At 73.5% G+C, this 196,916-nt stretch carries 163 protein-coding genes, 2 tRNA genes, 5 pseudogenes and 1 riboswitch; of the genes and pseudogenes, 82 read left to right on the top strand and 88 right to left on the bottom strand.

All coding sequences use genetic code 11. The features are described 5' to 3' along the window. Positions 1-46: 46 nt before the first annotated feature. Complete coding sequence (locus CUT44_RS20820; protein WP_100200528.1) at positions 47-1,267, bottom strand: RNA-guided endonuclease InsQ/TnpB family protein; 1,221 nt, start codon at positions 1,265-1,267, stop codon at positions 47-49. Next, entirely contained in the window at positions 1,264-1,692 is a 429-nt protein-coding gene (tnpA, locus tag CUT44_RS20825; RefSeq protein WP_102248709.1) for an IS200/IS605 family transposase, read from the bottom strand. The genes CUT44_RS20820 and tnpA overlap by 4 nt, the downstream gene beginning before the upstream one ends. Positions 1,693-2,070: 378 nt before the next feature. On the opposite strand from tnpA, the gene CUT44_RS20830 reads away from it, so the two are divergent. From CUT44_RS20830 to CUT44_RS20845, 3 genes are all read left to right on the top strand, one after another. Next, positions 2,071-2,943: a helix-turn-helix domain-containing protein gene (locus tag CUT44_RS20830; RefSeq protein WP_100203452.1), complete on the top strand. Its 873-nt coding sequence runs from the start codon at positions 2,071-2,073 to the stop codon at positions 2,941-2,943. Between the two features lie 170 nt (positions 2,944-3,113). Further along, complete coding sequence (locus tag CUT44_RS20835) at positions 3,114-5,219, top strand: sensor histidine kinase (RefSeq protein ID WP_146252272.1); 2,106 nt, start codon at positions 3,114-3,116, stop codon at positions 5,217-5,219. A 749-nt stretch (positions 5,220-5,968) separates the two neighbouring features. Next, positions 5,969-6,640, top strand: a complete 672-nt coding sequence (locus CUT44_RS20845) for a response regulator (protein ID WP_100203586.1) — start codon at positions 5,969-5,971, stop codon at positions 6,638-6,640. A gap of 87 nt (positions 6,641-6,727) precedes the next feature. Here the strand turns inward: CUT44_RS20845 and CUT44_RS20850 are convergent, their stop codons facing one another. The 3 genes from CUT44_RS20850 to CUT44_RS20860 all read right to left on the bottom strand — a co-directional run bounded on the left by CUT44_RS20850 (position 6,728) and on the right by CUT44_RS20860 (position 10,279). Further along, complete coding sequence (locus CUT44_RS20850) at positions 6,728-7,459, bottom strand: Atu4866 domain-containing protein (RefSeq protein ID WP_100203455.1); 732 nt, start codon at positions 7,457-7,459, stop codon at positions 6,728-6,730. A gap of 92 nt (positions 7,460-7,551) precedes the next feature. Then, positions 7,552-8,946 carry an amidohydrolase family protein gene (locus CUT44_RS20855; protein ID WP_100203456.1) on the bottom strand — a complete coding sequence of 465 codons (1,395 nt, stop codon included), beginning with the start codon at positions 8,944-8,946 and terminating at the stop codon, positions 7,552-7,554. A 283-nt stretch (positions 8,947-9,229) separates the two neighbouring features. Further along, the gene (locus tag CUT44_RS20860) at positions 9,230-10,279 is read right to left on the bottom strand and encodes an acetylserotonin O-methyltransferase (protein WP_233221535.1); all 1,050 of its coding nucleotides are present in this window, start codon (positions 10,277-10,279) and stop codon (positions 9,230-9,232) included. A gap of 302 nt (positions 10,280-10,581) precedes the next feature. Here CUT44_RS20860 and CUT44_RS20865 point away from each other — a divergent pair, with 302 nt between their 5' ends. Then, on the top strand, positions 10,582-12,135 hold the full coding sequence (locus CUT44_RS20865) for a PQQ-dependent sugar dehydrogenase (protein ID WP_233221536.1): 1,554 nt from the start codon (positions 10,582-10,584) through the stop codon (positions 12,133-12,135). 174 nt (positions 12,136-12,309) lie between these two features. On the opposite strand, the gene CUT44_RS20870 is transcribed toward CUT44_RS20865, so the two are convergent. Further along, positions 12,310-13,305, bottom strand: a complete 996-nt coding sequence (locus tag CUT44_RS20870; RefSeq protein WP_332888280.1) for a helix-turn-helix transcriptional regulator — start codon at positions 13,303-13,305, stop codon at positions 12,310-12,312. A 127-nt stretch (positions 13,306-13,432) separates the two neighbouring features. Here CUT44_RS20870 and CUT44_RS20875 point away from each other — a divergent pair, with 127 nt between their 5' ends. Then, positions 13,433-14,233, top strand: coding sequence for an SDR family oxidoreductase (locus CUT44_RS20875; protein ID WP_100203457.1), 801 nt, complete (start codon positions 13,433-13,435; stop codon positions 14,231-14,233). Between the two features lie 48 nt (positions 14,234-14,281). On the opposite strand, the gene CUT44_RS20880 is transcribed toward CUT44_RS20875, so the two are convergent. Beyond that, entirely contained in the window at positions 14,282-14,734 is a 453-nt protein-coding gene (locus tag CUT44_RS20880; RefSeq protein ID WP_233221537.1) for an MmcQ/YjbR family DNA-binding protein, read from the bottom strand. A gap of 68 nt (positions 14,735-14,802) precedes the next feature. On the opposite strand from CUT44_RS20880, the gene CUT44_RS20885 reads away from it, so the two are divergent. Further along, entirely contained in the window at positions 14,803-16,026 is a 1,224-nt protein-coding gene (locus CUT44_RS20885; protein WP_100203458.1) for a saccharopine dehydrogenase family protein, read from the top strand. 113 nt (positions 16,027-16,139) lie between these two features. Here CUT44_RS20885 and mmpA read toward each other — a convergent pair whose 3' ends face one another. Then, the gene (gene mmpA, locus CUT44_RS20890; protein WP_100203459.1) at positions 16,140-16,319 is read right to left on the bottom strand and encodes a morphogenic membrane protein MmpA; all 180 of its coding nucleotides are present in this window, start codon (positions 16,317-16,319) and stop codon (positions 16,140-16,142) included. A gap of 330 nt (positions 16,320-16,649) precedes the next feature. On the opposite strand from mmpA, the gene CUT44_RS20895 reads away from it, so the two are divergent. Both CUT44_RS20895 and CUT44_RS20900 read left to right on the top strand, forming a co-directional pair. Next, entirely contained in the window at positions 16,650-17,231 is a 582-nt protein-coding gene (locus CUT44_RS20895) for a helix-turn-helix domain-containing protein (protein ID WP_100203460.1), read from the top strand. Between the two features lie 24 nt (positions 17,232-17,255). Next, entirely contained in the window at positions 17,256-18,689 is a 1,434-nt protein-coding gene (locus CUT44_RS20900) for a CoA transferase (protein ID WP_100203461.1), read from the top strand. 95 nt (positions 18,690-18,784) lie between these two features. Here the strand turns inward: CUT44_RS20900 and CUT44_RS20905 are convergent, their stop codons facing one another. Both CUT44_RS20905 and CUT44_RS20910 read right to left on the bottom strand, forming a co-directional pair. Next, positions 18,785-19,495: a DUF1707 SHOCT-like domain-containing protein gene (locus CUT44_RS20905; protein WP_100203462.1), complete on the bottom strand. Its 711-nt coding sequence runs from the start codon at positions 19,493-19,495 to the stop codon at positions 18,785-18,787. A gap of 92 nt (positions 19,496-19,587) precedes the next feature. Next, entirely contained in the window at positions 19,588-21,048 is a 1,461-nt protein-coding gene (locus CUT44_RS20910) for a glycine hydroxymethyltransferase (protein WP_100203463.1), read from the bottom strand. Positions 21,049-21,079: 31 nt separating this feature from the next. Then, positions 21,080-21,173: riboswitch (ZMP/ZTP riboswitch) on the bottom strand. A gap of 82 nt (positions 21,174-21,255) precedes the next feature. Here CUT44_RS20910 and CUT44_RS20915 point away from each other — a divergent pair. After that, positions 21,256-21,477, top strand: coding sequence for a dodecin (locus tag CUT44_RS20915; protein WP_100203464.1), 222 nt, complete (start codon positions 21,256-21,258; stop codon positions 21,475-21,477). A 118-nt stretch (positions 21,478-21,595) separates the two neighbouring features. Further along, the gene (locus CUT44_RS20920; RefSeq protein WP_100203591.1) at positions 21,596-21,916 is read left to right on the top strand and encodes a GNAT family N-acetyltransferase; all 321 of its coding nucleotides are present in this window, start codon (positions 21,596-21,598) and stop codon (positions 21,914-21,916) included. Between the two features lie 99 nt (positions 21,917-22,015). Here CUT44_RS20920 and CUT44_RS20925 read toward each other — a convergent pair whose 3' ends face one another. Then, positions 22,016-23,365: a glycoside hydrolase family 16 protein gene (locus tag CUT44_RS20925; RefSeq protein WP_100203592.1), complete on the bottom strand. Its 1,350-nt coding sequence runs from the start codon at positions 23,363-23,365 to the stop codon at positions 22,016-22,018. Positions 23,366-23,782: 417 nt separating this feature from the next. Here CUT44_RS20925 and CUT44_RS20930 point away from each other — a divergent pair, with 417 nt between their 5' ends. From CUT44_RS20930 to CUT44_RS20960, 7 genes are all read left to right on the top strand, one after another. Continuing rightward, positions 23,783-24,799 carry a LacI family DNA-binding transcriptional regulator gene (locus tag CUT44_RS20930; protein ID WP_100203465.1) on the top strand — a complete coding sequence of 339 codons (1,017 nt, stop codon included), beginning with the start codon at positions 23,783-23,785 and terminating at the stop codon, positions 24,797-24,799. 179 nt (positions 24,800-24,978) lie between these two features. Then, a complete protein-coding gene (locus CUT44_RS20935; protein WP_100203466.1) occupies positions 24,979-26,655 on the top strand; it encodes an ABC transporter substrate-binding protein in 1,677 nt (558 codons plus the stop codon). 142 nt (positions 26,656-26,797) lie between these two features. Next, positions 26,798-27,979 (top strand): ABC transporter ATP-binding protein, encoded by a 1,182-nt coding sequence (locus CUT44_RS20940; RefSeq protein WP_100203467.1) that lies wholly within the window; start codon positions 26,798-26,800, stop codon positions 27,977-27,979. Further along, positions 27,976-28,956, top strand: coding sequence for an ABC transporter permease (locus CUT44_RS20945; protein WP_100203468.1), 981 nt, complete (start codon positions 27,976-27,978; stop codon positions 28,954-28,956). Before CUT44_RS20940 ends, CUT44_RS20945 begins: the two co-directional genes overlap by 4 nt. A gap of 4 nt (positions 28,957-28,960) precedes the next feature. Further along, positions 28,961-29,980 carry an ABC transporter permease gene (locus CUT44_RS20950; RefSeq protein WP_100203469.1) on the top strand — a complete coding sequence of 340 codons (1,020 nt, stop codon included), beginning with the start codon at positions 28,961-28,963 and terminating at the stop codon, positions 29,978-29,980. After that, positions 29,977-31,023, top strand: coding sequence for an ABC transporter ATP-binding protein (locus CUT44_RS20955; RefSeq protein WP_100203470.1), 1,047 nt, complete (start codon positions 29,977-29,979; stop codon positions 31,021-31,023). Before CUT44_RS20950 ends, CUT44_RS20955 begins: the two co-directional genes overlap by 4 nt. Then, positions 31,020-32,465, top strand: coding sequence for a GH1 family beta-glucosidase (locus tag CUT44_RS20960; RefSeq protein WP_100203471.1), 1,446 nt, complete (start codon positions 31,020-31,022; stop codon positions 32,463-32,465). The genes CUT44_RS20955 and CUT44_RS20960 overlap by 4 nt, the downstream gene beginning before the upstream one ends. Before the next feature lie 178 nt (positions 32,466-32,643). Here the strand turns inward: CUT44_RS20960 and CUT44_RS20965 are convergent, their stop codons facing one another. After that, positions 32,644-33,534, bottom strand: coding sequence for a lysophospholipid acyltransferase family protein (locus tag CUT44_RS20965; protein ID WP_233221538.1), 891 nt, complete (start codon positions 33,532-33,534; stop codon positions 32,644-32,646). A 126-nt stretch (positions 33,535-33,660) separates the two neighbouring features. Beyond that, complete coding sequence (locus CUT44_RS20970; protein WP_100203473.1) at positions 33,661-34,569, bottom strand: GNAT family N-acetyltransferase; 909 nt, start codon at positions 34,567-34,569, stop codon at positions 33,661-33,663. 239 nt (positions 34,570-34,808) lie between these two features. Between CUT44_RS20970 and CUT44_RS20975 the strand changes: the two genes are divergently transcribed. Then, a complete protein-coding gene (locus CUT44_RS20975; protein ID WP_233221540.1) occupies positions 34,809-35,810 on the top strand; it encodes a DUF3048 domain-containing protein in 1,002 nt (333 codons plus the stop codon). An 847-nt stretch (positions 35,811-36,657) separates the two neighbouring features. Here CUT44_RS20975 and CUT44_RS20980 read toward each other — a convergent pair. Beyond that, positions 36,658-37,422, bottom strand: coding sequence for a PaaX family transcriptional regulator C-terminal domain-containing protein (locus CUT44_RS20980; protein WP_100203474.1), 765 nt, complete (start codon positions 37,420-37,422; stop codon positions 36,658-36,660). 107 nt (positions 37,423-37,529) lie between these two features. On the opposite strand from CUT44_RS20980, the gene CUT44_RS20985 reads away from it, so the two are divergent. Further along, positions 37,530-39,167 (top strand): acyl-CoA dehydrogenase family protein, encoded by a 1,638-nt coding sequence (locus tag CUT44_RS20985; protein WP_100203594.1) that lies wholly within the window; start codon positions 37,530-37,532, stop codon positions 39,165-39,167. A 407-nt stretch (positions 39,168-39,574) separates the two neighbouring features. Here the strand turns inward: CUT44_RS20985 and CUT44_RS20990 are convergent, their stop codons facing one another. The 8 genes from CUT44_RS20990 to CUT44_RS21025 form a co-directional block, all read right to left on the bottom strand. Beyond that, complete coding sequence (locus tag CUT44_RS20990) at positions 39,575-40,492, bottom strand: endo alpha-1,4 polygalactosaminidase (protein ID WP_233221541.1); 918 nt, start codon at positions 40,490-40,492, stop codon at positions 39,575-39,577. Then, on the bottom strand, positions 40,489-41,199 hold the full coding sequence (locus CUT44_RS20995; protein WP_100203596.1) for a spherulation-specific family 4 protein: 711 nt from the start codon (positions 41,197-41,199) through the stop codon (positions 40,489-40,491). The genes CUT44_RS20990 and CUT44_RS20995 overlap by 4 nt, the downstream gene beginning before the upstream one ends. Next, complete coding sequence (locus CUT44_RS21000; protein ID WP_100203475.1) at positions 41,196-42,125, bottom strand: NAD-dependent epimerase/dehydratase family protein; 930 nt, start codon at positions 42,123-42,125, stop codon at positions 41,196-41,198. The genes CUT44_RS20995 and CUT44_RS21000 overlap by 4 nt, the downstream gene beginning before the upstream one ends. 9 nt (positions 42,126-42,134) lie before the next feature. Further along, positions 42,135-42,848 (bottom strand): nucleotidyltransferase family protein, encoded by a 714-nt coding sequence (locus tag CUT44_RS21005; protein WP_100203476.1) that lies wholly within the window; start codon positions 42,846-42,848, stop codon positions 42,135-42,137. A gap of 72 nt (positions 42,849-42,920) precedes the next feature. After that, positions 42,921-43,922, bottom strand: a complete 1,002-nt coding sequence (locus CUT44_RS21010; RefSeq protein WP_100203477.1) for an SDR family NAD(P)-dependent oxidoreductase — start codon at positions 43,920-43,922, stop codon at positions 42,921-42,923. An 85-nt stretch (positions 43,923-44,007) separates the two neighbouring features. After that, positions 44,008-45,522 carry a hypothetical protein gene (locus CUT44_RS21015; protein ID WP_100203478.1) on the bottom strand — a complete coding sequence of 505 codons (1,515 nt, stop codon included), beginning with the start codon at positions 45,520-45,522 and terminating at the stop codon, positions 44,008-44,010. Further along, on the bottom strand, positions 45,519-47,033 hold the full coding sequence (gene pelF, locus CUT44_RS21020; RefSeq protein WP_100203479.1) for a GT4 family glycosyltransferase PelF: 1,515 nt from the start codon (positions 47,031-47,033) through the stop codon (positions 45,519-45,521). The genes CUT44_RS21015 and pelF overlap by 4 nt, the downstream gene beginning before the upstream one ends. Before the next feature lie 54 nt (positions 47,034-47,087). Beyond that, positions 47,088-49,361: a hypothetical protein gene (locus tag CUT44_RS21025; protein WP_100203480.1), complete on the bottom strand. Its 2,274-nt coding sequence runs from the start codon at positions 49,359-49,361 to the stop codon at positions 47,088-47,090. Positions 49,362-50,113: 752 nt separating this feature from the next. Between CUT44_RS21025 and CUT44_RS21030 the strand changes: the two genes are divergently transcribed. From CUT44_RS21030 to CUT44_RS21040, 3 genes are read left to right on the top strand one after another with little or no spacing between them, the layout of a single operon-like run. Beyond that, complete coding sequence (locus tag CUT44_RS21030; RefSeq protein WP_199185784.1) at positions 50,114-50,620, top strand: XRE family transcriptional regulator; 507 nt, start codon at positions 50,114-50,116, stop codon at positions 50,618-50,620. Next, entirely contained in the window at positions 50,617-51,180 is a 564-nt protein-coding gene (locus CUT44_RS21035) for a hypothetical protein (RefSeq protein WP_100203481.1), read from the top strand. Before CUT44_RS21030 ends, CUT44_RS21035 begins: the two co-directional genes overlap by 4 nt. Continuing rightward, entirely contained in the window at positions 51,177-52,373 is a 1,197-nt protein-coding gene (locus CUT44_RS21040) for an MAB_1171c family putative transporter (RefSeq protein ID WP_199185785.1), read from the top strand. Before CUT44_RS21035 ends, CUT44_RS21040 begins: the two co-directional genes overlap by 4 nt. 56 nt (positions 52,374-52,429) lie before the next feature. Here the strand turns inward: CUT44_RS21040 and CUT44_RS21045 are convergent, their stop codons facing one another. From CUT44_RS21045 to CUT44_RS21065, 5 genes are read right to left on the bottom strand one after another with little or no spacing between them, the layout of a single operon-like run. After that, on the bottom strand, positions 52,430-53,836 hold the full coding sequence (locus CUT44_RS21045) for an ABC transporter substrate-binding protein (protein ID WP_158239641.1): 1,407 nt from the start codon (positions 53,834-53,836) through the stop codon (positions 52,430-52,432). Further along, the gene (locus CUT44_RS21050) at positions 53,833-54,828 is read right to left on the bottom strand and encodes a hypothetical protein (protein ID WP_100203483.1); all 996 of its coding nucleotides are present in this window, start codon (positions 54,826-54,828) and stop codon (positions 53,833-53,835) included. Before CUT44_RS21050 ends, CUT44_RS21045 begins: the two co-directional genes overlap by 4 nt. After that, complete coding sequence (locus tag CUT44_RS21055; protein ID WP_100203484.1) at positions 54,828-56,486, bottom strand: VWA domain-containing protein; 1,659 nt, start codon at positions 56,484-56,486, stop codon at positions 54,828-54,830. The genes CUT44_RS21050 and CUT44_RS21055 overlap by 1 nt, the downstream gene beginning before the upstream one ends. Further along, the gene (locus tag CUT44_RS21060; protein WP_146252273.1) at positions 56,483-58,984 is read right to left on the bottom strand and encodes a serine/threonine-protein kinase; all 2,502 of its coding nucleotides are present in this window, start codon (positions 58,982-58,984) and stop codon (positions 56,483-56,485) included. Before CUT44_RS21060 ends, CUT44_RS21055 begins: the two co-directional genes overlap by 4 nt. After that, the gene (locus CUT44_RS21065; RefSeq protein WP_158239642.1) at positions 58,981-60,864 is read right to left on the bottom strand and encodes a S1 family peptidase; all 1,884 of its coding nucleotides are present in this window, start codon (positions 60,862-60,864) and stop codon (positions 58,981-58,983) included. The genes CUT44_RS21060 and CUT44_RS21065 overlap by 4 nt, the downstream gene beginning before the upstream one ends. A 79-nt stretch (positions 60,865-60,943) precedes the next feature. Here CUT44_RS21065 and CUT44_RS21070 point away from each other — a divergent pair, with 79 nt between their 5' ends. Both CUT44_RS21070 and CUT44_RS21075 read left to right on the top strand, forming a co-directional pair. Continuing rightward, a complete protein-coding gene (locus CUT44_RS21070; RefSeq protein ID WP_100203487.1) occupies positions 60,944-61,270 on the top strand; it encodes a trypco2 family protein in 327 nt (108 codons plus the stop codon). Next, positions 61,270-61,767, top strand: a complete 498-nt coding sequence (locus tag CUT44_RS21075) for an NUDIX hydrolase (RefSeq protein WP_100203488.1) — start codon at positions 61,270-61,272, stop codon at positions 61,765-61,767. Before CUT44_RS21070 ends, CUT44_RS21075 begins: the two co-directional genes overlap by 1 nt. Positions 61,768-61,783: 16 nt before the next feature. Here CUT44_RS21075 and CUT44_RS21080 read toward each other — a convergent pair whose 3' ends face one another. The 5 genes from CUT44_RS21080 to brxD form a co-directional block, all read right to left on the bottom strand. Beyond that, positions 61,784-62,659 carry an LLM class flavin-dependent oxidoreductase gene (locus tag CUT44_RS21080; protein WP_100203489.1) on the bottom strand — a complete coding sequence of 292 codons (876 nt, stop codon included), beginning with the start codon at positions 62,657-62,659 and terminating at the stop codon, positions 61,784-61,786. Positions 62,660-62,833: 174 nt separating this feature from the next. Beyond that, the gene (locus CUT44_RS21085) at positions 62,834-63,121 is read right to left on the bottom strand and encodes a WhiB family transcriptional regulator (RefSeq protein ID WP_100203490.1); all 288 of its coding nucleotides are present in this window, start codon (positions 63,119-63,121) and stop codon (positions 62,834-62,836) included. 232 nt (positions 63,122-63,353) lie between these two features. After that, complete coding sequence (locus tag CUT44_RS21090) at positions 63,354-63,968, bottom strand: polysaccharide deacetylase family protein (protein ID WP_100203491.1); 615 nt, start codon at positions 63,966-63,968, stop codon at positions 63,354-63,356. A 68-nt stretch (positions 63,969-64,036) separates the two neighbouring features. Next, complete coding sequence (locus tag CUT44_RS21095) at positions 64,037-66,235, bottom strand: DEAD/DEAH box helicase (RefSeq protein ID WP_100203492.1); 2,199 nt, start codon at positions 66,233-66,235, stop codon at positions 64,037-64,039. After that, the gene (gene brxD / locus CUT44_RS21100) at positions 66,235-67,566 is read right to left on the bottom strand and encodes a BREX system ATP-binding protein BrxD (protein ID WP_100203493.1); all 1,332 of its coding nucleotides are present in this window, start codon (positions 67,564-67,566) and stop codon (positions 66,235-66,237) included. The genes CUT44_RS21095 and brxD overlap by 1 nt, the downstream gene beginning before the upstream one ends. Positions 67,567-67,737: 171 nt before the next feature. On the opposite strand from brxD, the gene CUT44_RS21105 reads away from it, so the two are divergent. Beyond that, entirely contained in the window at positions 67,738-69,555 is a 1,818-nt protein-coding gene (locus CUT44_RS21105; protein ID WP_100203494.1) for a DUF262 domain-containing protein, read from the top strand. Then, a complete protein-coding gene (locus tag CUT44_RS21110) occupies positions 69,552-70,619 on the top strand; it encodes a CBS domain-containing protein (protein WP_100203495.1) in 1,068 nt (355 codons plus the stop codon). Before CUT44_RS21105 ends, CUT44_RS21110 begins: the two co-directional genes overlap by 4 nt. A gap of 280 nt (positions 70,620-70,899) precedes the next feature. Here CUT44_RS21110 and pglZ read toward each other — a convergent pair whose 3' ends face one another. The 4 genes from pglZ to CUT44_RS21130 form a co-directional block, all read right to left on the bottom strand. Beyond that, positions 70,900-73,833 (bottom strand): BREX-2 system phosphatase PglZ, encoded by a 2,934-nt coding sequence (gene pglZ / locus CUT44_RS21115; RefSeq protein ID WP_100203496.1) that lies wholly within the window; start codon positions 73,831-73,833, stop codon positions 70,900-70,902. After that, positions 73,830-77,717 (bottom strand): BREX-2 system ATPase PglY, encoded by a 3,888-nt coding sequence (gene pglY, locus CUT44_RS21120; RefSeq protein ID WP_100203497.1) that lies wholly within the window; start codon positions 77,715-77,717, stop codon positions 73,830-73,832. The genes pglZ and pglY overlap by 4 nt, the downstream gene beginning before the upstream one ends. Before the next feature lie 85 nt (positions 77,718-77,802). Next, complete coding sequence (locus CUT44_RS21125) at positions 77,803-78,021, bottom strand: hypothetical protein (protein WP_100203498.1); 219 nt, start codon at positions 78,019-78,021, stop codon at positions 77,803-77,805. Then, a complete protein-coding gene (locus tag CUT44_RS21130) occupies positions 78,018-78,233 on the bottom strand; it encodes a hypothetical protein (RefSeq protein WP_100203499.1) in 216 nt (71 codons plus the stop codon). The genes CUT44_RS21125 and CUT44_RS21130 overlap by 4 nt, the downstream gene beginning before the upstream one ends. A gap of 274 nt (positions 78,234-78,507) precedes the next feature. Between CUT44_RS21130 and CUT44_RS21135 the strand changes: the two genes are divergently transcribed. Further along, positions 78,508-78,858, top strand: coding sequence for a DUF6247 family protein (locus CUT44_RS21135; protein ID WP_100203500.1), 351 nt, complete (start codon positions 78,508-78,510; stop codon positions 78,856-78,858). A gap of 355 nt (positions 78,859-79,213) precedes the next feature. Here the strand turns inward: CUT44_RS21135 and pglX are convergent, their stop codons facing one another. The 7 genes from pglX to CUT44_RS21175 form a co-directional block, all read right to left on the bottom strand. After that, on the bottom strand, positions 79,214-82,840 hold the full coding sequence (gene pglX / locus CUT44_RS21145; protein WP_100203501.1) for a BREX-2 system adenine-specific DNA-methyltransferase PglX: 3,627 nt from the start codon (positions 82,838-82,840) through the stop codon (positions 79,214-79,216). Beyond that, a complete protein-coding gene (pglW, locus tag CUT44_RS21150) occupies positions 82,837-87,525 on the bottom strand; it encodes a BREX system serine/threonine kinase PglW (protein WP_100203502.1) in 4,689 nt (1,562 codons plus the stop codon). Before pglW ends, pglX begins: the two co-directional genes overlap by 4 nt. A gap of 273 nt (positions 87,526-87,798) precedes the next feature. Then, positions 87,799-88,002: a hypothetical protein gene (locus CUT44_RS21155; protein WP_100203503.1), complete on the bottom strand. Its 204-nt coding sequence runs from the start codon at positions 88,000-88,002 to the stop codon at positions 87,799-87,801. Between the two features lie 345 nt (positions 88,003-88,347). Continuing rightward, positions 88,348-88,533, bottom strand: coding sequence for a DUF397 domain-containing protein (locus tag CUT44_RS21160; RefSeq protein ID WP_100203504.1), 186 nt, complete (start codon positions 88,531-88,533; stop codon positions 88,348-88,350). Next, positions 88,520-89,413, bottom strand: coding sequence for a Scr1 family TA system antitoxin-like transcriptional regulator (locus CUT44_RS21165; RefSeq protein WP_100203505.1), 894 nt, complete (start codon positions 89,411-89,413; stop codon positions 88,520-88,522). Before CUT44_RS21165 ends, CUT44_RS21160 begins: the two co-directional genes overlap by 14 nt. A 298-nt stretch (positions 89,414-89,711) precedes the next feature. Further along, positions 89,712-91,157 (bottom strand): hypothetical protein, encoded by a 1,446-nt coding sequence (locus CUT44_RS21170; protein WP_233221542.1) that lies wholly within the window; start codon positions 91,155-91,157, stop codon positions 89,712-89,714. Further along, positions 91,147-92,034, bottom strand: coding sequence for an aminoglycoside phosphotransferase family protein (locus CUT44_RS21175; RefSeq protein ID WP_100203599.1), 888 nt, complete (start codon positions 92,032-92,034; stop codon positions 91,147-91,149). Before CUT44_RS21175 ends, CUT44_RS21170 begins: the two co-directional genes overlap by 11 nt. Positions 92,035-92,409: 375 nt before the next feature. On the opposite strand from CUT44_RS21175, the pseudogene CUT44_RS21185 reads away from it, so the two are divergent. The 3 genes and pseudogenes from CUT44_RS21185 to CUT44_RS34145 all read left to right on the top strand — a co-directional run. Beyond that, positions 92,410-93,030, top strand: a pseudogene (locus CUT44_RS21185) (DUF6879 family protein); the annotation flags it as partial. A gap of 192 nt (positions 93,031-93,222) precedes the next feature. Then, positions 93,223-94,344: a tellurite resistance TerB family protein gene (locus CUT44_RS21190; protein WP_100203507.1), complete on the top strand. Its 1,122-nt coding sequence runs from the start codon at positions 93,223-93,225 to the stop codon at positions 94,342-94,344. Positions 94,345-94,751: 407 nt separating this feature from the next. Further along, on the top strand, positions 94,752-94,880 hold the full coding sequence (locus tag CUT44_RS34145) for a DUF6408 family protein (protein ID WP_233221543.1): 129 nt from the start codon (positions 94,752-94,754) through the stop codon (positions 94,878-94,880). Between the two features lie 96 nt (positions 94,881-94,976). Here the strand turns inward: CUT44_RS34145 and CUT44_RS21195 are convergent, their stop codons facing one another. The 3 genes and pseudogenes from CUT44_RS21195 to CUT44_RS21205 all read right to left on the bottom strand — a co-directional run. After that, a complete protein-coding gene (locus CUT44_RS21195; RefSeq protein WP_332888281.1) occupies positions 94,977-97,004 on the bottom strand; it encodes a DUF2075 domain-containing protein in 2,028 nt (675 codons plus the stop codon). Positions 97,005-97,310: 306 nt separating this feature from the next. Further along, entirely contained in the window at positions 97,311-99,194 is a 1,884-nt protein-coding gene (locus CUT44_RS21200; RefSeq protein WP_100203508.1) for a DUF2075 domain-containing protein, read from the bottom strand. A gap of 260 nt (positions 99,195-99,454) precedes the next feature. Then, a pseudogene (locus CUT44_RS21205) lies at positions 99,455-99,700 on the bottom strand (TetR/AcrR family transcriptional regulator); the annotation flags it as partial. Here CUT44_RS21205 and CUT44_RS21210 point away from each other — a divergent pair. Further along, positions 99,689-99,823 (top strand): annotated as a pseudogene (locus tag CUT44_RS21210) (zinc-binding dehydrogenase); the annotation flags it as partial. The pseudogenes CUT44_RS21205 and CUT44_RS21210 overlap by 12 nt on opposite strands. A 17-nt stretch (positions 99,824-99,840) precedes the next feature. Here the strand turns inward: CUT44_RS21210 and CUT44_RS21215 are convergent. Further along, positions 99,841-100,281 (bottom strand): MarR family winged helix-turn-helix transcriptional regulator, encoded by a 441-nt coding sequence (locus tag CUT44_RS21215; RefSeq protein WP_100203601.1) that lies wholly within the window; start codon positions 100,279-100,281, stop codon positions 99,841-99,843. Between the two features lie 95 nt (positions 100,282-100,376). Between CUT44_RS21215 and CUT44_RS21220 the strand changes: the two genes are divergently transcribed. Beyond that, a complete protein-coding gene (locus CUT44_RS21220; RefSeq protein ID WP_100203509.1) occupies positions 100,377-100,790 on the top strand; it encodes a nuclear transport factor 2 family protein in 414 nt (137 codons plus the stop codon). Positions 100,791-100,823: 33 nt separating this feature from the next. On the opposite strand, the gene CUT44_RS21225 is transcribed toward CUT44_RS21220, so the two are convergent. Then, positions 100,824-101,696: an SMI1/KNR4 family protein gene (locus CUT44_RS21225; RefSeq protein ID WP_100203510.1), complete on the bottom strand. Its 873-nt coding sequence runs from the start codon at positions 101,694-101,696 to the stop codon at positions 100,824-100,826. 114 nt (positions 101,697-101,810) lie between these two features. After that, positions 101,811-102,557: an SDR family NAD(P)-dependent oxidoreductase gene (locus CUT44_RS21230; protein WP_100203511.1), complete on the bottom strand. Its 747-nt coding sequence runs from the start codon at positions 102,555-102,557 to the stop codon at positions 101,811-101,813. A gap of 94 nt (positions 102,558-102,651) precedes the next feature. Here CUT44_RS21230 and CUT44_RS21235 point away from each other — a divergent pair, with 94 nt between their 5' ends. Beyond that, on the top strand, positions 102,652-103,260 hold the full coding sequence (locus CUT44_RS21235; RefSeq protein WP_100203512.1) for a TetR/AcrR family transcriptional regulator: 609 nt from the start codon (positions 102,652-102,654) through the stop codon (positions 103,258-103,260). 180 nt (positions 103,261-103,440) lie between these two features. Further along, complete coding sequence (locus tag CUT44_RS34150; RefSeq protein WP_100203513.1) at positions 103,441-104,028, top strand: DUF6461 domain-containing protein; 588 nt, start codon at positions 103,441-103,443, stop codon at positions 104,026-104,028. A gap of 67 nt (positions 104,029-104,095) precedes the next feature. Here the strand turns inward: CUT44_RS34150 and CUT44_RS21245 are convergent, their stop codons facing one another. Then, the gene (locus CUT44_RS21245) at positions 104,096-105,028 is read right to left on the bottom strand and encodes an AraC family transcriptional regulator (RefSeq protein ID WP_100203514.1); all 933 of its coding nucleotides are present in this window, start codon (positions 105,026-105,028) and stop codon (positions 104,096-104,098) included. A gap of 95 nt (positions 105,029-105,123) precedes the next feature. Here CUT44_RS21245 and CUT44_RS21250 point away from each other — a divergent pair, with 95 nt between their 5' ends. The 3 genes from CUT44_RS21250 (at position 105,124) to CUT44_RS21260 (ending at position 109,882) form a co-directional block, all read left to right on the top strand. After that, positions 105,124-106,188 carry an acyl-CoA dehydrogenase family protein gene (locus tag CUT44_RS21250; protein WP_100203515.1) on the top strand — a complete coding sequence of 355 codons (1,065 nt, stop codon included), beginning with the start codon at positions 105,124-105,126 and terminating at the stop codon, positions 106,186-106,188. Between the two features lie 271 nt (positions 106,189-106,459). Beyond that, a complete protein-coding gene (locus CUT44_RS21255) occupies positions 106,460-108,085 on the top strand; it encodes an outer membrane protein assembly factor BamB family protein (protein WP_100203516.1) in 1,626 nt (541 codons plus the stop codon). A gap of 171 nt (positions 108,086-108,256) precedes the next feature. Further along, positions 108,257-109,882: an SMI1/KNR4 family protein gene (locus tag CUT44_RS21260; protein WP_100203517.1), complete on the top strand. Its 1,626-nt coding sequence runs from the start codon at positions 108,257-108,259 to the stop codon at positions 109,880-109,882. A gap of 58 nt (positions 109,883-109,940) precedes the next feature. Here the strand turns inward: CUT44_RS21260 and CUT44_RS21265 are convergent, their stop codons facing one another. Next, entirely contained in the window at positions 109,941-110,813 is an 873-nt protein-coding gene (locus tag CUT44_RS21265; RefSeq protein ID WP_100203518.1) for an aldo/keto reductase family oxidoreductase, read from the bottom strand. Positions 110,814-111,007: 194 nt separating this feature from the next. Between CUT44_RS21265 and CUT44_RS21270 the strand changes: the two genes are divergently transcribed. From CUT44_RS21270 to CUT44_RS21315, 11 genes are all read left to right on the top strand, one after another. Further along, complete coding sequence (locus CUT44_RS21270; RefSeq protein ID WP_100203602.1) at positions 111,008-111,871, top strand: LysR family transcriptional regulator; 864 nt, start codon at positions 111,008-111,010, stop codon at positions 111,869-111,871. A gap of 236 nt (positions 111,872-112,107) precedes the next feature. Then, positions 112,108-112,260: a hypothetical protein gene (locus CUT44_RS33185; RefSeq protein ID WP_158239643.1), complete on the top strand. Its 153-nt coding sequence runs from the start codon at positions 112,108-112,110 to the stop codon at positions 112,258-112,260. Next, on the top strand, positions 112,245-112,949 hold the full coding sequence (pqqC, locus tag CUT44_RS21275) for a pyrroloquinoline-quinone synthase PqqC (RefSeq protein ID WP_100203519.1): 705 nt from the start codon (positions 112,245-112,247) through the stop codon (positions 112,947-112,949). The genes CUT44_RS33185 and pqqC overlap by 16 nt, the downstream gene beginning before the upstream one ends. Positions 112,950-112,957: 8 nt before the next feature. Beyond that, entirely contained in the window at positions 112,958-114,388 is a 1,431-nt protein-coding gene (gene pqqE, locus CUT44_RS21280) for a pyrroloquinoline quinone biosynthesis protein PqqE (protein WP_100203520.1), read from the top strand. A 1-nt stretch (position 114,389) separates the two neighbouring features. Continuing rightward, positions 114,390-115,256, top strand: coding sequence for a pyrroloquinoline quinone biosynthesis protein PqqB (gene pqqB / locus CUT44_RS21285; RefSeq protein WP_100203603.1), 867 nt, complete (start codon positions 114,390-114,392; stop codon positions 115,254-115,256). A 136-nt stretch (positions 115,257-115,392) separates the two neighbouring features. Next, positions 115,393-115,692 (top strand): hypothetical protein, encoded by a 300-nt coding sequence (locus CUT44_RS21290; RefSeq protein WP_100203521.1) that lies wholly within the window; start codon positions 115,393-115,395, stop codon positions 115,690-115,692. Next, positions 115,689-116,093: a PIN domain-containing protein gene (locus tag CUT44_RS21295; protein ID WP_233221544.1), complete on the top strand. Its 405-nt coding sequence runs from the start codon at positions 115,689-115,691 to the stop codon at positions 116,091-116,093. Before CUT44_RS21290 ends, CUT44_RS21295 begins: the two co-directional genes overlap by 4 nt. 429 nt (positions 116,094-116,522) lie before the next feature. Beyond that, positions 116,523-118,112, top strand: a complete 1,590-nt coding sequence (locus tag CUT44_RS21300; protein ID WP_233221545.1) for an outer membrane protein assembly factor BamB family protein — start codon at positions 116,523-116,525, stop codon at positions 118,110-118,112. Continuing rightward, positions 118,066-118,572: a glucuronyl esterase domain-containing protein gene (locus tag CUT44_RS34155; protein WP_408646771.1), complete on the top strand. Its 507-nt coding sequence runs from the start codon at positions 118,066-118,068 to the stop codon at positions 118,570-118,572. Before CUT44_RS21300 ends, CUT44_RS34155 begins: the two co-directional genes overlap by 47 nt. Beyond that, on the top strand, positions 118,554-119,123 hold the full coding sequence (locus CUT44_RS21310) for a TetR/AcrR family transcriptional regulator (RefSeq protein WP_100203523.1): 570 nt from the start codon (positions 118,554-118,556) through the stop codon (positions 119,121-119,123). Before CUT44_RS34155 ends, CUT44_RS21310 begins: the two co-directional genes overlap by 19 nt. Before the next feature lie 87 nt (positions 119,124-119,210). Next, entirely contained in the window at positions 119,211-120,401 is a 1,191-nt protein-coding gene (locus CUT44_RS21315) for a GDSL-type esterase/lipase family protein (protein WP_100203524.1), read from the top strand. A 143-nt stretch (positions 120,402-120,544) separates the two neighbouring features. Here the strand turns inward: CUT44_RS21315 and CUT44_RS21320 are convergent, their stop codons facing one another. Continuing rightward, complete coding sequence (locus CUT44_RS21320; protein ID WP_100203525.1) at positions 120,545-120,880, bottom strand: beta/gamma crystallin domain-containing protein; 336 nt, start codon at positions 120,878-120,880, stop codon at positions 120,545-120,547. A gap of 147 nt (positions 120,881-121,027) precedes the next feature. On the opposite strand from CUT44_RS21320, the gene CUT44_RS21325 reads away from it, so the two are divergent. Next, positions 121,028-122,296 carry a hypothetical protein gene (locus CUT44_RS21325; protein WP_100203526.1) on the top strand — a complete coding sequence of 423 codons (1,269 nt, stop codon included), beginning with the start codon at positions 121,028-121,030 and terminating at the stop codon, positions 122,294-122,296. Between the two features lie 41 nt (positions 122,297-122,337). Here CUT44_RS21325 and CUT44_RS21330 read toward each other — a convergent pair whose 3' ends face one another. Beyond that, positions 122,338-122,721, bottom strand: coding sequence for a hypothetical protein (locus tag CUT44_RS21330; protein ID WP_100203527.1), 384 nt, complete (start codon positions 122,719-122,721; stop codon positions 122,338-122,340). Between the two features lie 593 nt (positions 122,722-123,314). On the opposite strand from CUT44_RS21330, the gene CUT44_RS21335 reads away from it, so the two are divergent. The 9 genes from CUT44_RS21335 (at position 123,315) to CUT44_RS21375 (ending at position 132,364) form a co-directional block, all read left to right on the top strand. Continuing rightward, positions 123,315-123,497 (top strand): MalT transcriptional regulator family protein, encoded by a 183-nt coding sequence (locus tag CUT44_RS21335; protein WP_146252277.1) that lies wholly within the window; start codon positions 123,315-123,317, stop codon positions 123,495-123,497. A 185-nt stretch (positions 123,498-123,682) separates the two neighbouring features. After that, positions 123,683-125,461: an RNA ligase family protein gene (locus CUT44_RS21340; RefSeq protein ID WP_100203529.1), complete on the top strand. Its 1,779-nt coding sequence runs from the start codon at positions 123,683-123,685 to the stop codon at positions 125,459-125,461. Further along, a complete protein-coding gene (locus CUT44_RS21345) occupies positions 125,461-127,986 on the top strand; it encodes a poly(A) polymerase (protein WP_100203530.1) in 2,526 nt (841 codons plus the stop codon). Before CUT44_RS21340 ends, CUT44_RS21345 begins: the two co-directional genes overlap by 1 nt. Positions 127,987-128,348: 362 nt before the next feature. After that, the gene (locus tag CUT44_RS21350) at positions 128,349-128,531 is read left to right on the top strand and encodes a hypothetical protein (protein ID WP_100203531.1); all 183 of its coding nucleotides are present in this window, start codon (positions 128,349-128,351) and stop codon (positions 128,529-128,531) included. 91 nt (positions 128,532-128,622) lie between these two features. After that, on the top strand, positions 128,623-130,074 hold the full coding sequence (locus tag CUT44_RS21355) for a hypothetical protein (RefSeq protein ID WP_100203532.1): 1,452 nt from the start codon (positions 128,623-128,625) through the stop codon (positions 130,072-130,074). 66 nt (positions 130,075-130,140) lie between these two features. Continuing rightward, positions 130,141-130,212, top strand: a tRNA-Glu gene (locus tag CUT44_RS21360). 15 nt (positions 130,213-130,227) lie between these two features. Beyond that, positions 130,228-130,299, top strand: a tRNA-Pro gene (locus CUT44_RS21365). A gap of 215 nt (positions 130,300-130,514) precedes the next feature. Further along, entirely contained in the window at positions 130,515-131,195 is a 681-nt protein-coding gene (gene pnuC / locus CUT44_RS21370) for a nicotinamide riboside transporter PnuC (protein ID WP_100203533.1), read from the top strand. 53 nt (positions 131,196-131,248) lie between these two features. Continuing rightward, positions 131,249-132,364 (top strand): AAA family ATPase, encoded by a 1,116-nt coding sequence (locus tag CUT44_RS21375; RefSeq protein WP_233221547.1) that lies wholly within the window; start codon positions 131,249-131,251, stop codon positions 132,362-132,364. A gap of 94 nt (positions 132,365-132,458) precedes the next feature. On the opposite strand, the gene CUT44_RS21380 is transcribed toward CUT44_RS21375, so the two are convergent. The 3 genes from CUT44_RS21380 to CUT44_RS21390 all read right to left on the bottom strand — a co-directional run bounded on the left by CUT44_RS21380 (position 132,459) and on the right by CUT44_RS21390 (position 135,155). After that, a complete protein-coding gene (locus tag CUT44_RS21380; protein WP_100203535.1) occupies positions 132,459-132,857 on the bottom strand; it encodes a MerR family transcriptional regulator in 399 nt (132 codons plus the stop codon). A 28-nt stretch (positions 132,858-132,885) separates the two neighbouring features. Continuing rightward, positions 132,886-133,953: an MDR family NADP-dependent oxidoreductase gene (locus CUT44_RS21385; protein WP_100203536.1), complete on the bottom strand. Its 1,068-nt coding sequence runs from the start codon at positions 133,951-133,953 to the stop codon at positions 132,886-132,888. Positions 133,954-134,138: 185 nt separating this feature from the next. Continuing rightward, positions 134,139-135,155: a hypothetical protein gene (locus CUT44_RS21390; RefSeq protein ID WP_100203537.1), complete on the bottom strand. Its 1,017-nt coding sequence runs from the start codon at positions 135,153-135,155 to the stop codon at positions 134,139-134,141. A gap of 433 nt (positions 135,156-135,588) precedes the next feature. On the opposite strand from CUT44_RS21390, the gene CUT44_RS21395 reads away from it, so the two are divergent. Then, positions 135,589-137,682 (top strand): N-6 DNA methylase, encoded by a 2,094-nt coding sequence (locus CUT44_RS21395; protein ID WP_100203538.1) that lies wholly within the window; start codon positions 135,589-135,591, stop codon positions 137,680-137,682. A gap of 45 nt (positions 137,683-137,727) precedes the next feature. On the opposite strand, the gene CUT44_RS21400 is transcribed toward CUT44_RS21395, so the two are convergent. The 6 genes from CUT44_RS21400 to CUT44_RS21425 all read right to left on the bottom strand — a co-directional run bounded on the left by CUT44_RS21400 (position 137,728) and on the right by CUT44_RS21425 (position 143,477). Further along, positions 137,728-138,279, bottom strand: coding sequence for a YcxB family protein (locus CUT44_RS21400; protein ID WP_100203539.1), 552 nt, complete (start codon positions 138,277-138,279; stop codon positions 137,728-137,730). Positions 138,280-138,400: 121 nt separating this feature from the next. Continuing rightward, positions 138,401-138,946, bottom strand: coding sequence for a YcxB family protein (locus tag CUT44_RS21405; RefSeq protein ID WP_100203540.1), 546 nt, complete (start codon positions 138,944-138,946; stop codon positions 138,401-138,403). Between the two features lie 97 nt (positions 138,947-139,043). Then, a complete protein-coding gene (locus CUT44_RS21410) occupies positions 139,044-139,349 on the bottom strand; it encodes a hypothetical protein (protein WP_100203541.1) in 306 nt (101 codons plus the stop codon). 141 nt (positions 139,350-139,490) lie between these two features. Next, positions 139,491-140,480 carry an L-glyceraldehyde 3-phosphate reductase gene (gene mgrA / locus CUT44_RS21415; protein ID WP_100203542.1) on the bottom strand — a complete coding sequence of 330 codons (990 nt, stop codon included), beginning with the start codon at positions 140,478-140,480 and terminating at the stop codon, positions 139,491-139,493. Between the two features lie 256 nt (positions 140,481-140,736). Further along, the gene (locus CUT44_RS21420; protein WP_100203543.1) at positions 140,737-141,948 is read right to left on the bottom strand and encodes a right-handed parallel beta-helix repeat-containing protein; all 1,212 of its coding nucleotides are present in this window, start codon (positions 141,946-141,948) and stop codon (positions 140,737-140,739) included. Positions 141,949-142,361: 413 nt separating this feature from the next. Further along, complete coding sequence (locus CUT44_RS21425) at positions 142,362-143,477, bottom strand: MBL fold metallo-hydrolase (RefSeq protein ID WP_100203544.1); 1,116 nt, start codon at positions 143,475-143,477, stop codon at positions 142,362-142,364. Between the two features lie 775 nt (positions 143,478-144,252). On the opposite strand from CUT44_RS21425, the pseudogene CUT44_RS35065 reads away from it, so the two are divergent. Beyond that, positions 144,253-144,402, top strand: a pseudogene (locus tag CUT44_RS35065) (ISAs1 family transposase); the annotation flags it as partial. Positions 144,403-144,576: 174 nt separating this feature from the next. Here the strand turns inward: CUT44_RS35065 and CUT44_RS21440 are convergent. Then, a complete protein-coding gene (locus CUT44_RS21440; protein ID WP_100203545.1) occupies positions 144,577-145,332 on the bottom strand; it encodes an SDR family NAD(P)-dependent oxidoreductase in 756 nt (251 codons plus the stop codon). Between the two features lie 413 nt (positions 145,333-145,745). On the opposite strand from CUT44_RS21440, the gene CUT44_RS21445 reads away from it, so the two are divergent. Continuing rightward, positions 145,746-146,534, top strand: a complete 789-nt coding sequence (locus tag CUT44_RS21445) for a helix-turn-helix domain-containing protein (RefSeq protein ID WP_199185787.1) — start codon at positions 145,746-145,748, stop codon at positions 146,532-146,534. A gap of 145 nt (positions 146,535-146,679) precedes the next feature. On the opposite strand, the gene aroD is transcribed toward CUT44_RS21445, so the two are convergent. Continuing rightward, a complete protein-coding gene (gene aroD / locus CUT44_RS21450) occupies positions 146,680-147,471 on the bottom strand; it encodes a type I 3-dehydroquinate dehydratase (RefSeq protein ID WP_100203547.1) in 792 nt (263 codons plus the stop codon). A 191-nt stretch (positions 147,472-147,662) separates the two neighbouring features. Here aroD and CUT44_RS21455 point away from each other — a divergent pair, with 191 nt between their 5' ends. Continuing rightward, entirely contained in the window at positions 147,663-148,508 is an 846-nt protein-coding gene (locus CUT44_RS21455; protein ID WP_100203548.1) for a helix-turn-helix domain-containing protein, read from the top strand. Continuing rightward, on the top strand, positions 148,505-148,726 hold the full coding sequence (locus CUT44_RS21460; RefSeq protein WP_100203549.1) for a DUF397 domain-containing protein: 222 nt from the start codon (positions 148,505-148,507) through the stop codon (positions 148,724-148,726). The genes CUT44_RS21455 and CUT44_RS21460 overlap by 4 nt, the downstream gene beginning before the upstream one ends. A gap of 60 nt (positions 148,727-148,786) precedes the next feature. Here the strand turns inward: CUT44_RS21460 and htpG are convergent, their stop codons facing one another. From htpG to CUT44_RS21475, 3 genes are all read right to left on the bottom strand, one after another. Further along, positions 148,787-150,748, bottom strand: a complete 1,962-nt coding sequence (htpG, locus tag CUT44_RS21465) for a molecular chaperone HtpG (RefSeq protein ID WP_100203550.1) — start codon at positions 150,746-150,748, stop codon at positions 148,787-148,789. A 517-nt stretch (positions 150,749-151,265) separates the two neighbouring features. Beyond that, positions 151,266-153,119 (bottom strand): serine/threonine-protein kinase, encoded by a 1,854-nt coding sequence (locus CUT44_RS21470; protein WP_100203551.1) that lies wholly within the window; start codon positions 153,117-153,119, stop codon positions 151,266-151,268. Between the two features lie 323 nt (positions 153,120-153,442). Beyond that, positions 153,443-154,126, bottom strand: coding sequence for a TetR/AcrR family transcriptional regulator (locus tag CUT44_RS21475; RefSeq protein ID WP_233221548.1), 684 nt, complete (start codon positions 154,124-154,126; stop codon positions 153,443-153,445). Between the two features lie 123 nt (positions 154,127-154,249). Here CUT44_RS21475 and CUT44_RS21480 point away from each other — a divergent pair, with 123 nt between their 5' ends. Further along, on the top strand, positions 154,250-154,990 hold the full coding sequence (locus CUT44_RS21480; RefSeq protein ID WP_100203552.1) for an NAD(P)-dependent oxidoreductase: 741 nt from the start codon (positions 154,250-154,252) through the stop codon (positions 154,988-154,990). A 168-nt stretch (positions 154,991-155,158) separates the two neighbouring features. Here the strand turns inward: CUT44_RS21480 and CUT44_RS21485 are convergent, their stop codons facing one another. Beyond that, positions 155,159-155,998, bottom strand: a complete 840-nt coding sequence (locus CUT44_RS21485; RefSeq protein WP_100203553.1) for a helix-turn-helix transcriptional regulator — start codon at positions 155,996-155,998, stop codon at positions 155,159-155,161. A gap of 103 nt (positions 155,999-156,101) precedes the next feature. On the opposite strand from CUT44_RS21485, the gene CUT44_RS21490 reads away from it, so the two are divergent. After that, on the top strand, positions 156,102-156,827 hold the full coding sequence (locus CUT44_RS21490) for an SDR family NAD(P)-dependent oxidoreductase (RefSeq protein WP_100203554.1): 726 nt from the start codon (positions 156,102-156,104) through the stop codon (positions 156,825-156,827). 99 nt (positions 156,828-156,926) lie between these two features. Here the strand turns inward: CUT44_RS21490 and CUT44_RS21495 are convergent, their stop codons facing one another. Both CUT44_RS21495 and CUT44_RS21500 read right to left on the bottom strand, forming a co-directional pair. After that, positions 156,927-157,121, bottom strand: coding sequence for a hypothetical protein (locus CUT44_RS21495; RefSeq protein ID WP_100203555.1), 195 nt, complete (start codon positions 157,119-157,121; stop codon positions 156,927-156,929). Next, positions 157,118-157,321, bottom strand: a complete 204-nt coding sequence (locus tag CUT44_RS21500) for a hypothetical protein (RefSeq protein ID WP_233221549.1) — start codon at positions 157,319-157,321, stop codon at positions 157,118-157,120. The genes CUT44_RS21495 and CUT44_RS21500 overlap by 4 nt, the downstream gene beginning before the upstream one ends. A gap of 124 nt (positions 157,322-157,445) precedes the next feature. Here CUT44_RS21500 and CUT44_RS21505 point away from each other — a divergent pair, with 124 nt between their 5' ends. Together CUT44_RS21505 and CUT44_RS21510 are read left to right on the top strand one after the other, a co-directional pair. Then, entirely contained in the window at positions 157,446-158,273 is an 828-nt protein-coding gene (locus CUT44_RS21505; RefSeq protein ID WP_100203557.1) for a helix-turn-helix domain-containing protein, read from the top strand. Next, entirely contained in the window at positions 158,270-158,470 is a 201-nt protein-coding gene (locus CUT44_RS21510) for a DUF397 domain-containing protein (protein ID WP_100203558.1), read from the top strand. The genes CUT44_RS21505 and CUT44_RS21510 overlap by 4 nt, the downstream gene beginning before the upstream one ends. A 127-nt stretch (positions 158,471-158,597) precedes the next feature. Here the strand turns inward: CUT44_RS21510 and CUT44_RS21515 are convergent, their stop codons facing one another. Beyond that, positions 158,598-159,032, bottom strand: coding sequence for a hypothetical protein (locus CUT44_RS21515; RefSeq protein ID WP_100203559.1), 435 nt, complete (start codon positions 159,030-159,032; stop codon positions 158,598-158,600). Further along, positions 159,008-159,601: pseudogene (locus CUT44_RS21520) on the bottom strand (hypothetical protein); the annotation flags it as partial. The gene CUT44_RS21515 and the pseudogene CUT44_RS21520, both read right to left, overlap by 25 nt. A 171-nt stretch (positions 159,602-159,772) precedes the next feature. On the opposite strand from CUT44_RS21520, the gene CUT44_RS21525 reads away from it, so the two are divergent. The 3 genes from CUT44_RS21525 to CUT44_RS21535 all read left to right on the top strand — a co-directional run bounded on the left by CUT44_RS21525 (position 159,773) and on the right by CUT44_RS21535 (position 162,557). Further along, positions 159,773-160,207: a VOC family protein gene (locus tag CUT44_RS21525; RefSeq protein WP_100203560.1), complete on the top strand. Its 435-nt coding sequence runs from the start codon at positions 159,773-159,775 to the stop codon at positions 160,205-160,207. A gap of 207 nt (positions 160,208-160,414) precedes the next feature. After that, on the top strand, positions 160,415-161,620 hold the full coding sequence (locus CUT44_RS21530; protein ID WP_100203561.1) for an amidohydrolase family protein: 1,206 nt from the start codon (positions 160,415-160,417) through the stop codon (positions 161,618-161,620). Between the two features lie 127 nt (positions 161,621-161,747). Beyond that, positions 161,748-162,557 (top strand): DUF6461 domain-containing protein, encoded by an 810-nt coding sequence (locus CUT44_RS21535; protein ID WP_100203562.1) that lies wholly within the window; start codon positions 161,748-161,750, stop codon positions 162,555-162,557. A 163-nt stretch (positions 162,558-162,720) separates the two neighbouring features. On the opposite strand, the gene CUT44_RS21540 is transcribed toward CUT44_RS21535, so the two are convergent. The 4 genes from CUT44_RS21540 to CUT44_RS21555 form a co-directional block, all read right to left on the bottom strand. After that, a complete protein-coding gene (locus CUT44_RS21540) occupies positions 162,721-164,706 on the bottom strand; it encodes an SMI1/KNR4 family protein (protein WP_100203563.1) in 1,986 nt (661 codons plus the stop codon). 74 nt (positions 164,707-164,780) lie between these two features. Beyond that, on the bottom strand, positions 164,781-166,199 hold the full coding sequence (locus tag CUT44_RS21545; protein ID WP_233221550.1) for a Gfo/Idh/MocA family protein: 1,419 nt from the start codon (positions 166,197-166,199) through the stop codon (positions 164,781-164,783). A 118-nt stretch (positions 166,200-166,317) separates the two neighbouring features. Beyond that, positions 166,318-167,244: a carbohydrate ABC transporter permease gene (locus CUT44_RS21550; RefSeq protein WP_100203564.1), complete on the bottom strand. Its 927-nt coding sequence runs from the start codon at positions 167,242-167,244 to the stop codon at positions 166,318-166,320. Beyond that, entirely contained in the window at positions 167,234-168,256 is a 1,023-nt protein-coding gene (locus tag CUT44_RS21555; RefSeq protein WP_100203565.1) for a carbohydrate ABC transporter permease, read from the bottom strand. Before CUT44_RS21555 ends, CUT44_RS21550 begins: the two co-directional genes overlap by 11 nt. A 334-nt stretch (positions 168,257-168,590) precedes the next feature. On the opposite strand from CUT44_RS21555, the gene CUT44_RS21560 reads away from it, so the two are divergent. Both CUT44_RS21560 and CUT44_RS21565 read left to right on the top strand, forming a co-directional pair. Further along, on the top strand, positions 168,591-169,928 hold the full coding sequence (locus CUT44_RS21560; protein ID WP_100203566.1) for an ABC transporter substrate-binding protein: 1,338 nt from the start codon (positions 168,591-168,593) through the stop codon (positions 169,926-169,928). Then, entirely contained in the window at positions 169,925-172,081 is a 2,157-nt protein-coding gene (locus tag CUT44_RS21565) for a hypothetical protein (protein WP_199185788.1), read from the top strand. Before CUT44_RS21560 ends, CUT44_RS21565 begins: the two co-directional genes overlap by 4 nt. Positions 172,082-172,563: 482 nt before the next feature. Here the strand turns inward: CUT44_RS21565 and CUT44_RS21570 are convergent, their stop codons facing one another. From CUT44_RS21570 to CUT44_RS21580, 3 genes are all read right to left on the bottom strand, one after another. Continuing rightward, positions 172,564-173,628, bottom strand: a complete 1,065-nt coding sequence (locus tag CUT44_RS21570) for a Kelch repeat-containing protein (RefSeq protein WP_100203568.1) — start codon at positions 173,626-173,628, stop codon at positions 172,564-172,566. Positions 173,629-173,704: 76 nt separating this feature from the next. Then, positions 173,705-174,634: an NADP-dependent oxidoreductase gene (locus tag CUT44_RS21575; protein WP_100203569.1), complete on the bottom strand. Its 930-nt coding sequence runs from the start codon at positions 174,632-174,634 to the stop codon at positions 173,705-173,707. Positions 174,635-174,851: 217 nt separating this feature from the next. Beyond that, positions 174,852-176,294 (bottom strand): glycoside hydrolase family 5 protein, encoded by a 1,443-nt coding sequence (locus tag CUT44_RS21580; protein ID WP_199185789.1) that lies wholly within the window; start codon positions 176,292-176,294, stop codon positions 174,852-174,854. Between the two features lie 261 nt (positions 176,295-176,555). Between CUT44_RS21580 and CUT44_RS21585 the strand changes: the two genes are divergently transcribed. Further along, positions 176,556-177,545 carry a pirin family protein gene (locus CUT44_RS21585; protein ID WP_100203571.1) on the top strand — a complete coding sequence of 330 codons (990 nt, stop codon included), beginning with the start codon at positions 176,556-176,558 and terminating at the stop codon, positions 177,543-177,545. Further along, positions 177,542-177,868, top strand: coding sequence for a GNAT family N-acetyltransferase (locus CUT44_RS21590; RefSeq protein WP_100203572.1), 327 nt, complete (start codon positions 177,542-177,544; stop codon positions 177,866-177,868). Before CUT44_RS21585 ends, CUT44_RS21590 begins: the two co-directional genes overlap by 4 nt. A gap of 81 nt (positions 177,869-177,949) precedes the next feature. Here the strand turns inward: CUT44_RS21590 and CUT44_RS21595 are convergent, their stop codons facing one another. From CUT44_RS21595 to CUT44_RS21615, 5 genes are all read right to left on the bottom strand, one after another. Next, positions 177,950-178,216, bottom strand: a complete 267-nt coding sequence (locus CUT44_RS21595; protein WP_100203573.1) for a metal-sensitive transcriptional regulator — start codon at positions 178,214-178,216, stop codon at positions 177,950-177,952. 97 nt (positions 178,217-178,313) lie between these two features. After that, the gene (trxA, locus tag CUT44_RS21600) at positions 178,314-178,688 is read right to left on the bottom strand and encodes a thioredoxin (RefSeq protein ID WP_100203574.1); all 375 of its coding nucleotides are present in this window, start codon (positions 178,686-178,688) and stop codon (positions 178,314-178,316) included. Positions 178,689-178,843: 155 nt separating this feature from the next. Continuing rightward, positions 178,844-179,713, bottom strand: a complete 870-nt coding sequence (locus CUT44_RS21605) for a sulfite exporter TauE/SafE family protein (protein ID WP_100203575.1) — start codon at positions 179,711-179,713, stop codon at positions 178,844-178,846. A gap of 5 nt (positions 179,714-179,718) precedes the next feature. Continuing rightward, complete coding sequence (locus CUT44_RS21610; RefSeq protein ID WP_100203576.1) at positions 179,719-180,300, bottom strand: rhodanese-like domain-containing protein; 582 nt, start codon at positions 180,298-180,300, stop codon at positions 179,719-179,721. A 76-nt stretch (positions 180,301-180,376) separates the two neighbouring features. Continuing rightward, positions 180,377-182,071 carry a rhodanese-like domain-containing protein gene (locus tag CUT44_RS21615; protein WP_100203577.1) on the bottom strand — a complete coding sequence of 565 codons (1,695 nt, stop codon included), beginning with the start codon at positions 182,069-182,071 and terminating at the stop codon, positions 180,377-180,379. A gap of 187 nt (positions 182,072-182,258) precedes the next feature. Between CUT44_RS21615 and CUT44_RS21620 the strand changes: the two genes are divergently transcribed. The 7 genes from CUT44_RS21620 (at position 182,259) to CUT44_RS21650 (ending at position 190,810) form a co-directional block, all read left to right on the top strand. Then, entirely contained in the window at positions 182,259-182,735 is a 477-nt protein-coding gene (locus tag CUT44_RS21620; RefSeq protein ID WP_233221551.1) for a DUF6153 family protein, read from the top strand. 115 nt (positions 182,736-182,850) lie between these two features. Further along, the gene (locus CUT44_RS21625; RefSeq protein ID WP_100203578.1) at positions 182,851-183,525 is read left to right on the top strand and encodes a DUF305 domain-containing protein; all 675 of its coding nucleotides are present in this window, start codon (positions 182,851-182,853) and stop codon (positions 183,523-183,525) included. Between the two features lie 224 nt (positions 183,526-183,749). After that, the gene (locus tag CUT44_RS21630; protein WP_100203579.1) at positions 183,750-184,676 is read left to right on the top strand and encodes a F510_1955 family glycosylhydrolase; all 927 of its coding nucleotides are present in this window, start codon (positions 183,750-183,752) and stop codon (positions 184,674-184,676) included. Positions 184,677-184,836: 160 nt separating this feature from the next. Next, positions 184,837-186,132, top strand: a complete 1,296-nt coding sequence (locus tag CUT44_RS21635; protein WP_233221552.1) for an MFS transporter — start codon at positions 184,837-184,839, stop codon at positions 186,130-186,132. Positions 186,133-186,523: 391 nt separating this feature from the next. Beyond that, positions 186,524-188,767, top strand: coding sequence for an MMPL family transporter (locus CUT44_RS21640; protein ID WP_100203580.1), 2,244 nt, complete (start codon positions 186,524-186,526; stop codon positions 188,765-188,767). A gap of 7 nt (positions 188,768-188,774) precedes the next feature. Further along, positions 188,775-190,121, top strand: a complete 1,347-nt coding sequence (locus CUT44_RS21645) for a sensor histidine kinase (protein ID WP_100203581.1) — start codon at positions 188,775-188,777, stop codon at positions 190,119-190,121. Beyond that, positions 190,118-190,810 carry a response regulator transcription factor gene (locus tag CUT44_RS21650; protein WP_100203609.1) on the top strand — a complete coding sequence of 231 codons (693 nt, stop codon included), beginning with the start codon at positions 190,118-190,120 and terminating at the stop codon, positions 190,808-190,810. Before CUT44_RS21645 ends, CUT44_RS21650 begins: the two co-directional genes overlap by 4 nt. A 32-nt stretch (positions 190,811-190,842) precedes the next feature. On the opposite strand, the gene CUT44_RS21655 is transcribed toward CUT44_RS21650, so the two are convergent. The 4 genes from CUT44_RS21655 to CUT44_RS33190 all read right to left on the bottom strand — a co-directional run bounded on the left by CUT44_RS21655 (position 190,843) and on the right by CUT44_RS33190 (position 195,612). Beyond that, positions 190,843-192,066, bottom strand: a complete 1,224-nt coding sequence (locus CUT44_RS21655; protein WP_100203582.1) for an FAD-dependent monooxygenase — start codon at positions 192,064-192,066, stop codon at positions 190,843-190,845. Further along, the gene (locus CUT44_RS21660; RefSeq protein ID WP_100203583.1) at positions 192,063-193,484 is read right to left on the bottom strand and encodes an MFS transporter; all 1,422 of its coding nucleotides are present in this window, start codon (positions 193,482-193,484) and stop codon (positions 192,063-192,065) included. Before CUT44_RS21660 ends, CUT44_RS21655 begins: the two co-directional genes overlap by 4 nt. Before the next feature lie 1,046 nt (positions 193,485-194,530). Further along, positions 194,531-195,049 (bottom strand): hypothetical protein, encoded by a 519-nt coding sequence (locus CUT44_RS21665; RefSeq protein ID WP_100203584.1) that lies wholly within the window; start codon positions 195,047-195,049, stop codon positions 194,531-194,533. A gap of 407 nt (positions 195,050-195,456) precedes the next feature. Then, positions 195,457-195,612, bottom strand: coding sequence for a hypothetical protein (locus tag CUT44_RS33190; RefSeq protein ID WP_158239644.1), 156 nt, complete (start codon positions 195,610-195,612; stop codon positions 195,457-195,459). 357 nt (positions 195,613-195,969) lie between these two features. On the opposite strand from CUT44_RS33190, the gene CUT44_RS21670 reads away from it, so the two are divergent. After that, positions 195,970-196,857: a CPBP family intramembrane glutamic endopeptidase gene (locus tag CUT44_RS21670; protein WP_100203585.1), complete on the top strand. Its 888-nt coding sequence runs from the start codon at positions 195,970-195,972 to the stop codon at positions 196,855-196,857. Positions 196,858-196,916: the final 59 nt, after the last annotated feature.

Consider the following 196,916-nt stretch of genomic DNA (forward strand, 5'->3'; position numbering starts at 1 on the left):
CGTGACTCCACCCACGCGTAAACGCGCGGGCTTCCTGCGTCGGTGGCTAAGCCGCCGCGCAGAGGGCCAGCCCGGCCCTGTCGGAGATGTTCGAGGCGCCGACGTGGTCCGCGTTCGCGGTGAACCCACACGCCGTGCACTGGAACTTCGCTTGGGTGAGGCGGCTCTTGCCGTTCACGTGTCCGCAGCCGCCAAGGCTGGGCGGGCACGTGCGGGAGGTGTTGCGGGGGTCCACCGGGATCACGAGGCGACCGGCACTCTCAGCCTTGTTCGCCAGGATCGCGAAGAACTGTCCCCAACCCGCGTCGAGGATGCTTCGATTCAGCCCGGCCTTGGCGGCGGCACCGTTCGGGAGGAACGCGCCGTCGGTGCTGGGGCCGGGCTTGGGTGCCGGGCTCTTGGTCATCCCGGCGGTGTTCAGCCGCTCGTGTGCGATCACGTCGTTGTCGGCGACGAGCGCGCGGGCGGTCTTGTGGTGGAAGTCCAGGCGCTGCCGCCGCACCTTGGCGTGCAGCTTGGCGACCTTACGGGCGGCGGCCCGGTGGGCCTTGGTGCGCTGCCGGGTGCGCTTGGGGAACGTCGCCAGGTGCTGCTGTGCGGCGGCCAGCTCCTCAGCCACGGTGCCAAGGAAGCGCGGGTTCGGCGTGTGCTCACCCTCGGACGTGGTGAGGAAGTGCGTAACGCCCATGTCGACGCCGATGATCGCCCCGGTGGGCGGCAGCTCCTCGGCAGGCACGTTGTCGCAGGCGAGGACGACGTACCAGCGGTTCCCTTCGCGCTTGACGGTGATCGTCTTGACGCGGCCCTGTACGGGCCGGTGCTGGTGCACGCGGACGTGCCCGACACCTTGGAGACGGACGCGGGTCTGCCGGTCGTGCGGGGTGGAGTTCCAGCGACAGCCGTCGCCGTCCTTGGGGAAGGTGACGGTGTCGAAGTGACCGACGCCCTTGAACCGCGGGTAGCCCGGACTCTGGCCGGCCTTGACGCGCTTGAAGAACGCCTGGAACGCCTTGTCCAGGCGCCGCAGGGTGGCCTGCTGGGAGGAGAACGACCAGCGGCCCTGACGCTCCGGGTCGAACGCCCGGATCTCCTTGAGCTGGGCGGACTGGTCGCCGTGGCGCACGGACGTCTTCGACACGTGCCGGTAGGCGTCCCTGCGCTCCTGCAACGCGCCGTTGTACAGGGAGCAGTGGTCGGCCAGCATCTCGCCGAGCGCAACTGCCTGGCGGTTCGTGGGCCGCAGGAGGAACTTGTACGCCCGGATCACGAGCCGTCCCCCTTCTGCTTCTTCCACGGGCGTTCCCACTGGGTGTCGATGTACCGGCGAACAGTGTCTGCCGAGACAGCGCCGACCGACGCCGCGAAGTACGACGACGACCACAGCGTGGGCAGCTGTGTCTTGAGGTGCGGGAACTCCGCGCGCAGGACGCGCGAGGTGAAGCCCTTGAACTGGTTCGCGACGTATGACGCCGAGGACTTCGGGTCGTGCTTGACGAACAGGTGCACGTGGTCGGGCATGACTTCGAGTGCCACGATCTCCCACCCCCGTTCATCGGCCTTCTGGCGGATCAGTTCATCCAGGCGTGCCGCGACCCGTCCGCCGAGGACCGGGCGGCGGTACTTCGGACACCACACGATGTGGAGCCCGAGGTCGTACACGCCGCCGGAGAACCGGCGAACCTTCCTGGTCACGGTCACGCGTCGATTATATATGCGGCGCGTGTCTAACAGGGAGGTCGCGCCGTGGCCGAGGTGAACAGTGCAGATACGTGCACACAGTCGAGGTCAGAGCGGGCCAAAGAAGCAATTCCCCCACCGGCTAAAGCCGGTGGTCCCCTTGCTAGGAGGATTGATGGGGAGAACCTCTTCTCTCGTTCGCGTCTTCCCTCTTCGGGGATTTCCTGCTGACGTGTTCGAGCCTGCCCGGTGGCCGCGGCGCGATGAAGGCCGCGCTTTCCCTGGGAGTCCCACTCCCAGGAAGACGGGACGGCCGGGCGGGTAGCCGTACGGCGCGGAGGAGAGGTCGGATCGGAGGGTTCCGGCCCGGTTGCCGGAGGAACCCGTAGTCCTATGAGCAACGGGACACCTTTGAGCGATTTCCTCAGGGCCCGCCGGGCGGCCCTGCAACCGCACGATGTCGGTCTGCCCGAACACTGGCGGCGCAGGGTGCCGGGACTGCGCAGGGAGGAGGTCGCGATGCTGGCCGGGGTCAGCGCCGACTACTACACCAGACTGGAGCAGGGGCGCGAGAACAGCCCGTCCCCGCAGGTCCTCGACGCCGTGGCGCGGGCGCTGCGACTGGACGCGGAGGCCACCGACCATCTCAACCGCCTCTGCCGCACCGCCGCGCACCGTCCGCGTGGCCGGGGCGGGACGGACGTCAGCCCGCAGTTGCTGCAACTGATGGACGGCTGGGAGCACACTCCCGCCTTCGTCATCGGCCCGGCCCTCGACATCCTGGCGGGCAACTCGCTCGCCGTGGCCCTCCACAGCGGGTTCGACCGGTTCGACAACCTCGCCCGCATGGTGTTCGCCGATCCGGCGGGGCGCGAGTTCTACCAGGAGTGGGAGCGGGCCGCGCACTCCTGTGTCGCCGAGCTCCGGGCCGCCTACGGCCACGACCCCGAATCGGCCCGCATCGCCGAGGTCGTGGCGGAACTGTCCGCCCGGAGCGAGGAGTTCGCCCGGCTCTGGCGGCTGCACGAGGTCAGGAGCAAGTCCCAGGAGGGCAAGCACCTCAGGCACCCCCGGGTCGGGGACCTGCACATCGATTTCACGGCTTTCACGGTCAACGGGACCCCGCACCAGCAACTGGTGGTCTACCAGGCCGAACCGGCCAGTCCGACGGCGGCCGCCTTCGAGGCGCTGCGGGCCATGGCCGCCCGGCCGGAGCCGGTCCGGGAGGCCGCGCCCGCGGCGGAACCCGCCATCAGCGGACCGTAGCGGTGCGGGTGAGCAGGTGAGTACGTGAGCGCGTGCCCACCTGCCCACCTGCGCCCGGTGGCGGCCGGTCCCGCCGTGCCCGCGGGTCGTGCGGCCCTCGTGCCCGTGCCCCGTGACGGGCGAGGCTCCGCCGGGCGCGGGCCCCGTCGCCCGGGCCTACACTCGTGCCGGTGAGAGGGACTCGAGGCCTGCGCCTGCTTCTGCCCGGCCTGTTCGCGGTGGCGCAGCCGGCCCTGTGGTTCGCCGACATCCGGACGTTGGAGGAGCCTCCGGGCGTCACAGCGTGGATCACCGCTTTCGCCGCCACGGCGCTCACCGTGTGCGCGCTCGCCCGGCGGAACCGGGCGCCGCTCGCCGCCCTCGGCGTGATCCTCGCGGCTTCCGTGCTCGCGCGGCTTCTGGTACCGCCCGACACGCTGAGCCTGGTGACGGGGCTGGCGGTCCTGGTGGGGCTCTTCTCCGTCGCCGCGCTGCGCGACTGGCGCACCGGTCTGGGCGCGACCGCCGTCGCCGCCGTCGTCCAGCTCCTGCCGACGGCCGTACAGCACAGCTCCGGCTCCGGCTCCGGCGGTGCTCCCGTCTCCGACTGGCTCATCACCACCGGCAGCTACCTGCTGGCGTCCGCGCTCGGCGCCGGCCGCCGGCACTGGCTGCGGGAGCGGCGGGGGACGAAGGAGCGGCTGGACCGTGCCGAGCGGGAGCGGGCACAGGCCGTCGGCAGTGAACGGGACCGGCTGGCGAACGAGTTGCACGACATCAGCGCGCACCACCTCACCTCCGTCGTGGTGTCCGTCGAGGCCGCCCGCCGGCTCGGTGGCAGCAGGCCCGAACTGGCCGCGGAGGCACTCGAGTTCGCGAGCCGCACCGCACGGGAGACACAGTCCGCGCTGCGGCGTCTGGTGACGGTCATGCAGGTGGACGACGTACCGGCCCCGCGGTCGATGACCGCCTCGATCGAGTCCCTGATCGCGGGCTTCGGCAGGCTGGGCCGCCCCGTCTCCGTCTCCCTGCCCGACGACCTCTCCGGTCCCGTGGCGGAGGCGGCCCACGGCATCATCCGGGAGGCCCTGACCAACGCCCTGCGCTACGCGCCGGGTGCCCCGGTCGGTGTCCGGGCGGAACGGGCCGGGGACGGTGCCCTGCACCTGACCGTCGACAACGGCAGGCCGCCCGGCGGCACCGGCGGCGACCGGCTGGGTATCGGCTCCGGCCGCGGTGTGGCGGGGATGCGGCGGCGCGCCGACGCCCTCGGCGGGGAGCTGTCCGCCGGGCCCCGCCCCGACGGGGGCTGGCGCGTACGGGCCGTGCTCCCCGGCTCCCCGTCCGCACGGCCGGGCGCGGGGCGGCGGCGCGACTTCACCCGCGAGCAGCGGATCGCGGACGCGGCGGTCCTCGGCTCGGTCACCGTGGCGTCGTGGGGCTTCGCCCTGACGCAGACGGGGGCGGCCGGCCACGGGGTCCCGGCCCACCTGCTCCTGGCCCTGGTGCTGGCCGTGCACGCGCTGCCGCTGCTGTGGCGCCGGCGCGCTCCCTGGCTCACCCTCGCGGCGGTCGGGGCCACCGCCCTGCCGTGGCCGGTGCTGCTCCACGGCGGTGTGCTGCCGCCGTCCGCCGCGGACTGCCTGCTGGGCGGCGGGCTCGCCGAACTGGCCGCCGTCTACGGGGTCGCGGCCTACGGGCGCGTCCTGAGGCCGAGGTCGGCGTCCGCGGCCGCGGACGCGGACGCGGCCGCGGACCGGTACGGCCGCCCCCCGGCGGCGCGGCCGGCGTATCCGCCCGGTCTCCGGCTGACGTACCTGTCGGTCCCCGCCGCGGTCCTCTTGTTCGGTCTCCCGATGACGGCCGCCTTCGCCGCGGACGGGTCGCTGCTCGGGGATCCGGCCGGTGACCTCGTCAACGTGGTGTTCGTCCTCTACCTGGTGGTGGTGTTCCTCGGCCTGGGGTTCACGGCCGTGTGGCTGGCGGGCTGGTCGGTGCACATGCGCCGCAGGCGGGAGCTGCGCCGTGCGGACGCGGCGCTCACTGCCCTGCTGGCGAACACCCGGGACCTGGTCCACGGCGAGCGGCAGCGGGTCGCGGGCGGCCTGCGGGAGACGGTGCTCCGGCAGACCGACCGGGTGATCTCCGCGGCGGAGGCGGGCAGTCTGGACGAGGTCGCCACCGCCACGCGGGCCACGCTGGCCGCCATGCGCCGGCTGCTCGGGAGCCTGGACGCCGGCAGGGCCCCGGCGGCGCCCCGGGAGGCCGTTGTGCAGGGCGCCGCCCCCCGCGCGTAGCGACGGCCGGCGAGCCGGGGCCGGACATGTGTCCGGCCCCGGCTCGCCGGCCGGTCACTGTTCGTCGTCAGCGACGCGTCCCCCAGGGAGCATGTCCTCGCCGAGCAGTGCGTTCATCGGGCAAGGACCGTTCAGCGAACCCACACTTCCCAGTACGGAGCGTTCCAACGGCACTGGAACTCCCTGTACAGGCCCTCGTCGAGGAACGCCTTCCCTTCCATCTGGCACGTGTGGTGACTCCTCCACCCGCTGTCCAGGCGGAAACCGTCGGGGTCGGTGGGGGCGGCGGACGCCGAGCCAGCGGTCAGCGGAATGGTGACAGCTGCCATACCGACTACGGCAGCGGCGGCGATACGAGAACGCCAGGGCTTCATACATGTCTCCTTGTGGGCCGAGCTCGCCCCCGGCCGGCCAACGGCCGGGGGGCGACTTGCAGCGGGTAAGACGGCTCCCCCACGGCGGGCGTTCCGGATGCGTGCACGGATCCCGGTGAACACGTGACCAACAACGACCCGACGTGGCCGGTGAGTTGACCGTAGGGCGGCAGCCAGAAGTGCGGCCTGCGCGTCCGCGGGTTCTCCGGTCGGCACGCGCGTGGTGGCGACCGGGTCCCCGTTCACACGGTGGCCGCGTCCGGCTGCCCGTGGGACGCGTGCCGAACCGGTGTGCCCGCGGACCCCATGGGAGGATGCGGCGCAGGCGGCGGGCCCCGCCGTGGGAGAGGACGCGGGCGAGGAGAGGAGAGCGCCATCAGCATCCGTGTGCTGGTCGCGGACGACCAGGCGATCGTCCGCGCGGGTTTCGTGGCGATCCTGACGGCCGAGGCCGACATGACCGTGGTCGGTGAGGCCGCGGACGGGGACGAGGCCGTGTCGCTGGCGGCCGAGCTCGTGCCCGACCTGGTGCTGATGGACATCCGGATGCCCGGCATGGACGGGCTGACGGCCACCCGGCTGGTCATGCGGCACAGCAGCCGCACCAGGGTGCTGGTGCTCACCACGTTCGATCTCGACGCCTACGTCTACGAGGCGCTGCGCGCCGGAGCCTCCGGCTATCTGCTGAAGGACTCCGAGCCGGAGGACCTGCTGCACGCGATACGGGTCGTCGCCGCCGGAGACGGCGTCCTCGCACCCGCGGTCACGGGGCGTCTGATAGCGGCCTTCGCGCAGGGGGCCCCGGTCCCGGCGGACACCGCCGAGGCCCTGGGCAGCCTCACCCGCCGCGAACACGAGGTGCTGACCCTGGTCGCCACGGGCCTGACCAACGCGGAGATCGGCGCGCGTCTGGAGCTGGCCGTGGGCACGGTGAAGATCCATGTGAGCGCGTTGCTCAACAAGCTCGGTCTGCGGGACCGCGTGCAGGCGACCATCTTCGCCTACGAGAGCGGACTGATCCGCCCGTCGGGGCTGTCGGCTCCCTGAGCGGCTCCCCCTGCCGCCGACACCGGCGGGCCGGCCGCGCGGCCGTGTGCCGTGCGGCCGGCCGGGGAGTTCGCGGTGTGCGGACGGTCAGCGGCGGGTGAAGCGGTATCCCGCGTGGTGCAGGACGCCGTCCCGGAACTCGCCGAAGGCCCAGAAGCCGAGGTCGTCGAGGTAGTCGATGCGGTCGCCGTCGATCCAGTAGCGGCCCTGGTAGGCGCTGGGCCGGTCCCCCCGTGCCTCGTCGTAGCGCCCGTCGGGCAGCAGTTCCTGGCGGATGAAGTCGTTCTCGTCGACCCACATGCCCAGGTAGGGGTGGTCCGGTGTGGGGGCGGGCGCTTCGCGGGTCGTCTCCGCGGCGGGGTCGGTGACGGCGTCGGCGTCGAGCGGGCGGCCGTTCCAGAGGCGGACCTGTCCGTCCCGGACCAGGATGTCCAGGTGGGAGCCGCGGGCCGGCACCGCCCCGGCGGGGGTGCCGGGCGCGTCGGCCAGCCGCAGGACGGCGATGTCGGCGTTCTCGCCGGGGGTCAGGGTGCCGCCCTTGCCCGGCGCGGCGAAGTCGGTGGCGGCGGGCAGCACGAGGGTGCCCGCGCAGTCGACGACGATCATGTCGTCGTCCTCCGCGGCGGTCAGCAGGCCGGGGCCGATGCCCACGACCAGGGATCCGCCGACGAGGACGTCGGCCTCCTGCCAGTCGCCCATCGACGGGTCGCCGCTGATGACGGCTCCGCCGGTCAGCAGCAGCGGGCGCCCCTTCGGGTCGCGCAGCTCGCGCAGCACGTCGTCGTCGCGGCGGGGGGTCGTCCGGGAGGTGGTGCTCATGTCGGTACCTTTTCGGTCGTCGGTTCGGTGTGTGGTGGTGTGCGGCGGTGTGTGGTGCGGGCCTGTGGGCCGGGCCGCCGGGGCGGCGGTCCTCAGGCGGCCGTGGTGCCGAGCACGTACTCGCGGGAGGCGTGCACCTCGTCGCGCAGGGCGGGCAGGTCGACGTCGAGGACCCGGCCGTTCCACTTGCGGGGTTCGCCGTTGACGAGGACGGCGCTGATGTTGCGGGCGTCCGAGCCCAGTACGACGGTGCCGACCGGATCGTTGAGCGGCATGTTGTTGAGGTCCTCGGCCCGGATGACCAGCAGGTCCGCCTTCTTGCCCGGGGTGAGCGAGCCGGTGACGCCGTCCAGGCCGTTGGTGCGGGCGCCCTGGAGGGTGGCGAAGTCCAGGACGTCGCGGGTGGTGATCCGGACCGGCTCCCGGCCGGTGCCGTGGACGGCGTTGGCCGCGCGCATCCGCTGGATGGCGTGCAGGGTCCGCATCTGCGTGAACATGTCGCTGACCAGCGCCACTTCGACGTCGATGCTCAGCCCCGGGCGCACCCCGGCGGCGAGGGCCTCGTCCACGGCGGGGATCGCGGTCTCCAGCCCGATCTGGGCGTCGGAGGTGGGGGCCAGGGCGATGGTCGTTCCGGTCTCCCCGATCGCCCGCCATGCCCCGGGGGTCAGGCCGGTGGCGTGGATGAGCGTGACGTCCGGCCCGAGGAGGCCGTCCCGCTCCCAGTCCAGGACGGCCCGCGAGGAGGAGGCGCCGAAGACGGCGTCGACGCTGACGCCGATGCCCAGGTCCCTGGCGGTGCGGGCCAGTTCGGGGCCGTAGGCCAGGGCCGGTCCGGCGATCTCGTCGGTGGCCAGGGCGGCCAGCCGCAGGGTCAGAAGCTGGTCGTCGCCGGCGAAGTACTTCTCCTTCAGGCGGAACAGGTCGCCGGGCCACTGCCGGTCCCAGTCGCCGAAGTGCGGGCCCATGGCGGCGTGGACGCCCCGGATGCGGGTGTCGGCCAGGGCCTGGACGGCGGCGTCGGAGTGCTCGGGGGTGCGGGAGTTGTGGGAGAAGTCGAGCATGCAGGTGATGCCGCTGTCGATGGCCGTCAGGGCGGCGAGTTTCGTCCCGGTGTACATGTCCTCGGGCCGGTAGACCGGGGCGTAGCCGGCCAGGGTGGCCATGACGTATCCGGCGAGGTCGTCGACGTCCGGCATGATCCGGCGCAACTGCGTCTCCCACGCGTGCCGGTGGGTGTCGACGAAGCCGGGCGCGAGGATCGTGCCGGCGGCGTCGACGACCACCGCGCCGTCCCGGTCCAGGCCGGGCCCGACCGCGCGGATCGTCTCGCCCTCGACGAGCAGGTCCGCGTCGGCCAGGACGCCGAGGCGGGGGTCCATGGTGACGACGGTCGCGCCGGTGAACAGGATGCGCCGCCTCGGGTCGGCCGATCGTTGCCGGAGCTGTTCGAGTACGGCGGCGTCGGTGGTGCCTTCGCTGCTCATGGGGGTTCCTCTTCGTGTCGCCTTCGTGTCGCCGGGCCCGCCCGGGGTGGCGGGCCGGTCTCCAGCCTCCGCCCGTGCGGCCGCGGCAACCAGGCCGCTGTCTTCCGGGGTGCGACGCTCCCAGGCTCCCGTCCCGGGCCGGGCGCGCACATGGAGGCGGCGGGCAGGACCGGTGGTCCTGCCCGCCGCCTCCACGGCCGGTGAACGCCGCACCGCCTTCGTCCGCCGCCCGCCGCCCGCCGTCCGCGGTCCCGTCGGCGGGCTGTCGGGCCCTGAGCGGGGCTCAGGCCGGTATGAGCTCCAGGACATGGACCCGGGAGCCGGACGACGCGGCCGAGACCGGTGTCAGCCCGGCCCGCTCGAAGAGGGCCCCGAACTCGTCGAGGCTGCGTTCCCGTCCGGTCGACAGCGCCATCATGTTGAGGTCCATCAGCGGCTCCAGACCGGGCGTGCCCACCTTGTCGACCAGGAGCTCCATCACCAGCACGCGTCCGCCGGGCCCAAGGGCCGCCCGGCAGTTGCGCAGGATGCGCACGCAGGCGTCGTCGTCCCAGTCGTGCAGGACGAACTTCAGCAGGTGCACGTCCCCGGGCGGCACCTCGTCGAAGAAGTCGCCGCCGACGAAGGTGAACCGGTCCGCGACGCCCATGCTCGCCGCGGAGGCCTCCGCCTCGGCGGCCACGTGCGGGAGGTCGAGGACCACCCCGGTCAGTCCGGGATGCCGCCGCATGAGCGTCTGGACGAGGTTCCCGCCGGCGCCGCCGACGTCCACGGCGACCCGGGCGCCCTTGAGGTCGATCACGTCCGCCAGCTTGTGGGCCAGGCCGCGGGTCATGGCCGTCATGGCGTTGGTGAAGACCTCGGCCTCCCCCGGGTGGGCGGCGAGCCAGTCGAAGATGGGCGCGCCGAGGGCGGCCTCCGTCCGGGGGGCGCCGGCGCGGACCGCGTCCGCCAGCCGTCCCCACGGCAGCCAGTGCGACTCGGCCCCGCCCCACAGCGCCAGGTCCCGCAGGGAACCGGGCGCGTCGGAGCGCAGGGTGCCGAGCAGGGGCGTACCGGTGAACCGCCTCCCGTCGGTGGAGGCGGCCAGCCCCAGGGAGGCGCACGCCCGCAGGAACCGGAAGGCCGAGTCGGGGTCCAGGGACTCCGCCTCGGCCACCTCCGCGGGAGTGGCGCCGTCGGGGTGCAGGTGGTCGGCGATACGCAACTCGGCCGCGGTGCGCACCACCTGGGTGACCCAGTAGCCGGTCATCATCTGGAGCATCCGCCCCGTGTCGTCCACCGGCCGTCCGGTGGAGCCCGCCGCGACGAAATCGTGCTCGAACAAAGTCATGCGTCGAGCTTCGCGCCGGGAAAGCGCCCCGGCGTCGTCCGCCGAGAGGAACACCGGCTAGGCCGCCGGACATAGTCCTGCCGGCAGGCGGCACACCGGACGGCCGGACCGGAGGACCGGAAGTCGCGGGAGAAGCCTGGTGTGCGGGCGGACGAGTAGGTACGGTCCGACGGGCGTACCGGGACGTGGAGTTCGGGCCGGTCCCGTCGGTTCCGGCCGGGCACGGCTCCCGGCGGACGGCGGGCCCGCGGCCCGTGCCACGCCCTCCGCGCCGAGGAGACACCCCCACCCCTGGAGCCGATGTGTTACGACGCCGCTGGACCGGTGCGCTGCTGCTGGCGCTCTCCATGGTCCTGATCGCCCCCCTGTCCGCGTCCGCCGACCCACCCGCAGCCCCGTCCGCCGCCGCGGCCCCGGCGCCGCCCGCCGCCGCCCCGGCGCCGTTGGAGGACGTCACCGCGTCCACCGTCCAGGTCGCCTCCGGCCTGCGGCGCCCCACCGCGCTCGTCGCGCCCGACGACGGGACGGGCCGGCTGTTCATCACCGAGAAGGCCGGCACCGTCCGCGTCTACCACCCGGACACCGGCCTCGCGGCGGACCCGCTCCTCGACGTCTCCGAGGTGGTGGACATGTCGGGCAACGAGCGCGGGCTGCTCGGCATCGCCCTCCCGCCCGACTTCGCCGACAGCCAGGAGCTGTACCTGGCGTACACGGCGCTGCCGGACGGCGCGGTGACCCTGGCCCGCTACCGGCTCGGCGACGGCGGCGGCCTGGAGAACCTGCTGTCCCAGGAGCACTCCGAGTACAGCAACCACAACGGCGGCCAGCTCGCCTTCGGCTCCGACGGCCACCTGTACTGGAGCATCGGCGACGGCGGCGGCTCCGGCGACCCCTTCCGCAGCGGGCAGCGGCTGGACACCCTGCTGGGCAAGATCATGCGGATCGACGTGAGCGGAAGCTGCGGCGAACTCCCCTACTGCGTGCCCGAGGACAACCCGTTCGTCGGTGTCGAGGGCGCCCGCGAGGAGATCTGGCTGTACGGGCTGCGCAACCCGTGGCGGTTCTCCTTCGACAGCGCGGACGGTTCGCTGTGGATCGGCGACGTCGGCCAGGGCCGCTGGGAGGAGATCAACCACCTCACGCCCGAGCAGGGCGGGGCGAACCTCGGCTGGTCCTGCTACGAGGGCCTGGAGGTGTTCGAGCAGGAGCACTGCCTGCCCGACACGGAGTACACCGAGCCGGTCTTCACCTACCCGCTGGGCCTCGACGGCAACTGCGCGGTCATCGGCGGACACGTCTACCGCGGCGAGGAGTTCGCCGACCTGGTGGGCGGCACGTACATCGCCACCGACTACTGCTCCTCCACCGTCTGGGCGCTGCGCGAGGACGGTGACGGCGGCTACCTCCAGGCCGAGATCGGGAAGACGGCCACCCAGGTGACGGCGATCGGCACCACGCCGGAGGGTGAGTTCTACGCCGTCAACGACCTGCCCGGCGGCCTGCACCGGGTGGTCTTCGAGGAGGCCGGTCAGACCGAGCCCACCTGCCGGGTCGACTACGAGGCGACCACCTGGGGCACCGGGCTGACCGCCGAGATCACCGTCACCAACACCGGCACCGAGCCGGTCACCGGCTGGACGCTGTCCTTCGCCCTGCCCGAGGGCCAGCGCATCGTCGGGGACTGGAACGCCACCTTCGCCCAGGCCGGCACCGTCGAGGTGGGCAACGCCGCGCACAACGGGACGATCCCGCCGGGCGGCAGCGTCAGCGTCGGCTTCGTGGCCTCCCACACCGGTGACACGTCCGCGCCGGAGGAGTTCTCCCTCAACGGGGACGCCTGCGCCGTCGGGGGCTGACCGTCCGCCGTGTGCCGTGTGCCGTGTGCCGTGTGCCGTGTGCCGTGTGCCGTGTGCCGTGTGCCGCGCGTCACGCGGCGTACGGCGTCCCGCACCGCCCCGGGCCGGGGACCGGCCCGGGGCGGTGCGGGCGGGAGCACCCGGGGCACCCGCCGCCGGCCGGGGTGCCGGAGGTCAAACGGAACGGTCCTCCGTGGCCCCGTCCGTGGCGCCCGCAGTGCTCGCGGCGTTCCTCGCGGCGGGCCCGTCCTCACCGGACGGGCGCGGGGCCCCGGTGGGCTCGGCGGCGGCCCCGGTGGCCGGTACGGCGTCGGCCCCGGTGGCGGCGAGGCTGCCCAGCAGGTCCAGTGCCTGTTCGGACGGGCTGCCCGGCTCGGCGTGGTAGACGACCAGTTGCTGGCCGGGCGCGCTGTTCACGGTCAGCGACTCGTAGTCCAGCGTCAGCTCCCCCACCAGCGGGTGCCGGAAGCGCTTGGTCTCGTGGGTCTTGCGGCGGATGTCGTGGCGCGCCCACAGCCTGCGGAACGTCTCGCTCCGCAGCGACAGCTCGCCCACCAGCTCGATCAGGTGGGGATCGGCCGCCTCGGTGCCCACCGACGCCCGCAGGGCGGCGACGGTGTTCTCCGCCACCCGCTCCCAGTCGGGGTAGAACTCCCGCGCATCCGGATCGAGGAACACCAGCCGCACCAGGTCGCCGCTGTGGGTGTGGCCGTCGAACAGGGCGCGGCCCAGGGTGTTGTGCGCGAGCACGTCCAGCCACGGGCCGAGGATCACCGCCGGGGTGCGGTGCCAGCCCGCCATCAGCCGCAGCAGTTGCGGGCCGACCCGCTCCCGCCGCCGCGCGGCGGGACGGCGGCGCCGGCCGGGCGACGGGCGCGCCAGCCGGTGCAGATGGGCCGTGGCGTCCTCCTCCAGGCACAGCACCCGGGCCAGCGCGTCCACCACCTGCGCCGAGGGACTGCGCTCCCGGCCCTGCTCCAGCCGTACGTAGTAGTCGATGCTGACCCCGGCCAGCATCGCGACCTCCTCGCGGCGCAGCCCCGCCACCCGGCGCCGGTGACCGGGCGGCAGGCCCACGTCCTCGGGGCGCACGAGCGCGCGGCGGGCCCGCAGGAACTGCCCGAGCGGGTTCTCGCTGTCCATCGCGTCCTTGGCGTCCTTGGCGTCCATGCGTTCGACCGTACGGCCGGGCGGGGGGGAAGGGGAGCCGGAAGGGTGGGCGGGACACTCCTACGATCCGCTCTCCCGGAGAACGCGCGGCCTGGTTGCCCGGCCGGGCCCGCCGCACGGTGGTGGCATGACGAACTCATCCGGCACATCCACCACCGCACCGGCCACCGCCCGTCCCCTGACCGGACGGACCGCGGTCGTCACCGGTGCCACCAGCGGGATCGGCGCGGCCACCGCCGTCCGGCTGGCCGCCGACGGGGCGAGCGTCGCCCTGCTGGGCCGCCGCGAGGAGCGGCTGAAGGAACTGGCCGACCGGCTCCGCCCCACCGCGACCGGGGAGATCCTGCCGGTGCCCGTGGACCTGACCGACTCCGCGGCGGTCGGCGGGGCCGCCCGTGCCGTCCGCGCCTCGCTCGGCCCCGCCGACCTCGTCGTGGCCAACGCCGGGGCGATGCTCGGCGCGCCCTTCGAGTCCGCCGACACCGGCGAGTGGGACCGCATGATCGACGTCAACCTGCGCGGACTGCTGCACACCGCGCGGGCCTTCACCGACGACCTGCTCACCGCCGCGGCCGGTGACCGCCCGGCGGACCTGGTGACCGTCGGCTCCGTGGCCGGGCACCAGCTCTATCCCGGCTGGTCGGCCTACTGCGCCACCAAGGCCGCCGTGGCCCATCTGGTCCGCAACCTGCGGGCCGAGTTCGGACCGCGCGGGGTCCGGGTGCGGAACGTGGAGCCGGGGGTGACCGTGACCGAGCTCGGGGACGACATGCGGGACGCGGGGATGCGGGAATCCCTGGCGGGCATGCGCACCGGGATCACTCCGCTGGCCGCCGAGGACATCGCCGACGCCGTCGCCTACTCCGTCGCGGCGCCGCGCCATGTGAACATCGCCGAGCTGGTCGTCGTGCCCGTCCAGCAGGGCTGAGCCCGCCCGCCGGACGCCCGCCTCCCCGTCCCGCCGCCCGGCCGCCGCTCAGGTGCCGGGCGGCGGCGGGCGTTCGGCGTCGAGCAGCGCGACGGTCCGTTTCGGCGCGACGGTGCGGTAGCTCTCCTCCACCCAGTCGCACAGCAGCTCCGCCGGCGGCGCGCCGGGCCCGCCCAGCGGTACCGTCACCCAGCCCGCCCGGCCGAGCCCGTAGCCGGTGGGCACCGCGCCCGGTACGGCCATCGCGTGCGCGTGGGCCTCGGGGCCGGTGAGTTTGACGGTGATCCCGGGCGGGGAGTCGCCCTCCTCGCGGTCGAGGAAGACGAAGATCTTCCGGTGCACCTTGACCACGCACTGCTCCCAGGGGAAGTCCTCCCAGGCCCCGGGCAGCGCCAGGGCGAACTCCCGCACCCGCTCCCGTACCGCCCGGGGGCCCGCGGGTGAGCCCGCGGAGGGCCCGGCCCGCTGCGCTGCCCGCTGTTTCGTCATACGGTCGGCCATGGGGTCCACCGTAGGGCCGGGCACCGACAGACCGCCGTCAGCACACCTCCACACACCTCGGGAGCAGCATGCCGACCGCACAGCCGACGCCCCGGAAGAACGACCGCGGTGACGACCGCGAGCACGACGTGGTGCTGTTCGGCGCCACCGGCTTCACCGGGCGGCTGACCGCCGAGTACCTGGCCGCGCACGCCCCCGGCGGCTGCCGCTGGGCGCTCGCGGGCCGCAACCGCGAGAAGCTGCTGCGGCTGCGCGGGCACCTGGCCGGGATCGATCCGGCCCACGCCGAACTGCCGCTGCTGCACGCCGATGTCGACGATCCCGCCGCGCTGCGCGCGGTCGCCGCCGGCACCCGGGTGGTGGCCACCGCCGTCGGCCCGTACCTCCGCCACGGAGAGCCGCTGGTGGCCGCCTGCGCCGAGGCCGGGACGGACTACGTGGACCTGGCGGGCGAGCCGGAGTTCGTCGACCTGATGTACCTGCGCCACCACGAACGGGCGCGGGAGACCGGGGCGCGGCTGGTGCACTCCTGCGGCTTCGACTCCGTGCCGCACGACCTGGGCGTGCTGTACACGGTGCGGCAGCTCCCCGAGGGGGTGCCGCTGCGGATCGACGGCTTCGTCCGCGCCCGCGGCAGTGTCTCCGGCGGTACGTTCGACTCCGTCCTGACCGCCTTCTCCCGCCTCCGGCAGACGGCCCGGACGGCGCGTGAGCGGCACCGGACCGAGCCGCGCCCGGCCGGGCGCCGGATCAGCACCCGGGCGGAGCGCCCGCACCGCAGCCGCGCGGCGGGGGCGTGGGCGGTCCCGCTGCCGACCATCGATCCGCGGGTGGTGGGCCGGTCGGCCGCCGCGCTGGAGCGCTACGGCCCGGACTTCCACTACCGCCACTACGCCGCCGTCCGCCGGCTGCCGGTGGTCGCCGGCACCGTGGCCGGTGCCGGGGCGCTCCTCGCACTCACCCAGCTCCCGCCCGCGCGCCGCGCGCTGTCCGCGCGGCTGGCCCCGGGCACCGGGCCGGACGCCGAGCGGCGGGCGGGGAACTGGTTCAAGGTCCGCTTCTTCGGGGAGGGCGGCGGGCGGCGGGTGGTCACCCAGGTGTCCGGCGGCGATCCGGGCTACGGGGAGACGGCGAAGATGCTGGCCGAGTCGGCGTTGTGCCTGGCCCTGGACGAACTGCCGGAGACCTCCGGACAGGTCACCACGGCGGTGGCGATGGGGGACGCGCTGACCGGGCGGCTGGAACGGGCCGGAATCGCCTTCCGGGTGCTGTCCCGGGAGGGAGAGCCCTGAGGGAACGGCGGTTCCGCGGGACGGCGGCCCCCGGCGGAGCGCCGTCCGCCGGGGGCCGCCGACGAGGCCCGGGTGCGCCCCGGGCCGCACCGGGCCGCCCCGGGCCGCTCCGGTCAACCGCCCAGTGCCCAGCTGCCTATGACGTAGACCATGCCGACCAGCCACGCCACGGCGAGCGTGCCCGCCAGCGCGAACGCCACGGTGAGACCGCGCTCGAGCCCGCCCCCGGCACCGAAAGGGGCGGCGGTGGTCATTTCCGGGTGTACGTGGGTGTTCTCCATGATCCGCTCCATGCCTTCCAGAGTGCCGTGAACAGCCGGGCCCAAACATCCGTACGGGTACTCAGCCGTGTTGTCGATCAACGTACTCACGGACACTGACAACCTGATCTTGGTGCGCCGGCCGCGGATCGCGGGTTCCGCCGGGGGTCGCCCTGGGCCTGCGGGGCCCCGGGGGGCAGGAGCTTCGGGAGCGGGGGCTCCGGCGGTACCGGGTCCCGGCTTCCAGGACGGTGGCACCCATGCCGGCGACGCCCCGCCGGAAACGGGGGTTCCCCGTTCCCGGCCCCTGTCGGCACACCGTCGGGGTTGCAATATTTCTTGCCGGTTCGGCAGGGTGTCCGTATGGCAGACGAACTCGACGACGTCCTGTCCGCCGTGGGGCCCCGGCTGCGGGCCCTGCGGCGGCAGCGCGGCATCACCCTCGCCGACCTCTCCGTGACCACCGGCATCTCGGAGAGCACGCTGTCCCGGCTGGAGAGCGGCCGGCGCAAACCCAACCTGGAGCTGCTGCTCCCGCTGGCCCGGGCGTACAGCGTGCCGCTCGACGAGCTGGTCGGCGCCCCGCACACCGGGGACCCGCGCATCCACTTCCGTCCGGTACGCCGCCACGGGCGGACGTTCGTCCCGCTCAGCCGACGGACCGGCAGCCCGCAGGCGTACAAGGTGATCATCCCGGCCCGGCCGGACGTGGCACCGGATCCGGAACCGAACAGCCACGAGGGCTACGAGTGGCTCTACGTCCTCAGCGGCAGACTCCGGCTGGTGCTGGGCGACCGGGAGCTGGTGCTCAGGGACGGCGAGGCCGCGGAGTTCGACACCCATGTCCCCCACTGGCTGGGCAGCGCCGGGGACACCCCGGTGGAGCTGCTCATCCTGTTCGGCAGCCAGGGCGAGCGCGCCCATCTGCGCGCCCGCACCGGGTAACCGCCGAAGCGGCACAATGCCCGCATGGAGCAACGGTCATGGGCCCCGCTGTGGGCCGCGCTCGGCGGCGATCCCGCCCTGCCGGAACGGGTCCGGCACATCCGCCGCGGCGGAGCGGCGGGCCTGCTGCCCGCCCGGCTGCCGGTGGCGGAGCTGGCCCGGTCCGCGGTCGCGGTGTGCGCCCTGGCGGCCGCCGAGTGGGCGGCGTGCCGCACCGGGGGCGCCGTACCGGCCGTGACGGTGGACGACGGCGCGGTGGCCACCGCGTTCACCAGCGAACGGCACCTGCGGATCGACGGCCGCCCGGCGTCCGTGTTCGCCCCGCTGTCCCGCTTCTGGCGCACCGGGGACGGCCGGCTGCGCACCCACGCCAACTACCCGCACCACCGCGCCCGGCTGCTGGCCGCGCTCGGCGTACCCGGCAGCGCGGCCGGGGCCGACGGGGACGGGGACGGTCCGGTCGAGGCCGTGGCCGCCGAACTCGCCCACCGCCGCGCCGAGGAAGTGGAGGAGCTGGTGTGCGGGGCGGGCGGGCTGGCCGTCGCCGTGCGCACCCCCGGGCAGTGGGCGGCGCATCCGCAGGGCGCGGCCGTGGCCGGGCTCCCCCTGGTGGGGCACGGGCGGCTGGACGGCGCCCCGCCACCGCCCGCGCCGCCCGGCGGCGACGGCGGGCCGCGCGTGCTGGACCTGACCCGGGTCATCGCCGGTCCGGTGGCCACCCGCACCCTGGCGCTGCTGGGCGCGGACGTGCTGCGGATCGACGCGCCGCACCTGCCCGAGAGCGCGGACGCGCACGCCGACACCGGGTTCGGCAAGCGGTCGGCGCCGCTGGACCTGGGTTCCCCGTTCGGCCGCCGGACCTTCGAGGAACTGCTGGCCGCCGCCGACGTGGTGGTCACCGGCTACCGGCCGGGCGCCCTGGACCGCTTCGGGCTGGCGGCCGGGGAGCTGGCCGCGCGGCGGCCGGGGCTGGTGGTCGCGGAGCTGAGTGCCTGGGGCGGGGCCGGGACCGGTCCGTGGGGCGGCCGACGGGGTTTCGACAGCCTGGTGCAGGCGGCGAGCGGCATCGCGGTGGCCGAGGCGGGGCCCGACGGCGTTCCGGGCGTCCTGCCCGCGCAGGCCCTGGACCACGGCACGGGCTATCTGCTGGCCGCCGCGGTACTGCGCTCGCTCACCGACCGGCGGCGGTACGGCGGGACCCACCGGGTGCGGCTGTCGCTGGCGCGTACCGCCCACTGGCTGCTGCACGAGCTGCCGGAACGGACGCCGGGATCAGAATCGGGGCCGGGGCCCGCGGACGCGCCGGGCGGCCACGACCCCGCGCCCTGGCTGGCCGGGACCGGCAGCCCCCTCGGGCGGCTGCGCCACGCCCTGCCGCCGGTGGAGTACGAGGGCGGGCCCCGTACCTGGGCCCGCCCGCCCGGGCTCCCGGGCGCGGACGAGCCGGTCTGGCGCTGAGCGGCGCGGCGGGTACGGCCGCCCCGCGGTCCAGCCGCGCGGCGCCCCGCCGTCCGGACGGCTCACCGCGCGTCCGGACGGCGGGGCGCACCGGATCAGTGCAGCCGCCCGTGACCGTGTCCGCGGCCGTGCCCGTCCTCCGGCCCCTCGCCGTCCCGCGGTTCCCCCCGCTGCCCGCGCAGTTCCTTCTCCTCCCGGCGCCGCCTCGGCTCCCGCTCGCCGGGCTTGCGCTCCGTGCCGACGCCGCCCCAGAACGCCAGGCCGGTGACCACCACGCGCGGCGCGCCCGGCTCCCCCGCGCCGACGGCGTTGTGGTCGAAACCGCCCATGACGCCGATGCCGCGCACCTCGACCTCGGCGTCCTCGGGAACGACGACGCTGATACCGCCCATGATCGCGAAGCAGCGGATCTCCACCTCGCGGTCCTCGAAGCGTGCCTCGCGCAGGTCGATCTCGCCGCCGCCCCAGAAGGCGAAACCGGTGAAGCGGCGGGGCGCCGTCCACGGGCCCCTGCGCACGAAGCCGCCCATGACCGCCACCCCGCTCCGGGAGGTGGGACGGCCGCCGAAGCGCTCGGTCCAGCGGCGGCGGCCGGGCCGCTCGGGCTCCGGCCGCCCGGCTCCCTGGGGCAGGTCCCGCACCAGCGGGGCCAGTTCCCCCTGGGTGCGGGCCCGGTAGGCGGAGTCCAGCCGCTCCTGGAACTCCGCCATGTCCAGCCGTCCCTCGGCCATCGCCTCCCGCAGCACCTCGGCCACGCGCTCCCGGTCGGCGTCGGAGGCCCTCATCTCGGGCAGATCCTCGGTCATGGCGGAAGGTTACGCGCCGGGCCCGCACCGGGTCGGACCGGAGCGGGCCCGGACCGGCCGGGCCGGGCGCCGGGCAGGGCGCCCGGCCCCGGTCAGCCCAGATCCACCTGCGGGTACAGCGGGTGGCCGGCCAGCAGGTCGGCGGCGCGTCCGGCGACGGACTCGGCGATCTTCGGCTCCAGGGTGTACTTCGCCTTCGAGGGGGCGCCGGCCGCGGTGGTGCCCGGCTCGGCGGCGGTCAGGACGGTGTGGATCAGATCGGCGGTCTCGTCCATCTCCGCGGTGCCCAGTCCGCGCGTGGTCAGCGCCGGGGTGCCGACACGGACGCCGGAGGTGTACCAGGCGCCGTTGGGGTCGCGTGGCACGGCGTTGCGGTTGGTGACGATCCCCGAGTCCAGCAGCGCCTCCTCGGCCTGGCGGCCGGTGAGGCCGTAGCCGGTGACGTCGATGAGCACCAGGTGGTTGTCGGTGCCGCCGGTGACGAGGGCCGCGCCGCGCCGGGTCAGCCCCTCGGCGAGGGCGGCGGCGTTGTCGACGATCCGCTGCGCGTAGGTGCGGAAGTCCGGCTGCCGGGCCTCGGCCAGGGCCACGGCCTTGGCGGCCATGACGTTGGGCAGCGGGCCGCCGAGCACCATGGGGCAGCCGCGGTCGACGTGCTCGGCGAGCGCCTCGTCGCACAGCACCATGCCGCCGCGCGGACCGCGCAGGGACTTGTGGGTGGTGGTGGTGACGATGTTGGCGTGCGGCACGGGGTCGAAGTCGCCGGTGAACACCTTGCCCGCGACCAGCCCGGCGAAGTGCGCCATGTCGACCATCAGGGTGGCGCCGACCTCGTCGGCGATCTCCCGCATGATCCGGAAGTTCACCTTGCGGGGGTAGGCGGAGTAGCCGGCCATCAGGATGAGCGGGCGGAACTCGCGGGCGGCGGCGCGCACCGCGTCGTAGTCGAGCAGGCCGGTGGCCGGGTCGGTGCCGTAGCTGCGCTGCTCGAACATCTTGCCGGAGATGTTGGGGCGGAAGCCGTGCGTGAGGTGGCCGCCGGCGTCCAGCGACATGCCCAGCATCCGCTGGTCGCCCAGCTCGCGCCGCAGGGCCGACCAGTCCGCCTCGGTCAGGTCGTTGACGTGCCTGGCCCCGGCGCGCGCCAGGGCCGGGGCCTCCACCTTCTGGGCGAGGACGGCCCAGAAGGCGACGAGGTTGGCGTCGATGCCCGAGTGGGGCTGGACGTAGGCGTGGTCGGCGCCGAACAGCTCGCGGGCGTGCTCGGCGGCGAGCGCCTCGACGGTGTCGACGTTGCGGCATCCGGCGTAGAAGCGGCGGCCGATCGTGCCCTCGGCGTACTTGTCGCTGAGCCAGTTGCCCATGGCCAGCAGGACGGCCGGGGAGGCGTAGTTCTCGCTGGCGATCAGCTTGAGCGAGGCGCGCTGGTCGGTGATCTCGGCGGCGATGGCGTCGGCGACGCGCGGCTCGACGCGCCGGATCACGTCCAGGGCGCCGGCGAAGGCGGTGGACTCGGTGGTGCGCGGCGGGGGTCCGGTGAACTCGGCGGCCATGAGGGCCCTCCTCGACGTCCTGTGCGGCAGTCCGGGCGGCCCAGGCGCACGGCTCTTCTCGCACGGGGCGAGGGCCGCTCCCCGATGGTCGATCCCATCCCTGCGCGCCAGTCACGGCCCGTTCGCGAGCCTAGCACTCGCGGACCGCCCGGCCATGGGGCACCGTGAAGGGGAACCGCTCTTCCCCCACGTTCACAGGAGGTCACCATGAGCGACCACGTCTACCGGGTGTCCGAGATCGTCGGCACTTCGCACGAGGGCGTCGACCAGGCGATCCGCAACGGAATCGAGCGTGCCTCGGAGACCCTGCGCCATCTGGACTGGTTCGAGGTGACCCAGGTCCGCGGCAACATCGCGGACGGCCGGATCGAGCACTACCAGGTCGGGCTGAAGGTCGGCTTCCGGCTGGAAGGGCCCGAGGCGGACTGACCCGCCGTCCCCCGGACCGGCGCACACCGGCGCGAGGAGGAGTAGGAACGCCGGTGCGTGGCACTCGACGGCCATACAAAATGCGCAAATCGGTCACCCCGGAGGGACTCAGATGGCCATGACAGCCACCAACACCCCGGTCACGATCGTCGACGCACCGTCCCGCGGGCGGTTCGAGGCGCGGATCGGCACGACGCTCACCGGCTTCGCGGACTACGTCCGCGACGGCGGGGTGGTCCACTGCCCGCGTGTGGTGGTTTCCCGGCCCTTCCTGGGACGGGGCATCGGCGACCGGCTCGCCCGGGCCCTGCTGGACGACGTGCGGAGCCGGGGGCTGCGGGCGCGGCCGGAGTGCCCGTTCGTCGAGCAGTGGATCGAGCTGCACCCCGAGTACCGGGAGCTCGTCGCCGCCGGTCCGGAGGACTCCGCGGCCGGGTGACGGCCGGACGGCCGGCGGGTACGGCCGGCGGGCCGCCGCCCGCCGGCCGTACCCGGTCACCGTGTGGTCACCGCCGGTCCGCGCCCTCGCGGGGCCGGGTCACGGGGTGGTCCACTTCTGGCTGGCCTTGCCGGTGCAGGTCCAGATGTGCGTCTTGGCACCGTTGGCGGAGCTGCCGTCCTTCACGTCCAGGCACTTGTCCGCCTTGGGGTTGACGATGTCCCGGGCGGGGGTGACGACCCACTGCTGGGCCGCGCTGCCGTTGCACTCCCACAGCTGCACCTTGGTGCCGTCCGCGGTGCCGGCGCCGGAGACGTCCAGGCACTTGCCGAGCGCGCGGATGGTGCCGTCGCCGGCGACGGTCCACCGCTGGGCGTCGTTGCCCTGGCAGTCGTGGATCTGCACCGGGGTGCCGTCGGCGCTGTCGCCCCAGGCCACGTCCAGGCACTTGCCCGCCAGGCCGGTGATCTGCCCGGTGCGCCCGCCGCCGTTGCCGCCGTCGCCGCCGCCGTCACCGCCCTTGGTGACGCGGACGTAGTCGACGACCATCTTCTGCGGGAAGGAGGTGCTCGCGTCGGGCAGGCCGGGCCAGTCGCCGCCCACCGCCAGGTTGAGGATCAGGAAGAACGGCTTGTCGAACACCCACTGGTCGCCGCCCAGGTCGGCCGGGGTGCGCCGCTGGTAGACCTGGCCGTCCACCGACCAGGTGATGGAGTTCGGGGACCAGTCGACGGCGAAGGTGTGGAAGTCGTCGGCGAACGCCCGGCCGCCCGGGAGGGTGTAGCCGGCGCCTATGCCCTCACCGGCCGAGTAGCCGGGGCCGTGGAGGGTGCCGTGCACGGTGCCCGGCTCGTAGCCGACGTTCTCCATGACGTCGATCTCGCCGCTCCTGGGCCAGCCGACGTTCGGGTCGCCGATGTCCGCGCCCAGCATCCAGAACGCGGGCCACATGCCCTGGCCCCGCGGGACCTTGATGCGGGCCTCGACGTGGCCGTAGGTGGTGGTGAACTTCCCGGCGGTGTTCATCCGCGCGGAGGTGTACTCGCACCGGCCGTACCAGCACTGGTAGTCACGCGGGTTCTCCTTGCGGGCGGTGATCACCAGATTGCCGTCGCCGTCGAGCGCGGCGTTGGCGTTGCCCGGGGTGTAGTACTGCCGCTCGTGGTTGTTGCCACTGTTGTCCCCGGTCTCCAGGCTCCACTTGGAGCCGTCGACGGCCGCGCCGGCGGGGCCCTCGAAGTGGTCCTCGAACAGCACCTGGGCGGCGGCCTCGGCAGCCTCGGCCGAGGTGTCGGAGGGCCCGGCGGAGGCGGTGCCGTTGACCGTGATGGCCACGGCCGCGGTCGCCAGGGCCGCCACGGAGGCCCAGATCCGGAGACGGCGGCGCCCCGTTCTCCGCGGTGGGGACGAGGGCTCGGAGGTGTGGGGGTCGTGGGGGGCAGGGTGCATGGTCACCACTTTCGTCCGTCGTGCGGTACCGGCGGTGGGGGGCCGGTACGGGTGCGGGCGGCCGGTGTCGGCCCACCCGCGGTGGGGGGCGCGCCGGACGGCGCGGGTGACAACCCCGCGCCGTCCGGGCTCAGTTCAACCGGTGAGTCAACTCTCGGGTAACCCGGATCGTCAAGGGCTTGGACAAGACCAATGGCTTCAAGTTATGAACATGAGAGCGCTCTTGAGAGCGCTCTCAGATCGTTGCAACCAATTTTTACGTGAAGTCTTGACGGCGGTCCTCACGGCCGTTTGACTCCCTGCCCATGTCCGGGACCGGTTCCGGGACCGGTCCCGTACGGGCCGCCGTTCCCGTTTCCGCCCCCTGTCCGCCACCCCGTCCGCCGCGAAGCCGCGCCGACCCGCCGAGGAGCGTCCATGCGTGTCACCATCGCCGACGTCGCCCGTGCGGCCGGGGTCAGCAAGTCGACCGTCTCCCGGGTGCTCAACGCCAAGGACGAGGTGGACGCCGGGACCGCCGAGCGGGTGCGCGCCGTCATCGCCCGGCTGGGCTATGTGCCCAGTTCACGCGCCGTCGAACTGGCCCGCGGCCGCGGCCGTACGGTCGGGGTGCTCGCGTCCTCCCTCAGCTGGCCCTGGACCGCCGAGGTCGTCCAGGGAGCACTGGACACCGTCGAGGCGGCCGGATACGGGCTGCTGCTGTTCACCCGCAACCACGGCCCGAGGTCGATGGCGCGGTTCGCCGGACAGATCTCGGCGGCGGCGTTCGACGGGCTGCTGGTGGTCGGACCGCAGGACGCGCTCGACCCCGTCGCCGCGGCGCTCCGCCCGGACCTGCCCGTCGTGCTGGTGGACGACCGCACCGACCGCCCGCGGTTCCCGTCGGTGACCGTCGCCAACACCCTCGGCGGCGAGCTGGCGGCGCGTCATCTGCTGGCCCTGGGGCGCCGGACACCCCTGGTGGTCACCGGCCCGCCGCACTTCGGCTCCGTGCGCGGACGGCTGGCCGGCTTCCTCGGCGCCCTCGAAGCGCACGGGGTGGAACACGACCCGCGCCGCACGGTGGAGGGCGACTTCACCGAGCGGTCCGGCGAGGAGGCGGTGGAGAAGCTGCTCGCCGACGGCATCACCCCGGACGCCGTCTTCGCCCACAACGACCTCTGCGCGGCGGGCGCCCTGCGGGCCCTGCGCACGGCCGGCCTGCGGGTGCCCGGGGACGTCGCCGTGGTCGGCTTCGACGACATCCCGCTCGCCGCGTACACCGATCCGCCGCTGACCACCGTCCGCCAGCCGCTGCGGGCGATGGGCGAGGCGGCCGCCGCCCTGCTGCTCGCCCGGGTGAACGGCGGTCCGCCGCCCGCCGGACCGGTGGTCCTGCCCGCCGAACTGGTGGTGCGCGGCTCCGCCCCCGTGCCCCTCACCCGGACCCCCTAGCCCCCGGCCCCCTGGGCACCACCCCCCACCGCACCGACCCCCATCCGATTCCGACCCGCATGCCCGTTTCGAAACTTTCCTGAGAGCGCTCTCACCTCTCTGAGAGCGCTCTCAGGAGCCCGGCGGCCGACCGCCCCCGACATCCGGCGGCCCCGGAAGAACCACAGAGGAGAAAGATCATGAGAGTACCGGCCCGGACCAGAGCCGCCGCCGCGGCGGCCCTGAGCGCCACCGTCCTGCTCGCCGGCTGCACCGCCGGCGCCCCCGCCTCGGGCGGCGCCCAGGGCAAGGGCGGGAAGGGCGTGCTCACCGTCGGCATGCCCAACGGCCCGCAGACCAACAACAGCAACCCGTTCCTGAACACCTCCGCGGGCGCCTCCCTGGGCTACCGCTACATGATCTACGAGCCGCTGGCCATGGTGAACATCGTCCGCCCCACCGAGGAGCCCAAGCCCTGGCTGGCCAGCGAGTGGACCTGGGCGGACAACTACAGGAAGCTCACGCTCACCGTCCAGGACGGGCCCACCTGGTCCGACGGGAAGAAACTCAGCGCCGAGGACGTGGAGTTCACCTTCAACCTGCTGAAGGACAACTCGGCGCTGAACACCAACGGCGTCCCGTACGAGGGCGTCACCCGCAAGGGGAGCACCGTCGAACTGACCTTCTCCGAGTCGCAGTTCGTCAACCAGAGCAAGATCCTGACCACCTTCGTCGTGCCCAAGCACGTCTGGTCGAAGGTGGAGAACCCGGAGACCTGGCCCAACAAGGAGCCCGTCGGCACCGGCCCCTACACCCTGAAGACCTTCACCCCGCAGACCGTCACCCTCACCGCCCGCGACTCCTACTGGAAGGACGCGCCGGAGGTGAAGGAGCTGCGCTACACCTCCTACAACGACAACAACGCGCAGACCACCGCCCTGGCCAACGGCGACTGCGAGTGGACCTTCGTGTTCACCCCGGACTACAAGAAGATCTACGTCTCCAAGGACCCCGAGCACAACAAGCTCTGGTTCCCCTCCGGACTGGGCGTCCACGGCCTGTGGTTCAACACCGAGAAGAAGCCCTTCGACGACCCGGCGCTGCGCCGCGCCGTCAACCACGTCGTCGACCGGGAGGCCATCCACGTCCGGGCGCAGGCCACCCTCTACCCGAAGATCGAGAGCGTCACGGGCCTGCCGCTCCCGGCCGGTGAGCCCTTCCTCGCCCCCGAGTTCAAGGGCGAGAAGCAGACCGTGGACGTCGAGGCGGCCAAGAAGGAGCTCGAGAAGGCCGGCTACACCCTGTCCGGCGGCGTCCTGAAGGACCCGGACGGCAAGCCGGTGACGATGACGCTCACCGACCCGGCGGGCTGGTCCGACTACCTCACCGGTCTGGCGATCATCAAGGACAACGTCAAGAAGATCGGCATCGAGGCCAAGATCAAGACCCAGACGGCGGACGCCTGGACCGCCGCGGTGAACAACGGCGACTTCGACGCCACCCTGCACTGGACCAACAGCGGCGCCACCCCGTACGACATGTACCAGAACATCATGGACGGCGAGCTGTACCAGCCGCTGGGCAAGCCCTCCCCGGCCGGCAACTTCGGCCGCTTCCGGAACGAGGAGGCGACGAAGGCCCTGCGCGAGTACGCCAACGCGAGCGACGACGCCGCCCGTACCGAGGCCATGAACGAGCTCCAGCGGATCATGGTCGAGCAGGTGCCGATGGTCACCACCGCCGCCGCCCCCATCGGCGCCGAGTACGTCACCCGCAACTGGACCGGCTGGCCCTCGGAGTCCGACCCGTACGCCCCGCCGCAGCCCACCCAGCCCAACGCGCTGGACATCGTGCTGAACCTGAAGTCCGCCTCCTGATCCGGGGGCCGGAGCAGACCCCCGCCCCGCCACCGTCCTTCCCGCCCGGCGGCGGGGCGGGCCGCCCCCCTTCCCCCGGATCCCCCGGACACCCCCTCGGCCCGGACCGAGGACCCCACAGACACAGCAGAGAAGACATCCAATGTCCTCAGAACACACCGAACACACCGCACCCGCCGCACCCGCCGTACCCGCCGCCGACGAGCGCGTGGTGCTGGAGGCCCGCGGGGTGAGCAAGCACTTCCCCGTACGGCGCGGCCCGCGCGCACTGCTGGGCGGACCCCGGCAGGCCGTCCACGCCGTGGACGACGTCTCGCTGGAGCTGCGCCGCGGCTCCGTCACCGCCCTGGTGGGCGAGTCCGGCTCCGGCAAGTCCACCGTCGCCCGGCTGCTCGCCCAGCTCCACCCCCTCACCGCCGGTGAGCTCCTGCTGGACGGGAAGCCCGTGAAGGCCGGCCGGGGACGGGCGTTCCGCGCGTACTGCCGGCACGTCCAGATGGTCTTCCAGGACCCCTTCGCCTCGCTCAACCCCGTGCACACCATCCGCTACCACCTCACCCGCGCGCTGCGCATCCACGACCGGGCCGGCAACGGCCCGCAGGAACTGGAGCGGGCGCTGACCGCGCTGCTGGAACGCGTCCAGCTCACCCCCGCAGGGCGCTACCTCGACGCCTTCCCGCACGAGCTGTCCGGCGGGCAGCGCCAGCGGGTGGCCATCGCCCGCGCCATGGCCGCCGACCCGCGGGTGCTGCTGGCCGACGAGCCGGTGTCGATGCTGGACGTCTCCATCCGGCTGGGGGTCCTCAACCTGCTGCGCGACCTGAAGGAGCGGCTGGACCTGGCGATCCTGTACATCACCCACGACATCGCCTCCGCCCGCTACTTCGCCGACACCACGCTGGTGATGTACGCGGGCCGGATGGTCGAGGGCGGGGACAGCGAGACCGTCACCCAGCGCCCCGCCCACCCGTACACCCGGCTGCTGCTGGCCTCCGCCCCGGACCCGGACCGGGTCACCGGCCCCGGCGCCGGCACGGACGACGAGGCCGACGGCGGAACGGACGGGGAACCGGGCACGGACGCCGACCCCTCGGCCGGTGAGCCGCCCAGCCTGATCTCGCCGCCCGAGGGCTGCCGCTTCCACCCGCGCTGCCCGCTGGCGATGGAGCGCTGCCGCACCGAGACGCCGCCGCGCTTCGACCTCGACGACGGCCAGTGGGCGGCCTGCTGGCTGTACGACGCCCCGGCCGCCGTCCCCGCCGCGAGCGCCGCGGGCACCGGCACCACGAAGGGCCCGGGGGCCGGAACGGAGACGGCACCGTGAAGTTCTTCCTGCAGCGCACCGCGTTCTACCTGGTGACCGCCTGGGCGGCCATCACCATCAACTTCTTCATCCCGCGGCTGATGCCGGGCGACCCGGTGCAGTCGCTGATCTCCCGCTACCAGGGCCAGCTCTCCAGCAAGGCCATCGCCTCCCTGGAGACCCTCTTCGGGATGGACCAGCACCGCTCCCTGTGGCAGCAGTACCTCGACTACTGGGGGAACCTGGCGCACGGCGACCTGGGCCTGTCGTTCACCTTCTTCCCCACCCCGGTGGGCGAGGTGATGGCCCAGAGCCTGCCGTGGACCGTGGCCCTGGTCGGCACCACCACCCTGCTCAGCTTCCTGCTCGGCACCGCCATCGGCATCTTCGCCGGCTGGCGGCGCGGCTCCTGGCTGGACGGGATGCTGCCGGTGACCACGTTCATCTCGGCCATCCCGTACTTCTGGCTGGGCCTGATCGCCATCGCCCTGTTCGCCGTGCAGTGGCCGGTCTTCCCCGCGGCCGGCGGCTACGACACCGGCCTCGTCCCCGGCCTGAGCTGGGAGTTCGTCTCCAGCGCGCTGTACCACTCGGTGCTGCCCGGGGTGACGATCGTGCTCAGCGCGGTGGCCGGCTGGATCCTGGGGATGCGGAACATGATGGTGACCGTCTCCTCCGAGGACTACGTGATGGTCGCCCAGGCCAAGGGCCTGCCGGAGCGCCGGGTGATGTTCTCCTACGCCGCCCGCAACGCGATCCTGCCGAACGTCTCCGGCTTCGCGCTCTCACTGGGCTTCATCGTCGGCGGCACCCTGCTGGTGGAGATGGTCTTCTCCTACCCCGGCATCGGCTACGTCCTCTTCCAGGGCGTGAACGCCAAGGACTACCCGCTGATGCAGGGCGTCTTCCTGATCATCACGCTCACCGTCCTGGCCGCCAACCTGCTGGCCGACCTGCTCTACATGCTCCTCGACCCGCGCACCCGGAAGGAGGCCTGACCCGATGGCCGTACAGGCGACCGACAGCGCTCTCGCCGGTTCCTCCGCGCCCCCCGCGGCCCGCCGCGACCGGCTGCGCTTCCTGCGCAACCGCAAGACCGCGACCGGGCTGGCGATCCTGGCCCTGTTCGTCCTGCTCGCCGTCGCCGGGGAGTGGCTGGCCCCCCACGACCCGTCGGCGATGAGCGACGACGTCCTCCAGCCGCCGTCCCTCACCCACCCGTTCGGCACCACCCAGACCGGGCAGGACATCTTCTCCCAGGTGCTGGTCGGCACCCGGGGGGTACTGGTGGTGGGCCTCGTCGCGGGCGTCTGCGCGACGGTGCTGTCCGTGCTGGTGGGGGTGAGCGCCGGCTTCCTCGGCGGAGTGGCCGACGAGCTGCTCTCCGCGTTCAGCAACATCTTCCTGGTCATCCCCGGGCTGCCGCTGATCATCATCATCGCCAGCTTCCTGCCGGACTCGAGCGACCTGCTGATCGCGCTGGTGATCAGTCTGACCGCCTGGGCCTGGGGGGCGCGGGTGCTGCGCGCCCAGACCCTGTCGCTGCGCGGCCGGGACTACATCCAGGCCGCCCGCGCCACGGGCGAGTCCACCTGGCGGATCATCGTCTTCGAGATCCTGCCGAACCTGACCGCCGTCATCGCCTCCGGCTTCGTCGGCACGGTGATCTTCGCGGTGCTGTCGGAGATCACCCTGGCCTTCATCGGCGTCGCGGACATCTCCCACTGGAACTGGGGGACCATCCTGTTCTGGGCGCAGAGCAACCAGGCGCTCGGCCAGGGCGCGTGGTGGTGGTTCGTGCCCGCCGGACTGTGCATCGCGCTGCTGGGCACGGCGCTGTCCCTGATCAACTTCGGCATCGACGAGTTCGTCAACCCCCGGCTGCGCACCTCCACCGCCCGGGTCCGCGGCGCGGCCCGGATGCGGGTCGGCTTCACCCCCGTCGTCCGGACACCGCGCCGGGACACCGGGGCCGCCGGAGACACCCGGGCCGCCAAGGAAACGGAGGGAACCCTCTCATGACCACCCCGAAGGCCGCCTCCCGGTCCGCCTCCCTGACCGTCCCGCCGCCCGTGCTGGAGATCAGCGGCCTGTGCGTCGACTACGGCCTCGGCGCGGACGCCGTACGGGCCGTCCACGACGTGGACCTGACCCTGCGCCGGGGCGAGGTGCTGGGGCTGGCGGGCGAGTCCGGCTCGGGCAAGTCCACCCTCGCCTACGCCGTCACCCGGCTGCTCTCCCCGCCCGGGGTGATCACCGGCGGGGACGTCCGCTACCACCCGCGCGGCGGGGAGCCGGTGGACGTGCTGGCCATGACGGCGCGGGAGCTGCGCGCCTTCCGCTGGCAGGAGGTCTCGATCGTCTTCCAGGGCGCGATGAACTCCCTCAACCCCGTCCACACCGTCCACACCCAGCTCACCGACGTGCTGAAGGCCCACCGGCCGGACATGCCCCGGGCCGGGCGGACCGAGCAGGCGCGCGAACTGCTGTCGCTGGTGGGGATCTCCCCCGACCGGCTGGGCGCCTATCCGCACCAGCTCTCGGGCGGCATGCGGCAGCGGGTGATGATCGCGATGGCCCTGGCGCTCCAGCCGGACGTCGTCATCATGGACGAGCCGACCACCGCCCTGGACGTGGTGATGCAGCGCCAGATCCTGCGGCAGCTCGTCCGGCTCCGCGAGGAGCTGGACTTCTCGGTCGTCTTCATCACCCACGACATCTCGCTGCTGATCGAGTTCTCCGACCGGATCGCCATCATGTACGGCGGCCGGGTCGTGGAGCAGGCCGGGGCCGCCGAGATCTACCGCGACCCCCGTCACCCGTACAGCGCCGGGCTGCTGCACTCCTTCCCCGCACTGCACGGCCCGCGCCGCGAGCTGACCGGCATCCCCGGCTCCCCGCCCGACCTGCGGGCGATGCCGTCCGGCTGCGCCTTCCACCCCCGCTGTCCGAAGGCCTTCGCCCCCTGCGACCGGAAGACGCCCCCACTGGCGCCTGCCGATTCCTCAAGCGGCCGCAGCGTAGCCTGCTGGCTGAACGACGACCACCGCCCGGGAGAAGCATGACCGCCACCGCACCCGATTCCCCCACCGGCCACTCCACCGCCGCGGGCCCCGGCACCGGGCCCGCCGCCGAGCCCGTCGCCGGGCTGCCCGCGGACTTCCGCTGGGGGGTGGCCACCTCCTCCTACCAGATCGAGGGCGCCACCGGCGAGGACGGCCGCTCCCCCTCCATCTGGGACACCTTCTGCCGGGTCCCCGGCGCCGTGGCCGGCGGTGAGAACGGCGACACCGCCTGCGACCACTACCACCGGATGCCGCAGGACGTGGAGCTGATCGCCTCGCTGGGCGTGGACACCTACCGCTTCTCCCTGGCCTGGCCGCGCATCCAGCCGGGCGGGAGCGGCAAGGGCAACCCGCGCGGCATCGCCTTCTACGACCGGCTGGTCGACGAGCTGCTGGAGCGCGGCATCACCCCGTGGATCACCCTCTACCACTGGGACCTGCCCCAGGAACTGGAGGACGCGGGCGGCTGGCCGGCCCGCGACACCGCGCACCGGTTCGCCGACTACGCCGAGATCGCCCACGACGCGCTCGGCGACCGGGTCCGGCACTGGACGACGCTGAACGAGCCGTGGTGCTCGGCGGTGCTCGGCTACGACACCGGGGAGCACGCGCCGGGCCGCCGCGACTTCGGCGACTCGATGCGGGCCGTGCACCACCTGCTGCTCGGGCACGGTCTGGCCGCGCAGCGGCTGCGGGCCGCCGGGAGCGCGCCCGAGGAGCTGGGCATCACCCTCAACCTGGGCACCGCGACCCCGGCGGGCGACAGCGAGGCCGACCGGGCCGCCGCCCGCCGCGCCGACGGGATGGGCACCCGGCTCTACCTGGACCCGCTGGTGCACGGGCGTTACCCGCAGGACGTGGTGGAGCACCTGGCCGAGCGCGGGGTGACCCTGCCGGTGGAGGACGGCGACCTGGAGACGATCTCCACGCCGCTGGACGTGCTGGGCGTCAACTACTACACCGGGCACGTCTTCTCCGGCACCACCGAGGACGGCGCCACCACCGGCGAGGACGGTCTGCCGGTGACCCGGGTCGTACCCCGGGGCAGGCCGCGCACCGCGATGGGCTGGGAGATCGTCCCGGAGTGCCTGACGGAGCTGCTGGTGCGGCTGCAGAAGGACTACGGCCTGCCCACGGTGATCACCGAGAACGGCGCCGCCTTCGACGACACGGTCGCCGGGGACGGCGCGGTGCACGACGCCGACCGCACCGCCTACTTCGCCGACCACATCCGCGCGGTGGCGGCGGCGCGGGCCGCCGGAGCCGATGTCCGCGGCTACTTCGCCTGGTCGCTGATGGACAACTTCGAGTGGGCGTACGGGTACGACAAGCGCTTCGGCCTGGTCCGGGTGGACTACGACACCCAGCGCCGCACCGTCAAGGACAGCGGACTGTGGTACCGGGACACCATCCGGCTGACCCGTCGGGCCGCCGCGGGGTGACGGCCCCGCGGGCCGGGTCCCGCCGAGGGGCGGGACCCGGCCGCGAGCCCGGCTCCCGGGTCCCGAACCGGTGGCCGGGCCCGGGGCGGATGCCCCCCGCCACCGCCCCACCGCCTTCGCCCCCGGCCGCCGTTTCCCGTGAGTGCTGCCGCCACCGGGCCCGAGGCCAGAACCGGCATCAGGCCCCGGCCCGGACTCGGTCCGAGGCCGGGGTCGGCCCCGGGCCCGACCCCGGGCCGGGGCGGTGGCGGGCATCCGCCACCGCCCCGGCCGGCCGCTCCCCCACCGGCTCCCGCTCCCGGTAGCCCTCCCCGCCTTCCCCCGTGAGCGCCGCCACCACCGCCCGCTGCGCCGCACGGGCCAGGGCCCGCCGGTCGGGGTGGGCGCCGGCCGGCAGCGGCGGCAGCACGGTCACCTCGGCCACCAGTCCGCGGGCGGCGACCACCCGGCGCAGCGAGGCCACCAGGGTGTCGTCGCCGACGAAGGCCGCCTGGGTGGCCCGGTCGGCGGGTACGCCGGGCCGCCCGCCGACCGGCGGGTAGCGGAGCGCCACCGGCTGCACGGGCACCCCGGCGTCCAGCGCGGCCTGGAACACCGCCGGGCGGAACGCCCCCCGCTCCCTGCCGCACCAGGTGCTGCCCTCGGGGAAGACCGCCACGGTCGACCCGGCGCGCAGGGCTCGGGTGAGCGCGCCGACCGTCTCCGGCAGGGCCCGCAGCCGTTCCCGGTCGATGAACAGGGTGCCGCCGCGGGCGGCCAGCGGCCCCACCACCGGGTAGTCGCCGACCTCCCGCTTGGCCAGCATCCGCCCGGGTGCCACGGCGGCCAGCAGCGGCACGTCCAGCCAGGAGACGTGGTTGGCCACCACCAGCACCGGACCGGCCGCGGGCACCCCCGTGACCCGGACCCGGACCCCGGCCGCCGCGGCGACCGCCCCGGCCCAGCGCCGTACCAGCCGCGCCCGGCGCTCCGGGGCGCGGCGCCGTACGGCGGGCAGCGCCACCACCCCGGCCGCCAGGACCGCGAACAGCGCCACCCGGCGCGCCGCCCGCCGCAGCGGCCCGACCACCGCCGGACGGCCGGGCAGGCACCCCGTGACGCTGCACGGCGAGACCGGCAGCCAGGGAACGGAGCCCGCCGCCCCTCCTCCGTGTCCCCCGTGTCCCCGGCCTTCTCCACGGTCCGCGCCCATGCCTCACTCCGGCAGGAGGGAGAGGAAGTGCCGCAGGTAGCGCGGGTCGGTGTCGCGCAGCGAGAGCAGTACGTACAGGTCGGCCACCCCGAAGTCCGGGTCGTGGGCGGGCGGGCCGCAGACCTTGGCACCCAGCCGCAGATAGCCGCGCAGCAGCGGCGGCAGCGCGGCCCGGGAACCGGCGCGCGGCGCGCGTTCGACGGCACCGGGGTCCCAGGGGCGCCGGGGCCGCACCCGGTGCCCGGCGGGGGCCAGGTGCCGCGCGGAGACGGTGTCCCACACCCCGGCGGCCAGCGCCCCGCCGTCGTCCAGCGGCAGGGAGCAGCAGCCGCCCAGCCAGTTGTGGCCGGTGCGGACCAGGTACCGGGCGATGCCCGCCCACATCAGCGCGATGACGGCGCCGTCGCGGTGGCCGGGGTGGACGCAGGAGCGGCCCGCCTCCACCAGGTCGCCGCGGAGCCCGGCGCCGTCCAGCAGCCCGTCCAGCTCGAACTCGTCCTCGGCGTAGAGCCGTCCGGCCTCGCGCGCCCGTCCGGGCGGCAGCAGCCGGTAGGTCCCGACGACCTGCCCGCCCCGCCGCTCCCGCACCAGCAGGTGGTCGCAGTGGGCGTCGAGGGCGTCGGCGTCCAGACCGGTCTCGGCGCCGGTGAGCCGGGCACCCAGCTCACCGGCGAAGACCCGGTGCCGCAGCCGCTGCGCGGCCCGTACGTCGGCCTCGTCGCGGGCGAGGCCGACGACGTAGTCGCCGACGCTCCGCTCGACGGCGGGCGCGGGCGCGGGGCGGGGGACGGCGGGGAGACCGGGGACGGCGGAAGAGGGGGACCGGGGCGGTGACGGGAGCGGAGCGGGGGCGGTGGGGACGGACACGGCGGGTCCTCCTGGGCCGGGCGGCGAACGGGTCGCCTCCTTCATCGCCGGGCCGCCTGGCCTGGGTGTGACCGCCGTGGGAAGCACGGATGCGCACCGGCTGAACACCCGCCCCCGGTGGTCCGCCGCCGCCGGCGGTGCGTCGGCGGGCCCGGAACGGGGCATCACCCGCATGGCCCGCGGAGGCCGGGGAGCGGACATGAAAACCCGCGGCGCGGTCAAGGGATGGGGAGGAGTGCGGGGACACGCGGGTGTGCCCGGCCGGAGGAACGGCGAGTGAGCGAGTGGTGGACAACGGGGACAACGGGCGGATCCCGGCGCGGGCGGCGCGAACGCTGCCGGCGGTGTTGCTGGCGGTGGTGCTGGCCGCCGTGCTGGCGGGCTGCCCGGCCGGGAACGGCGGCGGAAACGGCGACGGCCAGGACACCGAGCGCTTCCCGTTCACCGGTGAACGCGTCGAGGACCCGTCGACCCCGGTGCTCGCCGTGAAGATCGACAACGCCCGGAACGCCCGCCCCCACACGGGTCTGGAGGCGGCCGACGTCGTGTACGTGGAGCAGGTGGAGTGGGGGCTGACCCGGCTGCTGACGATCCTCTCCTCCGAGCTGCCGCCCTCCGTCGGCCCGGTGCGCAGCGCCCGGGAGGCGGACATCGAACTGCTGCGGCAGTTCGGCGAACCGGCCCTGGCCTACTCCGGGGCGCAGTCCCGGCTCATCCCCGTGCTGGAGGACTCCCCGCTGCACCTGCTGCCGGCCGACGAGGTCCCCGACGCGTACTCCCGCAGCTCCGAGCGGTCCGCGCCGCACAACCTCTACCTGGACCCGGAGGCCGCGCTGCGCGCCGCGCCCGAGGAGGTGAGCGAGGCCAATGACATCGGCTTCCGCTTCGGTCCGGCCCCGGAGGGCGGACGGCCCACCGACGAGGAGACCGTCCGCTTCCCCAACTCCCGCTACACCTTCACCTGGTCGGCGGACGAGGAGCGCTGGCTGGTGTCCATGGACGGCGAACCGGCCCGCACCACCGACGGCGGCCGGCTGGGCGCCCCGACGGTCGTGGTCCAGCGGGTGGAGATCCGCGACTCCCGCTTCCGGGACCGGGGCGGCGGCGTCAGCCCGTACTCGGAGACGGTCGGCTCCGGGGAGGCGACCGTGCTGCGCGGCGGCCGGGCGTACGAGGCGCGCTGGTCGCGGCCGTCGGCGGAGGACGGCACGGAGTTCACCACGCCCGGCGGCGAGCGGCTGAACTTCGCCCGGGGCCAGGTGTGGGTGGTGCTCGCTCCGCGCTGAGCGCATGGCACGGGGCGCGTGCCCGGGCTGCGCCCGGGTGCGGGTTCTGTGGGTGCTGGGGTCGGGGCCGGTCCGGGGCGACCATTCCGGACGGTACGATTTACGGCCGTTGCCGTCCCACGTGTCGTGGCCCGCTCATTGGCCGCAAATCGCACTTGAGTGTCCGGAACGGCCGCCCCTCCCCGTCCCCTCCCCGCCATCGCCGGGTACACCCCGTCGTGCCTGCGGCCCTCCACGCCCACCAGCTCGTACACGTCGGGTGACGCCCCCGGCCGCACTGCCGACTACTCACCCCTGCACGCGAGAGCGACCAGGACATGCCTCGGTGCGGGCCGGGCTGCGGTTGTCCGGCCGGGACGCTGCTCGTCCCCGGTGTGCGGTGGTACCCCCTTTGGCGGGACCGGGGCGACCTGCGGGCACGTCCGGCGGGCCGGTCCGTACCGACCCCCGACCCGGCTCCGTGCGGCCATCCCGGACGCGGACTCGGCCGGAGGTGACCCTCCCGGGAACGGGTCCGGTCCGGGGGTATACGGGATGCGGCCGGAGAAATGCCCCGGGGACGGGCCTGGTCTGGAGCGCAGGGGAATCGGACCGGCAGCCGGGAGACGGCGGGAGGGGACGGGGAGGGGCGGCCGTTCCGGACACTCAAGTGCGATTTGCGGCCAATGAGCGGGCCACGACACGTGGGACGGCAACGGCCGTAAATCGTACCGTCCGGAATGGTCGCCCCGGACCGGCCCCGACCCCAGCACCCACAGAACCCGCACCCACCGCACCCCCGTTCCCGGGGCAGGACACGGAGGTGCGGTGGGTGCGCGGACGAACGGGGCCCGACGGCGCCCGTCCGTCAGGCCGCCGCGTGGCGCGACAGGACGGTGCGGAAGTCGGCCTCGAAGGCGTCGTAGCGGCGCCGCAGCTCCTCCCCCGGCCAGTCGCCGGGCAGGAGTTCGGCGGGCAGCAGCGGGTCGGCGAGCAGATGGCGCAGCACGGCGGCCGAGACGGTGAAGCGCCGGGCCAAGTCCCCGGCCTCCTCGGCGGCACCGGCGGCGGCCAGCAGCGCACGGGACCGTGCCGCCCAGCCGTCCAGGTCCCACAGCCGGGCGGCCAGCGCCGCCGGATCGCCCTCGGGGGCGCCGGTCAGCAGGGTGCACTGGCCGGTGACCACGGCCGGGCGGGGCCGCGGCAGGTTGGCGGGGCGCAGCCAGGTTCCCTCGCGCAGTTCGGCCAGCCGCAGTCCGGCCATGGCCCGGCGCAGGGCGCCCCGGTCGGCCGCGGCCCGGCGCTCGGCGGTGACGACGGCGATCTCCCATTCACCGCGCCAGTCGCGGGTGCGGGGCGCGCGGCTGTCGTCCTGGCGGGCCTGGCGCTCCAGCAGCCGCGCGGTGAGGCCGTAGGAGCCGTCCGCGCGCTGGACGAGGTCACCGGCGGCGACCATGCGCGACAGCGCCACCCGCACGGTGCCCTCGGCGATCCCGAAGACCTCCCCCACCCGTACCAGGGCCCGGGCGGGCAGTGCCGGCGGGTGGTGGCCGAGCAGGGTGCTGAGCACGACCGAGCGGGCCGTCAGCGGGCGCGGCGCGGCCGGGTCGGGGGTGCCGTCCGTGGTGTCCATGGGCAGGGCGATCCTAGCCCGCAGCGGGTGTTACGTTCTTCCGCCACGTGCAACCGATGTGTAACGTCGGAGTGCGGAGCCCGCCGTCCCGCCCCTTGGAGGCCGCCGTGAGCGCCACCCACGAAGTGACCAACCAGCCACCGCCGCCGACCGGCTTCACCGCGGCGGACGAGCCCGCCCTGCCGGAGGCGCTGCACCGGCACGGCGCCGGCTGGGGCGAGGCGGAGGTGCGGGAGCTGGGCGCGCTGGCGGGTACGCCCGAGGTGTGGGAGTGGGCCCGGACGGCCGAGGAGTGCCCGCCCCGGCTGCGCACCCACGACCGTTACGGGCACCGGATCGACGAGGTGGAGTTCCACCCCTCCTGGCACCACCTGATGCGCACGGCCGTGGAGCACGGGCTGCACGCCGCGCCCTGGGCGGAGCCCCGACCCGGCGCGCATCTGGTGCGCGCCGCCAAGTTCTACCTGTGGTCCCAGGCCGAGGCCGGGCACGGCTGCCCCGTCTCCATGACGTACGCCGCCGTTCCCGCGCTGCGCGCGCAGCCGGAGCTGGCCGCCGGGTACGAGCCGCTGCTGGCCGCCCGCTCCTACGAGTCCGGGTCGCGGCCGCCGCTGGAGAAGTCCGGGCTGATCGCGGGCATGTCGATGACGGAGAAGCAGGGCGGCTCGGACGTACGGGCCAACACCACCCGTGCCGTTCCCGCGGGCGACGGCACCTGCCGGCTCACCGGGCACAAGTGGTTCACCTCCGCCCCGATGAGCGACCTCTTCCTGGTGCTGGCGCAGGCGGAGGAGGGGCTGAGCTGCTTCCTGCTGCCGCGCGTGCTGCCCGACGGCACCCGCAACGCCATGCGTCTGATGCGGCTGAAGGACAAGCTGGGCAACCGCTCCAACGCCTCCGCCGAGGTGGAGTACGACGGCGCCCTCGCCTGGCCGGTCGGCGAGCCGGGCCGCGGGGTGCGCACCATCGTGGAGATGGTCAACATGACCCGGCTGGACTGCGTCCTGGGCACGGCGGCGGGCATGCGCGCCGGACTGCGGCAGGCCCTGCACCACACCGCGCACCGGCGGGCCTTCGGCGCGGCGCTGGCCGACCAGCCGCTGATGCGTTCGGTCCTGGCGGACCTGGCGGTCGAGTCGGAGGCCGCCACCGTGCTGGGCCTGCGGCTGGCGGCGGCGGTGGACGCGGCGCACGCCGGGGACGCCGCCGAGGCGGCCTTCCGGCGGCTGGCCCTGGCCGTGTCCAAGTACTGGGTGTGCAAGCGCGGCAGCGCCCACGCGGCCGAGGCGCTGGAGTGCCTGGGCGGCAACGGCTACGTCGAGGAGTCGGGCATGCCGCGGCTGTACCGGGAGGCACCGCTGCTGTCGATCTGGGAGGGCTCGGGGAACGTCGCGGCCCTCGACGTGCTGCGCGTCCTGGCGAGGGAGCCCGCCGCGCTGGACGCCGTCCTGGCCGAGGTGGACGCCGCCGCCGGTGCCGACGCCCGGCTGGACGCGGCCGCCGCCCGGGTGCGGGAGATGCTGCCGGAGCCGGCGGACCCGGCCGGCGCGCAACTGCGCGCCCGGGTGCTGGCCGAGCGGCTGGCGCTGGTGCTGCAGGGCAGCCTGCTGGTGCGGCACAGCACCCCGGCCGTCGCCGACGCGTTCTGCGCCTCCCGGCTCGGCGGGGACTGGGGGCACGCCTTCGGCACGCTCCCGGCCGGGGCCGACACCGGCGCGATCCTGGAGCGCGCCCGGACGGAGTGAGGCGGGGCCGGGCCCGCCGTCCGTCACGGACGTACGGCGCCCGGCCGGCCTGCGCCGGCCGGGCACCTCCCCGGAGCGCTACGCCCCGTCGCCCCACGGGCTGCCGGGCTCGTCGGCGGGCATGGACGTCCCGTGCCCGGGTCCGTCACCCCACGGGCCCTCGGGATCCTGTTGAGCGGGCGTGGACGTCCCCTGCTGGGGCCCCTCCCTCGGATCGATCTCCTCACCGGGCATAACCGGCTCCCCTCGAAAGAGACAGCGAAACTGACACATGTGAAGCTAATCGGAGACAGGGAGCGAAGAGGGCGAAAGACCTGTTTTCCTCGTGAACCGACCGCTCGGCTTCTCCTGGCTTGCGGAAAGGGCCGGATTCCGGCCGCTCCCGAGCACTTGAGGCACCCGGCCGCTCAGCAGGTGCTCCGCCAGGCGCCCAGGGCGAGGCGCTTGCGGATCGAGCTGAGGCCCAGGCGGCGCGAGAGGCCGCAGAACTCCTCGGTGGGCAGGGCGTACTCGGCATGGAGGACGGCCTTGCCGCGCTCGGTGAACGGGGCCAGCTTCGCGCACTCGCCGAACTCGGCGCACTCCTCGTTGACCGCGAAGTCGAAGACGTCCACCAGTTCGGGGATCTGGTCGAGGTCGTTCTTCAGGCCGGCCGACAGCCCCCGCTCGTGGGCGAGTGCGGCGACCATCCGGTTGAACGCGAGCTGGTGGGCGGCGGTGAGCGGGAAGCCGGTGTCGTGGCGGTAGCCGTCGAGCAGGTCGGGCTCGACGGCGTCGAAGCCCTTCTCCGCGCACATGTCCAGCCGGGCGGCCAGGACGGGGCGCAGCACGTCCAGCCGGCGGATGTCCACCCATCTCTCGCCGGGCCAGCCGTTGCCCCGGCCCAGGACGGCGGGCGGGTATGCGCCGCGGTCGGGGCGGAAGTCCTCCCAGGCCCCGGCGTTGAGGTAGCAGATCACCTTCCGGCCCCGGGTGTGCAGGGCGGCGACGGTGTCCGCGCCGTTCTCGAAGCCGTCGATGTCGAAGACCTCCGCGTCCACGGTCGGGTCGACGCGGCCCTGGAGCTGCCACTGCCAGGTGGTGCCGGGCTCCGGACGCCAGCGGGCTCGGCGAGGCGGCGGTCCGCCCGACCGGGGAGGGCCCGGCGCAGCGGTGTCCGGCGAGGAGGTGTCCGGCGGAACGGCGCCGGTGGAGCCGGTGGGGAGGGGGCCGGGTGCGGTGGCGGTGCCCGTGGGGACGGGGTCCGGCCCGGTGGCACCCGGGCATCCCGTCAGGAGCAGCAGGGCGCACAGCGGCGGCAGCAGGGCGGCGAGGCGGCGGTTCACGGCGGCCCTCCGGAACGGCCGGCGGCCGGCGGCACCGACCGCCAGGGGTTGGCGCCCCGGCCCGGCACCGCGCAGTGCACCGCCGCGCCGCGCTCGTGCGCCAGCCGGGCCACCGCGGTGTCCAGGTGCCCGGGCACGGCGTACACCAGATGGCAGAAGCGGTGCGGGGGGTGGCCCCGGGTCCACCGGGGGACCTCGGCACGGCGGTAGTCCGTCCAGCTCCCCTCGAAGGTGACCAGCAGATCGGCCAGCCGCGCGTATCCGGGGTCGGGGTGGGCGCCAGGGTTGAGGACGGCCGTGGCCGCGCCCAGTCGCCGGGCGGCCCGCACCAGGCGGCGGTAGCGGGGCAGCGAGGCGGGAACGGAGGCGGCCCGGTCGAGGAAGACGCCGTCCACGCCGTACCAGCGGCGGTGGCGGTACACGTCGCGGAGCACCGCGCGCGCCGGGCGCGTGCCGTAGTCGGTGTCCGCGTAGCCCAGCAGCGGCACCCCGGCGCGGCGCAGCCGGGCGGCGGCCGAGGCGAAGGCCGGGTCGGGGCGCGGGCCGGGGCCGTCCGCGGCGTTGAGGACGACGCCGTACAGCCGCCCGGCGGCCCGGGACAGCGCTGCCCAGGCCGCCGGGTCCGCGGCCGGGTGGACGTACAGCGGTACGAGCAGCCGGCCCGGCGCCCCGGCGGGCTCCCGCGCGGCGGCACCCGCGGCGCTCACGGGGCCGCTCCCGCGCCGGCCGTCCACAGGTCGGCGAGGGACTCCTCCAGGGTGCGCCGGGGCCGCCAGCCCAGCGCCCCGGCGGCGGCGGAGACGTCGGCCTGCTGCCAGGCGACGGCGGCCGAGCGCGCCGAGCCGTCGCCCTTCTCGTCGATCCGTCCCCGGAAGGCGGCGGCCCGGGCCAGCCCTTCGGCGACGTCCCGCACGGGGCGGGCCCGCCCGCCCGCGATGTTGAGCACCCCGGGCAGCGGGCCGGGGGCGAGCGCGGCGGCGGTCGCGGCGGCGGCGACGTCGCGGGGGTCGACGAAGTCGCGGTACGCCGACAGGTCGCCGACCCGCACCACGCCGCCGGCCCGCCGCAGTTCGGCGGCGAGCCGGCCGGGCAGCGAGAAGGGCGGGGCGCCGGGGCCGGCCGGGTTGAACACCCGCAGCACCACGGCGTCCAGACCGGAGCCGGTGACCGCCAGGGTGCCGGCCAGTTTGGCGGCGCCGTACAGCCCGACCGGACGGGTGGGATGGTCCTCGGCCAGCGGGTGCCCGGGCTCGCCCGGCCCGTACTCCGCCGCCGAGCCGAGATGGACCAGCCGGGCACCGGGCACGGCCGCGCGCAGGGCGGCGCACAGGACGGCCGGGCCGCGGGCGTTGGCCCCGGTGAGGTGGAGGGCGTCGCCGCCGACGGCGCCCGCGCAGTTGACCACGGCGTCCGGGCCCAGGTCCGCCAGGAGGGCGGCCAGTCCGGCCGGGTCCGCGGCGGCCAGGTCCACCGTCAGGTCCACGGTGGGGTCCGGTGCCGGTCCGGAGGCGGCGGGTGCGGCGGGGCCGGGGGCGCGGCCCGCGCGGAGCACCTGCACGCCCGGCCGGGCGTGCAGGTGCTCCGCGGTGTGCCTGCCCAGCCAGCCGGTGGCCCCCAGGACGAGTACGCGCATGCGGGACGGTCACACTCCCCTGATCAGCCGGCCGCGGCGCGCGGTGAACTCGGCGTTGGCCCGGTCGTAGTCGTCGGGCCTTCCGATGTCCAGCCAGTAGCCCTCGAACTCGTAGGCGTACGGCGGGGTGTCCCCCGCCAGCAGGTCGAGCACCACCTCGTCGAAGCCCAGCGGCAGTCCGGGGGTATAGCGGGCCAGGGCGGCGCGGGAGACCCCGTAGACGCCCATGGAGACGCGGTAGTCCATCCGGGGCTTCTCGGCGAAGCCGGTGACCTTCCCCGACTCGGTGCTGAGCACCCCGAAGTCGATGTCGACGGTGCGGACACGGGTGGCGATGGTCAGCGGCGCCCCGGAGCCCCGGTGGGTGCGCAGCACGTCGCCGAAGTCCAGGTCGGTGAGGATGTCGCCGTTCAGCGCCAGGAAGTGCTCCGGCAGCCGGTCGAGCATCGTCAGCAGCGGTCCCATGGTGCCCAGCGGGCTGTCCTCGGTGGCGTAGTCCACCCGCAGGCCCCACTGCGAACCGTCGCCGACGTAGGCGCGGATGATGTGGCCCAGGTGTCCGATGGCCAGGGTGCAGCTGGTGAATCCGGCGCCGGCGAGCTGGCGCAGCACGATCTCCAGGATCGCGTGCCGGTCCCCGATGGGCACCAGCGGCTTGGGCAGGGCGGTGGTGTACGGGCGGAGCCGGACGCCCTTCCCTCCGGCCATGATGACTGCGTGCATCGGTGCTGTCCTCTCCGTGGTGTGCGGGTGGCGGCGGGTGTGACGGCGGTCGTGGTGCGGACGCGCCACGGGTCAGACGTTGTAGAGGTCGGTCTTGTAGCGGGCGAGGTTCGCCGGGTCGCGGAAGAAGTCGACGGTGTGGGCCAGCCCCTCCTCCAGGCTGTGGCGCGGCGCCCAGCCGGTGGCCGCCCGCAGCCGGGAGGCGTCGCAGACCAGCCGCATCACCTCGGAGTCGGCGGGCCGCACCCGGTGCTCGTCCTGGACGACCTCCACCTCGGTGTCCATGAGCTTGCCGATGAGCGCCACCAGGTCGCCGACCGCGATCTCGCCGCCGGTCCCGGCGTTGAGGGTGCGTCCGACGACGGCCTCGGCGGGCGCGGTGCCCACGGCGAGGAAGGCGGCGGCGGTGTCCTTCACGTAGCTGAAGTCCCGGGTGGGCCGCAGGTCGCCGAGGGTGACGGTGCGTTTCCCGGCGGCGAGCTGGGCGATCACGGTGGGGATGACGGCGCGCATCGACTGGCGCGGCCCGTAGGTGTTGAACGGCCGCAGGGTGACCACGGGGGTGCCGAAGCTGGCGTGGTAGCTGTCGGCGAGCCGGTCGCCGCCCGCCTTGGAGGCGGCGTACGGGGACTGGGTGTTGACCGGGTGGTCCTCGGTGATCGGCACGGTCCGCGCGGTGCCGTAGGTCTCGCTGGTGGAGGTGTGCACCAGCCGCGAGATCCCCTGGTGCCGTACGGCCTCCAGCACGTTGAGGGTGCCGGTGACGTTGGTCTCCACATAGCTGTGCGGGGCGCGGTACGAGTACGGGATCGCGATGAGCGCGGCCAGGTGGTAGACCGTCTCGGCCCCCTCGACCAGGCCGTTCACCGAGCCGGGGTCGCGGACGTCGCCGAGGACGGTCTCGACGCCGTCCAGCACCTCCGCCGGCAGGGTCTCCAGCCAGCCGAAGGAGGAGAAGGAGTTGTACTGGACCATCGCGCGGACCCGGTGGCCGGCCGTGACGAGTGCCTCGACCAGGTGTGAGCCGATGAATCCCTCGGCTCCGGTGACGGCCACCGGCGGTGCTGCGGACATGGGCGTACTCCGTTTCTGTCGGCTGCTCTCGGTGTGCTCTCGCTCGTGGTGCCGTGGTGCGGCTGTGCGGTTTACGCGGGACCGGTCAGCGGTGGGCGGTGACCCGGCCGGTCAGGACGGTGGCGGCGACGGTCAGGACGGCGGCGGCGGTGCCGCAGACGGCGAGCGGGACGGCGGCGGGACCCGCCGGGCCGAGGGGGCCGGGCGCTCCCCACCCGAACGCGGCGGTCTCCGCTCCGGCCGCCGCCAGGACGGTCAGGGCCGGAAGCCGGGCGGCCCCGAACGCCTGGAGCAGCAGCCCGGTCCACAGCACCGCGCCGAGGGCGAGGACGGCGGACACCCGGACGGGGTCCGCCGCCTCCGCCCGGGAGACGCCCGGCCACAGCGCCCCGGCCACCAGGACGAGCACGGCCAGGACGGCGAGGTAACCGGCCAGGCACCGGACCAGGACCAGACCGGTCCGCCACGGCAGCCCCGCCGCGGTGGTGCTCGCCGCCAGGGCGGCCAGCGCCCCGCCGCGGCAGCGGTACAGCAGCCACTCGGCCGCGCCCATGCTGAGGGTGAGGGCGACGACCACGTGCCCGGCCACCGGCGCCCCCGCGCCGTGCCGCAGGACGTCCCCGAGGGCGGCCAGCGTGGTCAGCACCCCGCAGCCCAGCCCGAACAGCCCGTAGGGGAGCGACGCCGCCCAGCCCCGTACCGAACCGCCCGGGCCGCCGGTGCCCCCGGTGCCGCCCGCGGCCCGGGCGGTCTCCCGTGCCGCCGCCGCCGTCACCGCGCAGACGGTGCCGGCCAGGACGGCGGCCCGCAGTCCGGGGGGCGGGTCGGTCCACGGCAGCGGTGCCGCGCCCGCGGCCAGCGGTGCCAGGGCGAGCAGCAGCAGCCGCTCGCGGCCCAGCACCAGCAGCGCCGTGGCCCCGGCCAGATAGACCGCCTGGCCGGCCGCGAAGGCGAGCGCGGCGCCGCCCGCCGGTACCGCCGCAGCCACCAGCAGCGCAGCGGCGAAGGCCACCAGCGCGCCCAGCGGTCCGCCGCCGCGCAGCACCCGCCCGGCGGCCTCCCGGCCGCCCGCCGCCAGGGCGGCGTACGCGCGGTGGGCGAGCGCCTGGTTCCAGGCCCAGCCGGTGAGCGCGGAGACGGCCAGCGCCGCCGTGCCCGCCGGGAGTCCGAACCGGTCGGGCGGGCCGGTGAGGAAGGACGCGCCCAGCGCGTAGCCCAGTCCGGGCAGGGTGAACACCAGGCCCCGCAGCATCGCGGTGCCCGCGTCGGCCCGCCACGGGTCGGGGCCCGGCGGGGGTTCGGGGTGGGCGCGCGGCACCAGGTCGAACAGTTCGGCCGCGGCCTCGAAGGTGTCGCGCCGCCCGTAGCGGCGCTGGATCTGCTCGTTCGTCAGCCCGCCGGCCTCCAGATGGGCCGCGATCTCGTCCGGGTGGACGGCCGCGGCGCACACCTCGGCCAGCTCCCCGGCCAGCGCGTCCAGCGGGTCGGCGGCCCAGGCGGGCCGGTGCCGCCGGCCGTGTCCGGGCCGGGCGCGGGGCCCCGGAGCCGCGGGGTCCCCGGGCGCCGGCGCGCCGGGGACGAGTCTGAGCGTCCCGCTCATCCGTCTCCCCCCGCCGCCAGCGCCACCGCGGCGGTCCGCCTGCCGCGCCCGTCGTCGCCGTACTCCCCGCCGTGCCCGGCGAGTTCGTGGTAGATGTCCCGGAAGGCGCTGATGGTCTGCCGGAGCGTGAACTGCTCGATCACCCGCAGCCGGGCGCCCTCCCCCATCCGGGCCCGCTCCGCCGGGTCGTTCAGCAGCCGCAGCGCGGCCCGCGCCATCGCCGCCGGATCGCGCGGCGGCACCACCAGCCCGGTCTCCCCCACCGCCTCCCGGACCCCGCCCACATCGGTGGAGACGGTGGCGCGTCCGCAGGACATGGCCTCTATCAGGGTGAACGGGAAGCCCTCGCTGACGCTGGAGAGCATCACCACGTTCCCGGCGGCGTAGGCGTCGCGGATGTCCTCCACCCGCCCCTCGAAGGTGACGCCCCCGGCCACGCCCAGCTCGGCGGCGAGCTTCTCCAGCCCGGTGCGGTACGACTCCGCGCCGCGCGGGGTGCCGCCGAAGATCCGCAGCCGGGCGCCGGGCAGCTCCTCGCGGACCAGGGCGAAGGCACGGACGAGGGTGGCCAGGTCCTTTATCGGGTCGACACGGCCGGCCCAGCTCAGCGTCGGGGTCTCCGGTTCCGGCCCGGCGAGCGGGAACGCGGCGGGGTCGACGCCGTTGTAGACGGTGCGTATCCGCTCCGGCGGGGTACCGCCGTGCTCCTCCCAGCGGCGGTTGTAGCGGTTGCCGGGGGTGACCAGCGCGGCGCTGCGGTAGCCCTCCCCGGCCAGCAGCCGGAAGAAGCCCAGCAGCAGCGCCTTCACCGGCCACCGGTACGGCTCGGCGCGGCTGCCCAGATAGCGTTCGCGCAGGTAGACGCCGTGCTCGGTGAGCAGGAACGGCACCTTGTGCCGGTGGTGCGCCACCAGTCCGGGCAGGGTGGCCAGTCCGCCGCTGACGGCGTGGGTGACCCCGTCGGTCGCCGGGGGCACGGCCAGCGGGCGCAGCGCGTGCTCCAGCAGGTCGACGGCGGTCAGCGCGTCGCGCAGGGTGGGCCGGGCGGCGGCGGTGGGCAGCGCGGGCCGGTTCCACAGCCGGGCGAGGACCCGTACGGCGTCCTCCGAGCGCAGTGCGGGCGAGAGTTCACCGCGCTCGGCGTACCCGGCCAGGGTGTACAGGCTCGCGGGGAAGAGCTCCTCCTGTCCGGGGTCGAGCAGAGCGGTCAGGAAGGCCTCCAGCTCGGTGCGGAAACGGCGCAGCCGGCTGCCGCGCGGGGCGCGCCCGGGCGGGGGCGGGCCCCACATCGGGGCGGTGCGTATCTCGCGGACCTGGGCGGGCGGCTCCCAGACGGGGCTCTCCCGTCCGGTGGCGGTGACGGCGACGACGCGGAAGTCGACGTCCGGCATGCCGGTCACCAACTGGTCGCACCACACGCTGACGCCGCCGTGGTGGTGGGGATAGGTCCCCTCGGTGAGCAGGGTCACCGAGGGGGTGTCGGGGCAGGGCTCGGCCAGCGGTCCGTGCATGGCGATTCTCTGTCTCCTGTGCGAAGAGCGGGATCGTCCGGGCTGGACCGGGACCTAGTCGGTGGCGGGGTCCGCGGTGGTGTCCGTGCCGGCGACGGTGTCACCGGGGCCGTACGGCACCGGTTCGGTGACCCCGTCGGGCACCTCGGTGGTCTCCGCGCTCTGGTCCAGCACTCCGCACACGGCCTCCAGCAGACCGAGGAGGTCCAGGAGACTCAGCAGTTCGGGCAGGCACTGGTAGCCCCCGGTGTCCGGGTTCCCGGGCGGCTGCGGGGTGCCCGCCAGGTCGAAGACCACCGGCTGCCCCGGCCCGGCGGGCGCGGACCAGCCGGAGCGCAGTCCGGCATAGGGGCCGCCGAAGTTCTGGCCGGTGCCGTTCACCTGCCGGGTGGTGCCCTGCGGCGCGGTGAGGGGGACGTGCGTCCCGTCGGGGGCGGTGACGGTGACGGTGTCGCCGATCCGGTGGGCGGTGACGTCCCCGGCGTCCACGGCCGTCTTCCAGGCCGCGCGCCGCCGCATCTCCTCCCCGATGTCCTTCATCGGCAGGTTGACCAGCGGGGTGTCGTCGGCGAACAGGTCCGCGTAGTCGGCCAGGACCTTCTCCAGGGCCGGGTAGGCGATGCGGTCCTCGGCCAGGTTCGACTGGTGGATGAAGTGCGGACGCGGGTCGTTGGCCAGGGCGTGGCGCAGGGCGATCCGGGCCTCCAGCGGCACGATGTAGGACTCGTAGCCGGTCTGCACGTCCAGCGGGGCGTCCAGGCAGGTGGTGTTGGCCGAGGTCTCGCAGATGCCGCTGCCGCCGTCGGCGGCGCGGGTGTAGATCCAGTTGTACTCGTCGACCTGCTCCTCGGCGCGGCCCGCGTTGTAGAAGATGTTCATCGGGTAGCGGGGCACGGTACGGGCCGGGCCGAGGACGCGCTGTCCGCTCTCCCGGGAGGAGTCGCTGGCCAGCCAGGTCACCCCGGTGTCGCCCAGCGCGGGGCCGAGGTTGGGATTGTCGGTGGGCTGCTGCGGCAGGGTGACCAGTCCGGAGTGCTCACCGGTGACCAGCTCGGCGGGATCCTCCAGGGTCAGGTTGTTGGCGCTCGCCCAGTCGAGGTTGTCCTGGACCTGGGCGGCGATGAGGGCCCGGCTCACCCAGACGGTGTCCCCCTGCGCGTCGGTCTGGCACCGCCAGGGCACCACGGTCACGTCCTGGACGCAGCCCAGGAACGGGTGGTCGTAGGTGTGGTTGATCCAGCGGTAGGCGGCCTGGTCGGCCAGGAGCCGGTCGGCGAGCGGGTCGGCGTCGCCGTTCTCGGCGCGGTGGGCGACGCTGCCGCCGCCGTTGAAGGCCATGTCCAGGGTGAAGTCGTGCCGGCCGGACCACTGGGCGGCGTACTCGGCGTCCGCGGCGGTCATCCGGATGGGGTCGGGCTCCAGCCCCGCGTCCGCGCCGCCGCAGTCCACGTCGCCGGGGGTGCAGTTCAGCTCGGTGTTCCAGCGGTCGTCGGCGGCGAAGACGTCGTCGACGTGGACGGCGAAGTGGTTGCGGTCGACGCCCAGGTGCACGTCCTGGGTCAGCCAGGCCACGATGCCGCGGGCCAGCAGCCGGTACTGCCGCTGGTGCTGGTTGTAGACGAAGGTGACGACCAGTTCGCCGCGGCCGTCGTGGACGTACTCGCCGACCAGCGAGCCGCGCGCGGAGCTGCCCGGGATGGGCGCGTCCACGTAGGAGGTGAAGGCGGCGTCACCCGGCGGGTCGGCCAGCGGCACGGCCAGGTAGCCGTAGCTCTCGCCGATCTGCGGGTCGTTGTCCTCGAAGGGCACCCCGCCGTCGAGGTAGCCGAACGGCCCGGCCTTCCCGGCGGCGGTGACCTGGGCGGCCGTCCCGTCGAGGGTGCCCATGTACCCGGGGTCCTGCGCCCAGTTGAGGCCCACGGCGGGACTGGCGTAGGTGTAGGCGTCCACCTGCCGGATGCCGAACTCCGTCTCGTACGCGGCGAGGGCGGCCATCTCCGCCGAGCCGGCCCCGAAGGGGTTCTCGTTGGGCAGGACCACGCCCTGGAACTTCGCGCGCGGGCGGCCGTCCACGGTGTCGGACAGGAAGTCCCCGTCCACGGTGGGCCGTCCGGTGTCGGACAGGTCGACCGCGGTGTACGGGGTGCCCGCGCCCTCCAGTGCGGCGGTGATCGCGCCGACGGCGGGACCGCCGTCGTCGACGACCAGGACGCGCAGGTCGACACGCGGTGCGGAACCGGGGTCCGCGGCGGCCGGGCCGGCCGGCGTCAGGGCCACCAGTACGGCCGTGGCCAGGCAGGCCGCGGCCATGCGGAAAACGCGCTTCATCGTCTGTTTCTCCCCCCGGGACGGCGCTGGTGACGACCGTGCGGCACCGTCCGGTGTTGCAGCGCGGACGCCCGGCACGGGCAAGGCCGCACTGACTGCTCTCCCCTGGCAGTGGTGGCCGGCACAAGCGGGGCTCCCCTCCCCGACTGCTGCACTGCGGTCACCGCGGGCACCCGGAGGCGGCCGGCTCCACTGGAATCCACTGGAATCCGCGGCATCCGGCCTGTCGGGCACCCAGCCCTAATAGTGCGCCGTTACCGGCCGCCGGGAACGTCCCACCGCCGAGAAGCCGGCAGCCGTCCGCCGCACAGTGACCGGAATTCACCGGAGCGTAATCACCGGACCGCGCGCCGCCCCGTACGCTGCGAACACCGTCACCTCCCGGCACGCTGCACCGTTTCTGGTCTACTCCATTTGCCCGACTTTGCCGTACCGGCGGTACAGCACCGGCACTCCGGGGCACATCCGCCCGGAAAACGGCTGGATTGCGATGGAGGCGTTTGCCGCTTAAGTCCCTTTTCAACCCACCTCGAACAGAGATCCGGGGGCGTCCCGGGCGGAATCCGGCCGGTCCACCGCTCCCGTCCGGCCTCCACCGGGCCGGGACCGTGCCGGATTTTCCGTCCGTACCGGCCCGCCCTCCTGGACTCGGTCCCCCGGCTCCTGCCAACCTCTGAGCCGGCGAAGGCGGTTGCGGCGGACCCCGGGGCGGCGGACCCCGGCCGGGCTCCGCGTGCTGGAGGTGAGGAGCGGTGCCCGACCCCGGAACACGGCCGACGACACTGGCCGGCCGGCTGGACAGGCTGTTCGACGAGGTGCGCCCGTACGGCCCGCGCGGCCCGCGCTACACCAACGAGGAGGTGGCCACGGCGGTCCGGCGGGCGAACCCGGGCATCCGGGTGGGCGGCGCCTATCTCTCCGCCCTGCGCAAGGGCACCAAGCGGAACCCCTCCACCGAGCTGCTGACCGCCCTGGCCCGCTTCTTCACCGTCCCCGTCTCCACCCTCCTGGACGGCGCGGAGGAGACCGGCCGGGACACCGAGGTGGACGACCTGGCCAGGGTCGCGCACCACCGGGGCGTCCGGCGGCTGGCGCTGCGCGCCCTGGAGCTCTCCCCCGAGGGCCTGGCCGCGGCCACGGAGATCATCGAGCACGTCCTGGAACTGGACGGCCGGCAGGGCGGCGCATGGCCGCGGGAGCGGCGGGAAGAACAGCCGGAGCCGGGGTCGGGGGACGGCGGAGGGGGACGGAGACCGTGAGAGAACGGGAACTGCGGCGGCGCTGCCGGCGGCTGCTCAACGAGCTGGGCATCAGACCGCCCCTGGACGTGGCCGAGCTCTGCCACCGGGTGGCGCTGCGGCGCGGCAGGCCGCTGCACCTGGTGCCCTACCCCATCCCCGTACCGGGGCCGTTCGGCATGTGGGTGGGCGCCTCCTCGGCCGACTACATCGTGTACCAGCGGGAGACCAGCCGCGCCCACCAGCGCCACATCGTCCTGCACGAGCTCGGCCACCTCCTGGCCGACCACCGCAGCGACGAGTACGACGACGGCCTGCTGACCGAACTGCGCCGGGGCACCGAGCCCTGCCCGCCCGGCCGGTACCCCGACCTCGATCTCGATCTCGACCCCGGCGCCGTACGGCGCGCGCTGCGGCGCACCGCCTACGACAGCGAGCAGGAGCGCGAGGCCGAGACGGTGGCCACGATCATCCTGGAGTGGGCCTCGGTGCTGGACCACGTGGTCCCGCGCTCACCGTCCTCCGACGCCGCCGCGGACCGTATCGGCACCTCCCTCGGCGACCGGCTGGGCTGGCTGTGAACCTGCTGCTGACGCTGTACGGCGCGGGCTCGTGCGCCGCGCTGGCCTGGATGGCCCACCGGCTGGCCAGGGCACCGCGCGACGTGCCGCTGTGGGCGGTCACCGGACTGATCGCCTGCTGGGCCGCGGCCTACCCCTTCGGGCTGGCGGCCGACCGGAACGAGGTGTTCCTGGGCCTGGCCCCCATGACCTCCCGGCTGGTCCAGCACATCCTGGTGCTGGCCGCCGTGAACTGCATGGTCTGCTTCTACCTCTTCTCGGCGCTGGAGCCGGCCCGGGCCCGCCGGCGGGCCGCCTGGTACGGGCTGGCGCTGCTGGCCGCGGTCGCCGTCCTCGCCGTCTCGGCCGCCGCGACGCCCGACGGGGTCCGCACCCGGGACCACACGGTCACCAGTGTGGCGGTGTTCTTCGTGACCGCCGACGTCTTCCTCGGGGCCGGCTTCGCGCTGGGCTGGCGGTGGACCCGGCGCCACGCGCGCGGGGCGGAGCCCCGGCTGGCGCGCGGGCTGCGGATCACCTCCTTCGGCATGGCGGCGATCGTCGTGGCCAACGTCCTGTTCGTCCCCGCCGTGCTGATGCGCTGGGCCGGCGGGGATCGGGCGCACGAGTCACTGGACACGGCGGGCGCCGCCGAGACCACGCTGGGCTGGTTCGGCGCGGTGTTCTTCCTGCTGCCGGGCATCGTGCTGCTCCTGGCCGGCGTCACCTACCCGGCCGCCGTGATGCGGCTGACCGCGCTGCGGGTGTGGTGGCGGCACCTGCGGGCGTACCGCGCGCTGGAGCCGCTGTGGACGGCGCTGCACCGGCGGTTCCCCGAGGACGCCCTGCACCGGGTGCCCGTGAGCCCCTGGCGGGACGCGCTGAGCCTGCGCGGGGTGCACCGCCGCTACTACCGCCGGGCCATCGAGTGCCGGGACGGCCTGGTGCGGGTCAGCCCGTACCTCGCCGACCCCGGCCGGGACGGCGGTACGGGCGGCGGCGCGGGGGACGGCTCCGGGACGCCGGAGAGCGCCGACGGGCCGGAGGAGCTGGCACGGCGGCTGCGCCGGGCGCTGCGGGCGCACGCCGAGGGCCGTCCGGTGGCCACCTCCGCGGTGCCCCTCGTCATCCCGGACAGAGGCGATCTGGACGCCGACGTCCGGCAGTTGGTGGCGCTCTCCCGGGCCCTGCGGTCGACCGCGGCCGGCCGGTAGGGCACCCGCCGGCCCGGCGGCGGCCCGGTCACGCCGACCCGGTCACGGCATCCCGGTCACGGCATCCCGGTGGCCCGGGCCGCGCACACGTCCAGCGGCCCGCTCTCCCTCGGATACCGCTCCTGCACCTCCTGGATCTGCCGCAGCGGCACCAGGCGCCGCTGCCGGGTGCCGGTCTCGGCGAGGTGCTCCTGCCGGGGGTCGGCGAGGAACTCCAGGATCTTCTGCTGGAAGATCCCGCGGACCGCGGGCGGCATGGTGTCCGAGGCGTCCAGGCAGAGGTACCCGGCCTCCTCCAGCTCCCGCACGACACGGCGGCCGACCGCGTCCCGCTCCGGATACGCCTTCTCCCCGATGCCCTGGTGGGCGGAGAAGAAGGGGATCTCGCCGCGCCGCCAGGCGGTGTCGTGCTTCGTCCACAGCAACTGGGCCTCCAGGGAGGCCAGGAAGTGCATCAGCTCCTCGGCCTTCCGGCTGTACTGGAACATCGCCGCGAAGTCCCCGGACACCTCCCGGTCGCGGCTCCCGCGGTTCGTGACACCGGGCAGCAACCGCGGGGCGGGCACGAAGTCGGCGTCGCGGAACCGCTCGCCGTACAGGTGCCGGGCGAAGCTGCCCTGGTGTTCGAGCCGGCAGTCCCGGGCGGGGTCGAAGAGCAGTCCGCTGCCGCCCTCCGGGCCGCGGTGGTCGGCTTCCAGGGCGGCCCGGGCCGCGCGTCCGCCGTCGCCGGACATGAAGTCGGCCCAGGTGTTCCAGGCTTTGACGACGGGCTCCGCGTCCCAGGCCAGTTCCCCGTTCGCCCACCGCTCGTAGACCTCCGGGCCGGACTGCTGCAGGAGGATGTCCTCGACCCAGTCGGTGCCGGGCCAGCCGGAGGTCGCGTCGGAGCCCATGCCGACGCACCAGTGGTCCACGGCCGCGTCGGAGGCGTCCGGTTCGCGGCCCGTGTACCACACGAGGCTCTTCAGATCGGCCCGCACCGGCAGCCAGTAGCGCTTCCGCATGCCCTGGGGCCGCGCCAGCCAGGGGCCCCGGTCGTAGGCGCCCCGGACGTCGACGTCCCGGCGGAGGGGTTCGAGCCGGCCCCGCTGCCGGTAGTCGATCAGGTCGCCGAGGGAGGGCAGCACCACGATGTCCGGCGGGTCCCCGGCCAGCACGTCCGAGAGCAGCACCTCCCGGTTCGCGGTGGTGCCCTGGTACCTGACCTCGACGTGGAAGCCCTTTCTCCGCTGTCTCTCCTCGAACCGGTCCAGCAGCTCCTCGAACGCCTCCTGCTCCCCGCCCGTCCAGGAGCCCAGGACGACCAGGGTGTGGCGGGCCCCGCCGACCTCCCGGACGCAGCCCGCCAGTCCGGCCGGGGCCAGAAGCAGGCACAGCAGCCCGAGCAGGGCCGTACGGGCGGCCCGGCCTGCCAGGCCGCCCCGGACGGTACGCGCGCCCCGCGCGCCGTGCCCCCGCCTCACGGCCGGAACCTGTACTGGACCAGATGCCGCTGCAGCCCGGCCCAGGACAGCACCGCGGCCACGGCGCCGCCGGCCGGGATCAGCACGGCCCGTCCGGTACGTCCGGACGTGGCGCCCATCCCGCGCCGGACCCGCTCACGGGCCACGGCCGTCCTGTCCACCAGGGTCGCCATCTGCCGGGCGGTCAGTTCCCGCCCCGCCTTGTCGTCCGCCACGGCCCGCTGCTGGACGGCGATCACCGCCGCCAGTTCGCCGCGTGCCTCGTCCAGCCGGACCTGGGTCTGCCAGGCCCACCAGGCCGGCAGCGCGGACGCCAGCAGGAGCGCGCAGACCGTCAGCAGCCAGGGGTTCAGCCGCTGCGGAAAACGGCGGTGGAGCTGGTACTGGGTCACGGTCAGCGCCGCCGCGAGGACCAGCAGGGCAGCCCCGGCCAGCGCCCAGGGCGTCCACCGGCCGCCGGTGAAGACCGTCTGCTCGGCCAGTCTGCCGCGCTGCGCCTGCTGGAGTTCCTGGAGACGGAACAGGATGCCGGTCTCCTTCCGGTAGAGGACGTCCTCGGCGCGCAGGAACCACGCCCCGCTCAGCGCCGTGAGGCCGTCCGCGTGCTCCACCGCCTGGCCGACCGCCTCCTGGTAGACGGCGAGCAGGGCGTTGACGGTGCTCAGGGTGCGCCTGCCGTCCTCGCCCGCGACCTGCCGGTCGGCGATCTGCGAGAGGTTCTGCACCGCCGCCGTGATCTGGATGCGGTACTCCTCGTCGGTGCCCGTCCCGTCGGCCAGGCCGGAGTCCAGATACCTCTCCGCGGCCAGATGGGCGCTCATCAGGGCGCTGCGGGCGGCGGCGACCTCCAGGACGGCCGGCGCGGTCCGGTCGCGCACCTCCTCCGGGTGCCGGTGGATGCCGTCGTACGCCCAGGCCAGCGCCGCCGTGGCGAGCGCGGCCAGCACCAGCAGCTCGCGCAGTCGGCGCACCAGCAGCCGCCGGGTGCCCATCACTCCTCCTTCCGCAGGGGATGCCCGCAGCTCACGCAGTACCTGCCGGGCTGTACGACCTCGGCGCACCGCGGGCAGGTGACGGGCCGCCCGTCGGCGGGCCGCCGGCCGGCGGACGGGGAGCCGGCGGACCGTCTGCCGGCGGACGGGGAGCCGGCCGGCGGGGGGACGGGGGGCGGGGTCGTGGTGTGGGTGCTTCCGGCGATGACCGCCTGGATGTTGCCCGGCTCGACGGTGTCCCGGATCCGCACCTGGCCGGTGGCGGCGTTCTCGACGACCACCAGGGCGCCCAGCCGGGCGAGCTGTTCGGTGTCGCCGAGTTCGTCCGCCAGCCGTACGGCCCGGCCCAGTTCCCGTTCGGCGGTGGCCACGTCGCCCCGGACGAGGGCGGCGGAACCGGCCCGGGACGCCTCCCCCAGCTCGGCGTGGCGCAGGAAGTGCCAGCCGGCGCCGCCGGGATCGGTCAGGGGCGGGGGCTCGTCGGTCCACCGGACGGCGACGGGCACCTCCCCCGGCAGCTCCACTGCCCCGGCCGCCTCCCCCTCGGTCTCCAGCCACAGGGAGGCGATCCGTACCGCACCCGTGCCCGCGCCCGGCTCGCCGGCACCCGGCTGCCCGTCGGAACCGGAACCGGGACCGGGACCGGCGTGGCCGGGGTCGACGCGCAGCCGCAGCTCGTACCAGCGGGTCTCGTCGCCCCACGCCCCGGTGCCGAAGCGCAGCCGGTCGCCGTCCTGGACGGCGGTGTCCGTCAGGTCCGCCACGGTCGGGTTGACCTGCCGGAAGAGGGTGACCGTCAGAAACGGTCCGACGTGCACCCCCACCGCCAGCCGGGGCAGTGTCCGGCGGGTGGCCGCCCCGACCAGTTCCCGGAACAGCCGGGTGAGCTGGGCACCCGTCTCACCGGCCGCACCGGCGCCGCCGGTGACGACGGCCTCGGCCCGGCCGTGCAGCCGGTCGGCGATCATCCGGAGCTGGGCGGCGTCCCAGTCGTCGCCGATGCCCAGGACGTCGCAGCCGAACTCGCCCGCGCAGTCGTCCAGGACGCGCCGCAGCTCCTCGGCCCGGCCGTGCTCGTCGCGGCCGTCGGTGAGCAGCAGGGCGTGCCGGAAGGCCGTCTCGGGCCGGGCGGTGAGCAACCGGCGGGCCAGGTCCAGCCAGGCCGATATCCGGGTGCCGCCGTGGGCGTCCAGCACCCGGGCCGTACGGCTGCCCTCGGCGCGGGTGGCGGGTGAGGCGGCGACGGTGGCGGGAGTCGACGGATCTCCCCAGGGGTAGGCGACGCGCGCCGTGTCCGTGCCCTCCACCAGGGCGAAGTGGGTGCCGTCCGGGAGCATCCCGACGGCCTCGGCGGCGGCTCTCCGGGCCGCCGCGATCTTGTCGAGGGTGGGGTGGGCCATGGAGCCCGAGCAGTCGATGACCACGACCTCGCAGTGCTCGGCCGGCCGGCGCGGCACCGTGCCCAGACCCTCCGCCCGGACCTCCAGGATCACGTGTACCTCGTGCTCGCCCGGCGTGCCCCGGCCGTCGTGCCCGGCGTAGAGCTCGTAGGTGGAGGACACGTTCAGCTCCAGCCGGGGCCGGCCGGGCACCGGGCCGGCGGGCGGCGACGGGGTCGGCTGGGACGGGTGGGGCTGTTGGGGCGGGGGATGGTTCACCGGGTCACCTCCCGGCCCGGGAGGACGAACCAGGTGCGGGGCAGCACCGCGTTGGCGCAGTCCACCAGGTGCTCGCTCTCCGCCCGGGTGGTGCCGGGCAGTCGGGCGAGCGCCCCGAGGGACCGGGCCAGCAGGGTGCGCAGCTCCCGCTCGGTGACCGGCTGCCCGTGCCGCCCGCCGTACAGGTCGCCGGCCAGGTCCGCCAGGTGTGCCCGGTCCTCCCGGTGTGCCTGCTCCCCGGTGCGCGCCCCGTCCCCGGCGGTCCGCTGGACCCAGTCCAGCGCCCACTCGCGCAGTTCGGCGGTCAGCCGGTCGCGTTCGGGACCGGTGGACGCCCCGCCGTCGAGCACCAGCCGGGGCAGCTCCCGCCGCACGGCCGCCAGGTCGCGCCAGGTGGGCAGGCCGCCGGGGTCCGGCAGCCGCGCGGCCCGGATCCGTACCGCGGCGGTCCGGGCCGCGTCGTAGTGCCGGGACACGGCGGACACCCGGCCGAGCACCTCGGCCGCCGCCCGGCGCCCGCCCCGGGCGAGGTGGACGCGGGCCAGGCCGAAGGCGGCGCTGCCCTGCTGGGTGTTGCGCCGCCACACCGCGTTGTACAGGCGCCGGGCCCGGTCCAGGTCCCCGCGCCACTCGGCGCAGTAGCCGAGGACCAGTTTGGGCGCGTACTCCCCCGGCAGGGCCTCGTAGACCTCCTCGAAGTGTCCCTCGGCCGTCTCCGCGTCGCCCCGGGCGAGCCGGAGCAGGCCGCGGTGCCAGGCCAGCCGCCAGTCGGGGGCGGGCCGGTCCTCCCGGTCGGTACCGAGGACCTCCTCCGCGTCCCGCAGCCGCCCCTCCGCGCGGGCCAGTTCCCGGACCCGGTCGCGGTGGCCGACGGGCAGCTCCTCCCGGATGTGCAGATGGGCGCGGCACAGCCGCAGCCGCACCTCCACGCTCCGCCGGTCCACCCCCGTGTCCGCGTCCGCCGGTAACCGCGGTCCCGCCTCCCCGGCCGCCCCGGCTCCGGTCCCCGCCCCGGCCTCCGCAGCCGTAGCCGTATCCGTCTCCGCCTCCGCCTCCAGGAGCCGCTCCATCTGCCGTACGGCCGCCCGCGGGTCCGGCGGCGCGGGCAGCCGCAACTGGACGGCGGCCGGGTCGCCGCGGTGGGGCAGCGGAACCGGCAGTCCCACCGCGACCCTGGAGGGGGTGGGGCAGCCGGGGTGCAGGACGGGGGCGGTGAGTCTCCCCCGGTAGTCCCGGGCCGCGCGGTCCCGCCAGTGCGGCGGGCCGGGGATTCCGCCCAGCCCGGCGTCCAGCAGGGCGGGGGTGGGCTCGAAGACCTCGGACGGCCGGGTGTACTGCCGTTTCGTGCGCAGCGAGAGCAACTCCCGGAGTACGCCCTCCAGTTGCTCGGCCATCTCGGCGGCGGAGGCGAACCGGCGGCCGGGGTCGCGGTGGGTGGCGCGCTCCACCAGCAGCCGGAAGGAGTGGTGGCCCAGCCCGCGGTCGACGTCGTCCCCTTCTCCGGCGTACCCGGCGTACCCGGCGTACCCGGCTTCTTCGGCGTACCCGGCGTACCCGTCGACGGCCGCCCCGGCCAGCTCCTCCAGGGTGCGGCCGACGGTGTACAGGTCGTGCGCGACGGTGGGCGCTCCCCGGCCGGGGCCGGTCTCGGGGGCCGCGTAGCGCTCGGTGGTGACGGGGGTCCGGCCGTCGTCCAGCCGCTGCACCCCGCCCAGGTCGATGAGCACCACCCGGGTGCCCCGGTGTATGACGTTGTCGGGCTTCATGTCGGAGTAGACCAGTCCCCGGTCGTGCAGGAACGCCAGCGCGGCCAGGATCTGGCAGCCGTAGCGGGCGACGTGCTCCAGGGTCAGCGGCCGACCCGGGCCGAAGGGCGACCGGCCGCGCTCCGTCTCCTCCAGGACCGTCCGCAGCGACTTCCCGCCGACGTACTCCATCACGATGTAGTCGGCGGCGATCCGGCCGTCGTCGGGCCGGTGGGGCACGTAGTCGTAGATGCGGACGACGGACCCGTGGCTGAGGGCGATCAGCTGGTTCCGCTCCTCCAGCATGCGCTCCCGCGCCTCGGTGTCGTGCGGGTTGAGCACGCCCTTGAGGACGATCGGGCGGTGCCGCAGCCGGGTGTCGACCGCCAGATAGACCCAGCCCAGGCCGCCGTGCGCCAGCGGGCCGCGCACCTCGTAGCGTCCGCCGTCCAGCGGCTCCCCCGCTCTGAGCTGGGGCAGCAGGGAGTACGGGGTGCCGCACTCCGGGCAGTAGCCCTCGTACCGGATCACCGTCCCCGGGTAGTGCCGGCCGACCGGCAGGCGGCACGACCGGTTCCCGCAGGGGCGGCCCTGGCCCGGCGGGGCCGGGTCCGTCCGGACGAGGACGAACGGGTCGGCGGGCGGCGGGAGTCCGGGCAGGGCCAGCAGTCCGCGGCCCTCCGCGGCGGCGGCGGTCTCCGTGCCGCCCGGCACACCGGACGGCGCGCTGTCCGGCACCGGCCCCCGGTTCACCGCTTCCCCTCCGCCCCCGGGCTCTCCGCCCCGGCGCCCCCGCGGGCCGGCGGTCCGGCTCCCGCACCCGCCGGGTCCACCCGCTCCGGAGCCTCCTCCGCCGGGTCGGTGTCCCGCGCCGGCTCCGCGTCCTGCGGCGGCCAGCCCAGCGCACGGCGGACGACGGCCACATAGCGGGCGACCGCCGTCGCGGCCCCCTCCTCCTCGAACCGGCCGGTGTGGAGCGCCTGATGGGCCGTGCGGTACTCGCGGTCCAGGTCGACGTCCTCGATGCGGCCGTGCCGGACGGCCAGTTGGCGGTAGGTCCGCAGCTCCCCGCGGAGCACGGCCCGCCGCTCGTACCCCCGCTCGGCCCGCTCGCGGGCCTCGGCGGCGTCGCTCTCCGCCCGCCGTGCCCGCCGCTCCAGGGCCTCCAGCGCGGCATGGACCTGCCGCGGCGGCGGACCGTCGCCGCCGCGGTGGGCGTGCCTCAGCAGCGCCAGATCCATGTGCAGCCGGGTCACGGCGCGGTGCGGCGGGGACACGCCGGCCAGCCGGTGCGCGGCCGGTATCAGCTCCCGCAGCCGTTCGTCGAGGGCGCCGAGCCGTCCGGCCAGTTCGCCCATGCGGTGCCGCAGGGCCAGTTCCTCCTGGTCGATCCGGGGGCCGGGCCCGTAGTGGACCAGCAGTTGGCGGCAGCCCCGGTCGGCGAACTCGCCGCACAGCTCGACCAGCCCGTCCGGGTCGGCGGCCCGGTCCACCCCCAGCAGCGCGACGGTCAGCGGCAGGTGCTCCCCGCGCAGCCGCTCCAGCGCCCGGCCGGGGTCGGACTCCTTGAGGTTCATGCGCTCGGCCACCTGGACGACCACCTCGCCGACCGTCGCGCCGCGGACGTCGACGGCCAGGTCGAGGCTGCCGACCGGGGGCACGGTGCCGAGGGGGTCGGTGGACAGCACGGTCGTGGCCCGCGCCGATATCTCCCGGTCGGCCAGCGCCAGGGCGCGCTGGAGGGTGTGGTCGCGGCCGGAGTCGGGCCGCACCTCGGTGACGTAGACCGGGGAGCCGTCCTCGCCCCGTAACCAGGAGGCGAGCCGCTCGGCGTACTCGACCTCGGGCGTCTCCCTCAGCCGGCCGGCCCGGGAGGCGAGGGGCGGCTCCACGCCCCGGCGGCCGCTGACCCCCCAGCCCTTCACCCGGGGCAGGTATCTGACGATGGTCTCGACGGGGATCATGTGCGCCAGGGTGAGCGGCTCCACCCCCTCGGAGTCGAAGTACCCGGTGACCGTGATGCCCAGGACGCTGGGCGGGTCGTTCATGTCGAGCACCGGCCCGCCGCTGAAACCGCTGCGCGGCAGGTGGGCCGGCTGTACGTGGAGCTGCACGCGCTCGCCGAAGTTCATGCTCACCGTGGCCTGGAGCGCCGCGCCCTGGGCGTGCCGGACCGACTCGGCGTAGCCGCAGATCTCCACCCGCGCGTTGCGCAGCGACGCCCGCCGCAGCGGCGCGGAGTGGCCGCCCGGCGGCGGCTCGTGCACCCGGAGCAGGGCCAGGTCGCCGCGGTCGCCGTTCCGGCCCTGGGCGGGCACCCAGCAGCCGTCGAGGACGGTGGCGGTGGACGCCTCCGCCCCCGCGATCTCGGGGAACTCCACGGTGACGGCGGAGTGCCGGTCGGCGGGTACGTGGGCGCAGGTCAGCACCGTGTCGCCGCCGAGCAGCACACCCGACCCGATGACCTTGCCCGTCCGGGACGAGCGGACGCGCACCCGCCACGCCGCCCGTCCGGCGCGACCGCCGCTGCCTCCCGACCGTCGCGCGGTGGTGCCGTCGACCTTCTGTGCGGTGTCACCCGCGGTCCCGTCCGCAGTGCCGTCCGCAGTCCCGTCCGCAGTGCCGTCCCCCATGCGTCGGCAGCATACGCGCGAACGGCTTCCCTCTGTAGCCTCTTGGTGTCGATCCGTGAGAGAGGCAGGGGGCCGAACGGTGACGAACTCCAGCGGTACGGGCGGTACCGGTCCGGACATCGGACTGGACGACGTGATCCGCCAGGTCCGGGAGGACCTGACGGCGGCACAGCGCGAGGGCGACGGCAGCACCGGGGGGCTGCGCTTCGCCGTGGACCGGGTCCATCTGGAGGTGGCCGTCCAGGTGCGCCGCGAGGGCACCGGCAAGGCGGGGCTGCGCATCGGCGTGGTGACGGCCGAGCTGGGCGGCGGGGTGAGCCGGGACGCCGTCCACCGGGTCCAGGTGGAACTGATCCCCCGGCACCGCGGCGGCTCCTTCCAGGTGGGCGGGGAGCCCTGCGACTGATGCGACCGCTCGCCGCCGACGACCGCGGGAACGTCCTGCTGTCCCTGCTGCGCGGTCCCGAGGACGCGCCCCCGGCCGACGCGCCGCTGCCGCTGGCGCTGACCGCCCTGTGGCACGGCGGCCGGGTGCTGCTGGTGTTCAACCGGGCGCGGCGGTGGTGGGAGCTGCCGGGCGGGCTGATCGAGCCCGGGGAGAGCCCGCGCGCGGCGGCGCTGCGCGAACTGCGGGAGGAGAGCGGGCAGCGGCCCGACCGGCCGCCGCGGTTCGCCGGCTGGGCGGCCTTCCGGCTCGGCCCGGAGCGCCGGGCCGAGTACGGGGCGCTGTTCACGGGGCACACCGCGGCGCCCCGCCCGTTCCGGCCGGCGGAGGAGTCCGGCGGGGAGCTCGACGGGGAGATCGCAGCCCTGTGCTGGTGGGACCTGTCCCAGTCGCTGCCCGGGTACGTCCAGCCGCTGGACGCCTGTCTGGCCCGCCTCACCCGGGCGGCGCCCCGGTGACGGACCGCACGCGGGCTCAGCCGACCAGCGGGCGGACCTCCCGGGCCGCGAAGCGGATGAAGCCCTCGACGTCCGGCTCGTCGGCGGCGGGCTGGAGCACCACGGTGTCCGCCCCGGCCTCAGCCAGCCGCTCCACGGCCGCCGCGACCGTCGCCGCGTCGCCGGTGGCGGCGGTGTCCGGGGTGTCGCCGAAGGCCTCGAGTTCGGCCCGCATGCGCGCGTCCGCGCCCGGTCCGGTCGCCCCGGTCGCCGTATGAAGGTAGACGACCAGCTCGCGCCGGCCGCCGCCGCCCTCGGGCGGCGGGGTCTCGTCCAGCAGCCGGCGCATCCGCCGTACCGCCTCGGGCGAGGTACCGGCGGTGAGGACGGCGCCGTCGGCGGCCTCGGCCACCAGCCGCAGCGAGCGGGGGCCGCTCGCCCCGCCGAGCACGGCGGGCACCTGTGGCGGCGGCCAGCCCAGCGCCACGCCGTCCAGCCGTACGTAGCGGCCGTCCACGGTGAGCCGCTCACCCCGCAGCAGGCCCCGCAGCGCGTCGGTGTACTCGCGCAGCAGCGTCAGGGGCGACTCCGCCCGCACCCCGACCTGCCCCATCCAGTCCTGCACCCCGTGGCCGACGGCGAGGACGGCCCGCCCGGGGAACATCCGGTGCACGGTGGCGGCCTCCATCGCGGTCAGCGCGACGTTCCGCAGCGGCACCGGCAGCAGGCCGACGCCGACGCGCAGCCGCTCCGTCCAGGCCAGGGCGGCGGACGCGGCGGCGATGCCGCTCTCCAGGAAGCAGTCCTCCCACAGCCAGAGCTGCTCCAGCCCCGCCTCCTCCGCGGCGCGGGCGACGGAACGCAGTCGTTCGGGGGGCAGTTGGGGGCGGAATACCACGCCGAGAGAGACCATGCCCTCTTCCTACCGGCCCGCCCCCGGCCGGGCAACGGGGGCGCGCCCCCGCATCGCCCGCGGGCGATGCCCGATCCGTGCCCGTTCCCGGACGCTGCCGTACGCGGACGCGGTGGACGGTTGCCGCGCGGCCTGCCGACCGCACACCCGCCCACCACGTCCCCCCACACCCCGTCAGGCCGATCTGGGCATGTCCTCCCCGTAACGGGCCTGCCGCTCGCCGCGCTTGAGACGGCGGCGCTCCTCCTCCGACAGCCCGCCCCACACGCCGTAGCGCTCGTCGTGGGTGAGGGCGTACTCGAGGCACTCGACGCGGCCCTCGCAGGACTGGCAGATCCTCTTGGCCTCGACGGGCGTCCTGCCCGGCTCCGGGAAGAAGGGCTCGGACCCGATCTGCGCGCACAGGGCGCGCTCCCACCATCCGGGCAGCTGCCTCACCGGGCCGGAGTAATCGATTGCCATGCGCGGCAGCCTGCCCGCCGCCGATCAACGATCCATCAACGTCCGATCAACGCCCGCCGGGTGCGGGCCGGGTGCCTCGGCCCGGACCGCGCCGCGCCGCCCGCCGCGAGCCCGGATCGCCACCCTCCCGAGGGCGGACGGACTGCCGGCCGGTCCTCATGGACGCCTCGTCCCCGCCACCGGCCGCACGGCCTCGCGCGCCGACCCGCACCGCCCGGAGACGGGCGGCCCGCTACCGCGGGACGGTGAAGGTCCAGCCCTCGGCCCGCAGCCGCGGGATGAGGGTGGCGACCGCCTCGACCGTCTGGCTGCGGTCCCCGCCCCCGTCGTGCAACAGGATGATTCCGCGCGGGACCACGCCGCTCATCCGGCGGACGAGCTCGTCGGCGCCCGGCGGCTCCCAGTCCCAGACGGAGAGCTGCCAGCCCAGCGGCCGCATGCCGAGCTCCCCGGCGACGCGGATGGTGCGGCCCCAGTGCCCGTAGGGCGCCCGGAAGAACGGGACCTCGGCCCCGGGCACCGCGGCCTCGATGGCGGCGAGCGTCCGCTCCAGATCGGCGCGGACCGCCTCGGGCTCCCACTCCTCGAGGTCGTCGTGGTGGAAGGAGTGGTTGCCCAGCAGGTGCCCCTCGGCGACGATCCGCCGCACGATCTCGGGGTGGGCCTCCACCTGGGCGCCGACCAGGCAGAACACCGCCCGCACCCGCTCACGGGCGAGCACGTCCAGGAGCGCGGTCGTGTCGGGCGGGTCGGGGCCGTCGTCGAAGGTCAGGGCGACGGTACGGCCGGGCTCGTCCACGAGCTCGATCACGTCACCGCGGGAGAGGGAGAAGGTGCCGGTGCCCATGCCCGCCATCCTGCCACCCGGCCCGGGGCGTCACCCGGCTGTGCCCGCCCTTTGTCCGGCCCGTCCGCTCAGCCCGTGTGGTGGAAGCGCACCGGCTCGGCCAGGGCCGCCCGCGCGCCGTCGAAGTCCGCCAGCCGGGCGGCGACCGTGGCGGCGGCCAGACGTTCGGGGAGGGCCGCGGAGAACTTCAGGCCACGCACGGCCCGGGGGTCCACGTCGGGCAGGACGAACCGCTCGCCGATGCCGTCGAAGGCCGCGCGCCACATCCCGGGCGTCAGGTCCTCCCGCAGCCGCACGCAGCGGTCGTCCGGCCGCTGCACGGGATCGGCGACCGACCGGAGGGTGGCGGCGAGGGTGGCGTTGGCCCGGTATCCGGCCCAGGTCCACCAGCACACGTCCTTTCCGGCCCGGGTGACCAGCGTTCCGCCCGGGTGCACGGTGTCCGCCGCCCCGGTCTCGCGTGCCTCGGCCAGCCGCGCCCCGGCACGCCGGGTGAGGGAGACCGGCGGATCGGTGCCGAGCAGCACCTCGCGCATGGCCCGGGTCAGTTCGTACGACAGCCCGGTGACGCCGCCGGTCATCCACTTGGCGACCCCGCCGCTGTCGGCGGGCTCGACGAAGACCCGTCTGCGCTTCCAGTCGACGAAGGTGACCTGCCAGCTCCGGCCGGCCAGCAGCAGCCTCCTCGGGCCGGGCCGCTCCTCGGTCAGCACGGAGGGATCGGTCCGGCCGATCTCGGTCCGGCCGGACAGCACGGTGAACTGCGGCGGCGCGGTGAAGGAGGCGGTCAGCTCCATGAAGTGCCGCCGCCCGAAGCGGCGTTCCGCCTCGGGGCCGACGAACAGCATGCCGCCGTCCTCCTGGAGGAAGCCCTCCGCCAGCAGGTGCCGCAGGACGGGGGACGCCGAGCGGTCGAAGGGGGCGAGCCCGTTCCACTGCTCGGGCCACAGCCGGTCGCCGAGCCGGTGCTGCTGGAGGGTGACGGCGAGGAGCTGCTGCGCGACGAGGTGACGCGGTTCGGGCGGCGCGGTCACCGGTTCGACCCAGCCGCGCCCCCACAGCGTCAGGAGGCCCGCGGCCTGCAGCAGGGCGTCCTCCTCGGTGGCCAGGAACAGGCAGTTGCGCACGGTGTCGGCGCGGCGGCCGGTGCGGCCGATGCGCTGGAGGAACGAGGCGACGGTGGTGGGCGAGTCGATCTGGACGACGCGGTCGAGGTCGCCGACGTCGATGCCCAGTTCCAGGGTGGAGGTGGAGACGATGACGCAGTCCCGTGCCTCGGCGAACGCCTGCTCGGAGCGGGCGCGCTCGTCGGCGGAGAGGGAGGCGTGGGAGAGGAAGACGGTCACCTCGCGTGCCCGCAGGGCCGCGCCGAGCTGTTCGACCCGGCTGCGCGAGTCGCAGAACACCAGCCGCTTCTCGCCCCGATGGAGGGCCGCGATCAGTTTGGCGGCGTTCTCCAGCGACCCGACGTAGTCCAGTTCGACCTCGCCCGCGGGCCGGGTCTGCCCGGAACCGGCGGGTGCCCCGGAACCGGCGGGTGCGGCGGGGGCCTCCGGGGCGACGACCCGCCCGGGCCGTACGCCCCTGCCCGCCCCCTGCAGCCACTCCAGCAGGTGGCGGGGGTTGCCCACGGTGGCCGACAGGCCGATCCGCTGGATCGGCCGCCCGGCGATCCGCTCCAGCCGCTCCAACACGGCGAGCAGGTGCCAGCCCCGGTCGTCACCCGCGAAGGCGTGCACCTCGTCGACGACGACCGCCCGCAGGCCGCCCAGCAGGTGCGCGTGGTCGGTCTTGACGCCGATCAGCATCGCCTCCAGGGACTCCGGCGTGGTGAGCAGGATGTCCGGCGGGTCGGTGCGGATGCGCTGCCGCCGTGACTCGCTGGTGTCGCCGTGCCAGAGTTCGGCGCGCCGCCCCAGCCACCGGGCGTAGGAGTCGACGCGGGTGACGAGGTTGTTGAGCAACGCCCGGAGCGGACACAGGTACAGCACCGAGGCGCCGGTCCACTTCTTCTCCGCCATCGCGGACAGCAGCGGGAAACAGGCGGCCTCGGTCTTGCCGCCGGCGGTCGGAGCGAGCAGGACGGTGTCCTCGCCGTCCAGCAGCGGCGCGATCGCCGCCTTCTGCAGAGGCCGCAGGTCGGGCCAGCCGAGGGTGTTGACGATGTGGTGCAGGACGACGGGGTCGAGCCGGTCGAGGGGATCCGCCGCCCCCGCCGTGCCCGCCGTGTCCCGGGTGGTGCGGGTGCCGTCGCCGTCCCCTGCCATCACAGCTCCAGGTCGACGTCGTCGGCGGAGGCCGCCGCCAGGTTCCGCTCCACCTCGGTGAGTTCGCTGCTCGCGACGGTCAGCTTGTAGTGCCGCCGGGGGTCGAAGTCCTCGAACTGGTCGACGCGGTCGAGGACGTCCCCCACGAGCTTCTTCAGGAACAGCCGGGGCGCCACCCCGACCTTCCCGCCCAGCGCCCCGCCGACCGCCCGTGCCAGGTCGGCGACGTAGGCGTCGTCCACGACCGCCCCGATCCGCTCCGGCGCGGCGGCCCCGGCCGCGTACAGGTCACGGATGGCGGCGCCGAGGCCCACCAGCGACTCCTGGGTGAAGCCGGGCAGCCGGACCTGGACGGCGCGGGGGTTGTCGAAGCGCGGGTCGGTGGTGAAGTCGGTGGCCAGCCGCTGGGCGAGCGGCGCGAGCCGCTGGACGCCCTGCTGCCCGTCGTAGAAGGCGGGGGTGCCGGTGATCACCAGGTACAGGCCGGGGAAGCGCCCGGAGTGCACCTCGTCGATGAGCTGCCGCAGCGCGTTGAGGGCCTTGTCGCGGGCGTCGGAGCGCACCCGCTGGAGGGTCTCCACCTCGTCGAGGACGACGAACAGCCCGGTGTGCCCGGAGTCGCGCAGCACGGTCAGCAGCCCCTGGAGGAAGCCGAGGGCGCCGAAGTGGTCGAGGTCGCCGCGCACCCCGGCGGCCCGCCGCGCGGCGGCGGCGACGTGCGGCTGCCCGCCGAGCCAGGCCAGTACGGCCGCGGCGGTCGGCTCGTCGCCGCCGGCGAGGGCGGCCCGGTGGCCGCGCAGTGCCGTGGCGAAGGACGGCGCGTGCCGGGAGACCTCGGCGAGCCGCGCCACGAGCAGCTTCTCCACCTCGCCGGGCAGTTCCTCCTCGGTTGCGCCGGCCGCGAGGGCGTCCTCCTCCAGCGCGTAGAACCAGGCATCGACGACGGGCCGCAGGGCGCTGGGCGGAAAACTGGAGGTGGCGAGCCGTTCGGTGAGGCGCCGGTAGACCGTCTCCAACCGGTGCAGGGGCGTCTCGTTCTCCGAGACCTGGATCTCGGCGACGGCGAAGTTGCGCCGCTTGGCCCGCTCTCCCAGCCAGCGGGTGAAGAACGTCTTGCCCGATCCGTACTCACCGCGCACGGCCTTGAACACGGCCCCGCCGGAGGCGACCGCATCCAGCTCCGCGTCGAGGGCCGCCTCGAACCGGTCGAGTCCGGTGGCCAGCAGGTCGAGTCCGCTCTCGGGGACGGCACCGCGCCGCAGCGCGTCGATGACGGTGCGGCGGCGCGCGGCGCTCACCTGTGCGGGGCGCTTGGGTCCGGTGGTGCTCACGGCTTCCAGTCTTCCACCTGCCGGCACGCCCCCGTACGGGATTCGAACCGGCCGGCGATCACGGCGGAGTTCTCGGCGTCCTTCCGCCCTACTTTCGCGAATCGGTTGACGGTGACCCAGGACATTGCTGGAATCACTCTCTGTGCAGACGGCAGGGCGGGAGAGGTCCAGGTGGCAGCGCTCGACAACGTGAAGCTCAAGGACGTACTGGTGGAGGTCGCCTCCGGGGCACTCCAACTGCCGGACTTCCAGCGGAGCTGGAAGTGGGGCGACGACCGGATCCGGGCGATCATCGCCACCGTGACGCTCGACTATCCGCTGGGCGTGGTGATGACGCTGCAGACGGGCGGCACGAGCCGGTTCCGTTCGCGGACCCTGACCGGCGCGCGGCCCGAGGGCGATCCGAGCCCCGAACTCCTGCTGCTGGACGGGCAGCAGCGGCTCACCTCGCTGTTCCAGGCCCTGTGCCTGGATGTCCCCGTGGAGACCTCGGACGCCCGCGGCAAGCCCATCCAGCGCTGGTACTACGTCGATATCGCCAAGGCGGTCGGCCCGCCCGCGGAGCGCGACGAGGCGATCGTGTCGGTACCGGCGGACAAGGTGCTGCGCACCGACTTCAACCGCACGGTGGTGCTCGACCTGCGCACGGTCGAGGACGAGTGCGCGGCCGGGCTCTTCCCCCTCCACTTCGTCTTCGACGCCCAGCGGGTGAACAGTTGGAAGAGGGCGTACATCAAGGCCGACGAGGACCGGAACTGGGACCTGTGGGGCCAGTTCGACGATCTCGTCCTCCAGCAGGTCCGCACCTTCCAGGTGCCGATGATCCGCCTGGCCGCCTCCACCTCCATGGACGCCGTGTGCGCCGTGTTCGAGCGCGTCAACCAGGGCGGGGTCCCCCTCAACGTCTTCGAGCTGCTCACCGCCACCTACGCCGGCGACCAGGAGTACGTGAACCGGACCGGCGACTACTACCAGCTTCCCGAGGTGTGGCGCGAGATCAAGCAGGGTCTCGCGGGCAGGTACCCCGTGTTCGGGCGTCCGGAGATCGGCCTCGAGAACGGTCTCAGCAGCAGCGACTTCCTGCAGGCCATCGCACTGGTGCGCACCTGGGAGCGGAAGCAGTCCGGTGCCGGCACCGCGGTGTCGTGCAAGCGGCGTGACCTGTTGGACCTCCCCCTGGCCGACTTCGTCCGTCTGGCGCCCCAGCTCGCCGACGCCTTCGCCTGGGTGGGCGACTTCCTGGAACGGCAGTGCATCGTCCGCCCCAACGATCTGCCCTACAAGACCCAACTCGTCCCGCTCGCGGCCGTCCGAGCCATCCTCGGCAGGGCGACGGACAGCCTCGAGGCGGAGGAGAAGATCGAGCAGTGGTACTGGTGCGGGGTGCTCGGGGAGATGTACGGCGGCTCCACGGAGACGCGCTTCACCCGTGATGTCGAGCAGCTCGTCACCTGGGTCCGGCGGGAGGACCGCGCGCCCGACACCGTCGCGGACGCGTTCTTCTTCGCCGACCGCCTCGACAACCTCACCACCCGCAACAGCGCCGCCTACAAGGGGATCTACGCGCTGCTGATCAAGCAGGGCGCGGTGGACTGGCACTTCACGGGCGCTCCGCTCAGCCCTGGGCGGCTGGACGAGTACAGCGTCAACATCCGGCAGATCTTCCCCAAGGCGTGGTTCCGGCGGGGCAACGGCCAGAATCTGCCGGAGAACTCGATCGTGAACAAGACCCCGCTGTCCTACCGTGCCTCGATGGACATGGTCGGAGCACCGGCGTCCTACCTGCCGACGCTGATCGCCGCCTCCGACATGCGCCCCGAGTGGTTCGACGACGTGCTCACCACCCACCTGATCGACCCGGAGGCACTGCGCGCCAACGACTACGAGCGCTTCTACCAGGACCGCTCCCGGCAGTTGCAGGACCTGGTGCACGCCGCCATGGGCAAGAAGACCATGCTGCGTGACCTCACGGAGGGCGACGCCCGATGACGGCCGGGCCGGACGAACAGGACCTCGCCTCGCTCAAGGGCAGGACCATGCCCGTGCGGGACATACTCGACCTGTTCCGGGTCAGGGTCCGCGACCACCGGTCGGTGCACCTGATCTCGCAGGCGCTGAGGGACGCCGGGCTGACGACGCTGCCGGACTTCGCCGTCTGCGGCCTGCGCAGCAACGTCGACGTGGTGCCGCTGACGGCCGTCCCCGCCCGGGCCACGCCCGCCGGAACGGGGGGCGAGGACGAAGACGGGAACGGGGACGGGGACGAGGAGGCGCTGCCCTCGCACGCCCTTCCGCAGCGCCTGCTGCTCGGCGACATTCCGTCGGCCAGGCGCGGGGTGGTGAGCGTCAACCCCGGGACTCCGCTGGCACAGGCCACCTTCCTGATGCGGACCGAGGCCGTCTCGCAGGTGCCGGTGACCACCGGTATGGCGCAGATCCACGGGGTGGTCACCTGGGGGTCCGTGGCCCGGATGTACGAGGCGGGCAAACCTCCGATGCTGGACAACGCGATGGAGAAGGACTCCCTGCCGCTCTCCGACGCCCGTCAGGAACTCTTCGCCGCCCTCCCGGTGATCAGGGAGCACGGCTACCTCCTCGTCCGCGGCGACGACGGCTGTCTGTCGGGCATCGTGACCGCGGCGGACGTCACGGAACGCTTCGAGGGGGCGGCGCGGCCCTTCTTCATCGTCGGCGAGATCGAGTCCCTGCTCCGCCGCTGTCTGGGCGCGGCCCTGGACCAGGAGGCCATCAAGGCGGTCCAGACGAACAAGAAGGCGGAACACCGTACCGGTCAGGTGTCGGACCTGATGTTCGGCGACTACCTGAGGCTCCTGGACGGCGAGCAGCCGAAGCAGTCGCTGGCCGAGCGGGCGGACCGGAACTGGGAGGCCCTGAAGTGGCCGAACATGCCCCGGGAGCAGTTCATCGGCCGCCTGAAGCGGGTGAAGGACATCCGCAACCGGATCGCCCACTTCGACGAGAAACCGCTTCCGGAGCAGATGATCGAGGAGTTGACGACCTTCGCCAAGGTGCTGCGGGCCTTCGCCCCGTGACGCCGTTTGCAAGCCGCTGACCGGCGCCTTCCGGCAGGACGCTCACGGGCGGGGGGCCGGCTCCCGGGCAGGCCCTGAGGGCCGCTCCCCGAGCCCGCGACCGTCTCCGTACGGGCCGCCCGGCCCACGTGGCCCGGGCGGCCGGCACGCACCGCGGCGAGGAGGCGTCCTCATGGCGAGCCGGCCGCCCCGGAGGAAGGAGGCTCCGCGGGAGGGCTCACCGGGGGCATGCGTCCGGGGTGCCTCCGGCTCCTTCCCGGAGGCACCCCGAGTGGTGCCGTCAGCCCGCCCCGGAGGCGAACTGCTCGCGCAGCAGCGCCTCGTGGAGCCGCAGGGTGCGCCCGTCCGGGAGGATCTCCAGCACCTGCACGCCGTCGTAGTTGAGGAGCTGGCGCAGTACGGCGGCGAAGCCGTCGCCCCGGGTGGTGGGCAGGCCGGCGCGCTGGGCGAGGGCGGTGGCGGGCAGGGTGCCGCCCGCGTCGAGCAGGGCGACGAGCGCCCTGCGGACCTGCTCCTGCTGCGGTTTGCGCGCCAGCCCGCCGAGCTGCGCCTGGTACGTCTCCGAGTCGAGCAGCGCCGTCACGAGCGCCTCGGTCCGGGAGACGACGGTCGCGGTGAGGAGGGAGTCGTCTCCTCCGGGCTTCAGTTCCACGTCGAAGAGCGCTTCGTGCGTCCGGGCGAGTTCGGCCTGCTTCTTCTGCGACTTCGCCGTCGGTTTCCTGGGTGCGGCGGGGGCCGCCTCGGCCGTCGGCCGGCCGGTGTGCTCGCCCGGCACCGGCTTCCCGGTCTCCTCCGGGGCCCACCAGTGGGGCCGCTGGTCGCCCAGTTCCCGCCACCCCTTCGGCGGCTCGGCCCCGAACGGCAGGAAGGCGAGCACCGGGATGGTGAACTCGGCGAGGGAGGCCCCGCCGTGGTACCCGGCCTTGCGAGCGGTGTAGCGGGAGTCTGCGTCCCACAGCGCGACGACGGACGCGCCCGGTTCGGGCCACACCACGCGCGGCCCGGACAGGGCGATCTCCCGTTCGGCGGGCGGGCCGCCGCCGGGCAGCCGGTGCCGGGCGGACTCCGGCCCGGCGGCGTCGGCGGCGTCGACCTTCGTCCCGTGCCGGTCGACGACATGACCGTGGTCACTGGTGACGAGGACGGCCATGCCCTGGGCCGCCGCCACCCGCAGCAGGTCGCGCAGGCCTGGCACGTCGTCTACCCGCCAGGCCCCGTCGCCGAGCTTCTGTTCCTTGGCGAGCCGGTCGTCGATGGCGTTGAGGACGACGGCGACATGGGTCCTGCCGTCGGTGAGCGCCTCCGTGAGCGCCGGGCCGAAGGTGTCGCCCGCGGTCTCGGTGCGCAGCTCGTCCTTGTGGAACACCGCGGCCGGGGCCCCGCCCCACAGCTTCAGAGCGGGAAAGAGCCGCTTCTCGTCGGCCTGGTTGCCCTTCAGCAGCCTGCCCGCGAACAGCGAGGTCCGGGACACGGCCGTGACGGTGGGCAGGGCGGCGGCCATCGCCCGCCGGTGCGGGGCGCCGCCCTCGGGCAGCGGGTCGTACTCGGCCCAGAAGCGGCGCAGCTCCTCGCCGAGCTCGTTGGCGATGGCCGCACTCATGCCGTCGACGACGAGCAGCAGCACCCGGCGCTCCTCCCCGCGCCGGACGACCGGTCCGACCACGCGGTCGAGGAAGGTCTCGACGGTGAGCATGCCGCCGGGCTGGGTGCCGGCCTGTGTCCAGGAGGCCAGCGAGCGGGCGAAGGCCCCGTCGATCCGCCGCCGCCGGTCCCTGACCCGGGTGCCGAGGGTGTCGTAGGCGGCCTTGAGGACGGGGTCCGGATCGCCGCCGGCCTCGATGTGCTCCAGGGCGAGGTCGGCCCAGCCGGTCTCGGCGACGTGCCGCCGTATGGCGTCGGCGACGGTGGGCGACTCGGCGGGCGGGTCGGTGGCCAGCCAGCGGGCGAGCCGCCGTCCCATGCGGGCGCGTTCGACGCGGGCGGACTCCTCGGGCTCGGCGGCGAGCCGGTGGTCCGCCAGGCGCCGGACGGCGTCCGCCACCGCGGCCGGGTCGCCCGCCGCGAGTGCCTGCCCGACGGCGTTGAAGCGGGCCTCGAGTCCACCGCGCAGGACAGGGCTCGCCGCCACGGCCTGCTCCGCGCCGAACTGGCGGGCCAGCGCGGCCGCCCGGTCGAGCACGGTGCCGGTGGTGCGGCGGGCCTCGCGGGCCTGGCCGGCGTCGTCGCCGCTGCTGCCGCCGCGGTGTCCGGCGGCCAGCAGTGCGGTCACGTACTCCTCGGCGGCCCGGCCGAGGACGGCCGCCAGGGCTTCGAGCTGTTCGCCGGCCGCCGGGGGCCGGTCGCCGAAGTAGCGTTCGGCGCGGCCCCGCGCCTGGTACGTCGCGGGGGTGGGCTCGGCGTGCTGCCACAGGGCCGCGCACACCAGGCCGAAGGCGGCGGCGTCCGCGCCGCGCTCGGCCTCGACGAGGGCGAGCAGGGCGCGTCCGGCGAGGCCCGCCTGGTCCTCCTCCGCGAGGAAGGCGGTCAGCCCGTCGCGTTCGGGGCCGCGCAGTTCCAGCAGCCGTTCGGGGGCGCCGGGCCGGGTCGACCAGTGCAGCAGGGTCTGCGCGTCGAGCCGGTCGTCGCCGGGGCGCCGCACGCCGCCCTCGGTGTCGTAGGGGCCCAGGCGCAGGCGGCGCTGGGCGAGCGCGGTGAGGGCGTGCTGCCTCGACAGCCAGCCGCCGGGCACGGACGGCCAGCCGCCGGGCGGGGTGGCGTCGAGCAGGGCCTCGGCGGCCCAGTTGACGTCCTTCAGCCGGGGGTCCGTCTGCCGGGCGCCGAACGCCTCGCGGACCACGTCCCAGCCGTCGACCGTGTCGATGCGCAGTTTGTGGACGCGGGCGAGGATCGCCGGGTCGAGTTCGTGCTGCTCGCGGTCGGTGAGGACGACCAGGACGGCGGGGCCGGAGCGGCGGCCCGCCAGGTGGTCGAGGACGAGTTCGTGGACGGCGAGCGGGGAGGGCGCCGCCGCGATCCCGGCCGTGCGGCCCCCGTCCCAGACGGGTTCGGCGGGGCCGTCCCACCGGGGCGCGGACCGCAGCAGCACGACCCTGCGCCTGCCTCCGCCGTCCCCCGTCAGGGCGGCGGCGAGGGAGGACTGCGCGGACAGGTACTGGGTGACGGTCGCGGTGTTCAGCCGGACGGCGCCCGGCGCGGCGACGGCGGTGTCCGTCATTCGACGACCTGCCAGGTGATCTCGATGGTCGCGTCGGGCCGGCGGGCGGCCAGTTCGGACAGTTCCGCCTGGAGGTCGGCGGCGGCCCGGCGCACCGTCGTGCTGCGGCGTCCGGACTTCCCCGCCGTGCCGCCGCCCGCCGGGGAGGGCACCTCCTGCGGCCGGGTGTAGGAGACACGCGGGTCGCTGGTCGGCGTGTCCAGGGACTGGCTGTCGGCCGTGGGAGGCGGGGGCGCGACGGGCGCGGGCGGCGGTACGGCGGCGGCCTGGCTGCGCTTGATCAGGGCGACGACCTCGCGCTGGGTGCGGGCCAGGGCCTCGCGCAGGTCGGCGGTGCGCTGGTCGTCGCGGGCGACGTTGCGCAGCGAGTCGAGCAGCGCCTCTCCCTCGGGGCCGAGTCCGGCGGCGAGTTCCAGGGTGCTCCAGGGCGCGGCGGCGACGGCCTCCGCGACGGCCCGGGCCCTCTTGATGGAGGTGCCGTACCGGTCGGCGCTGGTTGCGCCCAGGTCGAAGGAGGCCAGCGCCCCCACGGTCTTCTTCGCCCCGGCCGCGCCCTTGCCGGCCTCGGCCGTGAGCGCGTCCAGCAGTTCCAGGGCGCGGCGGGCGAGGGCGAGCCGCCCGGTGTCGGCGCTCTGGTCGAGGCCCAGGAAGGCGGCGTGGGACTCCAGTTGGTGCACCAGGTCGGCCGCGTGGTCCCGGTGGGCGCGGGCGGCCTCGATGATCTGGCGGGCGAACTGGTTGACCATGCGGCCGCGCCGCAGGGCGGGCGGCTTCGCTCCGAAGACCGTCTCGAAGCGCTGCCGTGCGGTGTCCCAGTCGGACTCGGCGGGCAGCGGCTGGCTGCGCAGCGCGTCGTGGTCCTTGAGGGCGGACAGTTCGGGCGCGGGGTCCAGAACGGTGCCGCCGCGCACCCACACCCGGTCGTCCATCTCGGCGAAGGCGGCGACGACGAGCCGGGCGAGGAAGTCGGGCAGGCCGCGCGGCTCGGGCTTGTCGGTCCAGTCGGTGAGCGTGATCAGGGACAGGTCCCCGGTGACGCCCTGGGCGCTGGCGAGCCGGCGGAAGTGGTCGGCCCAGTAGCGGGACAGCTCGAAGTACGCCTCCTTCTGCTGTCCGAGGCGCAGCGGCCCGGCGATCCGCTGCATGAGCCTGCGGTCGGCGGCCGGGATCTCCACCCGCCCGTCGCGGGCCTCGGCGGCGGCCCGGAGGTGGGCGAACACCTTGCGCGTGTCGGTGGGCTTGACGGCGGTGCCGGTGGCGTCGGGGTCGAGGTCGGGGTGGGCCGGGTACTGGTGGGCGAGCAGCCTGCCCGCGACGTGCCGGATGCCGTCGTGCAGGCTCTGCCCGAAGGACAGGGTGAGGCCGTCCACGTCGGGCAGCGCGACGAGGTGGTCGTCGAAGTCGGGCACCACGTCGGCGGCCCTTTTCCCGGCGAGCCCGTACGCCTGCTTGAAGGCGCCCCTGACCTGCTTGAGCAGGGCCTCGCGCTGGGTCTCCAGCAATCCCTTGGCGCGGCTGCGGTTGTCGGCGTTGAGGTGGCCGGCGTACTGGGTGTCGAAGCGGTGCTCGTCGGCGAGGGCCTTGTCGATGACGACCAGGCGCCGGAAGTCGGCGAGGCGCTGCGCGGACAGGTGGGCGGGCAGCCAGGCGACGGTGCGGGACCGCTCGCCCTGCTGCCGCTCGCGCAGTCGCTGGATGCGGTTGGCGTCCTCGACCGGTCCCCACTCGCCCTCGTCGAAGGGGAGGTCTATGGCGATGCGCCAGCGGCCCTCCTCCTGCGGCATCAGGTCGTGGTCGGGCAGCTCGTCCTCGTCGGCGACGTTGCCGAAGACGATCTCGGCGGTGCGGGCGGTGCCGCGCCAGGTGAAGCCGAGCAGGTCGCTCAACTGGCCGTGCTCGACGCCCAGTTCCTCCGACAGCAGGCGCCGGGCGAGCGCGGCCCGGTTGCCGGGGTTGTCGTTGACCTGGGCGTTGGCGATGACGGAGTCCACATCGACGCCGGACAGCTCCAGCCGCACACCGGGGTTGGTGTCGGTGCCGGTCTCCTTGATCTCGGGGAACCGGGCGGCCCACTCGGCGACCTTGTTCTTGATGATGCCGACCTCGGCGCCCGGGATGGGCGCGAGGACCGACCCGTGGTTGAGCGCGCCGAGCCGTCGGATGGTCAGCTCGGACAGCGCGGGCACGCTGGGCGCCAGCGCCGACAGCAGCAGCGTGCACACCAGCCGGTTGTCGCCGGTGAACATCCGGCAGCCGCCCAGCCGCTTCGGATCGGTGACGGCCTCGGGCCGGTTGCGGTACTGCTCGACGTCGTCCTCGGTGATGTCGTACGAGCTGAGCAGATAGGGCCGCAGCTTGGTCCGGTACAGCTTGTCGGCGGCCTCGAAGACGACCTTGAGACTGTCGGTGAACGGCTTGTCGCCGCCCTTCGCGATCACCGGGTAGAGGTCGCCGACGGGGACGAGCTGCCCGAGCCGGATCTCGTTGCGGTGGTCGGCCAGGAGCTGGCCCATCAGTTTCAGACCGGTGCGGGAGCGCTGCAGCGCGGACGAGATGTGGACGAGGGTGTCCATGAACGCCGGCGAGAACGGGTACGTCAGCCGGAACGACTCCTCGTCCGCGCCGGTGGTGCCCTTGTCCGAGCCCAGGAGGGTGTCCCAGACCTGGGTGCCGGTCCGCTTGGTCTGCGCGAACGCGGCGTCGATCAGCCCGGCCGACTCGTCGTCCTTCGGCTTCAGGAGGCGGGCGTGGGCGATCTGCGGGAGGTTGCGGTCCTCCAGGGTGATCTTGTCGAACCGGCCGGAGGCCAGGTTCAGGGTGTCCTGGATGGACGACTCCGCCGCGCCGGACACCTCCTCGCCGACCAGCTCGCGCAGGTCGCGCTGGCGGGCGATGAACGACACGATCGGGATGGCGCGGCGGGCGTCGCCGCCCTCCACGAAGTTCGTGATCTTGCTGGCCTCGCGGGCCACGAACTTCTGGTCGTGGATGAGGGTCGCCAGCCACAGGATCAGCTCGTCCATGAACAGGATCAGCCCGTCGTAGCCGAGCGACTTGGCGTGCTCGGCGATCACGGACAGTCCGGCGTCCAGGGAGACGAAGCCGTGCTCGTCCTCGGCGGCGTTCCTGGCGAAGCCGGGCAGGAGGTTGGTGCTCGCGTCGCTGACCAGCTTGGCCCGCAGCTCGGCCGGGGTGGAGGGGTTGCGCAGGTCGAGCGGGACGCCCGCCTCGTGGCTCTCCTCGGCGGCGAGCGCGGTGTCCAGGAGCCGCGGGGTCCAGGCGAAGCCCTCGCCCCACTCGTCCTCCTCGCCGTCGTCCGCGTCGCCACCGCCCAGGCCCCGGATGACCGCCTCGTCGCCCGTGCTGGCGCGCAGCGCGCGGATGTCGGCGAAGAGGGAGTCGGTCCGGTACACCTGCGGGGTCGGCGCCTCCGGGTGCAGCTTCTTGACGTGGTGCACGTAGCCGCCGAGGACCCGCTGTTCCAGGGCCTTCGCGCCGAGCATGTGGTACGGCACGAGCAGGAACCTCCTGCCGTCCGTGCCCAGCCACTCGTGCCGGGTCAGCACCGGGTCGAACTCGGTGCGGGCGCGGGCGGCCGGGTCGCCGCTGAGCAGCGCGTAGAGGACGGCCATGAAGTGCGACTTACCGGAACCGAACGAGCCGTGCAGGTACGCCGCCTTGGAGCGGTGGCCGTCCAGCGCGGACTTGATGAGGTCCAGCGCCTCGTCGAAGTTCTCCAGCAGCCGCTCCGTGACGACGTAGTCCTTGAGCGCGGCCTCGGCGCCCTCGGGTGTCGTCGCCTCGGCGAGGGACAGCACGAAGTCCGAGGTGGAGATGGACTCCTTGATGTCGATGACATCGCGGAGGAGGGGCTGCTGGGCCATTGCGTGTTCTCGCTCTCCCTGACGGTGTCCGGTGCTGCTGCTCGTGCTCGATGTGGTGCGGGTCCGCCGTCCGGCCCGAGGCCGGCTACTGATCCAGGTCGCAGGGGAGGGACCGGAAGTGCGGACGGCCGGTGGACGGGGCGATCTGCCGGTAGTCCTGCGGCAGGCGGTGCGCCTCGGCGACGACGAGGGGGAAGGCGACCGCGGAGGACGCCCGGGAGGGCACCGCGTGGAACTCCTCGTGGCGCGGCTCCGCGGCGTTCACCGCCACGGTCGCTCCCGCACTGTCGACGATCGTCCTCACGCGCCGGAGCCGTCCGTCGACTCGTCGGACCGCCCCGCCATGGCCGGGCTGCCGAATCGGGCCTTCACGGGAGGCCGCTCGATCAGGTGGTCCCGGATCACCCGGCTGATGCCGTCACGCACGAGGCCGGCCTGCGAGCGGCCGGCGAGAGCGACGACCTGTCCGAGGTCACGCCTCTGTTCCTCGCCCGGGTACACACTCGCTTCGGCCATGCCCCACACCGTACCCCAAGCATCTTTACGCCCTGTATGCCTCTGACGGACCGACGGTCACGGGTGGCGGCGGGGCACCGCCCGCGGCCGGCTCGTTCGAGCCGCCGACCGGAGTCACCGCGCTTCCCCCGTACGGGACGGCGCACCCCGGCCCGTAGTGCCGTTTCAATAGGTAGAACGCGCGGTCACCACCGCCCAGCACGAGGAACTCGAACAGACCCCGCCCGCCGCCGTAGCCGCGTACACACGCCACCGCCACAAGGGAACGCCAGTCATGAGCACACTCACCGACACCCCCTCAGGGCCACTCATCCCCATGCCGGAGAGAAACCCCGCCGCTCTCCGTGTCGCCGTCGCCCGTCTCGCTCCCGCGGCCCTGCCCAGATTCGACACGCACTGGGCCGAAGCCATGGACCAGGCCCGCGACGAGTTCAGCCTGCTGCCCGGCCGCCACTTCGTCGATCACTGGTGGGCGTGGGTCGCCGTCCAACGGTGGCCCCAACGGGCCGCCCGCTTCCGCGAATGCGAGCACACCGTCGCCACCAGCGACGACAGGAACGCCCGCCGCACCGCCTCCGCCGAACTCGGCCGCATCCTCGCCGAGGCGGAGGCCGACGCCACATGAGCAGCTGAACCCGGGAGTACAGCCCTGACGCCGAACACGCCGTCGTCGGCGACCTCTCCGAGCCCCACCGGCGGGACGTCGAAGACCTCGCCCGCCGCATCGGCCGCCCCTTCGACATCCGGGAGTCCGCCTCCGGCGTCAAGGCCCACGCCGAGGGGCCCGTCATGATCTGGTACCAGGAGGACTACCGCGACGACGTCGTGCTGATCCTCCGCGTACAGCACTACCTCGCCCCCGGCGCCGCCCCGGACGAAGAAGGCTGAGACGGAGCGGAGCCGGTCACCACTTCCCTGTGAGGGTGGCGGGTCGGCGCTGGTGGGCCGGGCCACCCGCCCCAGCTCCGCTTCTGTTCCTGCTACTTCTTCGCGGCGGCACGGCGGCCCCGGGTGGCGGCCTGAGGGCGCCAGTTGCGGAGGTCGTCGTCGGTCAGGCCGTGCTCGCCCTGCTTCTGCTGGCGGTAGCCGTTGAAGAAGTCCGCCGGGGAGCCGCTGTAGAGCACGTCGAACTCGTTGTGCCACTGGTACAGCCACGGCTGGAGCTCCAGCAGCCCGGCGAGGAACGGGGTGATCTCCTCGGTGGACAGCGCGGTGTTGGTGAAGTACGTGGCAAGGGCCTGCGCCTGCTCCTTGTGGTCCCAGCCGGCCCACCCGTAGAGGTCCGGGGTGGCGGCGTTGGTATGGGAGTAGGAGATGAACCGCTCCTTGGGCACGTCCAGCTTCCCGCGCGCCTTCCAGTAGGACGGGCGCAGGAAGTCGGCCGAGGTGTACTTCGGCGGGACGGGGATGGAGTCGCGGATCTTGCGCTTGGCGGGCTCGTCCGGGGCGGCGTCCTCCTTGCGCTGGAGGTCCCACACATGCTCCCAGTCGGCGCGCTTCTTCAGCCCGGAGGGCTTGTAGCGCAGAGCGGAGAGGAAGGGCACGTGCTCGCCACTCATCAGCTCCGCCACCGCCGCTGCCAGCTCCTTGCGGGGGGCGTAGAGCTTGGCGACGGAGGTGAAGTCCTCATCGCGGGAGAGGGTGTCGGTAAGACGTGCCAGGGTGAGGATGGTCGGTTGGCCGTTCTCGTCGAACCAGTGCTCTCGGGCCTCGATCCGATCCAGCAGCCAGGACCGCAGCGCCTTCTCCTGCATGGCATCCCAGCCCTCGGTGGCCCACCGCCGCTTGTACTCCGGTCGCTCGATCATCCCGATAGCGCGGCTGCCCTCGATGGCGTCGATGCGCTTCTGCACCACCTCGCGGTAGGCGGCTGGCCAGTGGGCGGGGATCTCCGTAATAGGAGTGGAGCCGTGCCTCTTGAACCACTCGTCGCTGGCCTCGCCTGCGGCTACGCGGCGCGCGAGGACGATCTCGAAAGCGCGCTCGCCGAGGGCAAGTTCGGGGATGTTCAGGTCGTCAGGATCCTCGGAGGAACGAAGGTCTTCAGGGTCGAGGTTATAGAGGGAGTAGACCTGCCAGTCCAACTCCTCTTGAAGGGCGATCATGCGAGCCCGAATGGATTCCCACGCCTTTTTGGCCTCGCGGAGCGTGGGAGCGGTTGGAACGGCAGCTCTAGCCACGGCGGATGGGCTAGCCACAGAGAGCTGCTGTGCGAGGGCGTCTAGGGCGACGGCAACGGACGTGGGGTAGGCGACAGGAAGAGGGAATCTCTCAAAATTCGTGCCTGTGAACTCATATCGCTCTTCCCATGCCTCGCTCTGAATTCCACGCCCAAGGCCGCTTCCGCCCTTCCCCTGGCTTACCTGCTTGAGCCAGAAGCCAGCCGTTGAAGTATTGAGCAGGCCCACCAACTGCACGTGCTCCTCTTCGCTCGCACCCTCCCTCAATTTGATCACCGGAGCAGTGCTGCCAAACAGAGCCCCATCACGATCGAATACAACATGGTTGTGAGTCGCAACGAAGGGAAAGGTCAAGCCATTTCTGATTCGAAGCCTATTCGAATAATTCTCCAGATACGCGTACCACTGTCGCCCGTGCTCGACCATCGTCTTACCGAAAATTCTGCGCTTACGTAGCAGAGAACGAGCCGTCCACAGGTACCGCGAAACCAGATGGCTCGCCTCGCCAATCGGTTGCTCGTTCTCGCGATCTCGGTAGGGAACACAGAGGGTAATAGTGTCGGTGATCTGAAAGTCACGAACACCCGCGCCTACGACTAGCGAGCGAACATTACCATCCAAGCGCAGACGCCGCGCCGTCGCTTTGTCGGGAAGGAAGTAAATATCGTCGGCTCCAGACTTTGTCGTACGCCCAACCGTCTCTACTACCTGCCCCAAAGATACCTCGGAGACGCGCTGCAAATGCTCTACCATCTCCAATCCGCCATCGGCCAAAATCCAGGGCTGCTGGCCGAAGTACCTTTTCCGGTCCAAATCATCGACAGATACCCATTGGCTAACAGAGCCCGGATTTTCGATCTGTTCAACGATTGCCCGCCAGACTAGTCCCTCCTCGGGATTCTCTGGCGCAGCGGGCTCTCCCTGCACACTGCGGACGGTTCGGATCATTGGCGCTCGCCTATCCCCACCCCGCTGCTTACCAATCAGGATGACTGTCGGCGTTCCATGCCCCGGAATGTAGGCACCCGAGGTGTCGATGACTTCAGTCAGCTCTACTGCATGCCCGAAATACCCTTCAATGAGCTTCGCTCCGAACTCCCTTTTCGTAAAGGAGTTGGCAGTGATCTGCCCGACCATTCCGTATCCGCGCCCCTCTGCGTTCCCACGCTTGGCCAGCTCGAAGAACCTCTGGGCGAATGGAACCGACAGTGCGTATGTCCCCGCACAAGCTGAATACAATTCTCGGTACAGCTCGTTAAGTTTCTTATCCTCCACCGCGACGTAGGGCGGATTCCCTACCACTACGTGATATCGCCCCTGTCTCAAAATTTCCGGGTATTCATGCACGTCCTCCATGGCGTACTTGAAACTGGCTAGCTCATCTTCATGTTCTTCGTCTGCCACACCGAACAGGTTTCCCTGCTGGGATCGGCGGGACTTGATCAGCGAGTCTCCAACCGCCAGATGAATGGGCCACTCGTACTTTGACGCTTCACCCAACTTCCGCGCACCGCTCGCCGCCATGGCGGCGACCAGCAGCCGGAAGCGGGCAATAGCCACCGCGAAGGGGTTGATGTCCACGCCGTGCACCGAGTCCAGCGCGGCCCGTACCCGCTCGTGGACGTCCTTGCCCGGGTGGCCCTCGCCCCACAGCCGCACCAACCGCCGGAACGCCCCCAGCACGAAGTGGCCCGACCCGCAGGTGGGGTCGATCATCTTCAGGCCCTCGTACCCGAACTCCCGCACCACCGGGTTCATCGTGCGGTCGAGAATGAATTCCTCCACGAACTCCGGCGTCTGGAGCAGCGCGTACGTCTTCCGCGCCGCCTCGCTGAGGTCCTGGTAGAGGTCGCCCAGGAAGCGGGTGTCCCAGCCCTCCGTGCCGTCCTCGCTCAGCGGGTCGGTGAAGTCGTGGACGAGGACGCCCGCCTCATCTCGCTGCCGCCAGAACTCAACCAACTCGCGCGCGCCGTCGTGCGAAAGCGGGATCTGGTACAGCGGGTTGTGGTTGCTGTCAAACAGCAACTGCCCCGCTTGCCCGTCGCTCAACTCTGCAAAGGCTCGCCGCAGCCACCCGCGGTACGTCGGGTCCTCGTCCGTCTCCACGTAGTGGTCGTAGCGGGTCTCCGCCAGCTCGCGCCGGTCGCCGTCCGGCCCGGTCAGGTACGGCTCGGGGATCAGCCGGTTGTCCTCACAGAACCGCACGAAAACAGTCCCCAGCACCCACGCCACCGCGACCTGCGTGACTCGCTCGTCCAGCCACGAGGTCCACGTCGCCGCCGTACGCCCGAGCTTGCGGGCCTGGTCGTACTCGGCCCGCAGCCGCGCGCCGACCTCATCCAGCGCCCTCACCTGCTTGCCGAGATCAGTTTCGACCGCCTTGACCTGCTGCTTCAGGTCGTCCAACAGAGCCTTGCGGTCGATCACTTCGCGTCTCCCTCGACACCACTTGCCACGATCTCGCCGGACCCGCGGTGGGCGTTGCCCACCCACGTGTCCGGAAGCTGGATCCACTCCCCCAGGCCGGCCTGGTACGGCACGGCCACCTGCCCGAGCCTCGGCTCGCGCGAGGGGTCACTCTGCGGGACCAGGAGCCACAGCCCCCGCCCACCCTGCCGGGCCACCGACGCCAGCCGGTCCAGGACGCCCATCCCGTCGTACCGGGCGAACACCCCGGCCTCCGTCAGCAGGACGGGCCCCGCCGCACCGCCGCCCCCGTCGCCCAGCAGCTCCGCGATCCGCGGCTCGACCGACCCCCACGCCGTTCGCGCGTACTCCGCGAACCGCACCGCGCCCTTCGAGCCCGGCTCGGCGGCGTCCGCCTTGAGCAGGGTCTCCCAGGTGGGCTTGGTGCCCGGCGTGATCTGCGCGTGCAGGGCCGCCAGGAACAGCTCGGTCACCGACAGGGCCCGCGCGCCCAGCCGTTCGGCGCCCAGTTCCCGCACCGCGTCCCGCACGAGCTGCTGCCGCACGGTCAGCACCCGATAGCCGTCCCGGCGGGCCGAGGCGGTGAGCCGCTCCTCCGCGCGCACCGCGCCCGCGAGCTGCGGGTCGTCCGCGTACCGTGTCACCGCGCCCGCGCGGGTGGACTGCCGCCAGGCGCCCGTCGTGAGGTAGCTGGAGGCGTCGTCCACCCGTGTCGGCAGGTAGCGCTGCGTGCCCGTGTCCTCGCGCGTCTTGAGGGACAGTTCGAAGCCCGCGTCGCGCAGGGCCTTGGTGAGCGGGCCGCCGGTCGGCAGGTCGTGCGTCGTGCCGCCGCGCCCGTCCGGGGCGACCAACTCGGGGAAGCGGGCGCGGACCCGTTCATGGACCTCCGCACCGGTCAGGCCGGGCTGCCTGCCCTCCGGCACGCCCGGGATCCAGCGGACGAGTCCGGCCTGGGTGAGACGCAGGGCCCGCACCAACGACAGGTCGCGCGGGTAGATCTCCAGGCGCGGGGTGGCGGCGGCGTTCAGGGACGCGGCGGCGGCCAGTTCGACCATGCGCCGCTCGTCCCAGTCGATCGTGCCGGGCGGCACGGCCACCGCGCCCAGCTCGGCGAGCACGGTCGTGGCCGTCGGCAGGGTGTCGAGCCTGGCGAGGCGGTCGGCGGTGCGGCCGAGCTTGGTGGCGTAGTCCAGCAGGCCGGGTGCGGCCGGGGTGTCCGGCGCGTCGTCCTCGCGGACGTCCAGGGCCAGCAGGCCCGCGCCCAGCACCTCCTCCGTGGCCTTGCGGTTGGGCTGGTGCTGGAACTCGGCGTCGTCGAGCGCGAGTTGCTCGGCCTCGACCACGGCGCGCACCGCCGCCAGCGCCAGCGCGCGCCGCTGCTCGCGCTCGGCGAGCTGGCTGCCGCGCCGCACGGCGAGGGCGTCGGCGATCTCGACGGCGGAGGCGACCCGCCCCATGCCGGCGAGCAGGTCGAGGATCTCGGCGCGCAGGGCGCGAACGGCCGGGTCGGCCTTCCAGCGCTTGCGCTCCTCCTTGAGGATCTGCGGGATGCGCCCGGCGCTGAGCCCCAGCGCCCCGGCGACGTCCTTCTGCTTGGGCCAGACCCCGATGTCCGGCAGGACGCCGCGCTCGTCGGGCAGGCGCAGCAGCAGCCGCACCATCTCGGCCTTGTTCCGGTTGGAGCCGTTGTTGTTGACGACCGGCACGAAGATCGTGGCGAGGGCGTCGAGGCTGACGGAGCGCAGGGCACGGGCCGACAGTCCGCCGGCGGCGTCGGTTGCCGCCAGGGTGCCCGTAAGGGCGGACTCGGCGGCGGTGAGCTGGTCCAGCTCCTCCTTCGCCTCCGCCCGGCCCTCGGGCGTGAGCGGCGAGACAGGCGTGCCGCGCAGCCGCTCGCCCCACTCCCGCTGCCGCCGCTGCACCACGTTGCGGGTCTTGGCGCCCAGGCCCGGGGCGTTGACGAGCTTGCGGCGGCTGTAGTCGAGGAGTTCGCCGACGGTGCTGATGCCCAGGCCGTAGAGGAAGGACTGGGCCGCGCCCGTGAGACCGGAGACGGTCAGCGGGGTGTCGCGGGTGACCTCGGCGGCGAGACGGTCGCGCTGCTGCTCCGCGGTCTCCGGCTCGGCGTCCGCGATGACGCCCCGGGGAGCCGCCTCCGCCGTGCCGGGGCCCGCGGCGGAGCCGGTGGCGGTCGTCGGGGCCGGGTGGCGGCTGCGGTGGCTGGAGGGGACGGTCTGCGAGGCGTCGAGGAAGATCTTGCGCCAGGCGTCCCGCATCGGCTTGAGCTCGGGGAACCGCTTGCTCACGTCGCGGTGCAGGGCCTTCTGGAAGAAGGCGACCAGCCCCTCGCGCACGGCCGGGTCGAACGCCTCGGCCGCGATGGTCGGGTACGGCCACTCCTCCGGATCGGTCATCCGGGGCAGGACGCTGCCGTCGCCCCACTTCGGCAGCTCGCGGGAGGCCATCTGGTGCAGGGTGACGGCCACGGCGTACCGCTCGGCGTGGGAGTCGTAGCTGCCGCGCGTGATGATGTCCACGAACGGGTCGAGGTAGCCCTCGGTGCCCGCGTCGGTGCTCCTCGCCGGGTATCCGGCGAGCGAGAAGTCGATGAGGACCAGTTCGCGGGTGCGGTTGGGGCGGATACGGATGGCGATGTTGTCCGGCTTGATGTCGCGGTGCCAGACGCCCTCGCCCTCCAGGAAGTCGACGGCACCGAAGAGGTAGTCGCCGTACGCCTCCAACTGGTCGACCGGGAGCCGGCCGTCGTCGCGGAGCTGGCGGGCGACGGTCTCCTCACGGCGGCGGGGTGCCTTCCGCTCACCCGGCTCCCCGCCGTCATCACGCTCGTCGCCCACGTACTCCAGCGCGAGGACGGTGCGGCCCGCGATGCGCAGCGGCTCCGGTTCGGCGAGGCGGATGATGCCGGAGTGGGGGCGCAGGCGGCCCATCACCTCGGCCTCGCGGACGAGGATGTCGCCCCGGTTGTCGGACAGGGCCACCTTCAGCACGGCCAGCGGGCGGGTCCGGCGCGCCTCGGCCTGGAGGTCGCGGACGAGGAAGGCCCGGCTGGTGGAGCCCGTGCCCAGCCGGCGGCGGACCTCCCAGCGGCCGTCGAGCACATCGCCGGGGACGGCTTCGAGCGGGTCCTTCTCCGGTGCGTCGGCGGCCTCGGGCGCGGTCTCGGACGTGGGGGCGGTGAGGGAGTCCTCGACGACCTCCAGCATCTCCAGGAAGTCGTCCACGCCGGCCAGGCGCCGGTCCGGGTTGTACGCCGTGGCCGCTTGCACCAGCTCGTCGATGTCCTCCGACAGGCCGTCCACCAGGGAGCTGGGCCGCAGGCCCTCCCCGGCCTCCAGGCGGGCCCGCAGCTCGGCCTGGCTGGCGGCCGGGGCCCGGTCGGTGGCCAACAGATAGGTGAGGACACCGAGGCCGTAGACGTCCAGGGAGACCGGGTCGGGGCGGAGCGCGGTCAGCTCGGGCGCGAGGTAGGGGTCCTCGTCGTCGGCCAGGTTCATCGCGGACAGCGTGGTCGGCGCAAGGCGCGGGCCGCCCCCGCCCTGGGAGGAGTCCGCGCCGCGCTGGGTGGCGATCTGCCAGTCGGAGATCTGCAGCCTCGGGCTGAGCCAGGCCGCCTCCTCGCCGACCGCCTTCCCCGGGCCGCCGTCCGGGCTGGGCAGGACGTGGACGGAGCGGGCGGCCAGGGCCCGGTGGTGAACGCGCCGGGCGTGCGCGGACCGCATGGTCTCGGCGAGCTGCCGGACCAGCGCCATCCGGCCGAGGATGTCCAGCTTCGCGCCGTACTGGACGAGGTACTCGTCCAGCTTCATCGTCCGCCGCTCGTAGTCGAAGACCAGCGCGGGGCCCGCCGGGTGCCCGGTCGGGAAGTACTGCCGGTAGGGGACGACGCCCGGGTGCCGGAAGCGCTGCAGGACGGCCGCCTCGCGGCGGGCGGCGTTCTCCACGGACTGCCGCAGCGAGGAGTCCGAGCCGCGCTCGCTCAGGTAGACGCGGACCCGGGCGCGCTCGGGCAGCTCGCTGTGGCGGGCCTCGTAGTCGGCCCAGGTCTGGCCGGAGTCGAAGGGGCGACGCTCCAACTCGTACGGACCGACCTTGTACTCGGCCTCGCTGCGGCCGATACCGATCTTCTCCAGCGCGCTCCTGATCTGGCGGGAGTCGCCCGGGGAGATCCGACTGCGCTCGTCACGCGGGGACCGCTTGAGCAGCTCGACCAGCTCGGCGATGGTGTGGACGCCGTTCTGGTCGTGGGCGGGCAACCGGACGCGCAGCGACTCGTCGGTGAAGCAGACCGCCTCGCCGACCCAGATCCGCCTGCCGAGCTGTCCGACCTGCCCGAGCAGCCCGGACAGTTCCTTGGCCTTCTTGTTGACCAGGTGCAGGGGGTTGGAGTGGGTGCGGCGGTGGCCGCCGGGCGTGGTCTGCACCCAGGTGCCGCCGACGGAGGTGACCGAGCCGTGCCAGTCCTTCAGCTCGATCAGGTAGACGCCGCCGGGGGCGGCGACGAGCAGGTCGACCTCGCGGACGTGGCCGGTGTTGGCGGTGAAGGTGAAGTTCGACCAGGCCCGCCACGGGTCGGCGTCCGGCAGCAGCCGACGGATGGCCTCCAAGCCGCGGCGCTCGTGGTCGAACTCGGACTCGGTGACCGTGGTCCACCGGCCTTCCCGCATGTGTCCGTCCCCACTCGTCGTTCCGCTCGCCCGGCTTGCCATCGGGCCGTCCGCCCGGCGGCCGGTCCCCGGGCGGGATCCTAACGGGTCGGCCCGACATGGGTGGAGGGATCACAGATCACACCTATGAGACATTCGCCCTGGTCGGCGGGGCTGCCGGGATCGCGCCACCGAATGGCCGGTTCCCTCTGCCGTGCGACGGGCCGGACCGGCCCTCTGCCGCCCGTTCCCGGCTGCCCCACCCGGGGCGCGGGTGGGGCGACCGGGCCGGAGTCAGCGGCGGCCGAGGGTGGGTAGTCCTCCCGAGACGGTCCGCACACTGGTGCCGCGTTCCGTGATGTCGCGGAACTCCTCCCGGAACGCCTCGGCCTCACAGTCGTCGCCGTACAGGAACTCGTCGTCCCTCGGCGGGCGTGCGGGGTCCGGCCGCTTGCCGCTCTGCCATGCCTCGGACTTCGGGACCCGCCGGACCGTCACCGGCTGCTCCTCAGGGCACTTGCCGCCGGATCCACTGCCCCGTTGCCCCTTCTCCCGGGAGGGACAGGCACACCCCATGCCGATCAGGAGTTCACACTGCTCGCACCTGGATTCGCTCACCCAGTCCCACCCCCTGGAGGCTCCTTGGCACCGACAGCACGTCGACCACCGTCAGCCTACGCAGGCACACATAGGCGTCAACAGCCTTGACTGAGCTCTCAGAAAGATCTTCTCGGGGTCTGCTGGCCGACCGGGGCACCGACCGCGAGACGCCCACCGGAAGTGCCCGGACCTGTCTGTGCGGCGGGGCTCGGCCCCGCCGCACAGACGGCAGACGGCAGCGCCTCAGCGGGCGGCGTGACCGAGGAAGCCCGCCCAGGCGGCCGGGGACACGGACAGCGGCTGCCGCCGGGTGTCCTTGGAATCACGGACGAGGACCGCCTCGGGACGTACGGCCACCTCGACACAGTTGTCGCCTTCGCTTCCGCTGTAGCTGCTCTTGAACCAGCCCTGTTCGTCAGTGGTGCTCATAAGCTCCTCGCATCTGTTCCAGCAGGCTCACAGTGGCCCTGCCATCATGGGCTTGCGAGCGCAGGCTGCAATAGCGCTGGAGCAGAACGCTCACGTCCTTGGGGGCGGTGAGCAGGTTGCTCGACCTCTGTCCTTCGGTGTAGCCGACCCATCGGTGGTCCAGGGTCTCCGCCAGATACAGGTGCCCGTCGACTCCGCAGTGGTCCTCCTGGCGAAGCGGCATGATCTGGATCTCGACGTTGCGCCGCCTGCCCATGGCCAGCAAGTGATCGATGACGGCCAGCGTCACCTGATCGCCACCCACGTTCCGTTCCAGTACGGCCTGCTCGATGACGAAGCTGAACGCGGTGTTCGGCTTCTGCTCGATGATCCGCTGCCTGTCGAGCCGAGCGGCGACCTCTCGCTCAAGCTGTTCTTCGGTGACAGGTGGCAGGCGGCGCTCGAAGATCGCCCGGATGTACGGCTCGGGCTGCAGCAGCCCGGGAATCGCCCGGCACTCGTACGCGTACAGCGACAGTGCCTCCTCCTCGACGGTCGCCCAGTACTGGAACCAGGACGCCAGCCCGGTCCGGCGCGTCAGGCTCCTGTAGGCCGCCGTCAGAACGCGGGAGGCGACATAACCCAGCGGCTCCTCCGCGCGGTTGGGCAGGTCCTTCGGCGGATACCGCTTGCCCTGCTCGATCTTGGCGATGTAGTGCGCCGAGTACCGCACCCGCGGGGCGAGTTCCTCCTGCGTCAGACGCGCCTCCTCCCGCAGCACCTTCAACACCGCACCGAACGTCCTGAGGCTGTCCGACAGCTCCGCCTCACCGCTCGGACGGCCCTGCGCCCCGCCACCGCCGCCGCCATTCCTGGCACCGTCGTCGTTGTCCGCCCTCATGGCAGCCACCTCCCCGTACCTCTGCGCGTCACATGGCGTGCCTTCCGCACTACTCAACGCGACAGGCCGACCATCGTCACACCATGTGACCAGCCCACTCCGCAACACCCACCCGTACAACGCGACCTGTACCAGTGACACCCCTGCCGCCCCGGGCCGGAGAAGGTCGGGGCGGCAGAGGGCCGCTGCTGATCGCGGGCACTGGGGAGCGTGGCGGGCCGGGCCGGGGAAGACGCTGAGAACCGGGGTCCCGGCCGTCGTAGCCGCCTGGGCTGTGTGCTGCGTGAGGTGGCTCAGCTCACCGGGCCGCCGTCCGTGTGCCGGGGGCGTCCGGTCGTCGGGCGCCCGGCAGTCGCCGCGTTCCGGGGGTGAGTAAGACCGAACCGAACTCGCGTTCCAGGATGCGGTGCACGCCTTCCCACACGTGGACTCCCCGCTCGCGCCGCTCGCTCCAGCGCTCGTGGAGGAGCATCCCCGCGAAGATCAGGAATCCCACGGCGAGGATGACGGAGATCAGCGCGTACACCGGGGCGTAGTACTCGTCGAACATCGACCGCTGTCCGTCCACCTGGCTGGCGTTGACGCCGAAGAACCCGAAGAGCAGGCCCAGCGTCGCGGTGACGGTGGTGACGAAGGTGACCGCCACCACGGTACGGATGCGCCGGCGGTCGGCGGCCCGTTGCTCGGCGCTCTCCACCGAGGTCAGTTCGGCGTTGATCGCGTTGCCGAGCCGGCTGAGCATCTGGCCGATGATCGCGGCCCGCTCGGTCAGCCCCATGGTCGAGAACAGCGCGTTGTGGAAGCTTTCGACGCGCAGGGCCGGGACCAGTGTTCCGATGTCGCCGCCGGCCTCCACGCTGTAGCTGAGTTCGAGTTCGAGCTGGCTCAGACCGTTCGAGATGGCCTCCAGCGTGCTGCGCCGCTCCCGGGTGCTGCGCTGGTCGGCGCTTCGGGTCCGGAACCTCTGCACGTAGGAGTTGGTGACGTCACGGATCTCGCGGAGCCGGGCCGCCGCCCCGACCGCCTGGACGGCCGAGAGCAGGACGCAGTTCTCAAGGTAGTCCTGGTGGCCGCACAGCACGCTCACATACGGTCCCAGGGCTCCCACCGTGGTGGGCCGCCGGTTGAGTTCGGCCGGGAACTGGATGCTGCTGTGCTCGGGCCGGTAGGGGAGGTTGGTGCGGTAGATGAGGCGCTGGACCACGTCGTCGGCCGGTACCTCCTCCGCCGTCCGCACGCTGTGGAAGACCAGTTGGTGCCGCTCCGGGAGGAATCCGGGGATCACCCCGTCGCCGTTGGGGACGCAACCGATGCGGTCGGCCGCGATGCGCTCCAGGGGCGTCCCGCCGCATTGGACGTTCGCGTAGTAGAGGTCTTCGAGCAGCGGAATGGTGTCGACCAGGCTTCCCGGCACGTCCAGGGTGAGCGCGACGAGCACCTGGCCGGAGGGGAGGGCGAAGTACCAGATGTGTGCCCCGGCCGGGGCACCGCCGCGCCAGCGGCGGCAGGAGATGGTGGCGCAGTCCAGCGCCTCGTGGTGGATGACCCGGGGCAACTGCTGCCGCGACCGGTCGTAGAAGTCCGCCAGGCGGCCCAGGTTGAGGACGCCGACGGGAGCGTCCGCGGTGCGCTGAACATGTCCGGGGTCGTACGCCCACGGTGTCGAGTAGACGGTGGTGAGCCGGATGTTCTCCCGGGAGACGTAAGGCGCGAAGGGCGGGTTCTCCGGCGTCTCAGAGGGCATGCCAGCGCCGCCCAAGGTCGTCCTTCCGTAGGGATTCCATGCGCAGGGCGAACTCCTCGGCCGCCGGGCCTTCCTGGGCGTTCTGCATCAGCCAGGTGGTCATGCCCAGCTCCCGCACCGTGCGCAGGACCGCGTAGCCGTCCCAGCCGGTGACGTCCCAGCCGTACACGGCGGCGAACCGCGCGTACTCGGCTTCGGGCAGGCCGAACCGGTCGACCGCCGTCGCCGTCGGCACCAGATCCCAGGCCACCGGACCACGGGAGACGACCTCGTAGTCGATGAGCAGACTCTCGCCGCCCCGCATCAGCACATTGCCCCGGTGCGCGTCCCCGTGGACCACGCGCGGCTCCGTCCGGGCCATCAGCTCCCGGAAGGACGCCTCGACCAGCTCACAGGACTCCTCCAGGAACCGCACGTCGGACGCCTTGATCCCCGAGACCAACGCCAGACGCCGCCGCATCACGGGAAAGGGATCGAGACCCGGCAGGTCGAAGCCCGGAGCGGGAAGCTCATGGAAGGACCGCAGCAGACGGGCCAGATCCCCGATACCCGCAGTGGCCGTACTGGGCGGAACGTACTCCCAGAAGGTGGCCAGCCGCCCGTCCGCCTCCACCGGCTGGACAAGATCGTCACGGACCCGGACACCGGGAAAGCCCTGGGAAGCCAGCCAGCGAGCAACAGCCAGCTCCTTGCGCACCTTGTCGACGAGATCCGCCGAACGTGCCACCCTGACGACGACTCCCTGACCGGGGAGCGCGTACATCGCGTTCTCCCCGAGCCGGATCAGCTCCGCACCGTCGGGACGGAGCCCCGCCCGGTCGCACGCGACAAGCAGCGCCCGGTGCGCGGTGACTTCGGTTAAGCCCTCATCAGGCATGTCATGGTCCACTCGCCCCACTTTTTCCACCGGGGTGAGGGGCTGTCAAGCAGCTCTCTGGCCAGTCCACGTCAGAAAGTGCGGTGCGACCGGCCCTCTTGACCGAGGTGCGTCACGGAGCGACCGCACGCGCGAGGAGCGGCCCGATGTGCCCGGGTGCGGCGCGTCGAGGACGCGCGCGTCGGCCGTGGCGCACCCGGCCCGGGTGAGGCAGGACGCCAGAGGCAGGGCATCGACCGGCAGTGCGCTGCTTTCTCGAACTTGCTTTCCGCGCACCCGAGATTTCCGGTGTTTTCTCCTGGACCCTGCCCGGCACCGTGATGCCGGGCAGGGTTCCCGGCCATACTGACGAGGGGATCAGGCTCGCGGCAGGGAGTCCGGCACTTCGAAGCCGACAAGGCGGCGGTGACCGTGCCGCGCGAACTGCTCGTGAACCGGGGACCGAAGGAGTTGGAGCGAGTGACGGAACGCGTGGACCGGGCAACCTTCCGCCGCCTGTTCGAGACCTTCGAGCACACCGCCTGGCGGCTGGAGACGCGGCGCGGCTACGCGTCGGACCGACAGGACCCCGACTTCCAGACGTTCCTGGCCACCGGCTCGTCGCCCTGCGACCCCGACGAGCCCTGGTTCGTCAACATCAGGGCACAGACGGACGCAGGCAAGACGGTCGGCCGTGTCCGCATCGCCGACGACCCGCCCACCGAGGAACAGCTCTTCCTGCTCGACTACGCCCGGCACAACGCCGCCTTCGGCGAGGACATCCGGTACCTGTGGCGCGAGGACGCCGCGCGGGCCGGCCTGCCCGCCGAGGACTTCTGGATCTTCGACTCACGGCTGGTCGCACTGCTGCGCTTCGATGATGCGGACAACCTGCTCGACATCGAGCTGATCACCGAACCGGCCGAGGTCGTGCGGTACGCCGTCGTGCGTGACGCGGTGATGCACCACGCGGTCCCGCGCGACCGGTTCGCCGCGCAGGTGGTCACGGCCGAATAGCGCGTGACCGGGCGGTCAGAACGGATATCGGCGCAACGGCGCCCCGGCCGCATGGCAGCGCGCTAGGGTTTCGGCCCGCGGGACACCCGTCGACAGCCGCCGTGCCGGTCACCGGGTCACCGTGTTGGAACGTCAGCGGGGTTGTCCACGCCGGGCAATCCGGCTGCACGATGACCGCCTGGGGGGCGCGCCATGAGCAAAGATCCGATCGACGCTGCCGAGGACGGCGGTGACGACGCTGCCGACCGGAAGGTCGTCGAGCAGGAGCGGGTTGAGCTTCGGGAGTTCATCAAAGGGCTGAGCGCGGACGACATCAAGTCGGGCGCCTGGTTCGCCAAGCTCAGCGCCGAGGCCATGCGCTCCTACACCGCCAAGGTCGACTGGCAGTACTTCCAGGAGCGGTACGCGGGCGTGCCCGCGGATGCCGTCGTCGATCAGCGGGTCAAGATGGCCTCCCGGTACGCCGCGCTCGAAGGCGGGCTTTCCGCCGGGGCCTACACGGCGGCCGTCGCCGCCACCATCGGAAGCCTCGGCGGTGCCTCGCCGGCGACCGTCCCGGCCGCCGTCACGACCATGATGGTCGACGTCGCGTTCGTCACCCGGCTCCAGCTCCGCCTGGCCTACGACGTCTCAGTCCTCTACCGGGTCCCGCTGGACCTGTCCGACCCCGAGGACATGTGGAAGCTCATTCGCGTGGCCTTCACGATCAGGAGCGGGGAAGCGGCCCGGGGAGGCGTGGTCAAGGCGGTTCCGGCCGTGGTCCGGCCGGTGGTCAAGCGCTACTTCTCCGGATCGGTACTGACCGCCGCGAGGGGGCTCCCCGTCGTCGGGAAGCATCTCCTGCAGCGCAATGTCATCAAGATCGGCATTCCGCTGGTCGGCGTTCCCCTCGCGGTGGTGGTGAACCGCTATACGACGCTGCTCGCGGGGCGGCACGCGCAGGCCGTCTTCCGCAACGAGGCGCGGGTGATCGAACTCGCCGAGGGGTTGAGCAGGCGGAGTCGGCACCCGCGGTTGCTGCTGTGGGTCGCGTGGTTCGTCATCAGGGCGGATCACAAGATCACCGACGATGAGGCGCTGCTGATGCGGCACCTGGTGAGGCTGGTCCGGGAGCAGCATCAGGTGGTCGACGAACAGCTCGCCCGCCTTGTCGACATCGACCCCGCCGAGGTGTGGGAGCGCATAGACGCCGAGCCGGGGGACCTGAGCGATCTCCTCGACGCGGCCGACCGGGTGGCAGCGGTGGACGGTGACATCAACAAGCCCGAGAAAGCGGTCATATCCGAGCTTCGGGATCGCTGCTGCCGAGTCTGACGCCGTCATGCGCCACCTCCCGCAGCGGGGCAGCGAGGGCCTGGCACGTCGGTTGCGGCCTGCCGGCGGTCCTGCGGCCCGACGCGGAGGTCCGCACACCGTGGGTCTGCCCCGGGCCGGGAGTGCGGATGTGCCCGTGCTCCGGCGGCAGCGCGTGCTCCAAGCCGGCCCCACGGTGCGGGGCCGGGCACCCGGCCGATAACAGGCCGCGCCCAAGTGCCGCGTGGGATAAGGTTTTTGCGCGCTGCGCACCTTCCCGGAGGGTACGAGGCGGAGTTCTCAGGACCTCCTTCACCGGCCGTGGTGACGGACGGCGGATCCACCATGTGGACCTCACTCGCGTGAGGGCCGATGCCCGGTAGGGCGTCTCCTGCCGTTCCCGACTCACGTCCGAGGAGTGGTCCCGTATGAACCCTGTCGAGTACAGGCCCCCGCGTCGCAACTGGTTCCGCGAGGTGCTGGTGGGCGCCGGCGCCGGAGTCGTCTCCAGCCTCGTGCTGGAGGCGCTGACGGCGGCAGCGCGCTGGCTCGTCTGAGGACGGGCGGGTGGCGGGCCCGGGAGCCCGCCACCCCTGCCGCTGCCCGCCACCGCCGGACGCGGTGCCCGGCGGCCTGGGCGGCCTCGGCGGTCCTCAGAACAGCTCGCTCTGCTTCCCCAGTTCCTTCTTGGCCTTACTGCTCTGCCTGCGCTTCTTCCTCCCGCCGCGGCCGGGGCGCCGCTGGTGCGGGACGCGCGCTTCCTCCGGAAGGTTTTCCCAGGTGGGGCGGAGTCCGTCGATCCGGATGTTCCCCGCGAGCTTCTTCAGGTAGGCCCGTGTCTCCTCGTCCGTGGAGTAGAGCACCGTGGCGCGGCTCGCCCGGGTCAGCAGCACGTGGTAGGCGTGGCGCACGCACCGCTCGAACTCGGCGTCGCTCAGCCTGCTCGTGTTCACCTTCGAGTCCTGGGAGCCGGGCGCCAGGAGCCTCTTGAGCCCGGTCTCGTCCTTCCGGTTCTTTCCGCGCCGGAACACCCACCGGTCACCGCGGCGCACCATGTCGTCACCCATGATCACGCCGCACCAGTCCCACTCGAGGCCCTGCGCCGTGTACACACAGCCGATCTGGCCGATCCCGTTCTCGTGCACCGACCAGATCTTGGACGGCGGGGCGTCGCCGCCCTCGCAGAACGTTCCGCTGTCGGCGTTCCAGGGACGGTGCCACTCCCCGATGCGGACGTCCGCCTCGAGCCGCCGCTCCGCGCCCTGCGGCTTGTTCCAGGGCCAGCAGTAGCCGGCGACCATGCGCGCCGAGGCTCCGGCGCGGCCCTCCGCCAGGATGATCCGCTCCAGCTCTCCGGGGGTGTCGGCGATCTCGAGGTGCATCAGCCCGTCCGGCGTCCACTCCCGCGGTTCCTCCCCCGACAGGCCCAGCAGTCCGTGGACCCAGCGCAGATAGGCGTCGCTGCCGCCGCACCGGAACTGCTCCCGCAGGTGGTAGCGCCGCAGGTCGGCCCCGTGGCGCTCCGCGGCGTCCTGGACCAGCTCCACCGTGCCCACCTCGTCGGGTCTGAGGGACTGCCCCTCGTCCAGGAAGAAGACCGTCAGGCGGGAGGCGTCCAGCAGGTCGTCCACCTGGGGCTGCTTCCCCCACTTCTCCGGTGGCCAGAACCGGTTGGTGGTACGCGCCCGGATCCGGTGCGCCTCGTCGCAGAGCAGCACGTCCAGCGGGGGTTCGGGCGGGGTGACGAAGTTGCTGAAGTAGGTGAAGCTCTCCCGGAACTCCCGGTCGCCGTAGCCCACGTGCTCCTGCATCGCCCCGTTGAAGGCGCGGGAGCCGCTGGCGTACCTGACGCTCCGGCCCTCGGCCTCGAAGCGTGCCTTGAGTTCCAGGCCGATGGCGCTCTTGCCCGTGCCGGCGCCGCCGGTCACCAGGAAGACGGCCTTCTTCGGGCTGGGCAGGAGGGGTGCCTGGTCCGGGTCGTCGAGGACGAGGCGCGCGGTCCTGAGGACGTCCGCCACGACCTCCCGCTGCCCGCCGCGCAGTGTGAACACGGTGTCCTCACCACGCGAGTTGATCATGGCGTCGAGTAGCGGGGTGTTCCGTAAGCCCATCCGCTGCAGCAGCAGTTCGGCCTCGGAGGCGCCGCCGTCCGCCGCGAAGTACCCGCGCAGGTCCTGCAAGAGCTGCTTGCGGCCGTCGTTCGTGTAGGTGCGGGCGTAGATTCCGGTGGGCGCGTCGAGACCGAGCAGCGGCCGCACGGACTCATCGGACGCGTTGTGCAGGTAGGCGAAGCCCCCGCACTCGAAGGACAGTCCGCTCAGCGGGCCCGTCTTCCCGGTGAAGAGTTCGTAGTACTCGCGGAGCTGTACGGCCGGGTGCTTCTTCTCCTTGCCCTCCCCGTCCAGCCCCGGCACGTACACCAGCTCGGCGGTGGCCTCCTCCACCCGGGTCACCCTCGACCAGCGCTTCAGTTCGACGAGCTGGACCGAGACGCGCCCGCTGTCGGGGTGGCGGCCGACCAGGACCACGTCGATGAGGCGGGGGCCGCCGGGCCGGCCGTCCTCCTGGGTCGTCGCCGCGCACTCGACGACCATCTCCACGTTGCCGCGGCCGGCCGCCATCAGGTCCTTCGCCAGGGTGATCAGGCTCTCCGCCCACGCCGAGCTCTCGCCGATCGACACCTTGCTTCCTTGGAAGTGCTTCCATCGCGCGGCGAGGTGGGGCACCATTCCGCGGCGTTCGTTCAGTGTGAGTAAGTCCCTTGCCGAGAGCTTCAGCAGGAGCATGGACACGAGGTGGTTCCCCCAGAACACGAGTGATCTCGTGCGGGTGGGGGCGTGTCCTGTGGCAGGAAGCCCGTCGGGCCGCAGTGCGGGTACGGGTGGTGCGGGCGGCCGGTCCCGGGTGCGGGCACCGGCGCCGGTGCGTTCGTGGTGCGCGGGGCGGGTCCGGCGGAGCCGCCCCGGCGGCGCGGTCGCGCCGTCCGGTCAGACCGCGGCTGCTTCTCGCCTCCCTCCGGCCAGTTCCCGCAGCTTCCGCTGCGTCTCGGGATCGGTGGAGCAGAGCACCGTGCCGACCATGCCCCGGGTCAGCAGCACCTTGTAGGTGTTGCGGATCAGGCGGTCCACGTCGTCGTCCGGAGTGGTCCTCTTGAAGACCGGGTCCTTGGAGGCCGTGCGGTCCGTGACCCAGCGGTCGTCGCGCCAGACCAGGTCCGGGCCGATGATCACGCCCGACCAGTCGTACTCGAAGCCCTGCGCGGTGTAGACGCAGCCGACCTGTCCGAAACCGGCCGGGTCGGTGGCCCACAGCGCGGCCGGGGGCGCGCCGGAGACGGAGCGGTCGCCGCGCAGGTTCCAGGGGCGGGCCCAGTCGCCGATGACCACGTCGAGCGGCAACGGCTCGCCGGGCCTGGGTTCCGGGGACCAGCGCCAGCAGTAGCCGGCGGACATCCGGGCGCCGTAGCCGTGGTCCCGGCGGTCCGCGAGGAACTCCTCCATCTCCCGCGGGCCGTCGGCGACCAGCAGCCGCATGCGGTCGTCGGGCTCCCAGGCCACCGGGCCGCCCGGCTCCAGACCGAGGAGGCGTACCACCCAGCGCAGATAGGCGTCGCTGCCGCCGCAGCGGAACTGGCTGTCCAGCGGCACCACATGGCAGTCCAGGCCCTTCACGGCGGCGGCCGCCCTGATCTCGGCGACCGTGCCCAGCTCGCCGGGTCGCACCACCTGGTGCTCGTCGAGGAGGAAGACGGGGACGCGTGCGGTGTCGAGGAGTTCGTCGACCTGCGATCTGCCGGTGCGGTGTTCGGCCCTGGTGTAGCGGTTGGCGGAGGTCTCGCGGATGCGGTGGGCCTCGTCGCAGATCAGCACGTCGAGGGAGTTCTTCTCGGCTGTGGTGAAGCTGTTGAAGTACTTGAACAGGCTCTGCACCGCGGGCTTGCGGGCCCCGGCGACCTTGCGCATGGTCCTGGTGAACGACTGGGACCCGGTGGCGTGCAGGGCCGGGACACCCTGCCGGTACAGCTCGCCGAGGAGGGAGAGCGCGATGACGCTCTTGCCGGTGCCGGGGCCGCCGGTGACGATCACGACCTCCTTGTGGTCGGACCGCTTCGCCCGGCGGACGGCGTTGAGCACCATGCGGTACGCGACCTGCTGCTCGTCGAGGAGGACGAACTGCTCGCGCTCGCGCACCTCCTGGGCGGCGACGGACATCAGCTGCCGGGAGGGAACCGTCCTGCCCGCCAGGAGCTCGTCGGCCGCGTGGGCGCCCGGGTGCCTGTCGCTCAGTCTGGCGCGCAGGTGGTCGAGGAACTCACCCCGGCGTTCGGCGGTGTAGAGCTGTCCCCGGTCGTCGGTCTCGATCTCGCGCAGGCCGCTGACGCCGAACTCGGTGGCGTTGTGGAGGTAAGCGACACCGCTGACACGTTCCGGGTGCTCGGCGACGGCACCGTTGAAGTTGACGAGGTACTCGCAGTAGCGGCGGACCTGTTCGGCGGGGTTGAGGACGGGGTGTGCGTAGGCGTCGAGGTGGCACAGGTGCGGGTCGTCCTCGTCCGGGGTGGCCTGCCCCCACTGCTTCAGCTCGACCACGACGTACGACGGCTCCCCGGTGGCCGGGTGCACCCCGGCGAGCACGGCGTCGGCGCGCTTGCTGTTCAGCGGCAGCGCGTACTCGAGCAGGACTTCCACGCCGCCCAGTCCCGCGTCATTGAGCGCGGCGGCCAGGGCGGGGATGCTCCGTTCCCAGGACAGCGCCTCGGAGGGGCCGGGGCGGTGGCCGTGCGCACGGGTGAACTGTTCGGTGAGGTGGAAGAAGAGCGAGCCGTCATGCGCCATGACGGCGACCGTCTCGGCGGACGCGCGGAACAGCAAGAAAAGCCCCCGGGCAGCACGAAGGAACTCGTGCGGGTGGGGGCATGTCCTGGGAAGGCTCCACGGAGTGGAGCGGAAGCCCGTCGGGCCGCAATGACGTTGTGACAGAGGGTACCTGTGAAGCCGGCCGGGCCGAGAACCCCGCCTCCGCGTCATGGCCGCCGCGTCCGCCGCCCGACCGGCCGGTCTCCGTGCCCCCGGCCGGAGCCTGGAACGCAGGCTGCCGGGCGCAAGGCGCGGCAGCCTGCCCGGTGGTGGGGCTACGGCCCGCCGGGCGGGGGTGTGAGCAGCAGGCGCGGTGCCGGTGGCAGCGGCGGGGGCGCTTCCGTCTCCGGTGCGGCGCGGAACGCCTCGATCACGTAGGCGGCGAAGCGGCGGGAGGCCGTGACGCGGGCGGCACGCGGGGTGTCCTGGGTGCCCCGGTGGGCCAGGAGCATGAAGACCAGGCCGTCGACGACGAAGCCGGGGCGCAGCCGGCCGGTCTGCTGGGCGCGGCGGGCCAGTTCGCCGCCGCGCGCGGGAACCTGCGCGTGGTCGTGCACAAGGTGCTGCCGCTGGACCGGGCGGCGTCGGCCCATCGCCGGATGGACGCGGGGGAGGTGTTCGGCAGGGTGGTGCTGGTGCCCTGAGTGGGGCGGGGCGGTGGTCACTCCGGTTCGTACTGGGCGAGGACTCGGCCGAGCAGGCGGGTCAGGGTCTGCCGGTCCTCGACCGAGAGCGGCTTGAGCAGGTCGTCCTGCACCTGGTCGAGTACGCCGTCCATGCGCCGCAGCTGCCGGAGCCCGTCGTCGGTGAGCGTCACCCTGTTGCGCCGCCCGTGGTCCGGGTCCGGTGCACGGACGGCGAAGCCCTGCTCGGCCAGTTCGTTGACGGCCGCCACGACGTCGCTGCGATCGATGCGGCACCGGCGGCCGAGCTCCGCCTGGCTCGCGGGCCCGAACTCGTGCAGTGCCGCCAGGATGCGGTAGTGGTACCCGCGCGCCCCGGCGGCGGCGAAGCCGTCGAACACCAGCCGGCGGGCGTGCACGGCCAACTGGGTGATCAGCCAACTCGGCTTCGCCGTCAGGCGCCCGGGGGTCTCGTCCATGGCGGCCATCCTATCCGCGCGAATGCTGGTGCGACCAACACTCCGTCTGTAATGTTGGTTGCGCCAACATCATGGAAGCAGTCGAAGGAGTCGTCATGCCCACCGCCACCCGGACCGCCGACCGAGCCGAGATCGCCGAGCTGTTCGCCCGCCTGGCCAACCTGCTGGACGAGCACCGCCACGAGGACGCCGCCACCGTCTACCACCGCGACGTCACGGTGCGCTCGCCGCGGGGCGAGCTGCACGGCCTCGACGAGGTGACCGTCCACCTGAGGCGCAGCCAGGTCGAGGGAGAGCACACCCAGCACATGCACGGGGACGTGCTGGTGCACGTCGACGGTGACCGGGCGGAGGCCACCGCGAACCAGCTCGTGCACTTCTACCGCACCGGCGAAGCACCCCACCGGACGAGCGGTCTGCGTATCGCGGGTACCGCCGTACGGACCCCGGCGGGCTGGCGGTTCAGCGACATGCGCATCACGCTCACCTGGATGCGGGAGGAGCCGTGATGCCGTGAGCGACGCGGCCGCCCGGCAAGGCCCCTAGCGACGGGGGTCCTCGGGCCCCTCGGGGGCGGTCACGACCTTGCCGCTCGCGTGGAGCGGTCCGGCCGGAGAGGTGGATGCCTGATTCCGTACGGCGGCCCCGGACACCTGGGAGGCCCGCGGGGGAATGAGCGGCCCCAGACAGCGGCCCAGCCCCCGCCTGTTGGCGGGCGAGGGCGGCCGGAGGGGTGCGTCGAGCGGGCGGGGCGGCGGCCAGCCCCGGCTGCCGTCACGCTCCGCCGGAGGGCGGTGGTCCCAGTCGAGACAGAAGTGCCCCGAGGGCAGCTCGTAGGGCGTGGGCCACCAGTACCGCCGGAAGGGCTCGCCGGTCTCCAGGCTTTCGGTCAGGGCGTCGAACAGCCCGGCCAGACTGGACGCCCACTTGGTGGGTTCGACGGCCCCCGAGCCGATGCCCATCTCGTAGACGTGCCCGTAGGCCGGGCCGGGGCAGTGGTCGATGAAGGTGATCCCGCCGTCGTTGGGGTGCGCGAAGGCCACCCACTGGTGGGCGTGGCTGCTGGGTTCGTCCTCCGTCTCGACCCCCTCGGCAAGAAGGTCCGCCAGCCCGTCCTCCAGAATTCCGTGCTGGAGGACGATGTGGTCCACCGTATTGAGCCGGTGTCCGATCGGAAGGAAGGCTCCGGCGTGGAGGTTGTCCGGCTCCACGTGCTCCATGACGCCGTTGTGCCGTCGCAGGAGTGCCCTCAGCTGGGGGTGGAGCGGGAACCCGAGGCGCGCTTCGAGCCCCGCGATCTCCTCGGCGGTGGCGGGCGGCAGCAGGGCCGCGTGGTCGACGGGAGCGTGCGCGGACAGCCAGGAGGAGAAGCGGTCCCATGCCGCGTCGAAAGCGGCGGGGTCGGTGTCGGTCATGCCGTGACCCTAGGACGCGACACCGACACACGGCGGCGCCCCTGCCGTCCCGAGCCGGAGGAGGGACGGGGCCGGGCGTCGCCGGTGATCACGCGGCGGGCGCCGCCCGCGCGGTCACAGCTGGTTCTCACCGCCGTCGACGTACAGGTTGGCGCCGAGGATGAAGCTGCTCTGCTCGGAAGCGAGGAAAGCCACCGCGCTGGCGACCTCCTCCGGACGACCGATCCGGCCCAGGGGGACACCCGCGGCGAACTGTGCCTTGGTGACGGGCCCGTCCCCCGCGGCCACGGCGTCGAGTGCGGGAGTGTCGATGGTGCCCGGGGAGACCACGTTGACCCGGATACCGCGGTCCTTGAGTTCGTTGGCCCAGGTCCGGGCGAAGGACCGGACCGCCGCCTTGGAGGCCGCGTACGTGCCGAACGCCGCGACACCGTCGTCGGCGCGCACCGAGGAGTTCAGGATCACCGACGCGCCGTCGTTGAGCAGCGGCAGCGCCTTCTGCACCGTGAACACCGTGCCCAGGACGTTGACGCCGAAGGTCTCCTCGAAGTGCGCCTCGGTGATCTGCTCCAGTGTCGCGAACGACGCGATGCCGGCGTTGGCGAACAGCACGTCCAGGCCCCGGCCCCGGGCGCGGACCGTGTCGTACAGCCGGTCCAGGTCGGCCGGTTCGGAGATGTCGCCCGCCACCGCGGTGGCGCTCGCCGGGCCGATGGTCTCGACGGCCGCGTCCAGCACGGCCTTGCGCCGACCGGTGATGAAGACGTGCGCGCCCTCGGCCGCCAGCCGGACGGCGGTGGCCAGGCCGATCCCGGTGCTGCCGCCGGTGACGACGGCGGTCTTGCCTTCGAGCTGCCCCATGTCAATGACCTCCAGAGAATTCAGCACCGATCGGTACTGAACAAGACCGTAGCACATCCGCACCGATCGGTACGGAAGAGGTAGGATCGACGGCATGGAGACACGGCGGAAGGCACCGGTCGGCCGGCCCAGGGGGTTCGACACCGACGAGGCCCTCGAACAGGCCATGCGGGTCTTCTGGGAACAGGGCTACGAAGGCGCCAGCCTCACCGACCTGACCGACGCCATGGGCATCACCCGCACCAGCATGTACGCGGCCTTCGGCAACAAGGAGGAACTGTTCCGCAAGGCCCTGGAGCGCTACACCGAAGGTCCCGCCTCCTACGGGGCCCGGGCCCTGCGGGAGCCGACCGCCCGGCAGGTGGCCGCCGCGTTCCTCAACGGCTCCGTCCGGGCCACCACCCGCCCCGGCTGCCCCGCCGGATGCCTCGGCGTCCAGGGGTCCCTCGCCGCCGGCGAGTCGGGAGCCGGTGCCCGCGACACCCTCACCACCTGGCGCGACGGGCATCTCGCCCTCCTCCGCGACCGGTTCCGGCAGGCCGTCGACGAAGGCGACCTGCCCCCCGACACCGACCCCGGGCTGCTCGCCCGCTATCTCATGACCGTGGCGAACGGCATCGCCGTCCAGGCCGCCGGCGGCGCCCCCCGCGACGACCTCCAGCAGGTGGCCGACATGGCCCTGCGGAGTTGGCCACCTGCCTGACGGCCGGAAAGGCCGGCGCTCAAGCCGACGGCGGGCTCGCGGAGGGATCGTGAGCGTGGCACCGGGGAGACGCCCGACGGGCCGCATGCCGTTCACCTGTGCCCGTGGCTACGCCGGCCTCCGGTACTGTCCGGGTGAGGCGCGGACTCGTGACGCGACGTTCACGGCGCTGTAGGAGGAGTGTTGACGGTTCCGGCTCTCGCCGACTGTGTTCCCCTGGACCACTTCGGCCTCACCTGTGTGCGGGATCTCTCGCCTGACGAAGTGTTGTCACGGCTGGGCGTCACCGACCGGGCCCCGTATCCGCACTACACGCCTCAAGAAGCGATCCAACGCTTGGGCCACGGTCACGAGAACCCGGCGGCACGTGTGTGCCACAGCGGAGAATGGACCTTCCTGCTTGACGTCGACGATCACGGCGTACTGCTCCGGACGCCTGTGCTCACCCGGCTGTCAATGGGCACCGAGGCCGTCTCCATCTGGAAGCTCCTCGACAGCACGACCCGGATCGCTCACGCGAGCAACGGCGAACTCATGGCCCACTACGACGACTGGATGTTCGAGCCTGCGAAGGGCACCGACCCCTCCCGGCTCAACCGTGCTCTCGCAGCCATCGGATTCTTCCGGGAGGAGAACGAGGAATCCGACGAGTGGTCTGCCCCCGAGATGGCGCTGCTGGCACTGGAGCGGGAGTTCGGCCTCGTGCTGCCGTCCGAGGTCAGCCGGGGCCCCTTGCCGACGGTCGGCCTCCGGCACCTTCGAGGCTGACCGCCGGGGTCACCGGGCTCGCCGCGCCGGACTGTCGCGGACGGACGCCGAGCCGGCCGGCAGGCACTCAGCGCGCGTTCCCGGTTCCGGGGGAAGCGCCGCCGGAGATGAAGGAGTCCGCCGGGGCGCGGCGGAAACGCCCCGGCGACACCCCGTACTCGCGCCTGAACGCCGCCGAGAAGGCGAACTCCGTGGAGTACCCGACCTCGCGGGCGATCGTGGCCAGCGTGGCGTCGGTCTCCCGGAGCAGCCGGGCGCCACGGCCCAGCCGCCAGCCGATCAGGTAGGCCATCGGCGGCCGGCCCACCGCCGCGGTGAAGCGCCTGGTGAACGCCGCCCGGGGCAGCCCTGCCGCCTCGCTCAGCCGGGCCACCGACCACTGCCTCCGCGGGTTCTCATGGATCATCCGGAGGGCGGCGGCGACGGCCGGATCGTCCGTCTCCGGCCATGCGGCCGCACCCTGCTGCTCGTGCCACTGGCGGAGCACGTGGACGAGGATCAGGTCCAGCAGCGCGGGCAGGGTCGCCGCCGTACCCGGCTGCGTGCCGGACACGTCGGTGCTGAGGAGGTCGGTCAACGTCCGCAGGTGGGGCAGGCGGTCGTAGTCCGGCGACACCGTCATCAGAGGAGGCAGGGCGCTGAGGTACTGCGGGGCGGAGCCGTGCTCGAGGCGGTAGACCCCGCACAGGAACTCGAAGTCGAACGGTCCCGGCGCCGGCGGGATCGGCCCCATCACGGCCGGCGGCAGGCCTCCGAGGGCGCAGGGGACCCGGTTGAGGCCGTGCTCGGAACCGGTGGCGGTGAGCACGACGTCGCCCGGACGCAGCGGCACCGGTTCCTCGTCCGCGGTGATCAGCCAGCAGGTGCCCCGCAGGATGATGTGGAACCCGGTGCCGGCGAAGGCGGGAAACCGGAGGCCCCGGGAGTTCGACTGCCTGATGACGCGGCCGCCCGGACGCCCGACGCGCACCGTGCGGATCACTTCGCTCACCAGGTCCATGTGGGCGATCGTATCGGCGCGGGCGGCCAACCTCGTATGAGCCGGTACCGCTCGGACATGTCCGGCCACCGGCGGCGGGTGATTGGGTCGACGCCATGATCGATTACTCGGCGGACAACGCGACGAACAAGATCCTCCGCGCCCATGCCCAGCAGGCGGAGGCGGCCGACCGCCCGGCCCCGGAAAGTCTGGCCGCGCTGCGCGGTGAGGGAGTCCTCGCGCTGCGGACGCCGCGGGAATCCGGAGGCGCCTGGGCGGACGTGAGCGGCGTGGCCCGCTGTCTGACCGTCCTCGGCCGGGCCTGCCCGTCCACGGCCTGGATAGCCGGGACCTGCGCGACCTCGAAGAACCTTGTCGCGATGTCGTTCCCGGCCGCGCCGGTGCGGGACTTCTTCGCCGATCCGGACGCGCTCTCCTGCGGATCGGGCCTTCCCGCGGGCCGTGGCGAAAGGGTGGCCGACGGCGTACGCGTCAGTGGCCGCTGGCCGAACGTATCGGGTTGCGAGGACGCGGCCTGGGCCGTGCTCGCCGTGCTGGTGGAGAGTGCTTTCTCACTCGCCGTGATACCGGTGGCCGACCTGACCGTCGAGCGGACCTGGCACATGGCCGGTATGCGCGGTACCGGAAGTCACACTCTGGTGGCGGCGGACCTGCTGGTGCCGGCTGAGCGTGTCGCGGCAGTGGAGCCCTTCCCTCTCAAGGATCTCCTGCTGTACTCGATCACCACGCTGGGCCCGGTCGTGGGGGCGGCCAGAGGTGCGCTCGACGCGATCGGCGAGATGTTCGCCTCGGACCGGAAGCCGTTCATGAGCGACTACTCCCGGATGGGTGAGTCCCCCGCGGCCAGGCAGTGGCTGGCGGAGGCGACCCATCTGGTGAGCCGCGCCGAGCGGACCATGTTCGCGGTCGCCCGGGAGGCGGAGACGAACGGCCTGTCCGCTGCCGACAGGCCCCGTCTGCACGTGGACCTCGCGGACGCCGGCCGGGACTGCCGGGCCGCGGTGGAGCTCATGCTCGATCTGCACGGCGCGAGTGGGTTCGACACCTCGAACCCACTCCAGAGGTACTGGCGGGATGTCGCCGTCGGCAGCCGTCACCCCCATCTCAACCCGTACCTCGCGGTCGAGTCCTTCGGGGCGGCGCTGGTCAGTCATCTCTGACCGCGGCCGGCCCACGGCACGGCCGCTCGCCGGTCGTCCAGGGGCCGAAGCCGGCCGGGGCGGGAACGCTCCGTTCCCGGGGCTGCCCCAGGACAGCGTCCCGGAGGGACCAGGCCGGGAACTCCGCTGCTCCGCCGTGGACGCACCCCCGGGAACCGGCCACGGGGCGGGGCCGGATGCCCGGATCACCCCGTTGTGGTTTCTCCGGGTGGACATTAGCTTTCTCGCCGTCAAGTCGGTTCCCGAGCGCCCGGACGGGCGGGGGTGGGGCATGCCCATGCGACACAAGCGGTACTTCCTGGCTTCCTTGTCGTTCCTGCTGGCCGCCCTGGTCGGGGTGGCGGGCACGCCCGCCGTCGCCGCACCGGACGGCGCGGCCGGTACCGGCACCGGTCCCGGGCGGCCCGGCGGGCCGGACCGGTGGGTGATGGGCGGGCACGATCTCGCCAACTCGCGCTCCAATCCGTTCGAGCGGCGCCTGGGGCCGTCCAACGCGGACGAGCTGGCGGTGAAGTGGACGGCGGCCACCGAGGGCGACGTCTCCGCGACCCCGGCCGTGGTGGACGGCGCGGTCTACTACCCCGACTGGGGCGGGAGGTTCTGGAAGGTCAACGCCCGCACCGGGAAGGTGATCTGGTCGCGGAGCGTCGCCGAGTACACCGGGATCGAGGGCGCCGTCTCGCGCAGCAGTCCCGCCGTCGTCGGCGACACCGTCTATATCGGCACCCAGCAGGGCGCCCGGCTGCTGGCGATCGACACGGCCACCGGCGAGCTGCGCTGGAACACCCCGGTGGACGACCACCCGTACGCGATCCTGACCCAGTCCCCGGCGGTGTACGGCGGCGTGGTGTACCAGGGCGTCTCCTCGGACGAGGAGACCGCCGCGGGCGACCCGGACTACCCGTGCTGCACCTTCCGGGGCAGCGTGGTGGCCGCCGACGCGGCGACCGGCGAGGTGCTGTGGAAGACCTACACGACTCCCGAGGGGGCCGAGGGAGAGGACCCGTCCGACGCCTTCTCCGGCGCCGCGACCTGGAGCGGTACCCCGGCGATCGACCCGGAGAGCGGGACGGTCTACATCACCACCGGCAACAACTACACCGTTCCGCGGAGCGTCACCGACTGCCAGGAGGCGGGCGGTACGGCGACCGAGTGCCTGCCGCCGGAGAACATGATCAACTCGTTCATCGCCCTCGACATGCGGACGGGCGAGGTGAAGTGGGCGACCGGCCAGGACCGCTTCGACTCCTGGAACACCGGCTGCCTTCCCCAGTTCCCGCCCAACAACTGTCCGATCATCCCCGGCCCGGACCACGACTTCGGTGACGGCGCGCACCTGTTCACGCTCTCCGGCGGCGAACACGGCGAGGGCCGCAAGGCGGTGGGGGCCGGGCAGAAGAGCGGCGAGTACTGGATGCTCGACGCCACCACCGGCGAGGTGCTGTGGAGCTCGGCCGTCGGCCCGGGCGGCGAGTTCGGCGGCATCCAGTGGGGTACGGCCACCGACGGCGAGCGCGTCTACTTCACCGAGACCAACATCAACGGCCTGCCGTACGAACTGCCCGACGGCCGGACCATCGACCACAGCTCTTTCGGCGCGCTCGACCCGGCCACCGGGGAGATCCTGTGGCAGGTGCCCGAACCGCACCAGGGCACCGCGACCGCGGCGGTGACCGTGGCCAACGGCGTCCTGTACGCGAGCTCGCTGAACAACCACATGTACGCGTTCGACGCCGCCACCGGTGAGCTGCTGTGGGACTTCGAGGGCGAGGGCGCCTCGGCGGCCGGCCCGGCGGTCACCGGCGGGACGGTGTACTGGGGCAACGGCTACGCCCGGATCGGCCTGGGCGACCCGAGCCGGACGTTCTACGCGTTCTCCGCCCCGCGCCGCCGGTAGGGGTGCCGGTAGGGGTGCCGGTAGGGGTGCCCGGTAGGGGTGCCGCCCGGCAGGGGCGGACGTGGGCACGGACCCGGTCCCCGGGTCCGTGCCCACGTCGTCGCGGGAGCCGGTGTCAGCGGTGCCTGCCAGGATGACCGGTGTCGCCGACAGCACGGGGAGCAGCAGCACATGGTCGAGCAGGTGGCCCGCCACATGGCCGGACGAATCGTCGCCGACGCGCCGGAGGGCTGGGCACGTGCCGTGCTCTCGGGCCACGCGGGCGGCGGTGGAAGCAGCATGGGCGGCGGTTACACGGTCCCCGGGGTCCGCGCCACCGCGCTGCCGTCCGACATGCACTCCCTGCTGAGGGAGCTCGCGGCGGCGGTGCGCGAGGAGCGCGGCTGGGAGCCCGTCTCCTGGGAGATGGACTGCCGGCCCTCCGGCGAGTACCGGCTCACCGTGTTCACGGACGCCGTCGGCCACGTGAGCGGGCCGGGCGGCGGATACGAGATCGTGCTGGATCCCGGTTACCTCCTGCCGCAGCCCGGGCTGCGGCAGGAGGCGGGCACCGCCGCCCCGGCCGGCGACCCGGAGTCGGCCGCGACGAGGTTCCGCGCGTATCTCGAACGGCGCGCCGCCGTCCTCGGCCACCCCGAGGAGCTGCCCCCGCCCGCCACCACCGCCGCGCTCGACGAGGCCGAGCGCCGCCTCGGCCGCCCGCTGCCCGCCGACCTGCGGGCGCTGTACCTGATCACCGACGGGGACGGCATCGGGTACCGGCACCGCCATCTCATCGGGAACCACGCCTGGCTGTCCCTGGAGAACCTGGTCGCCGAGTACGCCGACGGGCGCGAGTGGCAGGACCGCCCCTGGCTCGGCTGGGACCTGGAGTGGGACGCGGTGGTCTTCGACACCGTCCCCGCCGACACCGTCCGCCGCTGCGGGGGCCACCCCGGCTGGATACGGTTCGCCGCCGACGGGGGCGGCAACTACCTCGCCGTGGACACGGCCCCCGCCCGTGACGGGCGGCCCGGCCAGGTCATCGCCACCGGCCGCGACTACGGCGAGGGTCCCGAGTACGTCGCCGACTCCGTCTCCTCCCTGCTCCTCCAGCATCTGGAACTGCTGGAGCGCGGCTCCTACGAGAAGGAGGAGGACGACTTCCTCTCCCTGCGCGGGCCCGCCCGCGCCCCGGGCACCCGGGAGATCGTCGGCGGCATCCCGGCGGAGGTCCCGCCCACCCTCCAGGCCATCCACGTCAACGACGCCACCGGCACCGTCGACCTCGGCCCCCTCACCGCCGCGCCCGGCCTGCGCCTGCTGAACCTCAACCGCTCCACCACCACCGACCTGGCGCCCGTACGCGGCCTGCCCGTCGAATCCCTCCGTGTCACCCTCGACGGCGGCGACCTCACCCCGCTCGCGGGCCACCCCCACCTCGCCGCCCTCACCCTGCGCACCACCGCCCCGGCCGATCTCGCCCCGCTGAGCACCATTCCCCACCTGCACGGTCTCGACCTCTCCGGGGCCGGGACCACCGAGCCGGGCGTCCTGGCGGAGCTGGCGGGCCTGCGCTACCTGGCCCTCACCCGGCGGCAGTGGGACGCGCTGCTCGACCGCCGCGCGGTCCCGCCCGCCCTGGCCGCCGTCCGGCTGGCCGGGGACCCGGCCGGGGACGGCGTGACCTTCGAGGACGCCCTCGTCCTGGCCGCCCGTCTGGGCATGGACACCGGCGGCGCGCTCCGTGTCACCGGCGGCGTCACCGGCGGCCCCGGTGGCCCCGGTGGCCTCGGTGACGGGCCCGTGCCCGGCTGACGGCGGTCCGCCGGTGCGGGAGCGGGCGGGGCCCGGCCCGGGGCCGGGCCGCGTCCCGCTAGCGGCCGATCTTGTCCAGCTCGGCGAGGTCCTCCTCGGAGAGCTGGAGTCCCGCGCCGGCGGCGTTCTCGCGCAGGTGCGCCACCGACGAGGTGCCGGGGATGAGCAGGATGTTCGGCGACCGCCGCAGCAGCCAGGCCAGGGCGACCGACATCGGCGTCGCGCCCAGCCGGTCGGCCACCGCGGACAGGGCCGTGGACTGCAGCGGGGTGAAGCCGCCGAGCGGGAAGAAGGGCACGTAGGCGATGCCCTTGGCGGCGAGTTCGTCGATCAGCCCGTCGTCCTGGCGGTGGGCGAGGTTGTACATGTTCTGCACGCACACGATCGGCGCGATCCGCTGCGCCTCGGCGACCTGTTCCGCCGTCGCGTTGCTCACGCCGAGGTGCCGGATCAGGCCCTCCCGCTGGAGCTCGACGAGTGCCTCGAAGGGCTCGGCGAGCGAGCCGGGTTGAGGTCCCTGGGCGTCGCCGAGCCGGAGGTTGACCACGTCCAGCACGTCGAGGCCGAGGTCCGCCAGGTTCTCGTGGACGGCGCGCCGCAGGTCCTCGGGCTTGCGGGCCGGAGGCCAGCCGCCCTGCTGGTCGCGCTCGGCGCCGACCTTGGTCACGATGCGCAGCGATTCGGGGTAGGGGTGCAGCGCCTCCCTGATGAGCCGGTTGGTGATGCGCGGCCCGTACACACCGGCGGTGTCGATATGGGTGATCCCGAGGGCGACGGCCTCGCGCAGCACGGCGAGCGCGCCGCCGCGGTCGGCGGGCGGGCCCATGACCCCGGGGCCGGCGAGCTGCATGGCGCCGTAACCGAAGCGGGTGACGGTCAGATCGCCCAGGGCCCAGGTGCCGCCGGGCAGCGATGCGGAGGGGGTGTTCATGGCTGTGCCTTTCCTGCTGAACCGGATACCGCGGAGGGCTGTTCGCCGCTTGGTCCGCCGTTCGTCACCGGCGCGGACCGCGTCTCGCCCGTGCCGTCGATGCTCGCCCGCGGACCGCCGCCGCATCCAATACCGATACGGCGTCCTGTCATACCCGGCGGGTATCACCGCCGTACCCTGTCTTCATGGAGACCATGGACACCGTGGAGACCCGCGAGCTGAGGTACTTCGTGGCCGTCGCCGAGGAGCTGCACTTCGGCCGCGCCGCCGAGCGCCTCGGGATGGCCCAGCCACCGCTGTCCCGGGCGATCCAGCAGTTGGAGCGGCGCCTCGGCGTCACCCTGCTGGAACGCGGCCGCCGCGGCGTCACCCTGACCGGCGCCGGGGAGGTGCTGCTGGACGAGGGCCGTGCGGCCCTCGACGCGGCCACCGCCGCCGTCCGCCGCACCCGCCGCGCCGGCGGTGCCGGCGGTGCCGGCGGCCCCCGCGACCGTCTGGTGCTGGCGGTGAAGGCCGGCGCGTCCCACGAGCTGCTGCACAAGCTGCTCGACGCCTACGCGGCCGAGCCGGGTGCCGCCGAGGTCGAGGTGCTGCCGAGCGGCACGTGTGAGCAGGGGGAGATGCTGCGCGACGGCCGCGCCGACGTGGCGCTCATGCACAAGCCGTTCAACTCCCTCGCCGGGTTCGACAGCGAGGAGCTGAGCACCGAGGGGCAGATCGCCATCCTGCCCGCCGGACACCCCCTCGCCGCGCGCCGGACCCTGTCCCTGGCCGACGTCACCGACATCCCCGGTCTTCCGCTCGCCCGCTGGGCGCGCAACGGCACGTATCCGCCCGGGCCTGGTCCCGAGATCCACGACCAGACGCAACTGGCCCAGCTCATCGCGCTCGGACGCACCGTGGCGGTCTTCCCCGAGTCCGCCCGCGCCTGGCTGTGGGCCGAGCACGCCGCCGTCCCCCTGGCCGACGCGCCCCCCGTCGTCACCCACATCGCCTGGCCCGCGCACAGCCGCTCCCTCGCCCTCGCCAAGCTGGTCCGCACGGCCACCCGGCTGTGACCCTCCCGCGCCCTGCCGCGCCGCCGTCGCCCTGACGGCACTTCGCCCGGCCGGAAAGTCCCGGCTCCCGGCGGCCGATTCTCGACCTTGACGGGGAATCAGCGGAAACATACGTTCCCATTCGGCACGTGCCGAACGCTTGACGCGCAGCTGACTCCGTCAAACCCGCAACGGTTTCCGTATTCCGGATCCACCGGCGTGCGGAGAACTCCGCCGAGCATCGGAAGGTGACCCCCGTGAACATCCCCGTGAGCACCGAGAAGCCGACCACCGCACCGCCGCCCGCCACCGCCCGCCGCACCTGGCAGCCCCCGGTGGTCGAGTGCCGCGAGGTGCGGGCCGAGGTGACCGCCTACGCCGGGGCCCGTCCCGCGTGGCCGAAGCGCTGACCCGGGCCGGCTTCACGGCGGCCCTGCGCGGGCTGTCCGTGCGGTACTGGGACACCCACCCGTTCCAGCTCCGGCTGCACGAGGGCCGGTGCACCCGGGACGAGGTCCGCTCCTGGGTCGCCAACCGCTGGTACTACCAGCGGTGCCTGTCGCAGAAGAACGGGGCGATCATCGCCAACTGCCCGCTTCCCGCGGTGCGGCGGCGGTGGGCGGAACGGATCCTGTTCCAGGACGGCCGCGACGACGGCGAGGGCGGGCTGGAGGACTGGCTCGTCCTCGCCGAGGCCGTCGGCCTGTCCCGGGAGGAGGTCCGCGAGGAGCGGCACGTACTGCCCGGGGTGCGGTTCGCCGTCGACTCCTATGTGCACTTCTGCCGGACGCGGCCGTGGACCGAGGGCGTCGCGGCCGGTCTGACGGAGCTGTTCGCCCCCGGGCACATGGCGGACCGGATCACCGCCTGGCAGCGCCACTACCCCTGGATCAAGCCCGAGGGCTACGCCTACTTCGCCACCCGGATCCCGGTGGTGGAGGGGGACGCCGAGTACACCCTCGGCCTGGTGCTGGACCACTGCGCCACCCGCGAGCAGCAGGACCGCGCCGTCGCCGCGCTCGGCTTCAAGTGCGACGTGCTGCGCGGCATGCTGGACGCCGTCGAGTACGCGGCGGGCCGGCCGGCGGGCGTACGGTGACGCCGCCGGTGCCGGTCCCGCCCGGTGGCCGCCCGGCGCTGGGCCGCGGGGTGCGCCTGGCGTACGACGACGTACGCGGCCGGCCGGCGCTGCTCTACCCCGAGGGCGTGCTGCTGCTCAACGAGTCGGCCGCCGCGGTGCTCGCCCGGTGCGACGGCACCCGGACGGTCGACGCCATCGCCGCCGGTCTGGCCGCCGAGTACGCCGGGGTCGCCGCCGGGGACGTCGCGGCGGTGGTGGCGGAGGTCGCCGGCCGGCACCTGGTGGACTTCGACCCGCCGGCACCCGTACCGGTCACCCCGGTCGCCGGGGCGACCGCCCCGGCGGACGGGCCGCCACCGGACCCGCCGCCGGATCCTGCCCCGATCGGCATGGTGGCCGAGCTGACGTACCGGTGCCCGCTGCACTGCCCGTACTGCTCCAACCCGGTCGACATGCGCCCCTACCGCGACGAGCTCGGCACCGGCGACTGGTTCCGGGTGCTCGGCGAGGCCCGCCGCCTGGGAGTGCTCCAGGTGCACTTCTCCGGCGGCGAGCCGGCGCTCCGCCGCGATCTGGCGGACCTCGTCGGCGAGGCGCACCGGCTGGGCGTCTACACGAACCTGGTCACCAGCGGCATCCCGATGGACGCCGGACGGCTCGCCGAACTGGCCGCCGCCGGGCTGGACCACGTCCAGCTCTCCTTCCAGGACGCGGTGGCCGGCCCGGCCGACGCCGTCGCCGGCCTGCCCGCGCACACGCGCAAGACCAAGGTGGCCGCCGCGGTCACCGCCGCGGGCCTGCCGCTGACCGTCAACGCGGTGCTGCACCGCGGGAACGTCGCCCGGCTGCTCGACATCACCCGGCTGGCCGCCGAACTGGGCGCCGACCGCCTGGAACTCGCGCACACCCAGTACTACGGCTGGGGGCTGCGCAACCGCGCGGTGCTGCTGCCCACCCCGGAGCAGATCGCCACCGCGGAGCGCGACGCCGCCGAGGCCCAGGAGCGGTACGGCGACCGGATGCAGATCGTCTACGTCGTCCCGGACCACCATCTGGCCCGGCCGAAGGCGTGCATGGCGGGCTGGGGCAGCCGGATGTTCGTGGTCGCGCCGAACGGCGACGTCCTGCCGTGCCTGGCCGCCGCACAACTCCCGGGCCTGGAGCCGCCCGGTGTGCGCACCGGCTCGCTGGCGGACGCCTGGTACCGGTCGGAGGCGTTCAACCGCTTCCGGGGCACGGGCTGGATGCGGGAGCCGTGCCGGAGCTGCCCCCTGAAGGACGAGGACCTCGGCGGCTGCCGCTGCCAGGCGTTCCAGCTCACCGGCGACGCGGCGGCCACCGACCCGGTGTGCGAACTGTCGCCGCACCACGGGCGGGTGACGGCGGCGCTCACCGAGGCCCGCGCCGGTGACGGGACCCGCCGCCCGGTGCCGCGCCGCATGGGCGGTGGTGGCTGACATGCGGGTGCGGGTGCTCGGTACGGCGGCCGGGGGCGGGCTGCCGCAGTGGAACTGCGCCTGCGAGGTGTGCGGCACGGCACGGGCCGCCGCCGTCGGGCGCACCCAGGACTGCCTCGCCGTCAGCGGCGACGGCACGGCGTGGTGGCTGGTCAACGCCTCGCCGGACATCCGCGCCCAGCTTCTCGCCGCCCCCGAGCTGGCGCCCGGCCCGGCCCGGCGGCAGACGCCCCTGCGCGGCGCCCTCCTCACCAGCGCCGAACTCGACCACACCCTGGGGCTGGCCGCGCTGCGGGAGGCGCGGGACTTCACGGTGCACGGCACGGCGACCGTGCTGGGGGCACTGCCGGTGCGCGGCGTCATCGACCCGTACGGCGGGTTCCGGTGGAGCCCGGCCGGGGACACGGAGCTGGAACTGGCGGGCGGGCTGACCGTCCGGGCGGTCCCGGTCGGCCGCAAACGGCCCCGGTACGCCGCCGGCGCGCCGGACGCCGGCGACTGGGTGGTGGCGTACCGCCTCACCGACCGCCGCACCGGCGGGGTGCTCGTCTACGCGCCGTGTCTGGCGGCGTGGCCGCCCGCGCTCGCGGCGGCGGCCGAGGGGGCCGACTGCGTCCTGCTGGACGGCTCGTTCTTCACCGACGACGAGATGACGGAACGGACCGGCGCCGGCCCCACGGCCCTGGACATGGGGCATCTGCCGATCTCCGACAGCCTGGCGCACCGGGCGTCGTATCCGTCCGCCCGGTGGCTCTACACCCACCTCAACAACACCAACCCGGCCCTGGTCGCGGACTCCCCGCAGCGGCGGGCCGTGGAGCGGGCGGGCGCCGAGGTGGCGGCGGACGGGATGCTGCTGGAGCTGTGAACGGGTCCGCTCCCGGGCCCAGGGGCGGACCGGTGCGCGGCCGCCGCACGGGCACCGACAGCGGGGCACACCCAATAGGGTGATCTTTCATCTTTTAGGTTTGGGCAGGCCACCCCCTCTCGGTATCGTCACGGGCATGGCGACCAAGAAGTACACCGTGACCCTCCCCGAGGAGCTGGCCGAGGCCATCCGCGCCAAGGTCGGCCCGGGCGGCTTCAGCCGGTACGTCGCCCACGCCATAGAGCGCCAGCAGGAACGGGAACGGCTCCAGGAAGCCGTCGACTGGTGGGAATCCGAATACGGCGAAGTGACGGAAGCCGAGATGGCCGAGGCCGAAGCCGAGTATCGGGAGATCGAGCGCAAACACGCCGAGCTGGCCCGCGAACGACAGACCGATGCCGGACAGGCACCCCGCCTGGATCAGGATGCCGCATGACCATGGCCAGAGAGCATGCCTACCTGCTCGACAGCGAGGGCCTGTCCCAGTGGGTGCGCGGCGACCGTCGCATGGGTCTGCGGATCAAAAAGGCCGAACGCCAAAGCGTCCGGGTCATGACCACCTCCATGACCATGATCGAGGCATACGACCCGACGCGGTACAAACCCGCCTGGCAGTGGGCGCTGTCCCGCATCCACATCGAGCCGGTGCCCGAGGATCTCGCCAAAGAGGCCATTGAACTGCTCAAGAGTGCGGGCCTGCACGGTCACAAGTACGCCATCGACGCGGCCCTCGCCGCCGTCGCCCTGCGGCAGCCCGGGCCGGTCACCGTCTTCACCTCCGACGAGGACGACATGCGCAAGCTGTGCGGCGACCACGTGGTGGTCGTGCGGCTCTGACCACAGGGCGCTCGCCTGGCCGGGTGTCGCCGTGCCGGGTCCGGCACGGCGACACCCGGCCAGTTTCGGGGCGGAGCGGAGCAGGCGCGGGCCGCCGAAGGTGACGTCCCGGTGGCGGGTGGGCGACCTCGGAGTTACGACGGGGCGTCGGCCGTACCGCCGGGGCGCGGGGGCGGCGGGCGTCTTCCGTACCGCCGCGAGGCCCGCGCAGGTCCGCGACCCGCGACCCCGGCGGCGGGAGTGCCCCGGCGCGCGGCCCGCCGGGAATGGCCGCGGCGCGCCTTGACCGGCGGACCGGCCGTTGTGGACTCCTTCCTTCCGCACTAGCTTCCCCGCCGTCGGAAGTCGTCAGTGTCGGTATCTCGCGCCCCCGTCGGAGGGGGCAGGACGGTGACCATGCGACGCAAACGGTGCCTGTTATCCCCGGCCTTGTCCCTGTTCCTGGCGGTCCTGGTCGGTACGGCGGGCTCGCCCGCCGCCGCCGCGCCACCCCCGGACACCGCGCCGGACGGCGCGGCCGCCACCACCGGACCCGATCCCGGCGGGCCGGACCAGTGGCCGATGGGCGGACACGACCTCGCCAACTCGCGCTCCAACCCGTTCGAGCGGCACCTGAAGCCGTCGAACGCCGGCGACCTCGCGGTGAAGTGGACGGCGACCACCGAAGGCGACGTCTCCGCGACGCCCGCCGTGGTGGACGGCGCGGTCTACTACCCCGACTGGGGCGGGAGGTTCTGGAAGGTGGACGCGGAGACCGGGGAGGTGATCTGGTCCCGGAGCGTCGCCGAGTACACCGGCGTCGAGGGCGCCGTCTCGCGCAGCAGCCCCGCCGTCGTCGGCGACACCGTCTTCATCGGCACCCAGCAGGGCGCCCAGCTCCTCGCCGTCGACACGGCCACCGGCGACCTGCGCTGGAACACCCCGGTGGACGACCACCCGCGCGCGATCCTCACCCAGTCGCCGACGGTGTACGACGGCGTCGTGTACCAGAGCGTCTCCTCGGACGAGGAGCCCGCCGCGGCGGACCCCGACTACCCGTGCTGCACCTTCCGGGGCAATGTGGTGGCCGCCGACGCGGAGACCGGCGAGGTCCTGTGGAAGACGTACGCCATCCCCGAGCAGGAGGACCCGGCCGACGGCTTCAGCGGCGCGGCGATCTGGAGCGGGAGCCCGGCGGTCGACCCGGAGAGCGGGACGGTCTACGTCACCTCGGGCAACAACTACACCGTTCCGCGGAGCGTGACCGAGTGCCAGGAGGCGGGCGGCGAACCGTCCGAGTGCCTGCCGCCGGAGAACCGGATCAACTCCTTCATCGCCCTGGACATGAGGACCGGTCAGATCAAGTGGTCCACCGGCCAGGACCGCTTCGACTCCTGGAACATCAACTGCCTGCCCGGCTTCCCGCCGGACAACTGCCCGATCCCGGGCCCGGACCACGACTTCGCCGACGGCGCCCATCTGTTCACCCTCTCCGGCGGCGAGCACGGCGAGGCCCGCAAGGCGGTGGGCGCCGGGCAGAAGAGCGGCGAGTACTGGATGCTCGACGCCACCACCGGCGAGGTGCTGTGGAGCTCGGCCGTCGGCCCGGGCTCGGAGCTGGGCGGGATCCAGTGGGGCACCGCGAGTGACGGTGAGCGCATCTACTTCGCCGAGAGCAACGTGAACGGCATCGAGCACGAGCTGCCGGACGGACAGACCATCGACCACAGCTCCTTCGGGGCGCTCGACCCGGCCACCGGCGAGGTGATCTGGCAGGTGCCCGAGCCGCACGGGGGCACCGCGATCGCGGCGGTGAGCGTGGCCAACGGCGTCCTGTACGCCGGGTCCCTGAACAACCACATGTACGCGTTCGACGCCGCCACCGGCGAGTTGCTGTGGGACTTCGAGGGCGAGGGCGCCTCCATGTCCGGTCCGGCGGTCACCGGCGGGACGGTGTACTGGGGCAACGGCTACGCCCGGGTCCGCGGGGCCGATCCGAGCACCACGTTCTACGCGTTCTCCGTCGGCCCCCGCCCGTAGCGCGGCGCGCGCTACGGGCGGGGGCGCCTTCGTGGCCGGCGCGTTCGACCAGCGCATCGCGTTGACCATGCCGATCGAGTCCGGCAGCGGCGGGGTGGGTGCCTTCCGCTCCATCGCGCGCGAGAGCGGCGCGCAGCCGCTGAGCAGCGCCTACGGCGAGCAGCCCTGGCTGGGGGATGCGTTCGGCTCCTGCACCGGCAACCCCAACTCCGAGAAGTCCGCCAGTCTCTCCCAGTGGCACAACCGGCAGACCCCCACCCTCACCGACCAGCCCCCAGGTGAGCCCCGGGCCCGGCGCGCGAGCGCCGGGCCCGGGCGTTTCGGCGGCGGGACGCCGCGGCGTTCCACCGACAACGATGACCGATCCGGTGAACAGGCAGACGATTTGCCTAATACCTTTAGGGAGGTGCATTATCGAGTAAGGCAAACGAGAGGACGACCATGGCGCGCGCGGGGCTGACCGCGGAACGTCTGACCCGGGCGGGAGCCGAGCTCGCCGACGAGGTGGGCTTCGACCAGGTGACCGTCTCGGCGCTCGCCAGACGGTTCGACGTCAAGGTCGCGAGCCTGTACTCGCACCTGAGGAGCTCCCAGGACCTGCGGACCAGGATCGCCCTGCTCGCCCTGGAGGAACTCGCCGACCGGGCCGCCGACGCCCTGGCCGGACGGTCCGGCAAGGACGCCCTGACCGCCCTGGCGAACGTCTACCGCGACTACGCCCGGGAGCACCCCGGCCGCTACGCCGCGGCCCAGCTCCGGCTCGACCCCGAGACGGCGGCCGGCAGCGCCGGCGTCCGGCACGCGCGGATGACCCGGGCCCTCCTGCGCGGCTACGACCTGGCCGAGCCGGACCGGACGCACGCGGTCCGGCTGCTGGGCAGCGTCTTCCACGGCTACGTCAGCCTGGAACTGGGTGGCGGGTTCGACCACAGCGCCCCCGACACCCAGGAGACCTGGGCACGGATCCTGGACGCCCTCGACGTCCTGCTGCGGGACTGGCCCGCGCCCTGACCCCGCACCGGCGCCCCGCCGACCCCGCGCGGACGGGACCGGACAGCCCGCACCCAGCGACCGACACGTCATCGACAGGTTGAGACCATGCACCCCGAACACCACTGGATCACCACGCCCGTCACCGCCGGACTCCTGCGCGGCGCCCTCGACCTGGAGCGCACCGAGCACGGCCTGCTGCCGCACCGGCTGCCCGCCCGGGCCCGCGCCCAGTGCGCCGACGGACAGCTCGCCATGGCCGAGTCCCAGCCCTCGGGCGTACGGCTGGCCTTCCGCACCCGGGCCACCGCCGTCGAGCTGGACACCCGGCCCACCAAACGGGTCCACACCGGTGCCCCGCCCCGCCCGGACGGCGTGTACGACCTGCTCGTCGACGGCCGCCTGGCCGGCCAGGGCACCGTCTCCGGCGGCAACACCGTGACCGTCGACATGGCCACCGGAGCCGCCGAGCTCCGGCCCGGCCCGGCCGGCACCCTGCGCTTCACCGACCTGCCCGACCGTGCCAAGGACATCGAGATCTGGCTGCCGCACAACGAGACCACCGAGCTTCTCGCCCTGCGCACCGACGCCCCCGTCGAGCCCGCGCCGGACCGGGGCCGCCGGGTGTGGCTGCACCACGGCAGCTCGATCAGCCACGGCTCCGACGCCGCGAGCCCCACCACCACCTGGCCCGCGCTCGCCGCCGCCCGCGGCGGGGTGGAGCTGGTCAACCTCGGCCTGGGCGGCAGCGCCCTGCTCGACCCGTTCACCGCCCGCGCGATGCGCGACACCCCCGCCGACCTGCTCAGCGTCAAGATCGGCATCAACCTGGTCAACGGCGACGTGATGCGGCTGCGCGCCTTCACCCCGGCCGTCCACGGCTTCCTCGACACCCTCCGCGAGGGCCATCCCACCACGCCGCTGCTGGTCGTCTCCCCCGTCCACTGCCCGCTCCACGAGGACACCCCGGGCCCCCTCGCCTTCGACCTCGACGCGCTCGGCGAGGGGAAGCTGCGGTTCCGGGCCACCGGCGATCCCGCCGAGCGCGCCGCCGGGAAGCTGACCCTGCGCGTCATCCGGGAGGAACTGGCCCGGATCGTGAAGCAGCGGGCGGCCGAGGACCCGCACCTGCACCACCTCGACGGCCTCGACCTCTACGGCGAGGCCGACTCCGCCGAGCTGCCGCTCCCCGACGGGCTCCACCCGGACGCCGCCACCCACCGCCGCATCGGCGAGCGCTTCGCCGACCTGGCCTTCGCCCCCGGCGGCCCCTTCGCCGCCGACCGCGCCACCACCTGAGGCCGGCCCCGCTCCGGCGGGGAGGGGACGGGGCGGCCGAGGGGGAAGCGGGACGGGGCCCCGCGGCCCGTGCCGCGGAGCCCCGTCCTTCGGTGCCGTGCCTCGGACGCGCGGGCGCGTCAGCGGATCAGTGGATCAGTGGATCAGTGGATCCGTAGGTGGGTGATGGTCACCGAACCGTCGACGACCCTCTTGCCCTGCCACTTCTCCAGGGTGATGGCCCCGATCGTCGAGTCGACGGTGATCCGGTTGTTGCCCGAAGAGATCCGGTAGGCGTCGGGGAGGTTGAGGCCCACACTGCCTGCGTTGGCGAAGCAGAGCTCCTGGCTCCCGCCGCTGCCGTACTCGATCTTGACGAAGTCGGTCCGGTCACCGCAGCCGACGGTGTTGATCGCGGCGGCGTTGCTCATCGGGATGACGGCCGACACCGCGACGGCCGCGGCGGCCGCCACCATGACTCGCTTGAGCGAGCGCTTCATACGTTTTCCAGTTCTCTCTGCGTTCGGAACAGTGCGGGACGGTGTGGACCGTCCCCTTCCGTATACGGCCCGCCGCCCGGTCGGTTCACTTCTCCGGTGATCGGACTGCGGAGGGGCACGGTGGATCCGCCGGGGAAGAATCACGCCATGCCCGCCGACCACGCCGACCACGTTCACCGCACCGAGCACCCCGAGCACCCCCACCCGCCGCCCGTCGCGCCCCCGCCCGCCGGCGAGCGGCTGTGGACGGACCGCCGGTGGCTGCTCTACGCGTCGGCCGCGGCGGCGGCCCGACTCCCCGGCACGATGCTCCCGCTGGGACTGGTGCTGGCCGGGCAGTCCCTCACCGGCTCCTTCGCCTCCGGCAGCGTCGTCGCCGGTGCGTACGCGGCCGCCGTCGCGCTGAGTGCCCCGTGGCGCGGCAGGCGGCTCGACCGCGCGCCGCTGCCCGGCGGGCTGACGGTCCCGCTGGTGTGCGGGGCGCTGCTACTGGCCGCGCTGGGGGCCGCCCTGGCGGTACGGGCCCCGATGCCGGTGGCGGCGGCGCTGGCCGCCGGGGCCGCCGTCGCCACGGCCGGGGTGCCCGGCGGGCTGCGGAGCCTGCTGCCGCTGCTGTGGGGCGGACGCACCGCGGCCCGCGCCTTCGCCGGGGACTCGGCCGTCACGGAGATCACCTGGATCGCCGGGCCGGCACTCGCCGCCGCGCTGTTCGCACAGGCCGGCCCCGTCGCGCCGGTCGCCTGCGCGGCGGTGCTCTGGCTGGCGGCGGTGCCGGCGGTACGGCGGGTGCCCGGCCGCCGGGCCCCGGCGGGCCCGGTCTCCCGGGAGCGCACCGGCGGGTTGCTGCGCGCCGTCCGGCCGCTGCTCCTGCTCAGCCTCGGCGTCGGGGTGAACCTCGGCGCCCTCGACGTCGGGCTGCCGGCCCTGCTGCACAGCCGCGGCTCGGCCCCCGCGGGCGGCGGGCTGCTCATCGCGGCGCTCTCGCTGTCCAGCGCGCTCGCCGTCCTGCTGCTCACCACCCCCGCGGCGGGGCGCCTCCTCGGCAGCGGGACGGGCGGCGGTGACGGCGGCGGCATACGGCGGGCGGTGGTGTGCCACGCCTGCTACGGTCTGCTGCTCCTGCCACTGGCACTGCTGCCCCCGCTGCCCGGCGCGCTGGCGGTCGTCCTGGCGGCGGGCTGCTTCCTGGGACCGGGCATCGGTTTCACCTTCGCCCTCGTCCCCGCGCGGGTGGCACCCGGCCGGCACGGCGAGGCGTTCGGGCTGTTCTTCTCCACCAACGCCCTGGGCACCGCGGCCGGCGCCCTGGCCGCCGGAGCGCTGGTCGAACACGTGTCGGTCTCCGCCGGGCTACTGCTCGCCGCGCTGCCCCCGGCGGTGGCGGCGGCGGTGGCGGCCCGGCTCAGGCGTCCCTGACGCCGAGCCGCCGGGCCGCGGCGGCGGACCCGCACACGCCGTCAGAACCTGTTCCGCGAGGTGCTCGCCGTCCGCTCGGCGCGCAGGAGCGTGGCGAGGACGCACAGGGCCAGCGACACCGCGACGGCCAGGTGTCCGAAGAGCGTCTGCGGGAAGTCGAGCGCGTCGCTGCCCACCACCGCGGCGTTTCCGGCTGCCGCGGGGAACAGCAGGCCGATCACCCCGGCCGGGGCCGGCCGCTCCAGGGCCGCCGCCACGGCCGGGCCGGCGACGCCCAGTGCCAGGAGCACGGCTGCCAGGGCGTGGCGCAGGGCGTCGTCCGCGTCCGAGACCCACAGCAGGAACGAGCAGCCGACCAGTCCGCAGACCATCACGAACAGCGCCGCCGGCCTGCGGGTCCGCCGGTACAGGGCGGTCACACTCATACGGGATCTGTCCTTGTCAGACGGCGACGGAGAGCAGGGCGAGGGTCAACGAGGACAGGAACGTGACGGCCTTCTTCCCGCGGGACAGGCCCCCTCCACACCGACCGGAAGAGCAACGGAGCCGTCAGTCCGGCACCGGCGACATACAGGTGGTACCACGGGGGTTCCCTCGGGGTCCAGGACGGGGCGGGCCGCGCTCGCGGCGTGCACGGGGAGCACACAGGGACGGGCACGGTGAAGCTCAGGCCGTACGTCGGCCACCTCCGGCGCTCCCGCCGACGGTGGAAGACGTTGCGCCCCCCCCGCACACGGCCGTGACGGGCCGGAGCCCGGAGCACGGTGAACAGACTGGTGAGGGCGTATGCCAGGGCCCACAGCCCGTGGCTGGTGACGCCCGGCTTCCGCTCCCGCCCGGCCGGACCGCGAAGCGCGCCCGGGCCCTCCCTGCCAGGGGCCGGCGAAGGGCTCCCCACCGACCCGACCGGCCCCGGCTCGCCGGAGCCGTCCAGCTGCTCGCCGCCGGTATGCGCGTGTGGGCGGCGGACGTCCCCGGCGGGGACACGGCCCGGCAGGCTCACCCCCGGGAGCGCCCGGTGTCCCCTCTGTCGGCCGACGGCCTGAGCAACGACCGGACAGGGCACCGGCTGAACCCGAACTCCGCCACGGTCAAGGACCATGTGGCGTCGATGCACCTCAAGTGCGGCGTCGGCAACCGGGTTGCGGCGGCCCTGCTGTTCCGCGGCATCCCCGTGCCGCGGGAGTCCCAGCCCGTGTGACGGTGCCCCGGCGGGCGGAGCGGCCCCGTCACGGCAGGAGGCGCGCACCATGACGGGACCGCCGGTGGAGGCGATTCACCGGCGGACGGCGGCCACCGGTGGTTATTCGCTGGCCGCGCTCCCCCGCCGCTTCCTACAGTGACCGTCAGTGACCGCCGTCCCGGTGGCGCCGACAGGAGCGGATCATGCGTGCGCACTACCCCCGTACACCGCATCTGCCCTGGTCGCCGGGGGCGTCACCGGACGACGTACGGGCCGCCGACCTGGCCGGGCTGCGCGGCGCGGAGGTCGTGGTCACCGAGAAACTCGACGGGGAGAACACCACCCTCTACCGCGACGGGCTCCACGCCCGCTCCCCGGACTCGGGTCACCATCCGTCGCGGGCCTGGGTGAAGGCCCTGCAGGGGCGGATCGGCGCGGCGATACCGTCCGGGTGGCGGGTGTGCGGGGAGAACCTCTACGCCCGGCACTCGATCGGCTACCCGGAGCTGGAAAGCTTCTTCTACGGCTTCTCCGTCTGGGACGAACACGACCGCTGCCTGGACTGGGACCGCACCGTGCGCTTCCTGCGGCGCGTCGGCGTGCCGGTGCCGCGCGTGCTGTGGCGGGGGGTCCTCGACGGGCGGGGCGAGCGGGCGCTGCGCGCGCTGCGGGTGGATCCCGGGCGGCAGGAGGGCTACGTCGTGCGGACCGCCGCGGGCTTTCCCCGGGAGGAGTTCGGGCTGCGGGTGGCCAAGTGGGTGCGGCCGGGACATGTGCGGACGGACACGCACTGGATGCACGCCGCCGTCGTCCCCAACGGGCTGGGCCCCGCCGCCGCGCTGTGGGCGGTGCGGTCGGGCGCGGCGGTCGATGCGCCCGCCCTGTCGGCCGCCGTCGGGGCGCGGCCGGACGACCTGGGAGACCCGGGAGACCCCGAAAACGAGGACGCAGCCGGGACGGCCGTGGCCGAGGTGACGGACCGGCTGGACGCGCTGGGCCGCACGGGGGACACGCGGCTGGCCGGGGTGCTGGCCGCGCTGCTGCACCGGATGCCGCGGGCCCGGGCGGCCTCCCGCCTGGCCGCACCGCTGGGCATGCCGCTCGCCCGCCGCGTCGCCGACCTCGTCGGACTCCACCCGGGCCTGCACCGCCCGTACCCGGACGAGGAGCGCCGGGCCGGGCTGGTGCGGATGTCCTTCGCCGCCGACCCGGGGGTGCTGCACGCCCTCGCCGCCTCGGTCCCGGCCGGGCGTACGGAGGCGGCGCGCGAGCAGGTGGAGTGGTCCGCGCTGCACGCCGAGGAGGCCGGGCTGGACGTCGAGGCGCCGCTGGAGTGGCTGCGCTCGGGGCTGCGGGAGGCGCTCGCCGGGCTGGACGGCGACGCCGCCGACCGCTGCTGGGCCGAGGCCAGACAGGCGTACGCGCTGGGCCGGGTCGGCGGCGCCGAGGAGGCGGTGGCGGCCGGCTGGCGGTGGCGCTCCGGGGACTTCCCGCGGCTGGTGCAGCTCGTCGGCCCGTCCGGCAGCGGCAAGAGCACCTTCGCCGCCGCCCTGCCGGGTGTGGACGCGTACGTCTGCCTCGACGAGCTGCGCCGGGCCCGGGGCTCCCGGTCCGATCAGCGCGGCAACGACGACGTCCTGCGGGAGGGCCTGGCGCGGCTGGACGCCGCGCTGGCCGCGGCGGACGGCGGCGGGACGGTGGTGTGGGACGCCACCTGCCTCACCCCGCACCAGCGCGCCCGGGTGCACGCGGTGGCACACCGCCGGAACGCGCTGGTGACCCACACGGTCACACTGGTGGCCGAGGACGAACTGACGCGCCGCAACACCGTACGCGCCCATCCGGTGCCGCCGGAGGTGCTGGCCGCGCAACTGCGCCGCTACGTCCCGCCCTACCCGGGTCAGGCGCACCGCACGTGGTACGTGGGGGCGGACGGGACGGTGGCGGACACCGACGGCGTGCTGCACGGGGAGGAGTGGTGATGCGCACCAGCGAGGAGATCTACCACCAGGTCCGCTGGGACCCGCGGCTGGACCCGGCCCGGTTCGTGTTGGGCGTACGCCGGCGCGGGGCCGGGCCGAAGCGGATTCCGCTGCCCGAGTTCACGCCCGGGGGCGACATCCCCTGGCACCGGGTGCTGTTCGTGGAGGCGGACGGCGAGGTGGTCTGGGACCGCGCCACGGGCGTGGACCGGGTCGGCACCTCGGCCGCCGGACGGGTGCGCGACCCGCGCCGGCTGCGGGCACCGTTCTTCACCGCCCGCACCCCCCACGCCTGGGACCCGGCCGCCGGCCGCTGGCGTCCCGCGGACCGCGGGCCCCGCACTCCCCCGGCGCCGCCCGGCACCGCGCCCGAGGTGCGCGTACTGACCTGGAACACCCTGTGGGACCGCTACGACAGCGACCGGATCGACACCGCACACCGCCGCCCGCTGCTGCTGGCGGCCCTGGCCGGGTCCGGCGCGGACGTCATCGCGCTCCAGGAGGTGGAGGCCGGGCTGCTGGAGATGCTGCTGGCCGCGCCCTGGGTGCGGGACGGATACACCCTGGGCACCGACCCGTACGGCCGGGACGCCGACGAGCACGGCCTGCTGCTGCTCAGCAGACTCCCCGTGCGGGAGGCGGCGGTGCACTTCCTGCGCCCGCACAAGGCCGTCACCGCCGTCGTCGTGACGGCCGCCGCCGGTCCGCTGACGGTGGCCGCCACCCACCTGAGCAGTGACCACTCCGCCGAGGGCCCGGCCCGGCGGCAGGCCGAACTGGAGCGGCTCGCCGAGGGGCTGGCCGGGGTGGCGGGGGACCTGGTCCTGCTGGGCGACCTCAACGACTGGCGGGAGGGCCCCGACGGCCCGGCCGCCGTGCTCGGCCTGCGGGACGCCTGGACGGAGGTCCACGGGCCACACGACCGCACCCCCACCTTCGACCCCGGTGCCAACCCGCTGGCCGCCCTCGCCTCGCTGTCGGGGCGGGCCGCCCGGCTGGACCGTGTCCTGCCGCGCGGCGACGGGCTCCGCGTCACCGGGGCGGAACTGCTGGGCGACACGCCCACGCCGCAGGGGCTGTACGTGTCGGACCACTACGGGGTGGCGGCCGTGCTCCGGCCGGGCGGCGACGGGGACGGTGACGGAGATGGCGACGGCGGGCCGACGGACCCCCGGGCCGCGGTGGCGCCGGGCACGGGCACGGGCGGGGGCACGGGCACGGGCGGGGTGCGATGGCCGGACGACGGCCCCCGCACCCAGACCGCCGTCCCCGGGGCCGACCCCGCCGCCGACCCCGCCGCCGACCCCGGGGACGGCGACCGGGCCGAGCGGATCGTCCGGCGGGTGACGGAGGCGCTGGGCGAGGGGGCCGTCCACCTCGTCGGCTCGCGACGGACGGGCTGCGCCCTGCCCGGCGCGGACGTGGACCTGGTGGCGGCGCTGCCGGGCGGCACCGACGGCACCGACATCGCCCTCGGCCTCCCGTCCCTGCGGGAGCGGTTGGTCGCCGCGCTGCCGGACGCCGCGCGGCCGCGGCAGGTGACCGGCGCCCGGGTGCCGGGGCTGCGGTTCGAGGCCGACGGCCTGCGCGTGGACCTCGCCCTGGTCGCCACCGGAGCGCTCGACCCCGCCGAGGCGGTGGACCGCCGCACGGAGCTGGGCGGGGCCGCCGCGGTCGCGCTCGGTGCGGTCGGCGACGCGACGGCCGTACGTGCCGCCGCCGGCGACCGCCATGCCGCCTTCGCCGCCCTGGCCCGGCGGGTGAAGGCCTGGGCACGGGCACGCGGTCTGGACTCGGCACCGTTCGGCGGGCTGCCGGGCCTGGCCTGGTCGGTGCTGGCGGCGCGCACGGTGCGCGAGGCCGGGGACCTGCCCGCCGGTGAGCTGCTCCGGCACTTCTTCGGCACCTGGGCGGCCTGGGACTGGCGGGAGCCGGTCACCCTCGACGGCTCGGCCGGCACCGCTCCCTCCCCGAGTCTCTCCCCGCACCCTTCCCCGAACGCGGCGGTGACGGTCCTGACCCCCGCCGCCCCGGTCCGCTCCTGCACCTCCCAGGTGGGCGCGGGCGGCCGGGACCTGCTGGTCCAGGAGCTCTACCGGGCCTGGGAGCTCCTGGACCAGCAGGTCCCGGCCGCCGGAAACGGCACCGGCGGCATCAACGGCACCGGCGGCACCGGCCTGTGGTCCGCACTGCTGTCCCCGCCGCCGATGCACCGCCGCCACGCGGCCTGGGCGGTGCTGACCGTGGCCCCGCCGCCGGGCGAGGACTTCGAGGGGGTGCTCGGTGCCGTCCGGGGCCGGATGCGGGCGCTGCTCACCGCCCTGGAGGAGGCCGGCGCGGCGGACGTACACGCCTGGCCACGCCCCGTCGAGACCGGCCCGGCTCTGGCCCGCTACGCCGTCGGCCTGGGCCGCACCCCGCCCGGGGCGGCCATCGTCGCCGCCCTCGCCCGGCAGTGGGGCGGCGGGCTGCCCGGGGTGGGGGTCGAGGTGGTGGCGGACGGCGCGGTGCCGGCACCGCGCTGAACCCGCACGAACCCGCACGGCTCCGCACCCCCGTACGGCACCAGGGTGGCCGGTGACCGGTCCGGGGCCGCCCGGCCGGGGCGTCGAACGCACGAGCATTTTTGCAATTTCATCTGCACGGTCTTCGGCATGTGCAGAAGGGTGTGCATGAGCACGTGAACCTCGTTATGCTCCAGGGGAGTTGGCCACCCGGCCTTCCCCGGGTCCACCCACCCGAACCGCACCGTCCGGAACGCCACGGCTTCCCTCCCGGTCCCGGCCCGGCCCCCGCCAGGTCCACGGCCGGGCCTTCCGGAGCACCGGTCCGGACGGCACTCCCGGGTGCCCGGCACTCCCGTCAGACGCCGAGAGGAACACCGCTCATGCAGATCAGGCGCAACGGCACCGCCCGCGGGCGGCGGATCGGTCCCGCCGCGAGGCGCCTCGCCCGGTGGGGCGTACGGCACCGGCACATCGCGGCCGGGCACCTCCTCCGGGGCGTCTGCTCCGGGGTCGGCACCGCCCTGGTGGGTCTGGCCGTGGTCTGGTTCCAGTCCCGCCGCTGACGGCGCCCGGGCCGCGACGGTGCGGCGGTGTGGCGGTGCCGGCGCGTTATTCGCTGGTCCCCGCCCGGCGGCGTACGCCACGCTGGGCGCCATGTCCCAGCAGGCGTCCCACGAGACGCACCACCACGCCGAGAGCCCGCTCCTGCGGGAACTGCACGCCTCCCTCGGGCAGCGCAGGCGACCCGAGGACATCGCGCACCTGGTCCTGCGGCTGTTCGAGGACGGCGGCGAGCGGGGCGGCGGGCAGAGCGGCGGGCGACCGCTCGACCGCCGCACCCGGAAGGCGCTGGAGAAGGCGGCCCGCGGCTCGCTGCGGAACCTCTGGCACGGCTACACCTCGATGCTGGAGGACTTCGCACGCCCCGTCGGCGCCCAGCGCCAGCTCTCCCGGGCCGCCGAGCTGTTCCCGGCGCTGCCCGAACTGCTCGCCCTGCCGGAGTCGGCCGGTGACGACCCCGAGCTGGTCGAGGCGGCGATCCGGGCCGCGGGCGGGCAGATCGCCAAGCGCTTCGGGGCGAACGACTTCCTGGCCGACCGGCTCAACCGGCCACAGCGTGCGGCGGCCGGGCTCGGGGAGCTGTCCAAGCGGCAGTACAACAAGCGGTTCCGGCTGCTGCGCCGGATGGAGGCGAAGCTGGCCCGGCTGGTGGTCGAGCGGCGCAGGCGCGAGGTGACGATGGTCGGCAGGAGCGGGCTGGCCTCGCGGCTGCCGTACGAGGAGTTCGCGGCCGATCCCGGCACCGCCGCCTTCGTCGCCTACCTCACCGCGCGCGCCAACCTGCGCAGCGAGTTCACGGTATCCGGGCAGCAGCGCGCCTACGACGAGGTGGCGGACGCGCTGTTCCGGCGGCTGCGGAGCGGGGCCGACCGCACCAACTGGTACGCGGTCGCGCACGTCCACCCGACCGCCACGGTGCTCGGGCGCCTGACGGACGGTCAGCGGGGACGGCTGCTGGCGTTCTGGTACCGCTTCCTGCTGGACGTGGCCGAACTGCTGGAGACGGCCTGGCGCCGCCGGCCGCTGGACCGCACCACGATGATCGTGCGCCGCGGGGACGACTCGACGACCTGGAACCAGGCCGCCCGCGCCTGGACGAAGGCCCGCGCCAACTGGTTCGCGCTGCTGCGCGCCATGGGCGCCGAGGAGATCACCGAACGGCTCTGCCCCGGCAAGGTGCCGCTGCTGGTGGCCGCCGACGTGGCCGCCTGGCACCGGCAAACCGGGGGCGGACTGCACCCGGACACCGGGGTGTGGGCCGAACTGCCGCTGCCCTGGCAGGTGCTGCGCGGTACGGCGGACTGCCCGCGGTCGCTGGTGGCGGAGGTGTGCCGGCGCCACGGTGTCGACCCGGTCGCCGGCGGCTGGACCGGGCCGCGCGACCAGGTCCGCCCGGTGCCGTTCCGGCCCACTCCGGAGCTGGTGCACGGCGTGACGGTCGGCGACCCGGTGCTGGCCGGGGTGCTGCGGTCGGCGGGCTTCTTCTCCGGCCGGCCGCCACGCCCGGCGGCCCGGGAACTGGCGCCCCGCACCGACCGGGCCTGAGAGGGCGGAGCCGGCCCGTAAAACCGTTTGCCCTGCCGGTGGCCCCCCGACAGGATCGGGGCTGTCGACGGGGAAGCTCAGTGGTGGAGCGCCCGGCTCTCAACCGGGTGGACGCAGGTTCGAGCCCTGCCCCCGTCGCACGGGCCGTACGGGCACCGGGAAGCTCAGCGGTGGAGCGCCCGGCTCGGGACCGGGTGGACGCAGGTTCGAGCCCTGCCCCGGCGCCCGTACGGCCCGCCCCTTCCGGGGCCGCGCCTGAGGGCGCGGCCCTTCCCTCTTCCACCGGCCCGCCGCTCCCGCCTCCTCCGGGCCAGCCGCCCGGCCCCGGTGGGCACCCGGCCCGCACGTGACCGGCCTCACGCGCCGCCAGTCCACCCCACGCTCTTGCCGCCGCACCGCGACTCCCTTATCGTCAACCTGACATTTAAGGAGGTCGCCGCGTGAACGACACCGTCGCGGACCTGCTCGCTCCGCTCCAGCAGCCGCTGTTCACCCTGCTGGACACCCCCGTCAGCTGGACGGAGGTGCTGGGCTTCGGCAGCGGCGCGCTGTGCGTGTGGCTCGTCGCCCGGCAGCACATCGCCAACTGGCCGATCGGCATCGCCAACAACCTGTTCTTCATCCTGCTGTTCACCGGGGCCGGGCTGTACGCGGACGCCGGACTGCAGATCGTCTACATCGCACTGGCGGTCTACGGCTGGTGGTCGTGGGTCACCGGCGGCCCGGCGGCCACCGGCGGACGGCTGCCGGTCACCCGCACGACCGCCCGCGCCTGGTGGGTGCTGCTGCCCGCGACCGCGGCCGCCACCGTCGCGCTGACCCTGCTGCTGGATGGGGCCACCGACTCCACCGTGCCCTTCTGGGACGCCCTGACCACCGCGCTGTCGCTGGCCGCCACCTACGGCCAGTGCCGCAAGAAGGTCGAGTCCTGGTACCTGTGGATCGCCGCCGACATCGTCTACGTCCCGCTGTACGCCTACAAGGGCCTGTACCTGACCGCGCTGCTCTACCTGGGCTTCATGGCCCTGTGCGTGGTCGGGCTGCTGGGCTGGCGGCGCGAGCTGGCCGGGCGGGAGGCACGGGAGGACGCCGGGCCCGCGGCGGTCGGGGCCGCGGCATGAGCGGGACGGGGACCGGGATGGAGAGCGCGACGGAAGACGGGGTGGAAATCGGCGTGGAAATCGGGACGGAAACAGCCTCCGCGCCGCGGGAGTTCGGGCACGGGCTGGTGCTGGGCAAGTTCTACCCGCCGCACGCCGGCCACCACCACCTGATCCGTACCGCCGCCGTGCGCTGCCGCCGGCTCACGGTGCTGGTGTGCGCCTCGTCGGTGGAGTCGGTGCCGCTGGAGGAACGGGTGGCGTGGCTGCGCGAGGTGCACCCCGGTGAGGGCGTCGAGGTCGTCGGCGCGGTCGACGACGTGCCCGTCGACTACTCTGACCCCGGGATCTGGGACGCCCACCTGGCGGTCTTCCGGGCCGCCGTCCCCGAGCCGGTCGACGCCGTCTTCACCTCCGAGGCGTACGGCGCCGAGCTCGGCCGCCGCTTCGGCGCGACGGCCGTCACCGTCGACGCCGACCGCGCCGCGTACCCGGTCTCCGGCACCGCCGTCCGCAAGGACCCGGCCGGCTGCTGGGAGTACCTGGCCGCCCCGGTGCGGGCGGCCCTGGCCCGCCGGGTGGTCGTGGTCGGCGCGGAGTCCAGCGGCACCACCACCCTGGCCCGCGCCCTGGCCGGGCACTACCGCGCCCGCGGCGGGGTGTGGGCCGGCACCCGCTGGGTGCCCGAGTACGGGCGGCGGTACAGCGCGGAGAAGTACGCGCGGCTGCGGGCGGAGCGGCCCGGCGCGACACTGGTGGAACTGGTCTGGGAGTCGGCCGAGTTCGAGCTGATCGCCGAACGCCAGCTCGCCCGGGAGGACGCCGCCGCCCGCACCGGATCACCCGTGCTGTTCTGCGACACCGACGCCCTGGCCACCACCGTCTGGCACGAGCGCTACACCGGTGGCCGCAGCCCGGCGGTGGAGGCGGTCGCCGCCCGCGGCCGCCACGACCTGTGGCTGCTCACCGACCACGAGGGCGTGCCGTTCGAGGACGACGGGCTGCGCGACGGGGAGCATCTGCGGGCCTGGATGACCGGCCGCTTCCGCACCGAGCTGACCCGCCGCGGCCTGCCCCACCTGGTCCTGACCGGCTCCCACGAGGAGCGGCTGCGCGCGGCCGTGGCCGCCGTCGACGCCCTGCTCGACCGTGGCCGGCACTTCACCGACCCCCTCCCCGAGCGCGGCTGAGGGCACCGCCGTGACCGCCGGGCCGCCCCGTACCCCTACGCCACGGCACTCCGATTCCGCGGTGCCGCGGCGCGGTCCCCCGGTCCCGCCCGGGTCAGCGCGCCGGTTCGAGGGGTTCGCCGGGGAGGCTCGTCTGCCGGGCGAGCCGCTCGCGCAGTTCGGTGAGGCGGGCGATCTCGGCGTCGACGGCGCGCAGCCGGTCCGCGATCACCCGCGCGGTGTGCGTGGCGGCGCACTCCGGGGAGTCGCACGCGGGGAGCGTGTCGCCGTCGAACACGACCACCGGGTCCTCCAGGCAGTCGCGGACGTCCTGGACGGTCAGCCCCATGTCCAGCAGTCTCCGGACGAGGCGGACCCGGGCCACGTCCCGGGCCCCGTACAGCCGCTGTCCGGTCGCGGTGCGCCGCGGCGGGGGCAGCAGGCCGCGCTGCTCGTAGAACCGCAGCGCCCGGGGGGTCGTCCCCGCTGCCGCCGCCGCGTCACCGATCCGCATGTCCGTCTCCTCCGTGCCGCGCCCGCCGCTACGGCTCCACCACCACGGCCCCCAGATGGCGGCCCTCGATCACTTCCCGGAACGCCCGGGGGCCGCTTTCGATGCCCGCCAGACGCGTGTGCGGGAAACTGATCCTCCCCGAGGCCAGCCAGTCGCCGAAGCGCCGGTTCCACTCGGGCAGCGCGTCGGGGTGGTCGGCGGCGTTGAACCCGCGCAGCGTCACCCGGTTGAGGACGACCCTGACCCAGTCCACCGCGGCCGGCCGCGCGCCGCCGAGGCCCTCCGGGGCGAGTTGCGTGGCCAGGCCGCCGACCAGGACGAACCGGGCTCCGGGCCGGGCCGCCGCGACCGCCGCCCGCAACTGCTCCCCGCCGACGGTGTCCAGCAGGACGTCGACGCCGTCCGGCGCGGCCTTCGCCAGCTGGTCGGCGACGGGCTCCGCGCCGCGTACGACGGCCGCGTCGTAGCCCAGCTCCGCCACCAGCCGCCGCGCCTTGTCCGGCGAACCGGTGCTTCCGATCACCCGTTCCGCGCCCAGCAGCCGGGCGAGCTGCCCGGCCAGCGAGCCGACCGCGCCGGCTCCGCCGGTGACGAACACCGTGTCCCCGGGACGGACCTCGACGGCGCGGGTGAGCGCGCCGTACGCCGTCCAGCCCTGCGACAGGTGCGCGACGGGGTCGGGCAGCTCCGGGCCCACCACGGCGCACTGTTCGGCGGGCACCACCGCGTACTCGCGCCAGCCCAGTTGGTGCAGGACCGTGTCACCGGGACGCGGCCCGCCACCGGGCGGCCCGCCCGGCGCCGGCGCCGCGACGACCTCGCCCACCGCCGGGCCGAACAGCGCGTCACCCGGCCGCAGGGCCGCTCCCGGGTAGTGGCCGTCGATCACCATGCGCAGCAGCGCGGCGAAGACGAGGAAGGCCCGGTTCCGTACCAGCACCTCGCCGGGGCCGGGCCGGGGCAGCGGCACCTCGGCCACCTCGAAGTGCTCGGCCGCGGGCAGCCCGTCCGGCCGGGACAGCAGCCGGACCTCGCGCGACGTACGGGGCAGGAGGGGCCGGGCGGGTGGGGTGGCCGGGCCGGACGGGGCGGGCATGACGGCGCTCCTCTGCGGTGACCGGCAAGGCCGGTGGCACCTGTGGTGTCGGCGCACGGTGCGGGGGCCGTGCCGGGGCCGCGACGCTAAACCCTGACCCGCGCGTCAGGGGCAAGTCCGGGTGCCGGAGCGCACCCGGACGGCGGTGGACGGCGCCCGGCGGCCGGTGCGTGCGTCACCGGGGCTCAGGTGGTCCGGGTGTTGGTCAGATGGGGGCCTATGTAGCCGATGTAGAGCAGCCCGGTGCCCGCCGTGTCGTCGTGGAAGTGCAGCCGCGGCGAGACCGCGTTCCCTGCGCCGATGCGCAGGTGGGCCTCCATGTAGACCCTCCCGGAGGGGTGGACCGCCCTGGGCACGGGCAGCATCCGCTCCCTGCGCCAGGCCGACTTGCACCGGACGGTCTCGGACTCCTTCATCCTGACCTTTCCCGCGGGGAAGGGGTGCCGCCCCGGCGGGAGGTTCCGGCACCAGGCACGGAAGTCCCCCCCGGCCCGGCCCGCCACGGAGTCCGCCGCGAAGTCCTCCAGCGCCTTCAGACCGTTCCAGCAGATGACGATCCAGTTCGGCATCGACCTCTCGTCCAGCCGCCTGGTGACCTTCCGGTCGCCGGTGAAGCGCAGCGTCGGGAACTCGCCCATCCGGTCCAGGAGTTCGGTGAAGTTGCCGGGAGGCGGAGGGCCGCCCTCCTCCCCCGCCGGGGCGCGGGCGACACCGTGGGCGCCCGCGTCGTGCGGCCGGCGCCGCGGGGAACGGCCGCGCCGCCGGGCACCGGGCGGTTCGTCCCGGGACTCCGCCGGCGGGTTCGCCGGCGGCGGCACCGCCCGCAGTTCGCGCGGTGGCTCGTCCCGTGCCTCCTCCGCCCGTACCTCCCCTGCCCGTACCGTCTCCGCCCGGCCCGCCCCGGAGCGGTCGGGGGGCCCGGCGCCGCGCCCGGCGGCCGGGCGCGAGCGCCGTGCGGGCACCTGGACCGGCGTCCCTGGTAACGGAGGACCGGCGGGGATGCCCGCCTCATGGTCCGGGGCGGTGCGCGGACCTGTGCCGTCGCGGCCCCCTTCGGCGGCACGGGCATCCCGGCCCCTGCCGGAGAGCCGTCCGGTGACCAACTCGTTGACAGTGACGGCGACGGTGACGATGACGGTGGTGACGACGGCGGCGCAGCGCCACGCGGTGGACACGGCCCCGCGGTACGCGGCAACGTCCATGGGTCCCCCCTTTTTTTCGCATGTGGTGGTGAGGGATCGCTCTCCGCGCCGGCGGCGGGGTGGGGGGTTGCGGCGGCGCGGAACAGAGAAGAGGGACAACTGCATGAGGGGCGGCATCCCCGAGCGGGGGATGCGCGCGGCACGGCGGGATGCCACGCCTTCCAATGGATTATCTCACTCTGTGCACGAGTTTGGTCACACCGAGTTCACATCGGAGGCGGTACGGCGTCCCGGCCGACGGGCCCCGCCCGCCGTACGCCGCGCCCCGTCTTCCGCGGCCGACTCCCCGTTCTCGCCTTGTGAACGGTGTCAATGAGCGTAGTAATCTTCCCGGCAACACGGGTTGTTCGAATCTTGGCACCGGTCAGCACTTCCGAACCCTCCGAGTTCGAACAGCCGCCCGCACCGGCCGCACACGATCCCGGAGATCCCGATGCCCTCACAGCGCGCAGTCCCGGTCACTCTCGCGGAGATCGCCCGGATCGCCGGGGTGGGGCGGGCCGCGGTCAGCAACTGGCGCCGCCGCCACGACACCTTCCCCGCCCGGATCGGCGGCACCGACACCAGCCCCCAGTTCTCCCTCGCCGAGGTCGAGCAGTGGCTGCGGGAGAACGGCAAGCTCGGGGACGTCGGGGGCCGCGAGCTGCTCTGGCCCGGGTTCGAGGCGCTCGGCAGCCGGGACGAGACAGGACTGGCCGTCGCCGAGGCCGGGCGCCGCATGCGCGGCGAGCGGATCCGGGTCCCGGACCCGAGGCTGTCGGAGCAGGCCCGCGAACTGGTCGGCGAGGCCGTGGCGCTGGGCCGCGCGGAGGGGGCGCGGGAGACCTTCGAGTTCCTGCTGCGCCGCTGGCTGGACTCCCATGTCCGCCAGGTCAGCGCCAGCCCCCGCCCGCTGGCGGACCTGATGGCCGAGGTCGCCCGCACCGTCCGGCCGCCCGCGGCCGGTGCCCCGCTGACCGTGCTCGACCCGGCCTGCGGCGCGGGCCATCTGCTGGCCGCCGCCGCCCGCGCGGGCACGGCGGCCGGGGCTGAGCCCGTCACCCTGCTGGGCTGCGACCGCGACCCCGCGCTGGCCGCACTGGCCGGTGCCCGGCTGGCGTTCACCGCGGACGAGGACGGGGACGGCGGCAGCGGCAGCGGCAGCGGCACAGTGCGCGCGGACGTGCGCGAGGGCGACTCGCTGCGGGCCGATCCGCACGCCTCCGCCGCCGCGGACGTCATTCTGTGCAACCCGCCGTACAACGAGCGCGACTGGGGTTACGAGGAGCTCTCCACCGACCCGCGCTGGGTGCACGGTCTGCCGCCGCGCACCGAGTCCGAACTCGCCTGGGTCCAGCACGCCCTGTCCCGGCTGCGCCCGGGAGGCACCGCCGTGCTGCTGCTGCCGCCCGCCGTCGCCTCCCGCCGCGCCGGGCGCCGTGTCCGCGGGGCGCTGCTGCGCACCGGACTGCTGCGCGCCGTGATCGCCCTGCCGCCGGGCTGCGCCCAGCCGCACAGCGTGTCACTGCACCTGTGGCTGCTGCGCGCCCCCGACGGTGCCCGGTCCGCCGCGGACCCGGGGATGCTGCTGGCCGACGCCTCGGCCCCCCGGCAGCCGGCCGGCCGGGAGGGCGGCGTGGACTGGGAGGCGCTGGCCGGCTTCGTACGGTCGGCGGTCGGGGCGTTCGAGCGCGGGGAGCGGGAACTGCCGGACGGCGCCCGCCGTATGGCCGTCATCGACCTGCTGGACGAGGAGGTGGACCTGACCCCGGGGCGGTACGTCTCCCCCGCCGAGGACGGCGCGGACCTCCGGCTGGAGGAGGTCTGGCGGGAGTTCGACGAGACCGTCACCGGGCTGCGGACCACCGGGAAGGCGCTGTCCGCCCTCGAACCGGCGGGCGCGGGCGGGCCGACGGGCGGCGCCGGACACCCCACGACCACCGTGGGCGAGCTCGTCCGCGCCGGGGCCCTCACCCTGCGCGGTGGCCGGCAGCCCCCGGAAGGGACGGTGCGCGGCGATACCCCGGCCGGGGCGGACGGCGGTGCGGACGGCGGCCCGGACGACGGGGTGCCGCTGCTGACCGTGGCGGACCTGGTACGGGGCGGCGGCCCGACGGGCCGGCTGCGCCGGGCGGACGCGGCGGGGCCGGAAGCGGTGCTGGCCGAGCCCGGGGACGTCGTGGTGGCCGGGGTGATCCGCGGCTTCACCGCCTGGGTGCACCAGGGCCCGCCCGTGGCGCTGGGCCCCCAGCTGTACGTCCTGCGGGTGGATCCGGCGAAGGTGGACGCCTGGTTCCTGGCGGGCTGCCTGCGGGCACCGGCCAACGGCCGGCAGGCGGGCACCCACGCCTCCAGCACCTCCCGGGTGGACGTACGGCGGCTGCAGGTGCTCCAGCTCCCCCCGGCCGAGCAGCTGCGGCACAGCGAGGTATTCCGGCAGCTGGCCGCGTTCGAGGAGTACCGCACGCGGCTGGAGGAGCTGGGCTCCCGGCTGGTGCGCGACCTCAGCGACGGCCTGGCGGCGGGGCGGCTGGCGGCGAAGCGCTGAGCGGGCCGGGGCGGCGCCCGCCCGGCGCTCAGGTCACGCGGACGCTCAGGTCACGCGGACGAGGTGCCGGTCGAGGATCCCGCGCAACCGGTCCACCCCGTCCGCGTCCCGGGCACCGCGCTTGGGCAGCGCGGCGAACCCGGTGACCTGCCCCTTCCCGTTCAGCAGCACGAACAGGCCGACGGTCTCCACGTACCGGTCGTACAGCTCCCAGCCGAACGACGAGCTCGTACCGGTGCCCGTGACGTGCAGCCCGGCGTCGTCGACCGTCGTGCGGTACTCGCCCTGCGCCTCGGCGAAACGGAGCAGCTCCCGGGTCTGCGCGCGCCTGACCGCCCGCTCCCGCAGCAGGCCGAACACCATGCCGATCGCCCCTCCCGCCACCGTGAACGCCGTGAGGACGGGATTGTCCGTGACGAGGGACACGGAGACCACCACGCCCACCATCACGGCGGGCAGCAGGACGTAAGGGAGCGGGCCGTCCCGGCGGGCCCGGCGGGCCCGAACCCGCAGGGCCTCGTCGAAGTCCTCGGCCGTCTGCCGGTAGACCAGCTCCACCGGCTCCGCCTGCCGCACCCGCACCTCCGCGTCGGACATGCGTCCGCCTCCTCCGCTCGAATGCCCCAGGAGTATAGTTGCCCCTTCCAAGCATCGCCGCGGCGGCCCCGCGATTCGGGCCACCCGGACCGCAGGGCCGCCCGTGCGGCGGTCCGGTCGCTCAGGCCGCGAGGGTGCTGTGCCGGTCGAGGATCTCCCGCAGCCGGTTCACGCCCTCCGTGCCCCGGGCCCCGCGCTTGGGCAGCGGGGTGACGAGGAGGCCCTCCCGGTCCTCCCCCAGCAGCACGAACAGGTCCGCGGTCTCGACGTACTGGGGGTAGCGGTCCCAGCCGAAGGCGGTCTGCTCCCCGGCGGCCGTGCGGCGGACCCCGGAGCCGTCGACCACCAGGCGCTGCCTGCCCTCCCCCGCCCCGGCCGGCTCGGACAGCCGCCGGGCCAGCGCGCCCTTGGCGGCCCGGAAGCGCAGGAAGCCCAGCAGCAGGCCGGCGGCCGCGCCGACCGCCCCGCCCACCAGGAGGATCAGGATGTCCGTGACCAGGGTCAGGAAGACCGCGGCGATCATCAGCACGGCGGACCTGCGCAGATAGCGGAGCACGAAGGTGCGCAGGGACAGCCGGGTCACGATCCGCAGGCACTCCTCGCCGTCCTCCGGCGCCGACCGGTAGACCAGCTCGACCGACTGCCCGGTGCCGTGCTTCGTCGCCATGACGTTCCCTCCCCTGCAACGGATGCTTCCGGGCAGCATAGGCACGTCCGCGCACGTCACGGCACCCTTCCGGCACCGGAAAGGTATCGGTGCGGACTCAGCCCGGCCGGTCCTCGCCCAGCGGGCCGCCCGCGATCGCGTGCTCGCACCGCAGGCAGCCGGGCTCGGCGCAGCGGGTGAGCTCCGGGTCGGCGGCGATCGCGGCCGAGGCCGCGTCGAGAGCCTCCCGCAGCGGGAGGACGGTCCAGCGGGAGGCCCCCACCGAGGCGGTGCGCGCGTGGGGGGCGAGGTACGGCGCCAGCTTGGGGAAGCCCTCGGAGCAGCCGCCCGCCTCGACCGTCACCACCGTGCCGTCGGCCGCGCGGGCCCAGCGGACGAACAGCCGCCGGGCGGTGATCGTCATGCCTTCTCCCCTGCCTCTGCCGTCCCCTGCCGTCCGGGCGCCCGGTTCCCGCGGGCGGACCACGGCCACGGCACGCCACCGCCCGCTCCGGCCCGCCGCACAGGGGGCGGCGGGCCGGCGCCGCGGCGCGGGCCGGTACGGCTAGCGCAGGTGGCTCTCGATCTCGGCGAGCTCGTCCTCGCCGAAGTCGAGGTTGCCGATGGCGGCGACGTTGTCCTCCAGCTGCGCCACACTGCTGGCCCCGATGAGCGCGGAGGTCACCCGCCCGCCGCGCAGCACCCAGGCCAGCGCCGTCTGGGCGAGGGTCTGGCCGCGCCGCCGGGCGATCTCGTTGAGCGCGCCGACCTTGGCGAGGGTCTCCTCGGTGATGCCCTCGCGGGTCAGGAACGGGCTGGCGCCCGCGGCGCGGGAGTCGGCGGGGATGCCGGACAGGTAGCGGTCGGTCAGCAGGCCCTGGGCCAGCGGGGAGTAGGCGATCGAGCCCGCGCCCGTCTCATCCAGGGTGTCGAGCAGACCGTCCTCCACCCAGCGGTTGAACATCGAGTACGAGGGCTGGTGGATCAGCAGCGGGGTGCCGAGCCCGGCCAGGATGCGGGCGGCCTCGCGGGTCTGCTCGGGGGTGTAGTTGGAGACCCCGGCGTACAGGGCCTTGCCCTGCCGCACCGCCGTGTGGAGGGCGCCCATGGTCTCCTCCAGGGGCGTGTCGGGGTCGGGGCGGTGCGAGTAGAAGATGTCGACGTACTCCACGCCCATGCGGCCCAGGCTCTGGTCCAGGCTGGACAGCAGGTGCTTGCGCGAGCCCCACTCGCCGTACGGGCCGGACCACATGTGGTAGCCCGCCTTGGTGGAGAGGACGATCTCGTCGCGGTATGGGCGCAGGTCACGGGCGAAGTTGACGCCGAAGTCGGCCTCGGCGGCGCCGGGCGGCGGGCCGTAGTTGTTGGCCAGGTCGAAGTGGGTGACGCCCAGGTCGAAGGCCCGGCGCAGGATGGCCCGCTGGGTCTCCAGGGGGCGGTCGTCGCCGAAGTTGTGCCACAGCCCCAGGGAGATCGCGGGCAGCTTCAGTCCGCTGCGGCCGACCCGGCGGTAGGGCATGGCGTCGTACCGCGTGTCGGCGGCGAGGTAGGTCATGGTGCTCCTCTTGGGGAACCGGCGAAGGGAACACCAGGGACTTTACGAGGGGACGGCGGGAAGTCTGCGCAGGGGCACGCGCGGGCGCGTACGGGCGTGCGCGGGCAGGGACACGCCCCACCGGCAGCCCGGCGAACCCCGCCGCTCGGCGGCGGTACCTGACAGGACGGACAGGACACCGCGAGGTGTCCCCCGCCCGTTCCCGGGCGGGGGACACCTCGTCGCCGCCCCGTGCGGCTCCGCACGGGCCGTTCGCTCAGCAGGTGCTGCGGCTGGTGTTGTTCAGGACGAGGTTGCGGTAGGTGATGTTCGTGCCGCAGGGGCTCTCCCGCAGCGAGGTGTTGGTCAGCGTCAGGTTCTGCAGGGTGATGTCCCGGTTGCCGGGCATGTCGCCGCGCGCCGCCAGCCGGACCTCGCCGCCGCCGCTGACCGTGCCGCTCTGGGCGGCGAGGGTGACGTTGTAGCAGTTCTCGATCAGGACGGCGTTGTTGCCGTTGTTGGTCAGCGTCACCCGGTCGATCACCGCGCCGCCGCTCTCGGAGACGCAGAACACCCCGCGCCCGCCGCCCCGGGCGATCACCTCGCCGACCCGGATGTTGGTCGGGTAGCTGTCGCCGACCCGGCCGTTGCGGTTGGCCATGCGGAACGCCGCGTAGCCGGTGCCGGTGGCGGTGTTCTCGGCGTCCACCCTGGTCACGGTGGCGTTGACCGTGTCGTTGAGCAGCAGCCCGGAGTAGCCGACGTTGCGGGCGGTGACCGTGCCCACCGTCAGCCCGTCCACGCCGTAGGTCTCCACCGCGTGGTTGGAGGCGCCGGAGACGTAGGCGCTGTCGATGCGGATGTTCCGCGACCGCTCGGCGCGGTTGCCGTGGTTGTCGATGCGGATGCCCAGACCACTGGAGAGCCGCATGTCGATCTGGCCGAGCACCACGTCACTGACGTTCCGCATGAAGATCCCGTACAGCGGGGAGCCGGTCAGCGTCAGATGACCCACCTCGATGTTCGACGCCCCGCGGGCGTAGATCGGGGCCTGGTCACCCGAGCCGGAGCCGGTGACGTCGATGGTGCCGCACACGTCGATCGCGGTGTTGCTGGGCAGCGACACCCGGGTGCCGGCGCTGATCGAACCCGAACCGCGCACCACCACCCGCTCCTTGACGCCGCGGTTCGGTGTCAGGCTGTTGACCGCGGCCTGCATCGCGTCGCGCATGCTGTTGCCGGTGTAGACGGTGCTGCCGCCCCGGCGCGCCGTCCAGGTGCCGCCGTTCCGTATCGCCTCGGCGTGGTACGAGCCGTCGCCGCAGGCGAGCGCCGCCCCGGCGTCGGCCCGCCCGGGGGCCGGGGACGCCGAGGGCTCGACGGCTCCACCCGTACCCTGTACGGCCGCCAGGGTGCCCGCCGCCAGCAGGCCCGCGGTCATGACGCTCAGGGCGCGTCTTCTGACGGACTTCGCGGCTCCGCTTCCCATGGGGACTCCTTCGTGGGGGGATGTGCCTACCGCGCACGCGTCGGGACCGGTCGTCCGGTTGCCCCGGGTACGTCCGTACCCGGTCGGGGGGAGGCAGCGGTTGAGCGGCCGCAGGCACGGGGAGGTGCGGTAAGCGCTTTCTGGAAGCGTTCAGTATTGCGAAGTTTTGTTCGGGAGGTCAAGGAGAACGATCGAATCGGCCGGTTTTCCCCACACGCCCTTTCCGGCCCTCATCGGCGGGCCCTCATTCGGCATTCAGTTGACAGGCACCCCGAAATCCGGAAACCGGATACGCCTTCCGTGAGAACGGAGAGCGGACCGAGCGAAAAGCCGTACTCGGAACCGGAGAACACCGGAACGGAAAACGGCGCCGGGATTCCGCGGGCCCCGCCGGGCACCGACGGCTCGCACCGCTACGCGCTCTCCTCCGCCGGCACCGGGGCCGCGGCACGCCACCACGGCCGGGCAGGGGTTCGTACGGCGGCGGGCTCGACGGGCTCGCCCGGCCGGGGAAGGGCGACGGGGGCCCCGGCGTCCCGCGCGGCGGACAGGGTGCCCTCGCCGGGTTCGGACCAGGGGTGCGGGGCGAGGTTGAAGGTGGCCCAGTGGATCGGCAGCATGACGCCGTGCGGCTGTCCGCCCTGGAGGTCGAGGTGGGCGCGTATGCCTTCCTCGGGCGTCATGTGGATGTCGGGCCAGAAGTCGCTGTAGGCGCCGACCTGGATCATCGTCGCGTCGAACGGGCCGTGGGCGGCGCCGATGTCCTTGAAGCCCTCGAAGTAGCCGGTGTCGCCGCTGTGGTAGATCCGGTGCTCCGCGCAGGCGACCACCCAGGACGCCCAGAGGGTGTGCTGGGGGTTGCGCAGGCCGCGGCCGCAGAAGTGGCGGGCCGGAGTGGCCGTCAGGGTGAGGCCGTGGACCTCGGTCTGCTCGTGCCAGTCCAGCTCGCGCAGCCGGCCGGCCGGCACGCCCCAGTGTTCGAGGTGGGCGCCGACGCCGAGGGGAACGGCGAACAGGGTGTCGGTGCCGGCCAGCGCCCTGATGGTGGGCATGTCGAGGTGGTCGTAGTGGTCGTGGGAGATGACGACGACATCGACCGGGCCGAGCGCGGCCGGCGGAACGGGCACCGGGTGCAGCCGCTTGGGCCCGGCGAAGGAGACCGGGGAGCAGCGCTCGCTCCACACCGGGTCGAAGAGGACCCGGCGCCCGCCGATCTCCGCGAGGACACTGGAATGACCCATCCAGGTCAGCCGCAGTCCGGTGGCGGGAGGCCGGGCGAGGTCGGCGAGCGTGCTCTCGTGGACCGGCACCGCCGTGCCGGGCATACGGCGCAGCCGCTGCTCCTTGTCGAAGTAGACCTTGGCGAAGCCCCGCATCGAGCCCGACGGGCGAATGCGCGACGGACCGCCGGGGTTGGTGAACGCGCCGTCCTTGAAGTGCGGCGACCTGCGGATGCGCGCCAGGCGTTCGCCGCTGGGCGCTCTGCCGAAGGCGCGGAGCAGGGAGCGCGGGCCGGAAAAGACGGACACGGTACCTCCGGAGCAGGTTCTGCGGGGTGACGGGTGTGCGGTGCCCGGCCACCGGGCCACGTGGCAGGCCCGGCCGGGCGGCTGAAGGCTGCCGGCGCGAGGGGCATGAGGGCAGGGCGTCGCCCGGGTCCGAGCCGGGCCGGCGGGTGATCCCGGAGGTCAGGTCGGCTGTCCTGCCCACCGGGTGGGCTCGTCCTGGTGGAAGGCGCCCTGGGTGAGGGGTCGATGACGAGTTCGAGGATACGCCGCACGCGTGCGCCGGCGGACCGGCAGCGGCCACCCGGCACCGGCCACGCTCCCGGCCGGGTGACGACCGGCCCGGCGGTGATGCCCGCCGACGGCGGCGGGGCGTTCGCGGGAGCGGCACACGGCGCGTCCGGACGCCCCCGTCCCGGAAGCCGCCCTCAGAGGTCTTTCCCTCCCGGTGCTTTACCCCGGAATCCGCTGTTCGGCCTGTGGTGCCGGGTTGCGTCAGGAGACGGCGTTCTCGCCGATGGCGAGGTGGATCACGGCTTCGGAGCGTTCGGGGAGGGTCTCGCGGTCGCGGGCGAGGCGGTGGTGGAGCATGAGTCATCCGGCTGGGTCGGCCGTGGACGGTTTTGCGGCGCCGGTGAAGCATCAGGGCCTCTTGCAAGGTTGCGCCTCGACCGGTTCGCCGGAGTGACCTGGAAACAGGCGGAGTGTCCCTGTTCGAGCAGGGGGCGAGCGCAGTACAGGCACGGCCCCGGTGATCATGTGAGTGCCGAAGTCCCATGACCACTTGGTGAGGCCGTGCCTGCTCCCGCAGCTTCCCTCATGCCCGCCGGCGGACGCGGTCCGTCTGTCCGGATTCCTGGGCCTGGTGCCTGATCCGCGAGACGTCCGCGGCCGTCGCTACCGGCTGTCCGCGCTGGTGGCCGCTGCCGCGGCCAGTGTGGCGGCCGGCGCTCCCGCACGGGCCTGCCGAGCCCTCGGCTTCCCGGTCGACCCGCTGACCGGCGCGGCCTGCCTCCCACACCCCCACACCCTGCCCCGTTCAGCGGCCGGCCCACGCCCCGCGACCACACCGTCAACTGCGAAGTGGCCGTCTTCCCGTGCGGAAGCTCCGCGGGGAAAGGGTTCACCAGGGGAGGTCGACGCCCTCCCAGAGCGTGAAGGTTCCGGAAGCGCCGTCCGGTCCGAGACGGGCGACTCGGACGATCTCTCTCGCAGCGTCCTGGACCGACTCCGTTCCCTCGAAATTGACGAGAGCGGTGTTTGCGAATCCCGGTGAGACGAGGTTGACCTTGATGCCGGTGGTTTCCTGTTCGATCATCATCGACAGTGTCATCGCGTTGAGCGCGGACTTCGACGCGGCGTAAACCGGTTCGAACGCGGCATGGAACGAAAAGGCCGGATCGGCCATGGTCGTCAGCGATCCCAGGGCGCTCGTGACGTTCACGATGCGCGCATCCGCCGAGTCGCGGAGCAACGGGAGCATCACCTGGTAGACGGCCAGAGGGCCGAAGACATTGACCTCCCAGACGGCTCGCACCTCATCGAGGGAGACCGTGCTCGGTGCCGACAAGGCGCGCAACCGGGACATGTCACGAATGTCGTCGCGCGTGGTGGAGATCGCGGCGTTGTTGACGAGGAGGTCGAGCCGCCCTGCCGTTTCCCGGATGCGGTCAGCGGCAGAGGCAATCGACGCGGCGTCGGTCACGTCCAGTTGCAGTGCGACAGCTCCACCGCCGATCTCCAGGGCTGCCGCCTCACCGCGAGCGAGGTCGCGGGAGCCGACGAACACGGTCACGCCGTCGGAAACCAGTTCCCTCGCCACGTGCTTGCCCATGCCCTGGTTGGCTCCGGTGACAAGAGCGATGCGGTCAATGGGCACGGGACTCTCCTTCTGTGGTGCGATTGCGGTGGACGAGCGCTCGTGCTGGCCGGCACATCGTGCTCCTGAACAACTGTCGGGTGCCTCCGTCGGGGCGGGAAGACCTGCTGAGGAGTGGTCCTGGGAGGGCCACCCCGCGCGGTTGGGGCAGGGCGGTCACATGTTCCGGGATCGCGTGGACCGCCCCTGCCGAGTGGGGGCCGGTGCGGTAACAGCACAGACACAAGACCGGTGATCACCCGGCGGAACCCGGCCACCGGCAGGCTGCGGCTGCTGGGAGCCGACAACATCACCAAGGCCACCGAGCGATCCGGAACACACCCGAACACGCCGTCCGGATCTGGGGCATCACCGGTACCCCGCTCCTACCCGGCACTTGAAGGCACCCCGCGACTGGGCGGAGAATGGGGATCATGTCGGCGAGAACCAGGGCGGACTTCGGAAGCTACCTCCGGGAGCGACGGTCGAAGGCGACACCGCCCGAACGGCCGGATGGCCGGCGCCTCTCGCGGCGACAGGTTCCCGGACTGCGACGTCAGGAGCTGGCGGAGGCCGCGGGGATCTCCGTCGAGTACTGCACGCGCCTCGAACAGGGAAGGGTGGCGCATCCTTCGAGAGAGGTACTGGCCGCACTGGCCAGGGCTCTCGGCCTCCTCTCGGCGCAGCGAGACCACCTGTTCCGGCTTGCGGGCGAGCTACCGCCCGAACCTGCGGCGCCGGACAGCGAGATCCGTCCGGGGCTCGACCGCCTGCTACGGGGCTTCGGGGACTCCATCCCCGTCACCGTCCACGACGGACGCCTGGACGTGCTGGCCCGCAATGCTGCGGCGACCGAGATCCTCGGGGAGCCTCCCACCACGGGCCGGTACGGCCGCAACATCGTCCACCAGGGCTTCGCGGCAACGGCGCGTCGCATCCTCGGCAACGAGGGCGCCGACCGCTACGCCCGCTGGGCGACGGCGGAGCTCCGTTCCGCCATCGGCCGCTATCCCGACGATAAGCGCCTCCGCGGTCTCGTCGCCGAACTGTCCGCCACCAGCGGCGATTTTCGCCGTCACTGGGCACGAGGCGAGGTCGCCGCCGAACGGTCCGGCGTGAAGCGGTTGCGCCATCCGACACGCGGATGGCTGACGTTCCAGAGCGAAATGCTGCACGACACCGCACGGGATCACTGGATCGTCATCTACGCACCCGCCACCTGACCGAAGCACCGAAAGGCACCCCCACCCTCAGACATCTCCGCCGCGCCCCCGCCGGCTCGTGATCACCACGGTCCCGCGCTCCGGAAATCAGCCCACTTCAGCGCAGCGTAGCTGAAGCAGACGAAAATGAACTCCAAAAAGGCGCTCAGTCCGTCGCGGCCCCGCTCCGGTCCAGCAGCTCCAGCGCGCCGCGCAGCTCCGCCACGTCGATCTGGCCCGGCGCGGAGGCCGCGCCGACCGCACCGAACGTCGCCGCCGATCCGAAGACCTGACCCGACAGCCGGGAGACCAGCCCCAGACCGCCCATCGCCATGGTGATCAGCGGCCGGTCGGCGTGCTCCTCGCGCATGGCGCGGGTGGCGTCCAGCAGGGTCAGCACATCGGCGGCCGAGTGCGGCATCACCGCGATCTTGCAGATGTCGGCTCCCAGCTCCTGCATCTCGCACAGCCGCGCGACGATCTCGTCCTTCGGCGGCGTCCCGTCGAAGTCGTGGTTCGAGGCGACCACGGGCACGCCGTGCTCGTGGGCGGTCCGCAGGACCCGCTCCACCGCCGGGCGCGAACGCCGGTACTCCACGTCCACCAGATCCACGGCGGCCGAGCGCACGAGCGAGGCGTTGAGCTCGCCGTACGCCTCGTCGTCCAGCTCCGCCCGGCCGCCCTCGGCCCGCGTCCGGCAGGTGAACAGCAGTGGGGTGCCCGCCAGCCGGTTCACCAGGGCGCGGGCGGTGGAGGTGACGGCATTGGAGTCGGCGAGGCCGGCGAAGAGGTCGACGCGCCACTCGGCGAGGTCGGGCCGTGCCGCGGCGACGGCCTCCGCCTGGGCGTACAGCTCCTCGGGGGTGCCGCCGGTGAGCGGCGTGATGATCTTCGGCGCGCCCTCCCCGATCGTCACTCCGCCCACCGTGACGGTCTTGATCGCCCTGCCGGTCGTCATACCTCTCCCCTCTCGCTCGCTTCGCACTCGTCCTGCCGCGTCCGCCAACGTTACCGACCACCACCCCGCCGCCCCGGCACACACGCCTGTGTACGGGCCGACGGCGTTTTCCGTACGGGCCGCGGGCCGTGACCGGAGGCGGGCGGCGCGGTTGGTCCGGGTGGACCAATCCACGAGGGGGTGCGACGCGCGTGACGGACAAGCGTCTGCCGAGGCAGGGCGGCACGGAAGGCAACGACGACCCGCCGGCGATCTGGGTCGGCTACGGAAGACTCCTCAAGCTCCACCGCAAGCGGGCGGGGATGAACCAGGAGCAGCTGGCCGAGGCGATGGTGTACTCGCCCCACCAGATCGCCTCCGTCGAACAGGGACGGCGGCCCGCCAAGCTCCACTTCACCGAGACCGCCGAACGCGTCCTGGACGCGGGCGGCAACCTGCTGGCCCTCCAGGAGCAGGTGGATCTGGCCAAACTGCCCGCATTCTTCCAGGACTTCGCTGTCATCGAGGCCGACGCGGTGAGCAGGTTCTCCTACGATCCACTGCTTGTACCGGGCCTGTTGCAGACCGAGGACTACGCACGGGCTGTGTTCCTCGCCCGCTGCCCACCGATGGAGGACGAAACGGTCGAACGGCATGTCGAAGCCCGGCTGAGCAGGCAGAAGATCCTCACCAAGACACCACTGGTGGAACTGTCCTTCATCATCGGGGAGGCCGTGCTGCACTGCCCTGTGGGCGGTAGGGAGACGATGAAGGCCCAACTGGAACAGTTGCTGCGGTGCATGCGACTGCGGAACGTCGAGATCCAGGTCATGCCGACCTCCAACGGGTCGCATGCGGGTCTCCACGGACCACTGGTCCTGCTGGAGACCACCGATCACCGGCGAGTGGCCTACTTCGAATCGCACGACGAGAGCATGATGATCTCCGACCCGAAGAAGGTCAGCGCCTTCGAATTGCGATATGGGAAGCTACGCACACAGGCCCTGAACTCCCAGGAGTCTGCCCGTCTCATCGAACGCGTAGCAGGAGAAGCATGAGTGCCAACCGGACTACGAGCGAGTCAGCAGACCTCAACTGGTACAAAAGCAGCCACAGCGGCCCCGACGGGGGCGACTGCGTCGAGGTGGCGAAAGCCCCCGATGTCATTCACATACGCGATTCCAAGAACACCCAGGGCCCCGTACTCCGCTTCCCCATCCGGGAGTGGACGGCCTTCCTCTCGCACACCGCCGTACGTCCCCCCACGGGGAACTGACCGAGGGCGGGCGGCCCGTGGCCGCCCGCCCCTTCCGCAGTGCTCCGGCGACTCCGGCGCCTACAGCGTGCGCTCCAGGTGCTCCGCGAGGAGCCGGGTGAAGCGGGCCGGGTCGGCGGGGCTGTCCCCCTCCGCGAGCAGTGCCAGCCCGTGCACGATCTCGGCCATGCCCGGCAGCCGGAGGTCGGCGGCGTCGGCGGCGTGCGCCTTGCGCAGACCGGCGATCAGGGGATGGCCGGGGTTGAGCTCGAGGATGCGCTTGCTCTCGGGCACCTCCTGCCCCATGGAACGGAGCATGTTCCGCAGGGCGGGCGTCATGTCGTCGGTGTCCGAGACGACGCAGGCCGGCGAGCTGGTGAGGCGGGCGGACAGCCGCACCTCCTTCACCTCGTCGCCGAGCCGCTCGCCCAGCCAGGTCAGCAGGCCGGCGTACTCCTCCCGCTGCTGCTCTCGTTCCGCCTTCGCCTGCTCCTTCTCCTCCTCGGTGCCGAGCTCGGCCTCACCCTTGGCGATGGAGAGCAGCTTCCTGCCCTGGAAGTCGGGCACCGTGTCGACCCACACCTCGTCGACCGGGTCGGTCAGGACGAGCACCTCAAGGCCCTTGTCGCGGAAGGCCTCCATGTGCGGCGAGTTCTCGACGGCGGCGCGGGACGGGCCGTTCAGGTAGTAGATGTGCTCCTGCCCCTCCTTCATCCGCTCGACGTACTCCGCCAGGGTCGCCGTCTTCTCCGCGTCGTGGGTGGTGGCGAACGAGCAGGCGGCGAGGATCGCGTCCCGGTTGTCGAAGTCGTTGAGCAGCCCCTCCTTGAGGACCGCGCCGAACTCCCGCCAGAAGGCGGTGTACTTCTCGGGCTGCTTGGTCCGCATCTCCTTGACGGTGGACAGGACCTTCTTCGACAGCCGCCGCCGCATCAGCTGGATGTGCCGGTCCTGCTGGAGGATCTCGCGGGAGATGTTGAGCGACAGGTCCTGGGCGTCGACGACGCCCTTGACGAAGCGCAGGTACGGCGGGACGAGTTCCTCGCACTCCTCCATGATCAGCACGCGCTTCACATAGAGCTGCAGACCGCGCCTGCCGCCCTGGGTGAAGAGGTCCTGCGGCGGCCGGGCGGGGAGGAAGAGCAGCGCCTGGTACTCGAAGGTGCCCTCCGCGTGGATGCGGATGGTCTCCAGCGGGTCGGTCCAGTCGTGGCTGATGTGCTTGTACAGCTCGTGGTACTCCTCGTCGGAGACCTCGCTGCGGGGCCGCGCCCACAGGGCCTGCCGGGAGTTGACCGTCTCCGGCTCCGGCTTCCCGTCCCCCTTCTCTCCCTTCTCCCCTTCCTCGCCTTCCCCGCCGTCGGCCCCGGTCCCGGCCGTGATCAGCCTGATCGGCCAGGTGATGAAGTCCGAGTAGCGCTTGATGATCTCCTTGATCTTCCAGGGGGACGTGTAGTCGAAGAGCCGGTCCTCGTCGTCCGCCGGCTTGAGGTGCAGGGTGACCGAGGTGCCCTGCGGCGCGTCGTCCACCGTCTCGATGCTGTACGTGCCCTCGCCGGTGGACGTCCAGCGGGTGCCGGTGGCCTCCCCCGCGCGGCGGGTCAGCAGCGTGACCTCGTCGGCCACCATGAAGGCGGAGTAGAAGCCGACGCCGAACTGCCCGATGAGGCCCTCCGTGGCGGCGGCCCCGTCGGGGGTGCCGTCCTTCTGCGCCTCCCTGAGCTTCTGGAGGAACTCCGCGGTGCCGGACTTGGCGATCGTCCCGATGAGCCCCACGACCTCGTCGCGCGACATCCCGATGCCGTTGTCCCGCACGATCAGGGTGCGGGCGTCCTTGTCCGCCTCGATGTCGATGTGCAGGTCGGAGACGTCAGCGCCCAGCGAGTCGTCGCGCAGCGCCTCGATGCGCAGCTTGTCGAGCGCGTCGGAGGCGTTGGAGACGAGCTCCCGCAGGAACACGTCCTTGTTCGAGTACACCGAGTGGACCATCATCTGGAGGAGCTGCCGCGCCTCCACCTGGAACTCGAACGTCTCGGCTGTCATGGTCGGGTCTTCCCCCAGCGGTGTCATCCGGTGCCGGAGACCGGGGCGCCGTCGGGCGGCGCGGGCCTTCCGGGCGTGTTCGTACGGGTGATGTTATGCCGTCCGGGTCCCCGGTCCGTGCCCACCTGGTGGAGCCGCAGCGGCTTCCGGCCCTCGCGCTGTTCCTCCGATCTCCCCGTTCCCGGCAGGAGCACCCCAGAGCGTTCCCGGCTGCGGGGCACGAGCTCCTGGCCGAAGTCCTCCCGAACGGAACGGTCGAGGAGCGTTGCGCAGCCGGCTTGGCCGTTGCCCCCGTTGACACCACGGCGATCCAGCGAGTGGATCCTCCCAACACGATCAAAGTCCTGACCTGTGCCGGAGCCCCGCGCAACTTGTCGCGCGGGACTCCGACACCCGTCGTCAGAACTTGCGGTGCTTCCTCCCGAGTCCTCCTGAGTCGGAAGGCCAGATCTTCTCCCTCAGCCCCACGGCACTCCGATGTGTGCCTGGCCGGCCGGCGACCGTCCCGGCCGGGGCCTCAGCATGACGTGAGTTCCGGCTCTTCGGGGGTCGGCTGATGTTTCATGATCGGCTTGAGGTGGCGGTTGTAGAGGTCGGCCCACCGCGAGGTCGCGGCTTCCCCCCGGGGTTTCGCCGTGATGTCCTTCAACGCTGCACACACCGCCGTGTGCAGCGCATCCTCCTTCGCGTCCATCGCCACTCCGTAGTCCTCAGTGCCGCCGAGGCTGGGAAGGGCCTTGGTTTCGGCGTCGTACTTGTCGGCGAGACCGGCGACGATGACATCGTCGGTGGCCACCGCGTAGACGTTGGTCTTCCGGTCCAGCAAATCCTTCACACACGCGTCGTAGCCGTCCTGGAGAACCATCTGACTCCCCAGTCCCTCAGCTTCGAGCCACTTCTCGTAGACCGAGTTCCTCGCGGTACACACCTCCACCTTGGGATCCTTCTGCAGATCGCTGAGGCTGTTGTACGGTCGCCCCTTGCGCACCAGCAGCCCTCTGAGAGCCTTGAAGTAGGGGCCTGCGAACCTCACGCCTTCCTTCTGGCGCTGTTTGTTGATGCTGTACGTGGCCAGCACGAGATCGACCCTGCTGGCGTCCAGGGCAGAGCCGCGGTTCCCCGAGGTGACCTCGCTGAATTCCACTTCGCCCGTGCAGCCCAGTTCCTTGGCGATCTCCTTGGCGAGTTCGACCTCGAAACCCTTGTATTCGCCGCCGTCCCTCACGCTCAGCCCGGGCTGGTCTCGCTTGATGCCGACCTGCAGCCCGTCGCCACAGTCGTAGCCAGGACCGCCGGAACTGCCGTTCGAACCTGTGGAGCCGGAGGTGTCCCCCGGCTCCGGCCAGGCGAACCATGCCGTGCCCGTGAGCAGCAGCGCGGTGCAGACGGCGACCACCGATATCCTCCACCGGGGCCGGGGCGGATCGGGCACCGGCTCGATGATGTCCGGGAGCTTGGGGGGATCGGGGTCTACCGGCCTCACGTCAGGAGTGTCCGGCACTGCGAAGTCCTCGGCGACGGTCTGCAGCATCCGGTCCACCTCGGCGGCGTCCGGGCGCTGACCGGGGTCCTTCCGGAGCAGCGCCTCGATCAGCCCGGTGAGCGGCCCGGCGTACCTCATGGGCGGCACCGGCGACTCGCGTACGGCGGTGAAGAGTTCGAAGTTGGTGGCTCCGCCGAAGGGGCGCCTGCCCTCCACCGTCTCGTACAGAGTGACACCGAACGACCAGAGGTCCGACGCGGTGGACGCCCGGCGCGGGTCGGCCGGTGTCTGGCCGAGCAGTTCCGGTGCCAGGTACTGCGGCGTCCCGATGATCTCGTGCGACCGGGTGACCTGTGTGGCCCCCTCGAAGGTGGCGATCCCGAAGTCCATCAGGAGTGCACGCCCGTCGGAGCGGAACAGGATGTTGTGGGGTTTCACATCGCGGTGCAGTACGCCGGCTTCGTGCACGGCCACCAGCCCGCGCAGCACCTGCAGGCCGATCCGCGCCGCATGGGGAACGGACAGCTGCCGCTGTTCGCGCAGCAGATCGGCCAGGGAGCGGGAGTTGAGCAGCTCCATCACGATCCAGACCTGATTGCCGTCCTCGACCACATCGTGCACGGCGACCACGTTCTGGTGCCCGATCCTGGCGATGGCCTGCGCCTCGCGGCGTGCCCGGCTCACCCACTTCGCCTGGGCGTCGGGGCTGGCGGCCCCCGGATACAGCAGCCCCTTCACCGCCACCTTCCGGTCCAGGGTCGTGTCGAGGGCCTCCCAGACCACGCCCATCCCACCGCGTCCGAGCCGGCGCTGCAGTCTGTAACGGCCCGCGATCACCCTGCCCGGCCCGTCCTCCGAGCCGCCGTCGACCACATCCTTGTTACGCATCCGCCCCCCAGAGGTTGTCGATACGGACAGCAACGATAGACGCACTCTCAGGCATCACGGTGCCGAATTCCGCAATGCCGACACCAGCCTCGTGGCCCCGCGGCATCCCGGCGGCCGGCCCTGGTCTTCCCTCCCCCAGCGCGCGTGGAACGCCTTCGTGGAGGAGACAAGAGGAGACGAAGGGACGCGCACGCCCCTGATGCGCGGTCAGCCCCCGGATCAAGGACCCGGCCGTCGGCGTTCGGGCATCGCGACACGGCCCCTGTCCCGGCAGCGGGCCCGGCACGGTCCGGTACGCACCGCCGGGGCGCGACGGCTACCGGCTACCGCCAGGTCTCGCGGCACCGGTCGAGACCGTCCAGCACCAGGTCCAGGCCGACGGCGAACTCGTCGGCGTAGGCGTAACCGGGCCGCAGCGCGTGCTGGAGGAACATCTCGGTCAGGTGCGGGAACTCGTCGCGGGGCATGCGTTCGAGCATCGCCGCGCCCAGCGTCTCCAGATCGTCGCCGGTGGACTCGAAGGGCAGGCCGAGTTCCTGGAGGGTGAACCCGTAGACGTAGCTGTCGAGCACCGAGAAGGCGTGGGCCGCGCCGGCGACCGAGAACCCTCCCGCGCGCAGGCTGCCGATCACCGCCTCGTGGTGCCGCAGCGTCTCCGGTCCGGGGTTGGCCCGTGAGTCCAGGAGCCCGACCGCCCACGGGTGGCGCTTGAGGGCCTCGCGCGCGGAGAACGCCCGCAGCCGCATCGCCGTGCGCCAGTCGCCGTCGGCCGCCGGGAGTTCGATCTCGCCGAAGACCGCGTCGACCATGCCGTCGAGGATGGCGTCCTTGTTGGCGACGTGGTGGTACAGCGACATGGCCTCCACACCGAGCCGTTCCGCCAGCCTGCGCATCGTCAGTGCCGCGACCCCGTCACGGTCGGCCAGCGCGACCGCGGTGCGCAGCACCGCCTCGCGGGTCAGTGGCTCGCGGCGTCGCGCCGGCTTCGCAGCCCCCTCCGGTGGCACGGAAGGCCTCCTCATCGTTCCCTCGTCCGGCACTGGCACGGTCCACCTTACTCCGTAAGGCGTTCTTACGATGTAAGGTAGACTTACAACGTAAGGCAGCGGAAGATCCAAGGGGTGGGGACGATGGAGGCAGTACGGCCGGACGGGATCCGGCAGGTGGGAGCGGGGAAGAGGGTGTGTGTCGTCGGCGCCTCGGGCAAACTCGGGCGCTACCTCGTGCGGCACGCGCTGGACCGGGGATACGAGGTCGTCGGAGTGTGCCGCGAGCAGAGCGTGGGGAAGCTGGCCGACTTCGAGGGGCGCATCACCGTCGTACCGGGCCCCACGGACGACCGCGCCGTCATCGCCCGCGCGGTGGAGGGGTGCGACGCGGTGCTGACCGTGCTGGTGCCCTGGGGGGTGCACCACTACGCCTCCGGCACCGCGCAGGCCGTGCTGGACCACGCGCGCCCGGGGGCGCGGCTGGTGTTCTCCTGCGGCTGGCACATCACCCGCGACGGCAAGGACCTCTACTCCCGCTGGTTCAAGGCGTCCGTGGCCGTCGTCACGGTCCTGGCGAAGCTGGTCAGGATGGTCGACATCGACGACCAGGTGGAGGCCTGCCGCCGGATCTTCGCCGGCGACACCCGCTGGACCGTGGTGCGCGGCAGCGACCTGGAGGAGGGCGAGAGCCAGGGACTGCCGGTGTGGAGCCGGCACGTCGGCGACCCCGTGCTCGCGAGCAACCGGACCCGGCGGGTCGACTTCGCGCTGTTCATGGTCGAGGCGATCGGGAACGAGGACCTCGTCCGGGAGGCCCCGGCCATCGTGGGCCGGCTCACCCCGTCGGCCCTCGCGCACGCGGCCCCGGGGCGTGGGGCATGAGTTCCCCGACCGCCTCCGCGCACCACCGGGCCGGTCCGCCCGGGTGCCGTACCGCCGCGGTGGCCGGCCCGGTTCACCGGTGGCAGGTGCCTCCTGCCGGCCGGGCTCGGCGTACCGGGCCCCTCACACTGGAGTCGCTGCTCGTCCCCGGCGACACGGCCGCAACCGCTACCCGGTGAGGGTCTGGGTGCCGAGCACGGTGAGCAGTGCGAGGCGCTCGGCGTCCTCGGTGCCGGGCTCGGCCGTGTAGACCACGACGCGCAGGTCGCTGCCGGCCACGGTGAGCACGTCGCAGTCCAGCGTCACAGGACCCACCCGCGGATGGTCGACGGTCTTGCGGGCGGCCTCATGCCGGCCGACCGCTCCGGAGTCCCACAGCTCGGCGAACCGGTCGCTGCGCGCGCGCAGTTCCGCGACCAGCCGCCGCAGCCCCTGGTCGGCCGGGTAGCGGCCGGCGGTCGCGCGCAGGTCGGCGACGAGCGCGGTCTCGAAGGCGCGCAGGGAATCCGGCGTGTGCCGGGTCCGGCTGCCGAGACCGGCGAAGTGCCGCCATACCGCGCTGCGTTCGTTGCCCCGCCACGGCGAGGGATCGCCGTGCAGGGCGGCGTACGGCGGGTTGGCCACCAGCAGCGTCCAGGCCGCGTCGTGGACCGCGACGGGCGTGTCGGCCAGCCGGTCCAGCAGCCGCTGGACGCCCGGGGTGAGGTGCGCGGGCACCGTCCGCGGACCCGGCGGCGCCAGCCCGGCCAGCAGGAAGAGGTGGTCACGTTCCGTTCCCGACAGCCGCAGGGCCCTGGCCAGGGCCTCGGCGACCTGCGCCGAGGGATGGGACGCCCGGCCCTGTTCGAGGCGGGTGACGTAGTCGACGGAGACTCCGGCCAGCTGGGCCAGCTCCTCGCGGCGCAGCCCGGGCGCGCGCCGGTGCCCGCCGGCCGGCAGCCCGGCGGCGTCCGGCGGGGTGCGGTCGCGCCAGCGGCGCACCGCCTGTCCGAAATCCGTCACCGTCATGCCCCCAGTGTGCCCCGCCCGCCGACGGGCCTGCCTGGTACCGGTGTTCCCAGGAAGACGGGACGCCTGGCAGGCCGCGCCGCCGGGCCGCAGCCTGGCTCGTATGACGACAACCACGACGACGAGAACACTGATCACCGGGGCCAACAAGGGGCTCGGTTTCGAGACCGCCCGCCGGCTGGCCGCCGCGGGCCACACCGTCTACCTCGGCAGCCGGGACGCCGAACGCGGGCGCCGCGCGGCCGAGCGGCTGGGCGTGCGGACGGTGGCGGTCGACGTCACCGACGACGCGTCGGTCGCCGCCGCGGTGAAGACCATCGAGGCCGATGGCGGACTGGACGTGCTGGTCAACAACGCCGGCATCGAGATATGGGCGCCGGACGGAGAACCGCTCGGCCCCACGGAGACGACCGACGAGGTGCTGCGGTCGGTGTTCGAGACCAACGTCTTCGGGACGGTGCGCGTCACCCGCGCGTTCCTGCCGCTGCTGCGGCGCTCCGCCTCCCCGGTCGTGGTCAACGTCAGCAGCAGCCTGGGTTCGCTGACCGAGTCCACCACCCCCGGCACACCGGAGCACGACTACCCGGGTGTCGCCTATCCGGCGTCGAAGGCGGCGGTCAACATGATCACCGTGAAGTACGCGAAGGCGTTCCCCGGCATGCGGATCAACGCGGTGAACCCCGGCTACACCGCGACGGACCTGAACCAGCACAGGGGCATGCAGCCGGTCGAGGAGGGCGCCGAGATCATCGTCCGCATGGCGCGGCTCGGCCCCGACGGCCCGACCGGGGGCTACTTCGACGCCGCCGTGGGCACGCTGCCCTGGTAGTCCGGCACAGTCGTGCCGTCCCGCCCGTCCCGCCCGTCCGCACCGAAGCGGACGGGCGGGACGTCCCACACCGGCCAGGAACCGTCCGGGGCCGGTGAGCTATCGGGCGGGGGCGCGGTCCCGCCGGTGAAGGGCCGTCCGGATCAGGCCGTTGAGCGTCTGGACGCAGCCCTCGCAGGCGTACAGCCCGGCCTGCTGCCCCTCGGCCCACACCGGACCGATCCACATCACCGGCACCTGCGGACGGAGGCAGTACAGCCAGCACTGCCCGGTGATCCAGGTACGGGACCTCACCGGAACCGCTCCCGGCTGTGCCGGTTCGCCGCCCGCACCCCCGCGCTCAACTGCTCGGCGGGGGTGGGCAGTCGGGTGTTCTCCGGCGGGCACTCCCACTCACGGCCCCCGCCGGGCGGGCGGAGGAAGTACCGGCCCCCGCTCTTGCCCATCAGTTCGCCGATCTGGTTGCGCCTGGTGTCCATGAGGTACGTCGCCATGCCTGCTCCCGTGCCGTGCATGGTGGCTTTCCGTGTCCACTCACTCACAGAATGCTGCTGCGGCGGTACGCTCAACAGGGCTTCCAGCTCTCCACGCAGGGCTGGAGAGAGGGGCATTGAACACATGCGTCGTGGTGACGGGACCGAGCGTCCCTACTCCCCGCAGGAGTTCTACGGTGCGGAGCTTCAGCGGAAGCGCGAGAGCCGGGACCTGGCGCAGGTCCAGCTCGGCGAGACGGTCGTCATCTCGCCGCAGATGATCGCCCACTTCGAGGCGGGACGGCGGAAACCCCGTCCGGAGGACGCCCGCCGGATCGACCAGGCGTTGGGCACGGACGGCTTCTTCGAGCGCATGCGCCGCTCACTGGACGAGGGACGCTTCGCCGACCACTTCGCGGCTGTCGCCGAGATGGAGAAGCTGGCCGGTGTGATCAAGACCTACGGGGCGTCGCTCGTCCCCGGCATCCTCCAGACCGAGGCCTACGCACAAGCCGTCTTCCGTGCAGGCACTCCGGTCTATACACACAAGGATGTAGAGCGACGGGTGATCAACCGCATAGAGCGTGCCCGCATCCTCGATGACCCCAACTCACCAGTACTGTGGGCTCTGTTGGACGAGTCGATTCTCCGACGGCTCGTTGGTGGACGTGAAGCCATCGCAGAGCAGTTGAAGCACATCGCCACGCTGGGGCGCAGTGGACGAGTGAGGGTTCATGTGCTCCCCTTCTCCGCGGGTGCACACGCACTGCTGGAGAGCATGGTCACCCTCATGCGGTTCACCGATGCCCCGCCGGTGGCCTACGTTGAAGGTCTGCGCACAGGACGTGTCATGGACGATCCGGAAGTAGTCGAGGCCTGTCAGTCGGCCTACGATCTCGCTCTGGGCGACGCCCTGTCGTCAGAGGAATCGCTGGCCCTGCTGGAGGCCGTGTCGGAGGAGTACAAGCGATGATCAACGATCACAACCTGACGTGGCGCAAGTCCAGTTACAGCGGGGCGAGCAACGGCGACTGCGTCGAGGTCGCCGACGGCCTCCCCGGCGCGGTCCCCGTCCGGGACAGCAAGCACCCCGACGGCCCGGCCCTGGTCTTCCCCGAGAGCACGTGGAGTGCGTTCGTGGCGGGGATAAAAGGACGTACGCGTCCCTGACAGCCTGCCCGTCAAGAACGAAGCACGCGCCTCGGCCGGGGCAGGTGGGTTCGATTCCCGTCACCGCCCCGGCCGTCGGCGTTCAGGAACCGCGCCCCGGCGGGGCCGCCCGCGCACACGCCGCCGCTCAGAGAACGGCCTTCCACAGGGCGAAGACCCCGGCCACCACCGCGGCGACCATGCTGACGCCCAGCACCAGGAACATCACGGCGACGACGGCGGTCGCGGCGTGGTACGCCCAGCCCCGCTCAGCACGGCGGTCCCCACGACGGGCGTCCACAGCGGCGACGGCCAGTGCGGCGAGGTAGTGCAGCCGGTCCGGGGAGGTCTCCCGGGACAGCTCCGGGGCAAGAGCCTCCTCGACCTCATGGATACGCGGATCATCGGCCTCGATGAGGTCGCGGGCACGCAGCAGGACACTCTCCGGGTTCTCCGGCTGCCGCGGGGCGGCGGGGTGGTCGGGCATCGGCGGGCGTCCCTCGACGAGGTCGGTTCTGCCGACGGGGACGAGCCGGGGGCCGCCGCCGGTTCCGCAACTCAGGACCGGGTGGCGGTCCCGCATCCCTCCTCGCCGGCCTCCCGCATACGCGCGTCCATCGAGGTGCTCCGGTCGTACGGGTCGACCTCGGGGCCGTCTCCCGCGGCCCCGCGTTCGGCGCCGAACTCGGGGGTGAGGTAGCCGGTGAAGGTGTCGCAGCCGCCGTTGGTGGTGTCCACCTTGTAGGAGACCAGGGAGAACGTGCCCGGCTCGGTGACCACCTTCGCCGGGTCGTCCCAGCTCATCACCACCTCGCGGCGCACGATGGTGCGCACGACCTCGTCGCTCCCGGCCGCGGCCCGCACGACGGGGTAGACGTAGGTGACATCGGTGGTCACCTCGACCGCGCCGCGTTCGCCCTCCCGGTAGGTGACCCGTCCCCGGGTCCTGACCACGTCCCCCACCAGCCGCACCTCGTCGGTGAAGCGGCTGAACAGCAGCAGCGGATCGTTCTCCTTGCCTGGCGCGCGGAAGGCAGCCGCCAGATAGTCCTGGACATCCTGCTGGTGCGGGTTGATCAGCGCGATCGCCTCGGCCGGCCGCTCCCCGCCCAGCACCCCGGCGTCCAGGCTGGACGCGACGAGGAAGTCCCGGTGGCCCGGTTCCCGAGGACGGCCACGGCTCCGGACGGGTGCGGTTCCAGCCCTCACCGTTCTCCCTGTGCCCGCACGACACAGGGGCGGTCCGCAAAGGGCCGTCCGCCCCTTCACCCTGCGGATCCCCAACGGAAGATGAGCAGCAGCGCTCCTTGCTACGGTGAGCCGATGGCATCGGTCAAACAGTTCCAGGTCACCTTCGACTGCGCGGATCCTGAGCGCGTCGCTCGTTTCTGGTGCGAGGTGCTGGGGTACGTCGTACCGCCTCCACCGGAGGGATTCGCCAGTTGGGACGATTTCGACCGCTCGCTGCCGCCCGAGGACCAGGGGTCATCGTTCGCGTGCGTTGATCCCTCAGGTGTAGGCCCGCGACTGTTCTTCCAGCGCGTTCCCGAAGGGAAGGTCGTCAAGAACCGAGTGCACCTCGACGTGCGGGCCGGCACCGGACTCGTGGGTGAGGAGCGGCTGGCCGCGCTCGAGGCCGAATGCGCGCGACTGGTCGCGCTCGGCGCGGTACGCGTACAGCTCCTGCCCGCCGATGACGTCAACGAGTCCTGCATCGTGATGCAGGACGTCGAAGGCAACGAGTTCTGCCTCGACTGAGCATCCCTGGGGACGGCGAGGCGGGGAGCCGTCTCCCCCGGGTCTCCCCGGCCTCGATCCTCCGTGACGGTCCGGTCGCCGTGCGCCGGGGGCACCGGCGTCCGGCACGCGGTACCGCCGGTGGCTCGCGCGGACACCGGCCCAGGAGTCCGTCACGGTGTGACGCTCCTCCTTTCCCGCACGGCACGAACTCTCCAAGGAGTACTCATGGATGCCCTGCTCTCGGCGGGAGGTGTGGTGACCGGCCCGGACGGCCGTCTGCTGCGGGACGGGGCGGTCCTCGTCCAGGGCGGTGTCATCACCGCAGTCGGCCCCCGGACCGAATTGGAGGGCCGCGCCCCGCACGACGCCACCCGGTTCGCCTACCCCGGCGGCACACTGCTGCCGGGACTCGTCGACGCCCATGTGCACCTGGTCCTCGACGCCGGCCCGGACCCCGTCACCGCACTGCAGCACACCGACGACGCCGCCCTGCTGCCGACCATGGCCCACCGGGCACGGCAACTGCTGAACGCGGGCGTCACCACGGTGCGGGACCTGGGCGACCGGGGCGGCCTGGCGATCCGGCTGCGCGACGAGATCGCCGCCGGACGGCAGTCCGGCCCCCGCGTCCTGGCCGCCGGCACCCCGCTGACGGCGCCCGGCGGGCACTGCTGGTTCCTGGGCGGAGAGGCCGAGGGAGCCGACGCGATCCGGCGGGTGGTCCGGCGCACCGTCGAGCGCGGAGCCGATGTGGTCAAGGTGATGGCCACCGGCGGCGGCCTCACCCGGGGCGGCCCGCCCGTCTGGGCGGCGCAGTTCACCACGGACGAACTGCGCCTGGTAGTGGAAGAAGCACGGCAGGCCGGGCTGCCGGTGGCGGCCCACGCGCACGGCACCGCCGGGATCGCCGCCGCGGTGGCCGCCGGGGTGTCCACGATCGAGCACTGCACCTGGATGGGCCCGGACGGCTTCGAGGTGCGCGAGGACGTCGTCGAGGAAATGGCGGCCCGGGGCATCGCGGTCTGCCCGGCGGCCAGCCCCGACTGGCGTGGCTTCGCCCACCGCTTCGGACCCGAACGCGCCCAGGAGATGTTCGCCCGGATGGCCTGGATGCACCAGCGGGGGGTACGGCTGATCGCCGGGACGGACGCGGGCATCAGCCGGGCCGTCTTCGACGACCCCGTCTCCAGCCTGGAGTTCTTCGCGCACCTCGGCCACACCCCGGCCCAGATCATCGACCTGGCCACCCACCGGACCGCCCAAGCCCTGGGCATCGGCCACGACACCGGCCTGCTCCACCCCGGCTACCGCGCCGACCTCCTGGCCGTGGCCGGCAACCCCCTGGACGACCTCCAGGCCCTGCGCAACCCACGCCTGGTCATGACCGGCGGACATCCCCACCTCCCCGAACCCCCACACCCCCGAACGTGAGCCGCACTCCCCCGGAACGAACAGAGACACCCGACGGCAACCGGCAGCTTGAGCGGCTTCCGCTCCTGGCGCATGCTGTCCCGGTCGTGGCGGTGTCCCAGTTTCTCGACACGTGAGGGGGAGGCAGGTGGCGCACTCCGTGCTGTTCGAGGCCATCAAGCACTCCTACCGGGACCAGTACGGACTGACATGTGTACGCGGCCTGCCGCAGGACGAGGTGCTGTCCCGGCTGGGCGTCACCCCTCAGGCGCCGTACCCGCACTGCACGGTGCAGGAGGCGGTCGAGCGGTTCGGTCCGGACGTGCCGGCGGTACGGGTGTGCCGCAGCGGGCAGTGGACGTTCCTGCTGGACGTCCAGCCGCACGGGCGGGTCTTCGACCGGGACGTCCTTGCCCCGCTGTCGGTGGGCACCGAGGCGGTGTCGGCCTGGCACCTGCTGAGCAGTACGACCATGGCCGCCCACGCCCGCGACGGGGAGATCCTGGCCGTTTACGACGACTGGACGTTCGAACCGCCCAAAGGCCCGTTCCCCGAGCGGCTCAACCGCGCGCTGGAAAGCGTCGGCTTCTTCACGGAGGCCGAGGAATCCGACGACTGGGACGCGCTCCCGATGATATTGGCGGCGCTCGAAAGGGAGTTCGACCTCAGCCTGTCGGCGGATGCCGTCAACGGCCCCTGGCCACGGTCGTCCTTCCCGACCTGCCGAACCGAGCCGGGTGAGGCCCTTCGGCACCACTCGTCCGCACAATCCCGCCCACACCGTCCGACGGCGAACCGGGCGAACGGTTCATGCGAGGCCCCGACGGCGGCCGGTCCGATCGCCGGGGTGCGGCAGAGGCGGGCGATCGCGGGACTCGGACCGGCAGTCGGGAGACGGCGGGAGGGGACGGGTAGGGGCGGCCGTTCCGGACACTCAAGTACGATTTGCGGCCAATGAGCGGGCCACGACACGTGGCACGGCAACGGCCGTAAATCGTACCGTCCGGAATGGTCGCCCCGGACCGGCCCCGACCCCAGCACCCACAGAACCCGCACCCCACCGCACCGCACCGCACCGCGTGCCCGTCTCCCCCGGGATCCTTACGGCACCGCCCCGTGCCCTATCCGTTCCCCGGCCCTTCGCCCCCCGCCCGCCCACCGTCCACCGGGCCCGCGGCTCCCCGCCCCAACCGGATCACCGCGTACCGCTCACCGTCTCGCGGCGGTCGTGTCCAGGAGCGGGTGGTGAACGTGTGCAGCCGCCCGTGCACGAGAGCGTGACGCGACAGGGTGACCCCGAACTCCCGGGCCACCGCCTCCAGCAGCAGCCGTTCCGTGTCGGCGCCGTGCCCCGTACCGCCGCCCGCCGGGTCGCCGAAGAACCGGCCCGGGTCCAGCGCCCGCGGTATCTCCCCGCTCCGCCGGACCTCCCCGTCCGCGAACGTGAACGCGTACCTCTCTGCACCGTCCCGCGCCACCGAGAGGTGGAAGAACGGCTCCCCGTGCCCTGACCGCAGACCGCTCCACACCACCACCGCCCGCTTCCCCGCGCAGGCCGCCGCGGCCGGGGAGACGAACCGCCGCCCGCCGAAGGGAGCGGGGCCGCCGTCGAAGGCGAAGCTCCACCCGACGCCGGCCCGGCCGACCGCCATGAGCGCCTTGTCGTCGTAGGACGAGAACTCGGTCCGGTTGCCCCGCAGTCTGGTGCGCGCCTCCCAGAAGGTCATCGGTTCGTTCAGTACCGCGTCGTCCCCGTCCGCGAGGCGCCCGGGCAGCTCCTCCGGCTCCACCCCTTCCACCAGGACGAACCGGTACGACGTGCGCTTGTTGCCCCGGTCCGGTTCCGCGAGCCACGCCAGGCCGTCCGGGTCGAGCCCGGCCGCCGGCTCGGAGGTTCCGGCCGGCGCCTCGCCCGCCTGCCCGCCCCTGGGCGTGGACAGCAGCACGCGGCCCCGCTCCGGGGTCAGCAGCGGACCGAGCAGGGGATCGGCCACCCACCCCAGCGGCGCCAGGTGGTCCGGTCCCAGCGGCTCCCACAGCGGCAGCGCGTCCCGCAGCGTCCGCCACGCCCCGTCGGTGTCCCCCCATCGCACCAGCTCCCGGGCCCGCTCGACCGCCTCCCCGAACGGCCCGGCCGCGGTGTACCGGTACGTGCCGTTCCGCATCCGCTCCAGCATCGTGTAGGCCAGGGCCACCAGGTCGTCACCGGCGCCGCGCAACTGGAACCTCAGCGTGGAGTCTTCCTTGTAGGAGTGCTCCGCGTACTCCACCACCAGCGGTGGCAGCACCTCGGGCGCGTACCGCGGGTCCGTCACCAGATCCTCGAAGCGCACCAGGTAGGTCTGCCCGAGGAGACGGCGTATCTGGTCGCCCAGCCCGGCGGCCCGCGGCCTGCCGTACTTCCGGGCCTCGTCCAGCGCCTCCCGGGCCCGCTCCCACCCGCCGCGCAGCGCCTCCTGCCGGGCCTCTTCCACGAGCGCGTCCAGCTCCCGCGTGGTGTCGTTGGCGAACGCCGGCTCCTCGTCACCGTCACCACGGCGCGCCCGCAAGCGGTGGAACTCCCGGTACATGTCCCGCATGAACTCCAGGAAGTTCGCGTGCCGCTCGGGTGACTCGGCCCGCCAGCTCGCCCAGGTGTACACGGCCCACTCGCCGTCCTCGCCCACGTCCTCCGGGTCCATCAGGACGTGGGTGATGTCGGACTCCACGTCGAGTTGCAGTCCGCGCCGCCAGAGGTCCGCCTCCCGACGCTCCTCGGGTCCGGCGTCCTCGTCCAGGTACTCCTCGAACATGTCCGCGAGCCCCGACGCGTTGTCGTGCCAGCGCGCGCTCTCGGTCCCCGCCAGCAGCCACACGAACCCGCCCGCGTGCCGCCACCCGTCGCTGACCTTGAGGAACTCCCGGTACGACGGGGGCATCCGGCGGCCGAGGCGCTCCTCCATGGCCGTGATCCGCTCCTCGGAGGCGGGCGGTAACCCCAGCCAGCGGGTCCGCCGCGCGGCCTCGTCGTCCTCGCTCCGCGTCTCACCCTCCGGCAGGGAATCCGCCCACTCCCCGCTCCACCTGAGCAGGAAGGACCGCCAGTCGAACGTCGTGGTGTCCGTCATACGCCCGATGCTGCCACCCACCACCGACATTGATACTCGTAGGCGGCCCCGCCGGGGCCGGGGACAGGCCGCCCTCAGGCCCCGGCCCGGAAGCCGTCCGCGGCCAGCAGGGAAGCCGCATCGCCGAGGTCGAGACCGGCGACGCGCACCGCCTGCCCGGTGGTCAGGGAGCGGTTGGCGGCCAGGCCCACGGCGACGGACCGTACGCCGTCCCGCCAGGACGCCGCGCGGCCCAGCGGGTCACCGGGGGAACCGGGGGAACCGGGGGAACCGCCCTCCGCCCCGGCGAACACGTCGCACAGCAGGACGTCGTCACCGCCGCCGTGGCCGCCCCCGGCCTTGGGGATCGGCACCTCACGGGCGGGTTCGAAGTGGCGCTGCACCACCAGCCGCTCCCCCACCGGGCGTTCGGCGTCGTCGGTGCCGTCGGTGCCGCCGTCGACGAGGTCCGGCCGGGCACTCGGGTCGATGACCACATGACCGTCGGCGTCCACCCGCACCGAGCCGCGTTCGACGACGGTGAGTTCGGCGCGGCCCTCGGTGCCGTTGACCCCGACGGTGTAGCCCTCCCAGGGGGCGTGGGCGTTGAGGGAGTACGCCATGGAGGCGCCGGAGGCGTAGTCGACGACGAGGGAGAGATTGTCCTCGATGGTGATGCCGGGGTCGAAGACGTCCTGGTCGCGGCGGTAGCCGTCGTGGTGCTCCTGGTCCAGGTAAATCTCCTTGTACAGCGGCTCGTGGCGCAGGTCGAGGCTGAAGGCGTCGCGCAGCGGGGAGTCGGTGGTGCCGCGCCCGGGGCGCGGCCCGAGGCCGCGGCGGGCGGCGGCCTCGGCGCCGTAGAAGCGCAGTCCGCCACTGGCGAAGACGCGGGCGGGGAGGTCGCCGAGCCACCAGTTGACGAGGTCGAAGTGGTGGGTGGACTTGTGCACCAGCAGGCCGCCGGAGACGGCCTTGTCGCGGTGCCAGCGGCGGAAGTAGTCGGCGCCGTGGGCGGTGTCCAGCAGCCACTCGAAGTGCACCGAGGTGACCCGGCCTATCGCGCCGGAGGCGATGACGCGCCTCAGTTCGGCGTTGCGCGGCGCGTAGCGGTAGTTGAACGTGACGGTGACCTGCCGGCCGGTGCGTCCGGCGGCCTCGGCGATGCGGCGGACCCCCTCCTCGGTGGTGGTCAGCGGCTTCTCCACGATCACGTCGGCACCGGCGTACAGGACGGTCGTGACGAGGTCGGCGTGGGTGTCGTCGGGGGTGGTGACGATGACGCGGTCGATCCGGTGGCGGCGCACCGCGTCGGCCAGCTCACCGGGGGCGAACCGGGCGGGCGCCTCGGCCCCGGCCGCGCGCAGGCGGCGCTCGTACACGTCGAGCCGGCCGGGGTTGGTGTCGCTCCAGGCGACGAGGCGGGCACGGGAGGCGTGCGGTCCGGTGACGGCGTCGAGGTACATCTGGGCGCGGGAGCCGGCCCCGACGAGGGCGTAGCGCGGCGGGGACGGCAAGGAAGGCGGGGACGGCGGGGGCAACGGGGAGACGGAGGCGGGCACTTGGTTCCTTCCGGTTCCTGCGTGCGGGTGGCGGGTGCGGGGGGTGACGGCGGTGCGCGGGCGCGGGATCAGGTCACTTGATGCCCGTGGTCGCGATGCCCCGCAGCAGCCAGCGCTGGCCGACGAGGAACATCAGGAAGAGCGGCAGGAGCGAGACCACGGACATGGCGAACATGCCGCCGTAGTTGGAGACCGACTGCGCGTCGAGGAAGGTCCGCAGGGCCAGCGGGGCGGTCCAGTTCTCCTCCCGGGTCAGGTAGATGAGCTGGCCGAAGAAGTCGTTCCAGGTGCCGATGAAGGTGAAGATCGCGGTGGTGGCCAGGGCGGGCACCATCAGCGGCAGGATCACCTGCAGGAAGATCCGCGGGTGGCCCGCGCCGTCGATGCGGGCCGCCTCGTCCAGCTCGCGCGGCAGGGAGCGGATGAACTGGACCATGAGGAAGACGAAGAACGCGTCCGTGGCGAGGAACTTCGGCAGGACCAGCGGCAGGAACGTGTTGAGCATGTGGAGCTCGGAGAAGAGCACGTACTGCGGGACGATCAGGACGTGGATGGGCAGCATGATCGTGCCCAGCATGATCGCGAAGAGCGTTCTGCGGCCGCGGAACCGCAGCCGGGCGAAGGCGTAGGCGGCCAGCGAGCAGGAGAACAGGTTGCCGACGATCGTGCCGAACACCAGCAGTGCCGAGTTCCACAGGTAGGCACTGAAGGGCGAGCCGAGGGCCGTCCAGCCGTTGCCGTAGTTCTCCAGTGTGAGGCCCTGAAGGCTCAGCGCCGGATCGCGGAAGATCGTGTCACCCGGCCGGAAGGAGCTGACGACCAGCCAGATGAGCGGGTAGATCATCGTCAGCGCGAGACCGGTGAGCAGGACGTGCTTGAGCAGGCCGGACAGGCGCCGACGGCCGGCGCGACGCCGGGCCGGGGGCGGGGGTGAGGCGGGTGCGGGGCTCTTGGCGACCGCGGCCGACACCGGCTGAATGGATTCAGTCTCAGTCGTCATAGAACACCCAGAATTTCGAGGCCCAGAAGTTCACGGCGGTGAAGGCGGCGACGATGATCAGGAGCGCCCAGGCCATCGCCGAGGCGTATCCCATCTGGAACTGTCCGAATCCCGTCTTGTAGATGTACAGGGTGGTGAAGAGGGTCGAATCGCTCGGCCCGCCCGTGCCCCCGGAGACGATGAACGCCTGGGTGAAGGACTGGAAGGCGAAGATGGTCTGCAGCACCAGGTTGAAGAAAATGATCGGGCTCAGCAGCGGCAGGGTGACCGACCGGAAGCGGCGCGGGACGGAGGCCCCGTCCACCTCCGCGGCCTCGTAGTACATGCGCGGGATCTGGCGCAGCCCGGCGAGGAAGATCACCATGGGTGAGCCGAACGTCCAGATGTGCAGCAGGACGATGGTGCCCAGGGCGGTGGAAGGGTTGGATATCCACCCCGGCCCCTCGATGCCGAACAGCCCGAGGAACTGGTTCACCAGGCCCTCGCTGCCGAACACCTGGCGCCACAGGATCGCGACCGCGACCGAGCCGCCCAGCAGCGAGGGCAGGTAGAGGACCGAGCGGTAGAACGACAGGCCCCGCAGCCCCCGGTCCAGCAGCAGGGCCAGGCCCAGGGCCAGGGCGAGCTGCAGCGGCACGGAGAACACCACGTACAGGAGCGTCACCTTCAGCGACGCCCAGAACCGGCTGTCCTCCCACATCCTGGTGTAGTTCTCCAGGCCCGCGAACCCGGGCGGCTGGAGCAGGTTGTAGTCCGTGAAGGACAGGTACAGCGAGGCGAGAACCGGCCCGATGGTGATGAACACGATGCCGAGCAGCCAGGGGAACAGGAAGACGTAGGCGACCCGGTTGTCCTTGTTTCCGGCCTTTCCGGCCTTTCCAGCCTTTCTGGGGTTCCCGGCGTTCCCGGCGTTCCCGGTCCTCCCCGCGGGCCCCGAGGAGGGCCCCGCCGTCTTGCCCGGTCCGGACCGCCTGGACCTGGCGAGCCCGCGGAGCTCGCCGATGCCACTCATGTGCAGCCCCCTCCGTCGGCCTGTGGGACCAGGCGTCTTTCTCCGGGAAAGCAATTTATGGGCGCCGAGTATGGCATGCGTCACCGGTGGGTCAACCCCTGTGAGTTGCGGCGTGAGTTCCGGCGGGCGTCCGGCGAGAACGTTCCGAGGCGTTGACACGATGTGACGCTCCCGTTAACTTCCCCGGGAAATCGATTTCCCGGACCGGGTGCGGCCGTCACCGCATTGAGACGATTCAACACAATGCAGCCACTCCGTCGGAGCACATGCTGCCAAGTCACCCGAACGCGCCACGAGAGGCCCACGAGAGGCTCACGAGAGACGAGGTGCAGCGATGCGGACCATCCGGAACATCCTGAGGACCCGGCGCAGACTCCGGACCGCCGCGGCGGCCGGGGCGGCGCTCGCCGCGCTGGCGACGCTCGGCGGCTGCGGCGACTCGGCGACGGACGGCGGCAGCGGCGACGGCGGCTCGGACGGCAAGGCGACCATCCGGTTCGCCTGGTGGGGCGACAGCGAGCGCGCGGCGACCACCAAGAGCGTGCTGGCCGACTTCGAGAAGGCCAACCCGGACATCACCGTCGAGACCGAGACCAGCGACATCGACGCCTACTTCGACAAGCTCGCCACGGGGACCGCCGCCGGCGACGCCCCCGACGTGATGACGCTCGGCGGTGCCTACCCCCGCGAGTACAGCGACCGGGGCGCGCTGCTCGACCTGGGTCAGGTCTCCGGCGAGTTGGAGCTGTCGAAGTTCCCGGAGTCCACCCTCGCGGCGGCGAAGTTCGACGGCACCCTCTACGGGGTGCCCACCGGCGGCAACGCCATCGGGATGTTCGTCAACCCGGAGGTCCTCGAGGCCGCCGGGGTGGAGCTGCCCGACACCGACACCTGGACCTGGGAGCAGTTCACGGAGCTCGCCGCCGAGGTGACCGAGGGCACCCCGCGGGGCACCTACGGCTTCGAGCCCCGCGTCAACGACACCCTCGGGGTCTACTCGGGCCAGCGCGGCACACCCATCTTCGACGAGCAGGGCGAACTCGGCGTGTCCGCCGCCACGGTCGAGGACTACTTCGCCATGGAGCGGAAGCTGCTGGCGGACAAGGGCATGCCGCCCGCCGAGCTGGTCACCGAGCGCGCCGCGGTCCCGCCGGAGCAAACGCTCATGGGCCAGGGCAAGGCGGCCATGACGATCACCTACTCGAACCTGCTGGGCGTCTACGCGAAGGCCTCGGGGGCCGATCTGCGGATCGTCGACCTCCCCGGCGAGAAGCAGTACGAGCAGCCGGGGACGACCGTCCTGCCCTCCCAGTACTACGCGATCTCCAAGCAGTCCGAGCACCCCGAGGCCGCCGCCAAGCTGGTCGACTACCTGGTCAACTCGCCCGAGGCGGGCAAGAAGATCCTCGACAACCGCGGGCTGCCGTTCAACAGCGAGGTGCGGGAGGCCATCTCCCCGCTCCTGGACGAGGCCGGCCGGGCCAACGCCGACTACATCGAGCAGGTCGCCGCCAACGGCGCGCCCGCCGCCCCGGTGCCCCCGGCCGGCGGTTCCTCGCTGAACGACGTCACCACCCGGCTCGACTCCGAGGTGCTGTTCGGCCGGAAGTCCCCGGCCGAGGCGGCGAAGGAGTGGGTGGCGGAGATGAAGCAGGCACTGGACTCGGTGTGACGCTCGACCGCGCGGCCGTGGTCGCGCGCCACCGCGTCGTGGCCGACGGGATCCTCGGACGGTCCCCGCCGGCCGTGGGCAACGGCGAGTTCGCGTTCACCGTCGACGTGACCGGCCTGCAGTCACTGCCGGACCACTACCCCCTTCCCGACCGGTACGGGCAGGGAGTGGGGACCCTGCTGGCGACGATGGCGCAGTGGGGTTGGCACTCCATCCCCCCGCGCGGGGAGGAGAGCCGCGGGCTCGCCTCGACGATGCGCCGGTACGACACGGCGCACGGCCCGGCCGACTTCGTCGACCTCGGCGGGACGCTGTCGGCCACCGCGCAGGACGGCCTGACCCCGGCCGAGGAGTGGCTGCGGGCCAACCCGCACCGGCTGGACCTCGCCCGGATCGGCCTGTGGACGGCGGACACGGCGGGTACGGCCGGTCCGGGGAGCACGGTGCGGGCCGCGGACCTGACCGGCATCCACCAGGAACTCGACCCGGCCCGGGGCGTGATTACCAGCCGGTTCCGGCTGCGCGGCCGGCGCTTCACCGTCCGGACGGCCGTGCACCCCGGGCGCGACGCCGTCGGGGTGGAGATCACCGCCGAGGAGGGGGCGGCGGTCGGTCTGGCGCTGGCGTTCCCCTACGGCTCGGGGGCGTGGGGGAACGCCGCCGACTGGTCGCGCCCGGGGGCACACCGCACCCGGCTGTGCCGCGAGCACGGCGGACGGCGCATCGAACACACCCTCGACGGCACCCGCTACACCGTCCACGTCCACGGCCCGGATCTCACCGTCGAGAACGGCGGCGACGGCGGGGACAGCGGCGACGGCGGGGACAGCGGTGACGGCACCGGCCCCCACCGGGTCACCGTCCGCGGGAGCGGCAGCCGCCTCGTCTGCGCCGTGGAGTTCACACCGGGCGGCGGGTCCGGCGGCACACCTGACGGACCGGATCTCACCGGCGAGGAGGTCCTCGCCGCCGCCGCGTCGGGCTGGGCGTCGTTCTGGTCCTCCGGTGCCGCCGTGGACCTGTCGGGCAGTACGGACCCGCGCGCCGCCGAGCTGGAGCGCCGGATCGTGCTCTCCCAGTACCTCACCCGGATCCACTGCGCCGGGTCGCTGCCCCCGGCCGAGACCGGGCTGACCGCCAACTCCTGGCGCGGCAAGTTCCATCTGGAGATGCACTGGTGGCACGCGGCCCACTTCCCCGCCTGGGGGCGGCCGGAACTGCTGGAGCGCTCCCTCGCCTGGTACGACACGATCCGCCCGCGCGCCCGTGCCACCGCCGCCCGGCAGGGGTTGCCCGGGGTGCGCTGGCCCAAGCAGACGGGCCCTTCCGGCGAGGAGACGCCCAGCGACATCGGCCCCTTCCTGCTGTGGCAGCAGCCACACCCGATCCATCTGGCCGAGCTCGTCCGCCGGGCCCGCCCCGGGGACCGGGAGACCCTGGAGCGGTGGGCCCCGCTGGTGCTGGACACCGCCGCCTTCATGGCCGCGCTGCCCGAGCGGACCCCACGCGGCTTCGAACTCGCCCCGCCGCTGGTCCCCGCTCAGGAGTCCTACGCCGCCGACCGCCGCCGGCTGCGCAACCCCGCCTTCGAACTCGCCTACTGGGCCTGGGCACTGGGCGTGGCGGACGACTGGCGGGCCCGGCTGGGGCTGCGCCGGTGCGAGAGATGGCGGCGGGTGGCGGACGCACTGGTCCCGCCCCGGGTGCGCGACGGCGTGTACGCGGCGATCGACGTACCGCCGTACACGCTGCGCACCGACCACCCCAGCATGCTCGGCGCGCTGGGGGTGGTCCCGATGACGCCGCTGGTGGACCCGGCGGTGATGGAGCGCACCCTGGAGTCGGTGCTCGCCGACTGGGACTGGGACAGCGCCTGGGGCTGGGACTTCCCCATGGCCGCGATGACCGCCACCCGGCTGGGCCGCCCGGACCTGGCGGTGCGGGCGCTGCTGCTGGACGTGCCGAAGAACCGCCATCTGCCCAACGGCCACAACCGGCAGGACGACTCGCTGCCGCTGTACCTGCCGGGCAATGGGGGCCTGCTGGCGGCGGTCGCGCTCATGGTCGGCGGCTGGGAGGGTGCGGCGCGTACCGCGCCCGGGTTCGGGCCCGGTTGGTCGGTGCGGCACGAGGGCTTCGTCCCGCTGCCCTGACACGTCGGCCGGGGTCCGCCCGGCGGCGAGGTGTCCCGGGCTCCGGGGCCTCCCCGGGTCCCCGGGCCGAGAGGCCGAGAGGATCCCATTGTTGGAAGCCGTGTACAGCCGCTCCTGTCCGTGTCCTTGGCCGACGTGGCATCAGACGCGGCACCGGGTGTGCCGCTCACGGGGCCGTGAACGGACGGACAGGCCCGGCTGAGGGAGCCTTGGGTGGATGAGGGCCTTCCCGGCCCGGTGCGGAATCACGGCGTCCGCGCCGGGGCCCGGCGGGAAGGCCCTCGTGCCCCACAGCGGCGCACCCCCGGCCGGGACCGGGGGCCCCGGCCGGTCCACTGCGCGGCCGGGGAAGGCCGCCTCCCGAACGTGCCGCGGACCGGGTCCCGGCTCCCGGTCCCCGGGGCCCGCCGGCGGCCGGCGGCCGGCCGGTCCGCACCGCGGCACCGCCGGACACCGGCCCGGGGCGCCGCGGGCGGAGGCGGCTACCAGTCCGGACCCCCCGGGCGGTAGGCGTCGTGGACGTCCACCGGGCCGGCGCCCGGCGTGGTGCCGCCGCCGGGGATGTGGATCGTGCCGCGTACGGCGACGGCGGCGGTGCCGTGGCGCGGCACCGGCATCGGGTCGAGCCGCCGCCAGCGGTCGCGGAAGGTGTCGTACGCCTCGGTCTCCGGGAAGACGGTGTGCACGCCGTCCACCACGTTGCCCTCGCCGCCGAAGGTGTGGATCCAGCGGCCCACGGCCGCGGCGGCGAGGCCGCCGCGGGCGGTCGGCATCGGGGTCCGCTCGGACCAGCGGCGCCGGTGGCGCAGGTCGAGCGCGTAGACGGTGTCCCGTACGTTCAGCTGCCCCCGGTCCCGGCCGCCGACCACGTAGAGCACCGTGCCGACGACGGCTCCGCCGACGTGGTCGCGCGGCTGCGGCAGGTCCGGCAGGGTCTCCCAGCGGCCGGTGGCGGTGTCGTAGGAGGACACCTCGCCCACCGTGTCCTGGAGGCCGCCGGGGCCCGTCGGCTCCAGGACGCGCATGCCGCCCGCGAGGTGGATCCGGCCCCGGTACACCCCCATCGCGGCGCTGCCCCGCTCGGTGCCCGCGGGCATCGGCGGCAGCCGCTCCCAGCGGTCCGTGCGCGGGTCGAGGACGAAGCAGTCGCGCAGCGCCTGCCACGAGACGCCGCCGGACAGCCCGCCCAGGACGTGGAGCCGGCCGTCCACCACCGCCGCGTTGGGATGGTTCATCGCGACGGGCAGCGGGGCCGCCTGCGACCAGGTGCCGCGCCGGGTGTCGTAGACGTCCACCCGGCCGGTGGTGGCGAAGCCGCCGGCCGGGTCGGGGACGATGCCGCCGATGACGTAGACCTTGTCGCCGACCGCGGCGACACCGTGCTCCTGCCGGGGCCCGCTCCCGATCGGCGCCAGGGTTCGCCAGCCGCGCCCGCGGGGCGGGGCGGGCGCCGGGCCGGACGGCGCGGTGTGCGCGTGCGCATGTGAGGGCAGGGTCAGGGCCGTGGCCAGAGCGGCGCCGGAGAGCAGTGCTGTCCGCCGTTTCATGAGAGGGCTCCTCGTTCTCGTCGTCTTCGTCGGTCCGTGTGCGGGTGGACAGGTGGGCAGGTGGGCGCGGCGGACGTCAGGGCACCAGGACGAGCTTGCCGGTGGCCGAGCCGGCGGCGACGAGCTCGTGCGCCTTGGCCGCCTCGGCCAGCGGCAGCACCTGGTCGACGTGGACGGTGAGCCGCCCCTCGTCGACCAGCGCCGCCAGCCGCGCCAGGTCGGGCGCGGACGGGCTCACGAAGGTGCGGGCGTGCCGGATGCCGAGCCCGGCGACCAGCTCCGCCGTGACGCCGGTGTCCTGGGGGTAGGCGCTGACCAGGACGCCGCCGGGGTCGAGGGTGCGGGCGGAGCGCTCGCCGTACTCGCCTCCGACGAGGTCGAACACCACGTCGAACCGGCCGGCCTCGGCGAAGTCCTCGGTACGGTAGTCCACCGGCCGGTCCACCCCGAGGCGGCGCAGCAGGCCGTGCTTGCCCGCGCTCGCCGTACCGGTCACGTGGGCGCCGCGGGCCTTGGCGATCTGCACCGCGAGATGGCCGACGCCGCCGGCCGCCCGGTGCACCAGCACCCGCTGCCCCGGCCGGAGCCGGGCGAGGCCGACGAGGCTCTGCCAGGCGGTGAGACCGGCCATCGGCAGGCCCGCCGCCTGCTCGACGGTGAGCCCGGCCGGCTTGCGGACGATCTCGTTGACCGAGGCCAGGACGTACTCGGCGTAGGTGCTGCCCGCTCCCGGGAGGGCGAGCATGCCGAGGACCTCGTCGCCGGGGGCGAAGGCCGACACGCCGGGGCCGGGGGTCTCGACGGTGCCGGCCACGTCCCAGCCGACGGTGAAGGGCGGTTCGCCCAGCATCGGCATGGCCCCCGACCGCACGTGGCCGTCGACCGGGTTGACGCCGACCGCCCCGGTCCTGATCAGCACCTGCCCAGGTCCCGGTTCCGGACGGGCGGCCTCGGTGAGCTCGAGTACGGACGGGTCGCCGAGGGTGTACTGGGTGACGGCGCGCATGGGTCTCCTGCCTTCCGCGGGGTCCGGCCCCGGCCGTTCGCGGCCCGGGGACGCCGGGACCGGTGGCCGGTGCGTCCGGCCGTCCGGATTCCCGGCGCCTGCTCCACGATCGGCCGGGGCACCATCCGCAGCCAGGGCTGGGCTCACCCCGGGGACGGCGTCCCCAGGCACCGCCCGGGCCCGGCGGCCGGTGGCGTGACCGGCCGCGGGCCGGTCCTCAGCCGGTGTTCCGGGCACCCCCGGCGGCCGGACCGGACGGCCCCGCGCCGAGCAGGTGCTCCCGCAGCACCGCCGTCAGGCCGGTGCGCTCCACCGTGTGCTCGAACCGGAAGGAGTGCGCCGCCTCCACGGCCTCCTCCGGCGTGATCCCCGCGAAGAGCGCGGCGAAGCGTTCGGCGAGGGGCTCGGCGAGCAGGATGTGCCGCACCAGCAGGGCGATGTGCTGCCGTCTGCCCCACGGGTAGGGCTCGTAGCCGGGGAACTCCCGCTCGAAGAGCGCGTCGATGGGATCCAGGACATCGCGCACGCCCGCGTCCGAGCCTCCCCAGGAGTCCACACCGAGCCGGTCCTTCTGCTCCAGGGCGGGGCGGACGCGGCGCAGGTAGGGGCTGTCGGGCGCCGCGTGCACCAGCCCCTGCAGGCCGATGTCCTTGTAGGTCCACAGCGACCAGCCGGCCCCGTGCTCCCGGTAGATCTCCAGTTGGTCGCGGAGCAGGGCGTAGCGCCACTCCTCCACCGGCCGGCCGGTGGGGTAGACGGGCCCGAACTCGCCGATCCACACGGGTGTCCCGGTCTCGCGCATGAAGCGGGTCCGGCGCAGGAACGTCCCCTCGACGACCGAGCGGTCGAAGTACTCCCCCCGCGTCACCCCGGGGTAGGCGGTGGCGCCCGCGATGCCGGGCAGGGCGTAGTCGTGCGCGGTGTAGACGCAGTTGGGGAACGGCTCGGCGCGGCGGGTGAAGACGGAGAAGTCGGTCGAGTACCGGTTGCCGTCGAGGAAGAGCACATGGCGGCCGTCGACCGCCCGGACGGCCTTCTCCAGCCGCTCGTAGAAGGCGAGCAGGGCCTCGCCGGTCGGGTCGGACGGCTCGTTGACGAGGTTGTACCCGGCGACCTCGGGACGGTCCCTGTAGCGGTCGGCGAGCTCCTCCCACAGGGCCACGGCGCGGTCCTGGAAGTGCCGGTGGATCCAGAAGGCGGCGCGGTGGGTGGGGTTGTCGCTGTGCCAGTGCTGGTTCTGCGCGCCGGGCAGCGCGTGGAGGTCGATGACCGAGTACAGGCCGTGTTCCGCCAGCAGGGTGACGACCCGGTCGAGGGCGGCGAAGCCGGCCTCCTTCCACTCCATGGGCCGGCCGTCGTCCTCGAAGTGCCGGTAGTTGACCGGGACGCGGACGCAGTTCATGCCGAGAGAGGCGAGGTACCGGGCGTCCGCCTCGTCGAAGAAGCCGGTCAGGAAGGCGTCGAAGAAGGCGTGGTACGCCTCCCGGCCCGTCGCCTCCCGGAGCAGGCGGCGGATCTCCCCCTCGCTGCCGGGGTAGCCGGTGACGAAGTTCTCCATGTTCATCCAGCCGCCGAGGCCGACGCCGGTCAGTACGACCGTCCGGCCGTGCTCGTCCGCGAGCCGGTCACCGTCGACATGAATCCATTCAAGCGCGGGCACTGCGTTCCCCTTCCGATGCGGTGTGCGAAGGGCCGCGCCGTGCGGGCCGCCGCCGCTCCGGGGGCCGGTACCGCCCTCCGCTTCCTGCCCCGTGGGGGGTGCGGGCACGCGCCCGGCCGGGGCACGGACTCCCATCCGCCTTTTACCGGGCGCGTACCCGGGTACACCAGCCCCCGCACCGCGTCTTTCCGCAGGGATCCGGCCCGGCGGACGGCGGTGCGGGAAGACTGCGGGAAGACTGCGGAAAGACGAGGAGCCGCGATGAGCGGACCGGTCGGCACGGCCGACGCACCCCCGACCCGGGCCGACACCGGCCATCCCACCGCCCCGTGCGTGGAGGTCGGCGAGAGCCGCGAGGCGACGGTGGGCAGGTTCCGGGTACGCCGCGCGCTGCCGCGCCGGGGCCGGCGCACGGTCGGCGCCTGGTGCTTCGCCGACCACATGGGCCCGGCCGACGTCACCGAGAACAGCGGACTGGACATCGGCCCGCACCCGCACATCGGGCTGCAGACCGTCACCTGGCTCACCGACGGGCAGGTGCTGCACCGCGACAGCCTCGGCTCCGAGCAGGTGATCCGGCCCGGCCAGCTCAACCTGATGACCGCCGGCGGCGGCGTCTCCCACGCCGAGGAGGCCACCGGCCACTACCGCGGCACCCTGGAGGGCATCCAGCTGTGGGTCGCCCTGCCCGAGGCCACCCGGCACGGACCGGCCGCCTTCGAGCACCACACCGAGCTGCCCCGGACCGAGCTGGACGGCGGCGCGGGCGCGGCGACCGTCCTGGTCGGCGACTTCGGCGGGGCCGCCAGCCCGGCCCGGTACGACACCCCGCTGGTCGGCGTCGAGTTGGACCTGCGCGCACCGGCCACGGTGCCGCTGCGCACCGGCTTCGAGTACGCGCTGATCGTCCTGACGGGCGCCGTCGCCGTCCACGGGCAGCCGCTGCGCCCCGGCAGGCTCGGCTACCTGGGCGAGGGCCGCGACGAGCTCCGCGTCGAGGCGCGCGAACCGGCCCGGGCGATCCTGCTGGGCGGGAAACCGTTCGAGGAACCGATCCTGATGTGGTGGAACTTCGTCGGCCGCACCCGGGAGGAGATCGACGCCGCCCACGCCTCCTGGGCCGCGCGGGACGACCGGTTCGGCCGGGTGGACTCCGCCCTGCCGCGCATCCCGGTCGCCGCGCCCCACTGGCAGCGCGGCGGCGCGCGTCCGGCCTCCGGCGGCCGGCATTCCGAGGGGAGCGCACCATGAGCATCGGCGTCCGCGACAACACCGCCGAGAACCGCTACGAGATCCACGACGGCGAACGGCTGGCGGGCTTCTGCGCCTACGAGATCACCGGCGGGAGGATCGCCCTCACCCACACCGAGACCCTGCCGGAGTTCGCCGGCCGCGGCATGGCGAGGCGGCTGGTCACCGCGGCGCTCGACGACGTCCGCCGCCGGGGGCTGGTCGTCCTGCCGTTCTGCTCGTACGTCCGCGAGGTCGTCGAGCGGGACCCCGGCGCCTACCTCGATCTCGTCCCCGAGCAGGCGCGGGAGCGCTTCGGACTGCCCCGCACCGGGGCGGCGTGAGCCAGCCGCGTCCGGCCGGCCTCCGGCGGTGCCGGGGCCGGCCGGACGCGTGCGGTGCGGTGGGCCGGGTCGGTGGCGGAATCAGGACAGGGAGAGGAAGAGCTTCTCCATCTTCCGGGCGTCGACGCCGTCGGCGCCGCCCTCCTCGGCCAGGCACTGCTTGAGGCCACTGGCGACGATCGAGAAGCCCGCCCGGTCCAGCGCGCGGTTGACCGCAGCGAGCTGGGTGACGACGTCCTCGCAGTCGCGTCCCTCCTCCAGCATGCGCACGACGGCGGCGAGCTGGCCCTGGGCGCGCCGGAGCCGGTTGGCGGCCGATCGCACGTTCTCGGGGGGAAGCTGGACCACGGTGGCCGGTCCTCTCGTCTCGGTTCGTCCCGGTGGGGCTGTCCGGTCCGCGGGCGCGGCCCGCGGCGCTCAGCCCGCGGTAATCAGTCCGCGGTAATCAGTCCGCGGTGCCGGACTCCTGGGCGGCCACGGAGGCGCGCACCTCTTCCATGTCCAGGCCGCGGACGGCGTCGATCACCTGGTCCAGGGCCTGCGAGGGCAGCGCGCCGGGCTGCGCGAAGACCAGGACGCCCTCGCGGAAGGCCATCAGGGTGGGGACCGAGGTGATGTTCGCGGCGGCCGCCAGGGCCTGCTCGGCCTCGGTGTCGACCTTGCCGAAGACGATGTCGGAGTTGGCCTCGGACGCCTCCTCGTACACCGGGGCGAACTGACGGCACGGACCACACCAGGACGCCCAGAAGTCGACGAGGACGATGTCGTTCTCCGTCACGGTCTTCTCGAAGTCGGCGGCGGTCAGGGTGGTGGTGCTCATGCGGTGCTTCCTTCCGGATCGGTCCGGGCGGCATCATGCGATACCCCCTGGGGTAATGAACGCCAGGGCGCGGCGGAACATTCCGCCGCGCCCCGCGGCGCACTCCGTACGGGATACCCCGTTGTGGCGGGATGTCCCGTGCGGAGCGACGGACACTAGGAGCTGTGCACGGCGCGCCGCAAGGGGCACCGGGCGACGAGGCCGTAGCACAGGCCCGCTCCGGTGCCGAGCGAGGCGAGCACGGCGAGGGCGGGCAGCCGCAGCTCGGCGGGGGCCTGCTGGAGCAGGGTGAAGGCGCCCATGGCCAGGACGAACCAGGCGAAGCCCCGGGACAGGGCGGCGGCCGGGACGCGGCCGGCCAGCTTCGCGCCGGCCAGGGAGCCGGCGACGGCGACGGCGGTGACGGCCGCGGTCAGCGCCCAGTCGATGGGGACGGTGGTGAGGTAGCCGGCGAATCCGGCGGTGGACTTCATGGCGATGACCAGCAGCGAGGTGCCGACGGCCACCGGCATGGGCAGTCCGCCCAGCAGGGCCAGGGCGGGGACGACGAGGAAGCCGCCGCCCGCGCCGACCAGACCGGTGGCCAGGCCGACGGCCGCCCCGTCCAGCAGCACCCGGCGCACCGGGAGCCGGCGGTGGGCCCGCTCGGGGTCGGCGGTGCCGTTCCGTCCGCGGAGCATGGCGGCGGCGGTGACGATCATCATGGCGGCGAACGCGACCAGCAGGACGACATCGGGGATATGGCCGCCGAGCAGGCCGCCGGTGTAGGCGCCGGCCATGCCCGCGGCGCCGAACAGGGCGCCGGTGCGCCAGCGGACCCGGCCGCCGCGGGCGTGGCCGACCACGCCCACGGCGGAGGTGACGCCGACGACGAACAGGGAGGTGGCGATGGCCTCCTTGGCGTCCAGCCCCGCGACGTACACCAGGAGCGGCACGGTCAGGATCGACCCGCCGCCCCCGAGCAGTCCGAGGGAGACGCCGACCAGCAGCGCCAGAACCAGGACCAGGGCGAGCGTCGGCGTCATGTCCGTCACCTGCCGCTGTCGGCGAGCTGCGCGACGGCCGCGCGCGGATCGAAGGACGGCGTGCGGTTCCACGGCATCTTCGACAGCAGCACGCCCATGGCGCAGGTGTTGCTGATGGCCGCGAAGGCCAGCCCGCCGCCGACGAACGCCGACAGCAGCTGCATGCCGGGAACGGCGAGGCTGCCGAGGGCACCGACCAGGACCAGGGAACCGGCGACCAGGCGGACCTGCCGTTCCATGTCCCAGCGCTCCTGGCCGTGGTTGACCGGGGCGCCGGACTTCTCCCAGGCGGTCATGCCGCCGGACAGGACGGTCAGGCCCGGCAGTCCGGCCTCGGCGAGGGCGCGCTCGGCCGCTCCGGCGCGCTGGCCGGAGCGGCACACCAGTACCACGTCGGTGTCCAGGTGCCTCGTCAGCTCCTCGCGGTGCTCGCGCAGGGTGTCCAGCGGGACGTTGTAGGCGCCGGGGATGTGGGCGGCCTCGAACTCGGCGGGGGAACGGACGTCCAGCAGCCTCGGGGGGCTGTCCGAGGCGAGCCTGGCGCGCAGCTCGCCGGTGTCCAGGTGGCGGGTGACGGGGGTGCTCATACGGGGTGTTCCTTCTGTTCGGGTCCGTGCGGCCGTTCCGGCCGGACGGACGGGGGCTGGGGGCGGGCCCCGGGGGTTACAGCAGGCCGGCGGGACCGGCGCTGTCGAAGCCGTCGTCGACGGCGACGACGTCGTGTCCGCGGGCGTGGAGCAGGGCGGCCACGACCGAGGCGCGGTAGCCGCCCGCACAGTGCACCCAGATCCGGCGGCCGGCGGGGACCTCGCCGGCGCGGTCGGGGATCTCGTGGACGGGGATGTGGAGCGAGCCGGGGATGCGGGCCACCTCGCGCTCCTGGTTCCGCCGCACGTCCAGGACGACGAGGTTCTCCTCACCCCGGTCGAGGGCGGCCTTCAGCCCGGCGAACGTGGCGCGCTCGGAGGTGGCCAGGGGTTCGCCGCCGGCCCAGTCGCCGGGGCCGCCGGTGGCCATGGCTGCCGGGCGGTCGATGCCGATGCGCACCAGCTCGCGCTGCGCCGCGGCCACCTGTTCGGCGCTCTCGCCCAGCAGGGTGAGCGGGGTGCCCCAGGGGATCAGCCAGCCCAGGTAGGTGACGAACTGCCCGTCCAGGCCGAAGTTGAGGCTGCCGGCCAGGTGCCCGGCGGCGAAGGCGGTGCGGTCGCGCAGGTCGACCACCCACTCCCCCGCCTCGATGCGGCGGCGCAGCTCGGCCGGGTCCGCGACGGCCGGGGCCGACAGGTCGGGGGCGCCGGGTCCGGCGGTGTTGGCCGGGCCCATGTGGGCGTAGTAGGCCGGGAAGGCGTCCAGACCGGCCAGCAGCCGCTGGAGGTAGGTCTCCTCGTCCTCGGTCAGCGCGGTGTTGGTGCGCTTCTCCTGGCCGATGGTGCTGGACAGGCCTGCGGCCTGGGTGGCCGAGCAGAACGAGCCGAAGCCGTGGGTGGGGTAGACGGCCGTGTCGTCCGGCAGTTCGGCGGCCAGCCGGTGCGCCGAGCGCCACTGGGCCCGCACCAGGGTGTCGGTGTGGTCCGGCCCCAGCAGGTCGGGCCGTCCGGTGGTGCCGTACAGCAGTGAGCCGCCGGTGAAGACCGCGAGCTGCTCACCGCCTGACCGCAGGGCGTACGACAGGTGGGTGTGGGTGTGCCCGGGGGTGTGGATCGCCCGCACCCGCATGGCACCGACCTCGATCGTGTCGCCGTCGCGGACCGGGGTGCGCTCGTAGGAGACCTCGTCCTCGGCGTTGACCAGGTAGGCCGCGCCGACCTCGCGGGCCAGGGCCAGGCCGCCGGTGACGTAGTCGTTGTGGATGTGCGTCTCGAACACGTGGGTGATGCGCACCCCGGCGGCCTCGGCCAGCTCGGTGACACGGTCGTAGTCGCGCTGCGGGTCGACCACCAGCGCCACCGAGCCGTCGTGGGCGAGGTAGGTGCGGTCGCCCAGGCCGGGGGTCTCCACCGGCAGGACGGTGATCTCCGGGCCCGCCGCGCGCACGGGGGCGGCGGGGGCGTCGCCGGTGGCCACCGGGCGTCCGGCGTCGACCCAGGCCGCGGTGCCGCCGGTGACGTTGCGGGCGTCGTAGCCCAGGTCGCGCAGCAGCGCCGCCGCCTGCGCGCTGCGGCCCCCGCTCCGGCAGATCACGTAGACCGGGCGCTCCCTGGGCAGCCCGGCCGCCTTCGCCGGGAGCAGTCCGAGCGGCGCCGGCCGGGCGCCGGGGACATGGCCGGCGCGGTACTCGCCGCTGTCGCGGACGTCGATGACGACGGCACCTGCCGCGTGCGCCGCGGCGAACCGCTGCTGGTCGATCTCGGGAACCATGCGGACCTCCTGCTCACTTCCTTCGAAAAATACCCGGGGGGGTATATCGGGGTCCAACCGTAACAGGATCCGCTTTATGCCCCCGGGGGTATACGGGAGTGATGCGGGTCACCTCCGCGTACCGTCGCCGGGACGTGGGCGACCGTACTTATCCCCGCCTGACGGACGAACCCGTAGGATCGGCCGTGTGAATCGGTGGTCGCGTCCGTCCGCCCTCCCCCCGGGGACCTGGGCCCGGTCGCCGCTGTCCGTTCCGGCGGCGCTGGTCCTGGCCGTCCTGACGGGACTGGTGGCGATGCACGGCCTGGCACCGGGCTCCCCCGGGCCGTCGGCCCGGACAGGTCCCGCGCACCACGCCGGTCCCGCGGACCACACCGGTCCCGCGAGCCGTTCGATGCCCACCCACGAGCACCCGGCGGCCGCCTCCTTTGGACCCGACGGCGCCCAGTGCGCGCACTCGGCGCACGGCACGGGCGGACACCCGGACCACGCGGACGCCACCTGCGCGGCCGGCGGCACCTCCGCCGCGCCGCAGCCGCCCGTCCTCCCCGCCGCCGCGGCGGCCTCCCCCGGGGGCCCGGCGGCCGTCCGGCACCTGCCCGCCACCGCGGCGGGCAGTCGCGCCCCGCCGTCCCTGAGCGAACTCCAGCTCCTGCGCATATAGGAACGCCCGCGTGCGTCCCCGCCCGTCCACCGGGACGGCGGCGGTGGCGCGCGCCGCCGCGTCCTCCGGCGCTTCCCAGCGCCTCCCACAGTCTCTTCCGCAGGAGTCGTATCCCATGACCGCACACCACTCCGCCCTGCGCCGGATCGCCGCGGCGGTGGCCGCCGTGACCGCCGCCGCCGTCCTGGCCGCCTGCGGCGGCGACCGGCCCGCCGGGGACTCCGGCCGCAACGGCGGGACCCCGCCGAGCTCTTCCGCCCCGCTCCCGGCAGGCGACCACAACGACGCCGACGTCGCCTTCGCGCAGGGGATGATCCCCCACCACCGGCAGGCGGTGGAGATGGCCGACCTGGCCGGGACCCGGGCCTCCGCACCGGAGGTGAAGGCCCTGGCCGAGCAGATCAGAAAGGCCCAGGACCCGGAGATCGAGACGCTGTCCGGCTGGCTGGCGTCCTGGGGCGAGCAGGTCCCCGCCGAGCCGGACGACGGCACGGGCCACGGCTCCCACGCCGACCGCTCCGGGCACTCGGATCACGGCGGCCACGGCGGCCACGGCATGGCGGGGATGATGACCCCCGAGGAAATGGCCGAACTGGAGAAGTCCTCCGGAAAGGCCTTCGACACCGCCTTCCTGGAGATGATGATCAGGCACCACGAAGGCGCGGTCGCCATGGCCGGGGAGGAGAAGGAGAACGGCTCCTACGGCCCGGCCAGGTCCATGGCCGAGGACATCATCACCTCGCAGAGCGCCGAGATCGAGAAGATGAACAGGCTGCTCGGCCGGGAGTAGCCCCACCAGCCGCCGGGCCTCGTCTCCACGAGCCCGTCACGGGCCCGGCGGCCGGTCCCGGAAGTCCCCGCACTCCCCTCACGCACCTCCCGAGCGGTCCGTCACCCCCCGCCGCACCCCGGGAACGCGTGGCCGTCCCGCCACCGCCCTCCGGTGCGAGGGGTGCGCCGCACACCGTCCTTCCGCACGCGGCCGACACCGCGAACCCGATCCGAGGAACCCCGATGCCCAACCGTTTCCGCACCCGCACGCTGCCCGCGGCCGCCGCGGTCCTGCTCGCGGCCGTCCTGACCGCCTGCTCGTCCGGCTCCGGCGACCGCCCCGCCACCCCTTCCGGGGACGCCTCCGACGACGGCCACTCCCACTCCCACTCCGCGGAGCCCGGCCTCGGTCATGTCCACGGGCTCGGCGTCAACCCCGGCGACGGGAAGCTCTACGTCGCCACCCACTACGGCATCGTCGCCGTCGACGACGACGGCGGCACGGAACGCGTGGGCGACACCGCCGACTACATGGGCTTCGCCGTCGCCGGACCCGACACCTTCCTCGGCAGCGGCCATCCCGCCGAAGGCAGCGACGAGCCCGCCAACCGCGGGCTGATCAGGAGCACCGATGCCGGGAAGACCTGGCAGACCCTCTCCCTCGGCGGCGAGGTCGACTTCCACGCCCTGGAGCAGGCGCACGGCACCGTCTACGGCTACGACAGCACCCACGGCATGCTGCGCGTCAGCAAGGACGGCAAGAAGTGGGACGAGCGCGCCGAACTGGCCGCCCTGGACATCGCCGTCAGCCCCGGCGACCCCGACGTCGTCCTGGCCACCACCCGGGACGGCGTCGCCCGCAGCACCGACGGCGGCAAGACCTTCTCCGGCGGCTCCGGACCGGTCCTGGCCTATCTGTCCTGGGCCGGTGAGGACGGAAAGGACGCGCTGTACGGGATCGGTCCCGACGGGGCGCTGCACCGCAGCACCGACGGCGGCGGGAGTTGGACGAGGACCGGCACCGTACCCGGCGGGCAGCCCCAGGCGCTGACCGCGGCCGGCCCCGACCACGTCCTGGCCGCCACCGCCGGCGGCGTCCACGAGTCCCGCGACGGCGGGAAGTCCTTCACCGAGCGTTTGGAGATGTCGGACGGCGCCCACTCCCACTAGGGACGGCCGCCCGCGGCGTCACGGCGTCCTCCCAGCGGCCGCCCGGCCCGGACCCCGCGGTCCGGGCCGGGCGGCCGGTGGCGTTGACTGGAGTGCGACATGTCGGCGTGCGCGCGTCCCTCCGCGCGCACGCCCGTACCCGCCGCAAGGAGCACCACCCTTGAGTACGCCCGCCCCGTCGTCCCGCCCCGCGGGGAAGCACCCGGCCGGGACCGCGCCGCCCGGGACGGGCAGACGCTTCCACGGCTGGCGCATCGTCGCCTACAGCGCGCTGGCGATGGCGATGACCGCGCCGGGCCAGACCGCCGGGGTCTCGGTCTTCATCGACCCGCTCATCGCCGACCTGGACATCAGCCGCACCGCGGTCTCCACCGCCTACCTCACCGGCACCCTGGCCGGGGCCTGCGCCATGCCCCTGATCGGCAGGGCGATCGACCGCCACGGCCCGCGCGCGGTCATGGCGGCCGTCGGGGCCGTCTTCGGCGCGGTCCTGATCGCCCTCTCCTTCGTCTCCGGGATCGTGGGGCTCACCGCCGGGTTCACCGGCATCCGGATGGCCGGGCAGGGCGCCCTGTCGCTGGTGGCCACCACCACGGTCGCCTACTGGTTCGACCGGCGGCGCGGCCTGGCACTGGGCATCACCAGCGCGGTCGGCGCCGCGGGCATCTCCCTGGCGCCCCTGCTGGTCGAACGGCTGGTCTCGCAGGCCGGCTGGCAGCGGGCCTGGCTGATCGAGGGCCTGGCCGTGTGGGCCGTCGTCCTGCCCGTCGCCCTGTTCGGCATCCGCAACCGCCCCGCCGACGTGGGCCAGCAGGTGGACGGCGACCCCGCGCCCGCCTCCGACGACCCCGGCGGCGACCGGCAGGACGACGGCTGGCCCCTGCGCCGCGCGATGCGCACCGGCGTCTTCTGGGCCGTGGCCGCCTGCCTGGCGGCCAGCAGCATGCTCACCACCGGGCTGAACTTCCACCAGATCGCCCTGCTCGGCGAGCGCGGCCTGACCCCCGTCGAGGCGGCCGCGAACTTCCTGCCCCAGACCGTGGCCGCCCTGCTGTGCACCCTGGCCGCCGGTGCCCTGCTGGACCGGCTGCCGCCCAAGGCCGTCCTGGTCGCGGCGATGGCGGTGCTGGCCGCCGCCACCCTCGCGCCCCGCCTGGTCGCCCCCGGCTGGACCGCGCTGGGCTACGGACTGCTGCTGGGTACCTCCAACGGTCTGCTGCGCGCGGTGGAGGCCGCCGCCTACCCCCGCTACTTCGGCACCGCCCACCTCGGCGCCATCCGCGGTGTCGCGCACACCGTCACCGTCGCCGCCAGCGCCTTCGGCCCCCTGGCGGTCTCCCTCGGCCACGACCTCACCGGCCGCTACGGCTCCGCCCTGCTCGCCCTGGCCCTGATCCCCCTCGCCGCCGCGGTGGCCGTCACCCTCGCCCGCGAACCGCACCGCGCGGACACCTGACACGGGCCGTGGCGGGCCACAGTCCCGGCGGTCGGCAGGTGTTCCGAAAGTGTCACCACCGCCTCGGCTCCCCCCTTCGAGCAGGCAGGAACGTATCCCACCGGCCCGAGGCGCCGCACTCCTTTCACCGGCCCGCCCCGGGCCGGACGTGACGGCCCCCGGCCCGGCACCGAGGGGCCGCGTCGGCGTCTGCCGCTCCGGGGCATGCCGCGGCGGGGTGCGGGCCGGTCCGTAGTGCGCAGGCACCAGGGCGCGTGAGCGGCTGGTCCGGGCGCACCAGGCGAAGACGGCGGCGGTGGACGATGCCCGGCGGGGCGCCGGAGGGAAGTGTGGGAGGCGCGCGGATCCCGCGTGTTTCCCCTTGCCCGATGGTGTCTGGAGTGATCAACAGGTGGCGACTTTCCTTTACCGAGTAGGACGGTGGGCCTTCCGGCGGCGGCGGCTCGTCGGCGGTGTGTGGCTGGGCGTCCTGGTGCTGGCCGTCGCCGCCGCCGCCATGGCACCGGCCGGGGAGGAGGAGGACCTCTCCATGCCCGGCACCGAGTCGCAGAAGGCGTTCGACCTGCTGGACGAGCGCTTCCCGCAGAGCAACGCCCAGGGCGCCGAGGCCCGCCTGGTGTTCCAGGCCCCGGACGGACAGCGGGTGACGGCCCGGGAGAACAAGGCGGCCGTCGAGGACACGCTCGGCTCGCTGGAGGGGGGTGACCAGGTCGCGTCGGTCACCGATCCCTACGAGACCGGCGCCGTCAGCGAGGACGGCACCATCGCCTACTCCACGATCACCTACGCAGCGGACGCCGTCGACCTGACCGAGGCGACCAAGAGCGCCCTCGAGGACGCCGCGGACCAGGCCCGGGACGCGGGACTGACCGTGGAGATCGGCGGCTCGGCCCTGGAAGCGGAGGAGGCACCGGGCGGTACGACGGAGCTCGTCGGCGTGGCGGTGGCCGCGGTGGTGCTGGTCCTCGCCCTCGGCTCGCTGGTCGCGGCCGGACTGTCGCTGCTGACCGCCTTCGTGGGCGTGGCCATCGCCTTCGGCCTGGTCTCCGCGCTGGCCGTCCCGCTGGGCCTGACGTCCACCGTCGCCATCCTGGCACTGATGCTGGGGCTGGCGGTCGGTATCGACTACGCGCTCTTCATCACCTCCCGGTTCCACGACGAGCGCACGCGGGGCAGCGAACCGGAGGAGGCCGCCGGCCGGGCGGTGGGCACGGCCGGCTCCGCCGTCGTCTTCGCCGGCGCGACCGTCTTCATCGCCCTGGTCGGTCTCGGGGTCGTCGGAATCCCCGAACTCACCAAGATGGGCATGGGCGGCGCGGGCGCCGTGGCGCTCGCCGTACTCGTCGCGCTGACCCTGGTCCCCGCGCTGTTCGGCTTCTTCGGCCGGCGGGTGCTGCCCCGCGCCGTGCGCAGGGCCGTCGCGCCGAAGGGCGAGCACCCGCACCGGGCGCGCGCCGGAGCCGGCCGGCCGGGGCTCGGCGTCCGCTGGGCGCGGTTCGTGCTGCGCCGGCCGGTGGCCGTGCTGCTGGTCGCCGGACTCGGTCTCGGAGCCGTCGCCGTACCGGTGCTGAGCCTCGAACTCGGGCTGCCCGGAGACGAGTCCAAGTCGGTGGAGACCACCCAGCGCCGCGCCTACGACCTGCTGTCGGAAGGTTTCGGCCCCGGTTTCAACGGCCCGTTGACCGTGGTGGTGGACATGGCGGAGTCCCCGGACACCCGGGCCGCCACGGATCTGGTCGTCAGGACCCTGCGGGGAGTGGACGGGGTCGCGTCGGTCGGTGATCCGGTTCTCAACCAGGCCGGGGACACGGCCATCATCACCGCCGTCCCGCACACCGCGCCGAACAGCGGCGAGACCAAGGACCTGGTGAACACGCTCCGGGACACGGCCTCCGGCATCGAGGCGGACACGGGCGCCGATGTCCTGGTGACCGGGAAGACCGCACTGAACATCGACATCTCCGAAGCCATGTCCGACGCCCTCATCCCCTATCTGGCCGTGGTCATCGGCCTGGCGGTGCTCCTGCTGACGGCGGTCTTCCGCTCGGTTCTGGTCCCGATCAAGGCCGCACTCGGCTTCCTGCTGTCGGTGGGTGCCGCCTTCGGGGTCCTCGTCGCCGTCTTCCAGTGGGGCTGGGCGGCGGACCTGCTCGGCATCGAGCAGACCGGACCGGTCATGTCGCTCATGCCGATCCTCATCATCGGCATCGTGTTCGGCCTCGCCATGGACTACGAGGTCTTCCTCCTCACCCGGATGCGGGAGGCCTACGTCCACGGCGCGTCCCCCGGCGATGCGGTCGTCAGCGGCTTCCGGCACAGCGGACGTGTGGTGGCCGCGGCGGCGATCATCATGATCAGCGTGTTCGCCGGATTCATCGGGATGAGCAGCCCGACCATCCAGACCATGGGCGTCGGTCTGGCCTCGGCCGTCGCCTTCGACGCCTTCGTGGTCCGGATGGCGATCGTGCCCGCGGTCCTGGCACTGCTCGGCCGCCGGGCCTGGTGGCTGCCCCGTATCCTGGACCGTGTGCTGCCGAACGTGGATCTCGAGGGTGAGGCGCTGAGCAGGCCTGCACCGGCCTCCGCGACCGGGCCCGACGCGGCGGTGCGGCCGCTCCCCGTCGGCCGGGACTGAGCCGGCCATGACGGAACCGGATGGCGCCCTCCCGCCGCCACGCGCCGCGTGGTGGCGGGAGGGCGCGGTCACGGCGACGGCTTTCGTGCTCTGCCTGCTGGGCGGCACGGTGCAGGTCGACGGCACACTGGGAGCACCGCCTGCCGCCGCCTACCTCATCGCCGTGGTGTCCTGTGCCGTGCTGCCGCTGCGGCGCCGGGCGCCCCTGGCCGCCCTGGCGGCCACGACCGCAGCCGGCGTGCCGGTGCAGCCCCTGGACTTCCTGCTGAACCCGCTCGTCATGGCCCCCGCCTTGATCGCCGCCTACTCCTACGCGCTCGCCGCGCGCACCGAACGGCGGGCGGCGGGCGCGGTGTCGCTCAGCTCCGCGGTGCTGCTGGCCGCCTCCATCCCTTTGTCCGGGAACTTCTCGTGGCAGGACGCGAGCAGGGTGGGGGTGGTGGCGACGTTCCCGCTGGTGGCCGGTGTACTCGGTCGCTCGGTGCGGAACCGGCGAGCCTACCTGGCGGCCGTGGAGGAGCGGGCCCAGCGGGCCGAGGAGAGCCGGGACCACGAGGCGCGCCGGCGAGTGGCCGAGGAACGGGTGCGCATCGCCCGGGAGCTGCACGACCTGGTGGCCCATCAGATCACCCTGGCCAACGCCCAGGCCACGGTCGCGGCCCACCTCTTCGACAGCCGCCCGGAGCAGACCCGCAAGAGCCTGCGGGAACTCGTCGAGACCACCGGTCACGCGCTCGACGAACTGCGGGCCACGGTCGGTCTGCTGCGTCAGTCCGGGGACGCGGCCGGGGAGGCCGAACCGGCGCCCGGGCTGTCCCGGCTTCCGGAGCTCCTCCAGTCCTTCCGCCGCGCGGGTCTGGAGGTGTCGGTGCGTCAGGAGGGCACGGCCAGGCCGCTGCCGCCGGGAGTGGACCTCACCGCCTACCGCATCATCCAGGAGGCGCTGACCAACGTGACCAAGCACGCCGGCACCGGCAGCGCCCGGGTGCGTCTGGACTGGAACCGCGATCATGTCACCGTCACCGTCACCGACGACGGCGGGGACGCCCGTACGGCGCCGGTCGCGTCCGCGCTGTCGGACCGCCCGCCCGGTTACGGTCTGATCGGGATGCGGGAACGCGCCGCCGCGGTCGGGGGGCACCTCTTCGCGGACAGGCGCCCGGAGGGCGGCTTCCTCGTGTCCGCCCAACTGCCCCTCACCCGCGCCCGGGACACGGCGCGGAGGACCGACGCGGCCGCAACCGCAGAGAAGAACCGGGAAAAGACCGGGGAGAAGAAGGAGGAGGAGTGGATGACCGACGGGGCCACAGGCGGCGGACGGAACGGCGGCGGAACGGCCGGGGACGCGCCATGACGCTCCGAGTGCTGCTCGCCGACGACCAGGCCCTGCTGCGCGGCGCCTTCCGGCTGCTTCTCGACTCCGCCGACGACATCACCGTGGTCGGCGAGGCCGGCGACGGCAGGGAGGCGGTGCGGCTCACCCGGGAGCTGCGCCCGGACGTGGTGATCATGGACATCCGGATGCCCGGGACGGACGGTCTCGCCGCCACTACGGAGATCTGCACGGACCCGGAACTGCGGGCCACCCGCATCCTGATCCTCACCACCTACGAGACCGACGAGTACGTCGCCCAGGCGCTGCGCGCGGGGGCCTGCGGCTTCGTCGGCAAGGGCATCGGGGCCGAGGAGCTGGCGGACGCGGTGCGCACGGTCGCCGAGGGCGACACCCTCCTGTCCCCCGCCGCGACCCGCGCCCTGGTCGCCCGCTTCCTGGCCACCCCGGAGGCCGTCCCGTCGCGCCACTCCGAGCGGCTCGCCGCGCTCACCCCGCGCGAACGCGAGATGGTGGCCCTGGTCGCGACCGGCCTGTCCAACCAGGAGATCGCCGAGCGGATGTTCCTCAGCCCCTTCACCGTCCGCGCCCACGTGCAGCGGGCCATGACCAAACTGGAGGCCCGCGACCGGGCGCAGCTCGTCGTCATCGCCTACCGGACGGGCCTGGCCCAGGCCGGCCCCGGCGGCGACGCCGGCCGGCTGCCGTAGCCCGGTGGGCCCTGCAGCCGGCCGGGGAGCGCTCACGGCGCCGGGACGGCCTCGGGCAGCACAAGGGCCGAGTGGGCCGGCGGTGCCGCCGCGGAGGGCGCCGTGACGAGGCCGCGCAGCATGGTGTTGCGCTGCTCCAGGGCCTGCGCCGTGGTGGGGAAGAGCCTGGCCGCGCCCTTGTCGGCCAGTGCCTGGTTCATGGTGACGAACTCACGGACGCCGCGTTCGTAGGCGGCGAACGCCGCGGTGTGGTCCCGGTGCGCGGCCAGGGCGTCGGCGAGCATGTAGGCACCGGCCAGCGCGAGGCTCGTGCCCTGTCCGGCAAGGAACGAGGGCGCGTACGCGGCGTCGCCGACGAGCACGGCGCGGCCGCTGGACCAGTGGGGCATACGGATCTGACCGACCGTGTCGAAGAACAGGTCGTCCGCGCCGCGCATGGCGTCGACCATGCCGGGGACCTCCCATCCCGCGCCTGCGAAGACCGCGGCGACCAGGTCCAGCTGGGCCTGGGGGTCCCGGAGGGCTTCGAGCGGCGGTTCCGACCGGTAGAAGTTCAGGAACGCGTGCAGCTCGTCGCTGTCGCCGACGGCGTAGAGGGCCGCGCCCTTCCCCGGGGTGTTCCACAGCACGCTCTCGTGGGAGAGCCCGAAGGTGTTCGGCATGGTGAACACGGCGAAGCAGTAGCCGAGGTAGCGGTGGAACCGTTCTTCGGGACCGAACAGGGACTCCCGGGTGCGCGAGTGCATACCGTCGGCGCCGACCACCAGGTCGAACGTGTGCTGCCGCCCGCTGCGGAACGTGACGTCGACCCCTTGTCCGTGCTGGTCGAAGGTGTCGACGGAGTCGCCGAACAGGAACTCCACGTCGTCGCGGACCAGCCCGTGGAGGATCGCGGCCAGATCTCCGCGGCGCACCTCGACGTCCTGTCCCCCGGCACCGCCGGCAAGGGCGCGCGGGTCGAGCGAGGCCACTTCACCGCCGTCGGCGTCGAGGAACGTGCAGCGGCGCGAGTCGATGTGCGCCTCCCGCAGCCGCGGCAGTATCCCCATCCGCCGGACCACCTCCGTCGCGGTGCCGCGGACGTCGACCGGGTAGCCGCCGTCGCGCGGTGCCCTCGCCTTCTCCACCACGGTGACCGCGAATCCAGCCCGGTGCAGCCAGTACGCCAGCGCGGGTCCGGCGATGCCGGCCCCGGAGATCAGCACCTCGCGCTTCACGGCGGTACCCACGCCCTTCGACAGACCGGCAGATGTCATGCCTGGACTCCTTTCCTGGTGTTCTTGGTGTTCTTGGTGTTCTTGGTGGCACGGACGACGAGCAGTGACAGTGCGGTGACGAGACCGACGGTGACGAACCCCGTGACGAAGGCCGATTCGGCCGGCAGGCCCGTCGCCGGGTCGGTCCCGGCGGTGAGTATCGCGCCGCCGAGCTGGACGCCCAGGGCGACACCGATCACGCGTGTCACCACGAGCAGGCTGGTGACGATGCCGGTGTCCCCGGCCTCGACGGCGGTGGCGGTACTGGCGAGCAGTGCTGTGGTGGCGACACCCGCGGCGAACGCGGTCAGCACCTTCGCCAGGACGAGCTGCCACGCCGCGGTGTGCAGCGACGCCAGGGCGAGCATCGTGGCCGCCGTGACGAGGGCACCCGCGACGACCACGGCGCGCGGACCGAAGCGCCGCGCCGCGACCCCGCCGACCGAGTCGCTCACCGACCCGGCGACGATGCCGGGCAGCAGGAGCAGTCCGATCTCGGTGGTGTCGGCCCCGAAGCCGTACCCGTCGGCCGGCGCCGCGAACAGATACGGGAGCAGAAGGAGCACCATCCCCGCGCCGGTGGTGATGACGAGGGTGAGCACGCACGCGCTCCATATCGCAGGCCTCGCCAGCACCCGCAGATCGACCATCGGCGAGGGAGCCCGGCGCTCGACGGCGACCCATCCGGTCGCCAGGGCGGCCACGGCCAGCGCGACGGCACCGGCCGCGAGCGGCGACAGGCCGGTGCCCGTCACCGTCACGAGTCCGAGCATGAACGCGAGCAGCGTGCCGCTCAGCAGAACCATCCCGGCCCAGTCGATCCCCTCGTCCGGCCGGCTCGGCGGATCATCCGGCATCAGCCGGGCCACGGCCAGCGCCGACGCGGCGATCACGATCGTCGGCAGCCCGAACATCCAGTGCCGGGACAGGCTCTCCGCGATCGGCCCGGCGACCAGCACGCCCACCACGCTGCCGCCCGTGAACAGCGCGACGACCACTCCGATCGCCACCTGTGTCGCCCCCGCCGGGAGGTGGGTGCGCACCAGGACGAAGGAGAGGGGCAGCGCGCCCACCATGACGCCCTGCAGCACCTGACCGAGCAGCAGCACCGGCAGGTTCGGTGCCAGGGCTGCCAGCAGGCCGCCGGCCGAGACCACGGCCATCAGCCGGAGCAGCACCCGCCTTCCGCCGTAGCGGTCGCCGAGTTTGCCCGCGACGGGCGCGGCGACCGCGCCGGTGACGAGTAACGCGTTGGCGATCAGCGCCCCTTCGGCGGGACTGACCCCCAACTCACTTTGCAGCAGCGGAAGCGCGGGCTCCACCACCGACTGCAGGGTGCCGAGGGCGAGTGCCAGGATGCCGAGGGCGGCGATCGGCAGCTTCCCGAGGCGGACCGGGGGAACCAGGGTCTCGGACATGGACGTCCTTCTCATCGTCGGTTGCGGGCACGTGCACGGGCGTGCCGAGTGGACCTGCTGACGCGTGCGCCGCACTCCCGTGGCGCACCCCCCAGGGGGACACGGACCGCGTTGGCCCGCCGGACGGGCCGGCACCCGCCGCCTCGTGGCGGAACGTCTTGCGCGAGTGCGGTGCCGGTTGACGCGGTGTCGGTTGGTGCGGGAACAGCCGGCGCTCGATCGGTGGCGCAGGCCCTCAGAGCGCTGTCGGCCGGCACGCCGACGCGGCCGCCGACGCGAGAACGGCCAGGGGCGCCCGGTGCCGCACCGGCAGCGGAACGCGAACGCCGCCGCCGTACTCGCTCCTCCGCCGTGATCGCTCCTCCCGCCACCACATACCGCGTGGTCGCGGAGCACCCCCGCCCGTGTTCCTCATGGCCTGCTCCGTGCCGGCCGAGGGCTTCCGGCGCCAGGCCGGCCTCGGCTCCCCGGGAGCCGCTCCGCGGGAAGCGCTCATCCGGCAGGCCGAACGCCTTCCGCAACTCGGCGCCGGGCATGGAGAAACTCGGAATACCGCCACCTGTGGATCACTCCAGACACCGTCGGGCAAGGGGGAGACACGCGGGATCCGCGCGCCTCCCACACTTCCCTCCGGCGCCCCGCCGGGCATCGTCCACCGCCGCCGTCTTCGCCTGGTGCGCCCGGACCAGCCGCTCACGCGCCCTGGTGCCTGCGCACTACGGACCGGCTCACGCCCCACCGTGACATGCTGCGGAGTCCGGCAACCCCGTCTGCAACAGCCGCCCCGTCACGCCCCCGGCGGGCGAGCGGCGCACCGCCCCGGGGCAGAGCCGACCCCGACGGCGAAGTCTGTCGGCAAGGCCTCAAAATGTGCCGCCTCCAACAGGTGAAAAGTGGCCCGTCCGAACCGTCTGGCTCGTTGGGTCAGACAGGGAGGAAGGGTGATCAGCATGGGCGGCTGCGGGTGCGCAGTGCCCGGGCACTGCGCACCCGCAGCCGCCCCTCCCGCCCACACCACCGGTCGGCCTTCTCCGGCACAGGGCCGGTCATGCGTACACGTGGAAGCCCGTCCACTCGACGCCCGGAACCACCAGCCAGGAGCCGTCCTTCTCCGCAACCGCCTCGAAACTCCACACCGCAGAGAACGGCGAGCCGGCACTCGACACGCTCCACGGCCCGCCCAGGGCCCATGCCGACCCCAGCACCCGGCACACAAGCAGACGCATGTCCTCCTCAAGGTGCGGATCGACGGACGGGGAAGCCACAACCTCGAAGAGGTGACCATCCTTCCAGTACCTGCCGACAGACGTCCGGCCGAACTCCAGGCCGCTCTTCCTCCGCACGCGCTCCAGGACCTTCTGCACGGCCCTCTCGTCCGACGCACCGACAAAGAGCCTCCACTCGGCATATCCCGCCGGAGGGACCTCTGTCTCAACACAGGACCCGCCAGAATCCGCCATTGCCTCCACCGCTCCCGAAGCGGCGCCACCGCCACCGTCTACGCCCACGTCCGACTCCCCCTCCGCCCGGATCACCGGCAACGCGTCGAAGCTGATCTCGCACATACGGAAGTCGAGGTCCGCCGAACGACGAGTGGCACCGGAACCCGCAGGCCCGCGCACCGTGGCGATCGTTCTCCGGCAACGGCTGATCGGCTCGGCGTCCGTCCGTCCGTCCGTCCGTGAGAGTCTGGCGAGACAATCCCAGTGTTCTCGGTGCACTGCCATCAGTTCGAACTGTCGAGGTCAGAGCGCTGGTCGCACTCTCCGCAAGCAGCGCCGCTCAACTCTTGTGCTCCGTAACCACCGGAAGTAAGACAGACCCGCTCGTTCGACAGGCCCGCGGCGCCGGGGCCGGCGGCACGAGCACGGCAGACGGACGGGCTCGTCAGCGGTTCACAAGCGGTGCTGGAGCCAGAAGGCGGTGAGGCTGATCGCGCTGGTGCCCAGGCCGTAACAGGCTCCGCGCAGCATCAGGCCGAGGGGGCGCGGGCCAGGTCCGGGGCCGGGGTGGCCCGGGCCGCGTCGGCGGCGCGGCGGCGCCGGGCGGCGCCGATGTCGAAGCCGGTGGCGGTGGCCGGGGTGGCGGGGACACGGGCGTCGGCCAGGAGCTCGTCGATGGTGGTCACTGCCCGGCTCCTTCCGTCAAAAAAGTCACCCGGCGATCATCAACCGTCAACGGAACGCGAGTGCGGCGATAATTCGTCCACTCCTCCCACACGCCGCGGCCAGCGGTGACGCCCACATGCCCTGCGTCCCGCCGAACCCGGGACCGGCTCCGGCGTGGTGCACCTCACATCCCCGCCCGGCCCTGTCCGTGCCTCGGCTGCGCCCCGGGGCGGCGCGGGCCGAGCGGGCGGGAGGGAGTGGCGCATCCCCCGTGAGAGCTACCGGAACCGTCCATGCGCGGGTGATCCGCGAATGTCGGCGGTTTTCTAGCGTGGTCCTCAGGTCGCCGCAGGTGCGGCCACTACAGGGAGGCCACCATGAGCACGACGTCCGTCACACAGCACGACACGGGCTCCGGCCCGGACGAGGACCGCGGCGGACACGACCGGCGCGGTGGCCGGTTGGGGCGGGTCGTGCGTTCTCCGCTGGGCTGGATGCTGACGGGGATGGTCGGCATCGGCCTGGTCTCGGGCCTGACGGCGACCGGCCCCGGCCCGGTGCCGGTGCTGGGCGCGGTCGCCGCGGTGGCCGTGTACTGGCTGGTCATGCGCCGTGTCGCACGACGCTCCACGCCGGAGATCGCCCGGGCCGGGGCCGGCCGGGAAGTGCTGCTGGGCGGTGGGATCGGCCTGGGCTTCATCCTCGTCTCCGCCCTCCTGATCACGGCATTCGGAGGCTATTCGTTCTCCTGGGCGGGTGATGGCTTCATGTCGGTCGTCTGGACCGCGGTGGTGGTCCAGATCGGCGCCGCGGTCACCGAGGAGTTGCTGTTCCGCGGTCTTGCCCTGCAGGCTCTGGAGCAGTTGTGGGGCAGCCGGGCCGCCCTCGTGATCACCTCGCTGTTCTTCGGTGTCGCCCATCTGGGAACCCCGGGCGCGAACGCGTGGAGCGCAGTGGCGATCGCTCTGGAGGCGGGCGTCCTGCTCGGAGCCGCGTTCCTGTGGCGGCGTAACATCTGGTTCGTCGTGGGGCTGCACTTCGCCTGGAACCTCACGCAGCAGCTGCTCGGCATCCCGGTCTCCGGACACGCCCCCGAGGGTCTGTTCACCGTCGACACCCACGGCTCCGCCCTTCTGACCGGCGGCAGCTTCGGTCTGGAGGCGTCGATCATGCCCGTCCTCATGGGCGTGGCCATCGCCGCCCCGATGCTCGTCCTCGCCCGCCGGAACGGCGGAATCAGGACCCGCCGGCACACGAGCCGCTGAGACAGACCGACCGGAGGAAACCGACATGATGTCCCGTCAGGCGCCCTGGAGCCTCCCGC

Source organism: Streptomyces carminius (assembly GCF_002794255.1).
Lineage (GTDB): Bacteria > Actinomycetota > Actinomycetes > Streptomycetales > Streptomycetaceae > Streptomyces > Streptomyces carminius.

Coding starts and splice junctions, on each gene's coding strand:
- CUT44_RS20830 (WP_100203452.1), top strand. CDS start 2,071: ATGAGCAACGGGACACCTTTGAGCGATTTCCTCAGGGCCCGCCGGGCG.
- CUT44_RS20850 (WP_100203455.1), bottom strand. CDS start 7,459: ATGAGCACCACCTCCCGGACGACCCCCCGCCGCGACGACGACGTGCTG.
- CUT44_RS20855 (WP_100203456.1), bottom strand. CDS start 8,946: ATGAGCAGCGAAGGCACCACCGACGCCGCCGTACTCGAACAGCTCCGG.
- CUT44_RS20860 (WP_233221535.1), bottom strand. CDS start 10,279: ATGACTTTGTTCGAGCACGATTTCGTCGCGGCGGGCTCCACCGGACGG.
- CUT44_RS20870 (WP_332888280.1), bottom strand. CDS start 13,305: ATGGACGCCAAGGACGCCAAGGACGCGATGGACAGCGAGAACCCGCTC.
- CUT44_RS20875 (WP_100203457.1), top strand. CDS start 13,433: ATGACGAACTCATCCGGCACATCCACCACCGCACCGGCCACCGCCCGT.
- CUT44_RS20880 (WP_233221537.1), bottom strand. CDS start 14,734: ATGGCCGACCGTATGACGAAACAGCGGGCAGCGCAGCGGGCCGGGCCC.
- CUT44_RS20885 (WP_100203458.1), top strand. CDS start 14,803: ATGCCGACCGCACAGCCGACGCCCCGGAAGAACGACCGCGGTGACGAC.
- mmpA (WP_100203459.1), bottom strand. CDS start 16,319: ATGGAGCGGATCATGGAGAACACCCACGTACACCCGGAAATGACCACC.
- CUT44_RS20895 (WP_100203460.1), top strand. CDS start 16,650: ATGGCAGACGAACTCGACGACGTCCTGTCCGCCGTGGGGCCCCGGCTG.
- CUT44_RS20900 (WP_100203461.1), top strand. CDS start 17,256: ATGGAGCAACGGTCATGGGCCCCGCTGTGGGCCGCGCTCGGCGGCGAT.
- CUT44_RS20905 (WP_100203462.1), bottom strand. CDS start 19,495: ATGACCGAGGATCTGCCCGAGATGAGGGCCTCCGACGCCGACCGGGAG.
- CUT44_RS20910 (WP_100203463.1), bottom strand. CDS start 21,048: ATGGCCGCCGAGTTCACCGGACCCCCGCCGCGCACCACCGAGTCCACC.
- CUT44_RS20915 (WP_100203464.1), top strand. CDS start 21,256: ATGAGCGACCACGTCTACCGGGTGTCCGAGATCGTCGGCACTTCGCAC.
- CUT44_RS20920 (WP_100203591.1), top strand. CDS start 21,596: ATGACAGCCACCAACACCCCGGTCACGATCGTCGACGCACCGTCCCGC.
- CUT44_RS20925 (WP_100203592.1), bottom strand. CDS start 23,365: ATGCACCCTGCCCCCCACGACCCCCACACCTCCGAGCCCTCGTCCCCA.
- CUT44_RS20930 (WP_100203465.1), top strand. CDS start 23,783: ATGCGTGTCACCATCGCCGACGTCGCCCGTGCGGCCGGGGTCAGCAAG.
- CUT44_RS20935 (WP_100203466.1), top strand. CDS start 24,979: ATGAGAGTACCGGCCCGGACCAGAGCCGCCGCCGCGGCGGCCCTGAGC.
- CUT44_RS20940 (WP_100203467.1), top strand. CDS start 26,798: ATGTCCTCAGAACACACCGAACACACCGCACCCGCCGCACCCGCCGTA.
- CUT44_RS20950 (WP_100203469.1), top strand. CDS start 28,961: ATGGCCGTACAGGCGACCGACAGCGCTCTCGCCGGTTCCTCCGCGCCC.
- CUT44_RS20955 (WP_100203470.1), top strand. CDS start 29,977: ATGACCACCCCGAAGGCCGCCTCCCGGTCCGCCTCCCTGACCGTCCCG.
- CUT44_RS20960 (WP_100203471.1), top strand. CDS start 31,020: ATGACCGCCACCGCACCCGATTCCCCCACCGGCCACTCCACCGCCGCG.
- CUT44_RS20970 (WP_100203473.1), bottom strand. CDS start 34,569: ATGAAGGAGGCGACCCGTTCGCCGCCCGGCCCAGGAGGACCCGCCGTG.
- CUT44_RS20980 (WP_100203474.1), bottom strand. CDS start 37,422: ATGGACACCACGGACGGCACCCCCGACCCGGCCGCGCCGCGCCCGCTG.
- CUT44_RS21000 (WP_100203475.1), bottom strand. CDS start 42,125: ATGCGCGTACTCGTCCTGGGGGCCACCGGCTGGCTGGGCAGGCACACC.
- CUT44_RS21005 (WP_100203476.1), bottom strand. CDS start 42,848: ATGCACGCAGTCATCATGGCCGGAGGGAAGGGCGTCCGGCTCCGCCCG.
- CUT44_RS21010 (WP_100203477.1), bottom strand. CDS start 43,922: ATGTCCGCAGCACCGCCGGTGGCCGTCACCGGAGCCGAGGGATTCATC.
- CUT44_RS21015 (WP_100203478.1), bottom strand. CDS start 45,522: ATGAGCGGGACGCTCAGACTCGTCCCCGGCGCGCCGGCGCCCGGGGAC.
- pelF (WP_100203479.1), bottom strand. CDS start 47,033: ATGCACGGACCGCTGGCCGAGCCCTGCCCCGACACCCCCTCGGTGACC.
- CUT44_RS21025 (WP_100203480.1), bottom strand. CDS start 49,361: ATGAAGCGCGTTTTCCGCATGGCCGCGGCCTGCCTGGCCACGGCCGTA.
- CUT44_RS21050 (WP_100203483.1), bottom strand. CDS start 54,828: ATGGGCACCCGGCGGCTGCTGGTGCGCCGACTGCGCGAGCTGCTGGTG.
- CUT44_RS21065 (WP_158239642.1), bottom strand. CDS start 60,864: ATGGGGGACGGCACTGCGGACGGGACTGCGGACGGCACTGCGGACGGG.
- CUT44_RS21075 (WP_100203488.1), top strand. CDS start 61,270: ATGCGACCGCTCGCCGCCGACGACCGCGGGAACGTCCTGCTGTCCCTG.
- CUT44_RS21080 (WP_100203489.1), bottom strand. CDS start 62,659: ATGGTCTCTCTCGGCGTGGTATTCCGCCCCCAACTGCCCCCCGAACGA.
- CUT44_RS21085 (WP_100203490.1), bottom strand. CDS start 63,121: ATGGCAATCGATTACTCCGGCCCGGTGAGGCAGCTGCCCGGATGGTGG.
- CUT44_RS21090 (WP_100203491.1), bottom strand. CDS start 63,968: ATGGGCACCGGCACCTTCTCCCTCTCCCGCGGTGACGTGATCGAGCTC.
- CUT44_RS21095 (WP_100203492.1), bottom strand. CDS start 66,235: ATGGCAGGGGACGGCGACGGCACCCGCACCACCCGGGACACGGCGGGC.
- CUT44_RS21110 (WP_100203495.1), top strand. CDS start 69,552: ATGACGGCCGGGCCGGACGAACAGGACCTCGCCTCGCTCAAGGGCAGG.
- pglZ (WP_100203496.1), bottom strand. CDS start 73,833: ATGACGGACACCGCCGTCGCCGCGCCGGGCGCCGTCCGGCTGAACACC.
- pglY (WP_100203497.1), bottom strand. CDS start 77,717: ATGGCCCAGCAGCCCCTCCTCCGCGATGTCATCGACATCAAGGAGTCC.
- CUT44_RS21130 (WP_100203499.1), bottom strand. CDS start 78,233: ATGGCCGAAGCGAGTGTGTACCCGGGCGAGGAACAGAGGCGTGACCTC.
- CUT44_RS21135 (WP_100203500.1), top strand. CDS start 78,508: ATGAGCACACTCACCGACACCCCCTCAGGGCCACTCATCCCCATGCCG.
- pglW (WP_100203502.1), bottom strand. CDS start 87,525: ATGCGGGAAGGCCGGTGGACCACGGTCACCGAGTCCGAGTTCGACCAC.
- CUT44_RS21160 (WP_100203504.1), bottom strand. CDS start 88,533: ATGAGCACCACTGACGAACAGGGCTGGTTCAAGAGCAGCTACAGCGGA.
- CUT44_RS21165 (WP_100203505.1), bottom strand. CDS start 89,413: ATGAGGGCGGACAACGACGACGGTGCCAGGAATGGCGGCGGCGGTGGC.
- CUT44_RS21170 (WP_233221542.1), bottom strand. CDS start 91,157: ATGCCCTCTGAGACGCCGGAGAACCCGCCCTTCGCGCCTTACGTCTCC.
- CUT44_RS21175 (WP_100203599.1), bottom strand. CDS start 92,034: ATGCCTGATGAGGGCTTAACCGAAGTCACCGCGCACCGGGCGCTGCTT.
- CUT44_RS21190 (WP_100203507.1), top strand. CDS start 93,223: ATGAGCAAAGATCCGATCGACGCTGCCGAGGACGGCGGTGACGACGCT.
- CUT44_RS34145 (WP_233221543.1), top strand. CDS start 94,752: ATGAACCCTGTCGAGTACAGGCCCCCGCGTCGCAACTGGTTCCGCGAG.
- CUT44_RS21215 (WP_100203601.1), bottom strand. CDS start 100,281: ATGGACGAGACCCCCGGGCGCCTGACGGCGAAGCCGAGTTGGCTGATC.
- CUT44_RS21220 (WP_100203509.1), top strand. CDS start 100,377: ATGCCCACCGCCACCCGGACCGCCGACCGAGCCGAGATCGCCGAGCTG.
- CUT44_RS21225 (WP_100203510.1), bottom strand. CDS start 101,696: ATGACCGACACCGACCCCGCCGCTTTCGACGCGGCATGGGACCGCTTC.
- CUT44_RS21230 (WP_100203511.1), bottom strand. CDS start 102,557: ATGGGGCAGCTCGAAGGCAAGACCGCCGTCGTCACCGGCGGCAGCACC.
- CUT44_RS21235 (WP_100203512.1), top strand. CDS start 102,652: ATGGAGACACGGCGGAAGGCACCGGTCGGCCGGCCCAGGGGGTTCGAC.
- CUT44_RS21245 (WP_100203514.1), bottom strand. CDS start 105,028: ATGGACCTGGTGAGCGAAGTGATCCGCACGGTGCGCGTCGGGCGTCCG.
- CUT44_RS21250 (WP_100203515.1), top strand. CDS start 105,124: ATGATCGATTACTCGGCGGACAACGCGACGAACAAGATCCTCCGCGCC.
- CUT44_RS21255 (WP_100203516.1), top strand. CDS start 106,460: ATGCCCATGCGACACAAGCGGTACTTCCTGGCTTCCTTGTCGTTCCTG.
- CUT44_RS21260 (WP_100203517.1), top strand. CDS start 108,257: ATGGTCGAGCAGGTGGCCCGCCACATGGCCGGACGAATCGTCGCCGAC.
- CUT44_RS21265 (WP_100203518.1), bottom strand. CDS start 110,813: ATGAACACCCCCTCCGCATCGCTGCCCGGCGGCACCTGGGCCCTGGGC.
- CUT44_RS21270 (WP_100203602.1), top strand. CDS start 111,008: ATGGACACCGTGGAGACCCGCGAGCTGAGGTACTTCGTGGCCGTCGCC.
- pqqB (WP_100203603.1), top strand. CDS start 114,390: ATGCGGGTGCGGGTGCTCGGTACGGCGGCCGGGGGCGGGCTGCCGCAG.
- CUT44_RS21290 (WP_100203521.1), top strand. CDS start 115,393: ATGGCGACCAAGAAGTACACCGTGACCCTCCCCGAGGAGCTGGCCGAG.
- CUT44_RS21295 (WP_233221544.1), top strand. CDS start 115,689: ATGACCATGGCCAGAGAGCATGCCTACCTGCTCGACAGCGAGGGCCTG.
- CUT44_RS21310 (WP_100203523.1), top strand. CDS start 118,554: ATGGCGCGCGCGGGGCTGACCGCGGAACGTCTGACCCGGGCGGGAGCC.
- CUT44_RS21315 (WP_100203524.1), top strand. CDS start 119,211: ATGCACCCCGAACACCACTGGATCACCACGCCCGTCACCGCCGGACTC.
- CUT44_RS21320 (WP_100203525.1), bottom strand. CDS start 120,880: ATGAAGCGCTCGCTCAAGCGAGTCATGGTGGCGGCCGCCGCGGCCGTC.
- CUT44_RS21325 (WP_100203526.1), top strand. CDS start 121,028: ATGCCCGCCGACCACGCCGACCACGTTCACCGCACCGAGCACCCCGAG.
- CUT44_RS21330 (WP_100203527.1), bottom strand. CDS start 122,721: ATGAGTGTGACCGCCCTGTACCGGCGGACCCGCAGGCCGGCGGCGCTG.
- CUT44_RS21340 (WP_100203529.1), top strand. CDS start 123,683: ATGCGTGCGCACTACCCCCGTACACCGCATCTGCCCTGGTCGCCGGGG.
- CUT44_RS21345 (WP_100203530.1), top strand. CDS start 125,461: ATGCGCACCAGCGAGGAGATCTACCACCAGGTCCGCTGGGACCCGCGG.
- CUT44_RS21350 (WP_100203531.1), top strand. CDS start 128,349: ATGCAGATCAGGCGCAACGGCACCGCCCGCGGGCGGCGGATCGGTCCC.
- CUT44_RS21355 (WP_100203532.1), top strand. CDS start 128,623: ATGTCCCAGCAGGCGTCCCACGAGACGCACCACCACGCCGAGAGCCCG.
- CUT44_RS21380 (WP_100203535.1), bottom strand. CDS start 132,857: ATGCGGATCGGTGACGCGGCGGCGGCAGCGGGGACGACCCCCCGGGCG.
- CUT44_RS21385 (WP_100203536.1), bottom strand. CDS start 133,953: ATGCCCGCCCCGTCCGGCCCGGCCACCCCACCCGCCCGGCCCCTCCTG.
- CUT44_RS21390 (WP_100203537.1), bottom strand. CDS start 135,155: ATGGACGTTGCCGCGTACCGCGGGGCCGTGTCCACCGCGTGGCGCTGC.
- CUT44_RS21395 (WP_100203538.1), top strand. CDS start 135,589: ATGCCCTCACAGCGCGCAGTCCCGGTCACTCTCGCGGAGATCGCCCGG.
- CUT44_RS21400 (WP_100203539.1), bottom strand. CDS start 138,279: ATGTCCGACGCGGAGGTGCGGGTGCGGCAGGCGGAGCCGGTGGAGCTG.
- CUT44_RS21405 (WP_100203540.1), bottom strand. CDS start 138,946: ATGGCGACGAAGCACGGCACCGGGCAGTCGGTCGAGCTGGTCTACCGG.
- CUT44_RS21410 (WP_100203541.1), bottom strand. CDS start 139,349: ATGACGATCACCGCCCGGCGGCTGTTCGTCCGCTGGGCCCGCGCGGCC.
- mgrA (WP_100203542.1), bottom strand. CDS start 140,480: ATGACCTACCTCGCCGCCGACACGCGGTACGACGCCATGCCCTACCGC.
- CUT44_RS21420 (WP_100203543.1), bottom strand. CDS start 141,948: ATGGGAAGCGGAGCCGCGAAGTCCGTCAGAAGACGCGCCCTGAGCGTC.
- CUT44_RS21445 (WP_199185787.1), top strand. CDS start 145,746: ATGTCGGCGAGAACCAGGGCGGACTTCGGAAGCTACCTCCGGGAGCGA.
- aroD (WP_100203547.1), bottom strand. CDS start 147,471: ATGACGACCGGCAGGGCGATCAAGACCGTCACGGTGGGCGGAGTGACG.
- CUT44_RS21460 (WP_100203549.1), top strand. CDS start 148,505: ATGAGTGCCAACCGGACTACGAGCGAGTCAGCAGACCTCAACTGGTAC.
- htpG (WP_100203550.1), bottom strand. CDS start 150,748: ATGACAGCCGAGACGTTCGAGTTCCAGGTGGAGGCGCGGCAGCTCCTC.
- CUT44_RS21470 (WP_100203551.1), bottom strand. CDS start 153,119: ATGCGTAACAAGGATGTGGTCGACGGCGGCTCGGAGGACGGGCCGGGC.
- CUT44_RS21480 (WP_100203552.1), top strand. CDS start 154,250: ATGGAGGCAGTACGGCCGGACGGGATCCGGCAGGTGGGAGCGGGGAAG.
- CUT44_RS21485 (WP_100203553.1), bottom strand. CDS start 155,998: ATGACGGTGACGGATTTCGGACAGGCGGTGCGCCGCTGGCGCGACCGC.
- CUT44_RS21490 (WP_100203554.1), top strand. CDS start 156,102: ATGACGACAACCACGACGACGAGAACACTGATCACCGGGGCCAACAAG.
- CUT44_RS21500 (WP_233221549.1), bottom strand. CDS start 157,321: ATGGCGACGTACCTCATGGACACCAGGCGCAACCAGATCGGCGAACTG.
- CUT44_RS21505 (WP_100203557.1), top strand. CDS start 157,446: ATGCGTCGTGGTGACGGGACCGAGCGTCCCTACTCCCCGCAGGAGTTC.
- CUT44_RS21510 (WP_100203558.1), top strand. CDS start 158,270: ATGATCAACGATCACAACCTGACGTGGCGCAAGTCCAGTTACAGCGGG.
- CUT44_RS21515 (WP_100203559.1), bottom strand. CDS start 159,032: ATGCGGGACCGCCACCCGGTCCTGAGTTGCGGAACCGGCGGCGGCCCC.
- CUT44_RS21525 (WP_100203560.1), top strand. CDS start 159,773: ATGGCATCGGTCAAACAGTTCCAGGTCACCTTCGACTGCGCGGATCCT.
- CUT44_RS21530 (WP_100203561.1), top strand. CDS start 160,415: ATGGATGCCCTGCTCTCGGCGGGAGGTGTGGTGACCGGCCCGGACGGC.
- CUT44_RS21540 (WP_100203563.1), bottom strand. CDS start 164,706: ATGACGGACACCACGACGTTCGACTGGCGGTCCTTCCTGCTCAGGTGG.
- CUT44_RS21550 (WP_100203564.1), bottom strand. CDS start 167,244: ATGACGACTGAGACTGAATCCATTCAGCCGGTGTCGGCCGCGGTCGCC.
- CUT44_RS21555 (WP_100203565.1), bottom strand. CDS start 168,256: ATGAGTGGCATCGGCGAGCTCCGCGGGCTCGCCAGGTCCAGGCGGTCC.
- CUT44_RS21560 (WP_100203566.1), top strand. CDS start 168,591: ATGCGGACCATCCGGAACATCCTGAGGACCCGGCGCAGACTCCGGACC.
- CUT44_RS21570 (WP_100203568.1), bottom strand. CDS start 173,628: ATGAAACGGCGGACAGCACTGCTCTCCGGCGCCGCTCTGGCCACGGCC.
- CUT44_RS21575 (WP_100203569.1), bottom strand. CDS start 174,634: ATGCGCGCCGTCACCCAGTACACCCTCGGCGACCCGTCCGTACTCGAG.
- CUT44_RS21585 (WP_100203571.1), top strand. CDS start 176,556: ATGAGCGGACCGGTCGGCACGGCCGACGCACCCCCGACCCGGGCCGAC.
- CUT44_RS21590 (WP_100203572.1), top strand. CDS start 177,542: ATGAGCATCGGCGTCCGCGACAACACCGCCGAGAACCGCTACGAGATC.
- trxA (WP_100203574.1), bottom strand. CDS start 178,688: ATGAGCACCACCACCCTGACCGCCGCCGACTTCGAGAAGACCGTGACG.
- CUT44_RS21605 (WP_100203575.1), bottom strand. CDS start 179,713: ATGACGCCGACGCTCGCCCTGGTCCTGGTTCTGGCGCTGCTGGTCGGC.
- CUT44_RS21610 (WP_100203576.1), bottom strand. CDS start 180,300: ATGAGCACCCCCGTCACCCGCCACCTGGACACCGGCGAGCTGCGCGCC.
- CUT44_RS21615 (WP_100203577.1), bottom strand. CDS start 182,071: ATGGTTCCCGAGATCGACCAGCAGCGGTTCGCCGCGGCGCACGCGGCA.
- CUT44_RS21625 (WP_100203578.1), top strand. CDS start 182,851: ATGACCGCACACCACTCCGCCCTGCGCCGGATCGCCGCGGCGGTGGCC.
- CUT44_RS21630 (WP_100203579.1), top strand. CDS start 183,750: ATGCCCAACCGTTTCCGCACCCGCACGCTGCCCGCGGCCGCCGCGGTC.
- CUT44_RS21645 (WP_100203581.1), top strand. CDS start 188,775: ATGACGGAACCGGATGGCGCCCTCCCGCCGCCACGCGCCGCGTGGTGG.
- CUT44_RS21650 (WP_100203609.1), top strand. CDS start 190,118: ATGACGCTCCGAGTGCTGCTCGCCGACGACCAGGCCCTGCTGCGCGGC.
- CUT44_RS21655 (WP_100203582.1), bottom strand. CDS start 192,066: ATGACATCTGCCGGTCTGTCGAAGGGCGTGGGTACCGCCGTGAAGCGC.
- CUT44_RS21660 (WP_100203583.1), bottom strand. CDS start 193,484: ATGTCCGAGACCCTGGTTCCCCCGGTCCGCCTCGGGAAGCTGCCGATC.
- CUT44_RS21665 (WP_100203584.1), bottom strand. CDS start 195,049: ATGTGCGAGATCAGCTTCGACGCGTTGCCGGTGATCCGGGCGGAGGGG.
- CUT44_RS21670 (WP_100203585.1), top strand. CDS start 195,970: ATGAGCACGACGTCCGTCACACAGCACGACACGGGCTCCGGCCCGGAC.